Raw genomic sequence first — 230,686 nt, forward strand, 5'->3', positions numbered from 1 at the left:
CCGACGTCCGCGCCGCAGCCGCGGAAGCCGCCGTCCAGGCCGCCTCCACGATCCTGTCGCAGTCGGTCAGGGGCCAGGTCGCCGACGATCTGCTCGCCAAGGGCATCACCGAGGTTCGCCAGAAGCTGAACTGAGGGCAGACGCTCACACCCATCAAAAAGCCGGCGCTGATAGCGTCGGCTTTTTTGTTGCCCACACGGCTACCAAATGCAGTTGTCGTCGCCCGGCTTGACCGGGCGATCCAGTAGACCGAGACTCCTCGGTTCCGGCCCCGCTATCTCTGGAATACTGGATTGCCCGCTTTCGCGGGCAATGACAGTTGAACTTTTGGCGCGACCTCGCCCTACTTCTTCCGCCGCGGCTTCGGCTCGGGCGCCAGCGCCTGCGGGTCGAAGCCGACATAGAAGATGTAGGAATCGGCGACTGCGGCTGATGGCACCGGATAGGACAGATCCTCGGCGACGAAGGTGAAGGGCACGCTGCCGTCCTCCGACATCTGGACCGTGGTCCGGTACGCCTTCGAGGCGATCACCTTCTCGCCGACGCCGCCCTGCACCACGGCGACGCGCAGGGGAACCTCGACCGTGGGAGGCGCGCCGGCAGGCCCCGCGATGACGCGGCCCTGGATGCCGATGCGCGCGGTGATCTCGCCACCGTTGCGAACGCATTCACGTGCCATCTTGCTGATCGTGGCCTGGAAGCGGACGTCGTTGCCGACGGCCGGCTTGCCGGTCGCCCCGACGCCGTAGGTCGACGCGCCGGCGCGCACCGTGACCTGCGGACAATCGATGTCGTCATCGGCCGGCTGGCCCGGTGCAGGCGCCGGCTTGGCTTGGGCTGGCTCGTCCGATTTGCCGCCGAACAGGCTCTTGAATCGGTCCGTCAATGACTGCGCCGCAACCGGCGACACAGTCGCAAACGAGATCGAGAGCGCCAGCGCGATCACCGGGCCCCGCCGCAGCGCATTCCGCAATGATCGAAGCTCATTCATGAACGGCAGTACTCCATGGCAAGGTTCCGGCCGATCGGCCGGCCTGCGGGTTATATCGCCAAAATCGGCGATCCCAAGGCAGCAAAAGGTGGTGATCCCGTCACGCGGCGGCCCGGCTCAACCGCGGAAATCCTCATGCAGCAGGCCGAACAGCAAGTGGTCCTGCCAAATGCCGTTGATGCAGAGATAGCGGCGCGCCAACCCTTCGCGGGAGAAGCCGCACTTCTCCAGGACCCGGATCGACGGCGCATTGGTCGGAATGCAGGCGGCCTCGACCCGGTGCAGATTGAGCTCGCCGAACAGCGTCGGCAACAGCACCCGCAGCGCCGCGGTCATGTAGCCGCGATGGGCATGGGGCTGGCCGACCCAATAGCCGATGGTGCCGGCCTGGACGATGCCGCGACGGACATTGGCGAGCGTGATGCCCCCCACCATGGCGCCGTCGAGCTCGCGGAAGATCAGGAACGGATAGGAGCGGTCCGCGGCGATATCCTCCGAATAGCGGCGCAGGCGGCGGCGAAAGCCGGACCGGGTCAGATCGTCCGACGGCCAGATCGGCTCCCAGGGCGTCAGGTAATCGCGGCTGGTCTCGCGCAAATGCGCCCATTGCAGAAAGTCCGACATCTGCGGCGCGCGCAGCAGCAGCCCATTGCCGCGGGGCGCGAGGGCGGCGGGTCCACTGGATGGCAGGCGAAAGAGGGCCATGGTGATGCTTCCCGGGGCGGGCGGTCCGTTGCGCAGCTGTTATTGCAGCCGCGCCTTTAGTGGAGCCGAGCTTTGACGCGCGCCCGGGTCAATCCTTCCGCAAAAGACACCGCCGTGTCCAGACCCCTGCCGCTGCCCAATGCGACAACCGCAGGCCGGCTGCGCGAAAGCAGTGCACGCGCCGCATCGCGGGTCGATTCGATGCTGACGGCGTCGATTCGGGCCACCAGCTCCTGCACCGTCTGTGGCCGCCCGTAGGCCAGCACGTGCCTGGCGAGCTGCTCGGCACGCGAGGAGCAGCTTTCCAGCGCCATCAACAGACCTGCCTTCATCTGCGCCTTGGCGCGAGCGATCTCGGCCTCGGTCAGCGTCTCCACCGAATCGTTCATGATGTCGACCACGACCTCCATCATTTCAGGCGCATCGGCCGGATCGGTGCCGGTGTAGAGCCCGAAGAAGCCGGTGTCGCTATAGGGCGCGTGGAAGGTGTAGATCGAGTAGCAGAGGCCGCGCTTCTCGCGCACCTCCTGGAACAGCCGCGACGACATCCCGCCGCCGAGGATGTTGGTGAACACCTGGAGCGAGAACAGCGACAAATCGGTCTGCGGCACGCCTTCCAGCGCCAGCGTAAGATGCGCCTGTTCGAGCTCGCGATGGACGACTTTGGCACCGCCCTTGCCGAACTGGGCGGCCTGCGGCTTCGGTCCCGGCATTGCGTCGAAGCTCGCAAAGCGCCTCTCGGCCTCGGCAACGACCTGGCTGTGGTCGACTGCACCGGCTGCCGCCACGACCATGTCCGGGCCGCGATAATGCGTCGACAGATAATTGCGCAGCGAATCGCGGTTGAAGCTTTTGAGCGTCTTGGCGGTGCCGAGCAGCGAGCGCCCCATCGGCTGGTCGGGATAGCAGAGCTCGTTGAGATGCTCGAACACGACGTCGTCGGGCGTGTCCTGGGCCGCGCCGATCTCCTGCACAATGACGCTCTTCTCGCGCTCGAGTTCGTCCGGCTCGAAGGCGGGATTGGCCAGGATGTCGGCGAGCACGTCGAGCGCCAGCGGCACGTCGGCCTTCATCACGCGGGCATAGTAGGATGTCGTCTCGGTCGAGGTACCGGCATTGAGGTCGCCGCCGACCGCCTCGATTTCCTCGACGATCTCGCGCGAGGAGCGGCCGGTCGTCCCCTTGAACGCCATGTGCTCGAGCAGATGCGAGATACCGTGCTCGTTCGGCTTCTCGTCGCGGCCGCCGACGCCGGCCCAGACGCCGAGCGCGGCGGTCTCGAGGTGCGGCATGTTGTCGGTGACAACGGTCAGGCCGGAGGCAAGCTTGGAGATCTCGACGCTCATCCGGCAACTCCCTGCTTTGCGGCGCGGCTGACCGACAGCACGAACCGCTCCACCTCGGACTGATCGTTCTTCATCACCTTCAGATGTTCGGATTTGGTCATGAGGCCTTCGAGCCAAGCCGGCAGATGCGGCCGCTGGCCACACGCCGCTTCGACCGCATCCGGGAATTTGGCGGGATGCGCGGTCGAGAGCACGATGTTCGGCACCGTCGTGTCGGTGGTGTCGCGGTCGGCGACCGCGAGCGCCACTGCCGTGTGGGGGTCGACGAGCTCGCCGGCCTCGCGCCAGGCGGCGCGGATCGCGGCCGCAGTCTCGGTCTCGTCGGCGCGGCCGGCGTCGAATTCCTCGCGGATCGCAGCCAGCATCGCATCGGGCAGCACGAAGCGTCCCGACTGCTTCAGCTGCTCCATCAGCCGGCGCACGGCGGGCGCGTCGCGACGGCCCGCTTCGAACAGCAGCCGCTCGAAATTCGAGGAGATCTGGATGTCCATCGAAGGCGAGGCGGTGGCGTGCACCTCACGCACCTCGTAGATGCCGGTCTTGAGCGTGCGTGCGAGGATGTCGTTGACGTTGGCGGCAATCCGCAGCGTGCGGACGGGAAGACCCATCCGCTTGGCGACGTAGCCTGCAAAAATATCGCCGAAATTGCCTGTCGGCACGATGAAGTCCACCGCGCGCGCCGGCGCGCCGGCGGCGACCGCGGAGGTGAAATAGTAGACCACCTGCGCAACGATGCGGGCCCAGTTGATGGAATTGACGCCGGAGAGAGCGGTCGCGTCGCGGAAGCGATGGTTGTTGAACATCCCCTTCACCAGCGCCTGGCAATCGTCGAAATTGCCCTCGATGGCGAGCGCGTGGACGTTGGCGGCCCCCGTCGTCGTCATCATCCGCTGCTGCACCTCGGAGATGCGCTTGTGCGGAAACAGCACGATGAGGTCGACGTTCTCCAGGCCCGCGAAGGCTTCGACCGCCGCGCCGCCGGTGTCGCCTGACGTTGCGACTACGATGGTGGTGCGCTGGCCGCGCTTGGCCAGGACGTGATCCATCAGCCGCGAGATCAGCTGCATCGCCACGTCCTTGAAGGCGAGCGTCGGACCGTGAAACAGCTCCAGCACGAATTGATGCGGCGACATCTGACGCAGCGGCACCACCGCCGGATGACGGAAGGTGGCATAGGCCTCGTTCGCCATGCGGCCGAGCTCGGCGTCCGAAATCTCGCCGCCGACGAACGGCCGGATGATTTCAACCGCGACTTCCCAATAGGGACGACCAAAGAAGCCGGCGATGGTCTCGCACGAGAGCTGTGGCCAGGTCACCGGCACATAGAGGCCGCCGTCGCGGGCGAGCCCGGTCAGCATCACGTCGCAAAAACCAAGCTCAGGGGCCTCGCCCCGGGTCGAGATGTAACGAGTCAAACTGCCCTCCAAAGGCCGGCCCGACCTGAATTCTGGCCTTAAGCCTTTGATTTTACGATGTTCCTAGTTCGCCATCACAGGCGCTGCGGGCACCATAGAGTGTTTTGCGGCATCGGGAAACCGCTTCCCGGCAGCAAGCATGCCCAACAAAAAGGGCTGCGGCGATGCCGCAGCCCTTCTCTTGGAAGGTCTGTCGTTGATGTGTGCAGACCCGGTTTCCAGCGCGGGGCGCTTGCCCCGAAATCTCTGGTTCGAGCTATCGTCGCCTGTCACGAAATCGTCAAGACCAAAAACGGCGCGCAGCGCCAAAAGTTCCAGTTTTTCCCGATTTGCCTCGGCGAAGCCGGCGGATCAAACTGGCTGCCGCGCGACACCCACTGCCGCGTTTTCCTAATCCATGATCTTGAGCGGGGAACGAACGGTTCGCCGGCCCATTGTGTCGGCGGATCCGATCAGCCGCCGTCCATGCATTGCCCGGACCAGCGGTCGCGTCGATCCATCGGCCGAGCCGGCCGCATCCTGGAGCAGCCGGCTCGGTCCCTGGCGACGTCAGTTCATGCCGATTTCGACCGCGATCCGGATCAGGTCGGAATGGTTCTTGGCGCCGAGCTTCTGCTTGAGCAGCGACGTGGTATTGGCGACCGTCTTGTAGGAAATGCCGAGCGCCGCGGCGACCTCGACGATCTTGTTGCCGCGCCCGAGCAGGCGGAGAATTTCGAGCTCGCGCGGCGTCATCTGCGAGGCCGGATTGGCCTTGATCGCAGCGCCGGAGAAGGTCACGGCCTCCGCAAGCTGCGGCGAAATGAAATTGTCGCCCGCGACCACCCTGCGCACGGCCTTGAGCAGGATGCGGGGGTCGTCGCCCTTGGAGACGTAGCCTTGTGCCCCGAGCTCCACCGCACGCACCACGAAGGCGGGATCATCGTTCATGCTGAACATGATGATCTTGGCATCCGGATCGTCCTTGCGGATCCGCCGCATCAACTCGAAGCCGGAGAGGTCGGGCAGGCTGATGTCGATCACAGTCACATCGGGGCGCTTGCTGATATAGGCCCGGTGTCCGGATTTGGCGTCGCTCGCCTCGTCGATCCGGATCGAATGGTCGGAGGCAAACAGGGTGCGACATCCTGACAGGACCACGGGATGATCGTCGACGATGAGAACCTTGGTCGCCGGCTTGGCGGTATCTTGCATTGTGCGCTCTCGGTTTTGTTCGACTCATAGACCGGCGGGAACAAATGGAAAGAGAAAATTCCGCCGATGCACGTTAGAATTGGCCTAATGTGGCAACGGCTCTCATTCCGGACTCAACTGTTTCTCCCGCTCGGCCTGAGCTTCGTCGCCGCGCTGGTCCTGAGCGGCGTGCTGCTCCAGGCATTTGCGACCGGTCAGCTTGCCGAGGAGAGCGAGCCTGGCCGGCGCTCGACCCAGACGATTGCTGTCGCTCTCAACAGCGCGCTGCGCGCCTCCGACAATCCAGGGAAGGTGCTGGACGCGTTCGTCCAATCCCTGAATCCGACCTCTGACATTCAATTCCGCCCGGTAGGAGCGGGTCCTGTGCTCTCCGCGAAGGAAGGCCTGCGGGATACGCATGGCGTACCCCAATGGTTCGTGGACCTGATCGCCCTTCAGAACGTGGACGCGGCATCTCCCGTCATGATCGAGGGCAGGCATGTCGGCGACATCGTGTTCATGCCCGACCTCTCCGCCGACCTGTTCGAGAAATGGATCGGCTTTCTGGCGTTGGCCGGCCTCGCCGCTGTGCTGATGCTGTTGACCGGATTGATCGCCTATTTCTTTGCAGGCGCCGCGCTTCGGCCCCTGCAAAACCTCGGCGCCGGCCTTACCCGTATCAGGGGCGGCGACTATGCAACGCCGATCCCGGTCGCGGGGCCGCCGGAAATCCGGCAAAGCTGCGAAGAGGCCAATACGCTGGCAGCGACGCTCGCGCAATTGAGTCGGGACAACCGCGACCTGCTGCACCGGCTGGTCTCGCTCCAGGACGACGAGCGGCGCGATCTCGCCCGCGAGTTGCATGACGAGCTCGGCCCGCTGCTGTTCAGCATCCGCGCAGGCGCGATCGCGCTGGGCGAAGCTTCACCGCAGGCGGGACATCTCGGCAATTCCATGCAGGAGGTGATGCGATCGGTCGAGACACTCCAGCAGACCAACCGCCGTATCCTCGACCGGCTGCGGCCGCTCTACATCGAGGAATTGGGATTGGAAGGCAGCGTTCAAACGCTGCTTCGGAATTTTCGCAACCAGGCGCCGCATATCGGCCTGACCGCGACGATCGATCCTGGGCTCGACGGGGTCAAGGGGCCGCTGGCCCAGACCGTCTACCGCGTGATCCAGGAGGCGTTGACCAATGTGCTGCGCCACGCCGGAGCACGCAATGCCCATGTGGAGGCGGCGATATCGGGCGATGCGCTCAGCGTCGAAGTCTCCGACGACGGCGGCGGCTTTCCGGCCGACAATGTCTTCGGCCGTGGTCTGACCGGCATGCATGAGCGCGTGCGCGCGCTCAGCGGATCGCTGTCACTCTTGCGCGCGGACGAACGAACCTATGTTCGTTGCCGTCTGCCGATGGAAAGGGTGCGAAACGGGCCGGCATCAAGCTAGAGCCCGTTCCGATGGAGCTTTCGCAACGCTCTAACAGACGCAGCCTTGGTGCGCGTCCTGCTGCGCCGGTTCGCACAGCGTGCCGTGGATCTTGCCGTCTGCGCTGAAGCGAAACGAGGCGCGGATGCGCAGCGAACCCGCGATGGAATATTCGAGATCAACGCCATTCTGCGCGGGATGGATCTCCTCAAGGCCGAATCCTGCCGAGGAGAACGCGCTGAGTTTAGGTCCCCAATAGGCCTCAAGCGCGCTCCGACCGCGATAAAGGCGCGTGCCGTTGCACGTGCACTTCAGTTCGGCATCGTCGGCGTAGAGGTCGAGCAGCGTCGCGAGGTCGCCCCTGCGGCAGGCATCCACCCAATCGACGACAAGTCCCATCTGGTCGAAATCGCTCAAAGCCAGCAATCCTGTTTGCCGCCAAAAAAAACAGAGGCGGTTTAAGATCACCCTCGTGAATATGCGCTGAATAATAAAGTCCGGAACATTCCGGGTTCCCACCGGAAACCTACGGATCCAGGCGGCCCTGCCGGCGTCCTCTCAGCCAGACGAGGAAGGCGATCAGGACTGCGCCCGCAAGCGCAAACCACGTGATCGCGTATTGCAGATGATCGTCCTTCAGGTGCACGTCGAGCGGTCCCGGACGCGGAATGTCGTTCTCGGGCGCGGGCTGTTCGAGATCGACATAGAACGGCGCGACCGTACCCCACCCAAGCGCGCGCGCGATCGCCAGATGATCGCGCACGAACCACAGCCGCTTGTCGCGGTTCGCGGCCGGCGTCAGCCATCCCGGGGCTTCCGGAAAGCGCAGATAGCCTGACAGCACGACAGGCGCGCCGGTGACGAACTTCTTCACCGCGCGATCCTCGACGCTACGATCCTGCATCGTGTTCTCGACGAAGCCCGCATCGATCACGACGATCTCGCCGCCCGGCAGCCGCGCCGGCAGGAAAGCCCAGGTGCCGGGGGTGGATGCATCCTTGCGCACGGCCGAGCCGGACGAATAGACCATCGCATCCGGCAAAGCCGCATAGGTAGCGGTGAAGCTGACGCGGCGAAATTCGTCGCGCGCAGGCGTCAGCGCGGCCCAGTGCGCAGGCGGCGGCAGTGCGACGGGCGCTGCCGCAAGGCGCTCGGTGAGGGCCGCGATCAGCTCGTGCTTGGCGGTGCGGCGCTGCAATTGCCAGACACCGAGCGCGACGAAGACTGCGGTCAGCAGCAGTGTGAACAGCATGAAGCCGGCCACGCCGGGCTTGCGCGCGGCCTCGTTCATTTCGCGCGGTCGATCAGCCGGCCAGGTGCTGCCTTGTGGTGGAATTGCAGCGCGATCAGCAGCGATTTCATGGAGCGCAACGGCAGAAGCGTGGTGGCGAGGATCAGCGGCAGCCACAGCACGGCATGAAGCCAGAACGGCGGCTGGTACTTGACCTCGACCACGAGGGCGCAACCGACCACGATCGCGCCGGCCAGCATGATGATGAAGATCGCCGGACCATCGCCGGAATCGATGAAGGCATAGTCGAGGCCGCAGCGGCTACAGGACGGCGCCAGAGTCAGGAAGCCCGCATAGAGCTTGCCCTCCCCGCAGCGCGGGCATTTGCAGGCGAGCCCACGCAGCGCGCTTTGCACGACGGTGGGCTGGGTTTCGGAACTGCCGGTGGGTTCGTTCATGGCGCAAGTCTATCACAGTTTCGGCCGAGGCCTTGGCTACCCGAAAGCGAAAGGGCGACCTTGCGGCCGCCCTTTCTCAATCGATCTGACGTGGTTCAGTGGGCGCCGTGGGCCATGGTCTCGGCGCCATGTCCCCACACATAGATGCACAGGAACAGGAACAGCCAAACAACGTCGACGAAGTGCCAGTACCAGGCGGCGAACTCGAAGCCGAGATGCTGCTTCGGCGTGAAGTGGCCGGCATAGGCGCGCACCAGGCACACGATCAGGAAGATGGTCCCGACCAGCACATGGAAGCCGTGGAAGCCCGTCGCCATGAAGAACGTCGCGCCGTAGACGTTGCCAGCGAAGGAGAAGGCGGCGTGACTGTATTCATAGGCCTGCACGCAGGTGAAGGTCGCGCCCAGGAGGATGGTGAGGATCAGACCATATTTCAGACCCTGACGATCGTTCTCCAGCAGGGCATGGTGCGCCCACGTCACCGTGGTGCCCGATGTGAGCAGGATCAGCGTGTTCAGCAGCGGCAGATGCCAGGGATCGAAGGTCTCGATGCCGTGCGGCGGCCAGGTGCCGGGCACGCTGCAGGCGCCGGCTTGGGTGCCGAGGCCGCAGCCGAACACCGCGTCGCGGGTGGCGTGGACGGCATCGGCCGGAAACAGCGCGGCATTGAAATAGGCCCAGAACCAGGCGACGAAGAACATCACCTCGGAGGCAATGAACAGGATCATGCCGTAGCGGTGATGCAGCTGCACGACGCGGGTGTGGTCGCCCTTGTACTGGGCTTCCTTGATCACGTCGCCCCACCAGCTCGCCATGGTGTAGAGCACGCCGACGGTGCCGACACCGAACACGATCGGCGCCGCCGAGAACATGTGGTGCATCCAGGAGATCGCGCCGACCGCCATGATGAAGGCCGAGACGGAGCCGACAGCCGGCCACGGAGAGGGATCGACCAGATGGTAGTCGTGATGCTTGCCTTGCGCGGTAGCCATTGCGGTCTGTCTCCTCAATCCCGTGCCTATCAGGCACTTATCCCCTTATTCCAGCCCTGAGCGTCAACCCGGCGGCTGGAGATTTCCCTTGCGCTTGTCGTCATCGCCGGATGCGAGCGGCTTCACCACCGGATCCTTCACCGGATAGAACGTGTAGGACAGCGTGATCGTGCTCAGCCCGTCATTGTCGTGGTCATTGACGATCGACGGATCGACGTAGAACACCACGGGCATCTCGCGCTTCTCGCCGGGCGCCATGGTCTGCTCGGTGAAGCAGAAGCAGTTGATCTTCTGGAAATAGGATCCGACCGTTAGCGGCGCGACGTTATAGGCGGCCTGAGCCGAGGTGGTGCGCGCAGCCTGGTTGGTCACGGTGTAATAGATCGTGGTGACCTGGCCGATATTGACCTCGATTTCGGTCTGCTCGGGCTCAAACTTCCAGGGCAGGCCGGGCGCGACGTTGGAATCGAAGCGCACCGCGATCTTCCGTGCGATCGGGCCGGTGGCGGGCGCCGAGGTCGCGACCTGGGTCGTGCCGTTGAAGCCGGTGGCGCGACAGAACCAGTTGTAGAACGGCACCGCTGCATAGGACGCGCCGACCATCAGCGCGACCACGCCGCCGCAGATCGAAGCGACCAGCGCATCGCGACCGAGCCCTTTCCTGGCCGTTCGGCTCTGATCCCGCGGTATGGTCGGCTTCTGATCCATCTCTGTCACATTGGGCGAACGAGAACCGCCGGCCCCTTGACCATGGTGACGGCGAAGAAAAGGACGACGAGCACACCGAGCGCGAGCGCGATTGCGATCGAGCGCTGGCGACGGCTCTTTTTTTGCGCCTCGGTGAGGACGATTCCATCTGGCTCGGGTTTGTCAGCCATCGCCGTGATCATGCGCCCCCAACCATCGGAGCAAGCGCCCGGACCACGACCTCGGCCAGCAGGGTCGCGAACAGCGCGAACAGGTACAGGATCGAGAAGGCGAACAGCTTTCGCGTCGCGCGCAGCGACTGGCTGCGCTCGCGACGCAGATAGACATTGATCGCGAGCACCAGCATGCCTGCGCCAAGGATCAGCGACACGATGCCATAGACGGCGTCGAAATAGCCGATTGCCCAGGGCGCTGCGGCCACCGCGATCAGCACGATGGTGTAGAGCAGGATCTGGAGACGTGTCGCGTCGGGGCCGGCGACGTTGGGCAGCATCGGGATGCCGGCGCGGGCATAATCGTCGGAGCGGAACAGTGCCAGCGCCCAGAAGTGCGGCGGCGTCCAGAAGAAGATGATGGCGAACAGCAGCAGCGGCTCGACATCGACCCGGCCGGTCACGGCAGCCCAGGCCACCACCGGCGGCAGCGCACCGGCGGCGCCGCCGATCACGATGTTCTGCGCGGTCCAGCGCTTCAGGCCGATCGTGTAGATTACGACGTAGAAGAAGATGGTGAAGGCAAGCAGCGCGCCCGCGATCCAGTTGACGAGGATGCCGAGCGTCATCACCGAGAAGAAAGCGAGCGTCATGCCGAACGCCATCGCCTCGGGACGGGTGATGCGGCCGCGCGGAATCGGACGGTTCGCGGTGCGCGACATCTTGGAGTCGATGTCGCCTTCGAGCGCCATGTTGAGCGCGCCCGACGCGCCGGCGCCGACGGCGATACAGAGCAGCGAGGTGATCGCCAGCACCCAGTGGAAGTGCCCGGGCGCCATCGCCATCCCGACCAGCGCGGTGAAGATCACGAGTGACATCACCCGCGGCTTGAGCAGCGCGAGATAGTCGCCGACCTCCGCCTCGGAGATGCGGGGATTGATGTCGATGGCGTTGTGGTCGAGGACGGACACGAATTCAACTCGCTTCGTTACAGAGCCGCGGCGCCCGTCTCGGGCGCCGCGGAAGCCGGCTTACTGCACGCGCGGCAGCACTTCGAACTGGTGGAAGGGCGGCGGCGAGGGCAGTGTCCACTCCAGCGTGGTCGCACCCGCACCCCAGGGATTGTGGCCCGCCGGCACCTTCTTCATGAAGGCGTCGATCACGCAGTAGAGGAAGATCAGCACGCCGAAGCCGGAGATGTAGGAACCGATCGACGAGATCAGGTTCCAGCCGGCGAACGCGTCGGGATAGTCGACGTAGCGGCGCGGCATGCCCGACAGGCCGAGGAAGTGCTGCGGGAAGAACACCAGGTTGACGCCGATGAAGGTGACCCAGAAGTGCAGCTTCGCGATCGACTCGTTGTACATGTAGCCCGACATCTTCGGGAACCAGTAGTACCAGCCGGCGAAGATCGCGAACACCGCGCCGAGCGACAGCACGTAGTGGAAGTGCGCGACGACGTAGTAGGTCTCCTGCAGCACGCGATCGACGCCGGCGTTCGCCAGCACGACGCCGGTGACGCCGCCGACCGTGAACAGGAAGATGAAGCCCACTGCCCAGATCATCGGTGCGCGGAATTCGATCGAGCCGCCCCACATCGTGGCGATCCAGGAGAAGATCTTCACGCCGGTCGGAACCGCGATGACCATGGTCGCCGCAACGAAGTAGGCCTGCGTCGCCGACGACATGCCGACCGTGTACATGTGGTGCGCCCACACCACGAAGCCGATGCCGCCGATCGCAACCATGGCATAGGCCATGCCGAGATAGCCGAACACGGGCTTGCGCGAGAAGGTCGAGACGATCTGGCTGATCATGCCGAAGCCGGGCAAGATCAGGATGTACACCTCGGGGTGGCCGAAGAACCAGAACAGGTGCTGGAACAGCACGGGGTCGCCGCCACCGTCGGGCGCGAAGAAGGTGGTGCCGAAATTGCGGTCGGTGAGCAGCATCGTGATCGCACCGGCGAGCACCGGCAGCGACAACAGCAGCAGGAACACCGTCACCAGGATCGACCAGACGAACAGCGGCATCTTGTGCAGGGTCATGCCCGGCGCGCGCATGTTGAAGATCGTGGTGATGAAGTTGATGGCGCCGAGGATCGACGAGGCGCCCGCCAGATGCAGCGACAGGATCGCGAAGTCGACGGCGGGACCGGGATGACCGGTGCTCGACAGCGGCACATACATGGTCCAGCCGGCACCGACGCCGTTGGCGCCCGGCTCGCCCTCGACGAAGGTCGACAGCAGCAGCAGCGCGAAGGAGGCCGGCAGCAGCCAGAACGAGATGTTGTTCATGCGCGGGAACGCCATGTCCGGCGCACCGATCATCAGCGGCACGAACCAGTTGCCGAAGCCGCCGATCATCGCGGGCATGACCATGAAGAAGATCATGATCAGACCGTGCGAGGTCACGAACACGTTATAGGTGTGCGTCTCGTGGAATATCTGCACGCCCGGATACATCAACTCGGCACGGATCGCGATCGACATCGCGGCACCGATGATGCCGGCGACGACCGCGAAGACCAAGTACATCGTGCCGATGTCCTTGTGATTGGTCGAATAGACGTAGCGCCGCCATCCGGTCGGGTGGGCGTGCTCGTGGTCATGCGCGTGATCGCCGTGTGTCGCTGCGCTCGTTGCCATTTTCAAATCCTGCCTTGCGTCCCATTCGGACCTTTGGAGGTCCCGCCCTTTACGTCGCTTTCAGTCCCTCAAGCCTCGCCCGATGCTACTGCGTCGGGCCGGCCGCGGAGGCGAACGTGCTGGTGCCGCCGCTCGCATATTTCTTCTTCGCCGATTCGACCCAGGAGGCGAACTCCTGGTCGCTCACCACGCGAATCGCGATCGGCATGAAGGCGTGATCCTTGCCGCAGAGCTCCGAGCACTGACCGTAGAACATGCCGGTCTTGGTGGCCTTGAACCAGGTTTCGTTCAGCCGGCCCGGAATCGCGTCGATCTTGACGCCGAAGGACGGCAGCGCGAACGCGTGGATGACGTCGGCGCCGGTGACCTGGACACGAATCACCTTGTTGACCGGCACCACCATCTCGTTGTCGACGCCGAGCAGGCGGGGCTGCTTGTCCTGGGCCATCAGCGAGTCGAACTCGAACTTGCCGTTGTCGGGATAGGCATAGGACCAATACCACTGCTTGCCGGTCGCCTTGACCGTCAGATCCGCCTTCGGCACGTCGAGCTCGAGAAACAGCAGGCGGAACGACGGCACCGCGATGCCGACCAGGATCAGGACCGGTACCAGCGTCCACACCACCTCGATCAGCGTGTTGTGGGTGGTCCGCGACGGCACCGGATTGGCCTTCGCGTTGAACTTCATCACCACGATCACCAGCAGCGCCAGCACGAACAGCGTGATGGCGATGATGAGCACGGACAGGAAGTTGTGGAACGAGACGATGTTGTCCATCACCGGGGAACCGGAGGCCTGCAGATGCCATTCCCACGGCTCCGGCTGTCCGAGCTCGGCAAATGCCGCGCCGCCCGTCATCAGCGTGATGCCAGTCGCCACCAAGGCGATGGTGGCCATTCCCAGCAAATGCCGGCCCACCCGACCCATCGACATCCTCATGCCGTTCGCGCTCCCCTTACGAAATCACCCCAAGTGCATTCCCCTATTTTTGGGGAACGCTTATTCGATCCGCCCGTCTGACAAACCGCCACTCAAGAATACCTCTGGGAGGAATTGAGGCCAGATCGCTAGAACGCCGAAATCAAGCCTCTCAAACCATAATTCTTGATCTATCGCAATGCAGTCTTGTGCCTCTTCTGCCAGCGATCACCCGCAAGATATTTCCTAGTAAGATCAGACAAAAATACCGCTTGCCGGGATGCTGCGGCTTGACAGCCGAATTGCCCGCTGTAGGCACAGGCGCAGGGCCGCACAGGAACCTGATTCGTGGCAGCGATGGCGGCCAGGCGGCGCGGAATTTGCTTGCGAATTGCCTTCAAGAGGCCGTCATTCCCGTATCAGTCCACCAGCGCGAGCGATCCAGGCGAGCAGAGGGACCGACCCCGATGGGGCTATCGAGATGCATGGCGCGAACCGCTATATGGCCGGTTGAGGGCCTCACGAAGCTGATCGGCCTTCTGGCTGTCGTCCTTGTCCTCGCTTTGCCGGGCCTCGCCCATGCGCAGGGCGCGGTGCGCTCCGTCCATGGCGACTGGCAGATCCGCTGCGACACTCCGCCCGGCGCCCAGACCGAGCAATGCGCCCTGATCCAGAGCGTGGTGGCGGAAGACCGCTCCAATGCCGGCCTCACCGTGATCGTGCTCAAGACCGCCGACCAGAAGAGCCGCCTGATGCGCGTGGTCGCCCCGCTGGGCGTTCTCTTGCCCTCCGGCCTCGGACTGAAGCTCGACAACCAGGACGTCGGTCGTGCCGGCTTCGTCCGCTGCCTGCCCAATGGCTGCGTCGCCGAGGTGGTCATGGACGACAAGCTGCTCGGCCAGCTCCGCAGCGCCAAGACCGCAACCTTCATCATCTTCGAGACGCCCGAGGAGGGCATCGGCTTCCCGCTCAGCCTGAACGGCCTCGGCGAGGGTTACGACAAGCTGCCGTAGGGAACCTATTGTTTCCGTAATGTGAGGCTTCGCGCCCTCGCGCAAGCGTTCCGAAACCATTATCTTGCCTCAGATCCCCCGATAATGGACGGACGCATGACCAACCCTGCCACGACCTCCCTGCTCGACCGCGCCAATCTTGATCGCGACCAGGTTCGCCACGAGGTCGCGCGCGGGCTCGCCGGTGCCGACGACGGCGAATTGTTTCTGGAGTACAGCCAGACCGAAGCGCTGATGTTCGACAATGGGCGGCTGAAGCAGGCGACCTATGACACCTCGCAAGGGTTCGGCCTGCGGGCGGTCAAGGACGACGCGGTCGGCTATGCGCATTCCTCCGACGTGTCGCTGCCGGCACTGATTCGAGCAGCCGATGCGGTCGCAGCCGTCCGCGGCGGCTATTCCGGCAGCTTCGCGGCCCCGCCGCCGCATACCAATGTGCGCCTTTATGGCGATGACAATCCGCTGGACGCCCCGGGCTTCGAGACCAAGGTCAAGCTGCTGGCCGAGATCGATTCGTATTTGCGCGACAAGGATCCACGGGTACGGCAGGTCAGCGTCAGCCTGGGCGCAACCTGGCAGGTGGTCGAGATCCTGCGGCCCGACGGCGAGAGCTATCGCGACATCCGCCCGCTGGTGCGCGTCAACATCTCCGTCGTCGCAGGGCAAGGCGATCGCCAGGAAAGCGGCAGCAAGGGCTATGGCGGCCGTGCCGGCTACGCCGAGTTCATCGAGACCCGATCCTGGCGCGACGCCGCCGACGGCGCGCTACGCGAGGCTCTGGTCAATCTGGAATCGATTCCCGCCCCAGCTGGCGAAATGGACGTCGTGCTCGGGGCCGGCTGGCCCGGCGTGATGCTGCATGAAGCTGTCGGTCACGGCCTCGAGGGCGACTTCAATCGCAAGAAGACGTCTGCGTTCGCCGGCCTGATGGGACAGCAGGTCGCGGCCAAGGGCGTCACCGTGGTCGATGATGGCACCATTGCCTCGCGCCGCGGCTCGCTGTCGATCGACGACGAGGGCACGCCGACCAACCGCACCGTGCTGATCGAAGACGGCATCCTGGTCGGCTACATGCAGGACCGCCAGAACGCGCGGCTGATGAACATGAAGCCGACCGGCAACGGCCGTCGCCAGGGTTACGCCCATGTGCCGATGCCGCGCATGACCAACACCTACATGCTCGCGGGCGACCGCGACCCGGCCGAGATTCTCGCGTCGGTGAAGAACGGCGTGTTCGCCGCGAATTTCGGCGGCGGACAGGTCGACATCACCTCGGGCAAATACGTGTTCCAGTGCACCGAGGCCTACAAGATCGAGAACGGCAAGCTAGGCGCGCCGCTGAAGGGCGCCATGCTGATCGGCAACGGGCCGACCGACCTGCATCGCATCCGCATGATCGGCAACGATCTCGCGCTCGATACCGGTATCGGCACGTGCGGCAAGAACGGTCAGGGCGTGCCTGTCGGCGTCGGCCAGCCGTCGCTGCTGATGGAACGCATTACGGTGGGTGGAACGGGCGCATGAGCGTTGAGAAAGTGACTGGCAGCACCAAGCGGACAAGCAGCGGCTGGGCCGGGCAGATCGCGCAGCTCGCCGGCATCGTCGCCGCCGTTTTCATCGCCAAGGGTGCGCTGGCCGAGCCATTCTACGTGCCGTCAGGCTCGATGGAGCCGACGCTGCTGATCGGCGATGCGCTGCTGGCCTCGAAATTCCCCTATGGCTACGGCACCTCGTCGCTGCCGATCCAGATCAACCTGCCGGAGACGGGTCGTGTGTTCGCGGAGATGCCGAAGCAGGGCGACGTCGTGGTCTTCCGCTGGCCCGGTGATCGCTCGCAGGCCTGGGTCAAGCGCGTCGTCGGCTTGCCCGGCGACCGCATCCAGATGCGGCAAGGCCAGCTCTTCATCAACGACCGCCCCGCCGAATTGAAGCCGGATGGCGTTGGCGCTGCCGAGGACGACAATGGCGGCAGCGAGCCGGCCTATCGCTACGTGGAGACCCTGCCGAACGGCGTGTCGCACCTGATCTTCAAGATGCGCGACAACGGCCCGCTCGACAACACGACCGAGGTGATAGTGCCATCAGGCCATCTCTTCGTGCTCGGCGATAACAGAGACAACTCCGCCGACAGCCGCGTGCCGCTGCGCTCCGGCGGCGTCGGCCTGCTGCCGGTCGACAATCTCGTCGGCCGCGCCGACGCCGTGCTCGGCTCCTGGGATCTCGGCATGCGCGGCCAACCGGTCTGGACCTGGCTCTCCGGCTTCCGCCTCGCCCGGTTCTTCACCGCCGTGCACTGAGCTGATCGCAGGGTGAGCAAAGACGAGTTTCTTGCCCTCGCCCTGCGAAATCCCGTCAACGCCGCGGTGATCGATGAGCTCCACAGCCTCGCGCTGCCGGATGCGTGGCTGGTGGCGGGCTGTTTGGTTCAGACGGTCTGGAACGTGCTGACGGGCCGCGCCATCGATCACGGCATCTCCGACTACGACGCGTTCTATTTCGACCCCAACACCTCGTGGGAAGCTGAGGACACGGTGATCCGCACGCTGCATCGACGGCTCGGGCATCTCGGTGCAAAGATCGAGATCCGCAACCAGGCGCGCGTGCATTTGTGGTACCCGGGCAAGCACGGCCTACACTATCCAGCCCTGATGTGCGCGACTGACGGCATCGACCGCTTCCTTACGCAGAACACGCAAATCGGCGTGAGGCGCTCGGACAATGGTTATGAGGTCTACGCGCCGCACGGGTTCGACGACATCGAGCAATTGATCGTTCGGCCCAATCGTGCCCTGAATTTTTCCGCAGCGAATTACGCTGCGAAGGCGACGCGATGGAAGTCGTTATGGCCTGAGCTCACGGTGATTGCGGCGGAATGATCGGAGCTACCGCACCACGCCCGACGTGAACCCGGCCTTTCGCCGCGGCGGCTTGATCTCCTTTTTCAGGAAACAGCGCGCCTCACGCCCGGTATAGCCGGGACGGGCATAGGTAAAGGCGCGGCATTTGTTGTCGGCGGTGCATGCGGCCTTGCAGACCTCCTCGCCCTCGCCCTGCTTGAGGTCGAAATTGCGCAGATCGCCGCCGGGGCGATCGATCGAGGTCTCGACGCCCTCGACGCGCGGCTCGATCACGCCAGCGCCACGCACTCCGGAGATGCAGCAATTGGCGGGCTGTCGGGGCGGCACGGTATTCTTGAGCCAGCATACCGCCGCGGCGCCATCGATGTCAGGATAGGCGAAGCTCCACGCGCGACAACGGCGATCGCGTTCGCAGAGCAGCGCGCAGTCCTCGGGATCACCCGAGGTGACCGGCGTGTTGAAGTAATCGCCTCCGGGCCGGTCGAACGCCGTCTGGGCACGCGCCGGCCCGCTCACAAACGCGAGCGAAAGCAGCGTGACACATGCCACGACGCAAGCCGTGGCCTTTGCCATGACGGCACCAGGCAGGTGGCCCTTCCCCATCGAAACAGCTTTCGAGTTATTGACGGCGCTCAGGTTTTTCGGCCCGTCATTTGATCGCCGCAAACCTGTATGGGCGATGAACGGCCGAAAGCCCGATCGCAGGCCCATCTGCCAAGACGCATTTTCGGCCGAGGGGGACCCGGCTCGCATCAAAAAAGACGCGTCGAGACGTGAATCTAGAACGCGTATTCCGCATAGGCCGGTTCCACCGAGCCGTTCCAGGCGCCGTTGAACTTCTCGAGCATCTCCTCGGCCGGCGTCCGGCCGGAATCGATGATGCGATCGAGCGGCTCCAGATGCCGCGTTTCGTCACGACCGATCGCATCGATGCGGCCACGGCGGCGCAGTCCGGCATGTGCCAGAACGAGGCATTCCTTGGCGATTTCGAACAGATAACGGTCCTTGATCCGCGCTTTGAAACCGAATCGCGGCACGTCGTCGCGCAGGGCCTGACGCTCCGGTGCGGTCCAGTGCTTCACCAGATCCCAGGCGGCATCGAGCGCGGCGTTGTCATAGAGCAGCCCGGCCCAGAACGCCGACAGTGCCGGCAAACGGCCCCACGGGCCACCATCCGAACCGCGCATCTCGAGATAGCGCTTGAGCCGCACCTCCGGGAAGATCGTCGAAAGATGGTTGGCCCAGTCCGACAGCGTCGGACGTTCGCCGGGCAGATTGTTGTTGCGACCGTCGAAGAACGCGCGGAACGAGGAGCCCGACACGTCGATGTAATCGTCGCCGCGCTTGACGAAATACATGGGCACGTCGAGCGCATAGTCGACGTAGCGTTCAAAGCCCATGCCGTCCTCGAACGCCCACGGCATCATGCCGGCGCGGGCGTTATCGGTGTCGCGCCAGATCTCGGAGCGGAAGGACAGGAAGCCGTTCGGCTTGCCTTCGGTGAACGGCGAATTGGCAAACAGAGCGGTCGCGACCGGCTGAAGCGCCAGCGAAACGCGCAGCTTCTTGACCATGTCGGCTTCGGAGGAGAAGTCGAGATTGGTCTGCACCGTGCAGGTTCGGTACATCATGTCGAGGCCGTACTGGCCGACCTTCGGCATGTAGTTGGTCATGATCTTGTAGCGGCCCTTGGGCATCACAGGGATGTCGGCGCGCGACCAGGACGGCGTCATGCCGAGGCCGAGGAAACCGATGCCGAGCGGGGTCGCGATCTCGCGCACCTGCGCCAGATGCGCCATCAACTCGCTCTGGGTCTGGTGTACGGTCTCGACCGGCGCGCCTGACAGTTCGAACTGTCCACCGGGCTCGAGCGAGATCGCGCCGCCGCCGGTGACGTCGTACAGACCGATGATGTTGCCCTTCTCCATGATCGGCTCCCAGCCGAGCAGGAGCTTCATGCCTTCGAGCAACGCGCCGATGCCGCGCGCGCCTTCGTAAGGCACCGGACGATGGCCTTCGAGCGTGAACGGCGTTTTCTCGTGCTCGGTGCCCATGCGGAATTCGGATGGGTCCTTGCAGCCCGCCTCGAACCACGCGACGAGTTCGTCGCGCGATTGCAGCGGCGTCATATCGATCTGGTCTCGCGCCATATCAAACTCTAATCAGAAGCGCTTCGACCGAATGCGCCCAGGTGACGGGGATTGTCCGCGAACCCACCGGGCGCGCGGACGTGCTGGTTTGCCGCGCGATCATCGCGACGGCGAGCTTTCGTTGACGTTGACGACGGGCGGCAGCTTCATCTCGCCGCACGAGCAGCCCAGCCGGTCGAGCAGACCGCTGAGCTTGACGGCGTCGGCATCGGACAGTTTCGACCCGACATATTTCTCGATCGCAGCCGAATAGGCACCCCACATCCGCTTCTGCAGCTCGCGGCCGGCCTCCGTGATCTCGACGAACTGGCCGCGCTTGTCGATCTTGCATTCGCGCCTGCTGGCGAGCCCCTCATCGACCAGGCGGTCGATCAGTCGCGAGGTGGAGTATTGCGGGATCAGCATCTGCCGCTCGAGTTCCACCGGCCGCAGTTCGCCGCTCGGCGCGCGCGACAATTCGAGCAGCGCATCGTACCAGGCCAATGGCGGGAAGCCGGCCTTCTTCAGATCCTGCTCGACACAGTCGAGCACGCGGCTCTGTACCCGCATCAGGCGGATCCAGGCGCTGGTTGCCTCGGTCGATGGTTTGCGTTTCATGGTCCCGCCCAAACTCGTCGTCCGCTTCTTACCTCACTTGATGCAGCTGCATCAATCTTGACTATTTCATGCAGGTGCATGTAGGTGTTCTTTCGCCCCCACCAAGCGTCCAGAGGAGGAAATTCCATGAAACTGTATTATTCGCCCGGTGCCTGCTCGCTGTCCCCTCACATTGCGCTCCTCGAGGCCGACCTGCCTTATGAGCTGGTCAAGGTCGATATCCGGGCCAAGAAGCTCGAGAACGGTGAAGACTATCTGAAGGTCAACCCGAAGGGTCAGGTGCCCGCGCTGGGCCTCGACAGCGGCGAGATCGTGACGGAAGGCCCGGTCATTGTCCAGATGATCGCCGACAAGGCCCCGGCCAAGGCGCTGGCGCCCGCCCGCGACAGCTCCGAGCGCTACAAGCTGCTCGAATGGCTGAACTTCCTCACCTCCGAGGTGCACAAGAGCTTTGGTCCGCTGTTTGCTCCGGCGCTGAACGACGACGCCAAGGCGTTCTTCAAGGATCGTCTCATGGGCAAGCTGAAGCACATCGACAGCCAGCTCGCCGGCCGTGACTACCTCATGGGCAAGCAGTTCTCGGTCGCCGATGGCTATCTCTTCACGATGCTGACCTGGGGCGATCGCATGAAGTTCGACCTCTCGGCGATGCCGCACCTCACCGCCTACAAGGCCCGAGTCGCGGCACGGCCGAAGGTGCAGGAAGCCTTGAAGAAGGAAGGCCTGATCCAGGCCGCCTGACGGCACCAGCGGCGATCGATTTTCTTTCTGGGGCCGGGTCGACGATCCGGCCCTTTTCATTTGCAGCCGGCGGGCGTGAAAGCGAACCCATTTCGCCAGATCATCGTACCTTAGTTAGACTTATGAACTACTGTTCACCAAATGTAAGCAGTGCTGTCTTGTCACTGCACGCAAAGCGGGCGAGCTTGGTCCAATTGATTGAAGAATTTTGGGGCTCTCATCGGAGTTGAACTTGACGATCGCCATCGTCCTGATCGTTGCAAGCGCGTTGGTGGGCGTAGCGACAGGTTACGTGTTCAGGACCTGGGCGCTGGTCGTGATCTCGCCGCCAATTGCGGTCCTCTCGGCGATCATTCTGCGCGTCTACGAGTTCGGAATGATGGCGGGCGTGATCATCATTGCCGTCTGTCTTGCCGCCACTCAGCTCGCCTATCTTGCGGCATCATATCTGCTGTACGGGCGCGAGGCCTCATCCCATGACGAAGTCGACGGCGAGCCAGGCGAGATAAGCGACCAGAAAATCCGCCGTTAGCACAAGTAGCGCCAGCGCGGTCCAAAGCACCGGCCCCTTGCGGCGCAGCCGTGCGGGCTTCTGTTGCGGCGAGAGTCGGCGAGAGCCCGGCGCAACAGCATATTTCTCGGTGAGATCGCGCGCGAACGCGATCTTCCGCAGCACCAAAGAATTCACCAAGGACACCTTCTTGTTTCGTCTTCAACCTGCCGGTGGATCGGCAGGTGTCCCAACCTGATTTGTGCCCTGACCCGCAGCAAGAGTGGTGCCAAGCCCGAGCAAAAGAACGGCGGCGGTTTGACGCGTCTATGACAATTGCAGGACGAGCAACAGCGGGACTCTGTCCCGGTTCCTACGCAAATTATCGGACCGGTTCCATCAACGTACATAGATCTGACGCACCCGTGATGACGTTATCCAAAAGATAAAGGCCGGGTCGATGACCCGGCCTTTGCTGTTCTCGCATGAACCTCACGTGATCAGGCAGCAGCTTTCTTCGGCGCGAAACGGCCGTAGAAGGTTTCGCCTTTGGCGGCCATCTCTTCCAGCAGCTTCGGCGGCGTGAAGCGCGAGCCGTACTTGGCCTCGAGTTTGTGGCAGAGCTCGACGAACTTCTTGGCTCCCATGAAGTCGATGTAGGACAGCGTGCCGCCGGTGAACGGGGCGAAGCCGAAACCGAGGATCGAGCCGACGTCGGCCTCGCGGGGATCGGTAATGACGTGATCCTCGACAGTGCGCGCGGCTTCCACCGCCTGCACCACCAGGAAGCGCTGCTTCAACTCCTCGACATCGAGCGTATCAGGGTCGAGCTGCTTCGGCTGCAGCGCGGAGAGCCCCGGCCACAGGCTCTTCTGGCCTTTGCCTTCGGGATAGTCATAGAAGCCCTTCTTGTTTTTCCGGCCGAGGCGTCCCTGGTTCTCGACCATCTCCACCATTAGCTTCTTCTGGTCGGGATTGATGGCGTTGGGGCCGAGATCGGCTTCCGTCGCCTTCATGATCTTCAGACCGAGATCGAGCGCGACTTCGTCCGAGAGCGAAAGCGGGCCGACCGGCATGCCGGCCATCTTGGCGCAGTTCTCGATCATCGCTGGCGGCACGCCTTCGAGGAACATCTCGTTGCCTTCGGCGACGTAGCGGCCGACGCAGCGATTGGCGAAGAAGCCTCTGGAGTCGTTGACCACGATCGGGGTCTTGCCGATCTGACGGACGTAATCGAGCGCGGTCGCCAGCGCGACATCGCCGGTGTTCTTGCCGAGGATGATCTCGACCAGCATCATCTTCTCGACCGGCGAGAAGAAATGGATGCCGACGAACTTTCCCTGGTCCTTGAAGCTCTCGGCCAGCGAGGTGATCGGCAGCGTCGAGGTGTTCGAGGCGAAGATCACGTCCGGCTTCAGATATTCCTGCGCCTTCGCGAAAGTCTCCGCCTTGACCTTGCGGTCCTCGAACACGGCCTCGATGACGAGGTCGACATCCCTGAGCGCGGCATAGTCCGCGGTCGGCGTGATCCGCGCGAGCAGCTTCTCGGCATCGTCAGGCTTGGCCCGACCCTTCTTGATCTGCTCCTCGATCACCTTCTGCGCGTGGGCCTTGCCCTTGTCGGCGCTCGCCTGATCGCGGTCGATCAGCACGACGTCGAGACCGGCGCGGGCCGAGACGTAGCCGACGCTCGCGCCCATGAAGCCGGCACCGATCACGGCGATCTTCTTCACCTTGGTCGCAGGCACATCCTTCGGACGACGCGCGCCCTTGTTGAGCTCCTGCATCGACAGGAACAGGCTGCGGATCATCGCGGCCGCTTCCTTCGAGCGCAGCACCGAGGTGAAGTAGCGCGACTCGACGCGCAACGCCGCGTCGATCGGCAACTGCAGGCCTTCATAGACGCAGCTCATGATGGCGCGTGCGGCCGGATAATTGTCGTAGGTTTCGCGGCGATAGATGGCATTGCCGGCCGGGAACATCATCATGCCGGCCTTGGAGAACACCGGTCCGCCGGGGAGCTTGAAGCCCTTCTCGTCCCAGGGCGCGACGGCCTTGCCGCCGCCCTTGATCCAGTCTTTCGCGACCTTGATGAGGTCAGCAGCGGGAACGATGGCGTGAATCAGGTTAAGCTGCTTCGCCTTGTCGATCGTAACAGGATCGCCCTTGAGAAGGATCGTCATGGCGTCCTGCGGCGGCACCAGGCGCGGCACGCGCTGCGTGCCGCCGGCGCCGGGGAACAAGCCGACCTTAACCTCGGGCAGACCGAGACGCGTCTTGGGATTTTCCGCCGCGACGCGATAGTGGCAGCACAGCGTGATCTCGAAACCGCCGCCGAGGGCAAGGCCGTTGATCGCGGCCGCCCACGGCTTGCCCGACGTTTCGATCGAGCGCAGGACCTGCGAGAAGCGGCGGCTCTGCTCGAACAGCATCTGGTTCGCCGCGGTCTCGCCCTGCTCCTTGAAGACCTTCGCATAGGCCTGGTTCATGCCTTCGAGCATGGACAGATCTGCGCCGGCGCAGAACGCTTCCTTGGCGGAGGTGATGACGACGCCCTTCACCGCCGCATCCGCCGTGGTCGCCTTGACGATCGCGTCGAGCTCGTTGGTCGAGGTCTCGTCGAGCACGTTCATCGAACGGCCCGGAATGTCCCAGGTGACGAGTGCGATGCCGTCTGCGTCGGTCTCAACCTTGAAGTTCTTGTACGACATGTTGGTTGCTCCCTACCCTTAGACGCGCTCGATGATGGTCGCGGTGCCCATGCCGCCGCCGATGCACAGCGTGACGAGGGCGGTGGACTTATTGATGCGCTCGAGCTCGTCGAGCACGGTACCCAAAATCATCGCGCCCGTGGCGCCGAGCGGATGACCGAGCGCGATGGCGCCGCCATTGACGTTGATCTTGGCGTTGTCGATGTCGAACGCTTGGATGTAGCGCAGCACGACGGAAGCAAAGGCCTCGTTGAGCTCGAACAGGTCGATGTCCGACTTCTTCATGCCGGAGCGCGCGAACAGCTTTTCGGTGACGTCGACCGGACCGGTCAGCATCATCGCCGGCTCGGAGCCGATGTTTGCGAACGCGCGGATCTTTGCCCGCGGCGTCAAGCCGTACTTGCTGCCCGCCTCCTTGCTGCCGAGCAGCACGGCGCCGGCGCCATCGACGATGCCCGACGAATTGCCGGCGTGGTGCACGTAATTGACGCGCTCGATTTCGGGATGCGACTGGATCGCGACGCCATCGAAGCCGCCCATCTGCGCCATCATCGTGAACGACGGCTGCAGCTGCGCCAGCGACTGCATCGTCGTCGACGGACGCATATGCTCGTCCTTGGCGAGGATGGTGAGGCCATTGATGTCCTTCACCGGCACCACCGATTTGTTGAAACGTCCCTCGTCCCAGGCCTTGGCCGCACGCTGCTGGCTCTGCACAGCATAGGCGTCGACGTCGTCGCGCGAGAAGCCGTATTTCGTCGCGATCAGATCGGCCGACACGCCCTGCGGCATGAAGTAAGCGGGGACCGCCATCGACGGATCCATCGGCCAGGCGCCGCCGGAAGCGCCGATGCCGACGCGGCTCATGGATTCGGCGCCTCCGCCGATCACCAGCTCATGCTGGCCGCTCATCACCTGCGCGGCAGCGAAGTTCACGGCATCGAGGCCCGAGGCGCAGAAGCGGCTGATCTGCACGCCAGGCACGGCTTCGCCGAGGCCGGCCTTCAGGGCCGCGAAGCGCGCGATATCGGAGCCGGCTTCGCCGACCGGATCGACCACGCCGAGGATGACATCGTCGACGGAATCTTCGGGCAGATTGTTGCGGTCCTTCAGCGCGTTCAGCGGCACGCTCGCGAGCGCGAGCGCGGTGACTTCGTGCAGCGCGCCGTCCGCCTTGCCGCGGCCGCGCGGGGTGCGGACGTGATCGTAGATGAATGCCTCAGGCATGACGCCCTCCTGATCTGTTGTTCGAGATTTGATGGCGCGGAAATCAGAACGCTTCCGCGGGCAGTTCCATGATGGTGGCGCAGCCGGACTGGATGCGCGCCAGATTGGCGGCGGTCTCCGGCAGCATCCGCTCCATGAAGAAACGGCCGGTGACGAGCTTGGTCGAGAGATAGGGCGTCGCGCCGCTGGCGGCAATCTTCGCCTGCGTCACCTTGGCCATCTTCGCCCACATGTAGCCGAGCGCGACGAAGCCGAAGAGATGCAGGTAATCGGTTGCGGCCGCTCCCGCGTTATCGGGCTTGGCCATCGCGTTCTGCATCAGCCAGGTCGTGGCCTGCTGGAGGTGACCCAGCGAAGTCGAGAGCGGAGTGATGAAGGGCTTCAGTGCATCGTCGCCGCCGTTCTCCTTGGCGAAGGCCATGACCTCGCCGAAGAAGGCCATGATGGCGCGGCCTCCGTCGCGCGGCAGCTTGCGGCCGACGAGGTCGAGCGCCTGGATGCCGTTGGCGCCTTCATAGATCATGGCGATGCGCGCATCGCGCACGAACTGCTCCATGCCCTGCTCGGCGATGTAGCCGTGGCCGCCATACATCTGCTGCGCCTGCACGGCGTTGGCGAAACCGTAGTCGGTGAGGAAGCCCTTCAGCACGGGCGTCATCAGGCCCATGTGATCGTCGGCGGCCTGGCGATCCTTGGGATCCTCAGATCGGTGGGCGACGTCGCTCTTCAACGCGGTCCACATCACGAAGGCGCGCGCGGCCTCGTTGAAGGCGCGGATCGAGAGCAGCGTGCGGCGGACGTCGGGATGCACGATGATCGGATCGGCCGGCTTGTCCGGCGCTTTCGCACCTGACAGCGCGCGGCCCTGGATGCGTTCGCGGGCATAGGCGACCGCGTTCTGATAGGCGACCTCGGACTGCGCGAGGCCCTGCACGGCGACGCCGAGGCGGGCCTCGTTCATCATCACGAACATGCCCTGCATGCCCTTGTTCTCTTCGCCGATCAGCCAGCCGGTGGCGTTGTCGTAGTTCATCACGCAGGTCGAATTACCGTGGATGCCCATCTTGTGCTCGATCGAGCCGCAGACGACGCCGTTGCGCTGCCCCACCGAACCGTCGGCATTCACCAGGAATTTCGGCACCACGAACAGCGACACGCCCTTGATGCCGGCGGGCGCGCCCTCGATGCGAGCGAGCACGAGATGGATGATGTTGTCGGCGAGATCGTGCTCACCGGCCGAGATGAAGATCTTGGTGCCCGTGATCTTGAAGCTGCCGTCGGCCTGGCGCACCGCCTTGGTGCGGAGCATGCCGAGATCGGTGCCGCAATGCGGCTCGGTCAGGTTCATGGTGCCGGTCCATTCGCCGGCGACCATCTTCGGCACGTAGGTCTGCTTCTGCTCCGGCGAGCCATGAACAATCAGCGCCGCGGTCGCCCCCATGGTGAGGCCGCCATACATCGAGAACGCCATGTTGGCGGAGATCTGGAATTCGTTGACCGCCTGAGAGAGTGTCACCGGCAGGCCCTGGCCGCCGAACTCGGTCGGCGCCGACAGCCCGAGCCAGCCGCCTTCGGCGACCTGCTTGAAGGCCTCCTTGAAACCCTTCGGCGTGGTGACGCTGCCGTCGTCGGCGCGCTTGCAGCCTTCGAGATCGCCGACGCGATTGAGCGGCTGCAGCACCTCTTCGGCGAGCTTGGCGGCTTCGCCCAGGATGGCCTCCCGCACGTCGCTCGACGCATCCGAGAAGCCGGCGAGATTGTCGTAGCGGTCGATCTGGAAGACGTCGTTGAGCAGGAAGTTCACGTCTTCGACGGGGGCTTTATAGATCGGCATTGCGGTCTCCCGGCATGGGCTCTGAAGAGGAAACTAGGATTGGGCGGCGAGCTGCTCCGCCATCAGGCGGTGCAGCATGTTGATGGCCTTGAGCGGACGCACCATCACCTTGAAATGGGTGATGCGCCCGTCGCTATCGAAGGTGATGATGTCGACACCGTTGACCTCGATGCCGTCGATCATGGTCTTGAATTCAAGCACGGCGCCGTCGGCGCTTTTCCACTCGCCGACATAAGTGAAGCCGGGACCGCCGAGCACCTTCTCGGCGCTGGCGAGATATTTGAAGGTGATGTCGCGCCCGCGCTGCGGCGAATGCACGACCGGGCTTTCGAACACGGCGTCCGGATGCAGCAGATCCCACAGCGCCTTGGTGTCGTGGGACTTCATGTAGGCGTACCAGGAATCGAGGCCGGTCATTCTCGGGTGCCTCCCTCAAGGCCTTAGGCAAAGTTTTTGAAAACAACCCCATGCACAGTAGCGAGGGAGTTGATTCGACTGGATTTTCGGTCGGACCTGTCGTCCAACCTCAACCTCACCTCATATGCACATTGACGCATATGCACGAATGCGCATAAAGTCAAGCCGGATAGTCGGGACTTCAAGGGAGTTGGTGCCATGGCGCTGGGCGACGCAATCCTCGCATGCCTGACCGAACGTCCGATGACGGGCTATGAGCTCGCCAAGACGTTCGATTCCTCGATCGGCTTCTTCTGGAAAGCCGACCACCAGCAGATCTATCGCGAGCTCTCCAAGCTGCGCGACCGCGGCTACATCCAGGGCCGTGAGGTCGTCCAGACAGGCAAGCCCAATAAGCTCATCTATACGCTGACTCCCGAGGGCCGAACAGCGCTGCGGCACTGGGCCGCGCGGCCGAGCACCCCGCCTTCGATCAAGGACGACCTGCTGGTGCGGCTGCATGCGCTCGACAGCGTCGACCTCGAGCCTATCCGCACCGATCTGATGGACCGCCTGGAGCACCATCGCGACCGGCACGAAAACTACCAGCGGATCCTGAAGAAGCGATTCCCTGACGGCACGGCGGAGGGCCGGCTCGACCTCGGTAACCTGCTGCTGCTTCAGCTCGGCGCCCGGCATGAACAGATGGTCGCCGATTTCTGCGAGGAGGCGCTCGAGGCGCTGTCGGCGATGTCAGGCAAGGATAAGGGGACCGGCACGGTGGTGCCGATCGAGGATGGCAAGCGGGAGAAGGGCTAGGCGGGCGGCGCCGGTTTCGCCCAGCACTCAGCTGTCATCGCCCGGCTTGACCGGGCGATCCAGTACTCCGAGACGACGCGGCTGGAAACGAGCCGCCGCGGCGTACTGGATGCCCCGGTCAAGCCGGGGCATGACACCGGTTTATTGGCAACCAGACGAGCGCCACGACGAGTCCCCCGTTCCCCGCCGCCCAACTTTAAGACACCGGCGACGCGTTCCTTAACCCGTTATTTACCCTAACAGGAAAAAGTCGGTCTTCGAGGCAGACGACCCGCGCCAAATCCGATTGTCTTTGCAACCGGCACGCGAGGGGAGACTGGAGGCGTCGGGTGGGGCGCCGGAGTCGGAACCGGACAGAGTCATGAATTCGCGCGTATCGTGGAGTGTTGACGGCATCGATCCATCCGTCCGGGAACGGGCCGAAGCTGCTGCGCGCCGTGCCGGCATGTCGCTCAATGATTGGCTGAACTCCACCCTCGGCGAGACTGCCCCGCCGAACTTTCGCGGGCCTTACGACCAGCGTCAGGAGCAGCGCCCGGATCCGCACGCAGCACCGATGCCGAGCCGGGAGAGTCGCGACGTCGCCGACATCCACCAGCGGCTCGACGCGATCACCCAGCAGATCGAACGGATCTCAAAGCCCGCAGCTCCGCGTCAGGACGTCTCGCGCGAGCAAGGCGTTGCCCGCCAGCTCAACGACGCGATCTCGCGGTTAGACGCCCGTCTGTCGCAGATCTCGCGGCCCCAGCAGCCGCAGCCTCAAGCCCAGCAGCCTCAGCCGCCCCGAGCGGCCCCGGTCGAGACCCGACAGCGTCACGCCGATGCGGTCGAACGCGCCGCCGCGCAGGTCTACCGAAATTCACCGCCCCTGAGCCCCGCCTCCTTCGACGTCGCGGTCGCCGAGATCACCGCCCGGCAGAGCGAGCTTGACGGCTTCGCACCGCGGCAGGTGCCGCCGCGCGCTGCGCCCCCGATCGCGCCCTCAGCCGCTCCCTATGCTCCCCCGATGGCGCCACCCGCGCCGGCCTATGCCCCGCCGCCACCGCAAGCAGGGCCGGATTTCTCGTCGCTCGAACGCCATCTGCTCAAGATCACGAGCCAGATCGAGTCGCTGCAGCGCCCTGACAACACCGAGCAGGCGATCAACGCCTTCCGTTCCGAGCTCGCCGAGATCCGCTCCGCCATCACCGAGGCGATGCCGCGCCGCGCGATCGAATCGATCGAGAACGAGATCCGCTCGCTGCATCGTCGCATCGACGAGACCCGCTCCAACGGCACCGACGGCCAGGTGCTGGCAGGCATCGAGCGCGCGCTCTCCGACATCAAGCAGGTGCTGCGCACGCTAACCCCGGCCGAGCAGCTCACCGGCTACGACGAGGCGATCCGCAATCTCGGCGCCAAGCTCGACCTGATCCTGCGCGCCAATGACGACCCCTCGACGGTGCGCCAGCTCGAAGGCGCGATCGCGGCGCTGCGCGGCATCGTCTCGAACGTCGCGTCCAACGAAGCGCTGGCACGCCTGTCCGAGGACGTGCAGCTGCTGTCGTCCAAGGTCGACCAGATCACCCGCTCGTCCGGCCACAGCGACAGCTTTGCCGTTCTGGAGCAGCGCATTGCCGCGCTCACCGCCGCGCTGGAAACCCGCGAGCGGCCGGCGCCTGCCGAAAGCACCGAGCATCTGGAAGCCGCGATCCGCGCGCTGTCGGACCGTTTCGACCGCATGCAGGTCGGCAACGATTCGGCCTCGACCTTCACGCATCTCGAGCAGAGGGTCTCCTATCTGCTGGAGCGGCTGGAGGCCGCCTCGGAGTCGCGCGGCGGCAATTTCAGCCGTGTCGAGGACGGGCTGCACGATATCCTGCGACACCTGGAGCGCCAGCAGGCAACCTATGCCGCACTGGCCGAGAGCCGCAGCTCCGCGCCGGCTCCCGATTCCGGAATGGTCGATTTCGTCAAGCGCGAGCTCTCCGACCTCCGATTCAGTCAGGCCGAGACCAACCGCAGCACGCAGGATTCGCTGGAGGCCGTGCACAACACGCTCGGTCATGTCGTCGATCGTCTCGCCATGATCGAGGGCGATCTGCGCGCGGTGCGCACCGCGCCGCCGGCGCCGCAGCCGATGGCTGCGCCCATGCCCGCGCAAATGCCGATGGCAGCTTCCGTCGAAGCGCCGATGGCGCGCGAGCAACGGCCGCCGCAGCCGCCGAAATACGATCCCAAGCCCGAGCTGCCAAATCCGGCCGCCGCGCAGCAGCCGCAGCATTCGGCCTTCGTGGCGGCGCCGCGCGAATTTCACGCCGCCGCGCCCGCAGCGCCGCCGCCGGCGCCGATGGCCGCGCAAGCCACGCCGCCTGTGCCGCCGCGCGCGATCAGCGAGATTCTCGAACCGCATACGGCGCCGGCGCGCGCCGCGATCGCGCCCGAGCTGCCGCCGGATCATCCGCTCGAGCCCGGCACGCGTCCGAGCGGCCGTCCCGCCACGCCGTCCGAGCGCATTGCCGCGTCCGAAAGCGCGATCAGCGAAATCCCGACCGCACCGAAGGAGCCGGTGTCGTCGTCGAGCTTCATCGCGGCCGCGCGCCGCGCCGCGCAAGCTGCCGCCGCGCAACCGCAGGAGAAGCCCGCTCGCGGCGTCAAGGCCGCCATGGCGGCGCGCGCCAAGGGCCAAGGACAGGGACAAGGAAAAGCGCCGGAAGGCGGCTCGTCCATCACATCCAAAATCCGCTCGCTTCTGGTCGGCGCGAGCGTGGTCGTGATCGTGCTCGGCGCCTTCAAGATGGCGATGAACCTGCTCGACGGCGGCAGTCCGCCGCCGGCGCCGCAGGCGATGGAGGACACATCGAGCCGGCCGGCGCCGCAGGCCCCGCCGCCGGTCGAAAGCAAACCCGCCCCGCCCGACCAGGTCACGCCGTCGATGACCTCGCCGACGCCGATCGGCAAGCAGTCCCTGAACAATGCCGCGCCGGCAGCGAACGCCGGCAGCACGGCGTCAGTCGAAATTCCGCCCGCGCCCGCCGCAGCAACACCGGCCCCGCCGGCTGCGAACAGCGATGTCACAGGCGCGCTCTCGGGCACGAGCCGCGCACGTCTTGGCACGGTCCAGGTGCCGCCGAGCGAGAAGCTGCCTGACGGCATCGGCGGCCCGGCTCTGCGCACCGCCGCGATGAAGGGCGATGCGACTGCAGCTTTCGAGATCGGCGTGCGTTTTGCCGAGGGCAAGGGCGTGGCTGCGAATTACGACGAGGCCGCGAAGTGGTACGACCGCGCGTCGCAGGCCGGCGTGGTGCCGGCAACCTTCCGCCTCGGTACGCTCTATGAAAAGGGCCTCGGCGTGAAGAAGGACGCAGACATCGCCCGTCGCTACTACACGCAGGCCGCCGAGCGCGGCAACGCCAAGGCCATGCACAATCTCGCGGTGCTCGATGCCGATGGGGGCGGACGCGGCGCCAACTACAAGAGCGCGGCACAATGGTTCCGGAAAGCGGCCGATCGCGGTGTTGCCGACAGCCAGTTCAACCTCGGCATCCTCTATGCCCGCGGTATCGGCGTCGAGCAGAACCTGGCTGAATCCTACAAATGGTTCAGCCTCGCTGCGGCCCAGGGCGATGCGGATGCCGCCGGCAAGCGCGACGACGTCGCCAAGCGCCTCGACCCGCAATCGCTCGCCGCCGCCAAGCTCGCGATCCAGACCTTCAGCGCCGAGCCGCAGCCCGACGACGCCGTCAACGTTCCCTCGCCTGCCGGCGGCTGGGACAGCGCACCGCAAGCGGCCACCAAGCCCGCGCCAAAGCCGGTCGCGGCGAAGAAGACGGCGTCAGCAGCGCATTGAACTCAACGAGATCGTGCTCGGTGCCCACCTCCCCCCGACGGGGAGAGGTGGGCCGAGTACCCCTGGCTTGCATCGATTAAAACAAGGCGACCGTAGGAGCTACGGCGCCTCGATCACCGTCGGCACGCCGGGCTCAAGCAAGCGCAACCTTGTTCCGAAGCCGAGCGCGTCGAAGGTCTTGCGCAGGTCCTCGCCGTTCTGGCGGAAATGCGCCCAGCCTTCGGTGTGCACGGGTACGATTATCGCATCGGGGAAGGCACGCGCCGTCTCGATGGTGTCGTTGGTGTCCATGGTGAGATGGAACGGCCCGCGGGTTTGCGCGGCGCCCGCGAACGGCAGCACCACGCCGCATTTGAAGCGACGTGCGACTTCGGCGACGCCGTCGAACCAGGTGGTGTCGCCGCTGATATAGACCGGGCGCGTGTCCTTGCGGCTCGACTGCACGACGAAACCGATGACATCGCCCGACAGCGGCTCGATGCCGGCAGGGCCGTGACGCGCCGGCGTGGCGGTGATGGTCAGCGTGTTGCCGTCGTCGTCCTTCAGTTGCGCGGTCGCCCAAGGCGCGAGACCTTCGACATGGCCGCCGAGGCGTTTTGCGCCGGCCTCCGTCGTCAGCGCGCGCGGCGCTTTCAGCACAAAGTCGCGGCCGGAATTGTCGAGATTGTCCGAATGCTGGTCGTGGCTGAGCAGCACGGCGTCAACAGGGCCGATCGCATCGGCCTTCATCGCCGGGCCAATCGTCTTCTCCAGCTTCACATGCGGCAGCTGGTAGGCGCCGGGCGCATCGAAGGTGGGATCGGTGAGCAGGCGGAAGCCGTCGATCTCGATCAGCGCGGTCGGGCCGCCGATCAGGGTGATGGAAACAGGCATGATCAACTCCTCTTACACGACGGGCTTTGCGGGGCGCGTCACCAGGTAAATGCCGAGCGCGACCGGAATGATCCCGAGAAGGTCACGCGCCTCGACGTGCTCGCCGAGCACCAGGAAGGCGAACAGCATGCCGAGCGGCGGCATCAGGAAATGGTAGGCACTGGCTGCGGTCGCGCCACACACTTTGAGGAGATGAAACCACAGCCAGGAGGCGAGGATCGAGCCGCCGAGCACGAGAAAGGCGAAGGCGCCGATCAGGCCCGGCGTAACGTCGATGGCGTGGACGTCGGCAAACGTGAACGCGACGGGCGTCAGCACGATGCCGGCCGCAAGGTTCTGCACGCCGTTGCCGATCCACAAGCTCCCCTTGGGCGCGAACAGCTTGAACAGGATGGTGCCTGATACGATCGACGCCAGCGACGCCAGCGTGAAGAAGATGCCGTGCAGAGAGTCGGTCCCGACCGACAGACGATGCCAGACGATCGCCGTGACGCCGATGGTCCCGAGCAGGAGGCCGCTCGCCTTGCGCCAGGTCATGCCCTCACCGAGCAGAAGTGCCGCGAGCGCGGCGGTGAACACCGGATTGGCCGAGACGATCAGACCGCCGAGACCGGCGGAGACCGACTGCAGCCCGGTATAACCGAGCCCGAGATAGAGTGCGTTGTTGGCGATGCCGAGCGCCGTGAAGATCAGGGCGTCACGCCAAGACAGGGACCAGTCGCCGCGGATCAGCGTGGCGCCGAGAATCAAAATGCCGGCGAGCGAGAAGCGCGCGGCGAGCAGGATCAACGGCGGGCAATGGGTGACACCGATCTTGCCCGCGATGAAGGCGTAGCTCCAGAGCAGGCAGAACAGGCCGATGGCAAGCGGAAGCGTGTTGAAGCGGCTGCGCGGCGCCGGGATCGAGGTGGCGAGGGACATGAGGGCATTCTCCTGAGCCCTCGATCTAGGGACCGGGCTTGTCATTTGGAAATTAAATGATTAACTCGTAAGCAGTGGATTTATGAATGGAGATGCCGATGCTCGATCTGGAGCTTTTGCGCAGCTTCGTCTCGGTGGTCGAGGCCGGCGGCTTCACCCGCGCCGGCGAGCGCGTTCACCGCACCCAATCGACCGTGAGCCAGCAGATCAAGCGCCTGGAGGAGGATGTCGGCCAGGTGCTGCTGCATCGGGACGGCAAGGACGTGCGTCCCACCGAGGCCGGCGAGCGGCTGCTCTCCTATGCGCGGCGGCTGCTCACATTGGCGGAAGAGGCGCGCGACGTGCTGCGCGAGCCCGACAGCGAAGGCGCGATCCGGCTCGGCATTCCCGAGGATTTTGCCGCCTATCGGCTGGCGAAACTGCTGGGCGCGTTCTCCCGCTCGCATCCAACCTTGCGGCTCGACGTTCGCGCCGACCAGAGCAAGCATTTGGCCCGCGATCTCGAACGCGGCGAACTCGATCTTGCACTCTACAAGCGCGAGGCCGGGGCCAAGGACGCCATCGCGGTGTGGCCGGAGCGGGTGCACTGGGTCACCAGCAAGAGCCATCCGGTCGATGTCGACGCGCCCTCGGTGCCGCTGATCGGCTTTCCGCTCGGTTGCATCTACCGCGCCGGCGCCATCCACGCCCTGGAGAGCGCCGGCCGCGCCTGGCACACCGCCTACACCTCATCGAGTCTCGCCGGCATCCAGGCCGCGGTCGCCGCCGGCATGGGCCTCGCCATCCTGTCGGAGATGTCGATCCAGGCAGATCACCGCGTGCTCACCGCCAAGGACGGCTTCGCACCGATCAACCGGACGGAAGTCGCGCTGATGGCCGCGCCCGGCGCCAGCCCGGCGACGCTGCGGCTGGCCGACCGGCTGGCCGAGTTTTGCGAGGACGTGCAGGCGAAGGCGGCGTGAGCTTGTGAGATCGTCGCGACCTGCTGCCGCAATACTGGTGCATTCCCTCCCCTTGTGGGGGAGGGAGCGCAGGCGTGCGTGTGGCGCGATTGGTCAACCCAAATGAAGCGCGGCCTTCAATAACACCTTGCCGCGGCGATGGCGTGGACGCGGCGGTCGCCGAGCAGGTGGGCGACGAAGCCATTCTTCGGAAAGATCTTCGCGAACGCGGCATCGCGGATGCTGAGGCCGCCGGCATAGGCGCCGAAGGCTGGCATCACCGCGCGCAGGCCATCGCTGGCGAAACACCTCCGCTCCATGGAGCGGCCGCGCGCAGAGACGCGCGCTTTGGGATGGAGATGGCCGGCGATCTCGCCGGGCGCGCCTGATGGCTCGTGGCGGAAGGTGATCGGTCCAACAGCGACCTCGTCGGCGACGGTGCCGCCGAGATCGCGCGGCAGCATGGGATCGTGATTGCCCGAGATCCAGATCCAGTCGCGGCCGCTCTGCAGCGCGGCAACGGAAGCTCGGTCATCCGCGGAGAGGCGCTCATGCGCGGTGCGGTCATGAAAGCTGTCACCGAGCGCGATCACGATGCGGGGGTTATGGCGGGAGATGACAGCAGCGAGCCGGCCGAGCGTGGCAACGGTATCGAAAGGCGGCAGCAGCACGCCGCGCGTGGCGAAGCTCGAGCCTTTTTCGAGGTGCAGATCGGAGACGACGAGCAGGCGCTGCTCTTCCCAGAACAGCGCGCCTGAGAGGTCGGCTGCGAAGGTCACATCGCTGATGCTGACCCTGGAAACGCGCATGTCCTCGCCATCCTCCGAAACCAGCGCGCCCAACCTCACGTCAAAACCTGCTGCTATCCCATCGCCTCTTTGACCAGCTCGTCAGCGGCTTCCGCCAACAGCTCGTCTGCAGCTTCGCCATAAACTGACTCGCGGCCGATTTCCAGCATCACGGGGACGGCGAGCGGGGAGACATGGTCGAGTTCCCGGTGGGTGATGCGGCCCTGGATGCGCATCAGCATGTCGCTGAGGCGGCGCAAATCGAGCAGGCCGGTGGCGGCATCGGCACGCGCGGCGCGCAGCAGGACGTGGTCGGCCTGGTGCTTGCGCAGCACGTCGTAGACGAGGTCGGTCGAGAACAGCACCTGGCGGCGGCTCTTCTCTTCGCCGGTGTGGCGGCGCGCGATCAGCCCTGAGATGATCGCGCAATTGCGGAACGTGCGCTTCATCAACGCGGATTCGGCAAGCCAGGCCTCGAGGTCGTCGCCCAGCATGTCAGGGTCGAACAGCGCGTCGAGGTCGATCCTGCCATCGCGGATCATGAAGGAGAGATCGCCGAGCGCCCAGATCGCCACCGCATATTCGTTGGCGACGAAGCCGAGCGGCCGGGCGCGGGCGCGCTCCAGCCGGCGCGTCAGGAGCATGCCGAGCGTCTGGTGCGCGAGACGGCCCTCGAAGGGATAGCAGACGATGTAATGCTTGTTGGCGCGCGGAAAGCTCTCGACCAGCAGCTCGCGCACCGCCGGCACACGCGAAGCTTCCTTTTGCAGCGACAGCCAGTCGCGCACCTGTTCCGGCAAGCCGCCCCAGGCGCTGGAATCATCGAGCAGACGGCGGACACGCTCGGCAAGATAGGTCGAGAGCGGAAACTTGCCGCCCATATAGGACGGCACCTTCGGATCCTTGTCATGCGCGCGCGAGACATAGACCTGATCCTCGACCAGCGTCTCGTAGCGCACCACCTCGCCTGAGAACACGAAGGTGTCGCCGGGCGAGAGACCTTCGATGAAGGCCTCCTCGATCTCGCCGAGCAGGCGGCCGCCGCGCGCGATCACGCCGGTCGAGCCGTGACCTGCGCCGCGCGAACGCACCAGACGCACCTTCAGCATGTCGTCCTCGACGATGGTGCCGACATTCATCCGGTAGCTCTGCCGCACTTTCGGATTGGCGACGCGCCAGCGGCCCTCCTTGTCCTGCTTGATGCGGGCAAAGCGCTCATAGGTCTTCAGCGCATAGCCGCCGGAAGCGACGAAATCGACGACATCGTCGAAATCCTGGCGCGTCAGCTCCGCATAGGGCGCGGCGGTGCGGACCTCGGCATAGAGCTCATCCGAGAGAAACGGCTCGCCGCAGGCGCAGCCGAGCACATGCTGGGCCAGCACGTCGAGCGCGCCGGTGCGCAAGGGTGGCGTATCCTGCGCATTCTCGGCGATGGCGTCGATGGCGACGCGGCACTCCAGCACCTCGAAACGATTGGCGGGCACCAGCACGGCGCGCGAGGCTTCGTCCAGGCGGTGGTTGGCGCGGCCGATGCGCTGCATCAGGCGCGAGGAGCCCTTCGGCGCGCCGATATTGACGACGAGATCGACGTCGCCCCAATCGACGCCGAGATCGAGCGAGGAGGTGCAGACCACGCCGCGCAATCGCCCTGCCGACATCGCATCCTCGACCTTGCGGCGCTGGGCGACGTCAAGCGAGCCGTGATGCAGCGCGATGGCAAGGCCGTCGTCGTTCATGCTCCAGAGATTCTGGAACAGCATCTCGGCCTGGCTGCGGGTGTTGACGAACACCAGCGTGGTCTTGTTCGCCTTGATCAGCTCGTAGATTTCGGGGAGCGCATGCCGCGCGCTGTGGCCGGCCCAGGGCAGCCGCTCGCGGGTGTCGAGCATCTGTACCAGCGGCGGCGCGGCGCCGCCGGCGACGACGATGTCGGCAGCCTTTTCCTTGCCCTCCGGCTGCGGCACCAGGAAACGCGCGAGCTGCTCCGGCTCGGCGACCGTCGCCGATAACCCGATCGCGCGCATCTGCGGCGCCAGGCGCCACAACCGCGCGAGGCCCAGCGAGAGCAGATCGCCGCGCTTCGATGTCACCAGCGCGTGCAGCTCGTCGAGCACGATGCGCTTGAGCGAGGAAAACAGAAACGGCGCGTCGTCGGAGGACAGCAACAGCGCGAGCTGTTCGGGCGTCGTCAGCAGAATGTCAGGCGGATAGCGCCGCTGGCGCTGGCGCCGCGACACCGGCGTGTCGCCGGTACGGGTCTCGACCTTGATCGGCAGACCCATCTCGGCGATAGGACGTTCGAGGTTGCGCGCGATATCGACCGCAAGCGCCTTCAGCGGCGAGATATAGAGCGTGTGCAGGCCGCCGCTGCGCTGCACGGAACGGCCGGTGGAGACGAGGGATTTCGCAGGTGCCGCAGGTGCGGCACTCAACTCCACCAGCGACGGCAGGAATCCGGCCAGCGTCTTGCCAGCGCCGGTCGGCGCGATCAGGAGCGCGCTGGCGTCCTCGCGCGCTTTCTCCAGCAGCGCGAGCTGATGCGCGCGCGGCGACCAGCCACGGCTTGCGAACCATTGCTGGAAGCGGTCGGGCAGCAGCGTCTCGGGCTCTGCCGAAGATTTGCGGATGCGGGGCGGCACGGCAGAACAGGTAAGCCGTGAGGATGGGTTCGTCGAGGGGCGGGCGCTTCGCCTCGCCCCGCTTGCGGGGAGAGGCCGGCGCGAAGCGACGGGTGAGGGGGAGTCTCCGCAAGTTCAACTGCCGCCGTCCCCGCGGAGGCTCCCCCTCACCTTCCCCTCTCCCCACAAGAGCGGGGAGAGGGGAAGAGAGAGCCCTACTCCGACATCGGCTTGTCGGAGATGTCCCAGTCCTTGCCGCTGAATATCGAAATGTAAAGCGTCTTCATCGGCGTGTAGTCGTCGGGCGTGTAGTCGTAGGTGACGCCGTCGAGGAAATAGGGCGAGTGGAAGCCCTTCAGGTTGGAGGCCTGCTTCAGCACGTTGGCGCGGGTGAGCTCATCGCCGCAGCGACGCAGGATCTCGCCCATCGTGACCGCCTGACCGTAGCCGGCGAAGGCGATGGTGTTGTCGGGGTCGATGGTCGGGATGTACTTCTTGCGCAGCTCCTCGAACGCCATCACGTCGGGGTCCTTCTCCCATTTCGGCAGACCGACCTCCTTGTTGTAGCGGATAGCGACGATGCCGGCGCAATTGTCGAGGCCGGCGGCGTTGAGGATCGAGCGGCCGGTCGAGCCGGCCGACAACAGCTGCAGCGGCTTCCAGCCGAGTTCGGCGACTTTGCGGATCGACTGCGACGAGGCCTTGCCGGTGGAGATGTTGTAGAAGACGTCCGCGCCCGACTTCGAGAGATTGATCAATTGGGAATCGACCGTGGGATCGGTGAGATCGTAGGTCTGCTCCATGATCACCTGCGCGGTGCCGCCGGCATCGGCCAGCACCTTCTTGAAGGGGCCCAGGAAGTCGCGGCCGAAATCGTCGTTCTGGTAGAGGATGCCAACCTTGGCGTTCGGCTTCACGCTGACGACGTGGCGCGCCAGGATGCGCGCTTCGGTCGGGTAGAGCGGCAGGCCGGCCATGGTCCATTTGAACTCTTTCGGGTTATTCCATTTCGACGCGCCGGTGTTGAGCAGCAGCTGCGGCACGCCTTTCGAGTTCAGGTATTTGTGCACGGCGGTCTGCGGCGCGGTGCCGAGCGAGCCATAGAGCGCCAGCACCTCTTCCTGCTCGACCAGCCGCCGCGTCGCCTCGACGCATTTCGGCGCGCTGTAGGCGTCGTCCATGGTGAGGAACTTGATCTTGCGTCCGTTGATGCCGCCCTTCTCGTTCAGCATCTGGAAATAGGCTTCGCCGATGCGGCCGAGCACGCCGTAGAGCGAGCCGGGGCCGGAATGCGGCACGGTCTGGCCGATCTTGATCTCGGTATCGCTGGCGCCCGCATCGTATTTCTTCTCGGCGGCCCAGACGTAAGGCGCAGGCAGCACGGATGCGGCAATAGTGGCGAATGCGGCGGCGCCGATATCGCGCCGCGATGGATTCTTCGTCATTGTTGTTTTCTCCCTAATGCGCGCATTTTGCTGGGAACGCAGCACGGCTCGCAAGTAGGAAGGCGCAGCTTTGCGACGCAATGACGCTTAAATCGCTTGGCTCTAGCGCCTAGACTCAAGTTTTCTCGGCGACCACGACGAGGCCGCGCACCGGCTCGTTGTTCTCGTTGCGCGGCGAGGCCGGCTCCAGCGTGAGCAACTTCAATCCTGCCTTCGCGATCGCGGCGCGCACATATTCCGCCGAATGGGCATAGCGCAGGCCTTCGCCGAGCACGATGCCGTCGCCGTCATGCGTCTCCAGCGTGAAGGCAAGCACGCCGCCGGAGACGAGCACACGTTTGGCCTCGGTGAGCACAGGCGCGAGATCGGAGAGATAGACGAACGCATCCGCGGCGACGACGAGGTTCGCGCTCGCGTCCGCCTTGGTGCGCAGGCCCTCGATCATGTCGGCGACCTCGAGCTCGGCATAAAGGCCGGTCGCGCGCGCCTCCTTGATCATGCCGGGCGAGAGGTCGATGCCGATGAAATGATCGACCTGCTTGGCGAAGGCCGCGGCCGCCAGGCCCGTGCCGCAACCGAGATCGATGCTGCGCTTGAAGAAGGCCGGCTTCTTCGCGGCGACGCGCGCGGCCAGCACCGCCTTGAAGATCAGCGCGGGAGCGCGATAGCCGAGATCGTTGATCAGCGCGTGCTCGAAGCGCGGCGCATATTGGTCGAACAGCGCCTGCACATAGGCCTTCGGCATCTCCGTCATTTCAGTGTCGCCGAGCCGCATCAGATGCAGGCCGGCACCGTGCTGATCCTCGGGATCGGACTCGCGCGCTTTCCTGAAGGCTGCGATCGCCTTGTCACGCTCGCCGAGCTGCTGACGGATTTCGCCGAGCGTGAACCAGGCCGAGGTGAAGTTTGGCGCGAGCTCGATCGCCTGCTCGATCAGGTCGGCGGCGGCGGGCAGATCGCCCTTGAGCTGGAGATCGCGCGCGAACTCGAAACGGCGGTCGGCCATCAGATCGCCGGAAGTCAGGAACAAGCGGAGCGGCATTGGGAACCGAAGGATGACTCGAAGAATTGGCAAGCCAGCCTATATGACAGAAATGCGCCCGCAAGACATCCTGCTGCCAACTGCTGACGGCCTGTGCTGCAGGCCCGGCGGCTTCCACATCGACCCCCTCCGCCCCGTCGCGCGGGCCGTGATCACCCACGGCCATTCCGACCACGCCCGCGCCGGCCATGGCGCCGTGCTGGCGACGCAGGAAACGCTCGACATGATGCGGCTGCGTTACGGCGAGGATTTTGCCGGCTCGACGCAAGCGATCGGCTACGGCCAGGAGCTCAGGCTCGGCGACGTCAAAGTGAAATTCCACCCGGCCGGCCACGTGCTGGGCTCGGCGCAGATCGCGGTCACGTGCAAGGACACCTGCATCGTCGCGTCCGGCGACTACAAGGATGCGCCCGACCCGACCTGCGTCCCGTTCGAGCTGGTGCCTTGCGACGTCTTCATCACCGAAGCCACGTTCGGCCTGCCGGTGTTTCGCCACGGCGATGCGAGCGAGGAGGTGAAGAAGCTGCTCGCCTCGGTCGCGCTGTTTCCGGAGCGGGCGCATCTCGTCGGCGCCTACTCGCTCGGCAAGGCGCAGCGCGTGATCGCGCTGCTCCGCCAGGCCGGCTATGACGCGCCGATCTATCTGCATGGCGCGATGGAGACGATCACGCATTACTACCAGAGCCGCGGCATCGCGCTCGGCGAGCTCCGGCCGGCGATGGGCATGAAGAAGGCGGCACTCGCCGGTACCATCACGCTGGCGCCGCCGTCGGCGACCGCAGACCTCTGGACGCGCCGCTTTCCCGATCCCGTCACCGCGTTCGCGTCGGGATGGATGCGGGTGCGCGCCCGCGCCCGACAGCGCGGCATCGAACTGCCGCTTGTGATCTCCGACCACGCCGATTGGGACGGCCTCACCGCAACGATCGCGGCGACCGGCGCCGGCGAGATCTGGGTCACCCACGGCCAGGAAGATGCGCTGGTGCATTGGTGCAAGACGCAAGGTCTGCGCGCGCGGCCGCTCGATCTCGTCGGCTATGGCGAGGAGGAAGGCGAGACACCGGTTCAAGACGAGGCCGAAGCATGAATCGCTTCGCCGAACTGCTCGATCGTCTCGCCTATGAGCCCGGCCGCAACAACAAGCTCCGGCTGCTGTCCGGCTATTTCCGCGAGGTCGGCGATCCCGACCGCGGCTATGCGCTCGCGGCACTCACCGGCGCGCTCAGCTTCAAGCACGCCAAGCCCGCGCTGATCCGCGATCTCATCGCCTCGCGCACCGACGAGGTGCTGTTCGGGCTGAGTTACGACTACGTCGGCGATCTCTCGGAGACGGTGGCGCTGATGTGGCCGAGAGCCGCGATGGCCGCCCACAACAACCCGCCGCCCCCGACGCTCACCGAAGTCGTCACCACGCTGCGCACGCTCGGCAAGACCGAATTGCCAAGGCAGCTCGAACGCTGGCTCGACGAGCTCGACGAGACCGGCCGCTGGGCGCTCCTGAAACTCGTCACCGGCGCGATGCGCATCGGCATCTCTGCGCGGCTGGCGAAGACGGCGGCGGCCGCGCTCGGCGACAAGGACCCGCATGAGGTCGAGCTGATCTGGCCCGGGCTCATCCCGCCCTATCTTGACCTGTTCGCCTGGCTGGAAGGCCGCGCCGAGAAGCCGGTCAATCGTGATCCCGCGCCGTTCCGCCCGGTGATGCTGGCGCATGCGATCGAGGACAGCGATTTCGCGAGCCTCGATCCTGCCGACTACATCGCCGAATGGAAATGGGACGGCATCCGCGTGCAGGCCGTCGCCGGCCGCGACGACGGCGGCCAGATCACCGCGCGACTTTACTCACGCACCGGCGAAGACATCACCGGCAGCTTCCCGGACCTCGTGCCGTCCCTGCGCCTGCCCGGCGCGATCGACGGCGAGCTGTTGATCCTGCGCGAAGGGCGCGTGCAGAGTTTCAACGTGCTTCAGCAGCGGCTCAATCGCAAGGTCGTTTCGCCAAAGCTGATCAAGGAATTTCCGATTCACCTGCGCGCCTATGATCTGCTCGGCGACGACGAGAACGATCTGCGCGAACTGCCGTTCGCGGAACGGCGCGAGCATCTCGAGAGGTTCATCGCAAAGCTCGACGATCCCCGTATCGATCTCTCCCCCACCGTTCCCTTCGCGAGCTGGGGCGCACTCACCGCCGCGCGCGCCGATCCCGCAAGTGCCGGCGCCGGCGAGGACGCCGATGCCGTCGAAGGCGTCATGCTGAAGCGGCGCGATGCGCCCTATCTGCCGGGGCGGCCGAAAGGGCAATGGTGGAAATGGAAGCGCGATCCGCACATCATCGATGCCGTGCTGATGTATGCGCAACGCGGCCACGGCAAGCGATCGTCCTACTACTCGGACTACACCTTCGGCGTCTGGACCGGGACCGAGAATGGCGAGGAGCTCGTCCCGGTCGGAAAAGCCTATTTCGGCTTCACCGACGAGGAGCTGCTGCAGATCGACCGCTTCGTCCGCCGCAACACCACGGAGAAATTCGGTCCCGTCCGCCACGTCGTGCACGAGGGCGACAAGGGGCTGGTGCTGGAGGTTGCCTTCGAGGGGCTGCAACGCTCGCCCAGGCACAAATCCGGCGTCGCGATGCGCTTTCCCCGCATCAGCCGCCTGCGCTGGGACAAGCCGCCGCGGGAGGCGGACAGGCTGGAGACGCTGGAACGGATGCTGAAGGAAGAGGCGGCGGAGATTGAAGCGTGAATGGTCACCGCGAAGGCGGTGCGCTCCACCGCCCGCTTGCGGGAGACGGCGAGAGGGCTGTCTCCGCCTTGGGATTCCGCCAGCGGACAAAGCCCTCACCCGCGCCTTCGGCGCGACCTCTCTCGCAAGCGGGAGAGGTTAAGCGCCCGCGGCCCGACTGAATTGCACCAATCCGTCTTCCCAGCGCGCCTGAATTAAACTCCGGTAAGCCGATTGACGCGCCGTTACGGGTTCCCCATGTCCCTGGCCGTGCCCTATAATGGGGACGAATCTGAAGGAGTTTGCGATGCGCCCCGACGTCAGAGATTTGCCGGCCGGTCCCAGCGATGGCCTGCACCGCTTTCTCGGCGGTTCGCCGCTGGCGGTCGCGTTTCGCCTGGTGCTGCTCTCGATCCTGGTCGGCGTCGTGCTGGCGGCGATCGGCTTCGATCCCTGGAATATCCTCATCAGCATCCGCCTGCTGTTCCAGCGGCTGTGGGATCTCGGCTTCGATGCCGTGAACTGGCTGTGGCGCTACTTCCTGCTCGGCGCTGTCATCGTGATCCCGATCTGGTTCTTGTCGCGCCTGTTCGGCTCGCCACGCCGCTGAATGGGGTCGGACACAGGGAGCCCGCAGCCGATGCAACTCCGCTTTGTCGGCTGCGGCGACGCCTTCGGTTCCGGCGGCAGGCTCAACACCTGTTTCCATGTCTCGGGTCGCACCGCGAATTTCCTGATCGATTGCGGCGCGTCGGCGCTGCCGGCGTTGAAGCGGCTCGAGATCGAGCGGAACGAGATCGATCTCATTCTCATCACGCATTTCCACGGCGACCATTTTGCCGGCCTGCCGTTCTTGCTGCTCGACGCCCAATTCGCGCGGCGGACAAAGGAGCTGACGATTGCGGGTCCTGAGGGCATCCAAACACGGCTCAGCCAAGTCATGGAGGTGCTGTTCGAGCACTCCTCCAAAACCAGGCAGCGGTTCGAACTCGACGTCGTCGAACTGGCGCCGGAGCAGAGCCGCAGCTTCGGCCCGGTGATGGTGACGCCCTACCCGGTCGTGCACGGCGAGTCCGGCGGGCCGTTCCTCGCCTACCGCATCGAAGTCGAAGGCCGCACGCTCGCCTACAGCGCCGACACCGAATGGACGGAGGCGCTCATTCCGCTGGCGCATGGCGCGGACCTTTTCATCGCCGAAGCCTATATGTACGAGAAGGTGGTCAAGAACCATCTCAGCCTGAAGACCTTGGAACAGCATCTGCCAAAGATCGGCGCAAAGCGCCTCGTCCTCACCCATATGAGCGATGACGTGCTGTCGCGTCTCGACACGATTGAGCATCTCGCGGCCGAAGACGGCATGGTGCTGGTGCTCTGAGATGAACGCACCGCTTCCTCAAAGGGTCGGCTCGCGCCAGGTGTTCGCCATCGCGGGCCCCGCGATGGTGGCAAACCTGACGACGCCGCTGATCGGCGTGGTCTCGACCACGGCGATCGGCCGGCTCGACGATGCCGCGCTGCTCGGCGGCGTCGCGATGGCCTCCGTGATCTTCGACTGCCTGTTCTGGCTGTTCGGCTTCCTGCGCATGAGCACGCTCGCCTTCACCGCGCAGGCGCTCGGCGCCGGCGAGACGCGCGGGCAGACCGTGATCCTGGTGCGCGGCTTCATCGTCGCAGGCCTGATCGGCGGCGCTCTAATCTTGCTGCAGATGCCGCTGGCCGGTGCGCTGTTCGACCTGATGGGCGGCAGCGCGGGCGTCACGCACGCAGCCAAGACCTATTTCATGATCCGGATCTGGTCGTCGCCGTTCGCCTTCGCCAACTACGTCATTCTCGGCTGGCTGGTAGGACAGGCTCGCGCCAATCCGGCACTCGCGCTCCAGGTCGTCATCAACCTCATCAACATGGCGGCGACGATACTGCTGGTGCTGGTCTACGACACCGGCATCGCGGGCGCGGCGGTCGCCGCGCTGCTGTCGGAGAGCATCGGCTTCGTGCTCGGCGTCATCGTGTGCCGTCGCCACGCGCATGGCGGCTTTGCCGTGCCGCGCGCGACGCTGTTCGATCGCGCCAAGCTGATGCGGCTGCTGTCGGTGAACTCCGACATCATGATCCGCACCGCGGCGCTGATCACCGTCTTCCTGTTCTTCACCGCCAAGGGCGCGCGCGCCGGCGACGTCACGCTGGCGGCGAACTCCGTACTCAACAATTTCCTGCTTGTCAGCGCCTTCTTCCTCGATGGCCTCGCCAACGCCGCCCAGCAGCTCTGCGGCCGCAGCTTCGGCGCGCGCGATGCAAGGGGGTTTGCCGATTCGACCCGGCTGGTGCTGCTGTGGGGCCTCGGCTTCGCATTGGTGGTCGCGGTGCTGTTCGCGCTGTTCGGCCCTGACATCATCAACTTCATGACGGCGAGCGAGGACGTCCGCCGCGCCGCGCGCGACTTCCTGCCGTTCATCGTGCTGGCACCGATTCCCGGCGTGTTCGCGTTCGGCTTCGACGGCATCTATGTCGGCGCCACCTGGGCGCGCGAAATGCGCAATCTGATGCTGGTCTCGCTCGCGATCTTCATGGGGGTATGGTGGGCGCTGCAATCTCTCGGCAATGCCGGACTGTGGTGCGCGCTGCTCGCGTTCTACCTGGCGCGTGGCGGGTTGCAGGGCGCGCGGTATCCGGCGCTGTATCGGGCGACGTTTTCCTCCCCCTCGCCCCGCTTGCGGGGAGAGGGTCGGGGTGAGGGGGAGTCTCCGCAAGGACGGTGAGAATTGGACCCGCGGAGAGTCCCCCTCACCCGGATTGCATCTCCGATGCAATCCGGCCTCTCCCCGCAGGCGGGGAGAGGCGAAAGAACTACATCCCCGGCCAGTCTTCGGCGGTGAGTGTGGCGGCATCGGCGCCGACGATCTCCGACAACGAATCCCGCCCGGTGCGCAGCAAGGTCGAGGTCAGATCGCGCTTGATCTCGTCGACGAGGCCGAGGCCCTTGTAGACCAGCGAGGAATAAAGCTGGATCAGGCTGGCACCGGCGCGGATCTTCGTCAGCGCGGCGCCGCCGGAATCGACGCCGCCGACGCCGATCAACGGGAATGCGCCTTCGACGCGCACATAGGTTTCCGCGACCATGCGCGTCGACAGACGGAACAGCGGCCGGCCGGACAGGCCGCCCTGCTCCTTCGCGCGCATCTCCTCGCGCAGCGTGCTCGGCCGCGCGATCGTCGTGTTCGACACGATCATGCCGTCGACCCGGCGCGAGCGCGCGACCTGAACGACATCGTCGAGCTGGGCGAGGCTGAGGTCGGGCGCGATTTTCAGCAGCACCGGCGTGTCGCCGGCCTTCTGCCTGACGCGCTCGCGGGCATCGATCACATGTCCGAGCAGATCGTCGAGCAGCGCCCCTTCCTGCAAATTGCGCAGGCCGGGCGTATTGGGCGAGGAGACGTTGACTGTGAAATAGCCCGCGACCGGCGCGAAGGTCTCGATCAGCTTGACGTAGTCGGCGACACGGTCGGGCGAATCCTTGTTGGCGCCGACATTGACGCCGACGATGCCGCCGTTGGCCGCGCGCGCGGCAAGCCGGCGCAGCACCGCGTCCGCGCCGTCATTGTTGAAGCCCATGCGATTGATGACGGCCTCGTCGCGCTCGAGCCGAAACAGCCGCGGCCTGGGATTGCCGGCTTGCGGTTTCGGCGTGACCGAGCCGATCTCGACGAAGCCGAAGCCGAGCCGCAGCAGCGCGTCGGGGACTTCCGCGCTCTTGTCGAAGCCTGCGGCCATGCCGATCGGGTTGGGGAAGTTGAGCCCGAAAGCGCGCACCGCGAGCTTGGGATCGTCAGGCCGCGGTTTCACCGGCGGCAGGAAGCGCAAGCCCTGGATCGCGAGCCGATGCGCGTCCTCCGGATCGAGCCAGCGCAGCACCGGCAGCGAGAATGCATCGAAAGCGCGGATCACGGGGCGAGCTCCGGAACGTCGTGCCCGCCATCCGAGCGCATGTTGAGGTTTATCACCGAGAGCACGGCGCCGAGATCGAGCTCGCCATAGAGATGCGGAAACAGCTCCTCGTTGCGCGAGCGCTCCCAGCGCAGCGCACTTCCGAGCGCATCGCTGTCGACCTCGACCAGGAACAGCGCGCGCTGGCCGAAATAGTGCTTGCGCAGGGTCTCCGGAACCTGAGGCGCGGTGGAGAAATGGATGAATCCATCGCGCGAATCATCCGCGCTCCCCCGGTACACGCCCTGCCGTTCCGCCTCGCGCCAGGCCGGGGCCGGACAGATTTTGTAGATCTTGACCACCTGTTCCGGCGTCCTGCTTGCTCTTTGAGTCTGTTGGGGTTTTCGGACCCTATGGGCGGACCCGGGGCGCGACCGTAAAGGCCGCCTTCCCTGAACTCAAGAGTTACGGCTGCTCGGATCGGCTGAAATTGGGGCGAGGCTGAAAATTGTTGTTTTGACCCGTTTTCTCAACGCGAACCGGCATCCATTTCGCTGGCGAACGCCTTGCCGCCCCCTTGCGCGAAAAACGGAAAACCGGTTGATTTGAGGACAGTTTTCCTGAGTTGCGACGGGCTGGACCTAGCATGGTCAAACAGGCCAAAGCGCAGAGGATGCTGACCCACGACCGGATCTGGGCCGCACTGGATCGTCTGGCCGCGGGCGCCGGGCTGTCGCCGTCCGGCCTTGCCAAGCGAGCCGGGCTGGACCCGACCACCTTCAACAAGTCCAAACGCGTCACCTCCGACGGGCGCGAACGCTGGCCCTCCACCGAATCGATCGCCAAGGCGCTGGCAGCAGCGGACTCGTCGATCGACAGTTTTGCCAGGCTGATCGACGAGCATTCCGGCAACGGCCGCACCGTACCGCTGCTCGGCTTCGCGCTCGCCAGCGCGAATGGTGCGTTCGACGAGCAAGGCTTGCCGTCCGGCAAAGGCTGGAGCGAGATCGCGCTGCCGGTCGCCGAGGACAGCAGCACTTTCGCGCTGGCAATCTCCGGCGATGCGCTGCTACCTGCCTACCGCGACGGTGACGTCATCCTGGTTTCGCGCGGCGCGCCGATCCGCAAAGGCGACCGTGTCGTGGTGAAGATTGGGGCGGGCGAGGTGATCGCGGCAACGCTGAAGCGACGCACGGCGAAGGCATTGGAGTTGCTGCCGCTCGGCGCAACGCAGGCCGAGCGCACGCTCATGACAAGCGAGGTTGCCTGGATCGCGCGAATCGTATGGGCGAGCCAGTGATCTCGGCCGTCGTCAACGCGTGTTCGGCACGAGCCAGCGAAACAACAACACAGCAGTCAGAGCGCCGAGCAGCTCCGCCGCGAGGAAGCCCGGCACGTCCATCGGGCGAATTCCGGAGAACGTATCAGTCAATGCGCGCGCGAGCGCGACGGCCGGATTGGCAAAATCTGTCGCTGTGAACCAGAAGCCGCCGCCGATATAGGCGGCCACCACCCCCGCAAGTGCAGACGGCCGCAGGCGCGAGCAGGTCCACACCATTCCGATCAGACCGAACGTAATCAGGAACTCGCTCAGCCACTGCGACGGGCCGCTGCGAAGGTGGGACGAAAATGCATAGAGCGGCATGTCGAACATCGCATCGGCGATCGCGACACCGGCAACGGCACCGGCCAGTTGGGTCAGCACGTAAAATCCCGCAGATCGCAGCGCGATATCGCCGCGGATCGCCATGACCAGCGTGACGAGCGGATTCAAATGCGCGCCCGACAACGGCGCGAGCCATACGATCAGAGCATAGAGCGCAGCGCCTGTCGCTAGCGCATTGGCGAGCAGCGCCAGCGCGACGTTGCCCGCCGCCAGCCGTTCGCCGAGAATGCCAGAGCCGACGATCGCAATGAGCAGAAATACGGTGCCGAGCGCCTCCGCGACCAGCGATCGCGGCAGCGAGGCGTTGTCGTCGCGACTGCCGACCTGACGCAGCTCGCTCCACGCATCCACGGCAGGCCTCACAGCACTTCGAAGATCTTGTAGGCGACGGCACCTTCAACCAGATAGCCCTTGCCGACGCAGACGACGTCATTGACCCAGGAATAGAGTTGAGACCCGGTCTCGAACAGCGGATTGGTCCGGAAATAATAGCGAGAGGGATCGATTTGGAGGCGCCGAGCAGGATCGGCCATGTCGGCGCGTAAATCCTGCGGCGTCACCCAGCGGCCACCATAGGTCATGTAGATCAGCTCGCCGTCATGCGTGCGCAGCGACAGGCGCACATCGAGCATCATGGCGCCATCGGCACGAAACAACGCCCAGTCGCCACCGCCCCGCAGCACCTCGCCACGCAACCGCGGCCCCTCAAACGAGCCCCCGGCTGCACCGAACAGCACGCGCTGCCCTACAGGACCCGCACCGAAATTGAGCCGTGGATCGAGATTGACGACGATGTCGAACAGATGCGTGGTCGCGAGGTCGCCGACGGATTTGACGCGGGGATCAGCCATGGACCGGCACTCCTTGATGTCCTGTTGATTGTGCAGGCGGCCTACGCTGCCTGCGAGGCTTCGCCGAACAGCTTGCGTCTCGCGGCATCGGTCGAGATGCCGGATTGGGCGCAGAGCTCGGAGAGGTCGAAAACGAAGCGTTCATGCGCGATCTTGTCGTCGCGAAAGGCGAAGGCGATGAACACGGGCAGCTCCGCGCGGCGCCCGTTCGGCACCTCCCCGAAACGGTCCCCCGTCATCGTCATGCGCGCGGTTCCCCAGCAGACCAGCGTCTCGGCGGAACTGGCATGGCCATCCAGCGTAACGTGATAGTCGGGGAAGGATTTGAAGAAACGCGTCAGGATGCGCGCGTTTTCGGCCAGCCCCTTCACCCTCGTGCCGAAAGCCGGCGTTTCCAGAACCATTTCCGGATGCAGAACCTCCAATGCTGCGGCCACGTCCTGCCGGCTCTTGGCGATCGCCAGCTTCTCCGCCAGCTCATACATGCGTCCGCCGTTCATGACTCCCCCGAAATACAATCTACTCGTTTAATACATACACCGCGTATGTTATATGCTGCTTGATACCGGCGCGTCAAGCCTTAGGATTGCACGCCATGCGGGCGAAAGAACCTCCGAAAAGCCGTCGGGAAGAATACAGCGAGGCCACGCGGCAGGCGCTGCTCGATGCCGGTCGCGCAGCGTTTGCAGCGAACGGATTTCAAGCCGCGGGCATGGAGGCGATTTCCCGGGCGGCGCGGGTCACGCGAGGCGCGTTCTATCACCACTTCGAGGACAAGAAGGCGCTGTTCGACGCCGTAGTGGTTGCCATGCAGCGCGAAGCAGCGGCCAGAATCGAGGCGGCGGCGCGAAACGAGCGCAAGATCTGGGATCGCCTCAGCGCCGGGATCGAGGCCTATCTCGATGCCTGTGAAGAGCCGGACTACGCCCGCATCGTCATTCAGGAAGCGCAGGCCGTGCTCGGCGAGCCGCGTTATCGCGAAATCGAAGAGACCTATCCGACCGCGCTCTTGATCGCCACGCTACGGGCCCTGAAGCGCGACGGCGAGCTCAACGCGGATGACGTCGATCTGCTCAGCCGGATGATCGATGCCATGATCTGCAAGATCGGATTGCTGCTGCCTCACACAGACGATCCGAGGAAGCTGCGCAAGGACGGACAAAAGATCGTCGCGACCGTTCTGGAGACATTTCGCCGGAAGGTGTGAACCTACCTGCGCTCAAGGCCGCCGCTCGTTCGCCATTGCGACTCACATCTCCTCTCGCATAGGTTGCGCGCGCATCACCGAGCAAATTCGCTGAGGGGGAATACAATGAATCGTCGTCACGCATTGAAGGCGCTTGCAGGTCTCGCGCTTTGTCCGGTGTGCAAGCCGGCCTTCGCCGCCGAGGGCGTGCACTGGGGCTATGAGGGAGCCGGCGCCCCCGCAAAATGGGGCGATCTCGATGGGGCCAACAAGGCCTGCGCGGTCGGCCTGCAGCAATCGCCGATCGATATCGAGGCGACGGTCAAATCGCAGCTGCCGGCGCTGAAGCTGAACTGGGGCAAGAGCGCCGACACCATCGTCAACAACGGCCACACCATCCAGCTCAACTTCGCCGAGGGCAGCACGCTTCTTCTCGGCGACGTCAAATACAAGCTGGTGCAGGTGCATTTCCACCGCCCGAGCGAGCACATGATCGGCGGCAAGAATTTTCCGATGGAGGCGCATTTCGTCCACCGCAACGAGGCCGGCGGGCTCGCCGTGGTCGGCGTGCTGATGGCGGAAGGCAAGCCGAACGCGGCGTTCGGCAAGATCGTCAAGACGATGCCGGCGGCGGAAGGCCCCGCGGTGAAGGCGGATGCGGGCATCGATCCCCACGCCCTGCTGCCGCACAGGCTCAGCTATTTCCGCTATCCCGGCTCGCTGACGACGCCGCCGTGTTCGGAAGTGGTGGAATGGCTGCTGCTGACCGACCCGATCCAGGTCTCAGCCGCCGACGTCGCCGCGTTCGCAAAGCTCTATCCGATGAACGCGCGTCCGGTGCAGAAGGACAACAGGCGTTACGTGCTCAAGTCGATTTGAGCGGGTGGCGCCACTCCGCGAGTTCGCCGTATTACTCGCTGTCATTCCCCGCGAAGGCGGGAAATCCAGTACGCCGCGGCGTCTCGGCCTCATCACAGCCGTCTCGGACTACTGATCGCCCGGTCAAGCCGGGCGATGACGCCGAGGGTATACCTCACGCGCTCCGCGCCAGCGCGCCGTCGATCATGTTGACGGCGTTCTGCACGCCATAGACCGCGACGAAGGAGCCGAAGCGCGGGCCCTTCTCCTGGCCGAGCAGCACCTGGTACAGCATGTTGAACCAGTCGAGCGTGACGCCGGGGCGGCCGTCCTTGCCCTTCTTGACCTGGTCGAGGAACGGCTCGCGGCGGCCGATCTCGTAGACCACGTTCTGGATGTCCTCGGCGGAAGCGTCCTGCGGGAGCTGCGACAGCGCATCGCGCAGGTCCTGCAATGCGGCGCGCTCGGTGTCCGTGGGCACGCGGAACTGCTTCGTCGGCGCGACGAAGTCGCGATAATAGTTGATGGCGTAGCCGACCATCGCATCGAGCTTCGGATGCGTCTGCGGGCTCACGCCGGGGCGATAGCGGCCGATGAAGCCCCACAGCGTTTCGGCGTTCTCCGCGTTCGACGACGACACCAGCGTGAGCAGCAGCTGGAACGTGACGGGCATGTCGCCCTGCGGCGGCTTGCCGTTGTGGATGTGCCAGACCGGATTGCCGAGCTGCTGCTTGGCGTCCTGCTTCTGAAAGCCGTCGATGAACTGCTGGTAGTCGTCGACCTGGCGCGGGATGACGTCGAAGAACAACCGCTTCGCCGCCTTCGGCTCGCGATACATGAACAGCGACAGCGATTCCGGCGAGGCGTAGCGCAGCCATTCGTCGATGGTGAGGCCGTTGCCCTTGGACTTCGAGATCTTCTGGCCCTTCTCGTCGAGGAAGAGCTCGTAGTTGAAGCCTTCGGGCGGTGTGCCGCCGAGCGCCCGCGCGATCGCGCCCGAGAGCTTCACCGAGTCGATCAGGTCCTTGCCGGCCATCTCGTAATCGACGCCGAGCGCAACCCAGCGCATCGCCCAATCCGCTTTCCACTGGCACTTGACGTTGCCGCCGGTAACAGGCGTTTCGACTTCCTGGTTGGTATCGGGGTCGACATAGGTCACCGTGCCGGCCGCGACGTCGCGGCGGACCATCGGCACCTGGAGCACGACTCCCGTGGTCTTGCTGATCGGCAGGAACGGCGAATAGGTGGCGCGGCGATCGGGACCCAGCGTCGGCAGGATGATGTCCATGATCTTGTCGTAGGCGGCGAGCATCTTCAGCAGCGTCGCATCGAAGCGGCCCGACTTGTAATAGACGGTCGAGCTCGCGAACTCGTAGTCGAAGCCGAAATGGTCCAGGAAGGCGCGCAAGCGCGCGTTGTTGGCGTCGCCAAAGGACGGATGCTCGTTCGAGAACGGGTCGGGCACCGCGGTGAGCGGCCGTCCGAGATACTGCGCCAGCAACTCCTTGTTCGGCACGTTGTCGGGCACCTTGCGGAAGCCGTCCATGTCGTCGGAGAAGGCGAGCAGGCGCGTCCTGATCTTGTCCTCGGTCAGCACCCGGAAGGCATGCCGCACCATCGAGGTGCGCGCGACCTCGCCGAACGTGCCGATATGCGGTAGGCCGGAGGGACCGTAACCGGTCTCGAACAGCACCTCGTCCTTCGGGCTCTTCTTCAGCCGCGCGACAATGGCCTTCGCCTGCTCGAACGGCCAGGCGTTGGATTGTTCGGCGAGCGCACGAAGATCGCTCGGGCTCATGTTGGGATCGATAACGGACATTCAGAAGGGCCTCCGGGCCGCGGAAAATAGCGATTTCCGGGCAGAATGCAATTTTGTGGGCGGTATTGCCTCTCGCACCGTCATTGCGAGCGACGCGAAGCAATCCAGAATCTCTCCGCGGAAACAGTCTGGATTGCTTCGTCGCACCAGTGCAAAATTGCTCCGCAATTTTGTCACGGGCTCCTCGCAATGACGATGAGGCAGCAGCGCAGAAGCTAGAACGGGCTCACCGAGAAATATCGCAGCCACAGATCGGTGTAGCGGCCTTTTTCCCAGACGCGGAACAGGGCCCAGTTCAGCGCCTGGCGCAGCACGTCGTTGCCCTTGCGCACGGCGATGCCGACGCCTTCGCCGAAGAAGCGGCTCTCGACGAAGGGGCCGCCGGAGAAGGCGCAGCAATCGCCGGAGTCCGTGCCGTTGATCCAGAACGCCAGCGAGATGGCGTCGCCGAAGATGAAGTCGACCTCGCCCTTGCGCAGCGCGGCGCGCAATGCGTCGTCATTGGGATAGGCGTGCAGCTCGGCGTCGGTGAACATCGCTTTCAGATACGCCTCATGCGCGGAGCCCGCGATGACGCCGACCTTCTTGCCTTCGAGATATTCGGGGCGGATCTCCGGCATCACCGCATCCTTGCGCGAGGCGAAGCGCGCCGGCACGCGGTAATAGGGATCGGTGAAGTCGACGCGCGCGCGCAGCTGCGGGCTCACGGCCATGGATGCGATGATGGCATCGCCCCGGTTGGAGGTGAGCGCATCGACCAGCGTCTCGAAGCGGCGCATCTGCACCGTGCAGCTGACCTTGATCTCCTCGCACAGGCTGCGGGCGAGATCGACGTTGAAGCCGGCCGGATTACCGTCGGCGCCGGTGTAGTTGAACGGCGGATAGTCGGTCTCGGTCAGGAAGCGGATCACGGTCAGGCGCGACAGGTCCGGCCGCTCCGGCCGCCGCCTTGGGTCCCAGAAGCCGGGCACGGCCTGGGGTGCGGCTTGGGGCGCGACCTTAGGCGTGGCTTGAGGGGCCGCCGGCGGCTGCTTGGCCGGGACTTGCGCGCGGACGCCGGACAGGCCTGCAAGCAGGCACGCCGCGGCGACCAGCCCCGTCAGCAAGCCACGGGCAGATTTGGACGATTTCGCCTGTTGCGATGGAGCCATCGGCCGAAAATGACTGAATTTCATTGGGATCGGAAGGCCTTATAGACCATCCGGCCGGGAAGGCGAGCGCCGATTGCAGCCAAGGTGAAGGTACGCGCCCTCCCCCGCCTGCGGGGGAGGGTTGGGAGAGGGTGTCTCGGCAACGAAGACTCTCCTAGAGGATAGAGCCCCCATCCGGCGCTTCGCGCCGACCTCCCCCGCAAGCGGGAGAGGTTGCACCAAGGACGCCGCGCGATCGTTGCGCCTTCCTAGAGATACTTCTTCAGGTCCGCCGCAGCTTCTTCCGGGGTCCGTTTCAGGTTGAACGGCGAGACGAAACGCCCGTCGCGGTCCATCAGATAGATCAGCGCGGTATGGTCCATGGTGTAGTCGCCGTCCTTGGTCGGCACCTTCTTGGCATAGACCCGGTACGAGGTGATCACCTTGGCGGTCTCGGCGGGATCGCCGGACAGGCCCTCGAGATGCGGATCGAAGCTCGAGAGGTACTCCTTCATGGTCGCGGGCGTGTCGCGCTCGGGGTCGACCGAGATGAAGACGGCGTTGACCTTGTCGGCATCCTTGCCCATCGCGCGCAGCACTTCCGACATCTCGAACAGCGAGGTCGGGCAGACGTCGGGGCAATGGGTGTAGCCGAAGAATATCAGGGTCGGCTTGCCCTTGAGGCTCTTGTCGGTGACGGCCTTGCCATTCTGGTCGGTGAGCTGGAACGGACCGCCGATCGCGGCCGGCTGCGCCACCTTGCTGACCCCGCCCATCGCCCAGAACAGCACCAGGAGACCGAGGACGAGGCTTGCGGCGAAGGCGGTGGCGATCACCAGCGGACGGGCGGTGGAGCTCATGAGCGAAGACTTTCCGGGTCAGAAGCAGGCGGCGAAGCCGGTTCTGATCATTTCGAAGAACACCTGGGTGCCGTAATGGAACCAGAGCACCAGCGCGCCGATCACAACAAGACCGCCGACGCTTGCGCCCGCCAACAGCAGCACGGCCGGCGTCCGGCCGGTACTGGGCGAATTGTCCGATACAGGATTTGCCGGATGCATGGGTTGAGCCATGGCAATGATCGGGGCGAAGGCCCCGGTTCCGGGCTCCAGATAAGCCTTGGCCCGCCTGCGGGCAAGGCACCGCCAGCAAGCAAGGCGCCGCGGCGGACCAGGACGGTCCGGTCAGGCTGAGAAAGTCAGTGCAGTAACTGGCCGCGGGCGGATTCGAGCTGGTCCGACTGCGGCAGCGGCCGACGCGACGGCTTGATGGTCGAGGCCTGCGCGTCGAGGTAGCAGGGCTTGTACATGGCCTGCAGCTGCTTGCCCCTCAGGAACAGCATGTGCGGGGTGAGGCCGCCGCGGTCCTTGATCCAGCGCTTCACCTGGGAGGGATACATCGCATAGAGCATCTGGGTCGCTTCGGGATTGGTGACGGCGCGGCCGTTGGCGCCGAAATCCCAGGCGGCGTGGAAGCCGAGCGTCGCGCTCGAGGTCACGCAGATCCGGTCGTGGGGAATGGCGCCGAGCACGATGGTGCAGGCAGAGGCGCAGAGACCATCGATGATGACGGTGTCGCCTGATTGGCGCAGGTCCTGGTACTTGTCGACGTAGGTTCCGATCCGGCCGCCGCGGTCATCCGCGATCCGAACCACCGCGTGAGAAGCCCCCATGCAAGCGATCAAGCAAACCGCCGCAAGCAACCCCGTCAGAAACTTCATTGTTCCCCGCCCCAGTCGTTTTCGAATCTGCGTGTCAGGTGGTGATGCGCGCCCAGCGTCCGTCGACTCTGCGGTTTTGTCTAGGCAGCCCGGCTTGCTCAAAACAAATTCAAATCCAGTGTTGCGTCCGCGCTGCACTTGGCCGGCCTCGATCCCAAAGTGGAACAAGTTAAGGATGTCTTACGCGACAAGCCCTTGATCTCAGTTGCGCCGACTGGCTTCAATCCCGGGCAACTACAGGGGGGAACTCATGGCTGAGCAGGCGGACGTCATTGTCGTCGGCGGAGGACTATCGGGACTGGTGGCGGCGACCGAGATCGCCGATGCCGGCAAGCGCGTCATCGTCCTCGACCAGGAAGGCGAGCAATCGCTCGGTGGCCAGGCGTTCTGGTCGTTCGGTGGATTGTTTCTGGTCGATTCGCCGGAGCAGCGCCGGCTCGGCATCAAGGACTCCTTCGAGCTTGCGATGCAGGACTGGCTCGGCACCGCCGGCTTCGACCGCGAGGAGGATGTCTGGCCGCGCAAATGGGCCGAGGCCTATGTCGCGTTCGCCGCCGGCGAGAAGCGCGACTGGCTGCGTGCGATGGGCCATCGCATCTTCCCGGTGGTCGGCTGGGCCGAGCGCGGCGGCTATGATGCGATGGGCCACGGCAATTCGGTGCCGCGCTTTCACGTCACCTGGGGCACTGGCCCCGGCATCGTCGAGCCGTTCGAGCGCCGCGCGCGCGAGGCCGCCAAGAGCGGCCGGTTGACCTTCAAGTTTCGCCATCGTGTCGATGCGCTCTCGATCACTGACGGGACCGTGGACGGCGTCAGCGGCGCGATCCTCGCACCCGATAATGTCGAGCGCGGCAAGAGTTCGTCGCGCGACGTCGTCGGCGAGTTCGCGCTGAAGGCGCAGGCCGTGATCGTGGCCTCCGGCGGGATCGGCGGCAACCACGATCTGGTGCGGGCGAACTGGCCGAAGCGGCTGGGCGAGCCGCCGAAATTCATGATCTCCGGCGTGCCCGAGCACGTCGACGGCCGCATGATCGGCATCACCGAGACATCAGGCGCGCGGCTGATCAACCGCGACCGCATGTGGCACTATGTCGAGGGCATCAAGAACTGGTCGCCGATCTGGCCGCGCCACGGCATCCGCATCCTGCCCGGCCCCTCCTCGATGTGGTTCGACGCCACGGGCAAGCGATTGCCGGCTCCGCTCTTCCCGGGATCGGACACGCTCGGCCAGCTCAAATACATCATGTCGACAGGCCATGATTATTCCTGGTTCATCCTGACCCAGGCCATCATCAAGAAGGAGTTCGCGCTGTCGGGCTCCGAGCAGAATCCGGACCTGACAGGGAAAAGCTGGCGCATGACCTTGCGCCGCGCCACCAACAAGGGCGCGCCGGCGCCCGTGGAGGCGTTCAAGAGCCATGGTGTCGACTTCATCGTGCGCGACAGGATCGAGGACCTCGTCGCGGCCATGAACAAGCTCGCCGGCAACGATCTGCTCAAGCTCGACGAGATCAAGATGCAGATCGAGGCGCGCGACCGCGAGATCGCCAACCCCTACGTCAAGGATGCGCAGGTGATGAACATCCACAATGCGCGCCGTTACATCGGCGACAAACTGATCCGCACGGCCGCGCCGCACCGCATTCTCGATCCCGCGCAGGGGCCGCTGATCGCGGTCAAGCTCAACATCCTCACGCGCAAGACGCTCGGCGGCTTCGAGACCGATCTCGACTCGCGCGTGTTCGGCAGCGAAGGGCAGATCATTCCCGGGCTCTATGCCGTCGGCGAAGCCGCGGGCTTCGGCGGCGGCGGCATGCACGGCTATCGCTCGCTGGAGGGCACCTTCCTCGGCGGCTGCCTGTTCTCGGGCCGCAATGCCGGACGCGCTGCGGCGAAAGCGGTGGGGTAGTGGCGGGTGAGCACGGAAGACGATTTGGACTTCAGCCGGCCTGGTTGCTCGCATGCATTGTCGTTCATGCATGCGTGGACGGCAAAGCCTGCATGGCCGGGGTGGCTCGCCGCGGGGGGCTGCGCTAGACAGGGCCGCCATTCCCCGAAGGAGATTCCGTAAATGAGCATTCAGCGTTTTGAGACCGGCCCGCGCATGAGCCAGGTCGTCGTGCACGGCAACACCGTCTATCTCGCCGGCGTCGTCGCCAGCAACGCGGCCGGCGAAAGCGTGACCAAGCAGACCCAGGACATCCTGAAGACCATCGACGGCCACCTCGCCAAGGCCGGCACCGACAAGTCGAAGCTGCTGTCCGCCACCATCTACATCACCGACATGAAGACGTTCCAGGAAATGAACGCCGTGTGGGACGGCTGGGTCTCGCCCGGCAATACCCCGGCCCGCGCCACCGTCGAAGCCAAGCTGGCGGCGCCGCAATACACCGTCGAGATCATGGTGATCGCGGCGAAGTAATTCGCGCCGTCATTCTGCATGCTGCCGGAGCGCGATGAGACCATCATCGCGCTCCATCTTTTTAGGCAACCATGATCTCCGAGGTAATCGATCCTCGCCCGCGAACCTTCGATAGTTGCGACAGCCGACCACGGCGCCATCGAAGGAGAGCACCATGACCGACCATGTCACCATCGCCCGCCGCTATATCGATCTCTGGAACGAGCGCGCGCAAAATCGCCGCCGCGAATTTCTCAGCGAGTTCTGGACCACGGATGCGAGCTATGTCGACCCGCTGATGAAGGGCGACGGCCGAGACGGCATCGATGCCTTGATCGCAGGCGTGCAGAAGCGCTTTCCGGACTTCAGGTTCAGGCTGATCGGTGAGCCCAACGGCTACGGCGACCACGTCCGCTTCTCGTGGGGCCTTGGCCCCGACGGCATCGACAGCCCGATCAAGGGGACTGATTTCGCCGTGCTGAAGGACGGGCGGATCAGAAGCATCACGGGATTTCTGGACCAGGTGCCCGCGGGGGCGTGAGGCACGAGGGCGACCACAAACTCGATCGTCGTCCCGGCGGAGGCCGGGACGACTACGTGGAGCGCGCAGCCTAACCCGCCAGCCGATACGCGGCCTTCGCGTTCACGCCAAACGCCTTCTCGCGTACGCTCGCGCCCAGCTTCGCCAGACACGTCTCCAGCGCGCTCTTGATCTCGCCGTAGCTGCCCGCGAGCAGGCACACCGGCCAGTCGGAGCCGAAGATCAGGCGGTTCTCGCCGAAGCAATTCGCGACATGCCGGACGAAGGGAAACAGCCGCTCCGCATCCCAATCGCTCCATTTCGCTTCCGTCGCGAGGCCCGAGACCTTGCACCAGACGTTGCCGCATGCCGCAACCGCCGCGATGCGGTCGGCCCATTCGGCGCTGCCCCCGTCCGCAATCGGCGGCTTTGCCGAATGGTCGAGCACGAAGCGGGCTTGCGGAAACGCTTTCGCGGTCGCAATCGCCGCTGGCAGCTCTCGGGTGCGGACGAGGAAGTCGTAGGCGAGATCGCGGGCGAACAACGCCGCAAGCCCGCGCTGGACGTCGGCACGCAGCAGCCAGTCGGGATCGGCCTCATCGTGAACCTGGTGACGGATACCGACCAGCTTTGCGCCGCCGGGCAGTGCACGCAGGCGATCGAGCGTGTCACCAAGCTTGGCATCGGTCAGGTCGGCCCAGCCGACGACGCCGATGACGGAGGGCGTAGCATGCGCGACGGCCAAGAATTCCTCGGTCTCCGCGACCGAGGAGCGGCATTGCACCACGATGCTGGCATCGATGCCGTTCGCCTCCAGCAATGGCGCGAGATCGGCGGGGCCGAAGGGGCGGCGGATCGGCGCGAGCTCGGGGCCGTTCATCCAGGGATAGCAGGCGTGCGCAGGATCCCAGAAATGCTGGTGGGCGTCGATGATCACGGCTCACGCTCCGCCGGGCAGCGGCGCCCGCGCGTCGACGAGACCACGCGCGCGCAGCTCCTGCCAGAAGGCTTGCGGCACCTTGCGCTCCGACATCGCGATGTTGTCGGCGACCTCGGCGGCGTTGCGCGCCCCCATCACCGCGACCGTCACCGCAGGATGAGCCATGCAGAACTGGAGTGCGGCAGCCTTCAGTTCGGTGCCGTGCTTGCGGCAGAGTTCATCGAGCGCGAGCGCGCGCCCGACCAGCGCCGGATCGGCATCCTCATAGTTGAACTTCGCGCCCATATGCGGATTCGCCAGGATGCCGCTGTTGTAGATGCCGCCGAGCAGGATACCGATGTTCTTCGCCGTGCAGACCGGAAACAGCGCGTCGAGCGCGCCCTGGTCGAGCAGCGTGTAGCGGCCAGCGAGCAGGAAACAGTCGACCGGCACGGCTTCAGCGAAGCGAACCAGCATCTCCGACTGATTCATGCCGGCACCGATCGCCTTGATCGTGCCGTCGGCGCGCAGCCGCTCCAGCGCGCGGAAGGCGCCACCCACGGCTTCGTCATAATGATCATCGGGATCGTGCACGAGCAGGACATCGACGCGGTCGAGCCCGAGCCTGACCAGGCTCTCCTCCACCGACCGCATCACGCCGTCATGGCTGAAATCGAAGACCGGCCGCTCACGCGGCGTGCCCTTGTAGTGATCATCCTCCACCGCCGCGCCATCAGGCACGCGCAACAGGCGACCGACCTTGGTCGAGATCGCATAGGACTCCCGCGGCTGCCGCCGCAGGAAGGCGCCCAGCCGCCGTTCCGCGAGGCCAAAGCCGTAGAGCGGCGCGGTGTCGTAGAAACGGATGCCGGCCGACCAGCCGGCTGCAAGCGTTGCTTCCGCGTCGGCGTCGCTGACGGGGCTGAACAATCCGCCGAGCGGGGCGGAACCGAGACCGATTGCGGTGACGTCGAGGGAGCCCAATCGCGTACGTTTCATTCTTCTTGTTCCTTCCCAACGCGAGTATCTCTCCCGCTTGCGGAGGCTGCAAGCGGGAGAGAGCAACAGGAGTGCGGGGCTGGCAGCACTCCTGTTGGAGCATCCGCTACTTCAACATCTGCGCGACGTTGTCCTTGGTCACGAGATCAAGGCCGGTGTAGACGATTTCCGGCACCTTCTCGCCCTTCTTGATGGCGAGCAGCGTATCCATCGCCTTCTCGCCCATCTCGAACGGACGTTGACCGACCAGCGCATTGGCGTAGCCATCGCGCAGCAGCTCGAGCTGCATCTTCAGCGTATCGGCGACGACGAGGGTGAACTTGCCGCTGTCGATATCCTTCTTGTACCTGCTGGCGAAGGCCTTGAAGCCCTCGGGCGCGAACATCGGCCAGCCGCCGACGGGAACGATCGCGGCGAGGTCGGGCGTCGCGGTGCGCAGATCGGTCATCTGCTGCACGGCGAGCGCGGGATCGTCGTTGCAGAAGGTCGGCGAACCCGAGACCTCGGTCCATTTCGAGCCTTTCAGCGCCTCGCGGACGCCATCGACACGCTCGGCGAGGTTCTTGGCGCCGGGACCACCGGAAACCATGGCGTATTTGCCTCCGTCGGGACGGAGCTTGAGCAATTGCTTGCCGAGCGCGAGGCCGAATTCCTTGTTGTTGGTGCCGATATAGGCGATGCGCTTGGAGCCTGGCGCGTCCGCATCGAAGGTGATGACGGGGATGCCGGCGGCTGACGCCGCCTCGATCGACTTGGTCATGGCGGCAACGTCGGCTACCGAGATCGCAAGTCCGTCGACCTTCTGGGTGACGAAGTCCTGGATGATCTGAGCCTGCGTCGCCGGCTCATGCTCGACCGGACCCTTGTAGATGCACTCGATGTTGCCAAGCTCCTTGGCGCGCTTCTCGCAGCCGTCGCGTGCGAAGTCGAAGAACGGATTGTTCATCGCCTTCGGCACGATCACGAAACGGTAGTTCGCGGCAAGTGCCGGCGTCGCCATCATCGCCACCGCGATGCCGGCAAGAAGAATTTTCCTCATGGTCTCCTCCACCCTTGTTTGGCGCCTATCCTCTGAAAGATTCGTCCGGGAAGCGGACAGGCAGGATTTTCGTTGCCTTCCCGTAACGACGTCACGTCAAATCATCCGCGAACGGATACGGTCGACCAGCACGGCCAGGATGATGATCACGCCCACCAGCGCCTGCTGCCAGTAGGAAGAGACCTGCGCCAGCACGAGGCCGTTGCGGATGACTTCCAGCAGCACGCAGCCCACGATGGCCCCGAGCGGACCACCGATGCCGCCGGCGAGGTTCGCGCCGCCGATCACGGCGGCCGCGATCACGTTGAGCTCGTAGGAGGTCGCCATGTTGGCCGGCGCGGAGCCGAGCCAGCCGGAGATGATGATCCCCTGCAGGCCGGCGGCAAGCGCGCAGATCACATAGACCTCGATCTTCACCCGCACGACCGGAATGCCGGTGAGTTCCGCTGCCTTCTCGTTGCCGCCGAGCGCGAAGACATGGCGACCGAACGAGGTGTGATGCAGCACCACGGCCATCACCAGCGCGAGGATCACCAGATAGATGAAGGGAACGGGCACGCCGAGCACGTCGCCCGATGTCAGCGCATAGAAATAGTCGGCATCGGGCCCGCCCGGAAAACTGCCACGGCCGTTGGTGACGACATAGCAGAGGCCACGCACGATCGAGAGCATGCCGAGCGTGGTGACGAAGGGCGACAGCCCCAGCATTGCGATGCAGAAGCCGTTGACCAGACCGACGATCAAGGCGACGACAAGTCCCGCCAGCACCGAGACCAGCAGGATCAGGCCCGGAACGTTGGCGAGCACGGTTTTGCCGTCAGCTGCCATATGAACGAACAACGAGGCGCCGAACCCGCCGGGCGTCGAAAGCTCGGTCATCACCATCGAGGTGATGATCGCGGAGAAACACATCATCGATCCCACGGAGAGATCGATCCCGCCGGTGATGATGACGAAGGTGACGCCGAGGGTCGCGATCGCGACGAAGGAAAAGTTCTTCGCCACGTTCTGCATATTGCCTTCGGTGAAGAAATAGGGGCTCGCGAAGTGCATGACGACGAGCAGCACCGCCAGCGCCAGCAGCACATAGCCGGTCTGGGAGGCGAAGATGCCACGCTGCCACCATTTGCTCTTGCCGACGTTGGAGAACGTGACGGGAGATTCCATGGGCATGGCCATCACGCCGCCTCCTTCGCGCCGGTGATGAGGGCGGTGACTTCCTCCGGAGACGTCTCGTGGACCGGCTTGTCGGCCCGCTTCTCGCCGCGGCGCATCACGACGACGCGGTCGCACACCGCGAACACGTCGGGCATGCGGTGCGAGATCAGCATCACGGCGACGCCCTGCTCCTTCAGCCGGTGAATCAGGCCCAGCACCTGCTCGACCTGGCGGACCGAGATCGCCGCCGTCGGCTCGTCCATCATCACCAGCCTGGCATTGGAGAGCCGGGTCCGCGCGATCGCGACGGCCTGACGCTGGCCACCCGACATCTGCTTGACGAGATCGTCGGGCCGCGTTTCCGAGCGCAGCTCACCGAACAGCTCCAGCGCGCGGGAAGCCATTGCCTTGTGGTCGAGCAGCGCGATGGGTCCGAACTTGCGCTTCAGCTCGCGGCCGAGAAACACGTTGGCAGCCGCGGTCAGATTATCCGCGAGCGCGAGATCCTGATAGACGACCTCGATGCCGACCGCGCGGGCGTCGATCGGCCGATTGAAATGGACGGCATTGCCGCCGAAGCGGATCTCGCCGTGGGTCGGGCGGAAATTGCCGGCGATGATCTTGACCAGCGTCGACTTGCCGGCGCCGTTGTCGCCCATCAGCCCGACCACCTCGCCCGGGCGCACCTGCATGTCGACGTCGTGCAGCGCACGGATGGCGCCGAACTCCTTGCCGATGCCGGCGAGCTCGAGGATCGGTGTTGTTTCAGCTCTTGCCATCAGCAACCTCGCTCAGACGTAGCGATTGACGAGTGATTCCAGATATTCCTGCCGCCCCGAGCGCGGTTGCGGGTCGAAGCCCGGCTCCTGCGCGCGATCGGCGAGATCGGCGAGCGAACGCTGGCCGCCGAGGATGGCTCGGCCTTCCGGGCCGGCCCATCCCTCGTAACGCTTGACCAACGGTCCGGTGAGGGCACCGGCATCGAGGATGTCGGCGGCGGCGAGGAACGCCCGCGCGCAGGCATCCATCGAGCCGACATGGGCATGGAGGAGGTCATCGGGATCGATCGACTGGCGGCGGATTTTTGCGTCGAAATTGAGCCCGCCCGAGGTGAAGCCGCCGCGGTTCAGGATCTCGTGGAACACCAGCGCCAGCTCGGGAACATTCATCGCAAACTGGTCGGTGTCCCAGCCGAGCAGATCGTCGCCGCGGTTGATGTCGAGCGAGCCGAACACGCCGAGCGCCTCGGCCAGCGCGACCTCGTGATGGAAGGAGTGGCCGGCGAGAATGGCGTGGTTCTGCTCGATGTTGAGCTTGACGTCTTTGAGCAAATCGTAGCGCGCCAGGAAGCCGTAGCAGGTGGCGACGTCGAAATCATATTGGTGCTTGGTCGGCTCTTTCGGCTTCGGCTCGATCAGGATCGGCCCCTTGAAACCGATCTTGTGCTTGTGCTCGACCACCAGCGACACGAAGCGGCCGAGCTGATCGAGCTCGCGCTTGAGATCGGTGTTGAGCAGCGTCTCGTAGCCCTCGCGGCCGCCCCAGAGCACGTAGTTCTGGCCGCCAAGCCTATGCGTCACCTCCAGGGCGGCACGAACCTGTCCGGCAGCATAGGTAAAGATATCGGGGTCCGGATTGGTCGCCGCACCGGCCATGTAGCGGCGGTGCGTGAACAGGTTCGCGGTGCCCCAGAGCAGACGCACCTTGGCTGAGGCCATCTTCGTTTCGAACAGATCGGCGATCGCGTTGAGATTGGCGACGGATTCGCGGAGCGAATTGCCTTCCGGCGCCGCGTCGACGTCGTGGAAGGTGAAGAAGGGCACATCGAGCAGGCGGAACAGCTCGAAGGCGACATCCGCCTTGGCGCGCGCCATCGCCATCGGATCCGAGCCGTGGTGCCAGGGCCGCAGGAACGTCTCGCCGCCGAACGGGTCGCCGCCCGGCCAGCACAGCGAATGCCAGTAGCAGACCGCGAAGCGCAGGTGGTCCTCGAGCCTGCGGCCGTGAACCATGCGGTCCTTGTCGTACCAGCGAAAGGCGAGCGCATTTTCCACATCCTGTCCGGCAAAGGCGACAGGCGTGCTTGCATCGAAGAATTTGGCTGGCGCGTTCACTTAAAGAGTCTCCTTCAATGCGGGATAGAGTTTGCGCCAGCTGCGATAGGCCTCGTCATAGGCGGACGCAGCGGATGCGCGAGGCGTGAAACTGGCGAGCCGTCGCGGACGGGCGCACACTTGCGCCGGATCTTCGCCCGTGGCGGCAAGCCGGCCGAGTCGCGCCGCGCCAAGGGCAGCGCCGACCTCGCCCTCCTCGACCCGGTGCACGGTAATGCCGAGCACATCGGCGCAAATTTGCGCCCAGAGCGGCGAGCGCGAGCCGCCGCCGACGAGATCGACTTCCGTGATCGGCCCGCTCGCCGCGCTCAGCGCCGCCAGATTGTCGCGCGCCGCGAAGGCGACGCCTTCGAGCACGGCCTGGACGATCTGGCTGCGCCCGTTCGCAGCGCGGAGGCCGACGAAGGCGCCGCTCGCGGCGGCATCGTTATGGGGGGTGCGCTCGCCGTCGAGATAGGGCAGGAATTTGACGGGGCTCGGCTCGTCGACGCGCTCGCCAAGCGGCGCCAGCAGAGCCGCGGCAGGCACCTCCATCACGCCGGCGAGCCAGGCAAGCGAAGCCGCCGCCGACAGCATCACACCCATCTGGTGCCAGAGACCCGGCAGAGCGTGGCAGAATGCGTGCACCGCCGCTTCAGGCGCTGGCGCAAAGCGATCGGTGACGCGGAACACCACGCCGGAGGTGCCGAGCGACAGGAACGTATCGCCCGGCGCGATGGCGCCGAGGCCGATCGCACTCGCGGCGTTGTCTCCCGCGCCGCCCGCGACCACGACGTCTTTCGCCATGCCCCAACGCTGCGCGTATTCGGGCGCGAGCACGGCACTCGCGGCACGGCCCTCGACGAGGCGCGGCATGTGGTGCAGATCGAGGCCCGTGGCGTGCAGCAGCAGCGCCGACCAGCGCCGCAGACCGACATCGAGCCACAGCGTACCCGACGCGTCCGACATGTCCTCGACCATCTCGCCGGTCAGGCGATAGCGCACATAGGCTTTCGGCAGCAGCACCTTGGCGATGCGCGCGAATATCTTCGGCTCGTGCCGCGCGACCCACAGCAGCTTTGGCGCGGTGAAGCCGGGCATCGCCAGATTGCCGGCGATGGCGTGCAGCGAGGGGCAGCGGCGCTCGAGCTCGATGCACTCGGCCTGGGAGCGGCCATCGTTCCAGAGGATGGCGGGACGCAGCGGGCGCCCGTCCGCACCGAGCAGCGTCGCGCCATGCATCTGGCCCGACAGGCCGATGCCCGCCACCCGCGCGGTCTCACGCGGATGCAGCCGCGCGAGATCGTCGACCGCGCCGATCGCAGCATCGATCCAGGCATCCGGATCCTGCTCGGACCACAGCGGCGCCGGATGCGACAGCGAGAGCTCGCGCGCCGCCGTCGCGACGACCGCGCCGGCTTCGCTGACGAGCACCGCCTTCACACCTGACGTGCCGATGTCCAGTCCGAGATACACTTCGTCCTCCCTTGCTGGCCCGCCCGGCGATCTCCGTCGCCTGTTCCGCGGACCGTCCACTTCCTCGTCGCCGCTACGGCAGATTGTCCCGCATCACGATGTCGATCCTGATCTTGTCCTGCTCGCTCAGGATCGGCTCACCACGGGCGAGCGCGAGCAGCACGCGCACCGCCGCGCGCGCCTCGTGTCCCGGATTCTGCGAGATCGCCGCATCCATCAAGCCCTGCAGCAACAGCCGGCGCGTCAGCGCGGTCACGTCGTGACCGACGAACACCACGTGCTTCTCGCGACCAGCCCCACTCAACGCGCTGGCTACGCCTTGCGTGCCCGCGCCGACGTTATAAAGGCCGACAATGTCGGTATGCGTGCCTAACAGCCGCGCCAGCAGCTGCTCGGAACGCGCATCCTCGTCGCGCCCTTCCAGCACCGGCAACACGCTGAGGTCAGGGAATTCCGATGCCATGACCTGGTTGAAGCCAAAGATGCGCTCGGCGTGATCGCGCAGGCCCTGCGAACCCGCGACGATCGCGACCTTGCCGGCTTTCTGGCCGACCAGCCGCCCGACCAGCGCGCCGGCGGTACGGCCGGCCGCAATATTGTCGATGCCGACATAATGGTGCCGGCGCGAGGACGGCACGTCCGAGACCAGCGTCACCACCTTGGTGCCGGCTTCGACGAGATCGTTGATGGCGGCGCGGACGCCGGGATGATCGAGCGCCACCACGGCCACGCCGTCATAGTCACCCGACAGGGTCTCGAGCGATGCCGCGAGCACGGACGGGTCGAACACGTCGGTCGTGACCATCTCGACGCTGAGACGGCGGGCCGAGAGCCAGGCCGACATCTCGCCGAGATAGGCCTCGATCTGCTGCATGAACGGGTTCGGCCCCGAGGGCATGACGAAGGCGAAGCGGCGGGCGCGGCCGCGGGCCAGCTCGGCCGCAGCCACATGCGGCTGGAAGGAGTTCCGCGCGATCGTCTCCTGGACGCGCCGGACCGTCTCCGGCCGTACGCCGGGGCGGTTGTGCAGGACGCGGTCGACAGTGGCGAGGCTGACACCGGCCTCGCGGGCGATGTCCTTCAACGTCAACGCGGCGGAAACGGTCTCGTCAGCCATGGCTGAAGGCTAGCAGAGGTGTTTTGAGGTGCGCAACTCATTTTGAGGGGTCGCGCGCATTTTTGCTCTCCGGCAGCGAGGAACGGCTCATTCGCTGAGCCGTTGCCGCCGCGTGCGTAACGACATCACACACGATCCCGGCGAAGGACTGAGCCCGACCCTCGAGCGCAACATCCGGGCCCTGGTCGAGCGCCGCCGCCGGGAGCAGCGGGCGGCGAGCAGCGAAGACAAGGTCGCAGACGCCATCACGGCCTTCACCGGCAGCATGAGCTTCGTCTACCTGCACCTTGCCGTGTTCGGCTTCTGGATCATCGCCAATCTGCATTGGCTGCCGGGTATTCCGGCCTGGGACGAGAGCTTCGTGGTGCTGGCGATGGTCGCGTCGGTGGAGGCGATCTTCCTGTCGACATTCGTGCTGATTTCGCAGAACCGCATGACCGCGGCCGCAGGCAAGCGCGCCGATCTCGACCTCCAGATCAGCCTGCTGGCCGAGCACGAACTGACCAAGGTCGCCCGCCTTCTGACCCAGATCGCCGAGCGGCTCGACGTCAAGCCGGAGTCCGAGCGCGATCTGAAGGAGGCGTCCCAGGACATCGCCCCCGAGCGCGTGCTCGACAAGATCGAGGAGACGCGCCCCTGAATTATCGCGTCGCCGGGCCCGTGAGGTCGAGCGTCAGGAACAGACTGTTGCGGTCCTCGACATAGCCCTGGAACGGGGCGCAGGGCACGAAGCCATGGGCATGATAGAGGGCATGCGCCGGCTTGAAATAGTCCCACGAGCCGGTCTCGAGGCTCAGCCGCTTGATGTCGCGCCTGCGGGCCTCGGCGATGATGTGACGGAGCATCTGGCCACCAAAGCCGCGGCGGCGCGCGGTCTGGAGCGTGTGCATTGACTTCACCTCGCCGTGGTCGACCGAGAGCGCCTTCAGCGCGCCGGTCGCCACCAGCGTCTCGCCGTCCCAGCCGGTCCAGAACGCGACGTCGCTGGCGCGAAGGCCTGCGAGATCGAGCACATGCGCGCTGCCGGGCGCCGTCTGCGCCCGCGCCGCCGTGACATGGTGGTCGAGCAGCGCGACGACGCGCGGATCGAAAGTATCGCCGGTGCGGATCTGCATCGTCAGGGCCTCACGTCACTTGCAAGCGTCTTCTGCATGAAGACGAGATCGAGCCAGCGGCCGAACTTGCAGCCGACCTCGGGCATGCGGGCGACCTCGACAAAGCCAAGCGATGCATGCAATCCGAGCGAGGCGACATTGGCAGCCTCGATGCCGGCGATCATCGCGTGCTTGTTCAACGCACTGGCGCGCTCGATCAGCGCGGCGACCAGGCTGCGGCCGATGCCGAGCCGATGATGCCGCTCGTCGACATAGACCGAATTCTCCACGGTGTGGCGATAGCCGGGAAAGGGGCGGAAGTCGCCGAACGAGGCGAAGCCGACGACGTCGCTGCCCTTCATCGCGACCAGCACGGGATAGCCGGCCTCCCGACGTGCGCGGATCCATTCGCGCCGCGAGGCGAGATCGGCGGGGCCGTCGGTCCACACCGCGGTGGTGTTGATGGCGGCGAAATTATAGATGGCGAGGATATCCTCGGCATCCTCGAGCGTGGCGTCACGGACGATCAGCGACATCACATTCTCCCGTAAGAGGTGCCGCGCCGCGTGATGATGACGTAGCGGGCATCTTGCCTGGTTTCGTTCTCGAAGGTGATCGCGCGCATGACGTCGAAGTCGAGGCAATCGCCCTCGCGCAGGCGCAGCGTCTTGGCATCGATGTAGACGCAGATCGCGCCCTCCAGCATCAGAAGCTGCTGGGTGAAGGCACTGCGCCCCCACGGGCTGTAGGCCACGCGCGCGCCTGCCGGCAGGTCGACGACGATGATCTCGATGCCGCTTGCCGCATCGGCGGGCGAAGCATGACGGCGGCGGTAACCGCTGTCGGGATCGCGCCATTGCGGCTGGTCGGCCAGGCGCACCAGCCGCTCGGGCGGCTTCTCCGCCAGCGCGACCACATCGCTCAGCGTGACGTCGAGCGCGGCGCAAAGCTTGTTGAGCAGCGCCGCGGTGGCACTGCTCTGCGCCCGCTCCACCCGCCCGATCATGGCCCGGCTGACACCGGAGCGCGCCGCGAGGTCGTTCAAGGTCATGCCGGCCTGCGTTCTCAGAATCTTCAATCGGCGACCGATCGCCCTGTCGAGTTTTTGCTGGTCCATGGCCTCTGATCCGCAACGCCCCGGCACATGGACCGCATCCGCCGGGCAAGAGGAGATTAGGCCGGAGGAACGGGGTGTGCGGGGAGCGAGAGGCTAATATATTGGAATCTTTGCGCGCCGGGGAGCAACGATCAGGATGCAGAAGCGAGGAGCGGACAGGCGGAGATGGCGGGCGAACGCCGCGGACGACCGGGCGGTCAAGCAAGCGGCTTTAGCAGGGGCCCAGCTTGTCGATGCGCTTTTGATGGCGGCCGCCCTCGAAGGCCGTGCTCAGGAACGCCTCGACGCATTCCTTCGCGACCACATCGCCGGTCGTCCGGCCGCCCAGCGCCAGAACGTTGGCATCATTGTGCTGGCGGCACAGCCGTGCACCCGTGACATCGTGCACGAGGGCGCAACGGATATGGGCGTGGCGGTTGGCGGCGATGGAGATGCCGATGCCGGACCCGCAGACCAGGATGCCGCGCCCGGCTTTACCGGCCTTGATCGTCTCGGCCAGCTTGTGGGCGAAATCGGGATAATCGACGGAGGCGGCGCTATCGGTGCCGAGGTCCAGCCAAGTCACGTCGGGCAGCGCGACTTTCAGGGCTTCCTTGAGGGCAAAGCCCCCGTGATCACAGGCGATCGCGACCACGCGCGCGCTTTCGTCCTTGTCGGCCATTGCTCGTCCCAGGAATTGGAGCGGGCGAAGGGAATCGAACCCTCGTATGCAGCTTGGGAAGCTGCCGTTCTACCATTGAACTACGCCCGCGGAAGGCTATTTTGGTCTCTTAGGCACCGCCTAGGCACCGACTGCATTGGTCCATTATATAGAGGCATGTCGCGCTCTATATCAAGTCTGCCGATATCCATAAGCCTGAATGGTGATAGTGCGCTACCGCATCATCCTTCCCTTTCTCGCGCACACGTCGGACAGGAGGGACAAGCGGGTACCCCCGCCCACATCACGTTCGCGAATTGAAGCGGGGTCAAGTAGACCTGCTGCTCAAGGCCCGCAGAACTGAGCCCACCGCTGCGATGGCGCAGGAAATAGACCGCCGTCAGGAGGCCTGCCCAAAAGGACACGAAAGCCACGGTGGGAATGGGTGATGCGTCCAGGTCGTCATACGGATGGAGGCATTCAGCACATCCCCCGGAGCCTCGCTCATGATAGGAGGCCATGGCAGACCAATGCGTCGTTGCCCCGATGCCGAGCCATTGTGGCCCAGTTCGCTGGACGTACCAGCGCGAGGGAATATCGTCTACGCCGACGATCACCAACGGCCGCAGGGTGATATCGCTGTCGTCCTCGAAACGACGAGGCACCGGTTCGATTGCGATGCCTGTTCCCTCACAGATCTGTTGAAGATCCTTCGCTTTGGAGGCATCTCGGTGAGACCAGCGCAAGAGCATATAACGGTTGAGGTTCGAGAGGCCGGCGCTCTCGGGCTCGAAGACGCGCGAGCAGGCCTGCACTCCCGGCAGACGCGCCAGGACGTACATCAATGAGTGCGTGATAGCACCACCACTTACGCAATCGAAGTTTCCGAGGTCAGAGATGCAGCTCGTTTGAGGCGGTGCCAGCTGGAAACTCCCATCTTCGATCGGCGCAAACATCTCCATCATGATACCAGGATTGTGCGCGTGCGCCTTGAGGCTTCGCATGGCAATCTTGAAGGCTTCGGTTGCGGCCATTGCACCTGCCGCCATGCCGCCGATCGGCCAGGAGGTTCCCTGCCAGGGCGTTGCCCCCGTGTAGCGGGTGATTGTGCCCGTCCAGTCGCTGGCATTCAGACTGATTACTTGGCTCGCTTGTACCGAGAGCGACGAATCACCCAACACTATGGCCAGATCGACATGACCATTCGGCACTTGGGTCTCGAAAGCGATCCCCGGAAGCATGTCGCGCCCTATCTCGACTAGGCCGGTGACCAATGTCCTGCCGGAGAGCGGCGGCTGGACGCGAGATAACGCAACATCCGGAGCGATAAGGTGCACCCGGTGCGCAGATCGCGCCATCAAGATGGCCGCGGTGACAAATGCGGTCTGCGCAGAGTGCGTGGCGAGGTTTTCGGCATTTGCAGTGATCACTACTACTGTCTCGGTCAGCGCCGAGATCAGCATCTCGTCGTCGGCCGTCTGGCCAATGTCGTCGCGCATCAGCCGCAGGGTCCTGTCGAGCGCCTCTCTAAGACTCATGTCAGCACCAAACGATCTTCGATCGCGACCTCTCGCCAGCGCCCATCCGTCTGGAGTTCGGTGAGATACGCTTCCTTGAATCCGACGGGACCCAGTGCAAAGTCAGGGATCACCAGCGATAGGAAGCCCGGCGTGTGGATGATCGGAAAGCTATCGTCGGTCGCAGAATGAAAGGCGTGCCGTGGATGCGTGTGTGCCTGCAGACGGATGCCCAAGTCGGCGTCGGCCAGCTCGCACCAGAACGCGTTTAACCAAGACTCCTCAACGACGAAACCGCCGAAATGTGCAACATGCTTCGGGTGGACCACTTGGGTGATAGTCTCGGGCCGTGACCAAGGGCTCAACCAGAGCATCTGGCATTCCTCCTCCCCTCGTCCGCACTGCCGGAAGTGTCGGAAGGTTTCCTCAACCAATGCATGCGCGATTTGGTAGACCATCTCATGCGCCTCCCTTCACTGCACTCGGCCGCAGGAGCAGCTCATCGTGGGGCTTCACGCCGGCCTGCTTGAGGGTCTCGCCGTCGGGCAGCTCCTCGCCGTCCTTGTTGTAGAGCGAGAGCATGTGCGGATTGGGAATCGAACCGAAGGCGCCGATCGCCTGGTTGAGGAGTTGCTTCACGGTTTCCTCCGGCCGGACTTCAAACGGCTTTTTAAGGCCGTTATAGATAACCTTCAGGGGAAACTGCTTCGCGTGAGCGAGCTCGTGGATCGCCTTTTTCAACTCGTCTTCCGCCTCGCCAACCTCACGGGCCGCTTCACGGCCCTTTTCTAGGGCCAGCTCAAGGTCGTGCTCGGCACGGTGCAGGTGCTCGACGGCTTCCACCGGGTCACTGCCGGTATTCTCGGTCATCATTGATCTCCGTTCATTGCGAGTTATGAAACGCGCCGCCTGATAAAGTAGGCAGAGCTTGCGTGATATAACAGGCATTGCTTGATTAGTCAAATTATTGTGGACGCCGCCTGATATTTCAGGCACACTGCTGAGGAATCAACCGACTACGCCGGGAAGCCCGTGAGCCTGTCCAAGCTACTGAAAAAGATTCGCACCATTCATGGTGCCAGCCTTCGAGCGGTCGAGGATGCGACCGGCATCTCGAACGCCTATCTGTCTCAACTCGAGCGAGGCGACGCCGAAAATCCGACGCCCAGAAAGCTAAAGGCGCTCGCTGATTTTTATAACTATCCCTACACCGAACTGATGCGCGCCGCCGGTTACACCGAAGAAAGCGAGCCGCCGCAGACAGCCAGCAGCACGCGCGGGAACGCGAGGGTAAGCTCGATCCAGGCGGCGCTCATGAGCGCCAACCTCACGCCCGAAGAGGAGGAAGCAGTCGTGAAGTACATCGAATTCCTTCGCTTCCAGAATAAGAAATGAGGAATGGACCATGGCCTTGCCCAGACAGAAGATCGCAGCAAGGCCAGAGTCAGAATCAGAACTCTCAGAGCTTTCTCGCAAACTCATCCGAGCCGCCGATGCGGTCAGCGTTTTGCCGACCCCAATCGATCGACTCTTCGAGGTTGCGAAGATCACCAACATCGAGGCCCTGCCCGACGAAGCGTTCCTCCGGACCTTATCGGAGAAGGCGCGTAGCTCCTTCGTCACCGCCTGGCAGAAACTTCGGGGCGTTGCAGACCTCCGCACCAAGACGGTCTACATTCCGCCGGAGAGGAACACCGGGCGCAAGCTGTTCGTGAAGGCCCATGAACTGGGTCACCAAGTCATCCCGTGGCACAAGATCGATCCGGCATACCTCGACGACAACGAGACCCTGGGCCCCCATGCGACCGGCATCTTCGAACACGAAGCGAACTTCTTCGGGGCGGAAACGATCTTCCAGGGCAAGAACTTTCGCCTTCTCGCCCGCGACTACCAGCCAAGCGTAGGTACGATTTTCAGCCTCGCCGACAGGCATGGCGCTTCCAAACAAGCGACGGCGTGGCGCTACGTCGAAGAGCAAGACGAGGCGCTCGCACTCCTGCAATACTATCCCGGCAATGCCATCGATGAGGCCGGCAATCGCGTACTCTACATTTGGCGTAGCGTTGGATCACCCGCATTCAGCGCGAAATTTTCAGCCATCGACGTGCCTGAGGTATTGCGCATCGGTCATCCATGGCTGGCCGCGCGAGAGAAGGAGCAGGGCGTCGATGGCAACGACAACTTTTTGGTTGATGGACACCCAGCGGTATTTCAATGGATCGCGTGGTGGAATTCATACACGCTGTTCGTGCTCTTGCGCCGGAAGCCGATGCTCAGCGTCGTCGGCGGGATTCTACGCCGTTCTTGAGCTAGGCTTGAATCTTTCGATCCTAATTTCAACGCGTCACTCACCACTCATTGTCGTGCATTCGGCTCACATAAATTGGTGAATGGGCCCGCAGACCTACCTTGTGCGACACAAAGCTTCCTGGCGAGGTCGTAATAGCTATCACGCCCGGCGCACGAAGGCCCGCGACACACTGAACGCCGGTGGTGGCGCTGCCGACCTGCGTTATGATCAAGACCTCGCCAAGTTTCGAGCGATTGCCTGTGAAGAGAGCCGGCAAGCTAAATTCGACCATCCAGAACCAATCCGGGAGAGCGTCTGTCAACTTGACTTCTGCGTCGCTAAGTCGAGATCTGTCATGCCCTTCCGAAGACCGAAGATGCTCCTGATACCCTTTCTTATCCATCAAGATCGGCCGCATTACGAAGGGGTTCGTCTGCTGTACAAGATATTGGTACCATCTGCCATTGTCGAACGAAGGATTGCCGTACAGAAACCGCTTTATCACCACGGAAGCTAGGCCTTCCGCCCAGTGGGGTAGAATGTCCGGCTGATGAGGATGGACACCAATAATAAACGAGGCCTTGATCAAAGGATCCACCTCGAATGCACGACTGCTGAGCGTATAGTAGGTGCCCAGATTGTCATCGTGAATTACGAAGTGATCAACCCACGCGCTGCTACGATAGAACGGCGCCGTCGAGGGACCGCTATAGCCGGGAATCGCTTGCGGATGCCACTCGTCGGAATTTCTCGTGTACCCGAACGCCGTAACCACATGCTCGATATTGGTCTGGCCCGTCGTGAAAACGAAAAGAACGATAAAGCCCGACTCTACGTACGCCGTCAGGAGCGAGAGATACTCCGGCGCAGACAGGGTCGCACAATTGACGACTACTGGCTTAGTCCCTGTTCGCATCGCAATCACGTCTTCTACATTGCCGACGGACAGACCGGAGATTGGCGGTGCAAGACCCAGCTGCGAATTTATGTCCGCGCTTGAAAGAAGCGCCTGCGAGCCGTCGATCGAGTTAAGCGCCATGCGCAAGCATGCATGAGCGCAAACATGGATTACGTTATTCTGCTGACAATAATAGAAACCGGAAACACTGAAATCTCGTCCACGCACTGCTCGCGTAAACGTAGTGTCTCGACATATGTAGTTGTTCAACAGCCGCTTTGTCGTGCCGTCTTCCGATCGCTGGTGCGGCGCGGCCACGATCGCTTCATAGATGTACGAATGCAGGAAATCAGCGTTGGGCGGGGCATAGTTTATGATGGTTGCAGCTGCAATCAGCGCATCGGCATCAACATCGTCGATGTTTTCCGCCGATTTCTCGCCACGAAAGAAAGATAGCTGGATTGCTGAAGCGCGGCCGCCGCCGCCATAGTGCCTGTCAAGATTATCGATCTCTTGTGCGATCGGCGCCTGACCAAGAGCACATTCGCGGACGACAAAGCTCGCGCCTTGTTTTCTCGCCAGCGTACAAATGCGATGAAGGGAGAGATTGTTCGACGTCCCTGATCGCGGCGACTTCCAAGCGCCTTCGATCAAATCAAAGTAGAAAGAAAAAGGGAGATGGCAATCGAGGCAAGTCTCGTCCGTCGTCTCCCCAGTCCACATGGTAGGACTCAGCGCTCAGCGAGAGCGCGGCCCACCAAGAATTACTTTTCGATCGACACCACTGCCGCTCTTCTCAATCGATTGAAGAAATTTTTCTTCCTCCTCCGTGAGAGGAGCGAGTCGAACGGTCTGTGGCTGATGCTGCGCGGAGGTCGAGATGGTCTCACGCGCGCGATCTTGCTGCCTGCGATTGTCCATCGGAGTTATCCTGTGCTTCCCTCATACACCAACATGGTTAACGCGGGGTATACTGCCGCCGTTCCGGCAACGTTGGCTTGAGCAGTGCTTAGCCTGTTCGCGCAGGAGTGGCAACCGGCTCGATTCCTCGCTCCCATAAGGCTACGCGGTCCCCATCGGCCTTTCCGACCGCAACTAGCCTCGATCGCATTGAAATAGCTAACATTTCCGTTGAACGGTTACCGGCAGCTATTTCCCAAGAAAAAGTGCGTCAGGACGCCCTATCCACACGCGTAGTCCTCTGAGCCTCGTAGCGCGTTCCTTCAATTAGTGAGTCAGACCGGCATACCGACATGGTCAGCCATTCCAAAACGAGCCTGGCACGCCGCCGCCTATCAGCGGATCTGCCTCTGGCTCCGAGGCGCGCCCCTTCAGACATACAGTAGCACGCGCTACCTGCGACTCTCACCAATTGAAGCCTACCGACATTCAAGAGAAAATCCCCACTGCATCCCAGCTTGCCACAACCTGCGCTAGACCGGTCAACGTCGCCTCTTTCCCTACGGTTGACCGTCGCGCTGGCCGCGGCGCCCATATAGCTGTCGGGACGAAGGACGTCAGTAAGCACGCGCCGATGCCGCGTTTCGACTCCCCGGCGGGCAAAGGGCTCGGATAAGACCCCGTTCAGGTATGATGGTCGACGCTCATTGATTTCCATCGTTCTTCGACGGATGGTCGTAGCGCCGCTTCCGCATCTCCAGTTCCTCTTCACTGCGGCGCTGTTCAGCTGCGATTTGGCGATCGAGGCTCGCCAAATACTCGTTGGCGAACGATCGAACCCGCTCGTCTGGGTCCGAAAGCCAAGGTTCGAGCGCGTCTCGTTTACGCCGGTACGCCTCCACCAATCCGAACTCTCCGCTGACGACCCCCGTCGCATCCAGCACCAAAATGACGCTGTTGCGCAGATCGTCGTCCGCCGGAAGGCGTCGGATGATCTCCTTGCACAATGACTCGAGAAACGACTCACCATCATACGCGGATAGGATGCTGATCGTGAATTCGAGGTCATCGCGCGTACCGCCGACAACTAGCGACATCAACCTGCGATCGAGTTCCTCTGAGAATGCGGGAAACGCGGCGGACAGGAGGCGCCCGCCTGTGTACTGAAACATGTAGTCGCCGCTCTTAAAAAGCCGACGAACGGTATCGACCGCGTGATCTACGATCGCCTGAAAGCTCTTCTTCAATTCATAGAATTCGTAAGGCACCGCCTCATAACCGCGTGCGACATCCTTCGATGCAGACAATGCCAGTCGCTCTTCAAAGAAATCGAACACGCGTGTTGGGTGCTTGTTAGCAATCTGAATCAGAATGAATTCTGCATGCGTGTCGATGCGTGGAGCATGCAAAAGGTTTTGAAGGACCGCCTCCACGCCCTCACTGGTTAGATCGTGGATGAACGACTGCTCTGGCGAGACAAACCACGCCAAGTTGACCCATCGGGAATCTTTCTTTTGCGTGAAATACTCAATACCGGGCAACAGGACTTGATCTATCAGAGACTCGGTCCCATCGCTATATCGTCGAAACGCGGTTTCCAGAACCTGCACGATCACTCCTTCTTTGTCGAGCCGGATACCCGCTTCGAGCAGCCGCTTCAGCTTCGCGCCATCGAACGCCTGAATAAACTTGAGAGAATGCGCGATCTCTACAAGATACTGATCTTCAGCTAGCCACCGCTCTATCCGCTCCTCCAGCGCGGCGGCCTGGCTGCTCTGCGCTAAACCTGACAGCATGATGCCGAGAAACCCCGTCAGCGGTCTTTCTATCTTGTCAATAAAACCAAGCGTGATTGAAGGCCTTGCTTGGCTAAGCCGCCGGAGAAATTCCCCGAAACTAGGAAACGTCGCTAAATCGTCTGACTTCGTCTGTGCGCAGCGATTGATGATCTTGAACCAATCATCTGCATTCTTCTCGGTAACCTCAGCCACCAGTTCGTCTATACGCTTACTCCGATACTCTCGCTCTTCCTCATAGCGCATGCTGTCCCACTGCCACATCGGTGGGAAGACGCACTCAAAGCCAACCAAGACGTTGTAGATTGCAAATCCTGCATTGGCCTCTGCTCGCGCGCGGAAAGACTGAATACTCATGTCCAACCGCTCGGCAGCCTTGAGAACCGCAGGACCGATATCTTCGGCGACACCAACGCCCTTGTTTCGGCGGTGCAACCAAAGCAGTTTGCGCTGGATGCTTTGGATGATCTCATAATCGTCGGTCGCTGCAACATCAGCGAAGAAATCAGCCACGCGAGCGCTGTCGTTGAGTATGTCGGCAAGGAGTTCGTTTGAATAATTCGAAGAAATCGGCATTGCTGCGGCAGCAAAGAGGACGCGCTTGATCTGCGTTTTTTCATCGATCGAGCCGGCCGCACTATAGAATTTGCAGAGGATGTCGATCGCTTCAGCACGCACGCCGCGCAGTGCATCGCTGGCAACGACTGATCCACGATGAAAGGTCATAGTGTTGTAGGTGCTTGTTGTACCATGCACTTCTGTACCAAGCGCGTCTTCGAGGATCTTGAGAAGCACTGGCAAGACCGGCGCGAGAGCGCCAGCAAAGTCACGAACCTTCCGCACGAGCGCTATCTGCACTGCAGGCCCAGCCTGCTTCCACACTTGCATTTCTTGGGCCGAGAGACGATGAACAAGATCGAGAAGATGCTTGCGCTCATCATCGTCCAAGGCGCCGGGAAACACTTCGCATATCGCATCGAACGTGCCCTCAACCGACACGTATCGGATCTGTCCTAGTATGTCGCAAGCAGCATTCACGACACGCGCCGCATTCGCGCCGGCAAATCGGCCGCCCGGTGTCTCGATTTCCCGCGGCTTCGTCAGGCGCGCCGCCTTGATCGCCGCGATGATACCGTCCTTGATCTCAGGGAAGACGCTTACGTGATCATCGTAATGGGGCAGCACGTAGTCCCGGAACCGCTCAAGAAGTTCTAGCCGCGCGTTATTGTCCGCACAATCCGCAAGCGCCTTCAGCGCGCCCCGGTCAAAGAGCTCTTTACCGCTCAGCAGACGATCGTAATCGCTGAGCGCCTTCTGAAACTCATAGCCAGCAGGAAGCAGGTACGTTTTCATAATCGTCTCGAAGCGTTGCTCGATCGCCTCGAAGAGTTTTCCGCCGAAACCTGCCAGTTTAGGTTTCTTATAGAGAATGTCGTGGACCATTTCGGACCACGTGTGGTTCAGCGTCGTCTGCACTTGCACTTCGCAAGCAAGTCCCGAAAATCGCGCATACTCCGGGAGCTTTGTTCGGTCGTCCTTCAGCGAAACAACGAAGTTGTCCGAGATGAAAAGGTTCTTCGGATCGCCCTCGCCCGGCACGGGGTGATGAATCTTCGTCCGCTTCCAATCGACGTCGAAGTTATCGGTGATAATGCCGCTGCGCTGGAAGCGAGTGACATCTTCATTCGAGTAGAAAATCAGACGGCAGCCAGCCAGGTCTTTTATATCCTGAGCTAACGTCGTCGTATCTAGCTTGCCACGATCCTCAAGCTTTTTCTTGAGCGACCCTGGGTCCTTCGCCCGCGCCTGCACTAGCTGCAGCCGAAACGGGGCGCCGATCGCCGCCCTAAGGATCGAGGCGACAACATCGGCTAAGGCCGCATAGTCGGCCCGCTTGGAGCTGGTGTAAGTTTGAAAATCCATAGGTGAATGTTAATTCGAAATGACTCTTCAGAGGCGCACATTGTATCAATGGTCACCCGATTCGTCGTCTCGCACGCGAGGCTTCTTCGGCAAAGCCCCCCCGATTCGCGGCACAAGAGAAGAGGCCCCTTCGGGGACGGCTTCTCCTTGCAAGTCTTGACAGAGTCGGCTTGGAAACTCATGTTCAATCTCAAGTGCTATGATCCTGCGAATTGCTGCTCGCCGGGAGCACTAGGTGATGGATCCTAGCCTACATACCGCCACCACTTCGAAGGCTTGGCACCTATCGGCATACCTGAAATCTCAACAAGCCGAGGCGCCGGCACTCCTTGCAGAAGAAACTTGATATCGTTCAGAATTGACGTCTTACTCGCAAATATTCCATGGTTCGTTCCGAGAATGTCCCGCCCTACATCTGAAGCGTCTATCGTCTCGACGGGATGAACCACCAGCGGCCCCTCAATCGGAACGTCGCCCGCGCGTACACCCCTGGCTAGCTTCTTAGATACCTTCAATGCCTTGTCTCGCGATGATGCGTACATCGTCATGCCGCGAGCCAACGGCCCGATTTTTTCGATCCACCGTTGGTATTGCTCCGCATCCACATCGGGGGCGGCCATCATAAGATTCTCGAGAGCGAGGCCACTTTGCCGGTTGGCATAGTTTTGTAGGGCGTCTAGGACCAAGAAGTTCCCCATGCTGTGTGCCATAATGTTGAGCTTGGAGACTCCGGCGGACCGCAGATCGAGCAATAGCTCTACAAAGCGATCTCGAGCAAGGAGCGCCGATTCGCGATCGTACATATAGCCGGTAAGACTCAAGCTCGCCGCGGACGCCCACGAAAATAAGATCGGCAATCCTCGATATCTGATATCCCAAGCGACCTGAGAGCACATATACAAACCATCGAGAAAAGAAACATTGAAGCCATGTACGAATATTAACACTTCGCTACTTGACGATTTCGCGATGAGGTCGAGCCAATGTTCCTTCTCGAGCGCTCTGAAGTCCTCCAAAACGAAATGATACCTCGGATCAAGCTCCCCCTCATAGAGGGTTACATTGAAAGCCGTCCAACGCGTTGGTCTCCCCGGCTTGCCGGGCAACCTTTCACGAGGAGCTTTAACGCTTGCTATCCCGTAGGCCGTTCGCTCGGGCTCCCGTTCACTCGAAAACTTGGCTTCATCGTTCGAACGACGCCGGGTTGTCGCGTAGAGAAGTGTCACCCGGCTTGCCGCTGAGTCATCTACCCAAGGTGGTTCGTATGACCCAGGCTGATCCAGGTAAGTGGCCCCCTCATCATTCTTTCCTGATTTGGCTACCTGTTCTTGCGCATGACTGTCCGTGGACTTATTCACAGCCTCCCCAGCCTGGGTAGTCGCCCGTGGCACATAGATGTTCTCGACGCCTTTAATCCCATCGATGATGTAGTCTGTCAGGTCATCCGCAATTTGACCTGTAGCCCAATCGCTAAGGTGCAACTTTTCGAGATCGTTGGGATCCACCATCTGTTCGAGCGGAATGTAATGGTCGTATTGCCACGAACGCATGATCTCAAATCGATTAAAGACAGTGATGCGCTTCTCACTTGCAATTTGCGAAATGAGAGATTGCATCGTTTGTGTTTGACTAATCTTTTCGGAGCTTATTAGTGCCGGGACGTAGGGCGGCCCCATCAAGATGGTATCCAGCGCCCTAGCTTCAATCCATTCGACACCCTTCCGAACTGCTGCAATTACTTCATTACTAGAGTGACCTTTAACAATGGCATCAGTGCCGACCTGCCAAATAACCAAGGCCGGCGCGTGGGAAATGACATCCCGATCGAACCGTTTTAGCTCCTCAGGAGCCTCTTCTCCTTCCACGCCACTGTTGATTACATCAAACTCGATTTCAGTGAATTCGCGTGAGAGTGCAACCTGCAACCGCGCAGGGTACGGCAGGACGCCGCCTTGACCTGCCGTGTCGCCCGAACCGATCGCGACAACTTTGACCGATCTACCCGTGAGTATGCTTTTGGCTAACCCGGCAAGAAAATACTGTCCCTTCAGAGCGGGATCGTTAATCGGGGGCACTTCAGCCATTTCTTTGCCCGTTCATAAAGTGGTCAGTGCAATCGACATGATCATGCCGGTTCATAGTGCAAATGCAAGGCGAAGATGCGCGCGCACAAGCGTACAGGGTACGAGACGAGATCGGCCCGGGGCCAGCGCAGATCCCGCCGCTGACGCGGGTCTGATCCGGTAAATCCAAAAGAGATCGGCACTAGCGCCACCGATTTCCGAATAGATACGAACGGGTAGAGCAACCCTCTCCATCAAAACCAGCCGCTAACCCAGCTGAAATGAAAGGGCCCCGACTGTCGGGGCCTCTTCTTGAACGGCGCTCGAGCGCATTCGAAGGATGTCACGCAGACACGCCACCGCCTTCAGCGTCAGTGCAAGTCCGTGCCGTGTGCCCCTCCTTTCCACATTTCGAGCACTTTTGAGCGGCACGCGCCTTGCTGGCGCCTCCGCTAAAAATCGCAACTAGCTGCCGATCGATCTCTTCACGCTCCTCGATCAGCCTTTTGGCTTTCTCAACATCATAATCCATTTGAAGGTCTCCAATGCTTGCAGAAATCGGACCGTATACATCCGGCAACCAAGCGCATCCGCCGGAGCGACGCAGCCAGATTGGAAACTCCTTTCATCGGAAAAGAAACGGTGCCTGTACGTCGCGTCGCAACGCTGGGCAGCTCAGCGAAGAGCTATGAACGACAGAACCTTTTTCGGTGACTGCCTTTGCACCAATTAGTGCATAACCCTACATTGTCTGAATTCTCCAACATCGAGCTTGCCACACGGCGCGGCTACTACGGTCAACGTCGCTTCGCGACGTGCTTCGCTTCGCTGCGCCCCTTCGGGTGACCGCGCCGCTTTGTGTGGCAGTGCTGGAAGTGTCGGGACGAAGGGCGTCATAAAACCGCTTCGCGATCGACGCCCTGCGGGGCGTCGAACAAAGGGCTGCAACTTTTGTACCCAACGTTGAAAAACCGAGAAGGACATCCTCCTCTGGACTCGACAGCTCCGGCAAGACCCAACCTCGGCCAGCACTCCCCCTCCCAAGAATGTTGAGCGTTCGGCGCGGGGCGCCCGAATTGCAGGCGCCGGCCCACCCCCTCTGCTAGCGCCTTGGTCGCGCGCGGCGGCCTTGGCCGATGACGGCGTTGACCGCCACGGGATAGGAGACGTCTGGCTTGTACCGGAAACACTCACACCCCGGTTTCAGACAACGGCCGCGCATCCTTCGAGAATGACGTTTGTTGCAAAGACAGGATGGGGCTGAACAGGGTGCGGTGACCCAATCATGGACCGCACCTCGGTGCCTGCAGTTGCTACACATTGGCATAGAAGAAAAAGATTAGCTGATAGTAAGAAGATGTCCTCACCCGGCGCAAAAGCGCCGGGTGAGATCGCGCTCTAATAACTCGCGATAATGAGGCAGGGTTTGCCTGTCTCAGACTCCTTCCGCGCACAGAAGGCAACGAAATCACGAAAGCTCTTTAGGACAACCTCAATCTCATCGGCATCCGTAACCTCGTAGATCTCTCGCTCACGTTTCTCAGCCAGCCGAAGAACCTGAGGAAGGCGATCCCTGAGGGTCGCAGCTGGAATGTAGGCCTGTCCATTAACGAAAGCCTCATTGACCAGCTCGACCGTGGCATAAGGATCGCCGTGGTATGCTTCCCGTAAGTATCCAACGTGCCCATGTTCGATACTGAAGCCGGTGACTTGAGCAGCTCGATCCGCCTCTGTCATCCCCTCCCACTGCGCATAGATATCAATACCCATACGTCTGTAGTGATTAGAACTAATAAGCTCGACCTGTCGCATTCGCTCCGCGAACGCTCTCTTGGAGAGGGCGGCCGACCAGGCGGGCAGTCAAGGGCTCGCCCCTTGACGGTCCGCCGCGGCCGCCACAATGAGGAGAGCGTGCGGAGCGAATAGGTCAATCGAAGTCGCGCTCACAAATGGGATTCCGCCCCAGAAGCCGGCCAAGGCCAGCGACCAACGCATAACGTGACGCCCGGAGGAGGACTATCGGACGGCCCGCCGAGCGGGCTGTCCGATAGCCCGGACGGAGGGTGTTCGTTATGCGGGTGGTCGGAAGGCGGGGGCGACCGACGTCGGCCGAGGGCCGATTAGGCGGTTACGCCGCAAGCGACCGAGGCGCCGGCGGTCGCACCCTCCGCGGCGTTCACTTCTGGCTGCAGATAGCCGGCGCAGGAAGGTTAAACGAGGGCCCGGCCGCAGGCGGGCCTGAGCCGAATCCAGCTCCTGCTAGATTGAGCAACCCCCGCGATAAAACGATAAAACACATAGAAACTAGAACCATTGTCGCGAAACAGGGCTGCCAACTCATGGGACGATAAGTGTCCGTTTCGAAAAGGCTTTTTGTTCGAGGTCCCCCTGTTACAGGGGCTGGTACGGAAACGGGAGGCGTAAAGGGGAGCGAACCAGAGACCGTAACCGTGACTGCGGTGCACTTGCATAATCGCGTCGGTTCGCCGGACGAACTGGCCGTCGTCTCACCCGAGGAACGGAAACAAGACTAGCCATTTGCCTGCACATTGAGAAACCCGAAAGCTAGAGCGGCGGCATCGAAGATGGCCATTCTCGCCGCCTCGCTCTTCCAAGCCTTGTTGGTCTTGGGAAGATAGCGCGCGAAGGCTGGCACTTCCTTGACGATCGCTGCGGCAATTGCGCGACGCGTAGTCCGAGTCAGATGAGAAAACCGCGCCTGCATTTCTCTTCGTGCAAGAAATACCACCTCAAATCCCGAACGCTTGGCTAGTTCAGCAATGGCGTCATTGAGTTGGCGAATGCGCTCCGGCCGATGAACTTCAACCGGCGACATCATTTGGAGAACAAGGGTGCGCAAGTCGGATGGCATTAGCCGCTCAATCCGAGCGAGGATCTTCTCGCGCTTTTCGCTTCCGCGCACCTCTACGACGCCCCAATTAAAGAGGTTGAGGCCATCCTTGAAGATGACAAATGCAAACCCTCGATAGTTCAAATAAACGGCCGCGACGAGTTTTCGGCGACCGACGGTCATATTGGAAAGTCGCGTACATGGGGGTGCACTCGCTGCAAGACCTCCTCTAGAAAATCTAGCTTGGTGCTGGTCGCGAGCGATGGATTACCCTGCAACGCTTCGTACAGCTCCCCTGCTCCGGCCAGCACGCGTTCATAGGCTTTGGCGTACAGCTCCGGAAAGAGTTCATGAGGCGGCGTGTCAAAGAGGACCGAAAACGCTATCGCCTGCGCTAAAGTAGGATAGGTCCGACGCGTTTCGATCCGGCCGATCGTAACATTCGTCGTGGTCCCAATGAGAAACGCTAGTTCGCTTTGGGTGAGGGCCCAGCGGCGCCGAAGCGGACGCAGATATGAAATGACGCGGTAGTCCATAGCGATGCGCCCCTTGCCAACACAAACGGGCACGTTGACCATGATCTCTCTAAACGCTCCCGAATTCCAGACGCGAAAATTGTGCCGGCACGCAATAATAGTAGCACGCCGTTCATATAGCTTTCACGCGGTGATGGTTACGCGTTGACTTCGCGCACCTGTCAAGCATCGGAAAACGCCGCCCGCGCACCCTCGAACATTTTCATCGCGCGCAAGTTCTCGCGTCTAGCGAACCGCCTGCCTGACGCTAGTATTGCAGATATGCTTACAATAGACATCAATTGGGAATACTTCCTCGGGATTATCGGAACACTCATAGCGCTCTCTTACTACGCAAACGGCCGCTTCACCCGCATTGAGACAAACTTGGGATGGCTCGCAGATGCGGTACGCGATCTCACTATCAAAGCTGAGAACCTTTCAGCCCGCGCCTTCGATACGCATTCTCCTATCTCCCTGACTGAGAGCGGCGAGCAACTATTGCGGGACAGCGGGCTCAAATCATACATCGATCGTCGAAAAGATGACTTCACTCTGCAGCTGCGTGCGATGGCTCCGCTTGATCTCTACACTGTTCAGGAGAGCGCCTTCCGCTTGTTTCATCACGTTCCCCTGGAGGAGCAATTTGCGCGTCAGCTGAAGAGGTACGCGTTCAGAACCGGTACCAGCACAGATTTACTTAGGCGAGTGGGCGCAATCTATCTGCGCGATATCGCGATTGCACCACACTGAATTATGCACGCATCCATTCGCCAATCTCAACTCGTCCCTGTATCATTGCAGATAGTTTCCCAAGCTATCCTGCTCCTTGAAAACTATGTCGATTGATATCACCAGCCGGCTTGAGCTGCTGACCGTGGTGGACGTTGCAAAAATACTAAGGATTTCGATTGCAACTGTTCGACGGCTGCAACAACAACGTCGGATTCCCTTCCTGAAAGTTGGCGGGCGCGTGCGCTTCATCCGAAGGGATGTCGACGCGTACCTGCAAAACCGGCGCGTGCCATCGATCGACGCATAACAATGATGTATGGCAGTACGAAAATTTGGAAAGAAATGGTGGGTAGACTTTCGCTCTAATCGAACTAGGTACAGAAAACAGAGCCCAGAGAACACACGAACCGGTGCAATCGCCTACGAATTGTCCCTTCGCCAAAAGCTCGCAAGAGGAGAGGAGATCGGGCATACTGAGCGAAAGGACAGAGAGCCAACTTTCTCTCAGTTCGCAGCGATCTGGTTTAAGGACTACGTAAAGCCGAACAACAAGCATTCCGAGCAGTTGGCCAAGAAATACGTTCTCGCAAAATCGCTCGTCCCGTTCTTCGGCTCAATACTAATAACGCAGATCAACGGACACGACATTGAGCGTTACAAGGCAAAAGAGGTTGAGCTCGGTTTCTCGAACAAGACAATTACAAATCGCCTCACGGTGCTCAACAAATGCCTAGGAACCGCTTATGAATGGCTGGACCTCCAGGGAGCACCGCCCAAAATCAAATGGCCGCGTTGGACTCTTCCCGAAATTGACTACCTCTCCCCGGCGGAATGTGAAAAGCTCCTGTCACACGCAAATGGCGCGATTTACGAGATGGCTCTCATGGCCCTTCGCACAGGAATGAGACAAGGTGAGCTTAGAGGGTTGCAGTGGTCCTCGATCGATTGGCTGACCCGCAGCGTTAGTGTTCGTCATTCGCGCGACGACCGCGGGATGCTCGTTCCTCCTAAGAGTGGTCGGGCGCGCCATGTACCGCTGGATGTCGATGTGTACGCAATGCTCTATGCTCAAAGAGAGATACGGGATACGTATTTCTCGGAGCAGACGGCCACCCCTACAACAATTACCGCATGAACTATGCAATTCGCAGGCTGTGTAAGCGAGCAGAATTCCGGATCATCGGCTGGCACACGCTCCGACATACCTTTGCCTCGCACCTCGCAATAAGAGGAGTTCCGCTGCCGGTCATTAAGGAACTTATGGGGCATGCCTCAATCACTACGACGATGCGGTATGCGCACGTGGCGCCATCGGCGTTGCGCACTGCAATCGAAATTCTGAACCCAAAGATGCTTACCGTAGCGGATTTTGGGCAACCGGCGGGCAATGAATGGCAGCAAGCTCAGTGGGGCCAAGCAGCTTAACAAGCACCGGTCTCAAAATGTCGTTGATTGAAGCGGCAAACTCCGGACACAGAACAAGAAACGAATGCGATCTAGTTTGTGACCCTACGGGGAATCGAACCCCGTATTAGCCAAGTCTACCGGATCACAAAGCGAGCGAACACATCCCTAATTATTGGCTTAGATGAAGGAAGTATGAGCTAAACATCACATTGTCACTCGCCGACACGAGCGAACAGAAGCAAGCACTTTTTATCAGTTCTTGGGCAACCCGTGGGCAACGATCGCTGGATCGAATCCACGGATTACAAGCACCAGGCAGGATAGCGAACTGGTAACAAGCCAGGAGCCGCCGAGAGGCGGCTTTTCTGTTGCCAACCTCCAACGCGCAACGAACGGCGCGCGACTCGACGAGTGATGATGCCGCGCAGAATTACGAGTCTAGTCGCGCGTCGTGAGTGAAGGGCCTCAGCTATGTAAGAACACGTGCGCTCAACCGTCTTTCCTTGAAAACACTCTTGAGCTACTCTCGGAAATGTACGTGAGCCAGAAGAATATAGAAATTATTCCGGCCATTCCCTTCGAGTGCTCACGGGTTTTCGGGACCGAGCACGTCCGACACTTTCTTTCGCATTCTTTCGTTAGCTCTATTTGCAATCGATCGAAGCTCGGCCTGGGCTCCATTCAGCAAAACGGCGACCCAGATCACGTAGAGATTAGACCCACACTGGGCCGTGTACCCATAAACCTGGCGGCGCGATGCGACTAAAGCAATGTCTGCTTTGCATCTAGAGCGACCGACTTCGGGCGGCAACGCAATTGTCGCGGCGGGCCAAGGCCGGACATGACCCGGCCGGGTCAGATCAAGCGAAGCTGAATCATTCAACGCCCCACAGTGGGCACTTGATACAGTTTTAAATTGAGATCTATTATCGGTTTTCCAAAGGAGCGCTGGTTGGGGGAAACGGTATGGCGTTCGAACAACTGCAAACGCTCACAAAGCTCATCCTCTTTTCCGTAGCAGCGTTCTTGGCTGCTCCTTCCGCGAAATGCGAGACGGCTGATATCCAATTCGAAATACAAGCTGCTCCGGAGAGTTCCAGCGTAATCAGACCTCACCCAACACGTTCGGATCTATTCGCAAACGTCGAGAACTCAGGTGAGATCACCCTTTGGCAAATCGAGTCCGGCAACACACCCAAGAAAGTACTTACGGCGTACGAGAGCACTTCCGCCCTCGAATTGATTGAGGCTTCTGACGCTAAGTTCAACTTCCATTTCTTAGTAGGAACGATTTCAGGCGAACTGAAGATCATTGACTCTCGAGCACACCCAATATGTGCTGGCAGAGACCACAGCGGCGCAGCCATTAGCCACATTGTTTATGATAGCGATAGCAAGCTCATAATAACTGGAAGCGAAGATGGCTCCATAAGCGTTTGGGATACAAAATGCAAAATTGTGAAGGAGAGAGTGTTTCTTCACAAGAGAACGCTTTCGGGCCTCAGCGTCGTTAGGGGTGCCAAAAAGGTATTATCAGTCTCGCGCGATGGGACGCTTTTTGCGTTAGACACTAGCAACGTTGCGGCTATTGGTACCGTACAGCTCGTCAAAGCTGAAGCCGGCTCATTATCGTCTGAATCAGAATTGCGGGGCTTGGCGGTTTCTCGGGATGGCCAAAGACTAGCCATCGCCTCGCATGGAACAATCGAGATTTTTCAAACTTCGATTTTGCTGGACGAGATTGGCAAAGTCCATACCGCAACCCCTCTTGCGAGCTGCGAGGCATCATACGTTCAGGAGCGAACGTTGAAGTTCCTGCCCGATGATCAGTATGTCGTTTATAGCGATTTTTATGATGTCTTCTTGTGGTCGGCGCAGCCCAAAAGTGAAAAGCGCTCAATCCTTCATGAGATTGTATCGGGTCAAACACCCGAACTAATCGAGCTTCTCGCCGATGACGTAACGGTCGTATCGGGAAATCGAAATGCCCCGCCTAAGTTGTGGAGAATAGGTTATGCTCAAGTTGGACCTCCCATTCGAATAGACGAACACCGCATTTCAGATATCTCGATCACTTCCTCTAAAAAGATAGTTGTCTCTTCGGAGAGGGGCCTCATCCGGACGCTGTCGCAGGATGGGATTTTGTCGAGGGAAGGGGCAGAGGTTAAGGGTAACGTCTTTTCGATAGACGTATCGGACGACGGCACTAACGTCATCGCGGGCGGGCCTGGGTACGTGCGAAGTATCGGACTAACCAATCCTAAGTCCACCCTCTGGCCGACCGAAGGGCTCAATGACCAAGCGGGGCATACCCGATTTTTGCCGCACTCCAATCGATTTATTGCAACATCAAGCTTCGGAAAGTTGGGGCTGTTCTCGCTATCGGACAACGAGCCCTTAGTAGTCGAATCGTTGAGACCTCGGTATGGCACGGCCATGGGCGTGTCAATTTCGCCTTCTGGTGCGCTTATTGCAATCGCGATGTCTCAAGACATCGACAGACTTCAAAAAAGCCGATTGATGATCTTCGACGGTGATGGGCATTTCATCAAAGAGATTATTGCTCCACATGGTGACGAACTGCCAAGTGGCGTTTCCTTTTCGGGTAACGGAAAGATGCTTGTGTCGTATTCCCACAATGATCAAATCGTTGTGTGGGATGTTGAGACCGGTAATTCCATCGGGCATCCGATAAAACATTTGGAAAGTAGTAGCCTAGTCGGCGTGCGCTTTATAAATGGCGACAAATCCCTTCTCGCCGTCTTGAATAATGGCTCAATCAGGGTCTTCAATCGAAATCCAGACCCGAGCGGTCGGGTCGTCTCGTACGAAAGTAAAGCGAGAGACGAGTTCAATCTCGCTGACATGACTAGAGTAATGCAGCTCTCTGACGATGAAAGCTTGCTTGTAACTGGCTCAGAGCATGGTGCGATCACAATCTGGCAGCTTGGATTAGCTCCCCTGTTCACATGGTTGCCTGCGAACGTCCACATAGGCTCGGTCGGGTTCGTCGACGGAGCTTCACCGCTAGTCTGCGGAGAAGCAGGCTCATTGCGTTGCTGGGATCCGATCGCCGGATATTTTGACGTACGCTCCCGGCCTGAACTGGGCATTCCCAACTCTGTAGAGGTGCACGCAGCGAGAAGACTAGTCAGCGTAAGCTATTCCGAAAAAGCGGTATTAATCACGGGACTAGGACGTGAGGAGACACGGCGTGTGGATTTAAATGACAAACCACGCTGGGTTGACTGGTCCGTTGATGGTTACAGATTGTTCGTCACTTTGGACGACTACAAGACCATCCAAATTCTACAGATCCCGGCGGACTATCAGCAGGCAGCCGTTGTCTCCGAAAGGAAGTTTGGCGCGCCAATACGAGGTGTGACTCCTCTCGCCGGCGGAGGTCTCGCCGTAGAATTATTATCGTCAGTCGTCATTTTGAGCCCCGCATTTGAGCAACAGGACCAATTTGATATTCCCTCCTCCTGCAATCGTGAATGGAGCTCCACGCGGATTGTGTTTTCAAGCGACAACACGACTGCAGCCATGGCTTGCCAGAAACTTGTCGTGCTGGAAAAGCACGACGGAAAGTGGATGGTGCGCTTCACTCATGACCTCCTAAATTCCGTTCACGCGTTGTGTTTCACTCGCCATGGCGGCCTTCTAGTAACAGGACATGAATCAGGTGACGTGCATCTTATTGAGGCCGGGAGCGGTAACGAACTGAAGCGAATAGCGTTCGGGCACAACGTAGCCACCGTCGGTTGTCAGGATGATATCTTAGTTGTAGGCTCTGCAGATGGGCAATTTCGTTATTTTTCACTACCCGATGCTGTGCCCCAGGGGCGTTCAGTTTTAAGTCCGCGCGGCATTACCACGATAACTCACAACGGCTGGGTCTCGCGACTGGGACAAGACCCTGCGCAAGTAAAAGGATTTGCTGCCGGACGTGAGTTGGACGAGGAGGCTCTCTCAGGGCATCTATCCTCCAACTTAGTGGCCGTAGCACTCTTCTATAGAAGTGACCGCTTTGTCCGATTTCGGACGGAGCTAATAGACGCTGCTAAGAATGCTTGGACGTATGTGCAAGCGCTTTCGTTCTATGAAAAGCTCTTGTATGCGATGCTCGTGCTCTACGGACTGTTTGCAAGCAGCATCTTCGTTGTTTGGCTTATTAAGCCGGGCATGCTCTGCTCTCTCTCACTGTGGTTAGACGATCAACCGGTCATCCATAATTTGGAGGGTGCTGGAAAACAGACGCCGGAAGGTCGTACTTCATGAGCATCGAAATGTTCGAACTGGGCAAGCAGTGTGCCCGGATCCTTTCCCTGATCAACTTATTGGGTACCACCAACCGAGCGATATCCGCTTGGCTAAGTGCAAGTAGATCTTCATTGGCCGCTCATGGATTCTTCGAACGTCCTTCGGTGAAGCAACGGCAAAGCTACGTAAATATTGGGCGAGAAAGTGTGATCGAGCAGGCGGTGACCGCAAAGATTGTGCGGCTCTGGATCTCGGGTGCGGGTGGAAGCGGGAAGAGCTCACTTGCATTTGAAGCTGGTCGACGATGCTTTGCGGATGGGCGCTTCGTTCCAGTTGTTGTCGATTTCGCGTGGAGGGCTTCGCTCCACGATTACGTTGCTGCTGCATTAAGCGGCCCAATGGCGAAATCGATGGTGCCACGTACCTTCGCGAGCCGCCTCATAGAAGCGGGATACGTGGGGTTGATTTTCGACGGGCTAAGTGAGTTTCAAAGGTCCAACGCCGTTGACGAAATTGTTGAAGCCGTCAGAAACAGGAAATTGACCCACGTTTTAATCACATCACGTCACTCGTGCCCTGATCCCGAGCTGTTTACCGAAGTTCACATAGGATATTTGAACGAGGAGCAATTGAAGCAATTGATTTCGGGCTTGATCTCGAAGGAAAGGGAAGAAGAGGCAACTCGCGCTCTTCTGGAGTTTTCGGAAGGTCAGGGGCTGAGCCCACTGTTTGCGCGGCTGGCGTTAGACTATTTGGCAGATCATAAAAGTCTGCCCAAAGACTTTTCCGAATTGATAAACAGCTACTTGCTGTCTCTTCGTGCAAAAATAACTAGTGCCCCGAGCGAGGGTGATTTTCTCAGAGCCTGCCGTCTTGCCGCCACTGCGTGCTTAGATGATGATTGTGCTCCGCAGGACGTGTCCGAAGATTACTTGCGCGGTGTGTTTGATGCCGAAGGTGTCCAGAGGCCCTTTTTCAGTTCTTCTGGGGAAAAATTCTCATCCTTTGAGTTGATACGAGAGCTGCGAGATTGTGGAATCCTTCAGGGCCGAATTTCAAACGCAACCTTACGCCTGGATTTTGTACATCACCCAATCGCAGAGCATTTGGCCACCTGGAAGACACCGTCAGTTGCTCCAGCCACACGGAGCGTGAATTCCGACTTGTGTTCTCCGGTTAAGCAGCCGCCGTCAGCTGAACCAACATCTTCTCAACGCTTTGAATAGAAGCCTGCGCTCGCCCAAAACTGCTCTAAATTCATCATATCACTATACCCCGCCATGACTGCAGCGCGGGTAACATCACTGCTCCAATGTGTTGGCCTGGTCCGGTGCGGGTCATTGTTGACTCCTTTATCAGAGGCTGAGGACTCGTTGATGTCCGCTCCTGGCCGTAAGCGCCAGCGTTCGGTCTAACCAAAGAAGAAAGCCCCCAGAATCTGAGGGCCGGACTATTGGTCCAAGTTTGATCCGCGCTGATCGGGCGCCTAACCTATACGGTCCGACAGGCCTTCCGATGGTCCCCACAACGGTTCTCCTCCTGCTGGAGCATCAATCCGCCGTGTCTAAGATGGGAGGCGGTAGCTTCTTGTTCTATCAGTACTCACTGGCAAGCATCAGCGTAAGCACACGCGTTGTTTGTCTGGGATCGCTCGGGTCCGCCGAGCCGAATTCGCAGCGCTCGTCGTAGTAATCTATCTTCCAAAAGAACGTCCGATTGCAGAGCTCAAAGCTGCCGAAGTCGTGCTCTCCGCGAGGATCGTTGCCCATCTCGAATTGGTCGAAGGCGGCGACAAGCTGTAATGCCTTCGCCTTCACCATTTCCGGCAGGCCTTCGACACCGCAGGTGGTGAGCACCATTCCGCCCGCGAAACTGCGGCGGAACGCATCGTTGAGTTCTCGGATCCGAGCTACGTGTTCTTTGCTCCGTGCGTCCATGCTCGCCTCCTAAATGAGACCGGCTAGAACGAGAACGGAAACCATGGTGTTGCCGCCGCACCCTTCGCAGTAGCCCTCTTCTTGATCGGATTCCAAGCGCTCGATGCGATCGCAGCCCTCAGTCATGCAAATGGCCGGACACAGGTTATCGGCCGCGAGCAAGACAAATAGGTCGTCGATGGTTGCGAAGCCTTCTGCCTCGCAGACCATCATGAGTTTTGCGCTCTTTGCAGAAAGAACAATATCAGACATGCACTCCTCCTCGCTGCCAGGACCCGACAATTCAGGTGCTGGAGTGCGGGGCGGAGATACGTGTCGTTCGGCCTGCAATATTGACCCCCTAAGCCGGGGGATCGGCGTCCAAAATTGACCCCCTACAGATTGGTCTGTTGCGTTGCCTGCTTTGGAACGAAGCAGGTGGTGGGGGATGCTGATCGTGGAGACGATTGCCCGGATCCGGCGCGAGCACTTCATCAAGGGCAAGACGATCAAGGAGATCGCCCGTGACCTGAAGGTATCGCGGAACACGGTTCGGAAGGTGCTGAGGTCGGGAGAGACCTCCTTCGAGTACGAGCGGCAGGTGCAGCCGCGGCCAAAGCTGGGACGATGGGCAGCAGAGCTTGATGGATTGCTGGCGGCGAACGCGGCTAAATCGGCTCGCGAACAGCTGACGTTGATCCGGATCTTCGAAGAGCTGCGCGGCCGCGGCTATGACGGCGGTTACGATGCGGTGCGGCGTTACGCCAGGCGGTGGAGCAAAGAACGCGGGCAATCGACCGCGGCCGCTTATGTCCCGCTGAGCTTTGCCCCAGGCGAAGCCTACCAGTTCGACTGGAGCCACGAGGTGGTCTTGCTGAGCGGCACCACGGTGATGGTGAAGGCCGCCCATGTCCGGCTCTGTCACAGCCGCATGCTGTTCGTGCGGGCCTATCCGCGGGAGACGCAGGAGATGGTGTTCGACGCCCACGACCGGGCGTTCGCCCTGTTCAAAGGCACCTGCACCCGCGGCATCTATGACAACATGAAGACCGCCGTGGAGACGATCTTCGTCGGTAAAGGGCGTCTCTACAATCGCCGCTTCCTGCAGATGTGCAGTCACTATCTGGTCGATCCGGTCGCCTGCACGCCAGCGTCGGGCTGGGAGAAGGGGCAGGTCGAGAACCAGGTCGGGCTGGTGCGAGAACGCTTCTTCACGCCGCGGCTGCGGTTCAAAAACCTCGACGAGTTAAACGCCTGGCTGCTCGACAAATGCATCGCCTACGCCAAGGCTCATCGCCATCCGGAGCTGGTCGATCAGACGATCTGGGACGTGTTCGAAGCCGAACGCCCCAATCTCGTTCCCTATGCCGGCCGCTTCGACGGCTTCCATGCGGTGACGGCATCGGTCTCGAAGACCTGCCTGGTGCGCTTCGACAACAACAAGTACTCGGTCGCAGCCAGCGCAGTCGGACGCCCCGTCGAGGTTCAAGCCTATGCCGATCGCATCGTGATCCGTCAGGATGGACGCATCGTTGCCGAGCACCCGCGATCCTTTGGCCGCGGCGATACCGTCTACGACCCCTGGCATTATGTGCCGGTGCTCGCCCGCAAACCCGGCGCCTTGCGTAATGGTGCTCCCTTCAAAGACTGGGTGCTGCCGGCCGCGATCGAGCGGATCCGGCGCAAGCTTGCCAGCACCGACGATGGCAATCGGCAGATGGTCGACATCCTCAACGCGGTGCTGACTGACGGTCTGCCCGCGGTGGAAGCGGCCTGTGCCGAAGCGCTCAGTCACAGCGTCCATTCCGCCGATGTCGTGCTCAATATCCTGGCCCGTCAACGCGAACCCGCCCCACCGGCCAACATCATGACGCCGGCCGCACTGACGCTCCGTCATGCACCGATCGCCGATTGTGCTCGCTACGACAACCTCCGGAGGACCATCTGATGGAACGAACCCAAATCTTCGACCTCATGGGCGAACTCAAGCTCTACGGCATGAAGGCTGCCTTCGACGAGATCATGGCGACTGCCGTCAAGCGCCAGCACGAACCTCAGCGCATTGTCGGCGACCTGCTCAACGCCGAGATCAACGAGAAGCAAGCCAGGTCGATCAAATACCAGCTCACCATTGCCAAGCTGCCGCTCGCCAAGGACATCGCCGACTTCCAGTTCGACGGCACGCCGATCAATCAGACTCTCGTCAATGATGTCGCTGGCGGCGGCTTCATCGCCCAACAACGCAACGTCGTGCTGGTTGGCGGCACTGGCACAGGCAAAACCCACCTGGCCATCGCCATCGCCAGAAGCTGCATCCGATCCGGTGCCCGCGGCCGCTTCTTCAACGTAGTCGACCTCGTCAATCGCCTCGAGACCGAGACCCGCAACGGACGGCAAGGACGGCTCGCCGAGCATCTGACCCGGATGGACTTCATCGTGCTGGATGAACTCGGCTATTTGCCCTTCGCGCAGTCCGGTGGCCAGCTTCTCTTCCACCTCGTCAGCCGGCTCTATGAGCGCGCCTCCGTCATCGTGACCACCAATCTCGCCTTCGGCGAATGGCCGAGCGTGTTCGGCGACGCCAAAATGACCACCGCGCTGCTCGACCGATTGACCCATCACTGCGACATCGTCGAGACCGGCAACGATAGCTGGCGGTTCAAGAGTCGAGACGACGATCACGCCACCCGCGCTCGTCTCGCCTCCGCTATCCCGGCCAGCTCCGACGAGACGAGCGCTACCAGCAAAACCCGCCGCACGAAGGGGTCAAAATTGGACGCCGATGAGGGGTCAAATTTGCAGGCCGATTGACAGAAGGTTTCGACTTCGCCACGCATGGTCTCTGATTGCTTCGATAAATCGCTGGACGCCTGCAACACCTGATGGGCAGCAGCGCCGGTATCCCCGGCGGCCTGCTGAACCCCGGCGACATTCGCCGAGATTTCGCTGGTGCCGAGCGCCGCCTGCTGGACGTTGCGAGCGATCTCCTGCGTCGCTGACCCCTGTTCTTCGACGGCACTGGCAATCGCCGACGCGATCTCGTTCATCTCAGTGATCGTTCCGGTGATGCTGCGGATCGCAGTGACCGCGTCGGCTGACGAGTTCTGGATCGACGCAATCTGGGCGCCGATCTGCTCTGTCGCCTTGGCGGTCTGCTCAGCCAGGCTCTTGACCTCGGCTGCCACCACGGCAAATCCCCGGCCAGCTTCTCCAGCGCGAGCCGCTTCGATTGTGGCGTTTAGTGCGAGCAAGTTGGTCTGCGAGGCGATGTCGTTGATGAGCTTGACCACGTCGCCAATGCTGGAGGCACTCTCGTAGAGGCCTTGCACTGTGGTATTGGTGCGACCAGCCTCTTCGACGGCCTTCTGGGCTATGGTAGCCGACTGCGCCACCTGACGGCTGATTTCGGTGACAGAGCTGGCCAGCTCCTCTGAAGCGGCAGCGACGGTCTGCACGTTGGAGGAGGCTTCCTCAGTCGCAGCCGCGACCGCGGTCGCCTGGTTGGAAGTCTCTTCCGCCGTTGCCGTCATCGACGAGGCCGTCGCTTGCAACTCGGTGGACGCTGACGCAACCGACCGCAATACCGTGGAAATGCTTGCATCGAAGGCTTGGGTCAGTTCGTTGACCCGCGCGGCCCGCGCCACGCGTGCCTTGATTGCCTCGGCCTCCTTGTCAGCAAGCTCCTTGGCCTTAATCATGTTTTCCTTGAAGATCAGCACCGCCCGCGCCATCAGGCCAATCTCGTCCTTCTTATCGGTCGCAGGGACCGCAACCGAGTGGTCGCCGTCGGCTAGTTGCCCCATGGCCCCTACCATTTCGAGGATCGGCGGAACGATCGAACGATTGGTTAGGTACACGACGGCGGCGGCGACACCAATGCCGACGCCGAGCAGTACCCAAAGCAAGGTCATCAGGAAGCCGGTTTCCACCAGAACCATCGCCCCGTCCTGTTTCAGGCTATCCTGTTGGCGGGAAACCATGCCGCCGGAACGTGAGCCAGCTGCATTCTTCACGCCGACAAAAATATCGAGCAGCTTGTTTGCACGGGGCGCTGCCTCGTTGGTCAAAAACCATTGCGCCATGTTCCAGCGATCCGAGGCGCGAATGTCGAACATTTTCTGCGGCAGCGGCGCGAACTTGGCACGAGCCGCAACGAGCGCGTCGAAGGCTTTCTGCTGATCGGGCGTCATTTCCGATCTCCGTTGCTCCAACGCATCGAATTTCTTCTGATTGAGAGCCCAGAGCTCGACGAACTCGTTTTTGAATGTCACGTCAGCGGTCAGCAGATAGGCGCGAATCGCACCGATTGCCATTGCCATGCTGCCACGCATATCGGCAAAGGTGATCAAGAGGCTCTTGCGCGCGTCGGTCGAAGCGATGCTGCCTTCCTCGTCGATGATCGAGGTTGCCTTTTGCAGCATAAGCTTGGCAAGCGGCGCCGCCTCGGTCGCGAGGATCTTTGCTGCGGGTTGCTCGTCGATGGTGTGGGCGATCGCTTCAGCCCTGTCCTGCGCGTTGCGCAACTCGTCGAGCAGCGGCTTAGCCTCTTTCCAGTCCACCTTGTTCTGCTCGACCGTCCATTGGCCTGAGAGATGGTCCATCTCGGAACCACGCGCCTGGATGTCCTTCCAGAGCACTGCGCGCTCGACCTTGAATGTGTCATTGCCGGTGATGAGCCAGCCGCGCAGCGAGGCGAGCGAGGCGTATACCCCCGCCACCAGATCACCGGCGGTTATTGCGGTTGGGACCCGCAAATTTACGGTCTGATCGGTGGCTTCGCTGACGGCGCGAACCTTGCTGATGGTGATGCCTACCACTGCGGCGAGGAGAACACAGAGCGCACCAAAGCCCAAGATCAATCGTCCACGGATTTTCAATTGCAAGAATGCCATTGCCAAAATCCCCAAAAGGCAGCTGCGAGCCGTTCTGAGGTAGGCTGAGCGTTAATCATAAAGATTGCGTCAACTGGTGATCCGTACTTGTACGCCTTTCAGTCAAAACGCGCTTACGTCTCACTCATTGGAATGCTCTGGTTTCCGAGTCATTTTTCCGCGAAACGCGCCTTGCAGCAATTGAGTCGTGGACGTCTGCTGTTGGCCGATTCCGTTGAAAAAGGGCGGCAGTATTTCATTGTAATAGCTTCGTTGCGACGAGGCCGAAATGCCCTATCGACCCTATGCGAGCCTCGGGGTGGGCATCGGGATCAGCTTGGCCATCTTTCGAAGGTTCTGGGCGGTTGCCGCGAGGATGAACTCGTCGCGCGCGCCGTTGGGGCCTCGTAAACGCAATCGGTCGAGCTTGAGAATGCGCTTCAGGTGGGCGAACAACATTTCGATTTTCTTGCGGAGCCGGCGCGAGGTGCCTCCCTCCCACGATCTCGCGATCTGGCGCGCCATGTCGCGAGCGCCTTCGTAGATCGAGCGCGGCACCCTCCGTGATGCCTGCTTGGGGCAACACTGACCCTTCAATGCGCATCGATCACAATCGCGCTTGCTGGCGAGGTAGAGCATGGTGGCACCGTCATTCACCAACGTTCCGGTCGTGGTAAGAACTTTGCCACCAGGGCAACGATAGATGTCGCCAGCATGGTCATAGGTGAAGTCGTCGCGCGAGAAGATACCGTCTGTGCGTGCCGACTTGTCGAAGACTGTAACGTGCGGCTCGATGCCGTGCTCATAGACCAGCCAAGCCAGCATCTCAGCCGAGCCATAGCCGCTGTCACCGAGGAGCCGGCTCGGATAGAGATCAAACCGCTCCAGCGAGCGCTCAATCATGCGCTTAGCGGCCAATACCTCGGCCTGCCGGATTGCCGTCGTTGCCTCAACATCGACGATGATCGCGTTCTCAATGTCGACCAGGTAGTTCGTCGAATAGGCGAAAAAGGCTTGGCCGCCGTGCGCCCCCGTCCAGCGCGCCGCCGGATCAGAGGGCGATACGAACTTCGGGGTAACCTCGGTCGCGGCTCCGAACGCGGCATCATCCAGGACAGCCAGATACTCATCGATTGCTCGGCCAGCAGCATCCGGCGGAAGTCCCTTATCGCCTTCGATTCCCTTCTGCCGGTTGGCATCGGCCTTGATGAGGCTCGCATCGACTGCAAATCCTTCACCACCGACCAGTCGCTCCTCGATGCAGCGGCGCAACACGCTCTCGAACACGCGACGGAAGAGATTGCTCTGCCGGAAGCGGCCATGCCTGTTCTTGGAGAATGTCGAATGATCCGGCACCGCCCCTTCCAGACCAAGCCGGCAGAACCACCGGTAGGCCAAATTGAGGTGAACCTCATCGCACAGGCGCCGCTCTGACCGGATGCCGAAGCAGTAGCCGATCAGGAGCATCCGGATCATCAGTTCGGGATCGATCGAAGGCCGGCCGATGCGGCTGTAGAAAGGCGCCAAGTCTTGCCTGATCTCTTGCAGATCGACAAACCTGTCGACCGATCTCAAGAGATGGTCGGAGGGAATATGCTTCTCCAGCGAGAACTCATAGAACAACGCAGCCTGTTCGACTTGCTGATGCCCCATCATGATCTTCAGTCCTGCCAATTAGACAGACTGAATCACTGCTATCCTTGAGTCGCAACACCGCCTTTTTCAACAAAATCGGCCCTTCTCGGAAGTCCGAGAACGTCCGCTCGCGCCGTTGTTGGGGGACAAGCGGACACCAGGTACGCCTACTCTCAGCGGCAGATTTTATGAGTACGCACCCTAGATGCGGTTGGGCTCGTCGAGATGAAACTCAGCGCTTGGCGTATAGCGCAAAACGTACTCCGTCATCAGAAGCCGTTTCAAGTGTCTGGTTATCGGCTCCGAGCCTAAAGCCGCCTTGGAATGCTTCTCCTCGCAAGTCAAGTGGACCATGAATGGTTGGATTTGTGTAAGAAGCGTCCCCGAATTTAGTTAGTTGACGTGTGAATATTTCAAGTTGACCGCCGGCTGGGTAATAGTCTCGTGTGCGACCTCTCGTTCTGCCTAGGTAGTAACCCGAGATGAAGTCGGCATGAAGTTCAGCATTGATGTCGCCCCATGTCGGGTTGCTGTCGCTCCACGGTATACCACTTTTTTTCACTGCATCTTCGATGCGCGCTCCAAAAAATTGGTAGATATGCGCACATTCGTGAGCGCAAATACCCGCGAGAGAGAACGCCCCATCGTCTTCCTGCAATAAGGTTTCAATTAAAGCTAATCCGAGAACAACGGTACCACTAGTGCCGTCCACGATCGTCTGTTTGGAAGCAAAAGCGTTATTGTCTCGTATGAACTTGATTCCGGGATTTATGTTAAGAACGCGAACGATACTTTTGAGCTCAGAGATAATCACTCTGTCGACAATGTCGCTTTGAGACCTGTTGTACAGTTGGTGGTCAAAGTACCGACCCGATTTAGAATCGGGATTGACGAGCAGTGGGGTCGGCTGCCTGGGCGAAGATGCGGCTAGAGAGGTCTCGCTAAAGTATGGTGATAGCGAGCCTACAATAGCAAGCTGGAAGACTTTTCGCCGGTTCAACATCACGGCTCCAAGGCAATAGCTAGGTACACACCCATTAACATCCTCCCTGGCCCTGGGAACACCGTAGTCGTTGATCGGCTGTGGACTCGCAATTTCCTAGTCCCTTGAAGCAATCAACCTTTCCTGTTCCGGAAAGAGAAGACGTTTGCTCAGCGTCTTTCTCCAAAGTATCCAACAAGTCACGCCTTGCAGAATCTGGCAAACGACATAGAGCTGGAAATTGAAAGCAGGCAGCTCGATATCGTTTAGCCGGTACACTATCTCCTGGGGTGAATGTTGGCCAAGCGTCTGTCAGTAAGTCAGGATTGAAATAGTTGAGAGTGATTGCCGCAGGTATAGCAAGAAATGTAAGCAGTATGAGCCATCGCAGCGGAAGCGCGGCTAGTACGCGTACCCAGAGCGGCATGCGTGTCGGATTGTCAGCCGCTCTGGGTGCTTCTCCGCGAAGAAATGGCACCCAGTACTTCTCGCAGAATAGTGGGGTCAGAAAATCGCTGTGTCTGTAGTTCTTGTGGAAACGAGTTACGGTCCCGGGTCTATTCCACTGGAATGCTCCGACAGATCCATATCCCCACCCTGCGCTTTCTGCGAGAGCTGGCCAAAAGTCACGAGTGCCGACCTCATTGATTAGGGGGTCGTCGAAGAGTTCAACGACTTTACTGAATTTGTAGTCTTCCCGGACAACACTCCCGGCAAAGATTATGCGGTGCCATTTGAATTCCGGATGCTTCATCAAGATTTCTGAGATGACATAAGTGCCAAAGCTATGGCTAATCACCGACATCTTCTCCGGGGGCTTTCCTTCCTTGCGTTTATAAAGCATCAGTGACGTGTTGATGTCCTCGACGACCCTACTTAGAGGATCACTCCGAAATAGACCGAATGGGGCAAGAAATCTAAGCGCTCCGAATCTTCCGAAGCTTGTAAGTCCAACTGCGAAGCCGGCACGCTCTAGTACCGGTGCAATTGTGCCCATCCAAGATGCGCGTGTTCGTATTCCATGTACAAGGATGACGAGGTGATTCTTAAGTTCCGCCGCCTTCCGGCTCGATGCGTCGGAGCGACGGATTCCGAGATTCGCGAGCCCAGCAAAGATGCCCTCGCGGTTTGATATTAGTTCTGTTTGGAACACACCGAAGGGCGCGGGAATTTCGTCTACGGTCATGTTAGGCGTCATGACCTGGACAAGTGCACCTCTCTCCCGAGCACGGTTAGCCTCCCAGCGCACCCAGTCCGATTGTGCAGCTTCAGGCGACCAGATTACGATTACGGCTCCGGCCTGGTCTATCTCGCGAGCTATTGCATCAGAGAATCTCTCGCCGGCGATCAACGAGGTGTCGTACCAAACGGTAAAACCAGCCTCCATGAGGTCGCGGGCCAAAGCTGCGACGATTCGGGCATTCCTAGTAGAATAACTTATGAAAATATCCGCCATGGCAAAAGCCAATACCCCCGCTTGGCGCTTCGAAGCTGAGTGAGTGTATCAGGTGCGGAGCTAAGCGGTAGGTAGTGCCTGTTCTTTTTGAGGTAGTTTGCCTAAGCCGTCTCCGCTCGGGGACTATGGTAGAAAGTTAACACGAGAGAAGCTGCGTCGAAGATGCCCATTCTGGCGTCCTCACTCTGCCAGGGTTTGCGCGGACGTGGGAGAAATCGCTCAAAGGCCGGTATATGCTTGGCGATGGCCATCGCGACAGCATCCTTGGTCACGGTTCCCAAATGTGAAAACTGTTCGCGGACCTCGGCGTGAGTGTGAAAGACTGGTTTGAGCGAATATCGCTTACAGTCTGCTGCGAGTGACTATTAAGTAGATTTGTTACGTAGCTTTCGATTTTTGTAAGAGCATCTTTTTTCTCGCTCAAATAATCGTACCGATCATAGATCTCGTCGAGATCGTTACGCCCTGCCCCGGTCACATGATTGAGCGCTATCTCTGCAATCTCGCGCGGCACCTTGAACCGCGCGAGCATCGACCGGAATGTCCGGCGAAGATCTCGTATCTGCCAGCCACTCACTCCCGAGCGCTTGTCGAGTTCCTTTTTGAATTTTCCCCAGGAGCCATCCTTGAAATGGTCGTCAATCAAACGCCCAGGAAAATAGTAGCGCGCGTTCGTCTTGTTACGATCGAGAATAGCGCGCGCTATCGGTAAAATCGGAATTGCATGCGCGCGGCCGTTCTTCGTGAACTCCCCAGGTATGGTCAGTATGTCGCGCTCTATCCATTGAGGCATTAGACGACCAATTTCGCCATTCCGGCAGCCCCAGAGAATAAGTAGACGGATCATGTCTCCAAACATCCCCTCGCAAGCATTCCAGACCTTGCGAAGCTCGTCGTCCGACAGGATGCGCTTTCCTTTCTTATCTTTGCCTGGGACTGGATAGCCATCGAGAGGGCTATGCTTGATGTACCGATGCGGCGGCCTCATGCACCACTTGAAGAACACGCGAAGCACGCGGAATGCATGGAGCCGTTCACTCGGGGTATCGGCAAGTTTTTTCAGATCCGCGCTTATGTGCTCGTCGGTGATCTCTGAAAGCAGTTTCATGCTGAGCAGTGGAAACTTTGTCGTAAGCAGACGCTTCGCCTCGTGTTTCGTCCTTGGTTTTTTGCTCTGGTAGTGATCTTCGATAAAGGTAGTCACTGCAACGTCGAACAGCACACCCGTCTTAACGACCGGTGCTGTAATCCCAAGCGTCTTTTCTGCAAGGATGCGTCGCGCTTCCTCGCGTGCCTTCGAGAGTGTCACTATACCGAAGCGGCCGAGCGTGCGGCGCTTACCGCTTCCGATCATGAGAATGAACGTTTTTGATCCCCCTTGGGAAACGCGTACGCCGAGCGGACTAGTCTTGTCCCAGACCGTAAGCTGCCCTTTCGGCGGCGGTTTGAGTGCGCGAAGGCTTACGTCAGTCAGATTGGCTTTCATTAGGCACCTCTAGGCACCGGCAAGTTCGTGTCGCCGCGGTTTACAGTGGCAACCGATGCCTAGTCGTACCGAGAGAAAAGCCTTCTGTCACAGGCACCTATGGTGAACCACGGTGCATTGTGAGCCAGCGACGTAGCAGCTTGGGAAGCTGCCGTTCTACCATTGAACTACGCCCGCCCGATGCGCGTATCGCGCACTCATCCTGATTAGCCGAGACGGTGTCCGGCGCCAAGAGCTTTGGCGCGTCAGGCCGTACCGATGTTAACGTCCCGGCAAGATTTTGGGTGCGCCGGATTGTGGCAGTGTTATGATCGAGCCTTGGGGAAGAAACGTGCACTGAGTGGGGCGTGTGCATGGTGGGGCGCGCTTACGCAATTTTCGACACGGCGATCGGCCGCTGCGGCATCGTCTGGAGCAATTCCGGCGTAGTGGCCGTGCAATTGCCGGAGGCGCGGGAGATCGACACCCGCCGCCGGATTTTCCAGGTCCATCCCGAGGCGCGCGAGCAGGCGCCGCCGCTCAACACCGAGCTGGCGATCGAGGGCATCGTGACCTTGCTGCAAGGCAGCGATCCCGATTTTTCCGACGTCAGTCTCGATGCCGGCGGCGTGTCGGCCTTCAACCGGCGCGTCTATGAATATGCCTGCACCATCCCGCGCGGGGAGACGCGGACCTATCACGAGATTGCCAAGGCGCTGGGCGCCTCGGGCGCGGCGCATTCGGTGGCGCAGGCCATCTCCCGGAATCCCTACATGATCATCGTGCCCTGCCACCGGGTGCTGGAAGCGGGCGGCTACGCCGACAGGATCTCGCCTTACGGCGGGGTGATCTCGAAGCGACGTCTCTTGTCGCTCGAAGGCGCCCATCCGATTGCCAGCAAGACGCTGTTCGATGTGCTGCTGCCCGTTGCTCCGCCGCGCGCGCCCTCCTAAATACCGGGGATGGATGCGACCACGCTGCTGACGTCAGACGCGATGACGGTCTCCGAGTTTCGCTGCGACGCGGGACCGGACGACCAGCCGTTTGCCGAGTGTCGCACCGGCCACTCCATCGCCTATGTCCGCGCGGGAAGCTTCGGCTGCCATTGCCGCGCCGGCTTCTTCGAGCTGGTGGCGGGCTCGCTGCTGGTCGGTGCGCCCGGCGACGAATACACCTGCACGCATGAGCACGTCTGCGGCGATGTCTGCCTGTCGTTCTTCCTCAGCGAGGAGCTCGTCGATGCTCTCGGCGGGCGGCGCGAGACCTGGCAGGTCGGCGCGACGCCGCCGCTGCCCGCGCTGATGGTGCTGGGCGAGCTCGCGCAAGCCGCGGCAGATGGCAACAGCGATCTGGGCCTCGACGAGATCGGGCAGCTTCTGGCCGCCCGCTTTGTCGAGATAGTCTCGGGCACGCCGCGCAAAAAGATGACGACGATGGCGCGCGACCGCCGCCGCGCGGTGGAGGCCGCGTTGTGGATCGACGACAACTCCCATGCCGAGGTCGATCTCGAACAGATCGCGCGCCTGGCAGGGCTGAGCTCGTTCCATTTCCTGCGGTTGTTTTCCAACGTGCTCGGCGTCACGCCGCATCAATATCTGGTGCGCTCGCGGCTGCGGCATGCGGCGCGCCTGCTCACGGAGGACGACATCGCGGTGACCGACATCGCCTATGATGTCGGGTTCGGCGACCTCTCCAATTTCGTCCGCACCTTCCATCGCGCCGCCGGCGTGTCGCCGACCAGGTTCCGGCAGGCCTCGAAGGGCAGGCGCAAGATTCTCCAAGAGCCGCTCGCCCTCAACTGACTAAGGTCGTCTTCGGCGCACGCCGCTTGCGGCGCGCTTTGCAATGGAGATGACCATGTACGACCATATCGGGCTGCGCGTTGCCGACCTCGACGCCGCCACGCGTTTCTACACCGCCGTGCTGGCGCCGCTGGGTTACGTGCTGTGCTCGAGCGGCGACGGCTATGCCGGCTTCGGGCCGAAGGGCGAGCCGGCGCTCTGGCTGCATCTGAACAAGGGCCGCAAGGCCGACGGCGCGCATATCGCATTTCGCGCCGGGAATCATGATGCGGTGAAGGCGTTTCACAGCGAAGGTCTGAAGAGCGGCGGCCGCGACAATGGCGGCGCCGGGCCGCGCAAGGATTACAGCCCGACGTACTACGCGGCGTTCCTGATCGACCCTGATGGCAACAACATCGAGGCGGTTTGTACGTGAGTGATCGCCACACGCAAAATTTCGTGGGGTGGGCAAAGCGTAGCGTCCCCACCATCACGTGCAAACAGCAATAGGTCGTGGGCACGGCGCAGGTGCGCCTTTGCTCACCCTACGGGATCTTTCTCCAGAGGAACAACATGGCCTCCATCCACAACGACATCGCCCTCCCCGCCCCGGCCCGCGACGTCTGGGATGCGGTGCGCGATTTCGGCGCGCTGCCTCGGCGGCTGGTGCCGGGATTCGTCACCGCTTGCGAGCTCGACGGCGATGCGCGCATCGTCACCTTCGCCAACGGCTCGGTGGCGCGCGAGACCCTAGTCGATTGCGACGATTCGCGGCAGCGGCTGGTCTATGCGATCAACAGCGAACGGCTGAAGCATTACAGCGCCTCGGTGCAGGTGATTGCCGATGGCGAGGCGAAATGTCGCCTGGTCTGGATCATCGACATGCTGCCGAACGAGCTTGCCCCTTACGTGCAGGAGCAGACCAAGGCGGCCGTGACTGCCATGCACAAGGCGTTTCCGTCGGGCTAGCCTTGTCCGATCCCCCGAGGTCAGCTGTGGCGGCCATCGCCGCCACAGGAACCGCTAATCGGCGGCCGAGAGCACCGGACGAACCGCCGGCTTCGTCTCGCGCGGCCCCCAGCGGGTCAGCACCACGCTGGAGCTCGAGAGCAGGCCGAGCACGACCATCGAGCTTGCGGCGAGCCAGAAGAAGTTTTGCGCGGTGGCTTCGTGCGTCGACAGCCACCAGCCGCAGGTCGCGATGTAGATCAGCCGCGCGGTCTGCGCCAGCACCGGACCGATCACCTTGGCCGCTCCCTGCGACGAGAAGTACATCGTCGAGGCGAGGCCGATGAAGGCGTAGAACGGCGCCACCGTCGACAGATATTGATGGCTGGTCGCGCGCACATTGGCGCTGTCGGTGAAGATGTTGACCCAGAGATCGGGGAACAGTGCGACGAGGCAGGCGGGCGTGCCGACGGCAACGAAGGCGCTCGCGCCCGCGATCCAGGCGATGCGGCGGGCACGGGCGATGCGGCCGGCGCCGACCGCCATGCCGATCATCGGCACGGAGGCGATGCCGAACGAGAACGCGATCGACGTCAGCAGAAATTCCAGCCGCGCGCCAATGCCGTAGCCGGCAAGGATCGCGGTACCGAACTTCGCCAGCAAGTGGGTGAAGATCGAGATCGTCAGCACCGATTGCAGCGGCGAGAAGCAGGCGATGGCGCCGACCTTCAGGATGTCGAAGAACATCGCCCATTGGATGCGAAGCCCGCGCAGCTTGGGGACGACGCGCGCGCGGCCCGAGAACAGATACCAGCCCATGATGCAGATGTTCATGGAATAGGCGATCAGCGCACCGGCCGCGACGCCGCGCATGCCGAGCTGCGGGACGGGTCCGAGCCCGAGGCCCAAGGTGCCGCCGAGCACGATCTGCCAGACCGCGGAGTTGAGGATCAACAGCGACGGCAGCTTCATGTTGCCGGTGCCGCGCAGCACGCCGGCCATGGTGTTGAGCAGCCAGGGCAGCACCGCCCCGCCGAAGAACACCTGCGTGTAGGCGATCGCATGAGTCAGCACATTGCCGCGCCCGCCGAGCATGGTGAGCACCTGGGACCCGAAGATCAGCATGCCCAGCATGAACACGAGACCGAAGGTGATGCCGATCAGGAGTGCATGCGCGGCCAGCGTCCCAGCACGCTCGCGGTCGCCGGCGCCGAGCGCGCGTGCGATGGCGGAAGCTACGGCACCGCCCATGGCGCCGCCCGACATCGTCATGGTCAGGATCACGGTCGGAAACACCAGCGCCATCGCGGCCAGCGCTTCGACGCCGAGACGTCCGATATAGGAGGTCTCCGCGATCACCACGCAGGTGCCGGCGGACAGCGCGACGACGTTCGGCCAGGCGAGCCCCAGCAGCGTGCGCAGGATCGGCCCGTCGGTCAGCGCACTCCGCACGGGGCGCGGGGACGGCGGCAGCGGACGTTCCTGCTCATCGACCGGGATCTCGGCGATGTCCGTCATTTCGTCTCCCGGGCAAATGCGCCATCTGCGGCGCGGCAATGCATAGGTGTGCTAATCAATTCACTCGCGCGAAAGGCGCGTCCGGCAATTGTTAGCACGCCGGCCGCCGATTCCTCCTGCGTCAGGTGCAGGCGTGCTCTGCGGCAGCGCATTTCGGACCGTGGAATTGCGGTCCTGGGTCAACTCCGCATCACGAATTTTGCGACGGCCCGATTGCGGAGCCTTAGTTTAGCGAAGCTTCAATTTTACGAAGCTTTGGCGGCGCGCTCGCGTTCGACGCGCTCGGTGACGTCGCGCGCCATCGCGACCGATCCGAGCACGTTGCCGCCCGCGTCACGCACCAGCGCGAAGGTCATTTCGATGTAGAGCTTGCGTCCGCTCTTGTGCAGTGCGCGGGTCAGCGTCGGCTTGCCCGCAAGCTTCATCGTACCGCTGGCGAGCGCGGCCTCAAAGCCCTTCCAGTGCGCGGCGCGCAGATGCTCGGGGATGATCAGATCGAGATTCTGGCCGAGCGCTTCGTCTGCCGCGAAGCCGAACAGTGCGGCGGATGCGCGATTCCATCGCATGATGGTGCCGGAGCGATCCGAATAGATCAGCGCGTCGGCGACGTCGTTGAGGATGTGTGCGTCGAGTTGATCGGTCATGGCGAGACCTCGTTGGATTTCATACATCCTGACACAAATTCGGTGTCATCGCCCGACTTGATCGGGCGATCCAGTACTCCGAGACGGCGGTGATCAAGTCGAGAAGCCGCGGCGTACTGGATTCCCCGCTTTCGCGACGCTTTCGCGGGGAATGACAGCGGAGCGCGAGGCTCACACTACACCCGGAAATGCTTGCTCAGCTTCAGGCCCTGCGCCTGGTAGTTGGAACCGATGCGCTGGCCGTACATGGCATCGGGGCGAGACAGCATCTTCTCGTAGACGAGGCGGCCGACGATCTGGCCGTGCTCGAGGATGAACGGCACTTCGCGTGAGCGCACTTCCAGCACGGCGCGCGATCCTTGCCCGCCGGCACCTGCATAGCCGAAGCCGGGATCGAAGAATCCGGCGTAATGCACGCGGAACTCGCCGACCAGCGGATCGAACGGAACCATCTCCGCGGCATAATCGGGCGGCACCTGCACCGCTTCCTTCGAGGCGAGGATATAGAACTCACCGGGATCGAGGATCAGGCTGCCGTCGGGGCGCGCCGAGATCGGCTCCCAGAAATCTTCCACCGCATAGCCCGAACGACGATCGACATCGACGACGCCGGTGTGACGTTTGGCGCGATAGCCGACGAAGCCACTGCCCTTCTCGCCGGAGAGATCGACGGAGACGGCGACGCCGCCCGTGAGATCGGCATCGTCGACATCGACCAGGCGCTCGGCGGCATGCAGGCCATCGAGCTCGTCGGCAGTGAGGATGGCATCGCCGGTGCGGAAGCGCACCTGGCTGAGGCGCGAGCCCTCGCGCACCAGCACCGGGAACGTCTTCGGACTGATCTCGGCGTAGAGCGGACCGTGATAGCCGGCGCCGATCATGTCGAAGCGGCGGGTGCCATCGGCGATCACGCGGGTGAAGACATCGAGGCGGCCGGTGGAGCTTTTGGGGTTCGCGGCAGCGACGATCTCCGGCGGCAGCGCGAGACTCTCCAGCAGCGGCACGATGTAGACGCAGTTGGTCTCCAGCACCGCGCCGTCGGCGAGGCTGAACTCGTGCAGCTTCAACTGGTCGATGCGCTCGGCGACGGTGGCGCCGGGACCGGGCAGGAAGCTCGCGCGCACGCGATAGGCGATGTCGCCGAGGCGCAGATCGAGGCTCGCCGGCTGGATCTGGCTTTCGACGAAATCGTAGGCGGGCAGGATAAGGCCCTCTTCCGCCATCGCCGCGATCATGCGGTCGGGCAGGATACCATTGGCGTCGGCGGCGACCGTGAAACTCAACCGGGAATCCTCGTCAGGGGGCAAACGCATCCGGACATGCGAAAATACCAGCATTTACGGCTATCCGATGGACGCCTTGACGGAAAGGGCATTGCGGAATATGAGCATCACTTATCCCGTGGTGATTTGAGCCGGCCGGCTTGCAGCCACGTTAAATAAGTCGCTAAACAGGCCGGGGACCTCTGTGATCCCGGCCCGTGGAGATATCCAGGCCGGTTTTTTTTGTGACCGTTTTTGACGAGACGGTCATATCGGAGGGTCCTATGTCGAAGTCGCCTGCTGCTTACCGCCCCGAAACCCGTCTGGTCCATTCCGGCACGCTGCGCTCGCAATATGGCGAGACGTCGGAGTCGCTGTTCCTGACGCAGGGCTACGTCTACAACAGCGCCGAGGAGTGCGAGGCGCGGTTCAAGGGCGAGGACCCCGGCTTCATTTACTCGCGCTATTCGAACCCGACGATCGCAATGTTCGAGCGCCGCATGATCGAGCTCGAAGGCGCCGAGGCCGCGCGATCGGCTGCGACCGGCATGGCGGCAGTGACGACGGCGATCCTGGCGCCGCTCAAGGCCGGTGATCACGTGGTGGCGTCGCGCGCGCTGTTCGGCTCCAATCTCTATGTGTTGCAGGACCTGCTGCCGCGCTACGGTATCGAGACCACCCTGGTCGACGGTGCCAATCTGGACGAATGGCAGCGGGCGGCGAAACCCAATACCAAGACGTTCTTTCTGGAGAGCCCGACCAACCCGACGCTCGACGTGCTCGACATTCCTGGCATTGCCGAGATCGCGCACCAGGCCGGCGCGCGGCTGATCGTCGACAACGTGTTCGCAACGCCGATCTGGCAGAGCCCGCTCGCGCTCGGGGCCGACGTCGTCGTCTACTCCGCGACCAAGCATATCGACGGCCAGGGCCGCTGCCTCGGCGGCATCATCCTGTCGTCGGAAGCCTTCATCGCCGAGCACATCCACAATTTCATGCGCCAGACCGGCCCGTCGATCTCGCCGTTCAACGCCTGGGTTTTGCTCAAGGGACTGGAGACGCTCGGGGTGCGCGTGCGCGCGCAGACCGACACCGCCGCGCGCATCGCCGACGTGCTGGCAAGCCATCCAAAGATTGCGCGGCTGGTCTATCCCGGCCGCGAGGATCATCCGCAGGCGGCACTGGTCAAGAAGCAGATGCGGGGCGGCTCGACGCTGGTCGGCTTCGAGGTGAAGGGCGGCAAGGCCGCGGCCTTCCGCGTGCTCAACGAGCTCAAGCTCGCGAAGATCTCGAACAATCTCGGCGATGCCAAGAGCCTCGTGACCCATCCGGCGACGACGACACATCAGCGGTTGAAGCCCGAGGTACGCGCCGAGCTCGGGATCGGCGAGGGATTCATTCGCTTCTCGGCCGGGCTCGAGCATCCGGATGATCTGATCGAGGATCTGACCGCGGCGCTGGAGAAGGCGTGAGAAACGAGTTCTTGTAGGGTGGGCAAAGCGCAGCGTGCCCACCATCCTCGATTACGATGACGAGGTGGTGGGCACGGCGCTTTGCGCCTTTGCCCACCTACGGCACCCGTGCCTACATCGGCCGATAGGTCCGCACATCCGCCGGCACGTTGACGCCCAGCTTGATCTGGCCGACCGAGCGGATGATGTCGTCGCCGAGCAACTGGGCGAAGCAGGCATAGCCCCAATCGTTCATGTGCAGGCCGTCGGCGATGACGAAGCTCTCGACCGGCAGCGCCTGCTTCTCGTGCCAGTCGCGCATCACCTCGAAGCGCGGAAAAATGCCGACGTGACGCAGCTCGGCGACCTTGCCGAGCAGCTTCACCATCTTGCCCGCGCTCTCGGCGCGCTTGTTGACGGCAGGTGAATATTGCGGATCGACCAGCACGATGTCGGCCTCGTCGGCGGCCTGGATCCGGCTGATGCCTTCTTCCACTGTTTTCGCCGTATCGCCGGGATCGAGGTTACGCAGCACGGCATTGGTACCGACCTGCCAGATCACCATGTCAGGATGCACGTCGATCACCTCCTTCTGGAGGCGCTTCATCATCTCGGGCGCGTCCTCGCCACCGACACCGGCATTGATGACGGTGATATCGGCGGTCGGATATTGCCGACGCAATTGCGCGGCGAGGCGGTTCGGGTAATTGAAGTCCGGCGAGCTCGCGCCAAATCCCGCGGTCGAGGACGAGCCGAACGCGACGATCACGACGGGCTTGCCGGCAATGAGCTTGTTCGCGACATGCGGCAAGGAGCCCATGGTCTTCGAGACGCCCTTCGGCGACAGGCAGGGCACGCGGCTGAAAATATCGCCGGCGGATTTCGCGACCTGCTTCACCTTGTCGATGGCGCGCGAGGTGAGACCGCGCTGCTCGCCTGCCGGCTGGCCGGTTGCGGCGACGGTCGTCTGGGACGGTGACGGCGGAGCGGGATCAGCCGCCTGCTGTGGAGCAGCTGTCGTCTGCGCGGCTTGCGCGCGAGCGGGTGTCTGCACGATGGGCATCAGCATCAGCAGCGCCGCCGCTGCGGGCGCAGCCAGCCGTGTCGACAGGCAAAAAGGGCGGAGAGAACTCATTAACGCTAGACCTCAATTTTGCTGCTCGGCCGGCCCCAGATGGGCGGCGTCGATCACGAACTGTGCCAACGCCCGGCCGATGCAATCATGGACCTGCTTCGCCAGCTCTGGGCCGCGGGTCGGGCTGAACAGGTCGAACTGACCCTGATCATTCCACTGCCGCATCATCGCGAAACGGTCGAACAGCGGGATATCATGCTCCTGCGCCACCACCCGCATATTATCAAGATAAGGCGGCGCCGAGATCATGGTTTCGGTGCGGGGGCTGTACTGCAAATTCATCAAGACGACGTCAGCCCCTGCATTTTGCAACGCAGCGACCCCTTCGGTCACCGCGTTGCGAAACTCGTCGGGATCGATGGATCGGATAGCATCCACGGTCCCGGTCTGCCAGATCACCAAAGTAGGCGTTTTTGCTTCCATCAGCTTAACGAAGCTTCCGGCAGTCTCCTCCGCGGTCTTCTTGCTCTGTATTTCTACGGAGACGTGCACGACCTCCGACGGCGGCAGCTTCTCCTTGAGGATCGCCTCCATGCGCGCCGGATAGGAGCTGCTCTCCGACGACGGAATGGTCGTCGAGCGGCTTCCGACGACCAGGATTTCGAGCGGTTTGCCTGATTTGACGGTGTCGGCGACCTTGTGGAGCTGGCTTTCGCTTGTCAGCAGGTAGGACGGCAATTCGCACGCCGCGGGCAGGGTCGGAGCAGCAGGCGCAGCATCCTCGGCGCGCGCCGACGGCGCGGCGAGGCCACCGCACAGCAGGATCAGGCTCAGGAGTACCTTCGCCTTCATCAGCCCCCTCCCGCCAGATCGGCGTTGCCGACGGCGTTTTTGGTTTTCGCACCGCTCTTGTCAGCCACGCGCTTGTACCACGAAATCACCCAAGCCACCGCCCACATGATCAGGATTCCGGCGAGACTGATCAGCGCATGCATGGCCGGTCCACCGGAGACCTCGGCCAGAATGAAATGGCCGGCAAAGGCCAGGAAGACGCCGAGACAGAATATCTCCAGGGAATGCTGGCCGCACAGGATCAGCGGCCGCAGCCACGGCGATTTCAGGCCCGGCCACTCGCGCGGCAGGAAGCGCACGGTGAGCGCCGCCAGCGCCAGGAAATGCGTGAAGCGCAGCACGTCCAGGTCGGTCTTGTCGATCGGATACATCCACTGCTCGAGCCGCTTCGGCATGAAGTGCGACAGCTGCGGCACGTACCAGGTCAGCGTCACGCAGAACGCTGCGACGAGATAGGCAATCGAGATCCACATCGTCACCGGGGAGGCGAGAATGCGCGACATGCGTCGCGCACCTCCGAGCGCGCACCAGGCCCCGAACACGAACAGCAATTGCCATGCCAGCGGATTGAACGCCCAGAAGCCGTTCGGATAGGCCGAGAAGTAGAGGTCGAACTCCCACGTCGCAGCGTAGAGCAGGGCCGACAGCGCCAGCGTGACGTCCGGCTTCCACTTCATCGACCACAGGATCAGCGGCAGCGCCAGCATCAGCACGATATAGAGCGGCAGCACGTCCATGTTGACGGGACGGAAGCGCAAGAGCAGCGCCTGCACGATGGTGATGTCGGGCTGCTTGAGGAAATCCATGATCCCCATCTCTTCGGTGTAGAGCGGGTTCTCGAAGCTGGTCGCCACATAGGAGATCTCGGCGAGGAAGATCGTGAACAGGAAGACGTGGGCGACATAGATCTGCCAGACCCGGCGCAGGATGCGCGCGGTGGCGACCACGAAGCTGTTCTCCAGCATGGCGCGGCCATAGACGAACGCGGCGGTGTAGCCGGAGATGAAGATGAATATCTCGGTGGCGTCGCTGAAGCCGTAATTGCGGATCGTGAACCAGGTCAGCAAATTCGGCGGCAGATGGTCGATGAAGATCAGCCACAGGGCCAGGCCGCGAAACAGGTCGAGCCTGAGCTCGCGCTCGCCGATGGCGGGCAGCGTGATCGCCGGCGCACGCAGCTTCGCCTCCATGGGCTTGGCACCCGCGGGGTTGGCGCTTGCGGTTCCTGCGATCGATCCCGTCACTTGATCGGCAATGGTCATCGGGGCCCAAAAACCCTTCCGCAAATCGCGACGTTTCAAGGGAGTGTATCGGTCCGGTCGCCGCCTCGCAAAGCGGCCGGATCACATACGGGTGTATCTTGGGGGTGTACTTCCCCGTTAATTCTGGCGGGACGATGTCGCCAAAGCCCCCCGCGGCATTTGGTTCCGGGCGAGGATTTCGTTATGATGGCAACCATGTACCGCGCCGTGACCCGCCAGATCGAAGTGACCGTCGAGCCGAACTTTGTTCCGGAGCAGTCGTCGGCCGACCGCTCGCGCTATTTCTGGTCCTACACCATCGTCATCACCAATTCCGGCGAGGAGACCGTGCAGCTCAAGACGCGGCATTGGATCATCACCGACGCCTCCGGCCGGCAGCAGGAGGTCAAGGGCGAAGGCGTCGTCGGCGAGCAGCCGACCCTCGCCCCCGGCGAGCGCTTCGAATACACCTCGGGCGTGCCGCTCTCGACCGCCTCCGGCTTCATGACCGGCCGCTACCAGATGGTCAGCGAGACCGGCGAGCGTTTCGAGATCGAGGTGCCGACGTTCTCGCTCGACAGCCCTGACAACAAGCGGGTGTTGAACTAGAGCGGACGGCACCCACAACTGTCATGCCCCGGCTTGACCGGGGCATCCAGTACGTCGCGGCCTCTCGATTTCATCGCTACCGTCTCGGAGTACTGGATCGCCCGATCAAGTCGGGCGATGACACCAAGTATATGGTGCGCAATGACGTACGTGGCGCCTAGGCGCTCTCCACGCCCGCCTCGTGCGGCGTGAACTGGTAGACCGAGCTGCAGAACTCGCAGGTCACGACGACCTTGTCGTCCTTGACCATCGCGATGCGATCATCCGGCGAGAAGCTCTTCAGCATCGACGCAACCGCGTCGCGCGAGCAGGAGCATTGCGCCTTCAGCACAAGCGGGTTGAACACGCGCACGCCGCGTTCGTGGAACAGGCGGTAGAGCAGCCGCTCGCCGGAGAGATCGGGATCGATCAGCTCGACGTCCTCGACCGTCTCGATCAGCGAGCGCGCCTCGACCCAGGCATCATCCTCGGCGATGCTATGCACCTCGGCGCCTTCGGGCGCGTCGCCGGGATGCAGGTCGGCCTGCCGCGCGCGCTCAGGCGCCTTCGGCAAGAACTGCATCAGCATGCCGCCGGCACGCCAGCGATGCTTGCCACCGTCGCTCGAGCGCCACTCCTCGCCGACCGCAAGACGCACGCGCGTCGGGATCTGCTCGGAGCGCAGGAAATATTCGTGGGCCGCGTCTTCCAGGCTGCCGCCGTCGAGCGCGACCAGGCCCTGGTAGCGGCTCATGTCAGGCCCCTGGTCGATGGTCATGGCGAGATGGCCGCGCCCGAGCAGCGCGCCGGAATCCTTGGCATCGCCGAGACGCTCGGCATCGAAGCGCGCATAAGCGCGCAGGCGATCCGGCGCCTGATAATCCACCACCAGGAACGACACCGGACCGTCGGTCTGGGCCTGCAGGATGAAGCGGCCCTCGAATTTCAGCGCCGAGCCGAGCAGCGTCGTGAGCACGATGGCCTCGCCGAGCAGCTTGCCGACCGGGGCAGGATAATCGTGCTTGGTCAGGATGTCGTCGAGCGCGGGGCCGAGCCGCACCAGGCGGCCGCGCACGTCGAGCGCGTCGACCTCGTAAGGCAGCACGGCATCGTCGATCGGAACCGCCGAAGGCGCGCGAACCGGGCCCTCGGGTCCGGTTTTCATGTCGGGGGATTGGGAAACCATGGCGCTCTATCTGGGGTGGGAGGGGTGGAATGGAAGGGGTGCGGGACGGTGCGGTTCCGGGTGCAGACATGATCGTACAGGGGTGCGACAAACACAGTGTCATCCCGGGGCGCGCAAAGCGCGAACCCGGGATCCATAACCATAGGATCGCGTCATCGCGCGAGATGACAACTCCGAGTCCTCGCCAACCTCAATCCTTTGGTTATGGATCCCGGATCTCCGCGCCACTATGCGGCGCTTGTCCGGGATGACAGCGGAGAATGGGGTCATCGACTCGACCCCATCACCGCGCCACCGCTCTACTTCACCGCGTCAAAGCACCAGGCCAGAATGCCCTTCTGCGCGTGCAGGCGGTTTTCGGCCTCGTCGAACACGACCGATTGCGGTCCGTCGATCACTTCGTCGGTGACCTCCTCGCCGCGATGGGCGGGCAGGCAGTGCATGAACAGCGCATCTGGCTTGGCCAGCGACATCAGCTTGGCATTGACCTGATAGGGCTTGAGCACGTTGTGGCGGTGCTCGCCTTCCTTGTCGCCCATCGACACCCAGGTGTCCGTGACGACGCAATCGGCGCCCTTCACGGCGGCTTCCGGATCGGTACCGATCACGATCGATGCGCCGGTGGCCTTGATGAAGTCGCGCATCACCTTCTTCGGAGCGAGTTCCGGCGGTGTCGCGACATTGAGCTTGAACTTGAAACGCTCGGCGGCATGGGCCCAGGACGCCAGCACGTTGTTGTCGTCGCCGGTCCAGGCCACCGTCCGACCTTCGATGGGGCCGCGATGCTCCTCGAAGGTCATCAGATCTGCCATCACCTGACAGGGATGCGAGCGCCGTGTCAGGCCGTTGATGACAGGCACCGTGGCGTTCGCCGCGAGCTCCAGCAGCGCCTCGTGATTGAGGATGCGGATCATGATGGCATCGACATAACGCGACAGCACGCGCGCGGTGTCGGCGATGGTTTCGCCGCGGCCGAGCTGCATCTCGGCGCCGGTGAGCATGATGGGCTCGCCGCCGAGCTGGCGCATGGCGACATCGAACGAGACGCGGGTGCGGGTCGACGGCCGCTCGAAGATCATCGCCAGCGTCTTGCCTTCGAGCGGCCTGACCGGCTGATGCGCCTTCTGCTTCGCCTTCATGGCGGAGGAGGCCGCGAGCATGCTCTTGAGCTCCGACAGCGGCAGCTCGTTGATATCGAGGAAGTGCTTGGGTGACTTGCTCATCAGCTTGCCGCCCGCTTGTTGCCGGACAGCGCCGTGCAGGCGCGTTCGAGCCTGACGACGCTGTCCTCGATCTCGGCTTCGGTGACGATCAACGGCGGCAGGAAGCGCACGACATTGTCGCCGGCGCCGACGGTGAGCAGCTTCTCGTTGCGGAGCGCTGCGACCAGGTCGCCGGAGGGCACCACGGCCTTGATGCCGATCAGGAGCCCCTCGCCGCGCACTTCGCTGACGACATCTGGGTGGCGGTCGATCACGGAGGCGAGCTTCTGCTTGAGCAGCAGCGACATCTTCTGCACGTGGTCGAAGAAGCCGGGCTTGAGCATGACGTCGAGCACGGCATTCGCGGCCGCAATCGCCAGCGGATTGCCGCCGAAAGTCGAACCGTGCGAGCCGGGGCCCATGCCGGCGGCAGCATCGGCGGTCGCCAGTATCGCGCCGATCGGGAAGCCGCCGCCGAGCGCTTTCGCCAGCGACATCACGTCGGGCGTGACGCCCGTGCGCCGGTGAGCAAAGAGATCGCCGGTGCGGCCCATGCCGGTCTGCACCTCGTCGAACGCGAGCAGCAGACCCTTCTCATCGCAGAGCTGACGCAGCGCCTTGAGAAAGCCTGATGGCGCCGAACGCACGCCGCCCTCACCCTGGATCGGCTCGATCAGGATACCGGCGGTGTGCGGACCGATCGCCTTCTTGACGGCCTCGAGGTCGCCATGCGGCACCTGGTCGAAGCCGTCCATCGGCGGACCAAAGCCTTCGAGATATTTTGCAGAGCCCGTCGCGGCGAGCGTCGCCAGCGTGCGGCCATGGAAGGCGCCCTCGAACGTGATGATGCGGTAGCGCTCCGGGTGCCCCTTGGAGAAGTGATGGTGGCGCACCAGCTTGATGACGCCCTCCAGCGCCTCGGCGCCGGAATTGCAGAAGAAAACGAAGTCCGCAAAGCTCTCGCTGCACAGGCGCGCGGCGAGCTTCTCGCCATCAGGGCTCTGGAACAGGTTCGACATGTGCCAGAGCTTGGTTGCCTGCTCCTGCAACGCCTTGACCAGCGCAGGATGGGCATGGCCGAGCGCATTCACCGCGACGCCCGAGGTGAAATCGAGATAGCGATCGCCGTTGGTCGCGATCAACCAGACGCCTTCGCCGCGCTCAAAACCGATGTCGGCCCTGGCGAAAACGGGGAGCAAATGCGGCGCTGCGCTGCTGGTCATGACGATCACTTGATTGTTGCGGACGGTGAAGGGTGCATTGCGCAACGCACCATTGACCGGCCCGGAAAACGAAACGTGCCGCCTTTTAAGGGCGGCACGCGCGACTATCTTAGGCCTGGTGAAACCGGTGTCAATGCCGCCCGGAAAGCCTCGCGAAACGCTGATTCCGTAGTCTTGCGGTGGCGTTTTTGCGGGAATTTCGCCACGGAACATGTGGAAGCGAGTCGGCGGACTCTTGCGCGTGAGTCGCGCCATATTGTAGCGTTTGGCTTGTCAGATACGACATCTCGTGCAGCAGTCCTGATCCCAGAAGTCCTCATGTACCGGCGTAAACGTTCGGGCGCATCTCGCGCGCCCGGCGAGCCTTAAGGGATTCTGACGGCACGGGTTTTTCGAGACTTAGGCATTCGTCGTGCCGCCCCGAAGATGGCGGCGCGCGGCGAAGGAAAGGGTGCAATGACGGTTTTGACCTGGTCCGACGATCGCGTCGAGCAGCTGAAAAAGCTCTGGGAGGCCGGACTTTCGGCCAGCCAGATCGCCGCCGAGCTTGGGAATGTCACCCGTAACGCCGTGATCGGCAAGGTGCACAGGCTCGGCCTGTCCGGCCGCGCCAAGAGCCCGACGTCGGCAGCTCCACGGCCGCGCAAGGCGCGGCCCGCGCAGCACATGATGCGGGTGAGCCGGCCGATGGCGCGCGGCAACACCGCGCTGGCGCAGGCCTTCGAGGTCGAGGTCGAGGCAGAGCCCGTCACCTACGACAACGTGGTGCCGATGAGCCAGCGGCTGTCGCTGCTCGAGCTGAACGAGGCCACGTGCCACTGGCCGGTCGGCGATCCCTCGAGCCCGGATTTCTTCTTCTGCGGCGGCAAGGCGCTGTCCGGCCTGCCCTACTGCGCCCAGCACTCGCGGGTTGCGTATCAGCCGGCCGCCGATCGCCGGCGTGCGCCGGCGAAGCCGGGCGCGCGGTGAGCTGAACGAATTTAGCTGACAACGACGACAGCCGTGACACGATCACGGCTCAACGGACTCGGTGTCGGCGACGGCTGAGACCGCCGCAGCCGTCGTACGCACTCACCTGCGCAAACCTACGTCTGCTCGGCCTTCGCAAAGCGATCGTCCAGCGCATAGCCGGCACCGCGGACGGTGCGGATGGGGTCCTGCTCGCGGCCGAGATTGAGCAGCTTGCGCAGCCGGCCGATATGAACGTCGACGGTGCGCTCGTCGATATAGATGTCGCGGCCCCAGACGCTGTCGAGCAGCTGCTCGCGCGAGAACACGCGGCCGGGATGCTCGAGGAAGAACTCCAAAAGTCGATATTCGGTCGGGCCGAGATCGATCGGCCGGCCCGAGCGCGCCACGCGGCGCTTCTCGCGATCAAGCTCGATGTCGCCGAAGGCGAGGACGGTTGCGAGCCGCTCGGGGCTTGCGCGGCGCAGCAGGCCCTTCACGCGAGCGAGCAGCTCGGGCACCGAGAACGGCTTGACGATGTAATCGTCGGCGCCGGTGGCGAGCCCCCGCACCCGCTCGCTCTCCTCGCCGCGCGCGGTGAGCATGATGATCGGCAGCTGCTTGGTGTCGGACCGCGTCCGCAGCCGGCGGCACAGCTCGATGCCCGACAGCCCCGGCAGCATCCAGTCGAGCACGATCAGATCGGGGATGTGCTCCTTGAGACGGGTGTCGGCGTCGTCGCCGCGCATCACCGTCTCGACGTCATAGCCGTCGCCTTCGAGGTTGTAGCGGAGAAGCTCGGTCAGAGCTTCCTCGTCCTCAACCACCATAATGCGTGCGCCCATCGGGTCGTCGCTCCTTGCGTAATCAGGTGTTCGGGACCGTCGTGGCGAACGTCGTCATGTCGCCCTTCGGCCGCTTGTCGGTGATGGCCTGGCCTTCGATCATGTAGAACACGGTCTCGGCGATATTGGTGGCGTGGTCGCCGATCCGCTCGATGTTCTTGGCGCAGAACATCAGGTGGATGCAGAACGAGATGTTGCGCGGATCCTCCATCATGTAGGTGAGGAGCTCGCGGAACAGGGAGGTGCAGATGGCGTCGACCTCCTCGTCCCCCTTCCACACCGCCATCGCCGCCGGCAGATCATGCGCCGCATAGGCGTCCAGCACCGACTTGACCTGCTGCTGCACGAGGTCGGTCATGTGCTCGAGGCCGCGGAACAGCTTGAGCGGATGGAAGTCGGTCTCCAGCGCCGCGACGCGCTTGCCCATGTTCTTGGCGAGGTCGCCGATGCGCTCGAGATCGGTGGCAACGCGCATCGCGCCGACGATCTCGCGCAGATCGACCGCCATCGGCTGGCGGCGCGCGATGGTGAGCACGGCGCGCTCCTCGATCTTCCTCTGCAGCGTGTCGAGCTCGGCGTCGATGGTGACGACCCGCTGACCGAGCGCGACGTCGCGGCGGATCAGCGCATCGACGGAATCGACGATCATGCGCTCGGCGATGCCGCCCATCTCGGCGACCAGACGGGTGAGCTCCTGGAGGTCGGTGTCGAAGGCCTTTGCGGTATGTTCAGAACCCATGTTCCGTCTCCTCAGCCGAACCGGCCGGTGATGTAATCCTGCGTACGCCGGTCGGATGGCGACGTGAAGATCTTGCTGGTGTCGTCGAACTCGATCAGCTCGCCGAGATACATGAAGGCGGTCTTGTCGGAGACGCGGGCCGCCTGCTGCATGTTGTGGGTGACGATCGCGATCGTGTAGTTCTCCGACAGTTCCTGGATCAGCTCCTCGACCTTGGCGGTCGAGATCGGATCGAGCGCCGAGCAGGGCTCGTCGAACAGGATCACCTCGGGCCGCACCGCGACGGTGCGGGCGATGCAGAGCCGCTGCTGCTGGCCGCCGGAAAGCGACAGGCCGGAGGCGTTGAGCTTGTCCTTGACCTCGTTCCACAGCGCGCCGCCGCGCAGCGCCTTCTCGACGCGGTCGTCCATCTCGGACTTCGAGATCTTCTCGTAGAGGCGGATGCCGAAGGCGATGTTCTCGTAGATCGTCATCGGGAACGGCGTCGGCTTCTGGAACACCATGCCGACGCGGGCGCGCAGCAGGTTGAGGTCGAGCTTGGGGTCGAGGATGTTGGTCTGGTCGAGCATCAACTGGCCGGTGACGCGCTGGCCCGGATAGAGGTCGTACATCCGGTTGAAGATGCGCAGCAGGGTCGACTTGCCGCAGCCGGACGGGCCGATGAAGGCCGTGACGCGGTTGGTGCCGAGCATCAGGTTGATGTTCTTCAACGCGTGGTGCTCGCCGTAATAGAAGTTGAGGTTGCGCACCGTCACCTTTGCCGGCGCTTCCGGCAGCGGCTGCTGCGAGGCCAGATGAGCGTTGGAGCTCACGGATACGGACAGGTCGGTCATTTTGCGGTCCTCTCGGCGCCGAGGATGCGGGCGCCAATGTTCAGGGCAAGCACGGTGAGCGTGATCAGCAGCGCACCGCTCCAGGCGAGCTGCTTCCAATAGGCGTAGGGGCTCTGGACGAAGTTGTTGATGGTCACGGGCAGGTTCGCCATCGTCTTGTTCAGGCCGAGACTGAAGAACTGGTTCGACAGCGCGGTGAAGAGCAGCGGCGCGGTTTCGCCGGCGACGCGGGCGGTGGCGAGCAGCACGCCGGTGATGAGGCCGGAGCGCGCGGCGCGGTAGGCGATCCGCTTGATCACCAGCGAGCGCGGCAGGCCGAGCGCCGAGGCCGCCTCGCGCAGCGCATTCGGCACCAGCAGCAGCATGTCCTCCGTCGTGCGCAGCACCACCGGGATAACGATCACGGCGAGCGCGAGCGAGCCTGCGATCGCCGAGAAGCCGCGCATGGGCACCACCACCGCGCCGTAGATGAACAGGCCGATGATGATCGAGGGCGCCGACAGCAGGATGTCGTTGATGAAGCGGATCACCGAGGTCAGCTTGTCGTTGCGACCGTACTCGGCGAGGTAGGTGCCGGCGAACAGGCCGAGCGGCGCGCCGATGCCGACGCCGATCACCGTCATGATGATCGAACCGACGATCGCGTTGCGCAGGCCCCCTTCAGTCGAGCCCGGAGGTGGCGTGTCTGCTGCAAACAGCTCGACATTCAGGCCCGAGACCCCGTTATAGAGCAACGTCATCAGGATCAGCGCCAGCCAAGTGACACCGAAGGCGGCGGCGGCAATACAGAGGCCGCGGACGACGATGTCCTTGCGGCGGCGGCTCGCATAAATCGGGTTCATGGCGTCAGGTCCCCGCCTTCTTTTCCAATCGCATCAGCATCAGCCGGGCGCTCGCGAGCACGAAGAACGTCAGCACGAACAGCAGCAGGCCGAGCAGGATCAGGCCGGATTGGTGCAGGCCGTCGCTCTCGGCGAATTCGGAGGCGATCGCCGCCGAGATCGTGGTGCCCGGCGCGAAGATCGAGGACGAGATGCGGAACGAGTTGCCGATGATGAAGGTCACCGCCATGGTCTCGCCGAGCGCGCGGCCCAGCGCCAGCATGACGCCGCCGATGATGCCGACGCGGGTGTAGGGGATCACCACGCTGCGCACGACCTCCCAGGTGGTGCAGCCGACCCCGTAGGCGGCCTCCTTCAGCACCGGCGGCACCGTCTTGAACACGTCGACCGAGATCGAGGTGATGAAGGGCAGCACCATGATGGCGAGGATCAGCGCGGCATTGAACAGGCTGAGGTAAGAGGGCGGGCCGGCGAAGATCGCGCCGAGCACGGGGACACCGTCGAAGATCTTGATCATGAAGGGCTGGAAGGTGTTGGCCAGGAACGGGCCCAGCACGAAGAAGCCCCACATGCCATAGATGATCGAGGGAATGCCGGCGAGCAGCTCCACTGCCATGCCGATCGGACGGCGCAGCCATTGCGGGCAGAGCTCGGTCAAGAAGATCGCAATGCCGAGACCGACGGGAATGGCAATCAGCATCGCGATGAAGGAGGTAACGAGCGTACCGTACATCGGCCCGAGCGCGCCGAGCACGGGCGGATCCGCCGAGGGCGCCCAGCGCTGCGTCCACAGGAACGCGAAGCCGTATTCCTTCATCGCCGGAAAGGCGCCGACGATCAGCGACAGGATGATGCCGCCGAGGATGAGGAGAACCGAGATCGCGGAGAGCCGGGTGATCCAATAGAAGGTGACATCGCCGAGCTTGAACGCGCTCAAGGCCTTGGCGCGGTCATACGGTCCGGCGTCGTCGATTACGTCGCTCTGAACAGCCATCTCTGCCACGCCGATCCCCTGCACCAATTTACTCGTTCTTGTTTGATCGGTCTCGTGCCCCGGACGCGGCGCAGCGCGTAAGCGGTGCGACGCAGATCCGGGGCCACCTCTTGTGGGTCCCGGCTCAGCGGTGCGTCATTTCATGCCGCACCGCGTCCGGGACACGGGAGCCTGGGCTCAGCTCTTGATCTCGGCAGACCAGGTCTTCTCGATCTGCTGGACAACGCTGTCCGGCATCGGGATGTAGTCGAGCTCCTCGGCTGCCTTGGCGCCGTTCTTGAAGGCCCAGCGGAAGAACTTGATAGCTTCCTGCGAGGCCGCCTTGTCGGTGGCATCCTTGTGCATGAGGATGAAGGTCGCCGCCGTGATCGGCCAGGACTTGTCGCCGGGCTGGTCGGTCAGGATGACGTAGTAGCCGGGCGCCTTGGACCAGTCGGCGTTGGCCGCGGCCGCCTGGAATGCCTCGGTGGTGGGCTCAACGGTCTTGCCGCCCTTGTTGACCATCTTGGTGTAGGTCAGCTTGTTCTGCTTGGCGTAGGCGTACTCGACGTAACCGATCGAGTTCTTGGTCTGGCTGATGTTGCCCGACACACCTTCATTGCCCTTGGCGCCGACGCCAACCGGCCACTCGACGGCGGTGCCCTCACCGACCTTGCTCTTCCAGTCGGCGCTGACCTTGGAGAGATAGTTGGTGAAGTTGAAGGTGGTGCCCGAACCGTCCGAGCGGCGAACCACGGTGATCGCCTCCGATGGCAGCTTCACGTTGGGATTGAGCTTCTTGATTGCGGCGTCGTCCCACTTGGTGATCTTGCCGAGATAGATGTTGGCGAGGGTCTCGCCGTCAAACACCATCTCGCCGGCCTTGACGCCTTCGAGATTGACGACAGGAACGATCGCGCCCATCACCATCGGCCACTGCGCGAGGCCGTCCTTCTCGAGCTGCTCGGCCTTGAGCGGCATGTCGGTCGCGCCGAAGGTCACGGTCTTGGCCTGGATCTGTTTGATGCCGCCGCCGGAACCGATCGACTGGTAGTTCAAGCCGTTGCCGGTCTCCTTCTTGTAGGCGTCAGCCCATTTCGAATAGATCGGGAAAGGGAACGTCGCGCCGGCACCGGTGATGTCGGCAGCAAAAGCCGCCGTCGTCGTGGCGGCGACCAAGCCGGCAGCGACGATCGTCTTGATGAAATTCATGCTGGTCTCCATACAGGGGAGCGAAGCGCCATCCGCGCCCGATCGCGCTCCCCGCGCCGCCCCTTTAGGAGCGGTTGGCTGAGCTTTTACGAAGGTTTCGTGACAGTCGGATGACACCATCAAGCGATTGAAATCGCTTGTATTTCTGTCTTATACTAAAGTCTTGGCCGAGGGAAAACAGGCAGTGAAGGTGGCGCCCTGTTTGGGCACGCTTTCGATCAAAAGGCGGCCGCGATGGCGGTTAAGAATATGTTTCACCAGCGATAATCCGAGCCCGGTTCCGCCCTGCGAGCGGCTGTCGCCGACATCCACCCGATAGAAGCGCTCGGTCAGGCGCGGCAGGTGCTCGGGTGCGATGCCGGGACCGAAATCGCGCACCGTGACTCGGATCTCCTGAGTTCCATCAGTCGTTGGCGTCGTGGTGAGCGACACGATGACGCGTCCTCCGGAAGCGCCGTATTTGAGCGCGTTCTCGATCAGGTTCTCGAACAGCCGCAGCAGTTCTTCGCGATCGCCGGCGATCATCACCGGGTCATCAGGCAGATGGGTCTCGACCTCGACCTGGCGCTCGCGCGCCAGCGGCTCGAGCCCATCAGCGACCTGACGAATGATCGGCAGCAGGTCGACCAGGGTATCCGGCCGCACATGGGCCGACAGCTCCACCCGCGACAGCGACAAGAGATCGTCGATCAGGCGCGCCATGCGCGTGGCCTGATTGTGCATGATGCCGAGGAAGCGCTCGCGCGCCTTGGGGTCGTCCTTGGCCTGGCCCTGCAGCGTGTCAATGAAGCCGGACAGCGCGGCGAGCGGCGTGCGCAGCTCGTGGCTGGCATTGGCGACGAAATCGGCGCGCATCTCCTCGACCCGGCGCAGCGGCGTCTGGTCATGGAAGGTCATCAGCATGCATTTATCGGCGCCGCCGAAATTGGTCGGCACCGGCACCGGGGTGATGATCAGCTCCATCCAGCGATCCACCGGCACATGGTCGAGGTAGGTCGCACGCCGCGGCTCGGTTGTCGCAATGGACTCGCGCAGCGCGGTGATGATTTCAGGCGAGCGAAGCGCGAATTGGGCGAGCTCGTTCTTGCGCAGTGCCGGCGCAAGCTGGGCCGCGGCGGCGTTGAGGTGGATGACGCGACCGGCGCGGTCGAGCAGCACGGCGGGATCGGGCATGCCGGCGACGACAGCGGCCACCGCGGCGGTCTCAACAGGATTGACGCGCCTGACGTCTTCGCGCGAGGCGACGGTATCATGCAGCCGCCACGGGATCAGCGCCGCAGCCGCGATGCAGAGGAAGATGATCGCGGCGTGCAGCGCCGACAATTCGCCGAGCGAAACTACGGTCGACAGCGCCAGCGCAGCGGCAATCAGGATAATTGTCGAGTGCCGCAGCCGGTCGGACCAGGGCTGAGCGGGGGGAGAAGATGGGGCGTCGATCGCCATCGGGGCGGACTTCTCCTAGGGAGTCTAGATTCGAGACCTGCGCCGGTCAGGCGCCGCCGTCGCTGCGCTTTCTGACATAAGCGGCTTCCGGTGGTGGGCCGGGGTCGAGCTTGAGGGCCGCCTGCTGCAGGCGCTTCGATCGAGCGCCGATGATAACCTCGCGAAACGTCAGCAAGATTACAGAGATGACGAAAGGGGAGAGATAATAGAGCACCCGGAACAGCAGCATGCCGCCGAGCAGCTCCTCCCGGTCCATCTGCCAGAGGCCGACCAGCATGGCGGCATCGAACACGCCAAGCCCTCCGGGCGAGTGGCTGGCGAAGCCGAGCAGGGTCGCCGAGACGAAGATGACGGCAACCACGACGAAGCCGAGATTGGGCTCGTCCGGAACCAGCACATACATCGCGAGCGCGCAGAAGCCGAGGTCGATGATGCCGATCGTGATCTGGAGCAGCGTCAGCGGGCCACCCGGCAGCACGACAGTCCAGGGGCCGCGTCCAACCACCCGCGGCTGGGTCCAGACCCAGACCACGTATCCCACCAGCGCGGCGATGATCATCATCGCGATGGTCCGGTTGAGCCAGGGCGGCAGCAGGTCGATCGAGGCGGCGGCCTCGGGATGATAGGAGATGCCGAGGCCGAGCACGGCGGCATTGCCGAGCCAGAAGGTGAGGCCGGCGAGGAAGCAGATCTTTGCGACGTCGATCGCGTTGAGGCCATAGGCCGAATAGATGCGATAGCGCACCGCGCCGCCGGTGAAGACGGATGCGCCGACATTGTGGCCAATGGAATAGCTGGTGAAGGCGGCGAGCGCGTTGATGCGGTAGGGCACTTCGGAATGGCCGATCGCACGCACCGCGAAGAGGTCGTAGAAGGTCAGGGTGAAATAGCCCGCAGCGACGAACAGGCCTGCCATCGCAATCTGGCTCGGCTCGGTGCTCTTGATGGCTTCGATCACCTCGTTGACGTCGATGCCGCGCAGCATGTGGTAGAGCACATAGCAAGCGATGCCGATGACCGCGACGCTGATCACAACTCCAAGCTTATGCAGGATTTGCTTCTGGCGCAGAAACGTCATCGCCCTGCGTATGGCTTCCAGCATCTAGACCTCGAACAACGCTTCAGCGGCCGGGGTGGCCAGCGAACGGGCGGATGACGCACAGGCGCTCGACGGTCCCTCGCCGCCGGCTCCGGCATCGCGCATGCCCCCCGCCCCTCCACTAGCGCGTTTTGCGGCGGAGTGGAATTCGCCAATGTGAACAAAATCACGTGCCTTCAATGTTTTAGGCAGGCTGCAGGCTCCTGATGCACGGTTTGGCGCTTTCGGCGGCAAGACTCGGCGCGAATCTCCATGGCGATCCTGCGCAGACGCCATGAAGTTTTGATGATTTCGGCCCGACAATGTTCCGTCACGCCTTAAGCCGAAATCAATCTATGAATGGGGCCGGCCTGTTGAAAGAGGGGCAGTGCGCCGCTGGGTGCGGCGCAGCGAGCCCAGGACGCAGGACCACCTAAGGCGCGGTCAGATAGCCGCGCTGATACGCGCTGGCCTGGTCGTCGAAAATCGCCATGGCCGTCGTCATCCGGCGGAATCCGAGGCGTTCGTAGAAGCCTTCCTTGCCCGGTACCGAATAGAGGATGATCTTGCGATGTCCACGGCATCGCGCCAGCAGCCGCGCGACGAGCTCGCGGCCGAGACCTTGCCCCTGATAGTCCGGGTGCACTGCGACATCACACAGATGAGCGCAATCGCGGCCATCGGCCAGCGCACGTCCGGCGCCGACAAGGCGGCCTTCGTCATGGGCGAAGCTGAGAAACATGCTGTTGCCGAACACGAGCGCGAGATCGGCGGGTGCCTTGTTGCCGAGCGGGGCAACCCGATAAAGCGCGGAGAGCTCATCCCAGCTGATGCCGGCGGGATCGTCGGTCCAGACAATTGACATCGGCCACGTCTCCCCGCTTCAGCGCCGCGCCGCGATGACTGCAGCGACGATTTCGTCACTGCCCGGGAAGTGGCCCTTGCTGCGGCTTGCGACAATCCGCTCGCCAAGCTTGACCTGAAAGACGCCTCCCTTGCCTGGCACGAGATCCGGTTCCAAAGCCAGTTGCCGGCGCAGCGCCGCGGCCGCTTCTCTTGCATGCTTTTCGTAGCCGCACGGACGGCAATAGATAATGGTCACGTCAGACATTTCGCGCTCCTTCACGCTGCAAGCTGCGGGCGCATCGCTTCGATGCCGGCGATCCAGCCCGCGACGGAGCGGCCGATCGCCTCGGGGTGATCCTCCTGAAGGAAGTGTAGGCCGGGGCCGAGATGCACGTGAGCGCAATGCTTCAGCGAGGCTGCGAACGCCTCCGCGTAGGCGGGCGAGACGATGGCGCCGGGCGCACCTGAGAACAGCAGCTTGGGATAGGACGATGCGGCGAGCGCCGCATGCGCCGATTGAAATGTCGCGTAGACATCGGCGGGTTCGCCCGCGATCGGCAGCTCGCGCGGAAGTGCGAGAACGGGTCGGCGGCTCTCCGGGGTCGGGAAGGGCGCGCGGTACGGCGCCATCTCCTCGTCGCTGAGCTTTCGCACGATGCCGCCGGGCAGCACGCGCTCGACGAAGGCATTGGCCTCCAGGATCATGGCCTCGCCCTCGCCCGGCGTCCTGAACTTGCGGAAGGCCGCCCGCGCAGCCTCTGCGTGGTCCTGCTCTTCGGCGACCTCGGTATGATGGAAATCCTGCCAGCTCGGCATCGGGCGAATGAACTCCATGAAGGCGAGACCGCGTACGAGGTCCGGGCGGCGCGCAGCAAGATGAAGAGCGAGCGCCGTGCCCCAATCCTGCGCGACGAGATAGGCGGACGTTATACCGCGCTGTTCGATGAAGGCATCGAGATAGCGGGCGAGGTCGAAGAAGCGATAGGCGATGTCCGGCTTGTCGGATTGGCCGAAGCCGATGTTGTCGGGCGCGATGCAATGCGCGACGGGCGCCACCAGCGGCAGAATGTTGCGCCAGATGTGCGACGATGTCGGATTGCCGTGCAGGAAGAGCGCGACGGGCGCGTCCTCCGCGCCGGTCTCGCGATAGGCCATGCTGCTTCCGAGGACGGACGCTTTGCGAATCTCAATCTCGATCTGCTTGGTCATGTCAGCTCCTTGAACACGGTTTGGAATGCGATGGTCTTGAAACGCTCGAGCGCCTGGGGGTTGCGATCGACCTTCATGCGCAGGATCGCCCCCTGCCAGGACGCAAGCAGGAAGTCGGCAAGCTCCTCGGGCGGGAAATCGGAGGCGATCTCGCCGCAGGTCTGGGCCTCCCTGATGCAGGCGGCGAACGGCACGCGCCATTCGGCAAAGATCTGCGCCAGACGCGCGCGCAGCAGCTCGCTGCTTCCGGTCGCTTCCAGGCTGAGATCGCCGATCAGGCAGCCACGACCGTAGCCGTCGGCCTCGAGACGGCCGGTGATGATGTCGAGATAGCGCTTCAGCCGCGCGCGCGGCGTCAGCGAGGTGTCCTCGAGCGCCTCCGCGACCAGCCCCCTGGTGACATCGAAATAGCGGTCGAGCACCTCGGAGGCGAACGCCTCCTTGGAGCGGAAATGGTTGGTGAAGGACCCCTGCGGAGCGCCCGCTGCAGCGGTGACGTCGCGCACGCTGGTGCCGTGATAACCGGTCCGGAACATGACCTTCAGGCCGGCGTCGAGGATGGCGTCTTTGAGCGATGGCTTTGGCATGGAGATATAATACGTACGTACGTATTGCTGTCAAGCGCGGATTTCTCGTCGCGACAATCGCGTTTGAGATCAATTGATTATTGAACTTTTGGTGCCACAGGCTGGCTGCGCGAGACCACCCAATAACGCAGCCAAGCGCCGATGGTACAGCCGACGAGGTAACAGGCGAACAAGACCAGCCCGAGATCGAGCCAGTAGCCGAAGCGGCCCGGGACGACATGGGCAAAGGAGGCTGCAACCAAGCCCGCAACCAGCGCCGCGAGCCAGCGCGCCGTGACTTTCGAGGTGCCGTTGCCGCGCTGGACCACCGAGATCCAGCCCATGCAGAAGCCCAGCAGAGCCGAGCCGATCAGCCAGCCCATATGGAACGAGACGAGATAGGGCATCGTCACCTCACCAGAAATTCGATGCGGCGGTTTTGCGCCTTGCCGTCGTCGGTGTCGTTGCCCGCGACAGGCTGCGTGCTGCCGTAACCGACGGCGGTGAAGCGATCCGCCGGCAGGCCGGCCTTGACCAGATAAGCGATCACCGCCTGCGCGCGCTTTTCGGACAGCGCCTGGTTGAAGGAATCCTCGCCGTCGGCATCGGTATGACCCGCGACCTCGATATTGGTGGTCGGGCAACGCAACGCCGTCTCGATCAGATGATCGAGAATGCCGGCGGAGTCAGGATCGATGTCGGCGCGCTTGGGCTCGAAGCGGATCTTGCCCTTGGCCAGCAGTTCGGAAAACAATTGCTGGCAGACGGTGCCGTCGACAGGCCCCGCCGCGGGCTTCACGGTGATTTCGGGCTTGTATTGCCAGGTCTTCGGAAAGTCCTTGCCGAGACCGGCGCGAATGTCGTTGGCGGCGCCTTCGTACAACGCATCTCCCGACAGCTTGACCTCGCGATCGGATACCACGAGCGTGCCGGTCGACAGCCGCGACAGCGCGCCGAGCGCTGCGACCACGGCAGTATTGAAGGAGCTGGGCGCACCGATGCTGGCCTTGAGATTGTCGACCACCTTCTCCGCAAAGAACTTTCGCGAGGCGCTGGTTGCGATCGCTGCGTGCACGGTGTTGTCGGGCACGTAGCCGGTCAGCGTCACGGTGGCGGCAACCGGATCCTTGTAGGCCTGGAAGATATAAGGGGGCGCCTTAATCTCGTTGGCGGCGATCGAGAAGCCTTCGGGGAGATTCTTCAGCGCCGCGGCGATCGCCTCGCGGCCGCCGAGATCGCGCGCCATGCCCGATAGGGTGACCTTGGTGTCCGAGATCGTGATCTTGCCGTCCTTGAGCTTGCCGATCTGGTCGAGCAGCAGCATCGCGGCCGCCTCGAAGCGCGGCGGTGCGCCGCGGGCCAGGCCCATCTGATCGGCGACCTCGGTCCCGTTGACCTCCTTGCGCGCGGCCTCTGTGAGTCGCGCCTTCATCGACGGCAACGGGGCGGAGCCCGACAGCGTCACCCGCACCACGTCACGCTCGGCGTTCCAGACGAAGGGTTTTGCTTCGGGAACAAGGCGGGTCTGGTCGTCGACCAGCCGCACGCCCGGCACCATCTCGACCGTGGTCACGGCATCGCGGCGCCCCTCCTCGGAAAAGGCATCCGCGGCCAAGCTTACGTCACGGCCGTCGACTGCGATCCGGGTCTTGTCCAGGACGGTGTCCTTGAGTGCGGCCGAGCTACGGGCCGACAGGTCGGCCTCTACAGGCAAGGTGTTATTCCAGGCCGCAAATCCCCACATGACGGCCAGGGGAATCAGCCCCGGCCACCATTTGCTGGCCCACCTGAAAAGCATCTGCATTCGACGACCCGAACTCTGGAACCGGAGACAAAACAAACCCTTGGCAGGCTGTCAAACCGGAAATGGGGCCGTTTAGGGGACTGCGCGTGAAACAATTGGAATAACTTTTTCTTCAAGGGTCGTTCCTTAAATTGACGGCGAAATGCCCAGGGGGCCGGCCGGCCGGTATGAAACAACTCCGTAACAACGTCATTCGCGCCGGGCTGGGTGCACTTTACTTCAGCGGGGCGCATCATCTGCTGCGTCCGCTGCTGTCGGGCGTCGGCGCGATTTTCATGCTGCACCATGTGCGGCCGGCCCGAGAGGGCGCGTTTCAGCCGAACCGGCATCTCGAGGTCACCCCCGATTTCCTGCGGGCAACCCTGTGCCATCTGCGTTCGCGCGAGATCGACATCGTCAGCATGGACGAGCTGCACGAGCGGCTGGTTCAGGGCCGGTTCGATCGCCGCTTCGCGGCGTTCACCCTCGACGACGGTTATCGCGACAACCGGGACCATGCATTGCCGGTGCTGCGCGAATTCGACGCGCCGGCGACCATCTATGTCGCCAGCGACTTCGCCGAGGGCACTGGACGGTTGTGGTGGGTCGCTCTGGAAGCGGTCGTCGCCAAGGCCGGGCAGGTCGACGTCAAGATCGGCCATTCCGCGCTTCGGCTCGATGCATCGACGCCGGCCGCAAAGCAGGCGACATTCGATCACCTGCACGATTGGCTGCGCGCGTTGCCGGGCGAGCATGATCTGAAGCGCGAGATCGAGGCGCTGTGCGCCGCCCATGGCATCGACATGGAAGCCGTGTGCCGCAGCCTCTGCCTGTCCTGGGACGAGGTGAAACGGCTCGCGACCGATCCGCTGATCACGATCGGCGCTCACAGCGTCAGCCATTGCAATCTCGCCAAGCAAAGCGAGGAGATCGCCGCGCAGGAGATGGCCGTGAGCCGGGCGCGGATCGCGCAGGCGCTGGACCGCGACGTGCTCCATCTCGCCTACCCCTATGGCGACCGCGAGGCCGCGGGGACGCGCGAATTCGCACTGGCCGCATCCGCCGGCTTCAAGACCGCGGTGACGACACGACCCGGCATGCTGTTCGCCGAGAACGCGGGGCACATGACCGCGCTGCCGCGCGTTTCGCTCAACGGAAATTATCAGGACGCGCGCATTCTGCCGGTGCTGACCTCTGGCGCCGCGACCGCGATGTGGAACGGCTTCCGCCGGATCGCGGCGGCTTGATGATCGTCCCGGCGCGGGCCGGAACGACGCCGAGTTGACTCCCCTCCCCGCGGCGCTCAAAACGTCGTCAACCAAGGGAGGCACCATGTCCAACGATCTGTTCTCGCTCAAAGGCCGCATCGCACTCGTGACCGGCGGCTCGCGCGGCATCGGCAAGATGATCGCGGCCGGATTTCTCGGTGCCGGCGCCGCGAAGGTCTACATCACCGCGCGCAAGGCCGGTCCCTGCGAAGCCACCGCGAAAGAGCTCTCGGCGCAATATGACGGCGAATGCATCGCGCTGCCGATCGACATCTCGACCGTCGAAGGCTGCAACAAGCTGGCTTCCGAGATCATCAAGCTGGAGCCGAAGCTCGACATCCTCGTCAACAATGCCGGCGCAGCCTGGGGCGCTGAGTTCGACGAATTCCCCGAAAGCGGCTGGGACAAGGTGATGGACCTCAACGTCAAATCGCTGTTCTTCCTGACCAAGGCGCTGGCAAAGCCGCTGCGCGCCGCGGCCTCGCACGAGCGGCCCGCCAAGGTCATCAACATCGCCTCGGTCGACGGCATCTTCGTCAATCCCGGCGAGACCTACTCCTATGCCGCGAGCAAGGCCGCGGTGATTCATCTGACGCGGCGCATGGCAACGAAGCTGATCAAGGACAACATCAACGTCACCGCGATCGCACCGGGTGCGTTCAAGTCAGACATGAACCGCGCCGCGCGCGATCATTCGGATGAGGTCGCAAAACGCATTCCGGCGCGGCGCATCGGCACCGACGAGGATATGGCGGGCGTGGCGATCTATCTCGCCTCGCGCGCGGGCGATTACGTCGTCGGCAACACCATCGCGGTCGACGGCGGTGTTGTGTATGCGAATGCCGGATTGGAGATCGCGGGGTAAAGAGGAGCGGCGCGGCCCACGCTCCACGCACGCTTTCATGCCCCGCGAAGGCGGTGCATCCAGTACGCCGCGGTCCATCGGCTCAATCACTGCGGCCTCTTGAAATACTGGATCACCCGCTTTCGCGGGTGATGACACCATTTGTGCTGCGAGGGCGTCGACCCTAGCGCTTACGACTCGATCTTCACGTATTCGAAATCGCCCGGCTTGTTGTCGATGCCGACCTTTGGGGGCGAGATCCACGAGGCGAACTTGCCGCTTTCGGTGACCGGCTGCATCAGCGAGGTGATGAAGTCGCCGTCGCTCTTCGAGGGCAGCCACTCGTCCTTGCGCTTGGCCCAGGTGGCATTGTCGATCAGGATGCCGTCGGGCGTGGCGTGCACGTCCTTGAACTCGCCGATGTGGCGGTGGAAGGCGACATTGGGCAGGGTCAGCTTGAAGTCATAGCCCGCGGTCGAAATCACCTTGTTCCAGCGCAGCAGGCCCTTGACGCAATCCTGGCTGTAATCGTCGCGCAGGCGCATGTTGAGCGCGGTCAGCGCCGGCTCGTCGACCAGCTTGATCTCGCCATTGATCAGCTTGAGCACCGGATAGGTGGAATTCTTGAGCTGATGATCGTCCTCGATCTGTGTCTCGTGGTAGCGGCCCTTGATGCCGGCGTTGAAGGCATTCGCCGCGTTGGTCGAGACTTCCGAGCCGAACAGGTCGAGCGACAGCGTGTAGTGCAGGTTCAGCTTCTTCTGGATGGTCGGGAGATCGATGACGCCGAGCGCGCGGACCTTCGCGATGTCGGTGGGATCGGTGATGCCTGCGGCTTTCATCGCCTCGCAGGTGCGCTGCACGACGCGGGTGATGCCGGTCTCGCCGACGAACATGTGGTGCGCTTCTTCGGTCAGCATGAAACGGCAGGTGCGCGACAGGGGATCGAAGCCCGACTGCGCCAGTGAGTGCAGCTGCATCTTGCCGTCGCGGTCGGTGAAGTAAGTGAACATGAAGAAGGACAGCCAGTCCGGCGTCGCCTCGTTGAAGGCGCCCAGCATGCGCGGCGCATCGGCATCGCCCGAGCGACGGCGCAACAACTCGTCGGCCTCTTCGCGGCCGTCGCGGCCGAAGTATTTCTGCAGCAGATAGACCATCGCCCAGAGGTGACGGCCTTCCTCCACGTTGACCTGGAACAAATTGCGCATGTCGTAGAGCGAGGGCGCGGTCTTGCCGAGATGGCGCTGTTGCTCGACCGAGGCGGGTTCGGTGTCGCCCTGGATCACGATCAGGCGGCGCAGCATGGCGCGATGCTCGCCGGGGACTTCCTGCCAGGCCGGCTCGCCATAATGCTCGCCGAACGGCACGACGCGATTTTCTTCCTGCGGCGCCAGCAGAATGCCCCAGCGATATTCGGGCATGCGGACGTAATCGAACTTGGCCCAGCCGCGCGGATCGACGGAGTAAGCGGTACGCAAATAGACCAGCGATTCCTGGAAGCCTTCCGGCCCCATGTCGCTCCACCAATCCATATAGCCGGGATGCCAGCCTTCCAGGGCCTTGAGCACCTGGCGGTCTTCGGCGAGATTCACGTTGTTCGGAATCTTGGTCGAGTAGTCGACGTTCATGATGTTCATGTTCATGGCCGTGCTCTCCTTAAACCCGCGTCATATCGAATTTCGGCTTCTGGCCGCTGCCGTAGCGGCGCAGCGCGCCTTCTTCGCCGACCGCGTTGGGGCGCTGGAAGATCCAGTTCTGCCAGGCGGTCAGGCGCGCGAAGATTTTTGATTCCATGGTTTCAGGACCGACGAAACGCAGGCTCGCTTCCATGCCGGTGAGACTGTCGGGCGAAAAGCTGGCGCGTTCCTCCAGGAACACGCGGACCTCGTCGTCCCAGTCGATATCGTCGAGCGCGAAGGTGACGAGGCCGAGCTCTTCGGCCTCCTCCGCGTCCAGGCTCGTCCCGATCGTGGCTTCCGCACGCTCTACGTCCGATGGATCGGCCTGGAAGCGCGACTGCAGCCGCGTCAGGCCGTGGCTCATCGGGTAGGGGCCAAAGTTCATCGCCGACAATTCGATCGATGGCGGCGGCTGATTGTCGCCCTGACGCGTGCCGATCAGCATGTAGGAGCGGTCGGCGGCGAAAACGAGCTCGGCGAGCGTGCCGGCAAAGCACGAACCCGGCTCGACCAGCGTCACCAGCGTGCGCGAGGTGACATCGATGCGCTTGAGCACGCGCTTCCAGTAATGTCTGATCTCGTTGACCAGCCAATGCGCCTTGTTGGCTTCGAGGAAGGCGTCGGATGCGAGCACATGGGCGCGGTCACCATGGCTCTTGAACACCAGCATGGCGATCTCGAGCTCGTTGATGCGCAGGTGCAGGATGGCGTCGTCGAGCTCGCGCGCCACTTGCAGCGGCCAGAACGAGGCACCCTGCGCCATCATGCCGTCGATGTCGGAGGGCGGCGCGACCTCTGGCGCCTTGATCGAGATGGTCGCGATACGTGCGGCGCGATCGATGTCGACGGTGACGAAGCCATAGCGGATGCTGTTTTCGTCGATCACGCGCTTGAGCGGGGTCAGCGCGACGCCCTTGCCGCTGCCCTGGCGCTTCGAAGCGGCCGCGAACTCCTTGGCACGCTCGGCGATCTTCGCCTCGAGCTTCGAATTCGGCGCGATTTCGTCGACGAGGCGCCATTGCACGGCACGCTTGCCCTTGACGCCCTCCTCGATGGTGCAGAAGAAATCGGCGTGGTCGCGGCGCACCTTGCGCTTGTCGACGACGCGGGTGAGGCCGCCGGTGCCGGGCAGCACCGCGAGCAGCGGCACTTCGGGCAGCGCAACGGCGGACGCGCCGTCGTCGGCGAGGATGATGTGGTCGGTCGCAAGCGCCAGCTCATAGCCGCCGCCGGCGGCGGAGCCGTTCACCACGGTGATGAAGCGCTGGCCGGAATTCTCCGACGAGTCCTCCATGCCGTTGCGGGTCTCGTTGGTGAACTTGCAGAAGTTCACCTTGTGGGCGTGCGTGGAGCCCGCCAGCATGCGGATATTGGCACCGGCGCAGAACACGCGGTTCTTGGCCGAGCGCACCACCACGACCTTCACCTCGGGATACTCGAAGCGCAGCCGCTGAAGCGCATCGGCGAGTTCGATGTCGACGCCGAGATCGTAGGAATTGAGCTTGAGCAGATAGCCTTCGAACAGGCCGCCATTCTCGTCGACGTCCATGGTCAGCGTCGCGACGCTACCTTCGACCGCCAGCTTCCAGTGCTTGTAGCGGGACGGTTCGGTCTGGAAATCGATGAATGTCGCGCCGCCTGCGAGACGACGATCTTCCCCGGCCATGGGCCACCCTTGAGCTTGATTATGCGGTCTGGAGCGTTAGATGCACAATAGTGCATCTTGATGGGTAAGTCTAGTCCGAATCTGAGGACAACATGCACTTTGCTTCATCTGGCGCAACCCGATCGGCCTCATGCCGCCTGCAGGCCGGGATCGTCCCGCAAGGCCGCCTTCGCAAACTGCGCGATAGCTTCGAGCGTCGGCCCAGCCGCCTCGCGATGCGGCGAATGCGCTGCACCGGCGATGATCTTCAGATCGACCGGGCAGTAGCATTCCTCCTGCGCGATCTCGGCCTGGCGCAGCGTGCCGTACTGGTCGTCCACGCCTTGCAGAACCATCACGGGCACGCGGATGTAGGCGAGAAAGTCCGAGATATCCCAGTCGCGGAATTTCGGATCGAGCCAGGCGCCGTTCCAGCCATAGAACGCGTTATCGACATCCTTGTGCCAGCGCGCCAGTTTTGTCCTGAGGTCCGTGGTCTCATAGGTCGTCTTGATTGCGGCGATGGATTTCACCGAGATATCTTCGACGATGAAATGCGGCGCGATCAGCGCGATGCCCTGCAGGCGATGATCCTGATGTGAGCCGGCATAGATCGCTGCGATCGAGGCGCCGTCGGAATGGCCGAGCAGCAGGCCGCGCTTGAAGGGAACCGCGTCGAGCACCTTTGGCAGCACCTCCAGCGCCTCACGCTGCATATAGTCGAGCGGACGCGGCAGCGCGACAGCGCTCGACCGGCCGTAGCCGGCGCGCGAATAGGCGAAGATGCCGGCGCCGGTGGCCTGTTGAAGCTTCTCGGGGAAGTCGCCCCACAAGCCGACTGAGCCGAGGCCTTCGTGCAGCATGACGATGGTCGGCGCGTCGGCGACCTGCGGCGCGAGCCACTTGTATTCGAGATCAGCGCCATCGATGCTGAGAAAGCCTGTGGGGAGGAGATGGATCATGCTGTCACTCTGCTTCAGTCGCGCCGTGAGATATGCGATTAGTTCGCAACCTCGCGCAATTTGAACCGCTGGATTTTTCCCGTCGCCGTCTTCGGCAGCGAGTCCACCACGTCGATCCAGCGCGGATATTTCCATGGGCCGATCTTCTGCTTGACGTGCTCCTTCAGCATCTCCTGCAGGTCCGTCGGCTTGGCGCCTGGGCGCAGCACAACAAAGGCCTTCGGCTTCAACAGCCCTTCCGGATCGGCTTCAGGCACGACAGCGGCTTCCAGCACGGCCGGATGCGTGATCAGCGCGCTCTCGACCTCGAAGGGCGAGACCCAGATGCCTGACACCTTGAACATGTCATCGGCGCGGCCGCAGAACGTGTAGCGGCCATCGGCGTCGCGAACATATTTGTCGCCGGTGCGGGTCCACGGGCCCTCGAACGTGCGGCGGCTCTTGTGGCGCTGATTCCAGTAGCCCTCGCCTGCGGAGGGCGCATCGACCAGCAGTTCCCCGACCTCGCCGTCGGCCACGTCTTGCCCGGCTTCGTTGACGAGCCGCACCGCATAGCCCGGCACCGGCTTGCCCGATGAGCCGTATTTGATGTCGCCCGGCGCATTCGACAGGAAGATATGCAGGAGCTCGGTCGAGCCGACGCCGTCGAGAATGTCGACGCCGAAGCGCGCCTTCCAGCTGTTGCCGACCGATTCCGGCAGCGCTTCACCGGCGGAGGTGCAGATGCGCAGCGCCTTGCCGCCGCGCTCGGCCTTCATCGCCTCGTCGTTCAGCATCGCCGCGAACAATGTGGGCACGCCGTAGAAGATCGACGGGTTGTAGCGGTTCATCAGGTCGAACATGCGCGCCGGCGTCGGCCGCTCGCTGTTCAGGATCACGCTGGCGCCGACCGACATCGGGAAGGTCAGCGCATTGCCGAGGCCATAGGCGAAGAACAGTTTTGCCGCGGAGAGGCAGACGTCGCTCTCGCGGATGCCCAGCACCTGCTTGGCGTAGGTGTCGGCGGTCGCCTGCAAATTCGAATGGATGTGGCGCACGCCCTTGGGCATGCCGGTCGAGCCGGACGAATAGAGCCAGAATGCCGGCTCATCCGGATGCGTCGCGGCGGTGGTGAACTGCTCGCTCTCGCCGGCGAGCTCTTCCTTGAGCTGCTTGTGGCCGTTCTGCTTGGCGCCGGAGACCACGACATGTTCGAGATCGGGCATGCGGCCGACCACGTCCTTGATGACGGGATAGAGCGCCTCGGAGACGAACAGCACGCGGGCGCGGCAGTCGGCCAGAATGTAGGCGTATTGATCTGACGTCAGCAGCGTGTTGAGTGGCACCGGGACGATGCCGGCGCGGATCGCACCCAGGAACACGACCGGGAAGTCGACCGTATCCAGCATGATCATCGCCACGCGCTCCTCGCGGCGGACGCCGAGCCGGCGCAGCATGTTGGCGGCGCGCCGCGTCTGTTGCTGGAGCTCGCCATAGGTGAGCCGCGAGACGGTGTCATCGAAGGCGAGCTTGCCTCCCCTGCCTTCCTCGACATTGCGGTCGAGCAGCCAGGTCACCGCGTTGTAGGATCCCTCGCTCACGGTCGTCTCCCCCGAATTTAGAATTATAATTCATAGAAAGACACTGCGGCGGCTTGCTGTCAATGCCAGCAGGCACTATGTTTCATTAAAACGCGCCGCAGGACACCTGCAAAGAAGGCTCATGACCGACAGTCCCGACGCCGAATCCCAATTCCTCGAACAACTGGGCCAGCGCGTGCGCACCATGCGCGCGGTGCGCGGCATGTCGCGCAAAGTGCTCGCCAAGGTATCAGGGATTTCGGAGCGCTACATCGCTCAGCTGGAGAGCGGCAAGGGCAACGTCTCGATCGTGCTGTTGCGCCGCGTCTCCGGCGCGATGGGCGCGCATCTGGAAGATCTGCTCCCCTCGGCCGATCCGACGCCGGACTGGCAGATGTTTCGCGATCTCCTGCGCAAAGCGACGCCGGCACAGATCGCGCAAGCAAAGGACCTGCTCGCCGGCGGCAGCGCAACCGCAGCCCGGCGCGCGCCGTTCTGCGGCATCGCGCTGATCGGCCTGCGCGGCGCCGGCAAATCCACGCTCGGCAAGATCCTGGCAAAGAAGATCGGCTGGAGCTTCGTCGAGCTCAACAAGGAAGTCGAGCAGCAGAACGGGCTCTCCGTCGCCGAGATTATCGCGCTCTACGGCCAGGAAGGCTTTCGGCGCATGGAGCAGGCAGCGCTGCAACAGCTGCTTGCGCGCAACGAGCTGATGGTGCTGGCGACCGGCGGCGGCATCGTCTCGGAGCCGCTGACCTTCGACCAGATCCTGACCTCGTTCTACACGATCTGGCTCAAAGCCGAGCCGGAGGAACATATGGCCCGCGTCCGCCGCCAGGGCGATCTGCGGCCGATGGCCGACGACCGCTCCGCCATGGCCGAGCTCCGCAACATCCTGCTCAGCCGCGAACCACTCTATGCGCGCGCGACGGCGGTGGTGGATACCGCCGGGCTCAGCGTCGACGCGGCGGCGGCACGGCTGATCGATGCGGTGCGCCCGGTGCTGCAGAACGAAGCCCGCAGCTTCGGGCTGCGTAGCGTGGCGCTGTAGAGATGACGGATAGCGACGTCACCACGTCCATGTTCGAGCGGATCGGCGGCAGTGCCACGATCGAACGTCTGGTCGACCGCTTCTACGACCGCATGGATACGCTGCCGGAGGCGAAGGTGATCCGCGCCATGCATGCGGATGACCTCGGCCTCATCAGGGACGTGCTGAAACGCTATCTCACCGAATGGACCGGCGGCCCGCGCCTCTACACCCCCGAAAAGGGCCATCCGCGGCTGCGTCAGCGCCATTTCGGTTTTGCCATCGGCGATGCCGAGCGCGATGCCTGGATGCTCTGCATGCGAGGTGCGATGGAAGAGACGGTGACGGACGCCGCCGCACGGCAGGACCTCGATCGCGCGATATCGGGCCTCGCCGCCTGGATGCGCAACCGGCCTTGATACGGCGGCAGCGCGTCAACGCAAATTCTGGCGCGACGCGGCATGCATCGGATGAATTGAATTCCGAGCAAATCGCCTGCTAAGCTCCCGGCATGACCGACATCCTTCCCGACACCATCCGCCGCCTCTACACCGATCCCGGCGAGTACATCGACAGCGACCATCCCAGCGTGCAGCAATTCGCGAGGGATGCCGTGCGCGCGGAGGCGAGTGCGCGCGAGAAGGCAAGCCTGCTCTACAAGGCTGTGCGCGACGGCATCCGCTATAACCCCTACGTCAACATGCGCGCCGCGGAGACCTTTCGCGCCTCGAGCGTGCTCGTTGCGGGCCAGGGCTATTGCGTCGGCAAGGCCGCGCTCTATGCCGCCGCCTGCCGCGTCCACGGCATTCCCGCACGGGTCGGCTTTGCCGACGTAAAAAACCATCTCACCACCGAGAAGCTGCGCGCGAGCATGGGGACGGACATCTTTACCTGGCACGGCTTTACGGAAGTGCATGTCGACGGCGCCTGGCGCAAGGCGACGCCGACCTTCAATGACACGTTATGCGCCAAGGTCGGCGTGGCGCCGCTCGATTTCGACGGTCACACCGACGCGCTGCTGCATCCCTTCGACGGCGAAGGGCGGGCCTACATGCAATACGTCAACGACCGCGGCAGCTACCATGACGTCCCGGCGAAGTTCCTGATGCGTGAGATGGCGCGTGACTATGCCAACATGCAAGGCGAGGACCTGTCCGGCCGCGACATGGAGCGCGAGGCGGAAGCGCGATAGGGCACGGAGCCGTAGCCTGGATGAGCGAAGCGATCTCCGGGCTATAGCAGCTGCGATCGCACCGCCTCCGCGCTGTCCCGCAACAGCGGCAGGAAGCGGTCGATCAGTTCTTGCCTCGGCACGCGATCGACATGAGCGCCCATGTTGATGGCGGCGACGATCACGTCGTCGTAGCGGCGCACGGGCACGGAGATCGAGCGGAAATGCGGCTCGGCCTCGCGATCGACCAGGGAATAGCCTTGAGCCCGATCCTGTGCGATGCGCGCGAGCAGTGTGTGGGGATCGGTGACCGTCTGCGTCGTCAGCGCCTCGCGCCTCATCGTCTTCAGGCGGGCGCGCAAATCGGCATCGTCGAGCTGGCCGAGCATGGCGCGGCCGACCGACGTGCAGAATGCCGGCAGCCGGTAGCCGATCTCCAATCCGCCTGAGAACATCCGCGCCGGGCTGCTGCGGGCAACGAACACGACGTCGTCGCCGTCGAGCACCGCGAGTGAGGAGATTTCGTTCGCGGCCGTTGCGACGCGATCGAGTACCGGTTGCAGCACGGTGACCAGCTGGTTGGAGCGCAGATAGGACGTTGCCAGCGTCAGCACATGCGGCGTCAGCGAGAACAGTTTTCCATCGCCACTGACAAAGCCGCCGCGCTGGAGCGTGAACAGCATGCGCCGCGCCGTCGCACGCGGCAGATCGGCAGCGCGGGCCAGATCGCTGAGCGTCATCGGGCCTGCATTGGTGCCGAAGCACTGCAGCAGGCGCAGGCCGCGATCGAGAGCTTCGACGAAATCCGTCGCGCGCTCGCCAGTCTCGCTCCGCTTCAGCTTGGGCATGAGGGCCGGGATCATCCTGCAAAATAGTGCTTGCTGCCGATCCAAGGCATGTCATAATTCGCCCATTCGTTCAATAGGCGAACAGACGCGAACCCACAGAGGATGCACTCGCCATGATGAGCCAGGAACAGAACGACCTGATCACCCGCACCGGCCCGAAAGATCCGTGTGGCAGGCTGATGCGGAGCTACTGGCAGCCGGCGGCCCTCGTCGATGAACTTGAGGGGGCGCGGCCGATCCGTCCGGTCAAATTGCTCGGCGAAAACCTGGTGCTGTTTCGCGACGAGTCCGGGCGCTACGGCCTGATGGATCGTCACTGCGCCCATCGCGGCGCCGATCTCGCCTTCGGACGGCTCGAGCATGGTGGCCTGCGCTGCGCCTTCCATGGCTGGCTGTTCGACGCATCAGGCCAGTGCATCGAGACGCCGGCAGAGCCGAAGGATTCGAAGCTCTGCCAGAACATCCGCCAGCGCTCTTATCCCGTGGTGGAGAAGAGCGGCATCCTCTGGGCCTATCTCGGCGAAGGCGCGCCGCCGGCATTTCCGGAGATCGACTGCTTCGTCGCGCCAGGCTCCCACACATTCGCCTTCAAGGGCCACATGGCCTGCAACTGGCTGCAGGCGCTGGAGGTCGGCATCGATCCCGCGCATGCCTCCTACCTGCATCGTTTCTTCGAGGACGAAGACACCTCGACCGCCTACGGCAAGCAGTTCCGCGGCGCCTCTGCCGGCAGCGACCTGCCGATGACGAAAATCCTGCGCGAATACGATCGGCCGATCATCAATGTCGAGCACACCGAATACGGCTTGCGGCTGATCGCGCTGCGCGAGATCGACGAGGAGCGCACGCATGTGCGCGTCACCAACCAGCTCTTCCCGCACGGCTTCGTCATCCCCATGAGCACGGAGATGACGATCACGCAATGGCACGTGCCTGTCGACGACGAGAACTGCTACTGGTACGCGATCTTCACCAGCTACACGAACCCGGTCGACAAGCAGAAGATGCGCGACCAGCGGCTCGAGCTCTATCAGCTGCCGGATTACATCTCCCGCAAGAACCGCAACAACGATTACGGATTCGATCCGCACGAGCAGCAAACCGCGACCTATACCGGCATGGGCAACGATATCAACGTCCACGACCAATGGGCGGTGGAATCGATGGGTGCGATCCAGGACCGCACCAAGGAGCATCTCGGTTCGAGCGACAAGGCGATCGTGCAATATCGCCGCCTGTTGCGGCAGGAGATCGAGAAGGTCGGTGGCGGCGAGAAGCCGATGCTGTTCCTGGACGAAGCCAATGCGCGCAGCATCCAGGGCCCGGCGACGATGGACGGCATTGGGCCGACGCGCGGCTGGGAAACATATTGGATGGAAGTCGACGTCAAGCGCCGCCGCGGCGCGCCATGGACCGCGCCGGTGCCGAAGGAGATCGAGGACAAGGTGCACCGGCTGACGGCGGCGGAGTGAGCTCTATTCTCGTCATCGCGAGCGCAGCGAAGCAATCCGGAAATGTGCCCGCGGAAAGATACTGGATTGCTTCGTCGCACCAGCGCAAGATTGCTTCGCAATTTTGTCGCGGGCTCCTCGCAGTGACGGAGCCTGTGGCGGACATCGTGCGACCATCGCACAGCGTGAACTGAGGAGCAACCAAAGTGACTTTCGTCGCGCGCCATGCGCTGTGGTCGGATGAGCAGAAGGACGCGGCGGCACGCATGCGCCGTCTCGTCGAGGAGAGGAATCTCGAGGTCATCCGCCTCGCCTTCCCGGACCAGCACGGCATCTTGCGCGGCAAGACCATCATCGCCTCCGAGGCGATTGCCTCGCTCGAAAGCGGCTGCTCCATCACCACCACCATGCTCGCCAAGGACACCTCGCATCGCACAGTGTTTCCGGTGTTCACGTCAGGCGGCGGCTTCGGCATGAAGGAGATGGAGGGCGCGGCCGACGTGCTGATGGTGCCTGATACCACCACGTTCCGCGTGCTGCCCTGGGCGCCGGCGACAGGCTGGGTGCTGTGCGATCTCTATTTCAATGACGGCCGCCCCGTGCCGTTCGCGACGCGCGGGCTCTATCGGAGGGTGGTCGACGAGCTCGGAAATCGTGGCCATGATTTCGTCGCCGGGCTCGAAGTCGAGTTCCACATCTTCAGGCTCGACGATCCGCATATGAGCGCGGAGGACGCCGGGCAACCGGGCACGCCGCCGTCGGTGAGCCTGCTCAGCCACGGCTATCAGTACCTCACCGAGCAGCGTTTCGATCAAATGGAGCCGGTGCTGGAGATTCTACGCCGCGACATCGTTGCGCTCGGGCTGCCGTTGCGCTCGGTCGAGGTCGAGTTCGGGCCGAGCCAGTGCGAATTCACCTTCGCGCCGAAGAAGGGCCTGGAGCCTGCCGACAACATGGTGCTGTTTCGCTCCGCGGTGAAGCAGATCGCGCGCAGGCATGGCTATCACGCCACCTTCATGTGCCGGCCGAAACTGCCGAACCTGTTCGCGAGCGGCTGGCACCTGCATCAATCGGTCGTCTCGCGCACGAGTGGCGAAAACCTGTTCATGGCCAAAGAGGCCGGCCAGCCGCTCAGCGCGTTCGGCCGCGCCTATCTCGCCGGCCTGCTCGATCACGCCCGCGCGGCCACCGTGTTCACCACGCCGACCATCAACGGCTACAAGCGCTACCGCTCATATTCCTTGGCGCCCGATCGCGCGATCTGGGGCCGCGACAACAGAGGCGTGATGATCCGCGTGCTCGGTGGCGCGGACGACGCCGCGACGCGTCTCGAAAACCGCGTCGGCGAACCGGCCGCCAATCCTTATCTCTACATGGCCTCGCAAATCCTGTCGGGCCTCGACGGCGTAGACCGCAAGCTTGATCCCGGCCCGTCAGCCGACACGCCTTACGAGACCAAGGCGCCGCTGCTGCCGAAGAGCCTGCGCGACGCGGTCGCCGCGCTCAAGGACGATCCGTTCTTCCGCGAAAAATTCGGCGCGGAGTTCGTCGACTATTACACCCACATCAAGAACGCGGAGATCGACCGTTTCCTGTCGGAGGTGACCGACTGGGAGCATCGCGAATATTTCGAGTTGTTTTGAAGATCGCACGTCTGCTCTGTCATTGCGCGGAGAACGCGACAAAATTGCGAAGCAATTTTGCGCTGGCGACTAAGCAATCCAGACTGTCACTACAGAGACAGTCTGGATTGCTTCGCTGCGCTCGCAATGACGGGTGGAGAGAGCAGGAGCTCAGATTCCCAGATACTTATGCTGCAGATCAGGCTCGGCCATCAGCTCATCCGACGTGCCGCTCCACACGGTCCTGCCACGCTCGATGATGGTGTGGCGGTCGCAGATGCGGGCGAGATGGTCGACGTTCTTGTCGACGACCAGGATCGATTGCCCCCTGCTCTTCAGCAGCGACAGGCAGCTCCAGATCTCCTCGCGGATCAGCGGCGCCAGTCCTTCGGTGGCTTCGTCGAGGATGAGAAGCTTCGGGTTGGTCATCAGCGCGCGGCCGATGGCGAGCATCTGCTGCTCGCCCCCGGAGAGCTGGTTGCCCATGTTGGAAGCGCGCTCGGCGAGCCGCGGGAACAGCACGTAGATCGCAGCCAGCGTCCAGGGATTGGCACTGCCAAAGCGATCGGCGGCCGCAGCGACCAGGTTTTCGCGGACGGTGAGGTTTGGAAAGATCTGGCGTCCCTCCGGCACGAGCCCGATGCCGAGCTTGGCGATCCGGTACGACGGGAGCTGGCGCACCTCCGCGCCTGCAAAGCGAATGCTGCCCGCGCGCGCCGGCGTCAGGCCCATGATGGAACGGATGGTCGTAGTCTTGCCCATGCCGTTGCGGCCCATCAGCGAGACCATCTCGCCCGATTTGATCGACAGGGACAGGCCGAACAGCACCTGGGACAGGCCGTAGCAGGTCTCGATGGCTTCGACGTCGAGCAGCGCGTCAGACATGGTGCGTCACCACATGCTGGTCGCCGAGATAGGCGCGTTTGACGTCTTCGTTGGCACGGATCGTGGCGGGATCGCCGGAGGCGATGACGCGGCCATAGACCAGCACCGAGATGCGGTCGGCGAGCGCGAACACCGCCGGCATGTCGTGCTCGACCAGCACGATCGAGACCTCTTTGCGCAACTCCTGGAGCAGCTTCACCATGCGCTGGGATTCGGTCACACCAAGGCCCGCCATGGGCTCGTCGAGCAGGAGCAGCTTCGGCTTGCTGGCGAGCGCGACCGCAAGCTCGATCTGGCGCCGCTCGCCATGGCTCAGCCTGCTGACCACAACATCGGCACGATCCAGCAAGCCGACGCGCTCGAGCGCCGCGTGAGCCGCATCTCGCAGGCCCTGCTCTTTCCGCGCGTTGGCGAAGAAGCGGAAAGAGGTGCCGGCATGGGCCTGCGCCGCCAGCGCGACATTGTCGGCGGCCGTAAAGTCGAGCAGCAGCGAGGTGATCTGGAAGGAGCGTGCAAGTCCCAGCGCACAGCGGCGGTAGGCCGGCAGATACGTGATGTCGCGCCCCGCGAGCGTGACGCTACCGGAATGCGGCTGGAGGTGCCCGGTGAGCTGGCTGATCAGCGTGGTCTTGCCCGCCCCGTTGGGGCCGATGATGGCGTGCAGCTCACCCGCCGCGACGTCAAGCGAGACGTGATCGGTGGCTACGATGCCGCCGAACCGGCGCACCAGCTTTTCAACGCGGAGCAGCGGCTCAGCCACGACCGACCCTCCCGAGCAGACCCATGATGCCGCCGCGGCCGAACAGCACGATCAGCAGCAAGAGCGGGCCCATGATCAGCGCCCAATATTCGGTGATCTGCGACAGGAACTCCTCCAGCAGCAGATAGACCACCGCCCCGATGACGGGGCCGAACAGCGTGCCCATGCCGCCGAGGATGACCATCACCATGAGGTCGCCGGAACGGGTCCAGTACATCACGGCGGGGCTGACGAAGTCGGTGTTGTTGGCGAGCAGCGCGCCGGCGAGGCCGCACATCGTCCCCGAGATGACGAAGCAGGCGAGCTGATAGCGCTTTGCGGGAAAGCCGATCGCCTGCATGCGCTGCTCGTTGGAGCGCAGGCCCTGCACGACGAGACCGAAGCGCGAATTGACGATGCGCCAGATCAGGAAGATCACCCCGAACAGGCAGGCAAGGCAGAGGTAGTAAAACTGCGTGCGGTTCGACAGGTTGACGAGGCCGGAGAAGTCGCTGCGGTTGTAGACGGTGAGGCCGTCATCGCCGCCATAACGCGCCAGCCCCGAGGCGACGTAATAGGCCATCTGCGCGAAGGCGAGCGTGATCATGATGAAGTAGAGGCCGCGGGTGCGCAAAGACAGCGCGCCGATCACCAGCGCATAGAGCGCGGAGGCTGCCAGCGCGACCGGAAACTGGATGAAGCCGGAGCCGACGCCTTCCTGCGCGAGCATGCCGACGGCGTAACCGCCGATGCCGAGATAGGCGGCGTGGCCAAAGCTCATCATGCCGCCAAAGCCCATGATCAAGTTGAGGCTGGCCGCCGCGAGCGCCAGGATGACGATGCGGGTGAACAGCGTCAGGATGAAGATGTTGCCGGACAGATGCGAATAGAGCGGCAGCAGCACGAGGCCTGCCAGCATCAGAGCCGTGACGGCCTTGCTCACACTCAGACCCTTCATCGACGCAAGCTCTTCATCGTCGATTGGCCGGAAACAGCCCCTCCGGCCGCACCACCAACACGATCGCCATCAGGAGATAGATCAGCATGGAGGACAGGGCGGGCGCGGCGGTGGAAGCGGCTGCGCCACTCAGCACTTGCCGCAACAAATTGGGCAGGAAGGCGCGGCCGAGCGTATCGATCATGCCGACGAAGATCGCGGCGAGGAATGCGCCGCGAATGGAGCCGATGCCGCCGATCACGATGATGACGAAGGCGAGGATCAGGATGTTCTCGCCCATGCCGATCTGCACGGTGAGAATCGGCGCCTGCATCAGCCCGGCAAGACCGGCGAGCGCGGCTCCCAGGCCGAACACCAGCGTATAGAGCAGCTTGATGTTGATGCCGAGCGCGCCGATCATCTCGCGGTTGGAGGCGCCGGCGCGGATCAGCATGCCGATGCGTGTCCGCATCACGCCGAGATACAGCAAAAGCGCCACCAGCAGAGCCACGACGATGATGGCGAGGCGATAGGCGGGATAGTGAATGCCGGGCAGGATCGGCACCGGCACGGTGAGCCAGGCCGGCAGCGGCAGCGCCAGGCCGGCCGGCCCCCAGATCAGACGCACGGCCTCGTTGAAGAACAGGATCAGGCCGAACGTCGCGAGCACGTGGTCGAGATGGTCGCGTCCATAGAGATGCCGCAGCGCGCTCGTTTCCAGCACGATGCCGAGCACCAATGTCGCACCCAGTGCCAGCAGCGCGCCAAGCAGGAAGCTGCCGGTCCACGCCGCGAAAGTCGCGGCGAAATAGGCGCCCATCATGTAGAGCGAGCCGTGAGCGAGGTTGACGAGATCCATGATCCCGAACACCAGCGTCAGGCCGGCGGCGAGCAGGAACAGCAGCAGACCGAACTGCAATCCGTTCAAGAACTGTTCGACGACGAGCAGCATCAAAACTCTTTCAGGCGCATGCGGACGCGCGCCGATGTTCGAACACAGTCGCCATCAGTGAAAGAGCTCCCCCTGCCTCTTCAAGGCGGAAAAATGGGTAATGGCAGTATCGTTCCGAGGCAAGAGCGATTCGACACCAAACATGCACTTTGTTGCATGCCGATGCATGTGATCAAAGCCCGCCTTGCGAAGCCCGGCCCAGCGAGAAGACAGCCGCGCCGGCTGGGTCAGCCTGCCGCACCCAAACGATCACCCCCTCCCGTTGCCGGGGAGACGGTGATTCACGTGTCGAAGCGATGGGAACGTCTAGTGCGACGTGACCTGGTGAGGGAGATCGTCCGGCTCGTTGAGCTCGCTGTTGGCGGTGGAGGCCTCCAGCGCGGCCATCCGGAACAGATAGGCCAGGGTCGCCAGCCCAGTGTCCTCCGCCATCTGCGCCAGCTCGAGCGCCATGTCGGACATGTAGCCGAGATTCTCGTCCTTGGTCTGCGCCATGATCTGGCTGTCTCGCATCATGTTCGACATCTCAGGCGCTCTTTCGTTGCGCGGCGGTGCGGCCGCAGAGGTTGGCACGGGCAATGCAATTGAGGCGGGGTCCATCCTGATGGACGACCGAGGCCATGCCGATGCGATCATGCAGGGCATCGACCGTCGCCTGGCGAATGTCGATGGTCGCCGCCATGGTCCAGGCATTCTCCACCAGCGCAGGCAGGCCAAGCGGCGTCACGACGAAGCCGGCCTCGTGGAAGCGCGGCAACCACCACGTCTCCATGATCGCGCTGACCTGTGCGATACCCTGATGCAGACAGAACTCCTGCACGGCGGCCATCAATTGCAAATTGAGGGCGCCGTCGCGGCGTTCGCGTACGACGAAATAGCGCGACCATTCCCAGACCAGAGGATTCGAAGGACAGCCGCGCACGGCCGCGAGATGCGGGAACACCTCGCTCATCATGGAAGGCTTGGTCGTGGGATAAAGCCGGTGCCCGCCGAGAACGTGGCGCCCTTCCAACGCGAGCAGATAGACCGTGTCCTCGTTGTCATAGGAATCGATCTCGCGGCGATCCGGCTTGCGCAACGTCTCCCAGTGCCGTTCCTCGACGAATATGTCGTGGCGCAACCGGAAATGCTGCTCAAGCACGTCTTCGTAAAGGTGGCGGTTCAGCGCGGAAATTGCGTGAATCATGAAATCCCCCATTCGGCCTCAATGGGGGTAACCTCGGCGAAAAGGCGCGGATTCGGTATTGGGAAATTTCCCAGTACATCGCCTAAGGACTGATGATCTTGTGACGAATCGCGAGCGCAACTGCATGCGTACGGTTGACCGCACCCAACTTGCGCGCAGCAGTTGCAAGATGCTCTTCGGCGGTGCGCTGGGTAATGTGCAGGATTTCTCCGATCTCCCAGGCGGATTTTCCCCGCGACGCCCACGCGATCACCTCGCGCTCGCGCGGGGTCAGGCGGGTCGACGGATGCGGCGACGGCGCGAGCAGACGGCGAATGTGGTCGAACCCGTACATCGCCATCAAATGCAGAGCCGGCTTGCTGCGGGTATTGAGATCAAGATGGACGCCACCGAGCGACACCGCGGCCTCATACCCGGTGAGCCCATGGATCGGCACGATGAAGCCGCGCGACATTCGAAAATCGGTGGCGCGGTTCATCACCTCGGCCGCGTCAGGCTCGCGTTCCGCATCATACGGCGCTTCCGACCATTCAAACGGGTTGACCGATAGCCGGCATAGCCGCACCACCGGATCGGCCCGGTCGTAATTGTTCTTGGTATAAAGGCTGAACCACCCCGCAGGCCAGCGCTTGGCGAGCACCATCTGCGCGAACCGTTGGTCAGGATTCGGCAGACCGGTCACGATGATGGTTTCAAAGCCGAAACGACCGAACGCGGTTTCGAGCGCATCCATGGCCTCCGGGACCCTGTCATAGGCTCCCAGCCCTTCGATGAAGTCCAGCGCTTCGCGGCCATAATCCACGGCGGACATCGGTGCGTTCCCTGCCCCTCGTCGCTCCCTATAGCACGTCTTGGCGGCCTGCCTCAATTCACCGCGTCCGTAATATCCCGGTGTGGCGCAGGCACCGAAGATTTAATCTACTTGTGGAGGAAGTGGCGTGCAGATACAGCTACGGCGTCTGGAGTGGGAGAGCCACGATGGAAGACGAGAACATCGCCCTCGACAGCGTGCTCGGCCTGGAATTGAACCGCGTGTTTTTCGCCGTCCGCGACACGGCAAACAAGCAGAAGATCATCGAGTTCGCGCGCGAGGTGCTGCAGAGCGAGCGCCCCAGGCTCGTCGACAGCGCTTCGCCGGAAAGCCCTGCGCGCTAGCACGCGGGCGGCAGCAGACGACGCCGATGCGACCGGTCGCGCGACGATACCCTTCGATGTGAGGACTGGCCTTTCTCGAAACAGCGTGACTGCGAAGTTACCCGTCCTTCTTCCCTCCCATCAAGGCTCCACTTGCCGCTGGATGACACGACGGCTGTCGTGAGATGATCGTCGCCACGATCGTCTTTCGGATGCCAGGACCATGATGACGCTGCGACAGGTTGAAGTGATCCGTGCCGTGATGGTGACGGGCACCATTGGCGGCGCGGCCAAGCTGCTGAACGTGTCGGCCCCGGGCATCAGCCGGCTGGTCAAATACACCGAGCGTTCGCTCGGCATCCGCTTCTTCCAGCGCCAGAACGGCCGCTACTTCCCGACGCCGGAAGCCGAGAACATTTTCGAGCAGATCAACGGCGTCTACAAGAAGGTCGACGATCTCTCCGAGATCATCTCCAAGATCGGGCGCGGCGGGTTGTCCGAGCTGCGCATCGGCTCGGTGCCGAGCATCTCGCAGGTGATGGTGCCGCGCGCGATCGAGCGCGTGCGCCGCCGCTATCCCGATCTCGGCATCGACATCAATATCCTCAAGCTCGAGGAAGCGATCGACTATCTCATGCTCGGCCGCGGCGAGTGCGTCGCGATGAGCTACCGGCTGGAGCACTCCGGGCTCGACTTCATGCCGCTCGCCTCCGGCGAGCTCTACTGCATCGTACCGCCCGGCCACGAACTCGCCGGCCGCAAGCAGGTGTCGGCCGCCGAGATCACCCGCTATCCATTGATCGGGATCGATCCGAACGATCCCTACGGCAGGATCATGGCCGAGATCTTTGCGCGCAACCGGCTCGACTACAACATCACCATCCGCGCCCGCTTCGGCACCACGGTCTGCGCGCTGGTGAAGGCGGGGCTCGGCATCGCCATCATCGACCAGTTCACGGTGGCTCATGGCGGCTATCCCGGGATCGAACTCCTGAAGATCACCGAGCCGACCCGGTTCGACACCTACATCGCGGTCAAGCGTGGCGCGCCGCTGTCGCTGCATGTCGAGTATTTCATCGAATCCCTTCGCGCCGAGATGCGCGCGGTCGAGCCTTCCCGCGGCAACGGCAAGGCTGCTGCGGGGCGCGGACGGAAGAAATAACATGACGTTAGGTTTGCGGGACAAAAGGGTAATTGTGTTAGCCGGAGGAATGATTATCGTCGCCCTTGGAATAACGCGGATTTCTGCACTCATGCTGGGTCCGATTGCGCCCACCAGACGATAGCGAACCATGTCAAAACGCGGATACGCCGCCAGCAAAAAGCTCCTCACCGGCCTGATCGGCGCGCCGATCGCGCATTCCGCCTCCCCTGCCATGCATGAGCGCGCCGCTGAGGCCCTCGGCCTGCGCGGCCATTATCAGCTCATCGAGGTCGCCGGCGCGGACGCGGCCGGGCTCCGCATGATGCTGGAGGGCGTGCGGCGCCTCGGCTTTGCCGGCGTCAACGTCACATTTCCCTACAAGGAAGCGGTGGTGCCGCTGCTCGACGAATTGGCACCGGGTGCGGCCGCAATGGGCGCGGTCAACACGATCGTCGTCAGGGATAACAGGCTGATCGGCCACAACACCGACACCACGGGTTTTGCACGTGCCGTCGCGCCGCTGCTGGCGCCCACGGGGAACGCGGTCGCCGTGATCGGCACCGGCGGCGTCGGCAAGGCGATCGCCTTTGCGCTGGCGAGCCTGAAAGTGGCCGACCTCCGTATCTTCGACAGCGAGCCGGCCCGCGCCGAAAAGCTCGCCGCGCTGCTGGCCCGGCATGGCGGCGCGCGGGTGGCCGGAAGCGTCAAGGACGCGCTCGACGGAGCAACCGGCCTCGTCAACGGCACGCCGGTCGGCATGCTGCCGAACCGCGATACCCCGGTGCCGGCCTCGCTGCTGCGCGAAAACCTGTGGGTCGCCGACGCCGTCTATTCGCCGCTGATCACGCCGCTGCTGACCGCAGCCCGAGCCAAGGGCGCGCGGATCATGACCGGTCGAGAGCTCGCGATCTACCAGGCCGCTGACGCGTTCGAGCTGTTCACCGGCCTTGCCCCGTCGACCCAAGTCATGGGAGAGGCTTTTGACGAGGTGATGGCGGCAAGAAGCTCTGCCTATTACGCAGCGTAACCGAAGCGGTCGGATACAAGGCCGCCACCAGAACCGAACATCGAAAGGGAGGAATGAGATGAAATCCACACTATTGGCATGCGCCCTGCTGGTCTTCGCGACTGCAACCGGCGTCCACGCCCAGGCCATCAAGCTCGCCGACGTCGCCGAGCTCTCGGGCGGCGGCGCCACCGTCGGCACCAACTGGAAGAACGGCATCGACCTCGCGATCGAGGAGATCAACGCCAAGGGCGGCGTGCTCGGCCGCAAGCTCGAGGTCACCCACGCCGACTCGCAATCGAACCCGGGCGTCGCCCGCGCACAGGTCCAGAAGGCGCTCGACGCAGAGCCCTATGTGCTGCTCGGACCCGGCTATTCCGGCTCGGTGAAGGTGACCGCCCCGCTCGCCGCTGAAGCCGGCATCACGCAGATCATGGGCGGCGAAGCCGCCGAGCTGACGCAGGCCGGCAACAAGTTCCTGTTCCGCACCTCGTTCGGCCAGCAGTCGTCGATGCCGAAAGTCGCAAAATACATCCACGACGACATGAAGGCGAAGACGGTCGCAGTCGTCTGGGTCAACAACGATTTCGGCAAGGGCGGGCGCGACGTCATCATCAAGGACCTCGAAGCTCGTGGCACAAAGGTCGTCGCCGATCTCTCCACCGAGGCGGGCCAGGCCGATTTCGCCGCCGATGTCGGCAAGATCAAGGCGGCGAATCCCGACGCCGTCTTCATCTATCTCAACGAGGAAGAGAGCGCGCGCATCCTCAAGGAGCTGAAGCGCCAGGGCGTCACTGCGCCGCTGATGGGCGAGACCACGCTGATCGGCCAGAAGGTGATCGAGCTTGCCGGCGATGCCGCCAACGGCGCCCGCGGTCATGTCGGCCTCACCACCGATGCGCCGGTCGACCTGATCAAGGGTTTTCGCGAGCGCTTCTCGAAGAAGTACAATTATGTCCCCGACCACAACGGCCTGAAGGGCTATCTCGCCGTCTACACGGTAAAGGCCACCACCGAGAAGATGGGCAAGGTCGATTCCAAGGCCTTCGCCGACACGCTGCACGGCCTGACCATCAAAGCTGCGGACGAACCGGGCATTCTGATGGACGTCACCTTCGATCAGAACGGGGACATCGATCGCCAGAGCTTCCTGGTCGAGGTCGTCGAAGGCAAGCAGGTGGTGAAGCAGGTGCTGCCCAAGCTGAAGTGAGGCTCTGACCTTCTTCCTCTCCCTGCTCTTCGCGGGGAGAGGGAGCGATAGACCTGAATGGGCGTCAAGTTACTCGGGCTCCAACGATCAAAGAAGACCCATGTCCAATCTGTTCGATCTTCTGGTCGCGGGACTGGCCACCGGCGCGATCTATGCGCTGGTCGCAGTTGGGTTCACCCTGTTGTGGCAGACCTCGCAGACCATTAATTTCGCGCAAGGCGAGTTCGTGATGCTGCCGGCGTTTCTGATGCTGGCGGCGATGCATGTCGGCGCACCGTTCTGGCTCGCGATCATCCTCGGCATCCTGCTCTCGATGGTCCTGCTCGGCTTCGCCTTCAAGATGCTGCTGGTCGATCCGATGATGCGCCATGGCGTGCTGCCGCTGGCGATCGCGACCATGGCGCTGGCGATCGGCATCAAGGAAGCCGTGAAACAGTTCTTCAGCGCGGAGGCTTCGCCCTTCCCGTCGATCGTGCCCACCGGCGACATCACTGTGCTCGGACACGTCGTCTCGCTGCAAAGCATCGGCGTCCTCGTCGTCGCGATCCTCGCCGTGTTCGGCCTGACCGCGTTGCTCAACCGCACCTCGCTCGGCCATCAGATGCAGGCGGCAGCCCAGAACCCGACCGTGGCACGCATCATCGGCGTTCCCGTCGAGCGCATGATCCTGCTGACCTTCCTGATCAACGCCTTCCTGGTCGCGTTGGCCTCGCTGCTGATCACGCCGATCTATCTGGCCAAATTCTCCTCCGGTGAAGTGCTCGGCCAGGCGGCCTTCATCGCGGCGATCGTCGGGGGCTTCAACCAGGTCCGCGGCGCGATCGCCGGCGGCTTGTTGATCGGCGTGCTCGACAACCTGGCGGCCGCCTACGTCTCGACCCAGTATCGCGCCGCAGTGCCGATGATCTTCCTCATCGTCGTCATCCTGTTCCGGCCGCAAGGACTGCTCGGCCGCGCCGAGGAGCGCACGGTATGAGCGGTTTTGCCAAACCCCTGAAGATCGCGCTCGGGCTTATCGTCATCGGCGGCCTGATCGTCATTCCCATGAACTTCAATCGCTACGGTCTGTTCATCCTGAGCCAGTGGGCGGTGATGACGATCGCCGCGATGGGGCTCAACCTCACGCTCGGCTATGCCGGACAGGTCTCGCTGGCGCAGGGCGCTTTCGTCGGCATCGGGGCTTATGCAGCCGCCATCATGACGACGCATGGGTGGCCCCTGCCGGTCGCCATCCTGATTGCGATGGTCTCGAGCTTCGGCGTCGGCTGGGTGCTCGGCTATCCCGCGCTACGCGTGCAGCACCATTACCTCGCCTTCGTCACGCTGGCTTTCTCGACCCTGGCGTTCCTGGTGTTCCGCAACGAGAACTGGCTCACCGGCGGCATCTACGGCATCTCCAACATTCCGCGCCCACACATCTTCGGAATCGCAACCAACAAGCCGCTGCCGTTCTACTATGTCTGCCTCGGCTCGCTCGCGATCGTGTCTGTCGCGGTCTGGTGGCTGATCCGCTCGCCCTGGGGCCGCGCCTTCATGGCACTGCGCGAGAACCCGCTGCGCGCGCAATCGCTCGGCATCGACACCCGCCGCTACACATTGATGGCGTTCGCGATCGGCTCGGCGCTCGGCGGCGTCGCCGGCGCGCTCTATGCACCGCTGACGCAATACATCGACCCTGTTCCCTTCAACCTGCAGCTCTCGCTTGATCTGCTGATGATGGTGATCGTCGGCGGCGCCGGCTTCTATTTCGGTCCTTTCCTGGGGGCGATGATCGCGGTGCTGCTGCCGGAATGGCTGCGCTTCACCGAAGGCTATTATCTGATGCTCTACGCGATCGCGGTGATGGGACTGCTGGTCTGGTCGCCGACAGGCATTCTCGGGATCCTCGACCGTTACCTTGCCGCACGGCGCACCAAGGCGGCCTCGGCGCTGCGCGCCGTCGCAAAGTCCCGCCTGGAGACGGCACAATGAGCGCGGTCCTCGAAGTCACCAACATGAAGAAGAACTTCGGTGGCATCAGCGCCGTCGACGGCGTGTCCTTCGACGTGCGGGAGGGCGAGATCCTTGGCCTGATCGGCCCGAACGGCTGCGGCAAGTCAACCCTGTTCAATTGCATCCTTGGTCAGCTCACGCCGACGGACGGCGAGGTCAAGCTCGACGGCAAGGTGGTGACCGGCTTGCGCCCGTCGGAGCTGAACAAGCTCGGCGTCAGCCGCACCTTCCAGCTCCTTCAGGTCTTCCCAAAGCTCTCGGTGCGCGAGAACCTGATCCTCGCCGGGCAGGAGCACCAGGGCAACATGGCCTCGCGCCTGATCGGCCGCTCCGACGCCGGGCTGACGGATGCCGCCAACCAGATGATCGGCTTCTTCAAGCTCGATCATCTCGCGGCCGAGCCTGCCGGCGGCCTCTCCTATGGGCAGCAAAAGCTGCTCGATGCCGCCATGGCCTTCATGGGCGGCCCGCGCCTGGTGCTGCTCGACGAGCCCGCCGGCGGCGTCAACCCGACGATGCTGTCTGACCTGAAGGAGCGGCTGGTCGCGATCAATCGCGAGAAGAATGCCACCTTCGTCGTGATCGAGCACAACATGGAGTTCGTGATGTCGCTGTGCTCGCGTGTGATGGTGATGGCGGAAGGCAAGGTGCTGGCGATGGGCCGGCCGGACGAGATCCGCAAGAACCCGGCCGTGATCGAAGCCTATTTGGGACACTAGAGCATGAGCGATCCCATCCTCTCGGTTCACAATCTCGTCGGCGGCTACGGCAAGATGACGATCCTGAACGGCACGACGTTCTCGGTGCCGCCAGCGACCATCACCACGATCATCGGCCCGAACGGCGCCGGCAAGTCTACGGTGTTCAAGGCGATCTTCGGCCTGTTGAAGTTGCGCGAGGGCAAGATCAGTTTCGCCGGCCGCGACGTGACGAACTTGAGCCAGCGCGCGCTGCTCAATGCCGGCATCTGCTACGTGCCGCAGGGTCGTAACATCTTTCCCGAGCTCTCGGTGCGCCACAACATCGAACTCGGCGGCGTCGCGGCCGGAAAAGGCATCGACCTGCCGACGCGGATCGAGGCCGCGCTCGACCTGTTCCCGGCGCTGCGCCGCAAGGCCGCGCAGCAGGCCTCGACGCTGTCGGGCGGCGAGCAGAAGCAGCTCGAGATCGCCCGCTCGCTGCTGCTCGAGCCAAAGCTCGTGCTGATCGACGAGCCCTCCATCGGCCTGTCGCCGCTGATGGTGCAGCAGACTTTTGATATTCTAAAGAGCCTGCGTGACCGCGGCGTCACCATCCTGATGATCGAGCAGAACGCGCGCTCGGCGCTGGAGATCTCCGATATCGGCATCGTGCTCGAGCTCGGCCAGACCCGCATGGTCGACAAGGCCGAGCGCATCTTGAATGATCCCAGGATCGGCCAGCTCTTCCTCGGCGGCGCCATGGAGGAGAGCGCGGCATGAACGCGCCCCTGCGCATCGCCGTTGCCGGCGCCGGCCTGATCGGGCGCCGCCATCTGGAGTTGATCGACGCTTCGCCGAACTGCGTGCTCGCCGGCATCGCCGACCCCGCGCCAGCGGCCAGGGAACTTGCTGGAGCCTGCGGCGTCGGATGGTACGCAGATCATCGGGCCCTGCTGGAGCAGGAAAAACCTGATGGCATGGTCGTCGCCTCCCCGAACGCACTGCATCTGCAGATGGCGCTCGACTGCGCGCAGGCCGGCGTGCCTGCACTGATCGAGAAACCGGTGACCGACACGGTCGCCGCCGCGCAGCGCCTGTGTGCGGCGGTCAGGCGGACCGGCGTGCCGATGCTGGTCGGCCATCACCGCCGCCACAATCCGATCATCAAGGCCGCGCGCGAGACCGTGGCGAACGGCAAGCTCGGCCGGCTCACGGCCGTGGCCGGACTATGGCTGCTGAAGAAGCCCCATGATTACTTCAACGTGGCCTGGCGGCGTGAGCACGGCGGGGGCCCGCTGCTCATCAACCTCATCCACGACATCGACAATCTTCGTTTCATCTGCGGGGAGATCACCGAGGTGCAGGCGATGACCTCGAACGAGGCGCGCGGGTTCACCGTCGAGGATACCGCCGCCCTGCTGCTGCGCTTCGCCGGCGGCGCGCTGGGAACGGTGACCGTGTCGGATACGACGCCGGCGCCGTGGAGTTGGGAGCTCTCCTCGGGCGAGAACGCTGCGTATCCGAAGCAGGACCAGCCTTGTTACTTCTTCTCCGGCACTGCGGGCTCGCTGGCCGTGCCGAACATGGAGCTTTGGTCCTACGCCCAGCAGCCCGGCTGGTATATGCCGCTGTCGCGCGAGGCGATCGCGCCGGCGGCACTCGATCCGCTGGCCGAGCAGCTCCGGCATTTCATTGCCGTAATCGCGGGTCGGGAACAACCACTGATCCCGGTGGAGGATGCGATGGGCACGCTCGCGGTCGTCGAAGCCGTCAGCGAGGCGGCACGCACGGGTCAAAAGATATCGCCGGGCCGGTTAATGGAGCAGGCAGCATGAACAAGCGTTCGATCGCAACCGTCTCTCTCTCCGGGGCGCTGGACGAGAAGCTCCGTGCCATCGCGTCGGCCGGTTTCGAGGCGGTCGAGATCTTCGAGAACGATTTGCTGTCGTTCGGCGCGGGCCCGCGCGAGATCGCAAAGCTCTGCAAGGACCTCAATCTCGAGATCTGCGCGTTCCAGCCGTTCCGCGATTTCGAGGGCATGCCGGAGCCGCAGCGCTCGCGCAATTTTGCCCGCGCGATGCGCAAGTTCGATCTGATGCAGGAACTCGGCACCGATCTGCTGCTGATCTGTTCCAACGTGTCGCCCGCCTCGCTCGGCGGCATCGACCGCGCCGCCGATGATTTTCGTGAGCTCGGCGATCTCGCCGCCAAGCGCGGCTTGCGCGTCGGCTATGAGGCGCTGGCCTGGGGCCGCCACGTCAACGATTACCGCGATGCCTGGGAGATCGTACGGCGCGCCGATCATCCGGCGATCGGCGTCATCCTCGACAGCTTTCATGCCCTGGCGCCGGGCTTTCCGACCCGCGCGATGGCCTCGATCCCAGGCGACAAGATCTTTCTGGTGCAGCTCGCCGACGCACCGAAGCTTGAGCTCGACATCCTGTCGTGGAGCCGGCACTTCCGCTCGTTCCCCGGCCAGGGCGACCTGCCGGTCGGCGCATTCATGCAGGCGATCGCCGCGACCGGCTATTCCGGCCCGTGGTCGCTGGAAATCTTCAACGACCAATTCCGCGCCGGCTCGGCTGCACAGACCGCGCTCGACGGACTGCGCTCGCTGATCCTGCTGCAAGACCAACTTGCTCCGGACTGGCCGAAGCTCGTCGGCGAGCCGCTGGCGCCGAAGGCCAAGAGCCGCGGCACCGGCTTCATCGAGTTCGCCGTCAACGAGACCAAGGCCGGCGAGCTCGCGCATCTGTTTTCACAGCTCGGCTTCCGGAAGACCGGTAAGCATCGCAGCAAGGCGGTGGAGCGCTGGTCGCAGGGCAAGGTCGAGCTGGTGATCAATTCGGAGACCGACGGCTTTGCGCATTCGCACTATGTCACGCATGGCCCTGGCGTCTGCGCCATCGCGCTCGACGTGGACAATGCCGGCCTTGCCATGCAGCGGGCCGAGACGCTGAAGGCGCGCACCTTCTATCAGCCGGTCGGACCGGGCGAGCTGGAAATTCCCGCGATCCACGGCGTCGGCGGCAGCCTGCTCTACTTCCTCGATCAGGCCGGCAAGAACTGGGACACGGATTTCGCATCTATCGCAAGCGACGCCAGTGGCGATGCGCTGCTCGCGGTCGACCACATCGCGCAGTCGATGCCCTACGACGAGATGTTGTCCTGGCTGCTGTTCTACACCGGCATCCTCGACCTGAAGCGGCTGCCGCAGATCGAGATCGCCGACCCCAGAGGCCTCGTGCAGAGCCAGGCTGTCATCAATGGCGACCAGAGCCTGCGCTTCGTGCTCAACGGCTCCTCCGCCAATCGCACGCTGCCGGCCCGCTTCATCTCGGAGTTTTTCGGCTCAGGCGTGCAGCACGTCGCGTTTGCTTGCAAAGACATCTTCGCCACCGTCGCCGCTATGCGCGCCCGCGGCGCGGGCTTTCTCGATATTCCCGATAATTATTACGACGACGTCGAAGCCAAATACGACCTCGCGCCCGATGTCATGGCGCAGCTCCGCGCCAACCACATCCTCTACGACCGCGAGGGCGACAGCGAATTCTTCCAGGTCTACACCCATATTTTCGACGAGCGCTTCTTCTTCGAGATCGTCGAGCGCAGGAGCTATCAGGGGTTTGGCGCAGCCAATGCCGGCATCAGGCTCGCGGCGCAGGCCCGCGAGGTGCGGCCGGCGAGCATGCCACGGGTGTAGCGCTCTATCCACGTCGTCATTGCGGGAGAACTGAGAGCCCCTCTCCCCGCATCTGCCTTCGCTGAAGCTTCGACGGACAAACGCGGGAAGAGGGAGAAGACCTCACTTCATCGGGCACTTGTCGTGGAAGCGGTCCTGGTCATCGGTGACGATGGTGGCGACGGTTTTCAGCGAAAGCTCGCCACCGGCGCCTTTCACTACGTCCTGCAGATAGAAATTCTGGATCGGGATGTGGTTGTTGCCGTACTTGAACGCGCCGCGCAGCGACTTGAAGTTGGCCTTCTCCATCTCGGCCTTCATCGCATCCTTCTTCGACGTGTCGCCGCCGGCGGCGACCACCGCGCTGTTGATGAGCTGCGCGGCGTCATAGGCCTGCGCGCCGTAATAGGTCGGGCGGAGACCGGTGTACTTGTTGCGATAGTCGGCGACGAAGCGCTTGTTCTGCTCGTTGGGGAGATCGTTGACCCACTCCTGCGCGCCGGGAACGCCGAGCGCATTCTCCTTCTGGAGCGGCAGCGACAGCTCGTCGATGGTGAAGGCGGTGTAGAGCGGCATCGTGCTCTTCAGGCCAGCCTGCGCGTATTGGTTGAGGAACTGCACACCGGCGGCGCCCGGATAGAACACGAAGATCGATTCGGCTCCGGAGGCGCGCGCCTTGGAGAGCTCGGCGGAGAAATCGAGCTGGCTCGGCCAGACCGTGTATTCCTCGCCCTTGATCTCGCCCTTGAACGTGCTCTTGAGACCCGCGAGCATGTCCTTGCCGGCGGCATAGTTCGGGCCGATCAGGAACACGCTCTTGACGCCGTTCGCGTTCATGTAAAGGCCCACGGCGGCGGGCGTCTGGTCGTTCTGCCACGAGGTCGAGAAAACGTATTTCGAGCACAACTCGCCCGCGAGCTGCGACGGACCGGCATTGGCCGAGATCATGAAAGTCTGCGAGTCCACCGCGGTCTTGAGCGAGGCGAGCAGCACGTTCGACCAGATATAGCCGACGAGGAAATCGACCTTGTCGGACTGCACCAGCTTCTCGGTCTTCTGCTTGCCGACATCGGGCTTCTGGCCGTCGTCCTCGTAGATCACCTCGACCGGCTTGCCGCCCATCTTGCGCCCGAGATGATCGAGCGCGAGCTCGAACGAGTTGCGCATGTCGTTGCCGATCACGGCGGTCGGGCCGCTGAAGGTCGAGACGAAACCGATCTTGATGGTGTCGCCGGCGAATGCCGGGCTCGCCAGCACCAGCGCCGCTGCGCCCGCCAGCCAGAATGCCGTCCTCATAACAACTCCCCTCCCTATTATGGATCCCGGAAACGGGGTGATCGCCGCTCCCGGGTCTGTCTCTATTGAACGCAAAATCTGTCGCGCCGCCAATGGCTCAGCGCCCGCCTCTGCACCATATTTCGCCCTAAACGGGGATGGCAAGAAATATAATTCTACTTACTTCGTTCAAGCCTGCGGCGCTTTTGCGCGGCGAATATCGATACGCCAAGCCTATTCCGTCATTGATGACGGCTATTGGACCACGGCACCCAATCCGCACTTAAATAAGTGAGTGAAGCAGCGAGATTCGAGGATGCATCATGGCCGCAAATCCCCATCGCGTCGTTATCGTCGGGGCCGGCTTCGGCGGACTGGAGACGACCTACCGGCTCGCAGGGGCGCCGGTCGAGATCACCCTGATCGACCGCCGCAACCATCATCTATTTCAGCCGCTGCTCTACCAGGTTGCGACCGCCTCCCTCGCCACCAGCGAGATCGCCTGGCCGATCCGCCATCTCATGCGCGACCGGCGCGAGGTCACGACGCTATTTGCGACCGTCAGTGGCGTCGACACGGACAGGCGCCGCGTCCTGATCGACGACGGCAGCGAGGTGCCGTACGACACGCTGGTGCTCGCCACCGGCGCGCGTCACGCTTATTTCGGTCATGACGAGTGGGAGACGTGGGCGCCAGGCCTGAAGACGCTGGAGGACGCAACCACGCTGCGTCGTCACATCCTGGTGGCATTCGAGCGCGCCGAACGCGAGACTGATCCAGCGCGGCGCGCCGCGCGGCTGACCTTCGTCATTGTCGGCGCCGGCCCCACGGGCGTCGAGCTCGCCGGCACCATCGCCGAGATGGCGCATCACACGCTGCCCGCCGACTTCCGCAACATCGACACCCACAAAGCGCGCGTGGTGCTGATCGAGGCAGGCCCGCGCGTGCTGGCGGGCTTCCCCGACGATCTCTCCGCCTATGCGCAGGCCTCGCTCGAAAAGATCGGCGTCGAGGTCGTGCTCGGCCAAGCCGTCACCGAGATCAACCGCGAGGGCGTCGTGTTCGGCGGCAAGTTGCTCGAGGCCAAGACGCGGATCTGGGCTGCCGGCGTGCGTGCCTCACCGGCCGCCGAATGGCTGGGCGCGCCAAGCGATCGCGCCGGGCGCGTGCAAGTGAACGACGATCTCAGCATTCCCGGCCATCCCGAGATTTTTGCGATCGGTGACACCGTGAGCATCAACGCCTGGGAGGGCAAGCCGGTCCCGGGCATCGCACCGGCCGCAAAGCAGCAGGGCCGCCACGTCGCCGAGGCCATCAGGGCGCGGCTGCGCGGTGAGAGCAAGGGTCCATTCCGTTACAAGCACGCCGGCAGCCTCGCGCAGATCGGCAAGCGGCTCGCGGTGATCGATTTCGGCAAGGTGAAATTGCGCGGAACGATCGCATGGTGGATCTGGGGCATCGCCCACATCTACTTCCTGATCGGCCTCCGGCACCGTCTCAGCGTCGCGCTGAGCTGGCTGTGGATCTATGCGAGAGACCAGCGGGCCGCGCGATTGATCACGCAGGGCAGCAGCAAGGTGGTGGGGTGACAGTCGCCCTCGCCTCCCGGACGCGGCGCGGCATTGATGTCGCGACGCTGCGTCCGGGGCACGACGATGCCGATGCCGCGACGCGCTACGGCGTCTTGCAGACGAAATTCGCGGCGTCCTCGCTGTCGCCCTGCCCGGAATACGCCGCGTAGCTCGGATACGGGCACAGCGGCCGCGTGCGCCCCGGGCTCCAGGACGCGGGGACTTCCTTGTTGGCGGGACTGGCAGACGCGATGATGCGCTCGGGTGCCTTGCCCTTCTCCACCCAGTCGGTCAGTGCGGTGAGTGCATCGAACTTGTCGAGGGTGACGCCGCCGCCACAATGCGTTTCGCCGGGTATCGTGAACAGGCGCGCGACGCTGTCGGCGTGCCCCTGCAGGTTCTTGTTCAACCGGTCGTACCAGCGGATGGTGTCGTTCACCGAGAACACCGGATCGGCCTGACCATGATAGACCAGCATCTTGCCGCCGGACTTCTGCAGCGATGCGAGCTGGGGATCATCGACGTCGGGCGGCGTCATGAAGTCCATGGCCGATTCCGTGAAGGTCGCGTCCTTGGCGAAAATCTTCGGCGCGTCCTTGTCGAAGTCATAGGCCTTCAATGCCTCAACCAGCTTCTCGTTGCTGCCTTCGACCGCGACCGGCGGCGTCGAGAAGATGTAGTTCAGCGACGCTGCGCCCATGGTGGCGATGATCGGATAATTGTTCCAGGGCGCGATGGGGCTCTCGACCTTCCAGGTGCGCCAATTGCCGGTGCCGATTCCGCCATCGAGGGGCCAGTTTGAGTAGAGCGCCTCACCTTTCGAATTCTTCGGTCCAGCGAGGCTCGTCTTCAGGGCATCGACCTTGGCTTCGGACAAACAGGCGCTGTTCTGCCCCGGCGCACAGATCAGGCTCTTGAGGTCGAACGCCTTCTGACAGGCGGCGAGATTGGCCGTCAGTCCGTCCTTGACGCCATCGAGCCCATCGCAGGCCTCCGTAATGCGCGAGGAAACGAGCTGAGCGTCCTCCTTGGTGATGGACTTGCGCAGATCGGGATCGACTTTCAGAAAGGCCTGCACGTCCCAGGCATGCTGGATCGCAGCGCGCGGCAGGTCGAAGCCCGGATTGCCGACGAGGAAGCCGTCGTAATTTTCCGGCATGCGCGACGCCGCCACCATGGCGTGACGCCCGCCGTTCGAGCATCCCGCCATATAGGAGCGATCCGGCTTGCGTCCGTAATGCACGGCAATGATTTGCTTTGCGACCGGTGACAGCGTCATGTCGGCGGCATAGCCATAGTCGCGGCGCGCCTGCGGATCGAGGCCGAACGCCGCGCCCGCAGTCAGGCCCAGCGACTTGTTCGCGGGGTCTGCGCCGGAATGGCCGCTGTCCGACGACAGCACGGCAAAGCCTCGCGCCAGGGGCACGGTGCCGCCGGATGACGCCCCGTCGGGCAGGCTGCCAAGAGCGGGCACGACCACGCCGTCATTTCCGCCATTCACCTGATGCAGGAAGCGGCCGTTCCACTCGGCCGGCAGCCGCATCTCGAACCCAATCGCGTAGGATTTCCCGTCGACCCCGGTGCGCTGGTTGGCAAGGCCCGTCACGATGCAATGCCTGGGGAGACCATTGGCCGCGTCCTGCGTTTTGGACCCGGTAATCTCAATGCCGGAAATGCCAAGCGACGCCGTGGTGACAGGCGAGCAGGCCTCGCCGTCGGCGCGAGCCAGCGCGGTCGATCCCAGAAGCGCGGCCAGCGCAGCGGATGATATCAAGCCAATCCTCACGACGGACCCTCCCTATTAGTTATATGTTATAATCATTACCTCCATTTCGTACTTTGGCAAGTGCTTGAGCTCGCGTCCGGGACGCACCGGCTCTGCCGCGCTATGGGGGACCAGCGTCGGGGCAGAAGACCTTCTACTTGACCAGCTCGCATCCGCCCTCCGCCAATGTGCGGAACGCCTGGTCGGCGGGAATCGTCGAGACCAGCTTGTAATAGTCGTAGGGGTATTTCGACTCCTCCGGCTTCTTCACCTCGAACAAATACATCGGATGCACGACGCGGCCGTCCTGGCGGATCGCGGTGTCGCCGAACAGTTTGTCCCTGCCTTTGAATTTCTTCATCTCCGGCACGACATCCCTCGCATTGTCGCTGCCGGTGGCAGCGACCGCGTTGAGAAAAGCGAGCGTGGACGCATAAACGCCGGCCTGGTTGCCGCTCGGCATCTTGCCGTTCATGCCGGGGCGCCCGGCGAAGCGTTTTGCGAAGGCACGGGTGTCGTCGTTCATGTCCCAGTAGAAGGCCTCCATCAGCTGGAGGCCCTGCGCGACCTTGATGCCCATGCCGTGGATGTCGTTGATGAAGAGCAGGAACGCAACCAGCTTCTGGCCACCCTGCTGAACGCCGAACTCGGCCGCCTGCTTCACGGCGTTGATGGTGTCGCCGCCAGCGTTGGCAAGGCCGATCACCTCCGCTTTGGAATTCTGCGCCTGCAACAGGAAGGAGGCGAAGTCCGCCGTGCCGAGCGGATGCTTCGACGAGCCGAGCACCTTGCCGCCGTGGCTCTCGATATATTTCTGCGCTTCCGTCTCGATGCCTTTGCCGAGCGCGTAGTCGACTGTGAGGAAATACCAGTCCTTGCCGCCGCGCGACATCATCGCGGCTGCGGTGGTGTTGCCGGTCGCCCAGGTATCGTTGACCCATTGGATTGTATTGGGCGAGCAGGCCTTGCCGGTGAGATCGGCGCTTGCGGTCGAGGATGCCAGGAAGGTCATGCGGCTGCCGCGCAGCAGCGTGTTGATGGAAAGGCCGACGGCCGAGTTCGGCACGTCGACGATGGCATCGACGCCTTCGACGTCGAGCCATTTGCGCGCGATGGCATTGCCGACATCGGCCTTGTTCTGGTGGTCGGCATAGACGATCTCGACCTTGATGCCCTTACCGCCGCCGTTGAAATCCTCCGCCGCCATGCGCGCAGCCTCCACCGAGCCCATGCCATTGGTGTCCTGAAAAATTCCGGAGATGTCGTTGAGCACGCCGACGCGCACGACATTGTCGGAGATCTCGGCATTCGCCATGCCACTCACCAGGCTTGCCGCGAGCGCGAGCGTCCACCGCAGAACTTTCATCATTACCTCCCCTGTTTGATTTGCCCGCCGGTCGTTGCCGCCGCGGCTGGAATTTCAGACCTGGCGCTCCGGCAGCCTCAGCACGAGTCCGTCGAGCTCGGGCGTGATCTTGATCTGGCAGGACAGCCGACTGTTCGGCAGCCGCTCGGCCGCGGCGCCCTCGAGCAGCGCGTCCTCGTCCTCGGCCATCGCGGGCAGGCGCGCGACCCAGGCATCGTCGACATAGACGTGACAGGTCGCGCACATGGCGTTGCCGCCGCATTCGGCCAGGATGCCGTCGAGGCCGTGGCGGGTGGCTGCCTGCATGGCGCTTTCCCCGTCTGAGACCTCGACGCGCTCGGAATTGCCGTCGCGGTGGATGAAGCTGATCGTCGGCATCGGGGTTCCTTGTCAGGCCGGGGTGATGGTGACAGGCAGGCTGTCGAGCCCGCGCAGCGTGTTGTTGAAGCGGCGCTTCGGCTCGCCCGTGATCTCGATGGACGCGATGCGTCGCGCCAGGGCGGTCAGCATCACTTCGCCCTCGAGGCGCGCCACGAGCTGGCCGACGCACATGTGGATGCCCGAGCCAAAGCCGACATGCCCGGACGTGCGGCGGGTAATGTCGTAACTGTCAGGCCTCTCCCAGCGGCGCGGATCGCGGTTGGCCGCGGCAAGGAACATCAGCACCTTCTCGCCCTCGCCGATGCGCGCGCCCGACAGCTCGACCTCGCGCGTCGTGGTGCGGAAGAAGGTCTGCACCGGGCTTTCGAACCGGACGGCCTCCTCGAAGGCGTTGCGCGCCAGCGTGATATCGCCACGCAGGCGCCGCCATTGCTCCGGGAAGCGCGCGAGGCAATAGAGCGCGGCGCCGATGCCGTTGACCGTCGTGTCGAGGCCGGCCGACAGCAGCGAGCGCACCAGCAGCGGCGCCTCGGTCGCGGTGATCGCGCCTTCGTCGACCTGAGCATGGATGCAGGCACCGAAGCCGCCCGGCGCAAGATTCTCGCGCTGACACTGCTTGGCGACATAGGCCTGATGCGGTGCCGAGCGCGCGATCGCCTCCTGGCGCAGCTCATTGGGCGGGCCGAAGGCGTTGAATACGACGCTCGCATAGGGAATGAGATGCTCGCGTCCCTCGGGTTTCAGGCCGAGCGCATCGGGAAAGATCGAGAGCGGAAAGGCCTCGGCGAGGTCGGCAACCGCATCGAAGCTGCGCTGCTCCAGCAGGACGTCGACGCGCTCCTCCGCCGCCGCCGCAAAGCGGTCACGCACCTGCTTCATCACACTCGGCGACAACACTTTCGACAGCACGGCGCGAGTGCGGGTGTGCGCGGGCGGATCGGCCTCAAGAATCAGGCTTGGCGGTCGCCACGGCGTCTCCTTCTTGAAGTCGGACAGGCCGACGCCGCGACTGGAGCAGAAGGTCGCGGGATCATTCAGCACGGCATGCACTTCCGCATAGCGTGCGACGCCATAGACGTTCCATTGGTCGAGATAGACCACCGGCCCCGCCTCGCGCAGTCGCTCGTGGCTTGGATAGGGGTCAGCGAAAAAGTCCATGGCGAACGGATCGACGTCGAGATGCGGGACGCCTGATGCGGCCGAGCCGGATGCGCTCATTGGACACCTCCCTCATTTTGATCTTGTGAAAGGACGGCGCTTGCCTTTAGGTCTGCGGACACGCCGCGAGTCACAAGGCCGATATGCCACCGTCTTCGACCAAAGCCCGTCAGAAACCCGCACCTGCCGAGAGCGGGCCGACGCTTGACCTCGACCGGTACGTTCCGGCCTTCATCACCTTCATCGCCAACAAGCTTTCGAACAGCGCGACCGCATTTTATCAGCGGGAATTCGGCGTCAACGTCACGGAATGGCGGATCATGTCGCTGCTGGCAATCGAGCCCGGCATTCCCGCCTCGCGCATTTGCCAAGTCATCGGCTTCGACAAGGGCCCGGTGAGCCGAACGCTGGCAAGCTTGGAGAATCGCGGGCTGGTCTCGATCCGCACCGACCCCAACGATGGCCGCACCCATTCGATCGCGCTGACGACGAAAGGGCGCGCTACCCATGACAGGGTCATCGTGGCGGCGTTCGAGCGCGAGCGACGCCTGTTGTCCTGCCTCAGCAAGGACGAGCGCGAGGTACTGATCGACCTGCTCCGCCGCCTGCACGAGAATCTCGACGCGGTGACCGGCAGCACAGACGCGTGACAGCTCGCGCACCGAGCGCGATCCGGCATCATCTCCTGACACGCACCTGCGTTTGCCGACGGCACCGTTCCTGCCGCGCATTGTTTCCTCCAAGATCAGACGCGGCGGTTCGCCCGCCGTCATTGCTGACTCGGAATGGTTCGCACATATTAGTTGCCTAGGCAACAAAATAATCATGCAGGATATTGCGGCAGGTTGGCTGCCGTAATCGAGCACCAGACCTCCTGTCCCGGACAAGGCGCGGCAACGACGCGCCGCAGAGCCGCGGCCCAGTAAGCCAAGCGAGCTAGATGCCGATCCACTCCGCCGACGAATCGTCGTTCAGTCGCTCCACCGCACCGGCGCGGCGCGTCAGCACGGCGCGCTGGTTGATGTAGCCCTTGTCGGTGATCTCGCCGCCGTCGACCGACGGCGGTTCGACGAGCAGCAGCGCACGCGTGGCGTGGCCGGAGGAGTTGCCGCTCTGCTGCTTCAGCTTTGCCAGGCCTTGCGCTATCGCGGTCCGTATCTTGTCATGCCCCAGCACATTTTTCACGCTTGCTGTTTCGGACAGACCGGCGTGGGCGCGGCACGCGGCGATGTTTGGAAATACCAGGAACCGCACCTCGTCGCCGCCATGGCCGGTCACGACGATATCTTGCGCGAACGGCGCAAGTGCTGCGATGCCTGCGACACGCAGCGTCCCAACGCTGACCCAGGTGCCGGAATTGAGCTTGAAATCCTCCGCCACGCGGCCGTCAAAGAACAGGCCGCGCTCGGGCCGCTCGACATCGGCGAGCTTCACGGCATCGCCGATCAGATAGAAGCCCTCTTCGTCGAACGCCTGCTTGGTCAGCTCCGGCGCCTTCCAATAGCCAGGCGTCACGTTGGGACCGCGCACGCGCACCTCCAGCTTGTCGCCGGAGGTGACGAGCTTCAGCTCGGTGCCGGGAATCGGCACGCCGATATTGCCGGAGCGGTCGGCGAGGAAATGACAATCGGTCGCCAACGGCGAGGTTTCGGTCGAGCCCCAGGCCGACACCATCGGCATCGCGCGGCCGACGGTCTCGACGGAGAGCTCTTCAAGAGCATCCCAGAGATTCTGCGGCAGCGCGGCGCCGGCATAGAAGGCGAATTTCACGTCGCTGAAGAAGCGGTGGCGCAGTTCCTCGTCAGCGCGTAGCGCCGCGATCAGCATGTCGAAGCCGCGCGGCACGTTGAAGTAGACCGTCGGCATAACGCTTTTCAGATTGGCGAGCGATGTCGCGAACTGGCCGGGCGCCGGCTTGCCGCCATCGATATAGAGCGAGCCGCCGTTGCGCAGCACGAGGTTGAAATTGTGGTTGGCGCCAAAGGTGTGGCTCCATGGCAGCCAGTCGAGGATGACGAGGTCGTCGCCCCGCTCAAGGAACGTCCAGGTCTGCGCCTTGGCCTGCTGGCTGGAGGTCAGCATGCGCTGGGTGTTGATGACGGCCTTCGGCGTGCCTGTTGAACCCGAGGTGAACAGAAACTTTGCAACGGTGTCGGGCGTGACCGCGGCAAAGGCTGATGCGACCTCCGGCGCTTCCGGCGTTGCGGCAATGGTCCGGAATGCAAGCGCATCAACATCGTCAGCATTGCCACTGATGATCTGCGCCTTGTGCAGCGGTTTGATCGCAGCGAGGGCCGCAGCAAACGGCTTGGTGCCGGACACATAGATCGCGCCGGGCTCAAGCAGCGCGATCATGCTTTTCAGCTTGTCGTAATCCCTTGATATCAGCGAATAAGCCGGTGAGATCGCGGCTGAAGGTACGCCGACATGCTGTGCGGCAAGCGCGAGCAGCGCGTGGTCGATGCTGTTGTCCGAGAGAATGACAACCGGGTGTTCTGCGCTGAGCCCGTGCGCCAGGATCCAGCACGCCGCTGCGCGCACCCGCCGCAACGCCCCTGCGTAAGTCACGGTCGCCCAGGGCGTGTCGGCGCTATCGCGCTCGGCGAGGAAGACCTTGTCCGGCGCTTGCCGTGCCCATTGCTCCAGCCAATCGCCGACGCAGCGCGCGCTGTCGCGCAAAGGCTCGGGAGAGCGCAGCACCATGCTGCCGTCCGTGCGATGCTCCGCGACGGTCCTTGGCGTTGCGAACAGGCTCGAAGCCTCACCGCGGGTGGCGGTCATCATGGTTTCCTCCTCGCCCCCCGGACGCCCGGATCGGCCGCAGCCTCGTTCCGGGCCGCCTTGGCCATAATGTTGGGCAGGACAATTGTTGTCGTCAACAACAATCTTCCGCTTCGGACCTCGAGTCGCTAAGGTCGCCCAACAGGAGAAGCGATGTGACAACCACCGCAACCCGAACTTCCCCGCGCAAACGAAAAAGCAACGGCCTGAGGCCGCAGATCGACGCGGACGAGATTGGCCTCGACGCGCTGGTCGGGCATGCCGGCTACGCGGTGCGGCGCTTCCAGATCTGGATCTTCCAGGACTTCATCAGGACGCTCAGCGAGGTCGACATCAGGCCCACGCAATATTCGGTGCTGACCGTAATCGGCGCCAATCCGGGCCTGTCGCAGATGGCGGTGGCAAAACGCCTTGGCATCGAGCGCGCCCGGCTGGTGCATCTGCTCGACAGCCTGGAGCAGCGCAAGCTGGTGAAGCGGATCAAGTCGAAGGCCGACCGGCGCTCGCACGCGCTTCACCTCACCGCGCAGGGCGAGACGGCGCTTGCCAAGTTCAAGCGGCTGGCTGCCGAGCACGAGCGGCATGTCGAAGACAAGATTGGTAAGGCGAACCGGGAGCGCCTGCTTCAGATCCTTGCTGGCTTCAGCTGATCCGAGCTGCCCATGATTTGGGCAAATGCCCAGGACAGGGCCCTGATCCGGCCGCCTGCTCGCCGGTCTGTGCATCGCCCAAGACACTGATCTTGCGATAGTATCCGCGGCACCGCGCCTGCCCGGATAATGTACACAATGGCACATCGCTTGCTTCAATGCGGGTGAGACACGTTGCCGGAGTTTTATCGCCATGGGGGCTGAGCAGCCTGAAACGATCGCTGCGATCGTAGCCGCGCATCGCGCGGGTACGGTGACGCCGGCGCAGACGGTCGCGCGGACCTACCAGCGCATCCGAGACCACAACGATCCAGCCATCTTCATCAACCTGCGCGACGAGAGGGACGCGATCGCGGAAGCCGAGAAGCTCGCCGAAAAGGATGCAGCGAGCCTGCCGCTCTATGGCGTACCGGTTGCGGTGAAAGACAATATCGACGCGCTGGGCTTTGCGACCACGGCGGCCTGCGCGGCTTTCTCCTACATGCCGATGCACGACTCGACCGCGGTCGAGCGGCTGCGCGCGGCCGGCGCGATCATCATCGGCAAGACCAATCTCGACCAGTTCGCTACCGGTCTCGTCGGCGTCCGGTCACCCTATGGCATTCCCAAAAATTCGCTTCGCGAGGATCTCATTCCCGGCGGCTCCAGCTCGGGCTCCGCGGTGGCGGTCGGCGCTGGCCTGGTGCCGCTGTCGCTCGGCACCGACACCGCCGGCTCAGGCCGCGTACCGGCGATGCTCAACAACATCGTCGGGCTGAAGCCGAGCCTCGGCATGATCTCGACCGCGGGCCTCGTGCCGGCCTGCCGCACGCTCGATTGCATCTCGGTGTTTGCGCTGACGGTGGACGACGCCGCGCTCGCGCTCTCCGTGATGGCAGGCCCGGACCAGGCCGATCCATTCTCGCGCGACCGGCCGCTGGGTGCAACCACGCCGTTCCCGACGAATCTGCGCCTCGGCGTGCCGCGCGATGGACAGCTGATCTTCTTCGGCGACAAGAATTCGGAGGCCGATTACGGCGAAGCCCTGAAGCGCTGGACCGCGCTGGGCGCCACGCTGGTCGAGTTCGACCTCGAGCCGTTGTACGAGACGGCGCGGCTGCTCTATGAAGGACCCTGGGTCGCCGAGCGCTACCTCGTGATCAAGAATCTCTTGGCCTCGGCCCCTGATGCGATTCATCCCATCACGCGCGAGATCACCGCGGCTGGCGCGCGGCTGACGGCGGCCGAAACCTTCTCCGCGCTTTATCGCCTCCAGGGGCTGCGCAAGATCGCCGAACGGACGTTCGCGAATGTCGACGCGCTGGTGCTGCCGACGGCACCGACGACCTACACGACAGCGCAGGTGCTGGCCAATCCGATCGAGCTCAACAGCCGGCTCGGCACCTACACCAATTTCGTCAACCTGCTCGATCTCTGCGGCCTCGCGGTGCCGGCCTCGATGCGCGCGGACGGCATTCCGTTCGGCATCACGCTGCTGGCGCCGGCGGGACGCGACGCGATGCTTGCGAGTCTAGGCCGCGTGTTCCATGCGGATACCGGGCTGACGCTTGGCGCGAAGGGCGTGGTGCAAGCACCGCCCGTGACACCTCCCGCAAGCAGCAGCGACGACATCCCGATCGCCGTGGTCGGCGCCCATCTCTCCGGGATGGCGCTGAACAGCGAATTGAAGGCGCTGAACGCAACGCTGATCGAGGCAGCAAGGACCGCACCGGACTACAAGCTCTATGCGCTGAAAACCACGCCGCCGAAGCCGGGCCTGCTGCGCGTTGAAGCGGGCAACGGCGCATCGATCGAGCTGGAGATCTGGTCGCTGTCGGCGGCGGCGTTCGGCAAGTTCGTCAACGCGATTCCTGCACCGATGGCGATCGGGACAATCAGGCTCGCAGATGGCCGCGACGTGAAGGGCTTTATCGTCGAGCCGGAGGTGCTGAGCCAGGCGCGCGACATCACGGCGTATGGTGGTTGGCGGAAGTATATGGCTGAAGTCGCAAAGACGTAAACAATCTCGTGTCCCGTGCGCAGTGCATCACGCAGTGATGCGCTGCTGAACCGGGACCCATGAAGCGACTTGCGGAATGGATAGATGGGTCCCGGCGCTGCGGAGCAGCGCTGCGCGTGCACCGCGTCCGGGACACACGTGTAGCCTCACACCGACACCGCGTAGATCTCGTATTCCCCGCGCACCAGCTCGATATGCGCGCGCATCGCGGCGGCGGCGCCCTGCTTGTCACCGCGCATGATGGCGACGACGACGCGGTCGTGCTCGGCTTGCGACTTGGCGAGACGGCCGAGATTGCGAAACTGGGCGCGGCGGAACGGTTGCACGCGCACGCGGGTCGCCAGCGTGATCTCGGCGATGTAGCCGTTCTGCGATCCCGCATAGATCGCATTGTGGAAGCGCTCGTTGACCTCGTGGAAGCGATCGGGATTGCCGGCGTAGCTGAGAACGCGCAGCTCTTCGTGGATCGCTTCGAGCCCGTGACGCTCCGCCGCAGACATGCGTTCGGCGGCAAGGCCTGCGCACAGCGCTTCCAGCTCCGCCATCGCCTCGAACATGCCTGTCAGCCGCTCGATCGACGGTTGCGCCACCACCGCGCCGCGATGGGGGCGCGCCTCGACCAGGCCGCTCGCGACCAATTGGCGCAGCGCTTCGCGCACCGGCGTGCGTGAGACGCTGAAGCGCCGCGCGATCTCGGTCTCGTCCAGCGGCGCGCCCGGTGCGAGAGCTCCGCGCACGATCTCGTCGGCAAGCTGAAGACGCAGCTCCTCGGCACGCGTGATCTTCTGCACCGATGGCGAAGCACGGTCGACGCGGGGCACCACCGGCTCAGCCGGCAGGGTCCCGGACGGAAAATCATCAAGCGACATGCAGTCAGATCTCTTTCGGCTCGTCGATGATGCTGACATGGGCAGCGACGACGCGCCAGCCCTCCGGGAAGCGAATCCAGGTCTGCATCTGTCGGCCGACCTTGCCGGGTGCCGTATCGCGGTAGAACAGCGTGGAGGCGACCGCCGTGTCGCGGCCATAGCTCGAGATCACCGTCTTGGCCGTGCGCCTGATGAGACCGACCGGCGAGCGGCCGGCGCGGAAGCCGGAGATCGCCTCATAGCCATAAAGATTCTCGCCGATGCCGTAGCGCAGCGTACGGGGATCGTTGCGGAAGAGCTCGCCGAGCACGGCGACGTCGTTGCTGATGAGGGCCTGCTCATAGCGCTCGAACGCGGCTTTGACTTCCGCGATCACGTCGGGGAGATCGATCTCCATCTCGAATTCCTCTTAAAGTCCCCTTGGGCTGGGCGCGGCGACGACACCCATCTTTTCCAATGCGTAGGCGACGCGGAGCGCAATGTCCTCGCGCCAGGGTGCTGCTATGATCTGCACACCGATCGGCAGCGGCTCGAGCGGCACCGGCACCGCGACCACGGGCAGGCCGACGAACGAGATCGGCTGGGTGTGGATACCGATATTGGCACGCAACGGCAGCTCGACGCCGTCGAGATTGAAATTCACCTGGCCGAGCTTTGGCGCGGTGCATGGTGTTGCGGGCGCGATCAGCACGTCGACGGATTTGAATATCTCGGCGAGCTGCGCGCGATACCAGCGGCGAAATTTCTGCGCGCGGTCGACCAGTGCGGCCGGCACCATGGCGCCGGCGATCAGCCGGTCGCGCACGGCGGGATCAAAATCGTTCGGGCGCTTGCGCAGTCGATCGAGATGCAGCGAGGCACCTTCAGTGGTGGTGATGACGTAAGCGGCTGCGCGAGCCCGCGAGGCTTCGGGCACGTCGACGACCTTGGTCGCGCCAAGCGCCTTGGCGACACGACTGACGGCTTCGACAGCTTCGGGAAACACGTTCTTCTGAAAGTGACCGTCTGCGATCGCGATGCGCAGATCCGAGATCGGATTGGCGATCAGCGGCAGCGTCGGCTCGAGGCCGCGCGTGGTGCAGGCAGCATCGTCGGTATCGGGCCCCTGCATCGCGTCATAGGCGAGCGCGAGATCGGTGACATCGCGTGCGAACGGCCCGAGATGATCGAGGCTCGCCACGAACGGGAACGAGCGTGCCCGTGACAGCCGGCCATAGGTCGGCTTCAAACCAAAAATGCCGCAGAACGAGGAGGGCACGCGGATAGAGCCGTTGGTGTCCGAGCCGAGCGCAATCGGAACCAGCGCGCCGCCGACGGCGCTGCCTGAGCCGCCGGAGGAGCCGCCGGTCATCCGCGTCGTATCATGCGGATTGCGCGAGGGGCCGTCGTGAACGTTCTCGCCTGTGAAATCGTAGGCGTATTCGCCCATGTTGAGTGCGCCGACGAGAACGGCCCCGGCTAACTCCATGCGCTCAATCAACGTGGCGTCGCGCTTGGCAGGTGCGAGGTCGCGGTTGATCTTCGAACCGGCGCGGGTCGGCAGACCCGCAACGTCGAACAGATTCTTCACCGCGAAGGGCACGCCGGCGAGCGGGCCGACGGTCTTGCCGGCGGCGATGTCGGCATCGATGGCGCGCGCTTTCGCACGGGCACGATCGGCGGTAACATCGGTGAAGGAATTAAGGATGGTGTCGTGTTGCTTGATGCGCGCGAGCGCGGCCTCGGTGGCATCGAGCGCGGACATCTTGCCCCCGCTCACCGCTTTCGCGATGTCGGCGGCCGTCATCTCTGGCTTCGTGGTCATGGCAGCATCAGGCCGTGAAGATCGGCGCCGGCTCGGTCTCGTCCGGCAGCGCGAATTCGTCGACCAGGCGGGCGAGCCGCAGCGAGACTTCGAGATTGGCGCGCACCGCGGGCCGCCAGGCGTCCTCGACCGGCAGCGCCAGCGCTTTCGATACGGCATCGATATAATCGTCCAGCGGTTCGGCCATCACGCTCCCAACAATCTCTCAATGCACCGGCAGCGGCGGATGCGGGATCGCCGTCAGCAGCTCCTTGGTGTAGTCGTCGTGCGGATCGCTCAACACCCTCTCGGAAGTGCCCTCTTCCACGATTCGACCCGTCCGCATCACAATGACACGATCGCACAACAAGCGCACTACATTCAAATCATGCGAGACGAACAGATAGCTCATACCTAGCCGCGTCTTGAGATCCTGGAGCAGATTCAGAACGACGGCCTGCACCGAGACGTCCAGCGCCGCCGTGGGCTCGTCCAGGATGACCAGCTTGGGGTGCAGCGCGATCGCCCGGGCGATGCCGACGCGGGCCTTCTGGCCGCCGGAGAGCTGATGCGGGAAGCGATCCAGCAGATTGTGTGGCAGGCCGACCATGGTGGCCAGCTCTTCGCAGCGGGCGCGGAGCGCATCGCGCCTCTTGATGTCGCCCAGTCGCATGATCGGATCGGCGATGGCACGCGCGGCTGTGAAGCGCGGATTGAGGCTGTCGGTCGGATCCTGGAACACCATCTGGATGCGGCTGCGCTGCGGCAGGCGGGCGAAGGCGGATGGCGCGATGCCGCCGATGTCTTCGCCGTCGAACTGGATCAGGCCGGAGGTCTGATCCACGAGCCGCATCACCATCATCGACGTGGTCGATTTGCCGCAGCCGGATTCGCCGACGAGGCCAACGCTCTCGCCGTGGCCGATCGAGAAGCTGATTCCGTCGACGGCGCGGAATACATCCGGCTCCAGCGGCGGCTTGCGGCTGAACAGTTTTCCGAGCGTGGCCGTAGCGCCCTGGCGGGGATATTCCTTGACCAGCTTGTCGATGATGAGGAGGGGCTGGTCCTTCTCCCTCGCCCCGCTTGTGCGCGTGTCGGCCTCTCCCCGCACGTGGGGAGAGGCAAAGGTCTCTTCCTCCGGCAACAGATCCCGCAAGGACACACCCAGCCGCGGCGTCGCGCGCATCAGCTTCCTGGTGTAGGGGTGCTGCGGCCTCGCGAAGATGTCGGCGGCCTTGGCGGTCTCGACGACGCGGCCCTTCTCCATCACCACGACGCGGTCGCAATAGGCGGCAGCTAAGCCGAGGTCGTGGGTGATCAGGATGGTCGACATTCCGCGCCGCCTGGTCAGCTCGACGATCAGGTCCATCACCGCCTTTTGCGTGGTGACATCCAATCCGGTGGTCGGCTCGTCCGCGATCAAGAGCTGCGGATTGCAGGCGAGCGCCAGCGCGATGACCACGCGCTGACACATGCCGCCCGAGAGCTCGAACGGATAGGCGTGATAGCGCTCGCGCGGGCGGGCGATCTTGACCTGCTCCAGCGCCTCGATCGCCTTCTCGCCGTGGTCGGCAACCTGAGCCTGCTGCACATGGGTGCGCAGGACGTCCTCGATCTGATCGCCGACCTTGCGGATCGGGTTCAGCGCCGCCCGCGGGTTCTGGAAGATCATCGAGACTTCGCGGCCGCGCAGATCGCGCATCTGGCCTTCGCTCGCGGCCTTGACGTCGATGCCGGAGAACATCACCGAGCCCTCGGCGATCCGCCCGGCACGGTCGAGGATGCGCATCACCGCATAGGACGTCGCCGACTTGCCGGAGCCGGACTCGCCGACGATCGCGAGCGTCTCGCCCTTGGCGACGGAGATGTTGACGTGCTGCACGGCTTTGACGATGCCGCGCCGGGTGGTGAATTCGACGGTCAGGTCCTGGACGTCGAGCAGCGGTGGGGCGGTCATGCAGGCCCCCCATCGCTCACAAAGTCGAAAACAACCCCATGCACAGTAGAAGCGGCATTGGATTCATTGGAGAATTCTTGCCGGACGCCAACGACCATCACGTCCTCCGCTGGGGATCGACGATGTCGCGCAGGCCGTCGCCGAGCAGGTTGAAGCAGAACACGGCGATCATCAGCGCGAGGCCGGGAAACAGCGCGATCCACCATTCCCCTGAGACCATGAAGCCAGCACCCTCGGCGACCATGATGCCCCATTCGGCGGTGGGTGGACGAACGCCGAGGCCGATGAAGGACAGGCCCGCGGCATTCAGAATCGCGTAGCCCATGGTCAGCGACATCTGCACGATCATGATCGGCATGATGTTCGGCAGAATGTGCACCAGGAGGATACGGAACTCGCCATTGCCTGACAGCCGCGCGGCCTGCACGAAGCCGGCGTTGCGGCGGACATTGGCCTCGGCGCGCGCGACGCGCGCGTAGAGCGGGAAATTCACGATCGCGGTGGCGAGGATGATGTTCTGCACGGTGTTGCCGAGCGCGGCGACGATGCCCATGGCGAGCACGAACAGCGGAAAGGCCATGATGGTGTCGGCGATGCGGCCGACGATGCGATCGGTCCAGCCGCCGAAATAGCCGGCCGCAATGCCGGCGAGGCCGCCCATCAGGAACACCAGCACGACGGAGGCGACCGCGATGAAGGTATCTAGCCGCGTCGCCACCACGACGCGGCTGAAGATGTCGCGCCCGAGCTGGTCGGTGCCGAACCAGTGCGCCGCCGACGGCGGCTTCAAAGCCGCTGCGGTGTCCGAGGCGAGCGGATCATAGGGCACTACATAGGGGCCGAAGATCGCGGCGATGAGGATCAGGATCAGCAACGCGAAGGCAAAGCCGGTGACTTTGTTCTCGCCCAGCACGTAGCGGGTTTGTTCGAGGATCGCAGTGAACCCGGAGGTACGGGCAGGACTGGCGGGTTCAACGGCAGGCGCAACGGTACTCATTGAGACCCCCTACCCTTCCAACCGGACGCGCGGATCGATCACGCCGTACAAGATGTCGATCACGAGATTGAGCAGCACGTACATCACGGCCATCGTCAACACGAAGCCCTGCACCGGAGCGAAGTCCGAGGAGATCAGCGCTTCCACCGCGTAGGAGCCGATGCCGGGCCAGGCGAAGACTTTTTCCACCAGCACGTTGGCCCCGAGCAGGAACGAGAACACCATGCTCAGCGTGGTGATCACGGGCAACATGGCGTTGCGGAAGGCGTAGGTGACGATGACGGTCGTCGGCGACAGGCCGCTGGCGCGCGCGGTGCGGACGAATTCGGACGCCAGCACCGCCAGCATCGAGGCGCGCGTCATGCGCGCGATCGGCGCCAGCGAGAAGATCGCGAGCGTCGTCGCCGGCAGGATCAGCTGGCTGAGCGCCGAGCGAAAGGCCTCGACGTCGCGCGCGAGCAGCGTGTCGATCAGATAGAAGCCCGTCACCGTCGGCGGCGCGCTGTAGAACACGTCCAACCGGCCGAGCGGCGCGGGCGACCAGCCGAGCCGGAAATAAAAGACGTAGACCAGCACCAGGCCAGTGAAGAACACCGGCAGCGACACGCCGGCCGTGGTCGTGACGCGGCAGAGATGATCGATCCACGAGCCTGGCCGCGTGGCCGCGAGCACGCCGAGCGGAATGGCGATGACGATGGAGACGATGAGGCCGAGCAGGGTCAATTCAGCCGACGCAGGCAGGCGGTTGCGGATCTCGGCCGCGACCGGCTGGCCTGTCGTCAGCGAGTTGCCGAAATCGCCATGGGCGAGGTCGTTGGTGTAGCGGAAGAACTGCTCGATCAGCGGCTTGTCGAGACCGAGTTTCTTGCGGATCTGCTCGACCGCTTCCTTGGTCGCCGCGGGGCCTGCGAAATACGCGGCGGGATCGCCCGGCAGCGCGCGCGTCAGCAGGAAGGTGACGATGACGACCCCGATCAGCGAGGGAATCGCGAACATCAGGCGCTTGCCGATCATGGTGAGCATGGGATGCTCCGCATGGTGGACAATACTCTCTCGGCACGCGCAGCTATGTTCCCTCCCCCCTTGTGGGGGAGGGCTAGGGAGGGGGGCGGCTCCGGGAGAGGTCGGAGTTCGTGGCTACCCCTCTCCCCAACCCTCCCCCACAAGGGGGGAGGGAGCCTGAAGAGCGTGCTCACCTCACTCACCCCTTCGCCATCGCGCGATAGTCGAGCCTGCGGTGGAACCAGTATTGATAGCCACTGATGTTCTTCTGCATCGCGACGTTGACGAAGGGCTGGTACAGCGGGATGCGCGGGATGTCGGTGTAGGCGAGATCGACGAAGCCTTTGACGTCCGCATCATAGGCCGCGGTGTCGCCGGCGGCGGCCGCGGTGCGCGCGCCGTCGATCAGTCTGTCCATCTCGGCCGACTTGTAGCTCATGGTGTTGAAGACGGAATTGTTGCCGTGATAGCACCAGTAGAAGAAGTATTCGGGGTAATCGAGCCAGCCCGAGAACACGTTGGTGAAGAGCGGCATCTCCTTCTTGTTCAACTCGGTGCGCCAGTTGGCGCCGGGCACCTTGTTGATGGTGGCCTTGATGCCGATTTGCGCGAGAGACTCCTGCACCAGCACGCAGAGCGGCTCGTTGACGCCGGCAAAGTTGAGATCGAACGAGATCGTGGTTTCGAAGCCACCGGCGTAACCGGCCTCCGCCATCAGCGCCTTCGCCTTCTCCATGTCGGTGTTGTACTTGTGCGGCTGCGGCCAGGCGACTTCGGTCGGCTTGTCCTGAGGCGCGCCGAACATGGGGTTCGCGAGCCCGAACATCACCGCGTCCATGATCTTCTGATAGGGCAGCGCATAGGCGACCGCCTGGCGAACCTTCGGGTTGTCGAACGGCGGCTTGGTGACGTTCATGCCGATATACTGGATGCCGTTGGAGAACGGCAGCGACACCACGTTGAGCTTGCCGTTGGCCTTCATCTCCTGGAAATCCTTGTTCGGAAGTTCGTAGGAGATGTCGGCATCGCCACGCTCCAGCAGCGCGCGACGGTTGCCGGCCTGTGGCACCATGCGCCAGATCACGCGTTTGATCTTCGGCAGCGGACCGCAGACCCAGTCGTCATTGCGCTCCATGATCACTTCGGTGCCGGCGGTCCACTTCGTCACCTTGTAGGCGCCGGAGCCCGCCGTCTGCTGCTTGGTGAACTCGAGCCCCCAAGGGTCCTTCTCACTGGAGTTCTTCTTCACCAGTTCGGAGTTGACGATGCAGGGCACGATCACGGCGAGGTCGGGGATCGTCAGCCGATCCTTCTTCAGGAAGTCGACCCGGACGGTGTAGTCGTCGATCACGACGAACTGCTCCGGCTTGGTCAGCGAGCCCGCACTCATCTGGAAGGTCGGGAAACCGCCGACGCTGACCGCACGGTCGAGCGACCATTTCACGTCCTTGGCGGTGACGGGCGTGCCGTCGTGGAATTTGGCGTTCTTGCGCAGCTTGAAGGTGACCGACATGTCGTCGATCTTGAAATCCTCGGCGAGCTCGCCCTTGAACTTGTCACGATCGTAATAGGGCACGCCGCCGGGGCCGCTCTTCATCTCGTGGCTGATCAGGCGGTCGTAGCAATTCCAGGAAACCTCATAGCCCGGCACGTTGGTGCCGACGCCATGGATGTCGAGATTGTTGGGACCGCCTTCCGAGACGATCAGCAGTGTCTCCGAGCGCGCATCGGCATAGGCCGAGGAGATCACTTGCGGCACCGTCGGAAGCGCTGCGCCGGCGGCCAATCCGGACACGGACTTGAGAAAATCGCGACGCTTCATGAAATCGCTCCAACACAAACGTTTTTGGTTGGAACGGGGATCGCAAGGTTCGTGCCAAGGTTTATTGGAGACCTGAAGGCCGCATAAGCCTCTGATAAGCAACGAACATACGAGCATTTCCGATTACAGGGATGACCGCAATCAAACCTGAAAATTGCATACAAAGATGCGACATTGATCAAATATTAAGCAGACGCACTAGGGAGCCCGATTTATCGCCACCTCCTTCGGGCGCCTCATCCACGGGCTGGCCCCTGGAGAGGATCGGGGTCGTGCAACAAACTCCTCATTGCGAGCGTAGCGAAGCAATCCAGAGTCTCTCCGCTGAAGCAGCCTGGATTGCTTCACTGGGCTCGCAATGACGGCTGGCGCTGTCACTCCGCCCAGATCAGATCCTGCAATTCCACGAGATCGCCGGCCTTGTCCTGCCAGCCCTCGATGCAGATGTGGCTGTTGAGATCGCTGGCATGGTGCAGCAGCATCAAGGCCATCAGGCGCCGCTTCAGCGCGAAATCGGGCTTCGCGTAGCCGAACCCTTCCAGCAGGCTGCGCACCCTCCCCGGCCAGCCCGCGGCCATGAAGGCGCTCGGGCCCAGCAGATCGTAATCGCGCCAGCCGGCGCGGACGTCGCCGAAGTCGAACAGGCCGGCGAGCGACCATTGATCGTCGTGACAGGCGAGCAGGAAGTTTTCCGGAATGTATTCGCCGATCAGGATCACCGGCGGCGCGTCCATCGGGATCACCGTCGCGGCATCGCGCAAGAGGTCATCGAGGCCTTCGAGGAATTTCGGTGCAAGGCCTAGTCGGGTGTGCCGTGCCTTGCAGCCTTGCATCTGCGCGCGCATGAACGCATCCCAGCGCGGCTCGATCTCTGCGAGCGGCCCGAGCGGCGCGCGCTGCACGGCGGCGATGGTCTCGCCGATCTGGCGCAGCACGCGATCCTTCTCGGCCTCCGGCAATGAAGGCCAGACCTCCGAACCGAGCGTGCCTGTGAGGCGCGTGATGACGAGATAGGGCCAGCCGTCGCGCTCCCCCTCCGCGATGATCTCGGGGATCGGCAGATGCAGCCGGCCAGCAAGCTGCTTCAAGGAGCCGCGCTCCGAGACAAATTGCGCGCGCAGCAGCGGCGGGAAGATTTTCAGGATCAGATGATCGCCGAGCCCGACCACGAGATTGGTGCCGGTCGAGAACACATGAGACGAAGCGACGTCGAGGCCGTGGCTGCGCGCGATGTCGAGGGCGATCGGGAGCCATTGCTGGGGCTGGGAACGCCAGGCGCGAAAGGCCTTGGGGTCGGCGAAAGTCGGCAATGAAGCGGTAGTCATCGCTGCAAACCAAGCAAACGGTGCACCTCTCCCGCTTGCGGGAGAGGTCGGCGCAACGCGCCGGGTGAGGGCTTTCTCCTCTGGGGGGCTCTCGCGAGTGGAGACACCCTCTCCCCAACCCTCCCCCGCACGCGGGGGAGGGAGCGCACCGTGCTCGCGGCCACAGCTACGCTCATTCGTAACATTACCGGTCCGGGCTTGCGCGCTCGAACTGGCGCAGCAGCTTGTTGCCGCGCTCGACGGCGGAATCGAGCGCGGCTTGGGCGCTCTTGTGGCCGGCAAAGGCCTGCTCGAGCTCATCCTCGATCGCGCCGCGGATCAGCACGAAGGAGCCGAGCCGGATGCCTTTCGAGTTCTCGGTCGGCGGATGCAGCGTGATCTCCTCGAACGAGATCGAAAAGCCGGGATTGCGATCGTAGAAGCCTTGCGCGCGCGTCAGCTCGAAGGCGGCGCGGGTCACCGGCAGATATCCGGTGTTCTGGTGCCAGGCGGCCTGCACGCCGGGCTGCGACAGATAGGCGAAGAAGCGCGCCACACCCTTGTATTCCTCGCGCGGCCTGTCGCGCAGCACCCACAGCGTGGCGCCACCGATAATGGAGTTCTGCGGCGCGCCCGCAATTTCGGGCCAATACGGCATCATGCCGTAGCCGACCTCGAATTTCGAATTCGCCTTGATGTCGGCGCGCGTCGCCGAGGAGCCGATGAAGATGCCGCATTCGCCGTTCTGGAAGCGCGGCTCGGCCGCCTGCCCGCGCCCGCTATAGTCGAACAGTTTCGTCTTTTGCCATTCGGCGAGCTGGGCGACGTGCTTGACGAGGACCGGATTGTTGATGGTCAGTTCGGCATCGAGGCCGGCAAAACCGTTGGCGCGCGTGGCCAGCGGCAGATTGTGAAACGCCGAAAAATTCTCGACATGGATCCAGGACGGCCAGGACGTGGTGAAGCCGCAGACCGCGCCGCGTTCGCGCAGGCGTTTTGCCGCGGCGCCGAGCTCGGGCCAGGTCTTCGGCGGCGCCTCGGCATCGAGGCCGGCGTCGCGGAACATGGTCTTGTTGTAATAGAGGATCGGCGTCGACGAGTTGAACGGAAACGACAACAGATTGCCTGATGCGTCGGTGTAATAGCCGGAGACCGCCGGAAGGTAATCGTTGAGCGAGAACGGCTCACCCATGTCGCGCATCATGCTGTGGACCGGATAGATCGCACCCTTCGCCGCGGTCATGGTGGCGGTGGCGACCTCGTTGACCTGAACGATGGCGGGCTGGCTGCGCGAGCGGAAGGCGAAGATCGCAGCCGTCACCGTCTCGGTGTAGTTGCCCTTGTAAGCAGGTACGATCCGGTAGTCGGACTGGGAGGCGTTGAAGTCGGAAGCGAGCTTTTCGAGTTGCTTGCCGAGCTCGCCCGACATCGCGTGCCACCAGGCGATGTCCGTGGTCGCGCGCGCCTCACAGCTCAAGGCGACGGCCAAAGTGGCGGCGGCGACCTGCAAAAGGCGCAAACGTGAAATCACAATGGCTCTTCCCGGATCACGCGGTAAAAGGCGACCGCACCCTGCTTAAGGCGCGCCACTTCCGGTTTCAACCAGGAATGAAGGCCGGCCGCGCCGCACAATCGCGCCACGGGCGGACCGGGATGGCCTTCCCTTTACCATCTGCTGGAGCCCCGTTCCGACCGGAACGGGGCTCCAGATTCTCAGTTTGACGCGTTTTCTTTACGCGAACCGGTATCCACTTCGCTTGAAAACGCTTTAGATTGCATTGAACCTTTTGGTCCCGCCATAGACTCCATCACCGAGGGGTTGAGTGTGCCAGTGCTGAACCGTGCCGAACTCTCGCGGACCGGGGTGATCTTCGTCGCGCTTCTGCTCGCGATCTGCGCGACGAGCGCAGTCGCGCGCGAATTCCGCGCCGCCGACACCCAGACCGAGGACTACCCGACCGTCCAGGCGCTGCGCTACATGGGCGCGCTGATCGCCGAGCGCACCAAGGGCCGCCACGAGATCAAGGTATTTCACTCCCGCCAGCTCGGCGAGGAGAAGGAGACGATCGAACAGACCCGCGCCGGCGCGATCGACCTCAACCGGACCAACGTTGCCCTGATCGGCAACTTCGTCCCGGCGATGAATGTGCTCGCCATGCCGTTCCTGTTCCGATCCATCGAGCACATGCAGAAGGTGCTGGACGGACCTGTTGGCCGGGAGATTCTCGACAGCTTCGAACCCTATGGCTTCGTCGGGCTCTGCTTCTACGATTCCGGCGCGCGCTCGATCTACAATGCCGTACGCCCCGTGAAGAGCCTTGCCGACCTCAAGGGATTGCGGATCCGGGTGCAGCAATCGGAGTTGATGAGCGAGATGATCCGCGCACTCGGCGCCGAGCCGGTCGAATTGCCCTATGGGCAGGTGCTGACAGGGCTCGCGACCCATCTGATCGACGGCGCGGAAAACAACTGGCCCTCCTTCGTGACCACGGACCATTACAAATATGCCGGCTACTACACGCTCACCGAGCACACGATGAGCCCCGAGGTGCTGGTGATCTCGCTCAAGGCCTGGCGCAGCCTGTCGGCCGAGGACCAGACCATCTTCAGGGAGGCCGCGCTGCGCTCCAGCCGGTTCATGCGCGAGAAATGGCGCGACCTCGAAGAGCAGTCGCAGCACAAGGCGGAGGCCGCCGGCATCACCGTGACCAGAGATATCGACCGCAAGCCGTTCGAAGACGCCATGGCGCCTGTTTACGCCAAGGCGGCGCAGGACCCCGCTGCGGCGGCGCTGATCGAACGCATTCGCAAGGTGGAGTGACGCTGCTTTGATCGCGCCCGGCACCAGCGAGATCGCGGAACGGCCACCCGGCCCAATCGGGCGGCTCCGCGCGCGCCTTGTCGGCCTGCTGCGGGCTGTGCCGATCCGCTGGCGCATCCTGTCGATCGCGGCGCTGAACTCCGCCGTGGTGATCGTGCTGGTGGCGATGATCTGGAACGGCGCGCAGGTGCTGGGCTCGGCCTGGGACGACGTCCGCCAGGTGCGCGAATCCGACCGGATCCTGGCGCTGCTCGAAAGCGAGACCGGGCGGCTCCAGAACCTGATCCACCGCTACATCAATCAACCGAGCCCGGACCTGTTCGCCGAGATCCTGCTGCTGCGCGAGGCCGTGCTGGGCACGCTGACCGACCGCGCCGCCAAGGACCCGATGCTGTCTGGGTCGGTCGAGGAGCTGGAGCGCACCACCGACCGCTTCCTCAACGGCTTCGGCGAGCTGCGCACCGTGCAGGCCACCATCGCCAAGACCTACGAGGAGCAGGTGCAGGGCCCGGCCAGGGACATGGCAGGCCTCTATTCGATCATCGAGGGCGCCACCGGCCATCGCGACGCGCTGATCTGGCCCTCGCTCGGCAAGTCGCGCGAGGCCTTCACCGCGATGCTGGTCGCGGCCAATTCCTATTACCTGTCGCTGTCGCCTGGTGCGGCCGACGATGCACGCCGCAACACCGAGACGATCGAGAAGACCATTCCCGTGATGATCGATCTCGCCGACAACGATCTTCAGAAGATGGCGCTGCAAAAGCTCGGCGCCCGTACCGCCGCGTTGCGCGAAGGCTTTGCCAAGCTCAGCGAGCAGCTCACCAACCGCACCGAACTCTTGCGCAACACCATCGACGCCAGCCAGGCCGAGGCGATCGGGGCGATCGACGACCTCTCGACCAAGATGCGCCAGCGCGAGCAGAAGGCGCAGGAGACCTTCGACCGCACGCTGGCGGACATCTCTCGCCGCGTGCTGTCGATCGCGGTGATCTTTCTCGGCATCATCCTCTCCGCCGGCGTACTGATCGCACTCTCGATCCGGCTGCCGTTGCAGCAGATCATGACGGCGATGCGCGCGATCACGCTCGGCGATCTCGGTCGCGAGGTGCAGGGCACCGGGGCGCGCGACGAGGTCGGGGCCATGGCGCGCGCGGTGGAAGTGTTCCGCGAGAATGCGATCGCCAAGCGCAAGACCGAGGACGAGCTGCGCGCATCCAAGGAAAAGGCCGAGAGCGCGCTGCTCGAGCTCAACACCGCGCAGCAGAACCTGATCGACGCCGAGCGGCTCGCGGCGCTCGGCGGCCTCGTCGCGGGCGTCGCGCATGAGGTCAACAACCCGATCGGCATCAGCCTGACGGTGGCCTCGAGTCTTGCGAGGCGCAGCGAGATCTTCGAGGCCCAGCTCAGGGGCGAGGGCGGCTTGCGCCGCTCGCAGCTGGAGGAGTTCGTGCAGTCCTCGCGCGACGCCTCGCAGCAGCTGGTCGCCAACCTGCAACGCGCCGGCGAGCTGATCCAGTCGTTCAAGCAGGTCGCGGTCGACCGCTCCCATGCCGAGCGGCGGCAATTCTCGCTCGGCGAAGCCACCGACCAGATCATCGCGAGCCTCCGGCCGGTGCTGAAGCGTTCGCCGATCACGCTGCAAGTCGACGTGCCCGAGGGGCTCCTGCTGGACGGCTATCCCGGCTCCTATGGCCAGATCCTGACCAATCTCTTCCTCAACGCCGCCAATCACGCCTTTGCCGACGGCCGGGCCGGCACCATCACGATCTCGGCCCGGCCGCGCGGCACCGACGATATCGAGATCATTTTCGCCGACGACGGGGCCGGCATGACCCCCGACGTGCAACGGCAGGCCTTTGACCCATTCTTTACCACCAGGCGCAATGAAGGTGGGACGGGACTGGGCTTGCATATCGTCTATAACCTTGTCACCCAGCAGCTCGGCGGGCGGATGATGCTGGAATCCAAGCTGGGACAAGGCACGACTTTCCGGATTATCATGCCGCGGATCGCCAAGGGCGGCGCGCAAAGCACTGAAAGCGACGGGACTTCTCAATGGCCGAACAGGACGATGTCCTCCACCTGATCGACGACACCGGTACCGCGTCGGAGGATCTGGACGCCCGGAAATGGAAGATCGCCGTCATCGACGACGATCCGGCCGTGCATGACGGCACCCGCTTCGCGCTGTCCGACTACAACCTCAACGGCCTTGGCCTCGAAATCCTCTCGGCCCATTCCGCGGCGGAAGGTCGCAAGCTGATGGCCGAGCACAACGACATCGCCGCGGTGCTGCTCGACGTCATCATGGAGACCGACGTCGCCGGCCTCGAGCTGGTCGAATACATCCGCAACGTGCTCAAGAACGAGACGGTGCGCATCATCCTGCGCACCGGCCAGCCCGGCCAGGCGCCGGAGCGGCGCGTCATCGTCCAGTACGACATCAACGACTACAAGGCCAAGACCGAGCTGACCGCCGACAAGCTGTTCACCTCGCTGACCGCGGCGCTGCGCTCCTACCAGCAGCTCGAGCGCATGGTGCAGACGCGGCGCGGGCTCGAGATCATCATCGATGCGGCCTCGACGCTGTACGACTTCAAGTCGATGCAGCGGCTCGCCGAGGGCGTGCTGACCCAGCTCGCCTCGCTGCTCAATGTCGACTGCGCCGGCATCCTGGTGCTGCGCGACAATGGCGGCATGGACGCCGAGCTCTCGGTGCTCGCCGGCAGCGGCTGCTACAGCCGCTTCATCGGCACGACCTCGTCGAAGGCGCTCGACCCCGACCTGCGGGCGATGGTGGAAGCCGCCTTCCAGGGCCGCAAGAATGAATTCGCCGACCATCGCAGCGTGATCTATTTGCGCACCGGCTCCGGCCGCGAGGTCGTGGTGCTGCTGCAGTCCGAGCGCGATCTGTCCGAGACCGACCGCTCGCTGGTCGAGATCTTCTCCTCCAGGCTCTCGATCGCGTTCGACAACGTGATCCTCTACCAGCAGCTCCAGGAGGCAAACACCCAGCTGGAAGACCGCGTCGCCCAGCGCACCCGCGCGCTGATGCAGGCCAACCGGCGCCTCTCGGCGCAATGGCTGCGGTTGCAGCGCGCCAACGGCTTCAAGAACGAGATCCTCGGCACCGTCGCGCACGATCTGAAGAACCCGCTCGGCGTCATCCTCGGCCGCACCGAGATGCTGAAGGAGCTGATCTCGACCGGCGCCTCCTCGTCAGGCGTGGTCGCCCAGGTCGATCATATCAGAGACGCCACCAAGCGCCTGACCACGATGGTCGATCATCTGATCTCGGATGCGATGGCGGATGCCTTCGACATCACCATCCGCCGCGAGCCGGTCGACGTCGCGACGCTCGTGAAAGAGGTTGCCGAGGCCAACCAGCCGCTCGCGGTCAACAAGCAGCAGACGATCAGCGTCAGCGCGCCGGCCAACATCGTCACGATGTGCGACACCGACCGGATCCGCGAGGCGATCGACAATCTCATCAGCAACGCCATCAAATATTCTCCGATCGGCGGCAAGATCTTCGTCGCCGTCAGCCATGATGACGGCGACACCACCGTCCGCGTCAGCGACGAGGGCGCCGGCCTGTCGCCGGAAGATCTCGGCCGCCTGTTCGGCCGATTCCAGCGGCTGTCAGCCAAGCCGACCGCGGGCGAGAGCTCGACGGGGCTTGGGCTCTCCATCGTCAAGCGTATTATCGACATGCATGGCGGCGAGGTGACGGCCGAGAGCGAAGGTCCCGGCAAGGGATCGACCTTCACCATCACCCTGCCCGCGACCGATATGCCGTGATTCAAGTCCTGAGATCTGAGTGACATGACCCAAAGCCAGCACATCATGATCGTCGACGACGAGGCCCCGGCCCGGGAGATGGTCGGCGATTACCTCAAGATGCACGGTTTCACCGTGACGCTGTGCGACGGCGGCAAGAGTCTGCGCGCCGCGATCGACGGCGGCATGCCCGACCTCGTCGTGCTCGACCTCAACATGCCCGAGGAAGACGGCCTCTCGATCATCCGCGACCTCAAGAGCCGCACCAACGTTCCCGTCATCATGCTGACGGCGACCGCGAGCCCGATCGACCGCGTCGTCGGCCTCGAGCTCGGCGCCGACGATTACGTGGCAAAGCCCTGCGAGCTGCGCGAGCTGATGGCGCGCATCCGCTCCGTCTTACGGCGGAGCGTGCCGGCGAAGACCGCAAGTACTGACGCAGCGCCGGCGAAATCGGACAAGGACCAGCAACTGGTACGGTTCGGGACGAAGTGGCTCGACCTCGAAGCCCAGGCGCTGCGCGACGACGAGGGCAACGAGCATCCGCTGACGGCGTCCGAGTTCGGGCTGCTGAAAGTGTTCGCGGCCAATCCGAAGCGGGTGCTGTCGCGCGAGCGCCTCTTGGAATTGGCCAATGCGCGCGACGCCGAGGCGTTCGACCGCGCCGTCGACCTGCGCATCATGCGCATCCGCCGCAAAATCGAGCCCGACCCGACCAAGCCCGCCGTGATCCGCACCATCCGCGGCGGCGGCTATCTGTTCTCGCCGCAGGGCGAGAAGGCGTAGGGACAGTAGGGGCCATAGGGTGGCCCGGCCAAACGCAAGTCCCGGAAATTGGTTCCTCCCAGTCCAAATCCGCAGGACCGCATTTTCCGCACTTTGAAATTCCACGCTTTTTTGGCCCGAATGTTTCGTCGCGGCGTGGCCGACGAAACAATTTAGCGGCGCACGAAACCATTTTCCGCTTTTCGTGCAGACGTCCCGAAACGTTGGCTCATTAACACTTCGGTCCAAGGAAACGCCGCTCGGTTGCGGCGCACCGGGGAGCCAAGTCAATGCGGAACGTCATCGCCATCAACGCCCAGGCCAGTCAGAGCATCATTGCCGCTCAGGCGACTTCGGACGACATGCTTCTGGAAAGCATTGCCGACGGCAACCGGACGTCCATGCACATCCTCTATTGCCGGCACAATGTGCGAGTCTACCGTTTCATCCTGCGCATCGTGCGCGATGCCACCACCGCGGAAGATCTGGTCAGCCAGGTGTTTCTGGACGTGTGGCGGACCGCCGGCCAATTCCAGGGCCGCTCGCAGGTGTCGACCTGGCTGCTCTCGATCGCCCGCTTCAAGGCGCTGACCGCGATGCGCCAGCGCCGGTTCGAGGACATCGACCAGGAAGACGTGCGCCAGATTCCTGATAGCTGCGACACGCCCGAGACCTCGCTCGACCGCAGCGACACCAGCGCCATCCTGCGCGCCTGCGTCGCAAAACTGTCGCCCGCGCATCGGGAGATCATCACCCTCGTCTACTACCATGAGAAGTCGGTGGAGGAGGTCGGACAGATCATCGGCATCCCCCAGAGCACGGTGAAGACGCGGATGTTCTACGCCCGCAAGCAGCTGGCCGGTCTGCTTAAGGGTTGCGGGGTCGACCGCTTCGCCGCGTGAAGTCAACGATTTCAAGGGGATAGGGCCGGATTTCCGGCCCCATCCCGGGACACGAAAGCGTTACCGCCGACGAAACAAATGAAACAAAGCACAACATCAGGCGGAAAAACTTCGTCCCTATAAAGCTCACATACGGTTTTGCTTAAACCTCCCAAGGACCTCCAACGACCCGGACGGGATGCCCCCCTCCGGGTCGTTCTGTATGTGGGCGCCCGTCACGAGCGCGTGACGGCGCGTAACGACGGGTGCGTCGGGCGCGAACTGCCCTCGTGACCTCCATCACGAGTGCCCCATGCTCGAGCTTTTCTTCGCCATCCTCGCCGGCATCCTCACCATCGCCGCGCCCTGCACGCTGCCGATGCTGCCGATCCTGCTCGGCGCCTCGATCGGTCGGACGTCGCAGCTACGGCCGGCGATGATCGCGCTCGGCTTCGTCGTCTCGTTCTCATCGGTGGCGCTGCTGCTCGGCGCGCTGACGCAGGCATTCGATATCGATCCGAACGTGCTGCGCGAGGCCGCCGCGATCCTGCTGCTCGGCTTCGGCCTGTTGATGCTGTGGCCGGCGCCGTTCGAATGGCTTTCGATCCGGCTCAATGGCTGGCTCAATCTCGGCAACGCCGGCGGCGCGCAACGCGAGGGCGCGCTCGGCGGCCTCGTGCTCGGCACCACGCTCGGCCTGGTCTGGACGCCCTGCGCCGGCCCCGTGCTCGGCTCGATCCTGACGCTGGTCGCGACGTCGAAGAATCTGGCCTGGGCCGGCACGCTGCTGATCGCCTACGCGATCGGTGCTGCGATCCCGATGCTGGCGATCGCCTATGGCGGTCAGGCCGCGACCACGCGCGTGCGCAGCCTGGCGCGGATCTCGCCGCTGATACAGCAGGGTTTTGGCGTGGTCGTGATCGCCTTCGCGCTCGCCGCCTATTTCCAATACGACACGCTGATCGTGGCGTGGCTCACCTCGATCTATCCCATCGGCCAGATCGGCCTGTGATGGCTTCACCTCAACGGAGAACACGACCATGACTTTCAAACTGCTCGCCGTGGCCGCCGCGCTGATCGGCGTCTCTGTCACCGGCGCTGTCATCCCCGGCCTCTGCGACGAGGCGATTCAAGCTGCGCCGGTCAAGGTCGCGGCCGCGAGCGAGGCGGCGACCGCGCCCGATTTCGCCGGCATCAGCAACTGGTTCAACTCGAAGCCGCTTCATATGGCCGACCTCCGCGGCAAGGTCGTGCTGGTCGACTTCTGGACCTATGGCTGCGTCAACTGTGTCAACACGCTGCCGCACGTCACCGACCTCTATGCCAAGTACAAGGACAAGGGCCTCGTCGTGGTCGGCGTGCACACGCCGGAATTCCCGTTCGAGCGGTCAGCCTCCAACGTGCAGGCCGCGCTGAAGCGCCACGGCATCACCTATCCGGTGGCGCAGGACAACGAGTCCAGGACCTGGAACGCCTACCGCAACCAATATTGGCCGGCGCAATACATCATCGACCAGAGCGGCAAGATCGTGTTCCAGCACGAAGGCGAAGGCCGCTATGACGAGATCGACCGCACCGTGGCCAAGCTGCTGAACGCCAGTAGCTGATTGCGAGTCAGCGGCATTGCGTTGCTGCTTGACTCCACGGACCCGTCCGTGGAGGTTCGCGAGCGACGAAATCAGCCGCCCGCAATGGACGACGCGACCGCCAGCAACGACATCCGCCTTCGCGAAGGCTCCTCGATCGCGCAGCGGCTGGTCGTGGCCGGCTCGGCGGCGGCCGTGGCGTTGTGCTTTACTCCGGGCCTGTTCACGCACGATGCGCTCGAGATCATCATCTCGGTGGTCGCACTGCTGGCGGGCGCGGCGTTTGTCGGCGTGATCATGCTGACACCGGCAGTGGTGTGGATCATCACGCCGGAGCAGATCCTGATCGGACGACAGCGTCCGTTTGGCAAGCTGCAGACCCGGGTCGTCACGAAGGATGACATCGCTGGATTACAGGTTCCCGGCAGCAAGACCGCCAAAGCCCGCTTCCAGCTGGCCTTCACGCTGGCTTCGGGCGAACGCCTGATCTCCCCGCCGCTCGCCGACGTCACCCATGTGCATGACACCGTGGCGAGGATCGCAACGCAATTCGACGTCCCCAATGTCGAGGCGCCCGTCAACCCGCTTGATGCCAGCAATCCCGAGATGCGTCTCGGCGACCCCATCGAGCCTTTTTCCCAGAGGGACATAAGGATTGCGGCGCTGATCGTCGTCGCGCTGAGTGTCGCACCTTACGCCTACAGGCTCTGGCGCGGCCTGCAGCCCCAGTGGATCGACTATATGCTGCTGCCGCTTGGGGCGATCGCGGCGTTCGGCGTCTACCGATTTGCCAATCTCCTCACCGGCGCCTTCTGGATTGTCCGCGAGGCCGATATCCGCATCGAACGCCTCTGGGGCAATGGGCAGCCGCGCACGGACCAGATCGAAGGACATGACGTCAAAGCGATCACGATCGAGCGTCGCGGCCGCTCCGAGGACGAGCATTGCATCGTCGTGATCCGGCTGCTTTCAGGACGACGGTTTCGCAGCCCGCGCATCGGCTCCCGCGCGGAGGCCCGCGCCGTGGGCGCCGAGATCGTGCGGCGGCTCGGGATCGGGCCGGAGGCGAACCAGATCTAAGGCCCCCTGTTGCCATGGGCTCGCTCTGCGCCTCTCCCCGCTTGCGGGAGAGGTCGACACGCCCCGGCCGATGCTAAGCATCGTCCCGCGCGGGGCGGGTGAGGGTTCTTTCCTCTGGGGAGTATCCCAATGCGGAGACACCCTCTCCCCAACCCTCCCCCACAAACGGGGGAGGGAGCGCATCGAGCCAAGCTCACTGCTTTTCGCGCCATCCCTCATTCATGGCATTGCGCCGCGTCGTCAAAAAACCAAAGCATTCTCGTGACATACTCGCTGGGCACGCCTTGAACTTGCCACGAAGCTGCCCCTGAGTTCAGATGGTTCGGATTGATTTGCGCTGTGGCAGCGGGGGAGAGCCTGAAATGACCGATGTTCGTCGCCTGACCGGGGCGTTTGTCGCTGCGATCGGCCTGATCCTGTCCTCGCCCCAAGCCTTCGCCCAGCAGCCCGACCGCGGCGATGAGCCCGGCCTGATCGCCGACGACAGCTACCAGCTCGATCCGGAATGGCAGAAGCAGGTCGTGTACTACCGCACCACCGAGGCGCCGGGCACGATCATCATCTCGACATCGGAGCGTCACCTCTATCTGGTCCAGCCCGGCGGGCGCGCGATCCGCTACGGCATCGGCGTCGGCCGCGACGGCTTCCAATGGCAGGGGCTGGTGCAGATCACCAACAAGAAGGAGTGGCCGGACTGGACGCCGCCGCCGGAGATGATCCAGCGCCAGCCCTATCTGCCGCGCTTCATGGCCGGCGGCCCCGGCAATCCGCTGGGCGCGCGCGCCATGTATCTGGGCACCACGGTCTACCGCATCCACGGCACCAACCGTCCTGATACGATCGGCACCAAGGTGTCCTCGGGCTGCTTCCGTCTGGTCAACAACGACGTCGCCGATCTCTATGATCGCGTGCCTGTCGGGACCAAGGTAGTCATCCGGCAGAAGCCCGAACTCTGACGGCCATGCTTCGGAGCATGGTCCTCCCGACCATGCTCTCCCGCCTTCGCCAAAATTCCTTTTCCCGATTTTTCGAGAGAGCAACATGATGCGCACATTTCGAGGCGGCCTGCTGATCGGGCTCGCGGTCGCCGTGCTGGTCGCTGCCTTGGCCATCACCTACGAATTCTACGACACCCGCACCTTGAAGCGCACCGTGCGCCGCGGCGAAGTGCTGTGCGGCGTCAACAAGGGCCTGCCGGGCTTCTCCATCCCCGACGACAAGGGCAACTGGACCGGCTTTGACGTCGACTTCTGCCGCGCGGTGGCGTCGGCGATCTTCGACGATCCGAACAAGGCCAAATTCGTTCCGCTCGACGCCAGCGAGCGCTTCAAGGAATTGCAGAGCCGGAAAGTCGACATCCTCTCGCGCAACTCGACCTGGAGCATGGCGCGCGAGCTCGACTACGACCTCTATTTCCCTGCCGTCGCCTATTACGACGGCGAAGGCTTCATGGTGCCGCGGTCGCGCAACAAGGAGACCTCGCTCGATCTCGCCGACAGCAAGGTCTGCGTGCAATCAGGCACCACCACGCAGCTCAACCTCGCCGACTACTTCAAAGCCAACAACATGAAGTATGAGCTGGTGAAGTTCGACAAGCTGGAAGACGTCGTGAAGGCCTACGACACCGGCAAGTGCGACACGCTGACCGCCGACGTCTCCCAGCTTTACGCGCTGCGGCTGAACCTGTCGAAGCCCGGCGACCACATGATCCTGCCCGACATGATCTCCAAGGAGCCGCTCGCTCCCGTCGTGCGCCAGCGCGACGACGACTGGATGATGATCGTGAAGTGGACACTCTACGCAATGATCAACGCGGAAGAGCTCGGGGTCACCTCCCAGAATATCGACGAAGCCCTCAAGTCGAAGAAACCCGAGGTGATGCGCCTGGTCGGCACCGAAGGCAATTACGGCGAGCAGCTCGGCCTCACCAAGGACTGGGCGGTGCGCATCATCCGCCATGTCGGCAATTACGGCGAGATGTACGAGCGCAACATCGGCGAGAAGTCGCAGCTGAAGATCCCGCGCGGCATGAACCAGCTGTGGAACGCGGGCGGCGTGCAATATGCGCCGCCGATGAGGTAGGGCAGCTCTCTCCACTCGTCATTGCGAGCGAAGCGAAGCAATCCAGAATCCCTCCGCGGTGACAGTCTGGATTGCTTCGTCGCAAGAGCTCCTCGCAATGATGAGATTGGGGCGTGCACTTTCCACCCACTCAATTGTCATCGCCCGGCTTGACCGGGCGATCCAGTAATCCGAGAAGTCAATCGTATGCGGAGGGGCTGCGGCGTACTGGATCGCCCGCCTCCGCGGGCGATGACAACGAATGTGCCGGTACGACTCAATACCCCCGCGCGCGCGCGAGCTGCTCGGTGTGGTAATTGGCATCGCCGAACAGCTCCTCGCACACCCGCGCCCGCTTCATGAAGAAGCCGATGTCGAACTGGTCGGTCATGCCCATGCCGCCGTGCATCTGCACGCCTTCCTGCACCGCGCGGGTGGCGGTGGTGCCGGCGCGGGCCTTGGCGACCGCAACGCTTGATGCGGCCTTGGCGACGTCCGCATCCAGCGCCTGCAGCGCCTTGATGGTGGCGGCGCGGGTGATCTCGATGTCGATGTAGAGCTCGGCGGCGCGGTGCTGCAGCGCCTGGAATTCGCCGATCAGCTTGCCGAACTGCTTTCGGCTCTTGAGATACTCGACGGTACGGCCAAACACCTCGTCGCTGAGCCCCACCATCTCGGCGGCGACCGCGCCGCGACCGATGTCGAGCACGCCGTCGAGCAGCGAAGCGCCCTGATCGACCTCGCCGAGCACGCTGTCGGCGGTGACTTCGACATTGGAAAGCTCGAGCCGCGCGGCATTGTGCGCATCGACCATGATGGTGCGCTCGATCGCGACACCCTTCGCCGCAGGGTTCACCAGGAACAGTGTCAAGCCATCACGCTCGCCGGCCGAACCGGCCGTGCGCGCGGCCACAATGAGGAGGTCGGCGACGTGGCCGTCGACCACCAGCGCCTTGGCGCCGGAAAGCTTGAAGCCGTTGCCGGCGCGCACGGCCTGAAGGTTGGTCTGGAGCGGGCGATGCTTGGCGCCTTCGTCGATCGCAAGCGTCGCCAGCAGCGAGCCGCTTGCGATCTTCGGCAGATATTCCGACTTCTGCGCGGCATTGCCGCCGCGGTTCAAGGCGGAGGCCGCGACCACGGAGGTGGCGAGGAAGGGCGATGGCATCAAGGTGCGGCCGATCTCCTCCATCACGACACCGGCTTCCATGAAGCCGAGGCCCGAGCCGCCAAACTCCTCCGGCACCAGGAGGCCGGCAAAGCCCATCTCGGCAAAGGAATGCCACAGCTCCTTGGAGAAGCCGGTGGGATCCTTGGAGTCGCGCAAGGACCGCAGGTGCGACACAGGCGCCTTGTCGCTGATCAGACCGCGCGCCGAGTCGCGGAGCATTGATTGTTCTTCGGTGAGGACGAGGGCCATGGGTGTGTTTTCCGATCAACGTTCTATTTGTAGCTCGTCATTCCGGGATGGCCCGAAGGGCCAGACCCGGAATCCATTTCGCCGCAGAGAATGCCGCCTGATGGATTCCGGGCTCGCGCTCCGCGCGCCCTGGAATGACGGGTGGTGAGTGCGTGCCTTACGCTCCCGGCAGATCCAGGATGCGCTTGGCGACGATGCCGAGCATGACCTCGGACGTGCCGCCCTCGATCGAGTTCGCCTTGGTGCGCAGCCAGGCGCGCGGACGGGCGCCCTGCCTGGAGCGTTCGCTCTCCCATTCCAGCGCGTCGACGCCGCCGGCCGACATCAGGATCTCGTAGCGGCGCTTGTTGAGCTCGGTGCCGTAATATTTCATCGCCGACGAAAACGCCGGATGCGCCTGCCCCGCTTTGGCGAGATCGACCGCGCGCTCGGCGCAGGCGGCAAGCGCAGCTTCATCGACGTCGAACGTCGCGATCCGGCCGCGCAGCATGGAATCATCGAGCCTGCCTTGCGCGTCCGTGCCGACGGAATCCGCCGCGATCTGGCCGAGCGGGCGGCCGACGCCGCGCTCGCCCATCCCCGAGATCATCGCACGCTCGTGCTGCAGCAGATATTTTGCGACGTCCCAGCCACGATTGACGGTGCCGACCACATGCGATTTCGGCACGCGGACGCCGTCGAAGAAGGTCTCGCAGAACGGCGAATAGCCCGAGATCAACAGGATCGGCTTGGTGGTGACGCCCTTCGAAGTCATGTCGAACAGGATGAAGCTGATGCCGTCGTGCTTCTTGGCCGTGGGATCGGTGCGGACCAGGCAGAAGATCCAGTCGGCGTAGTTGGCGTAGGACGTCCAGATCTTCGATCCGGTGATGACGAAGTCGTCGCCGTCGCTCTCGGCGCGGGTCTGCAGCGAAGCGAGGTCGGAGCCGGCGTTCGGCTCGGAATAGCCCTGGCACCAGCGGATTTCGCCCGCCGCGATCTTCGGCAGATGCTCCTTCTTCTGCGCCTCGTTGCCGTATTTCAGCAACGCCGGCCCGAGCATCCAGATGCCGAAGCTCGACAGCGGCGGACGCGCGCCCATCTTCGCCATTTCACTGCGCAGCACCTTGTGCTCGGCAGCGCTGAGGCCTCCGCCGCCATACTCCTTCGGCCAGTCCGGCACGGTCCAGCCCTTGTCGCGCATGCGCTCGAACCAGATGCGTTGCGGCTCGGACGAGAACTTTGCGTTGCGTCCGCCCCAGAACACGTCGGCATCCGAGGTCGCGGGCTTGCGCATCTCCGGCGGGCAATTGGCTTCCAGCCAGGCTCGCGTTTCGTTACGGAATTGCTCGAGCTCGGCGCTCTCGATCTCACTGGCTTGGGAGTCAGGCATGGGTCGTTTCCATCAATCACATCAGACTTGTTGGCGGCGACTCTGGGCCAAGCCCTCGCGGAATTCAACCACTTCCGCACTCCGTCATGGGTTATAGTCGCTACACGACGGTGCTTGAAAACAAAGAGGAAACGCGAATGCGCCTGAAACTTCTTTCGCCTGGCGAAATGAGCGAGAGCCAGCGGCAGACCTATGACGAATCGATTGCCGGCAAACGCGGCAAGCCGCCGGCGCCGATGATGGCCTGGCTCAACAGCCCCGACATGGCCCGTCACGCCACGCGGCTCGGCGAGGTGCTGCGCTACGACACGATCTTCCCGGCAAAGCTGTCGGAGATCGCGATCCTGGTGACGGCGCGGCACTGGACCGCGCATTACGAATGGTATGCGCATAAACGGCTCGCGCTCGCCGGCGGCATGGCCCCCGAAATCATCGATGCGATCCGCGACCGCCGCACGCCTGCGTTCGACGATCCCAAGGCCAAGATGATCTACGACCTCGCGAAGTCGCTGCACGAGGGCCGCGGGGTCGAGAAGGGACTCTACGACGAGGCGGTGAAACTGCTCAGCGAGCGCGGCGTGGTCGAGGTGATCGGACTGTGCGGCTATTACACGATGGTCTCGATGACGCTGAACACATTCGAGTTCGGGCTGCCGGAGGGCGAAGCGCCGGAGCTGTCATAGTTTCATATCCGGAAACGATGGGTTTCGGGATGAGCCGGTGGCGGCATTCCGAAGCGCGCCTTATGTGGGGTTGATCAACGGAGCCACATCATGTCGCAAACATCAGCCATTGCCGCCGGCACCCGCATCGGCCACGTCCATCTCAAGGTCGCCGACCTCGATCGCGCGCTCGGCTTCTACTGCGGCGTGCTCGGCTTCGAGCTGATGCAGCGCATGGGCTCGGGCGCGGCCTTCATCTCGGCCGGCGGCTATCATCACCACATCGGGCTCAACACCTGGGAGAGCAAGGGCGGCTCGCCACCACCGCCGGGCACCACCGGACTGTTTCACACCGCGATCCTCTATCCGACACGGGCGGCTCTGGCGGATGCGCTGCACCGCGTCCTCTCGGCCGGCATTGCGCTTGACGGTGCCAGCGACCACGGCGTGAGCGAGGCGCTGTATTTGCGCGATCCTGATCAGAACGGCGTGGAGCTGTATTGGGACAAGCCGCGAGAGCAATGGCCGTTCGGGCCGGATGGGAAGCTCGCGATGTTCACCAAGCGGCTGGATGTGGAGGGCTTGTTGAAGCAGCGCGAGGCGTGAGCCCCGCTCTCTCCTCGTCATTGCGAGGAGCCCTTGCGACGAAGCCATCCAGGATCCCTGCGCGGAAAGATTCTGGATTGCTTCGCTGCGCTCGCAATGACGGTGTGTGTGGAGGCGGCGTCGCGTCTTTGCGCAGCTGCCGTAGCAACCATTAAGTCGCCCCCGATGGCCTTGATGGTGACGCCGCGCTTGCGCCCATCAAGGCGTGGCTTGGCAGCAGCTGATGTAAGGCGGGAGCAGAGCGACGGCCAGCCTTGACGGCCGCCGCGCGCGGCGTCTTTGTTGCGGCAGGTCGGGACGAAGAAACGGTCGCCTAGTCGAACAAAGAAACGGGTCAGGCGGCGGGCCGCTTGGCGAGTTGAGGCAGCTCTGCCACCCAGGGAGTTCCGCGGGCGACGACGGCGTTGATCGTGACGAGCAGCTTTCTGGCGCAGGCGATGAGCGCGCATTTGTGGCCTTTGCCGGCGGCGATCAGGCGGGCGTACAGAGCCTTGAGCTGCGGATTCCAGCGGAAGGATGCCGCAAGGGCCGCGGTGTAGAGCGCCCGGCGCAGGCGTTCGCGGCCACCCTCGATGTGACGGGCGCCGGCGCGATTGCCGCTGTCGTCGTCGTAAGGCGCCAGCCCGCCGAGAGCTGCAGCGGGCCCACGCGTGATGTTGCCGACCTCGGGCATCCTGACCAGGACGGCAACCGCGGTCGGCAGGCCGCAGCCGGCGACGCTATAGATCAGATCGAGCCGTGCGGCCAGATCAGGGTGCTTGCGGATCGTCGCCAGCAGCGCTTTGAGTTCAGCTCGTTTGGACTTGGTCAGGAGCGCGATCTGCGCCTTCCAAACCCCTTGAATCCGCGTGTCGCGGCAACTCTCAAGCCGGTTCTTCAGTCTTGCGATGTCCTCCGTGATCTGGTCGATCATCGTCAGATGCTCGGCAAAGGGCTGCAGACGCGGATCCGGAGCGGGATGGATCGTTTTGACCGCAGCAGTGCACATCGCGATCAGCGCCGCGTCGATCGTATCGTTCTTGGCCAGCAGCTGATGGAACGTGGCATAGGCACGGACCTGCTTGGGCTGAAACAGGACGACGACGAACCGCTTGCGTCGCAGCTCAGCGACGACAGCCCGCTCATAGCCTCCGCTTGCCTCGATCCCTATCCGCTTGACCTTGTGGCCCTTCAGCCACTCCACCAGCTCCTGGCGGCCTTCTACCGTATTGTCGACCTGCAATCGCTCCGAGCTGCCGTCGACCGCCACGTCGAGCTTGTCTTTGCCGGTATCGATCCCGGCACAGATCATGATATGCTTGGCCATCTTCCTCGACCCTCCCTTGTGAATGCGAACCTGAAGTTCGTTCAACCATGCGGGTCCCGCTGAAGTGCCGACCGCGATCTTGCTACGAAACGCAGCCCTTCAGGGCTTCGGTGGGCATCGATCCGATCGATCGGCGGCCCAGCTCGGGCGGCCACCCGGGCTGGGCCATTCCTCACGGAACGTGGCCATCCTAACCCGGCGCGCTAATACAAGGGTGGGCAAAGCGACTTGTCCGCCGTAGCTCGAAGAGCGAAGGCGGAAGCGTGCCCACCGATCTCGCGATATAGATATAGGTCGTGGGCACGGCGCTGTGCGCCTTCGCCCACCCTACGAGAGTTTTGCTCTTGACTTGCCCCGCATCATGATCAGGGCCGCAGCTGTCACTTCCAGAGCGATGCAGAGATAGAACGGCAGCGAATAGCCGCCGGACCAATCGCGCAAGAAGCCGACGACGCCGGGGCCGAACGCATAGGTGACCTGGTTGATCGCGGTGTTCAGGCTGATCAGCACGCCGAACGAGGCCGAATCGAACTCCTGCTGCACGATCAGCGACGGCAGCGTGATGAGATTGCCGACGGAGAAGCCGAACACGGCGCAGGCCGCGATCAACACGTAGTCATTGTGCAGATTGATCACGACGCAGAGCGCAGCCGCCTGGCTCAGGAACGACAGCGCTGACGCGAGCCGCTGGTTGAGGCGATCGATCACCAGCGAGAACAGCACGCGGCCGACCACCGCCATCGCGGTGAGCACCGCGACCGCGACCGCCGCGCGCTCGCGTCCGATCACGGGATCGAGGAACGAGATCAGGTGCACGATGAAGCCGACCTGCGCGAACAGCACCAGCGCGAACGCGATCGTGACGGTGAGGAAGCCGATATCGCGCAGCGCGCGCTTGCGAACCTCCGTGGAGGATTGCGGCTTTGCTTTCGCGACACCACGCCAGCCGTGAAGATCGGGCGGCCGGCCGACCACGAGCAGGATCACCGGCACGAGCAGCACCAGCATGGCGCCGGCGGCGGTATACATCGCGTTGGCGAAACCGATGTGGCTGATCAGGCTCACCGGCAGCGGCACGCCGACGATGCCGCCGAAGCTGGCACCGTTGAGCGCCAGGCTGATCGCCATGCCGCGCTTGCGGTCGAACCAGAGGCTGATGGTGTTGGTGATCATGGCAAGGCTTGTGCCGGCCCAGCCGAAGGCGAGCACCGCGTCGGCGAGATAAAGCTGCCAGGGTTCGCGCACCGCGCCGATCGCGACGCTCGCTGCCGCCATCGCCAGCGTGCCGGCGATCAGGCCGAGGCGCGCACCGTATCTCTGGACGGCCTCGCCGACGAACACGACGAGCAGCGCGCCGAACAGGTAGAAGAACGTGGTGCCTGCGGAGATCAGCGAGGCCGACCAGCCATGCGCACGCTGGAGCTCGGCGACATAGACGCTCTGGCCGTAGAAGCCGAGCCCCCAGCCGAACGTCGCGAGCAGGAAGCAGACGGCGACGATGCGCCAGCCTTGATAGCGGAGCGAGGATTCGTCGACCGGCGGAGTCTGTGGATTGTCAAGCATACTAACCACTCCGTCATGCCCGGGCTTGTCCCGGACATCCTCGTCGATCTGCGCGTTCAAGACGTGGATGGCCGGGACAAGCCCGGCCATGACGCATCATCTAGTCAATCATCTCAGAAAATCACTTCGACAGCGATCAAACTATCAACGTTGCTGACAGTCTCCTGCCAAATTCAGATCGCGTCCGGGAACTCGCCCATCGCGGCCTCGAGCCGGGCCTTGCGGCGGCGGGCCCAGGACGCCACCGAGAGCGCGACGAGGCCGATCACCACCGGCGGGAACACCACCAGGTTCACCGCGGACCATCCGTAATTCGCAAGCAGCTGTCCGGAAGAGAACGAGCCGATCGCCATCATGCCGAACACCAGGAAGTCGTTGAAGGCCTGCACCTTGTTGCGCTCCTGCGGACGGTGCGTCTCCAGCACCAGCGCTGAGGCACCGATGAAGGAGAAATTCCAGCCGACGCCGAGCACGAACAGCGTGGCCCAGAAGTGCATCGCGGTGATGCCCGACAGCCCGATGGTAGCGGCGCCGGCTTCCAGCAACAGGCCGGCGGCCACGATCTTCGGTGCGTTGAAGCGAGAGATCAACGCGCCGGTAAAGAAGCTCGGCCCATACATCGCGACGATGTGCCATTGAATGCCGAAATTGGAATCGGAGACCGAGAGCCCGCACATCTTCATGGCTAAGGGCGCCGAGGTCATCACCAGATTCATCATGGGATAGGAGATGACGCCGCACAGCGCGGCGGCGATGAAGCGCGGCTGGGTCACGATGGTGAGCAGGGGCCGGCCGCCATGCAGATCTGATGGGGCGGGCTTGGGTATGTCGACGCCGGCGACGATGCCCATCGCGACAAGCGCGACCGCAGCCTGGACCAGGAAGCTGAAGGCGAACAGATAAGGCGACCAGACGTCCATGGTCCATTGCACGAGCTGCGGACCGAGCACGCCGGCAAACACGCCGCCCGCCATCACCCACGACACGGCTTTGGGGCGATACGCGGCGCTGGCGCCGTCCGCAGCCGCGAAGCGATAGGATTGCGCCACCGAGCCATAGAGGCCGCCGAGGAAGGTCGCCAGACAAAACAGCGCGAACGAAGCATGCAGGATCGCGAACGAGCCGAGAAGGCCGGTGAGCGCGCCGCAGCCGGTGCCGATCACGAAGGCGACGCGCCGGCCGAAGCGGCGCGAGATCGCGCCGGTCGGCAGCGTGCCGGCGGCGAGGCCCACGACGTACATCGACAGCGGCACGGTGGCGAGCGAGATGTCGGGTGCGAGCATGGCACCGACGATCGAGCCGGTGGCGAAGATCACCGCCGAGTTGGCGCCGGTCAGCGCCTGCGCAGCGGCAAGGCGCAGCACATTGGCGCGCGCACGGGCGTCATCGGCAATCTCGTTGGTGGCAGTCACGTCTATCATCGGCACTTTCGCCCAAGGGGCCTTCTTGATTCCCGGCACTATGGAGGGGCCGAAACAGCCGGGCAACCGGCGCAAACGGGCGCAGGCCATGCCTCTGACGCAATCAGGCGCATGATATCAGGCCCGCGCCCTTGACGGCTTGCGTTCGATCAAATCCTATCCGGCCGCCGTTACAGGGAGTTTCGCTCATGTCCGTCGACAGCAGGCCCACGCTCAGCGCTCCCGACGACGATCCATGGCTCTGGCTCGAAGAGGTTGAAGGCGCCCGCGCGCTCGAATTCGTCGAGCGGCAGAACCAGCTGACGCTGGCAAAATACGGCGGCGCGGCGTTCGAGCGTGATCGTGACCTGCTCGCGGCGATCTTCGATCGGCCGGACAACATTCCCTATGTGCGGCGGCGTGACGGCTACCTCTACAATCTCTGGCAGGACGCAGAGCATCCACGCGGCCTATGGCGGCGCACCACGCTTGCGGAATTTCGTACGGCGACGCCGTCCTGGGAGATCCTGCTCGACATCGACCAGCTCGCCGCGATGGAAGGCAACGACTGGCTGTTCAGCGGCGCGTCGTCCCGGCCCGGAAGCACGCGGGTGATCCTGGCCCTCTCGCGCGGCGGCAGCGATGCCGTGACCTTGCGTGAATTCGACACCGACACCAGGAGCTTTGTGGTGGACGGTTTTTTTCTGCCGGAGGCCAAGAGCAGCGCCGAATGGGTCGATGCCGACACGCTGCTACTGTCCAGCGCGCTCGGCGAGGGCATGGCGACAAGCTCGGGCTACGCGAGATCCGTGCGGCTGTGGCGGCGCGGGACCGGCGTCGAGCAGGCGCCGGTGGTGTTCGAGACGAGCGCCGACCACATGCGGGTGTACAGCTACGTCGATAACACCGTGCCGTCACAGCGCATCTGGTTCATCGACCAGACCGACTTCTTCAATTTCCGTACCTCGCTCGGCACTACGGCCGGTGCAACCACCACCCTCGACCTGCCCAGCAATATCTGGATGCAGACCCACGGCGACTGGCTGTCGGTCAAGCCGCGCGAGACCTGGTCGGTTGCGGGACACACTTATGAAGCCGACGCGATGCTCGGCATGTCGCTGTCCGCGTTCATGGCGGGCAGCCGCGACTTCACGGTGCTGTTCGAGCCGGGCCCGCGGCGGGCGCTGCAAGGCTTCTCCTGGAGCGACGGCAAGCTCCTGCTCTCCATCCTCGACGAGTTGCGGCCGGTGTTCGAGCTCTGCACGCCCTCAGCGTCGGGCTGGAGCCGGCAGAAGCTGCAAGGGCTTCCCGACATCGGTGTGGTCGACGTCTGGGGTCTCGATGCCCACGAATCCGAGAGCAATGGCGACCTGCTTGCCAATGTGCAGGACCCGCTGACGCCGCCTTCGCTGATGCTGCTCGAGCGCGGCGTCGGAAGCCCTGTCGTCCTGAAGCAGGCACCGAAGACCTTCAACGCCGACGGCCTCGTGGTGACGCAGCACGAGGCGGTCTCCGTCGACGGCGAGCGCATTCCCTATGTGCAGACCGGCCCGGCCGGCGTGTCAGGCGCTGCACCTGTTTATATGACCGCCTATGGCGGCTTCGGCCTCGCAGTGAGGCCGCAATACAATTCATCGCTCGGCAAGCTCTGGCTCGAGCGCGGCGGCACCACGGTGCAGGCCAATTTGCGCGGCGGCGGCGAGTTCGGCACGCGCTGGCCCGATGCCGGCCGCTACGCCGGCAAGAAGCTGTCGCACGATGATTTCGCGGCCGTGGCCGCCGATCTGGTCCGGCGCGGCGTGACGACGCCGAAACGCATCGCCGCGCAGGGCGGATCGAACGGCGGCATCCTCATCACCAACATGCTGGTGCGCTATCCCGAGCGCTTCGGCGCGCTGTTCTGCACGATTCCCTTGATCGACATGCGCCGCTACACGAAACTACTCGCGGGCGCGAGCTGGATCGCCGAATATGGCGATCCTGACAAGCCGGAAGAGTGGGAATGGCTGAAGACCTACTCGGCCTATCACAACGCAAAGCCCGGCCAGGCCTATCCACCGATCCTGATCGCCACGACGCGGCGCGACGACCGTGTCCATCCCGGCCACGCGCGCAAGATGGCGGCCAAGCTCCAGGCGATGGGTTATGAAGCCTGGTTCTACGAGCCCGCCGCCGGCGGCCACGGCTACGGCAAGGACAACAAGGAGCGCGCCGGCTTCCAGGTGCTGGGCTTTCAGTTCTTGAAGGAGAAGATCGGGTGGCGGGACGGCGAGGCCTGACGGCCTCGCGCCTCAACCACGCGCGAACACCAGCGTCAGATTGTTCGCGGGCATCTCGATCGTATCGATGAGACGAAAGCCCACACCGCGCGCGAGCGTCTCGACGTCGCCGAGGTCGCGCACGCCCCATTCGGGGTTGCCTTCACGCAAGGAGGTGTCGAACACGGCGTTGCTGAGCGCGGTGTGCTTGCCGTCGCGCTTGAACGGGCCGTAAAGGAACAATTCGCCGTCGGACCGCAAGTAGCGGCCAGCGCCGGCAAACAGCCCCTCCGCCACCGACCAGGGCGCGATATGAATGACATTGGCGCAGAACACGGCCGAAAGATCGCTCGGCCCCTGCCCGTTTCGCATCTCCGGGCACCAATCGGGATCGGACAGATCGATCCGCAGGGGGCTGCGGATGTTTGTCAGGCCCGAATGCACGCGCCAGGCCTCGATGCTCTTCACGTGGCGCTGGTTGAGATCGCTCGGCCACCAAACCAGATCGGGCGTATGACGGGCGAAATACACCACGTGCTGGCCGGTTCCACTGCCGACCTCGACGACGTCGCCCGACCGCCCGGCGAGATGCTTTGCCAGCGCGGCCCAGAGCGGTTCGTGATTGCGGTGGAAGGCGGGCGCATCAAGGCGACCGTCAGGCTCGACCCGGCCGCCGTCCCTGCCAAATTCGACGACATATTCAGCCAATTCACGTCCCCGGAAATGAGAAAGCAGTCCAAAACGCGAGCAAGGACCAAACGCCCCAAAACGCAGCCCGGCAAAGCCGGCTTGATGAACGATCTATCTCTTCAGTTGCAATGCGGCAGATATTAACGCCATTTTGCGCCCTGCATAGTGTTGATTGTCAGGGCATGTCGTTTGTGCTTTGAGCACCATATTTCCGCTACCAGACCTTCGAAATCACGCCTCGGAACGACGCCTTGACCGCCTTTTTTCGCAAGCCCGCCCTGCTCCTCGCGCTGGTCGTCCTCGCCGGCCTCGCCGCGCGCCCGGCGTGGGCGCAATCGACCGTCGCCGAGGGCCAAAAGCTCGCCTTCGACCGCGGCAAGGGCAATTGCCTGACCTGCCACGTCATCATTGGCGGCGATCTGCCGGGAACGATCGGGCCGGAGCTGAAGGACCTCAAGGCCAAATACCCTGATCGTAACGAGCTGGCCGCGATCCTGTTCGACGAGACCAAGCGCAACCCGCAGACCATGATGCCGCCGTTCGGCCGCAACCGAATCCTCACTGAACGGGAGATCAACGCGATCGTTGATTTCCTGCAGACGCTGTAACGGCGGGCCAAGGAGACTCGAGATGACGACGCATATCGGCCCTCAACCGACCCGGCGCCTGATCCTTCAGGGTGCCGTTACGGTCGCGCTGATCGGCCTCGGCAATCTACCGTTCACGCCGGCGCAGGCCGCGGCGAACGACAAATATCCGGAAGAGGCGTTCAAGCAGAAGAGCGAGGCCGACGCGATCAAGGCGCTCTACGGCAAGACCGCCGAGCCTTCCGACAAGGTCAAGCTCGATGCGCCTGAGATCGCCGAGAACGGCGCGGTGGTGCCGATCTCGGTGACGACGACGCTGGACAAGGTCACCTCGATCTCGTTCTTCGTCGCCGAGAACCCGAACGCGCTCGCGGCGTCCTACAAGATTCCCGACGGCACCATGCCCGTCGTCGCCAACCGCCTGAAGATGGCCAAGACCACCAATGTGGTCGCGATCGTGGAAGCCGACGGCAAGCTTTTCAGCGCGACCAAGGAAGTCAAGGTCACGGTCGGCGGCTGCGGCGGCTGAGGCGCGAAAGGAGATCGAACATGGCATCCAGCATTCGCGTCCGCGCCACCGCCAACGGCGACATCACCGAAGTGCAGGCGCTGATCCAGCACCCCATGGATTCCGGCTTCGTCAAGGACGCCAAGGGCGAGCTGATCCCGCCGCATTTCATCCAGGAGCTGAAGTTCGCCTGTAACGGCAAGGAGGTGTTCGTCGCCGATTGGGGACCGGCGGTCTCCAAGGACCCCTATATCAAGTTCAGCTTCAAGGGCGCCAAGAAGGGCGACGATCTCACGATCTCCTGGACCGACAACAAGGGCGGGTCCGACCAGACCACCGCGAAGATCGCCTGATGAAGGCCGGCTCCTCCCTCCTGCTTGGCTCGCTGAGCGCTGCGCTCGTCGCGTTCGCGCTCACCTCGCCGCGCGTGATCGCGGCCGACAAGGTCGATCCCGCCGCCGACGCCAAGGCGTTCCAGAACTTCTTCTTCCAGAAGTTTCCTGACGTGAAGCACGAGGATTTCGTCAACGGCCCTTATTCGATGAACGAGGACATGAAGCGGCAGTGGCAGGAGAAGGAAGAATTCCCGCCCTACGAGTTCGCGCTCGATGCCGGCAAGGAGATGTTCTCGACGCCGTTCAAGAACGGCAAGACCTATGCCGATTGCTTCCCGAACGGCGGCATCGGCATTCGCCAGAACTATCCTTATTTCGACACCAAGGAGGGCAAGGTCGTCACGCTCGAGCTCGCGCTCAACCGCTGCCGCGAGGCCAATGGCGAACAGCCCTATTCCTACGTCAAGGACGAGATGGCCTCGCTCACGGCCTACATGGCCTTCACCTCGCGCGGCAAGCCGATGGACATCAAGATTCCCGATGATCCGCGCGCGCTCGAGGCGTTCGAGAACGGCAAGCGCTATTTCTACACGCGCCGCGGCCAGCTGAACTTCTCCTGCGCGAGCTGCCATGTGCAGAGCCCGGGCCAGCGCATCCGCGCCGAGATCCTGGCGCCCGCGCTCGGCATCCTCAACGCGATGCCGATCTACCGCTCCGAATGGAGTGGCATGGGCACCACCACCCGCCGCCTCATGACCTGCAACAGCCAGACCCGTGCGGTTCCGCTGGAGCCGCAGGCGGACGAATATCGCGACGTCGAATATTTCCTGTCCTACGTCGCCAACGGCCTGCCGATATCGGGCCCGGGAGCGCGGCCATGAAGCGGTCACTTGCCCTCGCCATGCTGCTCGCCTTGAGCTTCGCGCCGGCGGCGCGCGCGGCGAGTGAAGCGGACTACAAGGCGGCCTATGCCGCCGCGGAGGCCGCGTCCAAGGAGGCAGCCGGCATGCGCAACCAGTGGACCACGACGGTCGCGACGCTGGCGGCCGCCAAGAAGGCGGGCGATGGAGGCGATTTTGACCGCGCCGTGGCCGCCGCAAAAGAGGCCGAAGCGCTGGCAAAGGCATCGATTGTGCAGGCGACATCGGAAAAAGACGCCTGGAAGGCGATGGAAATCCGCTAGAGTGAGTTCTCGTGGAACTATCGACCTGCCGGGAATCGGCGCGGAGAATGTGGCATGGCGATCCGCCGCCGGGACTTTTTGAAGAGTACAGTTGCTGTCGCCAGCTCGCTCGGCCTGCCGCGGCTCGCGCGCGGCGCTGAAGCCGCGAGCATCTACGATATCGAGCGTTTCGGCAACGCGCGGATCCTGCACCTCACCGATACGCACGCGCAGCTCAACCCGGTTTATTTCCGCGAGCCCGGCGTCAATATCGGCATTGGCGAGATGGCGGGGCAGCCGCCGCATCTGGTCGGTCGCGCCTTCCTGGAGCGCTTCGGCATCCGGCCTGACAGCGCGGACGCCTATGCTTTCACCTGTGTCGAATTCGAAAAGTCCGCCGGCCGTTTCGGCAAGCTCGGCGGCTTCGCCCATCTGAAGACGCTGATCGACCGGCTGCGCAACGATGTCGGCGACAAGCATGCCATGCTGGTCGACGGCGGCGATCTCTGGCAGGGCACCGGGCTCGCCAATGTCATGCAAGGCCGCGACATGGTGGAGGTCGCCAATCTGCTCGGCATCGAGGCGATGACAGGGCATTGGGAATTCACCTATGGTGAAGAGGTACTGCGTGAAAATCTCGAGCACTTCAAGGGCGAGTTCCTGGCGCAGAACGTCTTCCTGACCGAAGAGGCCGCGTTCAACGACGCCCCCGCCTTCGACAAGGCGACGGGCCGTGTATTCAAACCGTCTGTTATCAAGGAGCTCGGTGGCCATCGCGTCGCGATCATCGGCCAGGCATTTCCTTACGTGCCGATCGCCCATCCCAAGCGGTTCACGCCGGACTGGAGCTTTGGCATCCGCGAGGAAGAGCTGCAAAAGCATGTCGATGCGCTGCGCGGCAAGGACAAGGTCGATGCGGTGATCCTGCTGTCGCACAACGGCATGGACGTCGACCTCAAGCTTGCAAGCCGCGTCACGGGCATCAACGTCATTCTCGGCGGCCATACCCATGACGCCGTACCGCAGCCGATCCTGGTGAAGAACGCCGGCGGCACGACGCTCGTCACCAACGCCGGCTCCAACGGGAAATTCCTGGGCGTGCTCGATCTCGCGCTCGACAAGGGCAAGGTCGGCGATGTCAGATATCATCTGCTGCCGGTTTATTCGGAGCTGTTGAAGCCCGATCCTGCGATGGCCGATCTGATCGGAAAGCTGCGCGCACAGCATGTGACCGACTGGTCCGAGAAGATCGCCACGCCCGATCGCCTGCTCTATCGGCGCGACAATTTCGCGGGCCCCGTCGACGAACTGATCTGCACCGCGCTGCGCACCGAGCTCAACGCCGAGATCGCGCTGTCGCCTGGCTTCCGCTGGGGCCTCACCGCTCTGTCCGGCCAGCCGCTGACCATGGAGGACGTGCTCGCGGAGACCGCGATCACCTATCCCGAAACCTATGTGCAGGAGATGACCGGCGCGCAGATCAAGGACGTGCTGGAAGACGTCTGCGACAATCTCTTCAACGCCGATCCCTATTACCAGCAAGGCGGCGACATGGTGCGCGCCGGCGGCCTCAGCTACGCCTGCAGTCCCACCAACGCGATAGGCAGCCGCATCTCCGAGCTGAAGCTCGCCAATGGCAAGGCGCTGAGTGCCAACAGGCACTACAAGGTCGCGGGCTGGGCCTCGGTCAATGCTCAGCAGGGCGCGCCGGTGTGGGACGTGGTCGCCAAATATCTGCGCTCGGGGCGGATGATGCCCGAGCGGCTCGGCACCGGCGTCACACTGAAAGGCGTCGACGGCAATCCGGGCATAGCAGGATAGCGATGATGCGGTCGCAAATCTTCAGCGCGATGCTAGTGGCGCTGCTCACATGGGCGGCGATGCCGCTCACTCTCGCGCAGCAGGTCCCGCTCCAGGACAAGCCGTTCGCCGAGCACAAGATCGTGCTCCAACTTTCCGATGGCGACGTGAAGAAGCAGGCGCTGGTGCTGAGCGTCGCCAACAATCTGCTGAAGGCCTACGACCCCGACAAGATCGCCGTCGAGGTCGTTACCTTCGGTCCCGGCATCGATCTGTTGCTGTCGGGCAACGAGCGCCGCAAGCAGGTCGAAAGCCTGATCGCGCAGGGCGTGCGCTTCGATATCTGCCTCAACACGGTGGATACGGTCGAGCGGGAGACCGGCAAGCGACCCGAGTACATCCCGGGCGCAACGCCGGTGCAGGTGGGCGTGGGGCAGATCCTGTTCCTGGCGGAGAACGGGTATGCGGTGGTGCGGCCGTAACAGGCCTGCGTACCCTCCCGTGGTTATTTGATGGGATGAGTAGGCCGCGGGCTTGCTCAACCTCTCCCGCTTGCGGGGAAGGTCGGCGCGAAGCGCCGGGTGGGGGCTGTTTTCTCTTGGCGACTGTCCCGTTGCGGAGACATCCCCACCCCTCCCCCGCAAGCGGGAGAGGGGGCGCACCTCCTTCGCGGCAACGATAAGCAGCCACCCCAGCCGCCCCCTACAATAAGAATCTTCTAGATTTTCTTGTTTCTGCAGTGAATTACTTCTCTCCCGAGGCTCTGGCGTAGTAGAATTGTTAGAAACGAGTCCACGCCGGGTTCCTGCCATGATCTTCCGCCAGCTCTTCGACAGTGTTTCGGGCACCTACAGTTATGTCCTCGCCAGCCGCGCCGGCGGCGAGGCGCTGATCCTCGATCCCGTGCTGGAGAAGGTCGATCGCTATTGCCAGCTGCTGCGCGAGCTCGATCTCAAGCTGGTCAAGGCGGTCGATACCCATCTTCATGCCGACCACGTCACCGGGCTCGGCGAGCTGCGCGACCGCACCCATTGCATGACCGTGATGGGCGACCAGACCAAGGCCGACGTGGTGGCAATGCGGGTTGCCGACGGCGACAAGGTGACGATCGAGGGCCTGTCGCTCGACGTGATGTACACGCCGGGTCACACCGACGATTCCTATTCCTATCTGATGGGCGATCGCGTCTTCACCGGCGACACGCTTCTGATCCGCGGCACCGGCCGCACCGATTTCCAGAATGGCTCGTCGCGCGCGCAATACGATTCGATCTTCAACCGGCTGCTCAAGCTGCCTGACGAGACGATGGTCTTCCCGGCGCATGACTACAAGGGCGACACCGTCTCGACCATCGGCGAGGAGAAACGCTACAATCCGCGGCTGCAGGTGCGCTCGGTCGACGAATATATCGAGTTGATGGCGAACCTGAAGCTGCCCAACCCGAAGATGATGGACGTGGCGGTGCCGGCCAACATGCATGTCGGCCTGCATCAGGAAGAGCTGGAGAAAGAGGGCCGCGCGCTCAGCGCCGTCGAGGCGATCCGCTCCCTGCACCGGCCCGACATCCTGCTGGTCGATCTGCGCGAGACCAGCGAGCGCATCAAGCACGGCATGCTCGAAGGCGCGCTGCACACGCCCTATCCGAGCGTCGAGGAAAGCCTCAAGCCCGGCGGCATGCTGCGCGAGGTCGCCGCCGCCACCGGCCGCCGCGTCGTGTTCTTCTGCGCCTTCGGCGAGCGCTCGGCGATGGCTGTCGCCGCGGCGAAAGGCGCAGGCCTTGCCAACACCGCCCATATCGCCGGCGGCATCGATGCGTGGAAGAAGGCGGGCGGGCCGGTGGTGCACGGCTGAGTCATGGCGAAAATCGAAAACAAGACCGGAAACAGGACCGCCAAGCCGGGCGAACCACCGAAGACTGTGAACCACAAGGCCGGCAAGCCCCAGCCGCCACGCGACCCCGACGACGATTACGAAGACGGCGACATCGCGACGCCGAAGCTTGATCGTTACGGGACAGACGACGAGCCGCTGTGAGGGGAAGTCGTAGTAGAAGGTGATCTTACACGACGAACGGTACGTTCCCTCCCCCCTTGTGGGGGAGGGCTAGGGAGAGGGGTGCCACACGGGGACTCCATCGATCGCGCGAAAGATCTTCTTCGCGACAACGAATACCTTTTCCTGGGCTACCCCTCTCCCCCACCCTCCCCCACAAGGGGGGAGGGAGCGCAGTGTGCTCTACTGGATGGTCGCGATCGCAACGAGCGACCTCTGCTACCTGCCATGCGCCTGCGTTCATGGACAAACAACCGCCGTCCTCGATAATTTGCGCGCTTCCAGGACGTGAAACGGAACTGCAATGGTCGACGTTCTCGCCGCACCGCAACAAGGCAAGGCGGACAGCGCGCTACGCACGCTGATCGGGATTTCGATCGCCCATTGGGTCAGCCATTTCCATCTGCTGGTCCTGCCGATGCTGTTCCCGTTCCTCAAGAACCAGCTCGGCGTCGGCTATGTCGAGCTCGGCTTTGCGCTGACCGTGTCGGCTGTCGTCTCCGGGCTGACGCAGGCGCCGACCGGTTATCTCGTCGACCATTTTGGCGCGCGCAGGATCCTGCTCGGCGGCTTGATACTCGGCGGGCTCGCGCTGATCATGCTCGGCCTGCACCTCAGCTACGCTTCGCTGATCGCCTGCGCCGTGCTGCTCGGGCTCGCCAATAGCGTCTATCATCCTGCCGACTACGCGATCCTGGCCGAGCACATGGACGAGGCCCGCATGGGCCGCGCCTTCTCGATCCACACCTTCGCCGGCTTTCTCGGCGGCGCCGTGGCACCGGCGATTGTCGCCGCGCTCGTGACCGTCTCCGGCGGCGGCGGCGCGCTGACCGCCTCGGGCGCAATCGGCGTGTCGGTGGCGCTGCTGCTAGTGGTCATGAGCATTCCCGATGCCGGTGCGCACAAGACGAAGCCCGGCGCCGAGAACGCACCGAAGCAGGCCGTGATCACGCCGGCCCTGATCGCGCTCACCGTGCTGTTCATGCTGCTCAGCCTATCGGTCGCGGGTATCAACAATTTCGGCGTGGTCGCGCTGATGGGTGGCTACGGCGCCTCCTATTCCTCTGCCAACGTCATGCTGACCGCCTTCCTTGGCTCCAGCGCCGCGGGCGTACTCGCGGGCGGCTTCCTCGCCGATCACACCGAGCGCCACGGCTATGTCGCCGCCGCCTGCTTTGCCGCCAATGCCGCCATCGTGCTGCTGATCGCGCTGATCACGTTGCCTGTCTGGGTGCTCACCGCCACGATGGCGATTGCCGGCTTCCTCTCCGGCGTGATCGCGCCGTCGCGGGACATGCTGGTGCGCAACGCCGCGCCTCCCGGTGCCGCAGGCCGCGCCTTCGGCATCGTTTCCACCGGCTTCAATCTCGGCGGCATCATCTCACCGCTGCTGTTCGGCTGGATCATGGACCAGAGCGCGCCGCACTGGGTGTTCGGGGCGTCAGTGATCTTCATGGTGGCGACCGTGGTGCTGTCGCCGTTCACTGAGCGGAAGGCGCAAGCGAAGGCTTAAGCATCCGAGTCTTCGCCAAATTGTTCCCCGTGGTTATGGGTCCCGGGATCGGCGCTCCGCTTCGCTGCGCTTGTCCGGACGACGAAACGATAGAGCGACAACACAATAAACAACAAAACGGGAAGAAACACATGAGCACCCCTGATCTCGTGATCCGCGGCGGCACCGTCGCGGACGGCAATGGCGGCGAGTTGTTCGAGGCTGATGTCGCCATGACAGGCGGCAGGATCAGCGAGGTGGGTAAAGTCTCGGCCAAGGGCCGCGAAGAGATCGATGCGCGCGGCAAGCTGGTGACGCCGGGCTTCGTCGACGTCCACACTCATTACGACGGGCAGGTGACCTGGAGCCAGGACATCACGCCGTCGTCGCAAAACGGCGTCACCACCGCGATCATGGGCAATTGCGGCGTCGGCTTTGCGCCCTGCAAGCCTGAAGACCACGTCAGGCTGATCCAGCTGATGGAAGGCGTCGAGGACATTCCGGAGCCGGTGCTGAGCGCCGGCATTCCCTGGGCCTGGGAGAGCTTTCCCGATTACATGGACTGGCTGTCGAAGCGCGATTTCGACATCGATATCGGTGCGCAGTTGCCGCATGCCGCGCTGCGCGTCTATGTGATGGGCGAGCGCGGCGCGCGCCGCGATCCCTCGACCGCCGAGGACAACGCAGCAATGGCGAAGCTCGCGGGCGAAGCGGTGCGATCGGGCGCGCTCGGCTTCTCCACCTCGCGCACGCTCAACCATCGCACCTCGACCGGCGATTTCACCCCGACCTTGAAGGCGGGCGAGGACGAGCTCACCGCGATCGCGGGCGCGATGCACAGCCAAGGCCGCAGCGTGCTGCAATTCGTGCTGGACCTCTCCACCATCCACGAAGACCTGCCGATGATGCTGCGGGTGGCCGATAGCACAAAGTGCCCGATCTCGTTCTCGATCACGCAGAACGACAGATCACCCAACCGCTGGCGCCAGACGCTGGACGAGATCAATGCGGCCGCCAGGCGCGGCCTCTCCATCACCGCGCAGATCGCGGCGCGTCCGGTCGGGCTGCTGCTCGGGCTCGAACTGTCGCGCAATCCGTTCCAGACCCATCCGAGCTACAAGGCCATCGCGCATCTGCCGCTTGGGGAGAGGCTGGCGCGGCTGCGGCAACCTGAGATGCGCAAAGCGATCCTGAGCGAGACGGCGACCGCGACCGACGACCCGCTGTTCTTCCGTCCGAACTACGACAAGATGTTCCTGCTCGGCGATCCCCCCGACTATGAGCAGCCGCCGGAGAACGCGCTGGGCCCGCAGGCGCGCCGGCAGGGACGCCAGCCGGAGGAGCTCGCCTACGACGCGATGCTGTCGGACGAGGGCCGCGGCATGCTCTACGTGCCGTTCCTCAACTATTCCGACGGCAATCTCGATGCGACGCGCGAGATGCTGATCGATCCGCGATCGGTGCCCGGCCTCTCCGACGGCGGCGCCCATTGCGGCATCATCTGCGACGCAAGCTTCCCCACCTATCTGCTGACGCACTGGACGCGCGACCGCACGCGCGGCGAGAAGCTGACGATCCCGTTCGTGGTCGCCGCGCAGTCACGCAAGACCGCGTTGTCGGTGGGGCTGACCGACCGCGGCTTGATCGCGCCGGGCTACAAGGCCGACGTCAACGTGATCGACTACGACCGGCTGCATCTGCATCCGCCGAAGGTGCATTACGACCTGCCGGTCGGCGGCCGCAGGCTGTTGCAGGATGTCGACGGCTATGAGGCGACGATCGTGTCCGGCGTGGTGACGCGGCGGCACGGCGAGGCAACCGGACGCCGGCCGGGGAAGCTGGTTCGTGGCACGCAGGGGATGCAGTAGCGCGGCTGCCGCTTACCTCCCCCTGGAGGGTAAGAAAGCGCGCCGCCGTTACGTCGGCGACACCGCACGCTTCAGCGAAGCGGTCGGAGCCGCGCCGCGCGTCAGCCTCGCCTTTTCGGTGTTCGGCCACAACAGCAGCAGGCCGATGACGCCGGAGCCGATCATCACCACTGCGTTGATGGTGAAGCCGGTCATGTAGCCGTCGAGCATGCTGCCGGCGCGCTGGATCACGGTGCCCATCACCATCGGCGCGATGATGCCCGAGAGCGTGTAGAGCGCGCCGTAGATCGCGATGACGGCGCCGCGCTGCGAGGCCGGCGTGAATTCGCCGAGCATCGGCGGGCAGACCACATAGATCGCTCCGCACAGGCCGGAGCCGACCACGAGCAGGGCAATCTGCAGGCCCGCACCCGCAACATGCGGCATCATCGCCAGGATCAGGCCGCCGATGATCAGCGGCACCGAGCCGAGCACGCCGCGCGAGATGCGGGTGGTGTAGCCGCGCGCCATCATCACCTGCGAGATCCAGCCCGTCAGGATGACGATGGTGGCGCCGAACACCCAGGGCAGGATCGAGATGAAGCCGGCCTGGCTCTGCGAGAAGCCGAGCCCCTTGACGATGAAGGGCGTGAACCAGGTGAGCCCCAGCGACAGCGCCCAATAGGCGCCGAAGGTCGCAATCACGCAGCCGAGGAAGGTGCGCGAGGTGAGAAGCTGGAGGTAGGGAATTTTCGGCTCATTGACCGCGAGCGCCTGCGTGTCCTCGAGCGGGCCTTCCACACCGAGCGCGAGCCAGGCGCAGACCCAGATCAGGCCGACGACACCGAGCGCGCCGAAGGCATAGTGCCAGGAATGATTGACGATGACCCAGTTCAGTGCCGGAACGGCCAGGATCACGCCGAACGCCGAGCCCTGCGACAGGATCGCGGTCGGCAGCGTGCGCTTCTCGTCCGGGAACCATTTGTAGATCGCATGCGCCGCGACCGAGAAAGCCGGGCCTTCGCCCGCACCGAGCACGATGCGGCAGATCAAGAGCGTGGTGAAGGAGACGGTGCCGACCATCGGAAACTGCGCCAGCGCCCAGATCACCGCCAAGGTCAGCAGCACATAGCGCGTGGCGACCTTGTTGACGATGAAACCGACCACGATGGCCGAGATCGAGAACAGGAAGAAGAACGAGGAGCCGAGCAGGCCGAACTGCTCCGGCTGGAGCTTCAGGTCGGTCATGATCGGCACGCCGGCGAGGCCGACGACAATCTTGTCCGCGAAGTTCACGACCATGAAGAGGAAGAGGAGAAAAGTGACGGTCCAGGCGCCCTTCGGCGTCGCCGTCGTCCCCTGGGACGTCCCTGCCGTCCTGCCCGCCATATTGGGCGTTCCCTGAGCGCTCATCGTTCTCCCCGCATGTTCTTTTGTCGGCACTTTTGATTTGGCCGTCCCGCGAGCTAACAACGGCTTGAACGGCAACGCAACCCCGGCATTTCCACGCCAGGTGTGCTACGCAACATCGAGTAAATTCCGTCCGGCGCACTGATCTTGCTGAGCATCCGAAACCTCTCAAAGACCTTCACCTCGGCCGGCGAGCCGGTCCATGTGCTGCGCGGGGTCGACCTCGACCTCAGGGCAGGTGAACGCGTCGCGCTCACGGGCGAATCCGGCAGCGGCAAGAGCACGCTGCTGCACCTGATCGCGGGGTTGGACGCCGCCGATGCCGGCTCGATCCGGCTGGGAGATACCGAGATCACCGGGCTGACGGATGCGGGCCGCGCCGAATTGCGCCGCGACCGGATCGGCCTGGTGTTTCAGCAATTCAACCTGATCCCGAGCCTGTCGGTCGCGGACAATCTCGCCTTCCAGGCGCGCATTGCCGGTCGGCATGACGCCGCCTGGACCAGGGAGCTGGTCGAGCGGCTCGGGCTCGGCGGCCTGCTCAGGCGTTATCCCGAGCAAATATCGGGCGGTCAGCAGCAGCGCGTCGCGATCGGCCGTGCCCTGGCGACAAAACCGTCGCTGCTGCTGGCGGACGAGCCGACCGGCAATCTGGATGAAGCCACCGCCGATGACGTGCTGGCGCTGACGCGCGACCTCGTCGCGCGCACCGGCTGCGGCTTCCTGATGGTGACGCACAGCCTGCATCTGGCCGGAACGCTCGACCGCCACATCGTGCTGCACGCAGGGCGGATCGCATGAGGCGCGCGCTGTGGGTGCTGGCGGTGCTGCTCAGCCATTGGCGGCGACACCGAATGCAGTTCGCGACGCTGCTGATCGGGCTGATCGCGGCCACCGCGCTGTGGAGCGGCGTGCAGGCGATCAACCAGCAGGCCCGCACAGCCTACGACCGCGCGGCGGCGACGTTCGGCGGCGTGCGCACGGCGACGCTGGTCGCGCCTGAGGCGGCGACGTTTCCGCAGGATTTATTCGTCAAGCTTCGCCGCGGGGGCTGGCCGGTTTCACCTGCCCTGGAAGGGCGGGTGCAGATCAACGGGCGATCGATGCGGCTGCTCGGCATCGAGCCGGTGACGCTGCCGGCCGATGTTGGCAATGCGCCGCGCCTCGGCGCCGCGGATCTCAGCAGCTTCGTCGCGGCGCCCGGGCAGACGCTGGTGGCGCGGGAGACGCTCCGAGACTTACAGGAGAGTGAAGGCGCAACGCCGTCGATCAGCAGCGGCGCGAAGCTGCCGCCGCTGCATGTGCTGCCGCAGCTCGTGCCCGACGTGCTGGTGGTCGATATCGGCGTCGCGCAACGGCTGCTCAACAAGCCAGATCAAGTCTCCCGCCTGCTGATCGGCAAGGCGAAGAGCAAGCCCGCGCCGCTGCAGAGCATCGTCGGCGAGCAGTTGCAGTTGATAGCGCCGACCGCCGAGACCGAGCTGGAACGGCTGACCGACAGTTTCCATCTCAACCTCACCGCGTTTGGCCTGCTGTCGTTCTTCGTCGGCCTCTTCATCGTCAACTCCGCCGTCGGCCTTGCCTTCGAGCAGCGGCTGCCGATGCTGCGGACCTTGCGCGCCTGTGGCGCTTCGGCGCGGCTGGTCAACAGCGTACTGGTCGTCGAACTGGTGGCACTGGCGCTGGTCGCGGGTCTGATCGGGCTCGTCTGCGGCTATGTCATCGCGGCGGCGCTGCTGCCTGATGTTGCGGCATCGTTGCGCGGGCTTTATGGCGCGCAGATTCCGGGGCAGCTCACGTTAAGGCCCGAATGGTGGCTCGCCGGCATCGGCATCAGCGTCGCGGGCGCACTGGTGGCGGCGGCGACCAGCCTGATCAAGGCGATCCGCATGCCCGTGCTGGCGACCGCGCAGCCGCGCGCGTGGCAGCAGCGGCAGCGCCGCTGGCTGGTCCTGCAAAGCTGTGCCGCCTGCGCCGTGTTCGGCGTCGCGTTGCTCCTGCTCCAGTACGGGCAATCGCTGATCGCGGGGTTTGGCGTGCTGGCCGCGCTGATGCTCGGCGCGGCGCTGATCCTGCCGGCGTTCCTGGAGGTTCTTTTGCTCGCGGGCCAGCATCTGGCGCGCGGACCGCTGGCGCTGTGGTTCTGGGCGGACAGCCGGCAGCAGCTCTCCGGCCTGTCGCTGGCGCTGATGGCGCTGCTGCTCGCGCTCGCGGTCAATGTCGGGGTTTCCACCATGGTGGAGACCTTCAGCCGCACTTTCGTCGGCTGGCTCGACGGGCGGCTCGCGGCCGACGTCTACATCAGCGCTGCCGACAATGCGCAAGGCGCGGCGATCCGCAACTGGCTGAAGGACCGGCCCGAGGTGCAGGCGATCCTGTCGGGCGGGCGCGCTGAGACCCAGGTTCAGGGACAGCCGGTGGAACTGCTCGGCCTGCCCGATCACCGGCTCTATCGCGAGCGCTGGCCGCTGCTGGAAACAGCGCCGCGCGCCTGGACGCAGCTCGTGCCGGGCAATGCCGCCTTCATCAGCGAGCAACTCAGCCGCCGCCTCCACGTTCGCATCGGCGATGTCATCGAGGTGCCGGCGCCGGGAGGGACCTGGGAGCTCGACATCGTCGGCATCTATGCCGATTACGGCAATCCCAAGGGGCAGCTCGCAGTGAATATTGCGGCGCTGATCCGGCAGTTTCCGCAGACGCCGCAGACCCGGATCGGGTTGATCGTCCCGCGCGACAAGATTCCCGGCTTGATCGCGGCGTTGCAGAAGCAGTTCGCGCTCGACGACCGCGCGGTGGCGGACCAGGCGACGGTGAAGGCCGAATCGATCCGGATCTTCAACCGCACCTTTGCAGTGACCTCGGCGCTGAATGCCTTCACGCTCGGCGTCGCCGGCATCGCGCTCTTGACCAGCCTTCTGACGCTGGCGAATTCGCGGCTGCCACAGCTCGCGCCGCTCTGGGCGATCGGCATCACCCGGCCGCGCCTTGCCGCGATCGAGCTGACCAAGACGCTGTCGGTCGCGCTGTTCACCTCGCTGCTGGCCGTGCCGCTCGGGCTCTTAGTGGCGTGGTGCCTGATCGCGATCGTGAACGTGAAGGCGTTCGGCTGGCGGCTGCCGTTCCATGTGTTTCCGCTGCAACTCGTCGAGCTGGTCGCGGTCGCGCTTGTAGCCTCGCTGCTGGCCGCGCTGCTGCCGGTGCTGCGGCTGGCGCGGATGCAGCCGGCGAATCTCGTCAAGGTGTTTGCCAATGAGCGCTGACAGACTCTCGCGCCGTACGTTTGCCGGCGGCATCGCCGCGCTGGCGCTCGCGCGCCGCGCCGGTGCGCAGGGCTATGCGGGGCTCGGTGAAACGGCCGATGGCTTTGCGAAGGTCACGCCTGGAAGGGCATTCACCTTTCCTGCCGATCACGGCCCACACCCGGAATTTCGCATCGAGTGGTGGTATCTGACGGCAAATCTCGTCGATGCCAGCGGCGCGGCGTGCGGACTGCAATGGACGCTGTTCCGCCAGGCCGCGAAGCCGGGGCCGCAAGGCGAAGGCTGGGCCAATCAGCAGATCTGGATGGCGCATGCGGCGGTGACGCGCGCCGACACCCACCGTTTCAACGAGCGGTTTTCGCGGGGCGGCATCGGCCAGGCCGGTGTCGAGGCGAGGCCGTTCGCGGCGTGGATCGACGATTGGGAGATGAAAGGTTCTGAGCGCACCGACGATCGCTCCTTGTCGCCGGTGACGCTGCAGGCCTCGAGCACCGATTTCAGCTACGCGCTGACGCTGGAAGCCGATCGCCCGGTCGTGTTGCAGGGCGATCACGGCTACAGCCGCAAATCCGAGCGCGGGCAGGCATCCTACTATTACAGTCAGCCGTTCTACCGCGCGCGCGGCACTCTCACGATCGACGACATCCAGGTCGATGTCACGGGCCAGGCCTGGATGGACCGGGAATGGAGCAGCCAACCGCTCGATACCGACCAGACCGGCTGGGACTGGCTGTCGCTGCATCTTTCCTCCGGCGACAAGCTGATGCTGTACCGGCTGCGTCAGAAAGACGGCAAAGGCTATCCGTTCGGCAACTGGATCAGCGCCAGCGGCGAGACGCAGATGATCGCGGGAAGCGACATCCAGATGGCGCCAAAGGCCACGGCGGAGGTGGCAGGACGCAAGCTGCCGGTGGAATGGCAAATCGCGATCCCCTCACGCTCATTCTCGATTGCCTGCAAGCCGCTCAATCCTGCGGCATGGATGGGGACCGGCTTCTCCTATTGGGAAGGACCGATCAGCTTCGCCGGTACGCATGACGGCGTTGGCTATCTCGAGCTGACCGGCTATTGAAGCGCGGTCTGTTTGAAGGGACCAGCGATGTATCACCTCACCGCCCTCGTCACGCTGCTGGCGATCGCATTCTATTTCTTCACCTGCATCTACGTGTCGCGCTCGCGCAGCAAGACCGGCGTCAAGGCGCCGGCGATGTCCGGCCATCCGGACTTCGAGCGCGCCTTCCGCATCCAGATGAACACGCTGGAATGGATGCCGATCTTCCTGCCGGCGCTCTGGCTGTTCGCGATCTATGTCAGCAATGCCGGCGCCGCGGCGATCGGCGCCGTCTGGATCGTCGGCCGCATCGTCTATTTCATCGGCTATTCGCAGGCGGCCGCCAAGCGCGGCCCGGGCTTTGCGATCCAGGCCACCGCCGCGATCGCCCTGTGGGCGGGGGCGCTGGGCGCGGTGGTGTTGAGGTTGGTGTAGTGAGCCCGGCTGCGTCCATACTCTCGGTGTCATCCCGGACAAGCGAACGCAGTGAGCGCTGATCCGGGATCCATAACCGCAGGATCGCGTTTGGCGAAGACTCGGAGTTAGCAGTTCGCGCGACAACATAACCCTGTGGCTATGGGTCCCCGCCTTCGCGGGGACGACAGAGGAGTTTGTAGCGCGAGCGCTGCCTCTTCCCGTTACTTCGTCAGCGGGCAGCCGCTTTCCTTGGCGGTGAAGAAGGCCTGGTCGCCGGGGACCACGGCGAGCTGCTTGTAATAGTCCCACGGCTTCTTCGATTCCGAGGGCTTCTTGACCTCGAACAGATACATGTCGTGGACCATGCGGCCGTTCTCGAGCACCTTGCCCTTGGCGAAGGCGTCGTCGACCGGCAGCTCCTTCAGCTTCTTGGCAACCGCCTCGGTATCCTTGGTGCCAGCGGCTTTCACCGCCTTCAGATAGCTCAGCGTCGCCGAATAGGTGCCGGCGTGGATCATGCTCGGCATCCGCCCGGTGCGCTTGAAGAAGCGCTCGGAGAACGCTCGTGTCGTGTCGTCATGATCCCAGTAGAAGCCTTCGGTCAGCACCAGGCCCTGCGCCGCCTGCAGGCCGAGACCATGTACTTCGGCGAGCGTCATCAGGAGGCCCGCGAGCTTCTGGCCGCCCGAGACGATGCCGAATTCGGCCGCCTGCTTGATCGAGTTGGTGGTGTCCTGGCCGGCATTGGCGAGGCCGACGATCTTCGCCTTCGAGCTCTGCGCCTGCAGCAGGAAGGAGGAGAAGTCCGAGGAGTTGAGCGGCACGCGGACCGAGCCCAGCACCTTGCCGCCATTGGCGGTGACGATCTCGCTGGTGTCCTTTTCCAGCGCGTAGCCGAAGGCATAGTCCGCAGTGAGGAAGAACCAGCTGTCGCCGCCCGCCTTGGTCAGCGCGCCGCCGGTGCCGACCGCGAGCGCATGGGTATCGAACGCCCAGTGGAAGCCGTAAGGCGAGCACGCCGAGCCGGTGATGCTCGACGTCGCCGCGCCGACCACGATGTCGATCTTCTTCTTTTCCTTCGACAGGTCCTGCACGGCGAGCGCCACCGACGACGTCGTCAGCTCCGTGATCATGTCGACATTGTCGGCGTCATACCAGCGTCGCGCGATGGAGGTGGCCAGATCCGGCTTGTTCTGGTGATCGGCGGTGACCATCTCGATCTTCTGGCCGAGTACTTCCCCGCCAAAATCCTCGATCGCCATCTTGGCCGCTTCGACGGAGTACTTGCCGCCGTAATCGGCATAGACGCCGGACTGGTCGTTGAGAATGCCGATCTTGACGCTTTGTCCCGTTCCTTGCGCGGAGGCCGGCGCGGCGAGCAAGAGAGCCGAAATTGCGGCAGCGGCCAAAAGTCCTGATTTCATCTGTTATCTCCCAGCATTGTTCTGTTTTGAAATCGCGCGGATAGTAGTGAAGAAGATCGGCCGTGCCCATGGGTTTATGTTGGCTATTGGTATAGCTGGCGCCATCCCAAAAGCCGTCGTCCTGGGAAGCCTTAAGCGGCCGCCTCCGGCTTTTTGTCCCGCCGCCCCTCCGCCAGGTTCCGCACCACCACGTAGAAGATCGGCGTGAACAAGAGGCCGAACAGGGTGACGCCGATCATGCCGAAGAACACGGCGACACCGACCGCCTGGCGCATCTCGGAGCCCGAGCCGGACGAGATCACCAGCGGCAGCACGCCAAGGATGAAGGCGAAGGACGTCATCAGGATCGGCCGCAAGCGAAGCCGGCAGGCTTCGATGACGGCTTCCAGCCGCGGCTTGCCTTCGAGCTCGATGTCGCGGGCGAACTCGACGATGAGGATCGCATTCTTCGCCGCCAATCCCACCAGCACGACGAAGCCTATCTGTGTGAGAATGTTGACGTCCTGCCCCATGATGCGCACCCCGATGGTCGCGGCGAGCAGGCACATCGGCACGATCAGGATCACCGCGAACGGCAAGGTCCAGCTGCCATATTGCGCGGCGAGCACGAGATAGACGAACAGCACGCAGATCGGGAATACGTAAAGACCGGCGTTGCCGCCGTTGATCTGCTGATAAGACAGGTCCGTCCACTCGAAGCTGAAGCCGCTCGGCAAGGTCTCGTCGGCAAGCTTCTTGATGGTGTTGAGCGCTGTGGTCGAGCTTACGCCCGGCGCCGGCTCGCCCTGAAGCTCGGACGCTGCGTAGAGATTGTAGCGCGCGACGCGGTCGGGGCCGGAGATATCCCTGAAGTCAACTACGCTGCCGAGCATCACCATGTCGCCGGAGGCGTTGCGCGTGCGCAGCCGCGCGAGATCGCTGGGTTCTTTGCGGAACGGGAAATCCGCCTGCGCGGTGACGTGATAGGTACGGCCGAACAGGTTGAAGTCGTTGACATAGGTCGATCCGAAATAGGTCTGGATCGTTTCGTTGATGTTGGAGATGGGAACGCCGAGCTTCTGCGCCTTGGTGCGGTCGATGTCGACGAACAGTTGCGGCGTGTTGGCGGAGAACGGCGAGAACACCGAGGGGCCAAGGAGCAAGGGCGATTTGCGCGCGGCGGCGACGAGCTCGTCGGTCGCGGACGCCAGCAGCTCCGGTCCGCGGCCCTGCCGATCCTGGATGCGGATGGCGAAACCGCCGCCGGTGCCGATGCCCGGCACCGCGGGCGGCGGAATCACGATGATGAAGGCGCCCTGGATCGCGGCGAGGCGCTTGCGCAGCTCGGCCGTGATGGCGTTGGCGGTGAGTCCCTTCTTCAGTCGCGCCTCGGGCTCGTCGAACACCGGGAACAGCGCGGCCGCATTGCCCGCCTGGGTGCGCGTGGCGCCAGAGAAGCCGGCAAAGGCGGCGACGCGGATGATGCCCGGCGTGTCCAGCGAGATCCGCTCGATCTCGCGCACGATCTCGGTGGTTCGCGCGAGCGACGCCGCGCCCGGCAATTGCACCGAGATGATGACGTAGCCGCGGTCCTGCGCGGGAATAAAGCCCTGCGACGTGGTCCCGATCAGCCAGCCGGCGCTGCCGATCAGCACCAGATAGATCAGCAGCATCACCGCGGAGTGCCTGATGACGAAGTTGGCGACGCCGGCATAGCCGTGCGACAGCCGGTCGAACGCGCGATTGAACGCGCCGGTAAAGGCGGCCCAGCCGCGCGCGATCAGATTCCAGGCGGCGGGCGGCCGCTTCTCCTCATGAGGCGTCAGGATCTGCGAGGCCAGCGCCGGCGACAACGTCAGCGAGCAGAAGCAGGAGATCGCGGTCGCAACCGCAATGGTGACCGCGAATTGCTGGAAGAACTGCCCGGATATGCCGCCCAGGAACGCCGTCGGTACGAACACCGCGCACAGCACCAGCGCAATCGAGACCAGCGCGCCGCCGACCTCCTCCATCGTTTTCAGCGCCGCATCGCGCCGGCTGAGCCCGTGCTCGAGATGGCGCTCGACATTTTCGACCACGACGATGGCGTCGTCGACCACGATGCCGACGGCGAGCACGAGCCCGAACAGCGTAAGATTGTTGATGGAGAACCCGAGGGCCGCCATCACCGCAAAAGTGCCGACCAGCGACACCGGAATCGCGATGATCGGGATGATCGCGGGACGCCAGCCCTGCAGGAACACCAGCACCACGACCACGACGAGCAGCATGGCTTCATAGATGGTCTTGATCAGCTCGTGAACGGATTGCGCGATGAACTCGGTCGGGTTGTAACCGATATTGTAGTCCAGGCCCTTCGGAAAACTCTCCTTCAGCTTCGTCATGGTGTCGGAGATGTGCTTCGCCGTCGCGAGCGCATTCGATCCCGGCCGCTGCGTCACCAGCATGGCGACCGCCGATTTGCGCAGCAGGAAGCTGTTGGTGGAATAGGCGAGCGCGCCGAGCTCGACGCGGGCGACGTCGCGCAGCCGCACCGTGCGACCGTCCGAGCCGGCCTTGATCAGGATATCCTCGAACTGCTTCTGATCTTTCAAACGTCCCGTGAAGACGAGGTTCGGCTGGAAGGCGCGGTCGGCGATCGGCGGCTCGGCGATCTGGCCGCCGGCGATCTGCACGTTCTGGGCACGGATCGCGGCCAGCACCTCGCTCGAAGTCAGGCCGAGATTGGCAATGCGGTCAGGGTCGAGCCAGAGCCGCATCGAATAGTCGCGCGCACCGAAAATCTGGATGTCGCCGACGCCGTCGATGCGCAACAGCTGGTCGCGAACCTGGAGCAGCGCGTAATTGGAGATGTAGAGCTGGTCGAACGTGTCGTCCGGCGACAGCATGAACACGACCATCAGAATGTCGGGCGAGTTCTTGCGGGTGACGACGCCGTTGCGCTGCACCTCGTCCGGCAATTGCGGCTGCGCGATGGCGACACGGTTCTGCACCAGCACCTGCGCCTTGTCGAGATCGGTGCCCAGCTTGAAGGTGACGGTGATGGTGAGCTGGCCGTTCGAGGTCGCCTGGCTGTAGAGATACAGCATGTCCTCGACGCCGTTGATCTGCTGCTCGATTGGTGCGGCGA

The 230,686-nt window shown here is 63.4% G+C and carries 211 protein-coding genes, 2 tRNA genes, 3 pseudogenes and 1 riboswitch (2 of these 217 cut by a window edge); of the genes and pseudogenes, 88 read left to right on the forward strand and 128 right to left on the reverse strand.

All coding sequences use genetic code 11. The features are described 5' to 3' along the window. Positions 1-134, forward strand: partial view of a F0F1 ATP synthase subunit B family protein gene (locus tag X265_RS33875; RefSeq protein ID WP_128968768.1) — the final stretch only. 352 nt of this gene lie to the left of the window's left edge; 134 of the gene's 486 nt are visible here — the last part of the coding sequence; the start codon falls outside the window, past its left edge; its stop codon occupies positions 132-134. Positions 135-343: 209 nt separating this feature from the next. On the opposite strand, the gene X265_RS33880 is transcribed toward X265_RS33875, so the two are convergent. From X265_RS33880 to X265_RS33900, 5 genes are all read right to left on the reverse strand, one after another. Next, a complete protein-coding gene (locus X265_RS33880) occupies positions 344-991 on the reverse strand; it encodes a hypothetical protein (RefSeq protein WP_128968769.1) in 648 nt (215 codons plus the stop codon). Positions 992-1,108: 117 nt separating this feature from the next. Further along, positions 1,109-1,696, reverse strand: coding sequence for a GNAT family N-acetyltransferase (locus tag X265_RS33885; protein ID WP_063197874.1), 588 nt, complete (start codon positions 1,694-1,696; stop codon positions 1,109-1,111). Positions 1,697-1,752: 56 nt separating this feature from the next. Further along, the gene (locus X265_RS33890; RefSeq protein ID WP_128968770.1) at positions 1,753-3,042 is read right to left on the reverse strand and encodes a M16 family metallopeptidase; all 1,290 of its coding nucleotides are present in this window, start codon (positions 3,040-3,042) and stop codon (positions 1,753-1,755) included. Then, a complete protein-coding gene (gene thrC, locus X265_RS33895) occupies positions 3,039-4,457 on the reverse strand; it encodes a threonine synthase (protein ID WP_164938922.1) in 1,419 nt (472 codons plus the stop codon). The genes X265_RS33890 and thrC overlap by 4 nt, the downstream gene beginning before the upstream one ends. 549 nt (positions 4,458-5,006) lie before the next feature. Next, on the reverse strand, positions 5,007-5,651 hold the full coding sequence (locus X265_RS33900) for a response regulator transcription factor (RefSeq protein ID WP_128968772.1): 645 nt from the start codon (positions 5,649-5,651) through the stop codon (positions 5,007-5,009). 87 nt (positions 5,652-5,738) lie between these two features. Between X265_RS33900 and X265_RS33905 the strand changes: the two genes are divergently transcribed. Then, positions 5,739-7,079 (forward strand): histidine kinase, encoded by a 1,341-nt coding sequence (locus X265_RS33905; protein WP_128968773.1) that lies wholly within the window; start codon positions 5,739-5,741, stop codon positions 7,077-7,079. 30 nt (positions 7,080-7,109) lie between these two features. Here the strand turns inward: X265_RS33905 and X265_RS33910 are convergent, their stop codons facing one another. From X265_RS33910 to coxB, 9 genes are all read right to left on the reverse strand, one after another. After that, entirely contained in the window at positions 7,110-7,475 is a 366-nt protein-coding gene (locus X265_RS33910; protein ID WP_128968774.1) for a nuclear transport factor 2 family protein, read from the reverse strand. Positions 7,476-7,584: 109 nt separating this feature from the next. Continuing rightward, positions 7,585-8,349, reverse strand: coding sequence for an SURF1 family protein (locus X265_RS33915; RefSeq protein ID WP_128968775.1), 765 nt, complete (start codon positions 8,347-8,349; stop codon positions 7,585-7,587). Further along, positions 8,346-8,747, reverse strand: coding sequence for a DUF983 domain-containing protein (locus tag X265_RS33920; RefSeq protein WP_128968776.1), 402 nt, complete (start codon positions 8,745-8,747; stop codon positions 8,346-8,348). Before X265_RS33920 ends, X265_RS33915 begins: the two co-directional genes overlap by 4 nt. A gap of 95 nt (positions 8,748-8,842) precedes the next feature. Then, positions 8,843-9,739: a cytochrome c oxidase subunit 3 gene (locus X265_RS33925; protein ID WP_128968777.1), complete on the reverse strand. Its 897-nt coding sequence runs from the start codon at positions 9,737-9,739 to the stop codon at positions 8,843-8,845. Between the two features lie 63 nt (positions 9,740-9,802). After that, positions 9,803-10,447, reverse strand: coding sequence for a cytochrome c oxidase assembly protein (locus tag X265_RS33930; RefSeq protein WP_128968778.1), 645 nt, complete (start codon positions 10,445-10,447; stop codon positions 9,803-9,805). 5 nt (positions 10,448-10,452) lie between these two features. Beyond that, on the reverse strand, positions 10,453-10,629 hold the full coding sequence (locus X265_RS33935) for a hypothetical protein (RefSeq protein ID WP_035700697.1): 177 nt from the start codon (positions 10,627-10,629) through the stop codon (positions 10,453-10,455). Next, entirely contained in the window at positions 10,626-11,570 is a 945-nt protein-coding gene (locus X265_RS33940) for a heme o synthase (protein ID WP_128968779.1), read from the reverse strand. Before X265_RS33940 ends, X265_RS33935 begins: the two co-directional genes overlap by 4 nt. A 60-nt stretch (positions 11,571-11,630) precedes the next feature. Next, positions 11,631-13,247, reverse strand: a complete 1,617-nt coding sequence (ctaD, locus tag X265_RS33945) for a cytochrome c oxidase subunit I (RefSeq protein WP_128968780.1) — start codon at positions 13,245-13,247, stop codon at positions 11,631-11,633. 85 nt (positions 13,248-13,332) lie between these two features. Next, the gene (gene coxB / locus X265_RS33950; RefSeq protein ID WP_128968781.1) at positions 13,333-14,187 is read right to left on the reverse strand and encodes a cytochrome c oxidase subunit II; all 855 of its coding nucleotides are present in this window, start codon (positions 14,185-14,187) and stop codon (positions 13,333-13,335) included. A 446-nt stretch (positions 14,188-14,633) separates the two neighbouring features. Between coxB and X265_RS33955 the strand changes: the two genes are divergently transcribed. The 4 genes from X265_RS33955 to X265_RS33970 all read left to right on the forward strand — a co-directional run bounded on the left by X265_RS33955 (position 14,634) and on the right by X265_RS33970 (position 18,055). Next, positions 14,634-15,179 carry an invasion associated locus B family protein gene (locus X265_RS33955; protein WP_373291712.1) on the forward strand — a complete coding sequence of 182 codons (546 nt, stop codon included), beginning with the start codon at positions 14,634-14,636 and terminating at the stop codon, positions 15,177-15,179. Positions 15,180-15,275: 96 nt separating this feature from the next. Next, positions 15,276-16,703: a metalloprotease TldD gene (gene tldD, locus X265_RS33960; protein WP_128968782.1), complete on the forward strand. Its 1,428-nt coding sequence runs from the start codon at positions 15,276-15,278 to the stop codon at positions 16,701-16,703. Beyond that, positions 16,700-17,476 carry a signal peptidase I gene (gene lepB, locus X265_RS33965; RefSeq protein ID WP_128968783.1) on the forward strand — a complete coding sequence of 259 codons (777 nt, stop codon included), beginning with the start codon at positions 16,700-16,702 and terminating at the stop codon, positions 17,474-17,476. Before tldD ends, lepB begins: the two co-directional genes overlap by 4 nt. Before the next feature lie 12 nt (positions 17,477-17,488). After that, a complete protein-coding gene (locus X265_RS33970; protein WP_128968784.1) occupies positions 17,489-18,055 on the forward strand; it encodes a nucleotidyltransferase family protein in 567 nt (188 codons plus the stop codon). A gap of 6 nt (positions 18,056-18,061) precedes the next feature. Here the strand turns inward: X265_RS33970 and X265_RS33975 are convergent, their stop codons facing one another. The 3 genes from X265_RS33975 to X265_RS33985 all read right to left on the reverse strand — a co-directional run bounded on the left by X265_RS33975 (position 18,062) and on the right by X265_RS33985 (position 20,784). Continuing rightward, positions 18,062-18,640: a PAN domain-containing protein gene (locus tag X265_RS33975; RefSeq protein ID WP_128968785.1), complete on the reverse strand. Its 579-nt coding sequence runs from the start codon at positions 18,638-18,640 to the stop codon at positions 18,062-18,064. Positions 18,641-18,816: 176 nt separating this feature from the next. After that, positions 18,817-20,187: a glutamate--cysteine ligase gene (locus X265_RS33980; RefSeq protein WP_128968786.1), complete on the reverse strand. Its 1,371-nt coding sequence runs from the start codon at positions 20,185-20,187 to the stop codon at positions 18,817-18,819. Between the two features lie 99 nt (positions 20,188-20,286). Continuing rightward, complete coding sequence (locus X265_RS33985) at positions 20,287-20,784, reverse strand: MarR family winged helix-turn-helix transcriptional regulator (RefSeq protein ID WP_128968787.1); 498 nt, start codon at positions 20,782-20,784, stop codon at positions 20,287-20,289. Between the two features lie 126 nt (positions 20,785-20,910). Between X265_RS33985 and gstA the strand changes: the two genes are divergently transcribed. Together gstA and X265_RS33995 are read left to right on the forward strand one after the other, a co-directional pair. Continuing rightward, positions 20,911-21,525 carry a glutathione transferase GstA gene (gene gstA, locus X265_RS33990; protein ID WP_128968788.1) on the forward strand — a complete coding sequence of 205 codons (615 nt, stop codon included), beginning with the start codon at positions 20,911-20,913 and terminating at the stop codon, positions 21,523-21,525. 232 nt (positions 21,526-21,757) lie between these two features. Continuing rightward, a complete protein-coding gene (locus X265_RS33995; RefSeq protein ID WP_164938924.1) occupies positions 21,758-22,057 on the forward strand; it encodes a hypothetical protein in 300 nt (99 codons plus the stop codon). A 458-nt stretch (positions 22,058-22,515) separates the two neighbouring features. Here the strand turns inward: X265_RS33995 and X265_RS34005 are convergent, their stop codons facing one another. From X265_RS34005 to X265_RS34020, 4 genes are read right to left on the reverse strand one after another with little or no spacing between them, the layout of a single operon-like run. Beyond that, positions 22,516-24,726: an FAD-dependent oxidoreductase gene (locus tag X265_RS34005; RefSeq protein ID WP_128968789.1), complete on the reverse strand. Its 2,211-nt coding sequence runs from the start codon at positions 24,724-24,726 to the stop codon at positions 22,516-22,518. 18 nt (positions 24,727-24,744) lie between these two features. After that, the gene (locus X265_RS34010; protein WP_128968790.1) at positions 24,745-25,953 is read right to left on the reverse strand and encodes an acetyl-CoA C-acetyltransferase; all 1,209 of its coding nucleotides are present in this window, start codon (positions 25,951-25,953) and stop codon (positions 24,745-24,747) included. Positions 25,954-25,996: 43 nt separating this feature from the next. Next, positions 25,997-27,787 carry an acyl-CoA dehydrogenase C-terminal domain-containing protein gene (locus tag X265_RS34015; protein ID WP_128968791.1) on the reverse strand — a complete coding sequence of 597 codons (1,791 nt, stop codon included), beginning with the start codon at positions 27,785-27,787 and terminating at the stop codon, positions 25,997-25,999. A gap of 33 nt (positions 27,788-27,820) precedes the next feature. Next, positions 27,821-28,204, reverse strand: coding sequence for a nuclear transport factor 2 family protein (locus X265_RS34020; RefSeq protein ID WP_128968792.1), 384 nt, complete (start codon positions 28,202-28,204; stop codon positions 27,821-27,823). 198 nt (positions 28,205-28,402) lie between these two features. Here X265_RS34020 and X265_RS34025 point away from each other — a divergent pair, with 198 nt between their 5' ends. Further along, positions 28,403-29,002, forward strand: coding sequence for a PadR family transcriptional regulator (locus tag X265_RS34025; protein WP_128968793.1), 600 nt, complete (start codon positions 28,403-28,405; stop codon positions 29,000-29,002). Positions 29,003-29,363: 361 nt separating this feature from the next. After that, positions 29,364-32,831, forward strand: a complete 3,468-nt coding sequence (locus tag X265_RS34030) for a tetratricopeptide repeat protein (protein WP_128968794.1) — start codon at positions 29,364-29,366, stop codon at positions 32,829-32,831. 99 nt (positions 32,832-32,930) lie between these two features. On the opposite strand, the gene X265_RS34035 is transcribed toward X265_RS34030, so the two are convergent. Both X265_RS34035 and X265_RS34040 read right to left on the reverse strand, forming a co-directional pair. Next, positions 32,931-33,704: an MBL fold metallo-hydrolase gene (locus X265_RS34035; protein WP_128968795.1), complete on the reverse strand. Its 774-nt coding sequence runs from the start codon at positions 33,702-33,704 to the stop codon at positions 32,931-32,933. Between the two features lie 12 nt (positions 33,705-33,716). Then, positions 33,717-34,625, reverse strand: coding sequence for a DMT family transporter (locus tag X265_RS34040; protein ID WP_128968796.1), 909 nt, complete (start codon positions 34,623-34,625; stop codon positions 33,717-33,719). A gap of 98 nt (positions 34,626-34,723) precedes the next feature. On the opposite strand from X265_RS34040, the gene X265_RS34045 reads away from it, so the two are divergent. Further along, complete coding sequence (locus tag X265_RS34045) at positions 34,724-35,587, forward strand: LysR substrate-binding domain-containing protein (protein WP_128969509.1); 864 nt, start codon at positions 34,724-34,726, stop codon at positions 35,585-35,587. Positions 35,588-35,703: 116 nt separating this feature from the next. Here the strand turns inward: X265_RS34045 and pdeM are convergent, their stop codons facing one another. From pdeM to X265_RS34065, 4 genes are all read right to left on the reverse strand, one after another. Then, positions 35,704-36,375, reverse strand: a complete 672-nt coding sequence (pdeM, locus tag X265_RS34050) for a ligase-associated DNA damage response endonuclease PdeM (RefSeq protein ID WP_164938925.1) — start codon at positions 36,373-36,375, stop codon at positions 35,704-35,706. A 53-nt stretch (positions 36,376-36,428) separates the two neighbouring features. Beyond that, entirely contained in the window at positions 36,429-38,993 is a 2,565-nt protein-coding gene (locus X265_RS34055) for a ligase-associated DNA damage response DEXH box helicase (protein WP_128968798.1), read from the reverse strand. A gap of 194 nt (positions 38,994-39,187) precedes the next feature. Continuing rightward, positions 39,188-40,417: an ABC transporter substrate-binding protein gene (locus X265_RS34060; RefSeq protein WP_164938926.1), complete on the reverse strand. Its 1,230-nt coding sequence runs from the start codon at positions 40,415-40,417 to the stop codon at positions 39,188-39,190. Positions 40,418-40,532: 115 nt separating this feature from the next. Further along, positions 40,533-41,459 carry a class I SAM-dependent DNA methyltransferase gene (locus tag X265_RS34065; protein ID WP_128968800.1) on the reverse strand — a complete coding sequence of 309 codons (927 nt, stop codon included), beginning with the start codon at positions 41,457-41,459 and terminating at the stop codon, positions 40,533-40,535. Between the two features lie 52 nt (positions 41,460-41,511). On the opposite strand from X265_RS34065, the gene X265_RS34070 reads away from it, so the two are divergent. The 5 genes from X265_RS34070 to X265_RS34095 all read left to right on the forward strand — a co-directional run bounded on the left by X265_RS34070 (position 41,512) and on the right by X265_RS34095 (position 46,939). Further along, positions 41,512-42,546, forward strand: a complete 1,035-nt coding sequence (locus X265_RS34070) for a ligase-associated DNA damage response exonuclease (protein ID WP_128969510.1) — start codon at positions 41,512-41,514, stop codon at positions 42,544-42,546. After that, the gene (locus X265_RS34075) at positions 42,543-44,204 is read left to right on the forward strand and encodes an ATP-dependent DNA ligase (RefSeq protein WP_128968801.1); all 1,662 of its coding nucleotides are present in this window, start codon (positions 42,543-42,545) and stop codon (positions 44,202-44,204) included. Before X265_RS34070 ends, X265_RS34075 begins: the two co-directional genes overlap by 4 nt. Before the next feature lie 286 nt (positions 44,205-44,490). After that, a complete protein-coding gene (locus X265_RS34085) occupies positions 44,491-44,793 on the forward strand; it encodes a DUF6460 domain-containing protein (RefSeq protein ID WP_128968802.1) in 303 nt (100 codons plus the stop codon). 30 nt (positions 44,794-44,823) lie between these two features. Beyond that, complete coding sequence (locus tag X265_RS34090) at positions 44,824-45,558, forward strand: MBL fold metallo-hydrolase (protein WP_128968803.1); 735 nt, start codon at positions 44,824-44,826, stop codon at positions 45,556-45,558. Position 45,559: 1 nt separating this feature from the next. After that, positions 45,560-46,939, forward strand: a complete 1,380-nt coding sequence (locus X265_RS34095) for an MATE family efflux transporter (RefSeq protein WP_128968804.1) — start codon at positions 45,560-45,562, stop codon at positions 46,937-46,939. A gap of 88 nt (positions 46,940-47,027) precedes the next feature. On the opposite strand, the gene X265_RS34100 is transcribed toward X265_RS34095, so the two are convergent. Next, positions 47,028-48,125, reverse strand: a complete 1,098-nt coding sequence (locus X265_RS34100) for a quinone-dependent dihydroorotate dehydrogenase (protein ID WP_128968805.1) — start codon at positions 48,123-48,125, stop codon at positions 47,028-47,030. Further along, positions 48,122-48,466 carry a DUF952 domain-containing protein gene (locus tag X265_RS34105; RefSeq protein WP_128968806.1) on the reverse strand — a complete coding sequence of 115 codons (345 nt, stop codon included), beginning with the start codon at positions 48,464-48,466 and terminating at the stop codon, positions 48,122-48,124. Before X265_RS34105 ends, X265_RS34100 begins: the two co-directional genes overlap by 4 nt. Before the next feature lie 284 nt (positions 48,467-48,750). On the opposite strand from X265_RS34105, the gene X265_RS34110 reads away from it, so the two are divergent. Further along, positions 48,751-49,404 carry a S24 family peptidase gene (locus tag X265_RS34110; RefSeq protein ID WP_128968807.1) on the forward strand — a complete coding sequence of 218 codons (654 nt, stop codon included), beginning with the start codon at positions 48,751-48,753 and terminating at the stop codon, positions 49,402-49,404. 12 nt (positions 49,405-49,416) lie between these two features. Here the strand turns inward: X265_RS34110 and X265_RS34115 are convergent, their stop codons facing one another. The 3 genes from X265_RS34115 to X265_RS34125 are packed head-to-tail and all read right to left on the reverse strand — an operon-like array spanning position 49,417 to position 51,121. Further along, positions 49,417-50,121 carry an aquaporin gene (locus X265_RS34115; protein ID WP_373291711.1) on the reverse strand — a complete coding sequence of 235 codons (705 nt, stop codon included), beginning with the start codon at positions 50,119-50,121 and terminating at the stop codon, positions 49,417-49,419. Positions 50,122-50,129: 8 nt separating this feature from the next. Next, complete coding sequence (locus X265_RS34120) at positions 50,130-50,621, reverse strand: DUF3237 domain-containing protein (protein WP_128968808.1); 492 nt, start codon at positions 50,619-50,621, stop codon at positions 50,130-50,132. A gap of 41 nt (positions 50,622-50,662) precedes the next feature. Continuing rightward, positions 50,663-51,121: an ester cyclase gene (locus X265_RS34125; RefSeq protein WP_128968809.1), complete on the reverse strand. Its 459-nt coding sequence runs from the start codon at positions 51,119-51,121 to the stop codon at positions 50,663-50,665. A gap of 95 nt (positions 51,122-51,216) precedes the next feature. Between X265_RS34125 and X265_RS34130 the strand changes: the two genes are divergently transcribed. Together X265_RS34130 and X265_RS34135 are read left to right on the forward strand one after the other, a co-directional pair. Continuing rightward, on the forward strand, positions 51,217-51,828 hold the full coding sequence (locus X265_RS34130) for a TetR/AcrR family transcriptional regulator (RefSeq protein WP_128968810.1): 612 nt from the start codon (positions 51,217-51,219) through the stop codon (positions 51,826-51,828). A gap of 105 nt (positions 51,829-51,933) precedes the next feature. Continuing rightward, positions 51,934-52,686: a carbonic anhydrase gene (locus X265_RS34135; RefSeq protein ID WP_164938927.1), complete on the forward strand. Its 753-nt coding sequence runs from the start codon at positions 51,934-51,936 to the stop codon at positions 52,684-52,686. A gap of 154 nt (positions 52,687-52,840) precedes the next feature. On the opposite strand, the gene X265_RS34140 is transcribed toward X265_RS34135, so the two are convergent. The 5 genes from X265_RS34140 to X265_RS34165 all read right to left on the reverse strand — a co-directional run bounded on the left by X265_RS34140 (position 52,841) and on the right by X265_RS34165 (position 57,334). Beyond that, the gene (locus X265_RS34140) at positions 52,841-54,484 is read right to left on the reverse strand and encodes a lysine--tRNA ligase (protein ID WP_128968812.1); all 1,644 of its coding nucleotides are present in this window, start codon (positions 54,482-54,484) and stop codon (positions 52,841-52,843) included. 215 nt (positions 54,485-54,699) lie between these two features. Beyond that, entirely contained in the window at positions 54,700-55,635 is a 936-nt protein-coding gene (locus tag X265_RS34145; protein WP_128968813.1) for an ABC transporter substrate-binding protein, read from the reverse strand. A gap of 248 nt (positions 55,636-55,883) precedes the next feature. Next, the gene (locus X265_RS34155) at positions 55,884-56,474 is read right to left on the reverse strand and encodes an SCO family protein (RefSeq protein ID WP_128968814.1); all 591 of its coding nucleotides are present in this window, start codon (positions 56,472-56,474) and stop codon (positions 55,884-55,886) included. 18 nt (positions 56,475-56,492) lie between these two features. Then, on the reverse strand, positions 56,493-56,687 hold the full coding sequence (locus tag X265_RS34160) for a hypothetical protein (RefSeq protein ID WP_128968815.1): 195 nt from the start codon (positions 56,685-56,687) through the stop codon (positions 56,493-56,495). 125 nt (positions 56,688-56,812) lie between these two features. Next, positions 56,813-57,334, reverse strand: coding sequence for a hypothetical protein (locus X265_RS34165; protein ID WP_164938928.1), 522 nt, complete (start codon positions 57,332-57,334; stop codon positions 56,813-56,815). Positions 57,335-57,584: 250 nt separating this feature from the next. Here X265_RS34165 and X265_RS34170 point away from each other — a divergent pair, with 250 nt between their 5' ends. The 3 genes from X265_RS34170 (at position 57,585) to X265_RS34180 (ending at position 60,276) form a co-directional block, all read left to right on the forward strand. After that, positions 57,585-59,243, forward strand: a complete 1,659-nt coding sequence (locus tag X265_RS34170; protein WP_128968817.1) for an FAD-binding dehydrogenase — start codon at positions 57,585-57,587, stop codon at positions 59,241-59,243. Between the two features lie 162 nt (positions 59,244-59,405). Then, positions 59,406-59,756, forward strand: coding sequence for a RidA family protein (locus X265_RS34175; RefSeq protein ID WP_128968818.1), 351 nt, complete (start codon positions 59,406-59,408; stop codon positions 59,754-59,756). Between the two features lie 154 nt (positions 59,757-59,910). Beyond that, a complete protein-coding gene (locus X265_RS34180) occupies positions 59,911-60,276 on the forward strand; it encodes a nuclear transport factor 2 family protein (protein WP_128968819.1) in 366 nt (121 codons plus the stop codon). A gap of 70 nt (positions 60,277-60,346) precedes the next feature. On the opposite strand, the gene X265_RS34185 is transcribed toward X265_RS34180, so the two are convergent. The 8 genes from X265_RS34185 to X265_RS34220 all read right to left on the reverse strand — a co-directional run bounded on the left by X265_RS34185 (position 60,347) and on the right by X265_RS34220 (position 69,056). Continuing rightward, positions 60,347-61,192: an amidohydrolase family protein gene (locus X265_RS34185; RefSeq protein ID WP_128968820.1), complete on the reverse strand. Its 846-nt coding sequence runs from the start codon at positions 61,190-61,192 to the stop codon at positions 60,347-60,349. 3 nt (positions 61,193-61,195) lie between these two features. Continuing rightward, on the reverse strand, positions 61,196-62,173 hold the full coding sequence (locus tag X265_RS34190) for an aldo/keto reductase (RefSeq protein ID WP_128968821.1): 978 nt from the start codon (positions 62,171-62,173) through the stop codon (positions 61,196-61,198). Positions 62,174-62,279: 106 nt separating this feature from the next. Beyond that, entirely contained in the window at positions 62,280-63,212 is a 933-nt protein-coding gene (locus X265_RS34195; RefSeq protein ID WP_164938929.1) for a sugar-binding protein, read from the reverse strand. A 96-nt stretch (positions 63,213-63,308) separates the two neighbouring features. After that, positions 63,309-64,391 (reverse strand): ABC transporter permease, encoded by a 1,083-nt coding sequence (locus tag X265_RS34200; RefSeq protein WP_164938930.1) that lies wholly within the window; start codon positions 64,389-64,391, stop codon positions 63,309-63,311. Further along, positions 64,391-65,149 carry an ATP-binding cassette domain-containing protein gene (locus X265_RS34205; protein WP_128968824.1) on the reverse strand — a complete coding sequence of 253 codons (759 nt, stop codon included), beginning with the start codon at positions 65,147-65,149 and terminating at the stop codon, positions 64,391-64,393. The genes X265_RS34200 and X265_RS34205 overlap by 1 nt, the downstream gene beginning before the upstream one ends. Positions 65,150-65,161: 12 nt before the next feature. Next, positions 65,162-66,484 (reverse strand): xylose isomerase, encoded by a 1,323-nt coding sequence (gene xylA, locus X265_RS34210; RefSeq protein ID WP_128968825.1) that lies wholly within the window; start codon positions 66,482-66,484, stop codon positions 65,162-65,164. Continuing rightward, on the reverse strand, positions 66,485-67,939 hold the full coding sequence (gene xylB, locus X265_RS34215) for a xylulokinase (protein ID WP_128968826.1): 1,455 nt from the start codon (positions 67,937-67,939) through the stop codon (positions 66,485-66,487). Between the two features lie 73 nt (positions 67,940-68,012). After that, positions 68,013-69,056, reverse strand: coding sequence for a LacI family DNA-binding transcriptional regulator (locus X265_RS34220; protein WP_128968827.1), 1,044 nt, complete (start codon positions 69,054-69,056; stop codon positions 68,013-68,015). A 112-nt stretch (positions 69,057-69,168) separates the two neighbouring features. Here X265_RS34220 and X265_RS34225 point away from each other — a divergent pair, with 112 nt between their 5' ends. Beyond that, positions 69,169-69,696 (forward strand): DUF1003 domain-containing protein, encoded by a 528-nt coding sequence (locus X265_RS34225; RefSeq protein WP_128968828.1) that lies wholly within the window; start codon positions 69,169-69,171, stop codon positions 69,694-69,696. 1 nt (position 69,697) lies between these two features. On the opposite strand, the gene X265_RS34230 is transcribed toward X265_RS34225, so the two are convergent. The 8 genes from X265_RS34230 to X265_RS34265 form a co-directional block, all read right to left on the reverse strand. Next, positions 69,698-70,171: a GNAT family N-acetyltransferase gene (locus tag X265_RS34230; RefSeq protein WP_164938931.1), complete on the reverse strand. Its 474-nt coding sequence runs from the start codon at positions 70,169-70,171 to the stop codon at positions 69,698-69,700. A gap of 2 nt (positions 70,172-70,173) precedes the next feature. Then, a complete protein-coding gene (locus X265_RS34235; protein WP_164938932.1) occupies positions 70,174-70,686 on the reverse strand; it encodes a GNAT family N-acetyltransferase in 513 nt (170 codons plus the stop codon). Beyond that, positions 70,686-71,267: a helix-turn-helix domain-containing protein gene (locus X265_RS34240; protein ID WP_128968831.1), complete on the reverse strand. Its 582-nt coding sequence runs from the start codon at positions 71,265-71,267 to the stop codon at positions 70,686-70,688. The genes X265_RS34235 and X265_RS34240 overlap by 1 nt, the downstream gene beginning before the upstream one ends. A 211-nt stretch (positions 71,268-71,478) precedes the next feature. Next, complete coding sequence (gene rpiB / locus X265_RS34245) at positions 71,479-71,928, reverse strand: ribose 5-phosphate isomerase B (protein WP_128968832.1); 450 nt, start codon at positions 71,926-71,928, stop codon at positions 71,479-71,481. Between the two features lie 16 nt (positions 71,929-71,944). Then, positions 71,945-72,018, reverse strand: a tRNA-Gly gene (locus X265_RS34250). A gap of 131 nt (positions 72,019-72,149) precedes the next feature. Further along, positions 72,150-73,406, reverse strand: coding sequence for a ubiquitin-activating E1 family protein (locus X265_RS34255; protein WP_164938933.1), 1,257 nt, complete (start codon positions 73,404-73,406; stop codon positions 72,150-72,152). Positions 73,407-73,441: 35 nt separating this feature from the next. Beyond that, complete coding sequence (locus tag X265_RS34260; RefSeq protein WP_128968834.1) at positions 73,442-73,882, reverse strand: hypothetical protein; 441 nt, start codon at positions 73,880-73,882, stop codon at positions 73,442-73,444. A gap of 1 nt (position 73,883) precedes the next feature. Continuing rightward, positions 73,884-74,297 carry a ubiquitin-like domain-containing protein gene (locus X265_RS34265; protein WP_128968835.1) on the reverse strand — a complete coding sequence of 138 codons (414 nt, stop codon included), beginning with the start codon at positions 74,295-74,297 and terminating at the stop codon, positions 73,884-73,886. 159 nt (positions 74,298-74,456) lie between these two features. Between X265_RS34265 and X265_RS34270 the strand changes: the two genes are divergently transcribed. Next, positions 74,457-74,819 (forward strand): helix-turn-helix domain-containing protein, encoded by a 363-nt coding sequence (locus X265_RS34270; protein ID WP_128968836.1) that lies wholly within the window; start codon positions 74,457-74,459, stop codon positions 74,817-74,819. 10 nt (positions 74,820-74,829) lie between these two features. Further along, positions 74,830-75,732: an ImmA/IrrE family metallo-endopeptidase gene (locus X265_RS34275; RefSeq protein WP_128968837.1), complete on the forward strand. Its 903-nt coding sequence runs from the start codon at positions 74,830-74,832 to the stop codon at positions 75,730-75,732. Between the two features lie 40 nt (positions 75,733-75,772). On the opposite strand, the gene X265_RS34280 is transcribed toward X265_RS34275, so the two are convergent. The 7 genes from X265_RS34280 to X265_RS34310 all read right to left on the reverse strand — a co-directional run bounded on the left by X265_RS34280 (position 75,773) and on the right by X265_RS34310 (position 86,723). Next, positions 75,773-77,335 (reverse strand): hypothetical protein, encoded by a 1,563-nt coding sequence (locus tag X265_RS34280; RefSeq protein WP_128968838.1) that lies wholly within the window; start codon positions 77,333-77,335, stop codon positions 75,773-75,775. Between the two features lie 881 nt (positions 77,336-78,216). After that, a complete protein-coding gene (locus X265_RS34285) occupies positions 78,217-81,231 on the reverse strand; it encodes a RelA/SpoT domain-containing protein (RefSeq protein WP_128968839.1) in 3,015 nt (1,004 codons plus the stop codon). Positions 81,232-81,476: 245 nt separating this feature from the next. Beyond that, positions 81,477-83,315: an alpha/beta hydrolase gene (locus X265_RS34290; RefSeq protein ID WP_128968840.1), complete on the reverse strand. Its 1,839-nt coding sequence runs from the start codon at positions 83,313-83,315 to the stop codon at positions 81,477-81,479. A 322-nt stretch (positions 83,316-83,637) separates the two neighbouring features. Then, positions 83,638-83,826 (reverse strand): hypothetical protein, encoded by a 189-nt coding sequence (locus tag X265_RS34295; protein ID WP_128968841.1) that lies wholly within the window; start codon positions 83,824-83,826, stop codon positions 83,638-83,640. Positions 83,827-84,692: 866 nt separating this feature from the next. Then, entirely contained in the window at positions 84,693-85,106 is a 414-nt protein-coding gene (locus X265_RS34300; RefSeq protein ID WP_128968842.1) for a hypothetical protein, read from the reverse strand. A 718-nt stretch (positions 85,107-85,824) separates the two neighbouring features. Beyond that, positions 85,825-86,328 (reverse strand): hypothetical protein, encoded by a 504-nt coding sequence (locus tag X265_RS34305; protein WP_128968843.1) that lies wholly within the window; start codon positions 86,326-86,328, stop codon positions 85,825-85,827. Further along, positions 86,325-86,723, reverse strand: a complete 399-nt coding sequence (locus tag X265_RS34310) for a helix-turn-helix transcriptional regulator (protein ID WP_128968844.1) — start codon at positions 86,721-86,723, stop codon at positions 86,325-86,327. The genes X265_RS34305 and X265_RS34310 overlap by 4 nt, the downstream gene beginning before the upstream one ends. Positions 86,724-86,825: 102 nt before the next feature. Between X265_RS34310 and X265_RS34315 the strand changes: the two genes are divergently transcribed. From X265_RS34315 to X265_RS34340, 5 genes and pseudogenes are all read left to right on the forward strand, one after another. Next, positions 86,826-87,413 carry a hypothetical protein gene (locus tag X265_RS34315; protein WP_128968845.1) on the forward strand — a complete coding sequence of 196 codons (588 nt, stop codon included), beginning with the start codon at positions 86,826-86,828 and terminating at the stop codon, positions 87,411-87,413. 85 nt (positions 87,414-87,498) lie between these two features. Next, positions 87,499-87,702 carry a helix-turn-helix domain-containing protein gene (locus X265_RS34320; protein WP_128968846.1) on the forward strand — a complete coding sequence of 68 codons (204 nt, stop codon included), beginning with the start codon at positions 87,499-87,501 and terminating at the stop codon, positions 87,700-87,702. Between the two features lie 9 nt (positions 87,703-87,711). Beyond that, positions 87,712-88,820 (forward strand): annotated as a pseudogene (locus X265_RS34325) (tyrosine-type recombinase/integrase). A gap of 948 nt (positions 88,821-89,768) precedes the next feature. Then, positions 89,769-93,083 carry a WD40 repeat domain-containing protein gene (locus X265_RS34335; protein ID WP_128968848.1) on the forward strand — a complete coding sequence of 1,105 codons (3,315 nt, stop codon included), beginning with the start codon at positions 89,769-89,771 and terminating at the stop codon, positions 93,081-93,083. Further along, a complete protein-coding gene (locus X265_RS34340) occupies positions 93,080-94,291 on the forward strand; it encodes an NACHT domain-containing protein (protein ID WP_128968849.1) in 1,212 nt (403 codons plus the stop codon). The genes X265_RS34335 and X265_RS34340 overlap by 4 nt, the downstream gene beginning before the upstream one ends. Before the next feature lie 369 nt (positions 94,292-94,660). Here X265_RS34340 and X265_RS34345 read toward each other — a convergent pair whose 3' ends face one another. Both X265_RS34345 and X265_RS34350 read right to left on the reverse strand, forming a co-directional pair. Beyond that, entirely contained in the window at positions 94,661-95,002 is a 342-nt protein-coding gene (locus X265_RS34345; RefSeq protein WP_128968850.1) for a DUF3768 domain-containing protein, read from the reverse strand. A 9-nt stretch (positions 95,003-95,011) separates the two neighbouring features. Beyond that, a complete protein-coding gene (locus X265_RS34350) occupies positions 95,012-95,254 on the reverse strand; it encodes a hypothetical protein (protein WP_128968851.1) in 243 nt (80 codons plus the stop codon). Between the two features lie 175 nt (positions 95,255-95,429). On the opposite strand from X265_RS34350, the pseudogene istA reads away from it, so the two are divergent. Further along, a pseudogene (gene istA / locus X265_RS34355) lies at positions 95,430-96,920 on the forward strand (IS21 family transposase); the annotation flags it as partial. Positions 96,921-96,928: 8 nt separating this feature from the next. Continuing rightward, positions 96,929-97,792 carry an IS21-like element helper ATPase IstB gene (gene istB / locus X265_RS41575; protein ID WP_128963210.1) on the forward strand — a complete coding sequence of 288 codons (864 nt, stop codon included), beginning with the start codon at positions 96,929-96,931 and terminating at the stop codon, positions 97,790-97,792. 155 nt (positions 97,793-97,947) lie between these two features. On the opposite strand, the pseudogene X265_RS34365 reads toward istB, so the two are convergent. The 6 genes and pseudogenes from X265_RS34365 to X265_RS34390 form a co-directional block, all read right to left on the reverse strand. Beyond that, positions 97,948-99,873: pseudogene (locus X265_RS34365) on the reverse strand (HAMP domain-containing methyl-accepting chemotaxis protein); the annotation flags it as partial. Between the two features lie 282 nt (positions 99,874-100,155). Further along, entirely contained in the window at positions 100,156-101,508 is a 1,353-nt protein-coding gene (locus X265_RS34370) for a transposase (protein WP_128967725.1), read from the reverse strand. A 211-nt stretch (positions 101,509-101,719) separates the two neighbouring features. Further along, entirely contained in the window at positions 101,720-102,490 is a 771-nt protein-coding gene (locus X265_RS34375) for a M48 family metalloprotease (protein WP_128968853.1), read from the reverse strand. Between the two features lie 34 nt (positions 102,491-102,524). Continuing rightward, entirely contained in the window at positions 102,525-103,925 is a 1,401-nt protein-coding gene (locus tag X265_RS34380) for a TIR domain-containing protein (RefSeq protein WP_128968854.1), read from the reverse strand. Positions 103,926-104,193: 268 nt separating this feature from the next. After that, positions 104,194-105,411, reverse strand: a complete 1,218-nt coding sequence (locus X265_RS34385; RefSeq protein ID WP_128968855.1) for a tyrosine-type recombinase/integrase — start codon at positions 105,409-105,411, stop codon at positions 104,194-104,196. A 100-nt stretch (positions 105,412-105,511) separates the two neighbouring features. Continuing rightward, a tRNA-Gly gene (locus X265_RS34390) sits at positions 105,512-105,586 on the reverse strand. Positions 105,587-105,764: 178 nt separating this feature from the next. Between X265_RS34390 and X265_RS34395 the strand changes: the two genes are divergently transcribed. The 4 genes from X265_RS34395 (at position 105,765) to X265_RS34410 (ending at position 108,140) form a co-directional block, all read left to right on the forward strand. Further along, positions 105,765-106,343, forward strand: a complete 579-nt coding sequence (locus X265_RS34395) for a methylated-DNA--[protein]-cysteine S-methyltransferase (protein ID WP_128968856.1) — start codon at positions 105,765-105,767, stop codon at positions 106,341-106,343. Between the two features lie 9 nt (positions 106,344-106,352). Beyond that, complete coding sequence (locus X265_RS34400; RefSeq protein WP_128968857.1) at positions 106,353-107,192, forward strand: helix-turn-helix domain-containing protein; 840 nt, start codon at positions 106,353-106,355, stop codon at positions 107,190-107,192. Positions 107,193-107,247: 55 nt separating this feature from the next. Continuing rightward, positions 107,248-107,607 (forward strand): VOC family protein, encoded by a 360-nt coding sequence (locus X265_RS34405; protein WP_164938934.1) that lies wholly within the window; start codon positions 107,248-107,250, stop codon positions 107,605-107,607. Between the two features lie 137 nt (positions 107,608-107,744). Then, positions 107,745-108,140, forward strand: a complete 396-nt coding sequence (locus tag X265_RS34410; RefSeq protein ID WP_128968859.1) for an SRPBCC family protein — start codon at positions 107,745-107,747, stop codon at positions 108,138-108,140. A 54-nt stretch (positions 108,141-108,194) separates the two neighbouring features. On the opposite strand, the gene X265_RS34415 is transcribed toward X265_RS34410, so the two are convergent. The 3 genes from X265_RS34415 to X265_RS34425 all read right to left on the reverse strand — a co-directional run bounded on the left by X265_RS34415 (position 108,195) and on the right by X265_RS34425 (position 111,594). Continuing rightward, positions 108,195-109,637: an MATE family efflux transporter gene (locus tag X265_RS34415; protein WP_128968861.1), complete on the reverse strand. Its 1,443-nt coding sequence runs from the start codon at positions 109,635-109,637 to the stop codon at positions 108,195-108,197. Between the two features lie 245 nt (positions 109,638-109,882). Continuing rightward, positions 109,883-110,281, reverse strand: coding sequence for a PAS domain S-box protein (locus X265_RS34420; RefSeq protein ID WP_128968863.1), 399 nt, complete (start codon positions 110,279-110,281; stop codon positions 109,883-109,885). A 176-nt stretch (positions 110,282-110,457) separates the two neighbouring features. Then, positions 110,458-111,594, reverse strand: coding sequence for a 2'-deoxycytidine 5'-triphosphate deaminase (locus X265_RS34425; protein ID WP_128969512.1), 1,137 nt, complete (start codon positions 111,592-111,594; stop codon positions 110,458-110,460). 78 nt (positions 111,595-111,672) lie between these two features. Continuing rightward, a riboswitch (SAM riboswitch) is annotated at positions 111,673-111,752 on the forward strand. 75 nt (positions 111,753-111,827) lie between these two features. On the opposite strand from X265_RS34425, the gene X265_RS34430 reads away from it, so the two are divergent. After that, positions 111,828-113,015 (forward strand): O-succinylhomoserine sulfhydrylase, encoded by a 1,188-nt coding sequence (locus X265_RS34430; RefSeq protein ID WP_164938936.1) that lies wholly within the window; start codon positions 111,828-111,830, stop codon positions 113,013-113,015. A 112-nt stretch (positions 113,016-113,127) separates the two neighbouring features. On the opposite strand, the gene X265_RS34435 is transcribed toward X265_RS34430, so the two are convergent. The 3 genes from X265_RS34435 to X265_RS34445 are packed head-to-tail and all read right to left on the reverse strand — an operon-like array spanning position 113,128 to position 116,183. Beyond that, complete coding sequence (locus X265_RS34435) at positions 113,128-114,129, reverse strand: SGNH/GDSL hydrolase family protein (protein WP_128968865.1); 1,002 nt, start codon at positions 114,127-114,129, stop codon at positions 113,128-113,130. 12 nt (positions 114,130-114,141) lie between these two features. Beyond that, positions 114,142-114,921 carry an SGNH/GDSL hydrolase family protein gene (locus X265_RS34440; protein WP_128968866.1) on the reverse strand — a complete coding sequence of 260 codons (780 nt, stop codon included), beginning with the start codon at positions 114,919-114,921 and terminating at the stop codon, positions 114,142-114,144. Beyond that, the gene (locus X265_RS34445; RefSeq protein WP_128968867.1) at positions 114,921-116,183 is read right to left on the reverse strand and encodes an OpgC domain-containing protein; all 1,263 of its coding nucleotides are present in this window, start codon (positions 116,181-116,183) and stop codon (positions 114,921-114,923) included. The genes X265_RS34440 and X265_RS34445 overlap by 1 nt, the downstream gene beginning before the upstream one ends. Before the next feature lie 195 nt (positions 116,184-116,378). Here X265_RS34445 and apaG point away from each other — a divergent pair, with 195 nt between their 5' ends. After that, positions 116,379-116,771: a Co2+/Mg2+ efflux protein ApaG gene (apaG, locus tag X265_RS34450; protein WP_164939076.1), complete on the forward strand. Its 393-nt coding sequence runs from the start codon at positions 116,379-116,381 to the stop codon at positions 116,769-116,771. A gap of 157 nt (positions 116,772-116,928) precedes the next feature. Here apaG and X265_RS34455 read toward each other — a convergent pair whose 3' ends face one another. The 3 genes from X265_RS34455 to X265_RS34465 all read right to left on the reverse strand — a co-directional run bounded on the left by X265_RS34455 (position 116,929) and on the right by X265_RS34465 (position 120,361). After that, the gene (locus X265_RS34455) at positions 116,929-117,936 is read right to left on the reverse strand and encodes an Hsp33 family molecular chaperone (RefSeq protein WP_128968869.1); all 1,008 of its coding nucleotides are present in this window, start codon (positions 117,934-117,936) and stop codon (positions 116,929-116,931) included. 299 nt (positions 117,937-118,235) lie between these two features. Next, complete coding sequence (gene argF / locus X265_RS34460; protein WP_128968870.1) at positions 118,236-119,159, reverse strand: ornithine carbamoyltransferase; 924 nt, start codon at positions 119,157-119,159, stop codon at positions 118,236-118,238. Beyond that, positions 119,159-120,361 carry an aspartate aminotransferase family protein gene (locus X265_RS34465; protein WP_164938937.1) on the reverse strand — a complete coding sequence of 401 codons (1,203 nt, stop codon included), beginning with the start codon at positions 120,359-120,361 and terminating at the stop codon, positions 119,159-119,161. The genes argF and X265_RS34465 overlap by 1 nt, the downstream gene beginning before the upstream one ends. A gap of 456 nt (positions 120,362-120,817) precedes the next feature. Here X265_RS34465 and X265_RS34470 point away from each other — a divergent pair, with 456 nt between their 5' ends. Next, positions 120,818-121,330, forward strand: coding sequence for a GcrA family cell cycle regulator (locus X265_RS34470; protein WP_128968871.1), 513 nt, complete (start codon positions 120,818-120,820; stop codon positions 121,328-121,330). A 116-nt stretch (positions 121,331-121,446) separates the two neighbouring features. Here X265_RS34470 and phoB read toward each other — a convergent pair whose 3' ends face one another. The 14 genes from phoB to X265_RS34540 all read right to left on the reverse strand — a co-directional run bounded on the left by phoB (position 121,447) and on the right by X265_RS34540 (position 133,699). After that, positions 121,447-122,154, reverse strand: coding sequence for a phosphate regulon transcriptional regulator PhoB (phoB, locus tag X265_RS34475; RefSeq protein WP_092289108.1), 708 nt, complete (start codon positions 122,152-122,154; stop codon positions 121,447-121,449). A 22-nt stretch (positions 122,155-122,176) separates the two neighbouring features. Further along, the gene (gene phoU / locus X265_RS34480) at positions 122,177-122,893 is read right to left on the reverse strand and encodes a phosphate signaling complex protein PhoU (protein ID WP_128968872.1); all 717 of its coding nucleotides are present in this window, start codon (positions 122,891-122,893) and stop codon (positions 122,177-122,179) included. A gap of 11 nt (positions 122,894-122,904) precedes the next feature. Continuing rightward, complete coding sequence (gene pstB, locus X265_RS34485) at positions 122,905-123,726, reverse strand: phosphate ABC transporter ATP-binding protein PstB (protein ID WP_128968873.1); 822 nt, start codon at positions 123,724-123,726, stop codon at positions 122,905-122,907. Next, on the reverse strand, positions 123,723-124,568 hold the full coding sequence (pstA, locus tag X265_RS34490; RefSeq protein WP_128968874.1) for a phosphate ABC transporter permease PstA: 846 nt from the start codon (positions 124,566-124,568) through the stop codon (positions 123,723-123,725). The genes pstB and pstA overlap by 4 nt, the downstream gene beginning before the upstream one ends. Positions 124,569-124,572: 4 nt before the next feature. Continuing rightward, the gene (gene pstC / locus X265_RS34495; RefSeq protein WP_164938938.1) at positions 124,573-125,562 is read right to left on the reverse strand and encodes a phosphate ABC transporter permease subunit PstC; all 990 of its coding nucleotides are present in this window, start codon (positions 125,560-125,562) and stop codon (positions 124,573-124,575) included. 177 nt (positions 125,563-125,739) lie between these two features. Then, positions 125,740-126,753 (reverse strand): phosphate ABC transporter substrate-binding protein PstS, encoded by a 1,014-nt coding sequence (pstS, locus tag X265_RS34500; protein ID WP_128968876.1) that lies wholly within the window; start codon positions 126,751-126,753, stop codon positions 125,740-125,742. Positions 126,754-126,903: 150 nt separating this feature from the next. Further along, positions 126,904-128,196, reverse strand: a complete 1,293-nt coding sequence (locus tag X265_RS34505; RefSeq protein WP_128968877.1) for an ATP-binding protein — start codon at positions 128,194-128,196, stop codon at positions 126,904-126,906. 46 nt (positions 128,197-128,242) lie between these two features. Continuing rightward, positions 128,243-129,298, reverse strand: coding sequence for a putative bifunctional lysylphosphatidylglycerol flippase/synthetase (locus X265_RS34510; protein WP_128968878.1), 1,056 nt, complete (start codon positions 129,296-129,298; stop codon positions 128,243-128,245). 409 nt (positions 129,299-129,707) lie between these two features. Beyond that, a complete protein-coding gene (locus X265_RS34515) occupies positions 129,708-130,139 on the reverse strand; it encodes a GNAT family N-acetyltransferase (RefSeq protein WP_128968879.1) in 432 nt (143 codons plus the stop codon). A gap of 18 nt (positions 130,140-130,157) precedes the next feature. Continuing rightward, positions 130,158-130,385 (reverse strand): SelT/SelW/SelH family protein, encoded by a 228-nt coding sequence (locus X265_RS34520; protein ID WP_128968880.1) that lies wholly within the window; start codon positions 130,383-130,385, stop codon positions 130,158-130,160. An 11-nt stretch (positions 130,386-130,396) separates the two neighbouring features. Beyond that, entirely contained in the window at positions 130,397-131,329 is a 933-nt protein-coding gene (locus X265_RS34525) for a haloalkane dehalogenase (RefSeq protein WP_128968881.1), read from the reverse strand. After that, the gene (locus X265_RS34530; protein ID WP_128968882.1) at positions 131,326-131,916 is read right to left on the reverse strand and encodes a TetR/AcrR family transcriptional regulator; all 591 of its coding nucleotides are present in this window, start codon (positions 131,914-131,916) and stop codon (positions 131,326-131,328) included. The genes X265_RS34525 and X265_RS34530 overlap by 4 nt, the downstream gene beginning before the upstream one ends. A 77-nt stretch (positions 131,917-131,993) precedes the next feature. Beyond that, positions 131,994-132,302: a hypothetical protein gene (locus X265_RS34535; protein WP_164938939.1), complete on the reverse strand. Its 309-nt coding sequence runs from the start codon at positions 132,300-132,302 to the stop codon at positions 131,994-131,996. A gap of 2 nt (positions 132,303-132,304) precedes the next feature. Then, entirely contained in the window at positions 132,305-133,699 is a 1,395-nt protein-coding gene (locus X265_RS34540; RefSeq protein WP_128968884.1) for an OmpA family protein, read from the reverse strand. 167 nt (positions 133,700-133,866) lie between these two features. Between X265_RS34540 and X265_RS34545 the strand changes: the two genes are divergently transcribed. Together X265_RS34545 and X265_RS34550 are read left to right on the forward strand one after the other, a co-directional pair. Beyond that, positions 133,867-134,925, forward strand: a complete 1,059-nt coding sequence (locus X265_RS34545; RefSeq protein ID WP_128968885.1) for a polysaccharide deacetylase family protein — start codon at positions 133,867-133,869, stop codon at positions 134,923-134,925. 85 nt (positions 134,926-135,010) lie between these two features. Beyond that, entirely contained in the window at positions 135,011-135,811 is an 801-nt protein-coding gene (locus X265_RS34550; protein ID WP_128968886.1) for an SDR family oxidoreductase, read from the forward strand. Positions 135,812-135,981: 170 nt separating this feature from the next. Here the strand turns inward: X265_RS34550 and boxB are convergent, their stop codons facing one another. From boxB to X265_RS34570, 4 genes are all read right to left on the reverse strand, one after another. Further along, positions 135,982-137,433 (reverse strand): benzoyl-CoA 2,3-epoxidase subunit BoxB, encoded by a 1,452-nt coding sequence (gene boxB, locus X265_RS34555; protein WP_128968887.1) that lies wholly within the window; start codon positions 137,431-137,433, stop codon positions 135,982-135,984. A 13-nt stretch (positions 137,434-137,446) separates the two neighbouring features. Further along, positions 137,447-139,135 (reverse strand): 2,3-epoxybenzoyl-CoA dihydrolase, encoded by a 1,689-nt coding sequence (gene boxC / locus X265_RS34560; protein ID WP_128968888.1) that lies wholly within the window; start codon positions 139,133-139,135, stop codon positions 137,447-137,449. Positions 139,136-139,263: 128 nt separating this feature from the next. Beyond that, a complete protein-coding gene (locus X265_RS34565) occupies positions 139,264-140,076 on the reverse strand; it encodes an alpha/beta fold hydrolase (RefSeq protein WP_188637444.1) in 813 nt (270 codons plus the stop codon). 38 nt (positions 140,077-140,114) lie between these two features. Next, positions 140,115-141,656: a benzoate-CoA ligase family protein gene (locus X265_RS34570; RefSeq protein WP_128968889.1), complete on the reverse strand. Its 1,542-nt coding sequence runs from the start codon at positions 141,654-141,656 to the stop codon at positions 140,115-140,117. Positions 141,657-141,777: 121 nt separating this feature from the next. Between X265_RS34570 and X265_RS34575 the strand changes: the two genes are divergently transcribed. From X265_RS34575 to X265_RS34585, 3 genes are all read left to right on the forward strand, one after another. Further along, on the forward strand, positions 141,778-142,686 hold the full coding sequence (locus X265_RS34575) for a helix-turn-helix transcriptional regulator (protein WP_128968890.1): 909 nt from the start codon (positions 141,778-141,780) through the stop codon (positions 142,684-142,686). Positions 142,687-142,688: 2 nt separating this feature from the next. Continuing rightward, positions 142,689-143,084 (forward strand): group II truncated hemoglobin, encoded by a 396-nt coding sequence (locus X265_RS34580; protein ID WP_128968891.1) that lies wholly within the window; start codon positions 142,689-142,691, stop codon positions 143,082-143,084. Between the two features lie 92 nt (positions 143,085-143,176). Beyond that, on the forward strand, positions 143,177-143,857 hold the full coding sequence (locus X265_RS34585) for a transglutaminase-like domain-containing protein (RefSeq protein WP_128968892.1): 681 nt from the start codon (positions 143,177-143,179) through the stop codon (positions 143,855-143,857). Positions 143,858-143,898: 41 nt separating this feature from the next. Here X265_RS34585 and X265_RS34590 read toward each other — a convergent pair whose 3' ends face one another. Continuing rightward, positions 143,899-144,684, reverse strand: coding sequence for an IclR family transcriptional regulator domain-containing protein (locus X265_RS34590; RefSeq protein WP_128968893.1), 786 nt, complete (start codon positions 144,682-144,684; stop codon positions 143,899-143,901). Positions 144,685-144,797: 113 nt separating this feature from the next. Between X265_RS34590 and X265_RS34595 the strand changes: the two genes are divergently transcribed. Then, positions 144,798-146,156 (forward strand): aromatic ring-hydroxylating dioxygenase subunit alpha, encoded by a 1,359-nt coding sequence (locus X265_RS34595; RefSeq protein ID WP_128968894.1) that lies wholly within the window; start codon positions 144,798-144,800, stop codon positions 146,154-146,156. Positions 146,157-146,341: 185 nt separating this feature from the next. Continuing rightward, complete coding sequence (locus X265_RS34600; protein ID WP_128968895.1) at positions 146,342-147,778, forward strand: glutamine synthetase family protein; 1,437 nt, start codon at positions 146,342-146,344, stop codon at positions 147,776-147,778. 150 nt (positions 147,779-147,928) lie between these two features. On the opposite strand, the gene X265_RS34605 is transcribed toward X265_RS34600, so the two are convergent. The 7 genes from X265_RS34605 to X265_RS34635 all read right to left on the reverse strand — a co-directional run bounded on the left by X265_RS34605 (position 147,929) and on the right by X265_RS34635 (position 153,267). After that, positions 147,929-148,642 carry an ABC transporter ATP-binding protein gene (locus X265_RS34605; RefSeq protein WP_128968896.1) on the reverse strand — a complete coding sequence of 238 codons (714 nt, stop codon included), beginning with the start codon at positions 148,640-148,642 and terminating at the stop codon, positions 147,929-147,931. Then, on the reverse strand, positions 148,635-149,402 hold the full coding sequence (locus X265_RS34610; protein ID WP_128968897.1) for an ABC transporter ATP-binding protein: 768 nt from the start codon (positions 149,400-149,402) through the stop codon (positions 148,635-148,637). The genes X265_RS34605 and X265_RS34610 overlap by 8 nt, the downstream gene beginning before the upstream one ends. Then, positions 149,395-150,339 (reverse strand): branched-chain amino acid ABC transporter permease, encoded by a 945-nt coding sequence (locus X265_RS34615; protein ID WP_128968898.1) that lies wholly within the window; start codon positions 150,337-150,339, stop codon positions 149,395-149,397. The genes X265_RS34610 and X265_RS34615 overlap by 8 nt, the downstream gene beginning before the upstream one ends. A gap of 13 nt (positions 150,340-150,352) precedes the next feature. After that, a complete protein-coding gene (locus tag X265_RS34620; protein WP_128968899.1) occupies positions 150,353-151,270 on the reverse strand; it encodes a branched-chain amino acid ABC transporter permease in 918 nt (305 codons plus the stop codon). A 306-nt stretch (positions 151,271-151,576) separates the two neighbouring features. After that, a complete protein-coding gene (locus X265_RS34625; RefSeq protein WP_128968900.1) occupies positions 151,577-151,795 on the reverse strand; it encodes a hypothetical protein in 219 nt (72 codons plus the stop codon). A 1-nt stretch (position 151,796) separates the two neighbouring features. After that, the gene (locus X265_RS34630; RefSeq protein WP_164938940.1) at positions 151,797-152,456 is read right to left on the reverse strand and encodes an acyl-homoserine-lactone synthase; all 660 of its coding nucleotides are present in this window, start codon (positions 152,454-152,456) and stop codon (positions 151,797-151,799) included. A gap of 82 nt (positions 152,457-152,538) precedes the next feature. Beyond that, a complete protein-coding gene (locus X265_RS34635; protein ID WP_128968902.1) occupies positions 152,539-153,267 on the reverse strand; it encodes a helix-turn-helix transcriptional regulator in 729 nt (242 codons plus the stop codon). Positions 153,268-153,434: 167 nt separating this feature from the next. Here X265_RS34635 and X265_RS34640 point away from each other — a divergent pair, with 167 nt between their 5' ends. From X265_RS34640 to X265_RS34685, 10 genes are all read left to right on the forward strand, one after another. Then, positions 153,435-153,611, forward strand: coding sequence for a hypothetical protein (locus X265_RS34640; protein ID WP_128968903.1), 177 nt, complete (start codon positions 153,435-153,437; stop codon positions 153,609-153,611). 202 nt (positions 153,612-153,813) lie between these two features. Beyond that, a complete protein-coding gene (locus tag X265_RS34645; protein ID WP_128968904.1) occupies positions 153,814-154,752 on the forward strand; it encodes a LysR family transcriptional regulator in 939 nt (312 codons plus the stop codon). 130 nt (positions 154,753-154,882) lie between these two features. Next, complete coding sequence (locus X265_RS34650; RefSeq protein WP_128968905.1) at positions 154,883-155,761, forward strand: shikimate dehydrogenase; 879 nt, start codon at positions 154,883-154,885, stop codon at positions 155,759-155,761. 58 nt (positions 155,762-155,819) lie between these two features. Beyond that, positions 155,820-156,950, forward strand: coding sequence for an ABC transporter substrate-binding protein (locus tag X265_RS34655; RefSeq protein ID WP_128968906.1), 1,131 nt, complete (start codon positions 155,820-155,822; stop codon positions 156,948-156,950). A gap of 100 nt (positions 156,951-157,050) precedes the next feature. Continuing rightward, positions 157,051-157,926: a branched-chain amino acid ABC transporter permease gene (locus X265_RS34660; RefSeq protein ID WP_128968907.1), complete on the forward strand. Its 876-nt coding sequence runs from the start codon at positions 157,051-157,053 to the stop codon at positions 157,924-157,926. Continuing rightward, on the forward strand, positions 157,923-158,921 hold the full coding sequence (locus tag X265_RS34665) for a branched-chain amino acid ABC transporter permease (RefSeq protein WP_128968908.1): 999 nt from the start codon (positions 157,923-157,925) through the stop codon (positions 158,919-158,921). The genes X265_RS34660 and X265_RS34665 overlap by 4 nt, the downstream gene beginning before the upstream one ends. Continuing rightward, the gene (locus X265_RS34670; RefSeq protein WP_128968909.1) at positions 158,918-159,661 is read left to right on the forward strand and encodes an ABC transporter ATP-binding protein; all 744 of its coding nucleotides are present in this window, start codon (positions 158,918-158,920) and stop codon (positions 159,659-159,661) included. Before X265_RS34665 ends, X265_RS34670 begins: the two co-directional genes overlap by 4 nt. 3 nt (positions 159,662-159,664) lie before the next feature. Then, a complete protein-coding gene (locus tag X265_RS34675) occupies positions 159,665-160,402 on the forward strand; it encodes an ABC transporter ATP-binding protein (protein WP_128968910.1) in 738 nt (245 codons plus the stop codon). Further along, positions 160,399-161,457: a Gfo/Idh/MocA family protein gene (locus X265_RS34680; protein WP_128968911.1), complete on the forward strand. Its 1,059-nt coding sequence runs from the start codon at positions 160,399-160,401 to the stop codon at positions 161,455-161,457. The genes X265_RS34675 and X265_RS34680 overlap by 4 nt, the downstream gene beginning before the upstream one ends. After that, positions 161,454-163,325, forward strand: a complete 1,872-nt coding sequence (locus tag X265_RS34685) for a bifunctional sugar phosphate isomerase/epimerase/4-hydroxyphenylpyruvate dioxygenase family protein (RefSeq protein ID WP_128968912.1) — start codon at positions 161,454-161,456, stop codon at positions 163,323-163,325. Before X265_RS34680 ends, X265_RS34685 begins: the two co-directional genes overlap by 4 nt. Positions 163,326-163,427: 102 nt before the next feature. Here X265_RS34685 and X265_RS34690 read toward each other — a convergent pair whose 3' ends face one another. Then, the gene (locus X265_RS34690) at positions 163,428-164,600 is read right to left on the reverse strand and encodes an ABC transporter substrate-binding protein (protein WP_128968913.1); all 1,173 of its coding nucleotides are present in this window, start codon (positions 164,598-164,600) and stop codon (positions 163,428-163,430) included. Between the two features lie 302 nt (positions 164,601-164,902). On the opposite strand from X265_RS34690, the gene X265_RS34695 reads away from it, so the two are divergent. Then, the gene (locus X265_RS34695; protein ID WP_128968914.1) at positions 164,903-166,168 is read left to right on the forward strand and encodes an NAD(P)/FAD-dependent oxidoreductase; all 1,266 of its coding nucleotides are present in this window, start codon (positions 164,903-164,905) and stop codon (positions 166,166-166,168) included. Positions 166,169-166,253: 85 nt separating this feature from the next. Here X265_RS34695 and X265_RS34700 read toward each other — a convergent pair whose 3' ends face one another. The 4 genes from X265_RS34700 to X265_RS34715 all read right to left on the reverse strand — a co-directional run bounded on the left by X265_RS34700 (position 166,254) and on the right by X265_RS34715 (position 170,880). Then, complete coding sequence (locus X265_RS34700) at positions 166,254-167,924, reverse strand: tannase/feruloyl esterase family alpha/beta hydrolase (protein WP_244659474.1); 1,671 nt, start codon at positions 167,922-167,924, stop codon at positions 166,254-166,256. 145 nt (positions 167,925-168,069) lie between these two features. Then, the gene (locus tag X265_RS34705) at positions 168,070-169,281 is read right to left on the reverse strand and encodes an ABC transporter substrate-binding protein (RefSeq protein WP_128969515.1); all 1,212 of its coding nucleotides are present in this window, start codon (positions 169,279-169,281) and stop codon (positions 168,070-168,072) included. A gap of 54 nt (positions 169,282-169,335) precedes the next feature. After that, positions 169,336-169,659 carry a 2Fe-2S iron-sulfur cluster-binding protein gene (locus X265_RS34710; RefSeq protein ID WP_128968916.1) on the reverse strand — a complete coding sequence of 108 codons (324 nt, stop codon included), beginning with the start codon at positions 169,657-169,659 and terminating at the stop codon, positions 169,336-169,338. A 12-nt stretch (positions 169,660-169,671) separates the two neighbouring features. Further along, a complete protein-coding gene (locus X265_RS34715) occupies positions 169,672-170,880 on the reverse strand; it encodes a cytochrome P450 (RefSeq protein WP_128968917.1) in 1,209 nt (402 codons plus the stop codon). A gap of 83 nt (positions 170,881-170,963) precedes the next feature. Here X265_RS34715 and X265_RS34720 point away from each other — a divergent pair, with 83 nt between their 5' ends. Then, positions 170,964-171,470: a MarR family winged helix-turn-helix transcriptional regulator gene (locus tag X265_RS34720; protein WP_128968918.1), complete on the forward strand. Its 507-nt coding sequence runs from the start codon at positions 170,964-170,966 to the stop codon at positions 171,468-171,470. Between the two features lie 286 nt (positions 171,471-171,756). On the opposite strand, the gene X265_RS34725 is transcribed toward X265_RS34720, so the two are convergent. Further along, the gene (locus X265_RS34725) at positions 171,757-173,604 is read right to left on the reverse strand and encodes a feruloyl-CoA synthase (protein ID WP_128968919.1); all 1,848 of its coding nucleotides are present in this window, start codon (positions 173,602-173,604) and stop codon (positions 171,757-171,759) included. A 152-nt stretch (positions 173,605-173,756) separates the two neighbouring features. Between X265_RS34725 and X265_RS34730 the strand changes: the two genes are divergently transcribed. Beyond that, a complete protein-coding gene (locus X265_RS34730; RefSeq protein ID WP_128968920.1) occupies positions 173,757-174,251 on the forward strand; it encodes a MarR family winged helix-turn-helix transcriptional regulator in 495 nt (164 codons plus the stop codon). Positions 174,252-174,444: 193 nt separating this feature from the next. Next, positions 174,445-176,250, forward strand: coding sequence for an allophanate hydrolase (gene atzF / locus X265_RS34735; RefSeq protein ID WP_128968921.1), 1,806 nt, complete (start codon positions 174,445-174,447; stop codon positions 176,248-176,250). A 146-nt stretch (positions 176,251-176,396) separates the two neighbouring features. Here atzF and X265_RS34740 read toward each other — a convergent pair whose 3' ends face one another. The 10 genes from X265_RS34740 to ugpB form a co-directional block, all read right to left on the reverse strand. Beyond that, positions 176,397-177,119, reverse strand: coding sequence for a GntR family transcriptional regulator (locus tag X265_RS34740; protein ID WP_164938941.1), 723 nt, complete (start codon positions 177,117-177,119; stop codon positions 176,397-176,399). A 4-nt stretch (positions 177,120-177,123) separates the two neighbouring features. Continuing rightward, positions 177,124-177,516, reverse strand: a complete 393-nt coding sequence (hpxZ, locus tag X265_RS34745; RefSeq protein WP_128968923.1) for an oxalurate catabolism protein HpxZ — start codon at positions 177,514-177,516, stop codon at positions 177,124-177,126. A 12-nt stretch (positions 177,517-177,528) separates the two neighbouring features. Continuing rightward, on the reverse strand, positions 177,529-178,923 hold the full coding sequence (locus X265_RS34750; RefSeq protein WP_164938942.1) for an AtzE family amidohydrolase: 1,395 nt from the start codon (positions 178,921-178,923) through the stop codon (positions 177,529-177,531). Positions 178,924-178,930: 7 nt separating this feature from the next. Beyond that, complete coding sequence (locus X265_RS34755) at positions 178,931-179,110, reverse strand: DUF4089 domain-containing protein (RefSeq protein WP_164938943.1); 180 nt, start codon at positions 179,108-179,110, stop codon at positions 178,931-178,933. Between the two features lie 18 nt (positions 179,111-179,128). Beyond that, on the reverse strand, positions 179,129-180,859 hold the full coding sequence (locus X265_RS34760) for a dipeptide ABC transporter ATP-binding protein (protein ID WP_128968925.1): 1,731 nt from the start codon (positions 180,857-180,859) through the stop codon (positions 179,129-179,131). 97 nt (positions 180,860-180,956) lie between these two features. Then, positions 180,957-181,856, reverse strand: a complete 900-nt coding sequence (locus X265_RS34765) for an ABC transporter permease (RefSeq protein WP_128968926.1) — start codon at positions 181,854-181,856, stop codon at positions 180,957-180,959. Between the two features lie 9 nt (positions 181,857-181,865). Next, positions 181,866-182,879 carry an ABC transporter permease gene (locus tag X265_RS34770; protein WP_128968927.1) on the reverse strand — a complete coding sequence of 338 codons (1,014 nt, stop codon included), beginning with the start codon at positions 182,877-182,879 and terminating at the stop codon, positions 181,866-181,868. Positions 182,880-183,057: 178 nt separating this feature from the next. After that, entirely contained in the window at positions 183,058-184,680 is a 1,623-nt protein-coding gene (locus X265_RS34775) for an ABC transporter substrate-binding protein (protein ID WP_128968928.1), read from the reverse strand. Positions 184,681-185,054: 374 nt separating this feature from the next. Further along, positions 185,055-186,005 carry an aminoglycoside phosphotransferase family protein gene (locus tag X265_RS34780; protein ID WP_128969517.1) on the reverse strand — a complete coding sequence of 317 codons (951 nt, stop codon included), beginning with the start codon at positions 186,003-186,005 and terminating at the stop codon, positions 185,055-185,057. Positions 186,006-186,189: 184 nt separating this feature from the next. Continuing rightward, positions 186,190-187,515 carry a sn-glycerol-3-phosphate ABC transporter substrate-binding protein UgpB gene (gene ugpB, locus X265_RS34790; protein WP_164938944.1) on the reverse strand — a complete coding sequence of 442 codons (1,326 nt, stop codon included), beginning with the start codon at positions 187,513-187,515 and terminating at the stop codon, positions 186,190-186,192. A 294-nt stretch (positions 187,516-187,809) separates the two neighbouring features. On the opposite strand from ugpB, the gene X265_RS34795 reads away from it, so the two are divergent. From X265_RS34795 to X265_RS34840, 10 genes are all read left to right on the forward strand, one after another. Continuing rightward, a complete protein-coding gene (locus tag X265_RS34795; protein WP_128968930.1) occupies positions 187,810-188,805 on the forward strand; it encodes a TRAP transporter substrate-binding protein in 996 nt (331 codons plus the stop codon). Between the two features lie 55 nt (positions 188,806-188,860). After that, positions 188,861-190,891, forward strand: coding sequence for a sensor histidine kinase (locus X265_RS34800; RefSeq protein WP_164939077.1), 2,031 nt, complete (start codon positions 188,861-188,863; stop codon positions 190,889-190,891). Then, positions 190,861-192,606: an ATP-binding response regulator gene (locus X265_RS34805; RefSeq protein ID WP_128968931.1), complete on the forward strand. Its 1,746-nt coding sequence runs from the start codon at positions 190,861-190,863 to the stop codon at positions 192,604-192,606. Before X265_RS34800 ends, X265_RS34805 begins: the two co-directional genes overlap by 31 nt. Before the next feature lie 24 nt (positions 192,607-192,630). Then, entirely contained in the window at positions 192,631-193,371 is a 741-nt protein-coding gene (locus X265_RS34810; protein WP_128968932.1) for a response regulator, read from the forward strand. Positions 193,372-193,640: 269 nt separating this feature from the next. Then, positions 193,641-194,252 carry a sigma-70 family RNA polymerase sigma factor gene (locus X265_RS34815; protein WP_128968933.1) on the forward strand — a complete coding sequence of 204 codons (612 nt, stop codon included), beginning with the start codon at positions 193,641-193,643 and terminating at the stop codon, positions 194,250-194,252. A gap of 292 nt (positions 194,253-194,544) precedes the next feature. After that, positions 194,545-195,243 carry a cytochrome c biogenesis CcdA family protein gene (locus tag X265_RS34820; protein ID WP_128968934.1) on the forward strand — a complete coding sequence of 233 codons (699 nt, stop codon included), beginning with the start codon at positions 194,545-194,547 and terminating at the stop codon, positions 195,241-195,243. A 28-nt stretch (positions 195,244-195,271) separates the two neighbouring features. After that, on the forward strand, positions 195,272-195,838 hold the full coding sequence (locus X265_RS34825; RefSeq protein WP_128968935.1) for a thioredoxin family protein: 567 nt from the start codon (positions 195,272-195,274) through the stop codon (positions 195,836-195,838). 84 nt (positions 195,839-195,922) lie between these two features. After that, positions 195,923-196,897, forward strand: a complete 975-nt coding sequence (locus X265_RS34830) for a hypothetical protein (RefSeq protein WP_164938945.1) — start codon at positions 195,923-195,925, stop codon at positions 196,895-196,897. Between the two features lie 362 nt (positions 196,898-197,259). Further along, positions 197,260-197,853: a L,D-transpeptidase gene (locus X265_RS34835; protein WP_128968937.1), complete on the forward strand. Its 594-nt coding sequence runs from the start codon at positions 197,260-197,262 to the stop codon at positions 197,851-197,853. 88 nt (positions 197,854-197,941) lie between these two features. Continuing rightward, positions 197,942-198,979, forward strand: coding sequence for an amino acid ABC transporter substrate-binding protein (locus X265_RS34840; RefSeq protein WP_128969519.1), 1,038 nt, complete (start codon positions 197,942-197,944; stop codon positions 198,977-198,979). A gap of 256 nt (positions 198,980-199,235) precedes the next feature. On the opposite strand, the gene X265_RS34845 is transcribed toward X265_RS34840, so the two are convergent. Continuing rightward, positions 199,236-200,375 carry an acyl-CoA dehydrogenase family protein gene (locus tag X265_RS34845; protein ID WP_128968938.1) on the reverse strand — a complete coding sequence of 380 codons (1,140 nt, stop codon included), beginning with the start codon at positions 200,373-200,375 and terminating at the stop codon, positions 199,236-199,238. A 157-nt stretch (positions 200,376-200,532) separates the two neighbouring features. Further along, the gene (locus tag X265_RS34850) at positions 200,533-201,747 is read right to left on the reverse strand and encodes an acyl-CoA dehydrogenase family protein (RefSeq protein ID WP_128968939.1); all 1,215 of its coding nucleotides are present in this window, start codon (positions 201,745-201,747) and stop codon (positions 200,533-200,535) included. Positions 201,748-201,884: 137 nt separating this feature from the next. Here X265_RS34850 and X265_RS34855 point away from each other — a divergent pair, with 137 nt between their 5' ends. Both X265_RS34855 and X265_RS34860 read left to right on the forward strand, forming a co-directional pair. Further along, positions 201,885-202,430 carry a carboxymuconolactone decarboxylase family protein gene (locus X265_RS34855; protein ID WP_128968940.1) on the forward strand — a complete coding sequence of 182 codons (546 nt, stop codon included), beginning with the start codon at positions 201,885-201,887 and terminating at the stop codon, positions 202,428-202,430. Between the two features lie 90 nt (positions 202,431-202,520). Continuing rightward, complete coding sequence (locus X265_RS34860) at positions 202,521-203,015, forward strand: VOC family protein (protein WP_128968941.1); 495 nt, start codon at positions 202,521-202,523, stop codon at positions 203,013-203,015. A gap of 334 nt (positions 203,016-203,349) precedes the next feature. On the opposite strand, the gene X265_RS34865 is transcribed toward X265_RS34860, so the two are convergent. From X265_RS34865 to X265_RS34875, 3 genes are all read right to left on the reverse strand, one after another. Beyond that, the gene (locus X265_RS34865; RefSeq protein ID WP_128963081.1) at positions 203,350-204,321 is read right to left on the reverse strand and encodes an IS110 family RNA-guided transposase; all 972 of its coding nucleotides are present in this window, start codon (positions 204,319-204,321) and stop codon (positions 203,350-203,352) included. A 327-nt stretch (positions 204,322-204,648) separates the two neighbouring features. Beyond that, positions 204,649-205,884, reverse strand: a complete 1,236-nt coding sequence (locus tag X265_RS34870) for an MFS transporter (RefSeq protein ID WP_128968942.1) — start codon at positions 205,882-205,884, stop codon at positions 204,649-204,651. 173 nt (positions 205,885-206,057) lie between these two features. Continuing rightward, on the reverse strand, positions 206,058-207,305 hold the full coding sequence (locus X265_RS34875; RefSeq protein WP_128968943.1) for an MFS transporter: 1,248 nt from the start codon (positions 207,303-207,305) through the stop codon (positions 206,058-206,060). Positions 207,306-207,493: 188 nt separating this feature from the next. On the opposite strand from X265_RS34875, the gene X265_RS34880 reads away from it, so the two are divergent. Next, entirely contained in the window at positions 207,494-209,563 is a 2,070-nt protein-coding gene (locus tag X265_RS34880) for a prolyl oligopeptidase family serine peptidase (RefSeq protein ID WP_128968944.1), read from the forward strand. A 12-nt stretch (positions 209,564-209,575) separates the two neighbouring features. On the opposite strand, the gene X265_RS34885 is transcribed toward X265_RS34880, so the two are convergent. After that, positions 209,576-210,250, reverse strand: coding sequence for a DUF938 domain-containing protein (locus X265_RS34885; RefSeq protein WP_128968945.1), 675 nt, complete (start codon positions 210,248-210,250; stop codon positions 209,576-209,578). A 233-nt stretch (positions 210,251-210,483) separates the two neighbouring features. Here X265_RS34885 and soxX point away from each other — a divergent pair, with 233 nt between their 5' ends. The 11 genes from soxX to X265_RS34940 all read left to right on the forward strand — a co-directional run bounded on the left by soxX (position 210,484) and on the right by X265_RS34940 (position 220,036). After that, positions 210,484-210,840, forward strand: a complete 357-nt coding sequence (gene soxX, locus X265_RS34890; protein ID WP_128968946.1) for a sulfur oxidation c-type cytochrome SoxX — start codon at positions 210,484-210,486, stop codon at positions 210,838-210,840. Between the two features lie 22 nt (positions 210,841-210,862). Further along, on the forward strand, positions 210,863-211,348 hold the full coding sequence (soxY, locus tag X265_RS34895) for a thiosulfate oxidation carrier protein SoxY (protein ID WP_128968947.1): 486 nt from the start codon (positions 210,863-210,865) through the stop codon (positions 211,346-211,348). Between the two features lie 20 nt (positions 211,349-211,368). Then, positions 211,369-211,680 carry a thiosulfate oxidation carrier complex protein SoxZ gene (soxZ, locus tag X265_RS34900; protein WP_128968948.1) on the forward strand — a complete coding sequence of 104 codons (312 nt, stop codon included), beginning with the start codon at positions 211,369-211,371 and terminating at the stop codon, positions 211,678-211,680. Next, positions 211,680-212,543, forward strand: a complete 864-nt coding sequence (gene soxA / locus X265_RS34905; RefSeq protein ID WP_164938946.1) for a sulfur oxidation c-type cytochrome SoxA — start codon at positions 211,680-211,682, stop codon at positions 212,541-212,543. Before soxZ ends, soxA begins: the two co-directional genes overlap by 1 nt. Beyond that, positions 212,540-212,845, forward strand: a complete 306-nt coding sequence (locus X265_RS34910; protein ID WP_128968949.1) for a hypothetical protein — start codon at positions 212,540-212,542, stop codon at positions 212,843-212,845. The genes soxA and X265_RS34910 overlap by 4 nt, the downstream gene beginning before the upstream one ends. 54 nt (positions 212,846-212,899) lie before the next feature. Continuing rightward, entirely contained in the window at positions 212,900-214,645 is a 1,746-nt protein-coding gene (soxB, locus tag X265_RS34915; protein WP_128968950.1) for a thiosulfohydrolase SoxB, read from the forward strand. 2 nt (positions 214,646-214,647) lie between these two features. Next, on the forward strand, positions 214,648-215,106 hold the full coding sequence (locus X265_RS34920) for a DsrE family protein (protein ID WP_128968951.1): 459 nt from the start codon (positions 214,648-214,650) through the stop codon (positions 215,104-215,106). 328 nt (positions 215,107-215,434) lie between these two features. After that, positions 215,435-216,475: an MBL fold metallo-hydrolase gene (locus tag X265_RS34925; protein ID WP_128968952.1), complete on the forward strand. Its 1,041-nt coding sequence runs from the start codon at positions 215,435-215,437 to the stop codon at positions 216,473-216,475. Positions 216,476-216,478: 3 nt separating this feature from the next. Continuing rightward, positions 216,479-216,658 carry a hypothetical protein gene (locus X265_RS34930; RefSeq protein ID WP_128968953.1) on the forward strand — a complete coding sequence of 60 codons (180 nt, stop codon included), beginning with the start codon at positions 216,479-216,481 and terminating at the stop codon, positions 216,656-216,658. Between the two features lie 322 nt (positions 216,659-216,980). After that, the gene (locus X265_RS34935) at positions 216,981-218,189 is read left to right on the forward strand and encodes an MFS transporter (protein WP_128968954.1); all 1,209 of its coding nucleotides are present in this window, start codon (positions 216,981-216,983) and stop codon (positions 218,187-218,189) included. A gap of 131 nt (positions 218,190-218,320) precedes the next feature. Further along, entirely contained in the window at positions 218,321-220,036 is a 1,716-nt protein-coding gene (locus tag X265_RS34940; RefSeq protein ID WP_128968955.1) for an N-acyl-D-amino-acid deacylase family protein, read from the forward strand. Positions 220,037-220,084: 48 nt separating this feature from the next. Here X265_RS34940 and X265_RS34945 read toward each other — a convergent pair whose 3' ends face one another. Beyond that, entirely contained in the window at positions 220,085-221,428 is a 1,344-nt protein-coding gene (locus tag X265_RS34945) for an MFS transporter (RefSeq protein ID WP_128968956.1), read from the reverse strand. A gap of 144 nt (positions 221,429-221,572) precedes the next feature. Here X265_RS34945 and X265_RS34950 point away from each other — a divergent pair, with 144 nt between their 5' ends. Genes X265_RS34950 through X265_RS34965 form a run of 4 tightly spaced genes read left to right on the forward strand, consistent with a single transcriptional unit; the run spans position 221,573 to position 226,171 of the window. After that, entirely contained in the window at positions 221,573-222,226 is a 654-nt protein-coding gene (locus X265_RS34950; protein ID WP_128968957.1) for an ABC transporter ATP-binding protein, read from the forward strand. Then, positions 222,223-224,685, forward strand: coding sequence for an FtsX-like permease family protein (locus X265_RS34955; protein ID WP_128968958.1), 2,463 nt, complete (start codon positions 222,223-222,225; stop codon positions 224,683-224,685). The genes X265_RS34950 and X265_RS34955 overlap by 4 nt, the downstream gene beginning before the upstream one ends. Beyond that, on the forward strand, positions 224,675-225,757 hold the full coding sequence (locus X265_RS34960; RefSeq protein WP_128968959.1) for a lipocalin-like domain-containing protein: 1,083 nt from the start codon (positions 224,675-224,677) through the stop codon (positions 225,755-225,757). Before X265_RS34955 ends, X265_RS34960 begins: the two co-directional genes overlap by 11 nt. Positions 225,758-225,784: 27 nt before the next feature. Beyond that, complete coding sequence (locus X265_RS34965) at positions 225,785-226,171, forward strand: MAPEG family protein (RefSeq protein WP_128968960.1); 387 nt, start codon at positions 225,785-225,787, stop codon at positions 226,169-226,171. A 203-nt stretch (positions 226,172-226,374) separates the two neighbouring features. Here X265_RS34965 and X265_RS34970 read toward each other — a convergent pair whose 3' ends face one another. Together X265_RS34970 and X265_RS34975 are read right to left on the reverse strand one after the other, a co-directional pair. Then, positions 226,375-227,577, reverse strand: a complete 1,203-nt coding sequence (locus X265_RS34970; protein WP_128968961.1) for an ABC transporter substrate-binding protein — start codon at positions 227,575-227,577, stop codon at positions 226,375-226,377. Between the two features lie 131 nt (positions 227,578-227,708). Beyond that, positions 227,709-230,686, reverse strand: the 3' portion of a protein-coding gene (locus X265_RS34975) for an efflux RND transporter permease subunit (protein ID WP_128968962.1). 187 nt of this gene lie beyond the right edge of the window; only the last 2,978 of its 3,165 coding nucleotides appear in the window; the start codon falls outside the window, past its right edge; its stop codon occupies positions 227,709-227,711.

Origin of the sequence: Bradyrhizobium guangdongense (assembly GCF_004114975.1) — a bacterium.
In the GTDB taxonomy this organism is placed as follows: domain Bacteria; phylum Pseudomonadota; class Alphaproteobacteria; order Rhizobiales; family Xanthobacteraceae; genus Bradyrhizobium; species Bradyrhizobium guangdongense.

Coding starts and splice junctions, on each gene's coding strand:
- X265_RS34860 (WP_128968941.1), top strand. CDS start 202,521: ATGTCGCAAACATCAGCCATTGCCGCCGGCACCCGCATCGGCCACGTC.
- X265_RS33900 (WP_128968772.1), bottom strand. CDS start 5,651: ATGCAAGATACCGCCAAGCCGGCGACCAAGGTTCTCATCGTCGACGAT.
- X265_RS34755 (WP_164938943.1), bottom strand. CDS start 179,110: ATGGCCGAACCGCTGGACGATTATATCGATGCCGTATCGAAAGCGCTG.
- X265_RS34305 (WP_128968843.1), bottom strand. CDS start 86,328: ATGACCGTCGGTCGCCGAAAACTCGTCGCGGCCGTTTATTTGAACTAT.
- X265_RS34660 (WP_128968907.1), top strand. CDS start 157,051: ATGTCCAATCTGTTCGATCTTCTGGTCGCGGGACTGGCCACCGGCGCG.
- X265_RS34170 (WP_128968817.1), top strand. CDS start 57,585: ATGGCTGAGCAGGCGGACGTCATTGTCGTCGGCGGAGGACTATCGGGA.
- X265_RS34770 (WP_128968927.1), bottom strand. CDS start 182,879: ATGCTCACCATGATCGGCAAGCGCCTGATGTTCGCGATTCCCTCGCTG.
- phoU (WP_128968872.1), bottom strand. CDS start 122,893: ATGGGTTCTGAACATACCGCAAAGGCCTTCGACACCGACCTCCAGGAG.
- X265_RS34145 (WP_128968813.1), bottom strand. CDS start 55,635: ATGGCTCCATCGCAACAGGCGAAATCGTCCAAATCTGCCCGTGGCTTG.
- X265_RS34120 (WP_128968808.1), bottom strand. CDS start 50,621: ATGGCTGATCCCCGCGTCAAATCCGTCGGCGACCTCGCGACCACGCAT.
- hpxZ (WP_128968923.1), bottom strand. CDS start 177,516: ATGGAGATCGATCTCCCCGACGTGATCGCGGAAGTCAAAGCCGCGTTC.
- X265_RS34830 (WP_164938945.1), top strand. CDS start 195,923: ATGGACGACGCGACCGCCAGCAACGACATCCGCCTTCGCGAAGGCTCC.
- X265_RS34815 (WP_128968933.1), top strand. CDS start 193,641: ATGCGGAACGTCATCGCCATCAACGCCCAGGCCAGTCAGAGCATCATT.
- X265_RS34155 (WP_128968814.1), bottom strand. CDS start 56,474: ATGAGCTCCACCGCCCGTCCGCTGGTGATCGCCACCGCCTTCGCCGCA.
- X265_RS34970 (WP_128968961.1), bottom strand. CDS start 227,577: ATGAAATCAGGACTTTTGGCCGCTGCCGCAATTTCGGCTCTCTTGCTC.
- X265_RS34845 (WP_128968938.1), bottom strand. CDS start 200,375: ATGGCCCTCGTCCTCACCGAAGAACAATCAATGCTCCGCGACTCGGCG.
- tldD (WP_128968782.1), top strand. CDS start 15,276: ATGACCAACCCTGCCACGACCTCCCTGCTCGACCGCGCCAATCTTGAT.
- X265_RS34930 (WP_128968953.1), top strand. CDS start 216,479: ATGGCGAAAATCGAAAACAAGACCGGAAACAGGACCGCCAAGCCGGGC.
- X265_RS34945 (WP_128968956.1), bottom strand. CDS start 221,428: ATGAGCGCTCAGGGAACGCCCAATATGGCGGGCAGGACGGCAGGGACG.
- X265_RS34030 (WP_128968794.1), top strand. CDS start 29,364: ATGAATTCGCGCGTATCGTGGAGTGTTGACGGCATCGATCCATCCGTC.
- X265_RS34455 (WP_128968869.1), bottom strand. CDS start 117,936: ATGGTTTCCCAATCCCCCGACATGAAAACCGGACCCGAGGGCCCGGTT.
- X265_RS34540 (WP_128968884.1), bottom strand. CDS start 133,699: ATGCAGATGCTTTTCAGGTGGGCCAGCAAATGGTGGCCGGGGCTGATT.
- X265_RS34085 (WP_128968802.1), top strand. CDS start 44,491: ATGCGCCCCGACGTCAGAGATTTGCCGGCCGGTCCCAGCGATGGCCTG.
- X265_RS34520 (WP_128968880.1), bottom strand. CDS start 130,385: ATGTCTGACGTGACCATTATCTATTGCCGTCCGTGCGGCTACGAAAAG.
- X265_RS34040 (WP_128968796.1), bottom strand. CDS start 34,625: ATGTCCCTCGCCACCTCGATCCCGGCGCCGCGCAGCCGCTTCAACACG.
- pstC (WP_164938938.1), bottom strand. CDS start 125,562: ATGGCTGTTCAGAGCGACGTAATCGACGACGCCGGACCGTATGACCGC.
- X265_RS34310 (WP_128968844.1), bottom strand. CDS start 86,723: ATGGTCAACGTGCCCGTTTGTGTTGGCAAGGGGCGCATCGCTATGGAC.
- lepB (WP_128968783.1), top strand. CDS start 16,700: ATGAGCGTTGAGAAAGTGACTGGCAGCACCAAGCGGACAAGCAGCGGC.
- X265_RS34955 (WP_128968958.1), top strand. CDS start 222,223: ATGAGGCGCGCGCTGTGGGTGCTGGCGGTGCTGCTCAGCCATTGGCGG.
- apaG (WP_164939076.1), top strand. CDS start 116,379: ATGTACCGCGCCGTGACCCGCCAGATCGAAGTGACCGTCGAGCCGAAC.
- X265_RS34320 (WP_128968846.1), top strand. CDS start 87,499: ATGTCGATTGATATCACCAGCCGGCTTGAGCTGCTGACCGTGGTGGAC.
- X265_RS34070 (WP_128969510.1), top strand. CDS start 41,512: ATGCGCCCGCAAGACATCCTGCTGCCAACTGCTGACGGCCTGTGCTGC.
- X265_RS34140 (WP_128968812.1), bottom strand. CDS start 54,484: ATGTCCGTTATCGATCCCAACATGAGCCCGAGCGATCTTCGTGCGCTC.
- X265_RS34875 (WP_128968943.1), bottom strand. CDS start 207,305: ATGATAGACGTGACTGCCACCAACGAGATTGCCGATGACGCCCGTGCG.
- X265_RS34510 (WP_128968878.1), bottom strand. CDS start 129,298: ATGCTGGAAGCCATACGCAGGGCGATGACGTTTCTGCGCCAGAAGCAA.
- X265_RS34630 (WP_164938940.1), bottom strand. CDS start 152,456: ATGATTCACGCAATTTCCGCGCTGAACCGCCACCTTTACGAAGACGTG.
- X265_RS34415 (WP_128968861.1), bottom strand. CDS start 109,637: ATGACGGACATCGCCGAGATCCCGGTCGATGAGCAGGAACGTCCGCTG.
- X265_RS34615 (WP_128968898.1), bottom strand. CDS start 150,339: ATGAAGGGTCTGAGTGTGAGCAAGGCCGTCACGGCTCTGATGCTGGCA.
- X265_RS34405 (WP_164938934.1), top strand. CDS start 107,248: ATGTACGACCATATCGGGCTGCGCGTTGCCGACCTCGACGCCGCCACG.
- pstA (WP_128968874.1), bottom strand. CDS start 124,568: ATGAACCCGATTTATGCGAGCCGCCGCCGCAAGGACATCGTCGTCCGC.
- X265_RS34550 (WP_128968886.1), top strand. CDS start 135,011: ATGTCCAACGATCTGTTCTCGCTCAAAGGCCGCATCGCACTCGTGACC.
- X265_RS34125 (WP_128968809.1), bottom strand. CDS start 51,121: ATGAACGGCGGACGCATGTATGAGCTGGCGGAGAAGCTGGCGATCGCC.
- X265_RS34670 (WP_128968909.1), top strand. CDS start 158,918: ATGAGCGCGGTCCTCGAAGTCACCAACATGAAGAAGAACTTCGGTGGC.
- X265_RS34165 (WP_164938928.1), bottom strand. CDS start 57,334: ATGAAGTTTCTGACGGGGTTGCTTGCGGCGGTTTGCTTGATCGCTTGC.
- X265_RS34760 (WP_128968925.1), bottom strand. CDS start 180,859: ATGACCGCCCCACCGCTGCTCGACGTCCAGGACCTGACCGTCGAATTC.
- X265_RS34690 (WP_128968913.1), bottom strand. CDS start 164,600: ATGAGGACGGCATTCTGGCTGGCGGGCGCAGCGGCGCTGGTGCTGGCG.
- X265_RS34680 (WP_128968911.1), top strand. CDS start 160,399: ATGAACGCGCCCCTGCGCATCGCCGTTGCCGGCGCCGGCCTGATCGGG.
- X265_RS34060 (WP_164938926.1), bottom strand. CDS start 40,417: ATGACGAAGAATCCATCGCGGCGCGATATCGGCGCCGCCGCATTCGCC.
- X265_RS34295 (WP_128968841.1), bottom strand. CDS start 83,826: ATGGATTATGATGTTGAGAAAGCCAAAAGGCTGATCGAGGAGCGTGAA.
- X265_RS34810 (WP_128968932.1), top strand. CDS start 192,631: ATGACCCAAAGCCAGCACATCATGATCGTCGACGACGAGGCCCCGGCC.
- X265_RS34095 (WP_128968804.1), top strand. CDS start 45,560: ATGAACGCACCGCTTCCTCAAAGGGTCGGCTCGCGCCAGGTGTTCGCC.
- X265_RS34960 (WP_128968959.1), top strand. CDS start 224,675: ATGAGCGCTGACAGACTCTCGCGCCGTACGTTTGCCGGCGGCATCGCC.
- X265_RS34580 (WP_128968891.1), top strand. CDS start 142,689: ATGACGGATAGCGACGTCACCACGTCCATGTTCGAGCGGATCGGCGGC.
- X265_RS34285 (WP_128968839.1), bottom strand. CDS start 81,231: ATGGATTTTCAAACTTACACCAGCTCCAAGCGGGCCGACTATGCGGCC.
- X265_RS34625 (WP_128968900.1), bottom strand. CDS start 151,795: ATGTCGAACATGATGCGAGACAGCCAGATCATGGCGCAGACCAAGGAC.
- X265_RS34675 (WP_128968910.1), top strand. CDS start 159,665: ATGAGCGATCCCATCCTCTCGGTTCACAATCTCGTCGGCGGCTACGGC.
- X265_RS34850 (WP_128968939.1), bottom strand. CDS start 201,747: ATGCCTGACTCCCAAGCCAGTGAGATCGAGAGCGCCGAGCTCGAGCAA.
- X265_RS34025 (WP_128968793.1), top strand. CDS start 28,403: ATGGCGCTGGGCGACGCAATCCTCGCATGCCTGACCGAACGTCCGATG.
- pstB (WP_128968873.1), bottom strand. CDS start 123,726: ATGACCGACCTGTCCGTATCCGTGAGCTCCAACGCTCATCTGGCCTCG.
- X265_RS34940 (WP_128968955.1), top strand. CDS start 218,321: ATGAGCACCCCTGATCTCGTGATCCGCGGCGGCACCGTCGCGGACGGC.
- X265_RS34740 (WP_164938941.1), bottom strand. CDS start 177,119: ATGTCGCTTGATGATTTTCCGTCCGGGACCCTGCCGGCTGAGCCGGTG.
- X265_RS33955 (WP_373291712.1), top strand. CDS start 14,634: ATGGGGCTATCGAGATGCATGGCGCGAACCGCTATATGGCCGGTTGAG.
- X265_RS33985 (WP_128968787.1), bottom strand. CDS start 20,784: ATGAAACGCAAACCATCGACCGAGGCAACCAGCGCCTGGATCCGCCTG.
- X265_RS34110 (WP_128968807.1), top strand. CDS start 48,751: ATGGTCAAACAGGCCAAAGCGCAGAGGATGCTGACCCACGACCGGATC.
- X265_RS33880 (WP_128968769.1), bottom strand. CDS start 991: ATGAATGAGCTTCGATCATTGCGGAATGCGCTGCGGCGGGGCCCGGTG.
- X265_RS34370 (WP_128967725.1), bottom strand. CDS start 101,508: ATGATGGGGCATCAGCAAGTCGAACAGGCTGCGTTGTTCTATGAGTTC.
- X265_RS34820 (WP_128968934.1), top strand. CDS start 194,545: ATGCTCGAGCTTTTCTTCGCCATCCTCGCCGGCATCCTCACCATCGCC.
- X265_RS34605 (WP_128968896.1), bottom strand. CDS start 148,642: ATGTCTGACGCGCTGCTCGACGTCGAAGCCATCGAGACCTGCTACGGC.
- X265_RS34015 (WP_128968791.1), bottom strand. CDS start 27,787: ATGCCGATCTATAAAGCCCCCGTCGAAGACGTGAACTTCCTGCTCAAC.
- X265_RS34635 (WP_128968902.1), bottom strand. CDS start 153,267: ATGTCCGCCGTGGATTATGGCCGCGAAGCGCTGGACTTCATCGAAGGG.
- X265_RS34925 (WP_128968952.1), top strand. CDS start 215,435: ATGATCTTCCGCCAGCTCTTCGACAGTGTTTCGGGCACCTACAGTTAT.
- X265_RS34775 (WP_128968928.1), bottom strand. CDS start 184,680: ATGAAGCGTCGCGATTTTCTCAAGTCCGTGTCCGGATTGGCCGCCGGC.
- X265_RS34505 (WP_128968877.1), bottom strand. CDS start 128,196: ATGGCGATCGACGCCCCATCTTCTCCCCCCGCTCAGCCCTGGTCCGAC.
- X265_RS34425 (WP_128969512.1), bottom strand. CDS start 111,594: ATGCGTTTGCCCCCTGACGAGGATTCCCGGTTGAGTTTCACGGTCGCC.
- X265_RS34595 (WP_128968894.1), top strand. CDS start 144,798: ATGATGAGCCAGGAACAGAACGACCTGATCACCCGCACCGGCCCGAAA.
- X265_RS34935 (WP_128968954.1), top strand. CDS start 216,981: ATGGTCGACGTTCTCGCCGCACCGCAACAAGGCAAGGCGGACAGCGCG.
- X265_RS34870 (WP_128968942.1), bottom strand. CDS start 205,884: ATGCTTGACAATCCACAGACTCCGCCGGTCGACGAATCCTCGCTCCGC.
- X265_RS34335 (WP_128968848.1), top strand. CDS start 89,769: ATGGCGTTCGAACAACTGCAAACGCTCACAAAGCTCATCCTCTTTTCC.
- X265_RS34445 (WP_128968867.1), bottom strand. CDS start 116,183: ATGACCATTGCCGATCAAGTGACGGGATCGATCGCAGGAACCGCAAGC.
- X265_RS34695 (WP_128968914.1), top strand. CDS start 164,903: ATGGCCGCAAATCCCCATCGCGTCGTTATCGTCGGGGCCGGCTTCGGC.
- X265_RS34090 (WP_128968803.1), top strand. CDS start 44,824: ATGCAACTCCGCTTTGTCGGCTGCGGCGACGCCTTCGGTTCCGGCGGC.
- X265_RS34685 (WP_128968912.1), top strand. CDS start 161,454: ATGAACAAGCGTTCGATCGCAACCGTCTCTCTCTCCGGGGCGCTGGAC.
- X265_RS34385 (WP_128968855.1), bottom strand. CDS start 105,411: ATGAAAGCCAATCTGACTGACGTAAGCCTTCGCGCACTCAAACCGCCG.
- X265_RS34180 (WP_128968819.1), top strand. CDS start 59,911: ATGACCGACCATGTCACCATCGCCCGCCGCTATATCGATCTCTGGAAC.
- X265_RS34750 (WP_164938942.1), bottom strand. CDS start 178,923: ATGACCACGAAGCCAGAGATGACGGCCGCCGACATCGCGAAAGCGGTG.
- X265_RS34650 (WP_128968905.1), top strand. CDS start 154,883: ATGTCAAAACGCGGATACGCCGCCAGCAAAAAGCTCCTCACCGGCCTG.
- argF (WP_128968870.1), bottom strand. CDS start 119,159: ATGAGCAAGTCACCCAAGCACTTCCTCGATATCAACGAGCTGCCGCTG.
- X265_RS34840 (WP_128969519.1), top strand. CDS start 197,942: ATGCGCACATTTCGAGGCGGCCTGCTGATCGGGCTCGCGGTCGCCGTG.
- X265_RS34920 (WP_128968951.1), top strand. CDS start 214,648: ATGATGCGGTCGCAAATCTTCAGCGCGATGCTAGTGGCGCTGCTCACA.
- X265_RS34350 (WP_128968851.1), bottom strand. CDS start 95,254: ATGTCTGATATTGTTCTTTCTGCAAAGAGCGCAAAACTCATGATGGTC.
- X265_RS34035 (WP_128968795.1), bottom strand. CDS start 33,704: ATGCCTGTTTCCATCACCCTGATCGGCGGCCCGACCGCGCTGATCGAG.
- boxC (WP_128968888.1), bottom strand. CDS start 139,135: ATGGCCGGGGAAGATCGTCGTCTCGCAGGCGGCGCGACATTCATCGAT.
- X265_RS34910 (WP_128968949.1), top strand. CDS start 212,540: ATGAAGCGGTCACTTGCCCTCGCCATGCTGCTCGCCTTGAGCTTCGCG.
- X265_RS34260 (WP_128968834.1), bottom strand. CDS start 73,882: ATGGTCTACCAAATCGCGCATGCATTGGTTGAGGAAACCTTCCGACAC.
- X265_RS34135 (WP_164938927.1), top strand. CDS start 51,934: ATGAATCGTCGTCACGCATTGAAGGCGCTTGCAGGTCTCGCGCTTTGT.
- X265_RS34825 (WP_128968935.1), top strand. CDS start 195,272: ATGACTTTCAAACTGCTCGCCGTGGCCGCCGCGCTGATCGGCGTCTCT.
- X265_RS34160 (WP_128968815.1), bottom strand. CDS start 56,687: ATGGCTCAACCCATGCATCCGGCAAATCCTGTATCGGACAATTCGCCC.
- X265_RS34045 (WP_128969509.1), top strand. CDS start 34,724: ATGCTCGATCTGGAGCTTTTGCGCAGCTTCGTCTCGGTGGTCGAGGCC.
- X265_RS33935 (WP_035700697.1), bottom strand. CDS start 10,629: ATGATCACGGCGATGGCTGACAAACCCGAGCCAGATGGAATCGTCCTC.
- X265_RS34765 (WP_128968926.1), bottom strand. CDS start 181,856: ATGAGTACCGTTGCGCCTGCCGTTGAACCCGCCAGTCCTGCCCGTACC.
- X265_RS34965 (WP_128968960.1), top strand. CDS start 225,785: ATGTATCACCTCACCGCCCTCGTCACGCTGCTGGCGATCGCATTCTAT.
- X265_RS34255 (WP_164938933.1), bottom strand. CDS start 73,406: ATGCGCGACGACATTGGCCAGACGGCCGACGACGAGATGCTGATCTCG.
- X265_RS34665 (WP_128968908.1), top strand. CDS start 157,923: ATGAGCGGTTTTGCCAAACCCCTGAAGATCGCGCTCGGGCTTATCGTC.
- X265_RS34175 (WP_128968818.1), top strand. CDS start 59,406: ATGAGCATTCAGCGTTTTGAGACCGGCCCGCGCATGAGCCAGGTCGTC.
- coxB (WP_128968781.1), bottom strand. CDS start 14,187: ATGAGGATGTCGATGGGTCGGGTGGGCCGGCATTTGCTGGGAATGGCC.
- X265_RS34380 (WP_128968854.1), bottom strand. CDS start 103,925: ATGGCGGATATTTTCATAAGTTATTCTACTAGGAATGCCCGAATCGTC.
- soxY (WP_128968947.1), top strand. CDS start 210,863: ATGACGACGCATATCGGCCCTCAACCGACCCGGCGCCTGATCCTTCAG.
- X265_RS34065 (WP_128968800.1), bottom strand. CDS start 41,459: ATGCCGCTCCGCTTGTTCCTGACTTCCGGCGATCTGATGGCCGACCGC.
- X265_RS34280 (WP_128968838.1), bottom strand. CDS start 77,335: ATGTGGACTGGGGAGACGACGGACGAGACTTGCCTCGATTGCCATCTC.
- X265_RS34440 (WP_128968866.1), bottom strand. CDS start 114,921: ATGAAGGCGAAGGTACTCCTGAGCCTGATCCTGCTGTGCGGTGGCCTC.
- X265_RS34375 (WP_128968853.1), bottom strand. CDS start 102,490: ATGTTGAACCGGCGAAAAGTCTTCCAGCTTGCTATTGTAGGCTCGCTA.
- soxB (WP_128968950.1), top strand. CDS start 212,900: ATGGCGATCCGCCGCCGGGACTTTTTGAAGAGTACAGTTGCTGTCGCC.
- X265_RS34835 (WP_128968937.1), top strand. CDS start 197,260: ATGACCGATGTTCGTCGCCTGACCGGGGCGTTTGTCGCTGCGATCGGC.
- X265_RS33905 (WP_128968773.1), top strand. CDS start 5,739: ATGTGGCAACGGCTCTCATTCCGGACTCAACTGTTTCTCCCGCTCGGC.
- X265_RS33925 (WP_128968777.1), bottom strand. CDS start 9,739: ATGGCTACCGCGCAAGGCAAGCATCACGACTACCATCTGGTCGATCCC.
- X265_RS34020 (WP_128968792.1), bottom strand. CDS start 28,204: ATGACCGGCCTCGATTCCTGGTACGCCTACATGAAGTCCCACGACACC.
- X265_RS34300 (WP_128968842.1), bottom strand. CDS start 85,106: ATGCGACAGGTCGAGCTTATTAGTTCTAATCACTACAGACGTATGGGT.
- X265_RS34545 (WP_128968885.1), top strand. CDS start 133,867: ATGAAACAACTCCGTAACAACGTCATTCGCGCCGGGCTGGGTGCACTT.
- X265_RS34880 (WP_128968944.1), top strand. CDS start 207,494: ATGTCCGTCGACAGCAGGCCCACGCTCAGCGCTCCCGACGACGATCCA.
- X265_RS34435 (WP_128968865.1), bottom strand. CDS start 114,129: ATGAGTTCTCTCCGCCCTTTTTGCCTGTCGACACGGCTGGCTGCGCCC.
- X265_RS34195 (WP_164938929.1), bottom strand. CDS start 63,212: ATGAGGAAAATTCTTCTTGCCGGCATCGCGGTGGCGATGATGGCGACG.
- X265_RS34230 (WP_164938931.1), bottom strand. CDS start 70,171: ATGCAGATCCGCACCGGCGATACTTTCGATCCGCGCGTCGTCGCGCTG.
- X265_RS34640 (WP_128968903.1), top strand. CDS start 153,435: ATGGAAGACGAGAACATCGCCCTCGACAGCGTGCTCGGCCTGGAATTG.
- X265_RS34005 (WP_128968789.1), bottom strand. CDS start 24,726: ATGTCGTACAAGAACTTCAAGGTTGAGACCGACGCAGACGGCATCGCA.
- X265_RS34205 (WP_128968824.1), bottom strand. CDS start 65,149: ATGGCAAGAGCTGAAACAACACCGATCCTCGAGCTCGCCGGCATCGGC.
- X265_RS34345 (WP_128968850.1), bottom strand. CDS start 95,002: ATGGACGCACGGAGCAAAGAACACGTAGCTCGGATCCGAGAACTCAAC.
- X265_RS34075 (WP_128968801.1), top strand. CDS start 42,543: ATGAATCGCTTCGCCGAACTGCTCGATCGTCTCGCCTATGAGCCCGGC.
- X265_RS34470 (WP_128968871.1), top strand. CDS start 120,818: ATGACGGTTTTGACCTGGTCCGACGATCGCGTCGAGCAGCTGAAAAAG.
- phoB (WP_092289108.1), bottom strand. CDS start 122,154: ATGGGCGCACGCATTATGGTGGTTGAGGACGAGGAAGCTCTGACCGAG.
- X265_RS34410 (WP_128968859.1), top strand. CDS start 107,745: ATGGCCTCCATCCACAACGACATCGCCCTCCCCGCCCCGGCCCGCGAC.
- X265_RS34010 (WP_128968790.1), bottom strand. CDS start 25,953: ATGCCTGAGGCATTCATCTACGATCACGTCCGCACCCCGCGCGGCCGC.
- X265_RS34220 (WP_128968827.1), bottom strand. CDS start 69,056: ATGGCTGACGAGACCGTTTCCGCCGCGTTGACGTTGAAGGACATCGCC.
- ctaD (WP_128968780.1), bottom strand. CDS start 13,247: ATGGCAACGAGCGCAGCGACACACGGCGATCACGCGCATGACCACGAG.
- X265_RS33915 (WP_128968775.1), bottom strand. CDS start 8,349: ATGAACGAGGCCGCGCGCAAGCCCGGCGTGGCCGGCTTCATGCTGTTC.
- X265_RS34715 (WP_128968917.1), bottom strand. CDS start 170,880: ATGAGCGCATCCGGCTCGGCCGCATCAGGCGTCCCGCATCTCGACGTC.
- X265_RS34645 (WP_128968904.1), top strand. CDS start 153,814: ATGATGACGCTGCGACAGGTTGAAGTGATCCGTGCCGTGATGGTGACG.
- X265_RS34525 (WP_128968881.1), bottom strand. CDS start 131,329: ATGACCAAGCAGATCGAGATTGAGATTCGCAAAGCGTCCGTCCTCGGA.
- soxZ (WP_128968948.1), top strand. CDS start 211,369: ATGGCATCCAGCATTCGCGTCCGCGCCACCGCCAACGGCGACATCACC.
- X265_RS34620 (WP_128968899.1), bottom strand. CDS start 151,270: ATGCTGCTCGTCGTCGAACAGTTCTTGAACGGATTGCAGTTCGGTCTG.
- X265_RS34780 (WP_128969517.1), bottom strand. CDS start 186,005: ATGACTACCGCTTCATTGCCGACTTTCGCCGACCCCAAGGCCTTTCGC.
- boxB (WP_128968887.1), bottom strand. CDS start 137,433: ATGAACATGAACATCATGAACGTCGACTACTCGACCAAGATTCCGAAC.
- X265_RS34235 (WP_164938932.1), bottom strand. CDS start 70,686: ATGTCGCTGATCGTCCGTGACGCCACGCTCGAGGATGCCGAGGATATC.
- X265_RS33890 (WP_128968770.1), bottom strand. CDS start 3,042: ATGAGCGTCGAGATCTCCAAGCTTGCCTCCGGCCTGACCGTTGTCACC.
- X265_RS34710 (WP_128968916.1), bottom strand. CDS start 169,659: ATGCCGACGATCAGCTTCATCCACCGCGACGGCAATTCCGAGCGCGTC.
- X265_RS34855 (WP_128968940.1), top strand. CDS start 201,885: ATGCGCCTGAAACTTCTTTCGCCTGGCGAAATGAGCGAGAGCCAGCGG.
- istB (WP_128963210.1), top strand. CDS start 96,929: ATGGAACGAACCCAAATCTTCGACCTCATGGGCGAACTCAAGCTCTAC.
- atzF (WP_128968921.1), top strand. CDS start 174,445: ATGGGGGCTGAGCAGCCTGAAACGATCGCTGCGATCGTAGCCGCGCAT.
- X265_RS34265 (WP_128968835.1), bottom strand. CDS start 74,297: ATGATGACCGAGAATACCGGCAGTGACCCGGTGGAAGCCGTCGAGCAC.
- X265_RS34865 (WP_128963081.1), bottom strand. CDS start 204,321: ATGGCCAAGCATATCATGATCTGTGCCGGGATCGATACCGGCAAAGAC.
- X265_RS34420 (WP_128968863.1), bottom strand. CDS start 110,281: ATGACCGATCAACTCGACGCACACATCCTCAACGACGTCGCCGACGCG.
- X265_RS34535 (WP_164938939.1), bottom strand. CDS start 132,302: ATGCCCTATCTCGTCTCGTTCCATATGGGCTGGCTGATCGGCTCGGCT.
- X265_RS34275 (WP_128968837.1), top strand. CDS start 74,830: ATGGCCTTGCCCAGACAGAAGATCGCAGCAAGGCCAGAGTCAGAATCA.
- X265_RS34585 (WP_128968892.1), top strand. CDS start 143,177: ATGACCGACATCCTTCCCGACACCATCCGCCGCCTCTACACCGATCCC.
- soxA (WP_164938946.1), top strand. CDS start 211,680: ATGAAGGCCGGCTCCTCCCTCCTGCTTGGCTCGCTGAGCGCTGCGCTC.
- X265_RS34240 (WP_128968831.1), bottom strand. CDS start 71,267: ATGGACCAGCAAAAACTCGACAGGGCGATCGGTCGCCGATTGAAGATT.
- X265_RS34655 (WP_128968906.1), top strand. CDS start 155,820: ATGAAATCCACACTATTGGCATGCGCCCTGCTGGTCTTCGCGACTGCA.
- pdeM (WP_164938925.1), bottom strand. CDS start 36,375: ATGCGCGTTTCCAGGGTCAGCATCAGCGATGTGACCTTCGCAGCCGAC.
- X265_RS34725 (WP_128968919.1), bottom strand. CDS start 173,604: ATGATGACCGCCACCCGCGGTGAGGCTTCGAGCCTGTTCGCAACGCCA.
- X265_RS34130 (WP_128968810.1), top strand. CDS start 51,217: ATGCGGGCGAAAGAACCTCCGAAAAGCCGTCGGGAAGAATACAGCGAG.
- X265_RS34565 (WP_188637444.1), bottom strand. CDS start 140,076: ATGATCCATCTCCTCCCCACAGGCTTTCTCAGCATCGATGGCGCTGAT.
- X265_RS34575 (WP_128968890.1), top strand. CDS start 141,778: ATGACCGACAGTCCCGACGCCGAATCCCAATTCCTCGAACAACTGGGC.
- gstA (WP_128968788.1), top strand. CDS start 20,911: ATGAAACTGTATTATTCGCCCGGTGCCTGCTCGCTGTCCCCTCACATT.
- rpiB (WP_128968832.1), bottom strand. CDS start 71,928: ATGGCCGACAAGGACGAAAGCGCGCGCGTGGTCGCGATCGCCTGTGAT.
- X265_RS34290 (WP_128968840.1), bottom strand. CDS start 83,315: ATGGCTGAAGTGCCCCCGATTAACGATCCCGCTCTGAAGGGACAGTAT.
- X265_RS34340 (WP_128968849.1), top strand. CDS start 93,080: ATGAGCATCGAAATGTTCGAACTGGGCAAGCAGTGTGCCCGGATCCTT.
- X265_RS34805 (WP_128968931.1), top strand. CDS start 190,861: ATGGCCGAACAGGACGATGTCCTCCACCTGATCGACGACACCGGTACC.
- X265_RS34530 (WP_128968882.1), bottom strand. CDS start 131,916: ATGCCAAAGCCATCGCTCAAAGACGCCATCCTCGACGCCGGCCTGAAG.
- X265_RS34200 (WP_164938930.1), bottom strand. CDS start 64,391: ATGGCCATGCCCATGGAATCTCCCGTCACGTTCTCCAACGTCGGCAAG.
- X265_RS34720 (WP_128968918.1), top strand. CDS start 170,964: ATGCCACCGTCTTCGACCAAAGCCCGTCAGAAACCCGCACCTGCCGAG.
- X265_RS33980 (WP_128968786.1), bottom strand. CDS start 20,187: ATGGCGCGAGACCAGATCGATATGACGCCGCTGCAATCGCGCGACGAA.
- X265_RS33920 (WP_128968776.1), bottom strand. CDS start 8,747: ATGAACGAACCCACCGGCAGTTCCGAAACCCAGCCCACCGTCGTGCAA.
- X265_RS34590 (WP_128968893.1), bottom strand. CDS start 144,684: ATGCCCAAGCTGAAGCGGAGCGAGACTGGCGAGCGCGCGACGGATTTC.
- X265_RS34515 (WP_128968879.1), bottom strand. CDS start 130,139: ATGTCAATTGTCTGGACCGACGATCCCGCCGGCATCAGCTGGGATGAG.
- X265_RS34430 (WP_164938936.1), top strand. CDS start 111,828: ATGTCGAAGTCGCCTGCTGCTTACCGCCCCGAAACCCGTCTGGTCCAT.
- X265_RS34465 (WP_164938937.1), bottom strand. CDS start 120,361: ATGACCAGCAGCGCAGCGCCGCATTTGCTCCCCGTTTTCGCCAGGGCC.
- X265_RS34190 (WP_128968821.1), bottom strand. CDS start 62,173: ATGAAACGTACGCGATTGGGCTCCCTCGACGTCACCGCAATCGGTCTC.
- pstS (WP_128968876.1), bottom strand. CDS start 126,753: ATGAATTTCATCAAGACGATCGTCGCTGCCGGCTTGGTCGCCGCCACG.
- X265_RS33930 (WP_128968778.1), bottom strand. CDS start 10,447: ATGGATCAGAAGCCGACCATACCGCGGGATCAGAGCCGAACGGCCAGG.
- X265_RS34395 (WP_128968856.1), top strand. CDS start 105,765: ATGGTGGGGCGCGCTTACGCAATTTTCGACACGGCGATCGGCCGCTGC.
- X265_RS33975 (WP_128968785.1), bottom strand. CDS start 18,640: ATGGGGAAGGGCCACCTGCCTGGTGCCGTCATGGCAAAGGCCACGGCT.
- X265_RS33885 (WP_063197874.1), bottom strand. CDS start 1,696: ATGGCCCTCTTTCGCCTGCCATCCAGTGGACCCGCCGCCCTCGCGCCC.
- X265_RS34705 (WP_128969515.1), bottom strand. CDS start 169,281: ATGAAAGTTCTGCGGTGGACGCTCGCGCTCGCGGCAAGCCTGGTGAGT.
- X265_RS34400 (WP_128968857.1), top strand. CDS start 106,353: ATGGATGCGACCACGCTGCTGACGTCAGACGCGATGACGGTCTCCGAG.